226 protein-coding genes, 3 tRNA genes and 2 pseudogenes (2 of these 231 cut by a window edge) are annotated in these 230,686 nt (G+C 48.6%); 106 read left to right on the forward strand and 125 right to left on the reverse strand.

Going from position 1 to position 230,686, the window contains the following annotated elements; genetic code table 11:
• From METTU_RS20235 to METTU_RS22825, 5 genes are all read left to right on the forward strand, one after another.
• Positions 1-624, forward strand: partial view of a prephenate dehydrogenase gene (locus METTU_RS20235; protein WP_040581668.1) — the 3' portion only. 255 nt of this gene lie to the left of the window's left edge; the window shows 624 of its 879 coding nt (coding positions 256-879); its start codon lies off the left edge, out of view; its stop codon occupies positions 622-624.
• 1 nt (position 625) lies between these two features.
• Positions 626-1,945, forward strand: a complete 1,320-nt coding sequence (aroA, locus tag METTU_RS20240) for a 3-phosphoshikimate 1-carboxyvinyltransferase (protein WP_040581669.1) — start codon at positions 626-628, stop codon at positions 1,943-1,945.
• Positions 1,945-2,601 carry a (d)CMP kinase gene (cmk, locus tag METTU_RS20245; RefSeq protein WP_006893891.1) on the forward strand — a complete coding sequence of 219 codons (657 nt, stop codon included), beginning with the start codon at positions 1,945-1,947 and terminating at the stop codon, positions 2,599-2,601. The genes aroA and cmk overlap by 1 nt, the downstream gene beginning before the upstream one ends.
• 100 nt (positions 2,602-2,701) lie before the next feature.
• Entirely contained in the window at positions 2,702-4,363 is a 1,662-nt protein-coding gene (rpsA, locus tag METTU_RS20250) for a 30S ribosomal protein S1 (RefSeq protein WP_006893892.1), read from the forward strand.
• A gap of 64 nt (positions 4,364-4,427) precedes the next feature.
• Positions 4,428-4,733, forward strand: a complete 306-nt coding sequence (locus tag METTU_RS22825) for an integration host factor subunit beta (RefSeq protein ID WP_006893893.1) — start codon at positions 4,428-4,430, stop codon at positions 4,731-4,733.
• Between the two features lie 89 nt (positions 4,734-4,822).
• Here METTU_RS22825 and METTU_RS20255 read toward each other — a convergent pair whose 3' ends face one another.
• Positions 4,823-5,419, reverse strand: coding sequence for an NUDIX domain-containing protein (locus METTU_RS20255; protein ID WP_006893894.1), 597 nt, complete (start codon positions 5,417-5,419; stop codon positions 4,823-4,825).
• A complete protein-coding gene (locus METTU_RS20260; RefSeq protein WP_006893895.1) occupies positions 5,412-6,536 on the reverse strand; it encodes a PQQ-dependent sugar dehydrogenase in 1,125 nt (374 codons plus the stop codon). The genes METTU_RS20255 and METTU_RS20260 overlap by 8 nt, the downstream gene beginning before the upstream one ends.
• Positions 6,537-6,648: 112 nt before the next feature.
• Here METTU_RS20260 and htpX point away from each other — a divergent pair, with 112 nt between their 5' ends.
• From htpX to galU, 6 genes are all read left to right on the forward strand, one after another.
• Complete coding sequence (gene htpX, locus METTU_RS20265; protein WP_006893896.1) at positions 6,649-7,524, forward strand: protease HtpX; 876 nt, start codon at positions 6,649-6,651, stop codon at positions 7,522-7,524.
• Positions 7,525-7,620: 96 nt separating this feature from the next.
• Positions 7,621-7,848: a DUF2835 domain-containing protein gene (locus METTU_RS20270; RefSeq protein WP_006893897.1), complete on the forward strand. Its 228-nt coding sequence runs from the start codon at positions 7,621-7,623 to the stop codon at positions 7,846-7,848.
• 199 nt (positions 7,849-8,047) lie between these two features.
• Positions 8,048-9,457: a dihydrolipoyl dehydrogenase gene (gene lpdA / locus METTU_RS20275; RefSeq protein WP_006893898.1), complete on the forward strand. Its 1,410-nt coding sequence runs from the start codon at positions 8,048-8,050 to the stop codon at positions 9,455-9,457.
• Positions 9,454-10,179: a DUF445 domain-containing protein gene (locus METTU_RS20280; RefSeq protein ID WP_006893899.1), complete on the forward strand. Its 726-nt coding sequence runs from the start codon at positions 9,454-9,456 to the stop codon at positions 10,177-10,179. Before lpdA ends, METTU_RS20280 begins: the two co-directional genes overlap by 4 nt.
• A complete protein-coding gene (locus METTU_RS20285; RefSeq protein WP_006893900.1) occupies positions 10,179-10,943 on the forward strand; it encodes an alpha/beta fold hydrolase in 765 nt (254 codons plus the stop codon). Before METTU_RS20280 ends, METTU_RS20285 begins: the two co-directional genes overlap by 1 nt.
• Before the next feature lie 124 nt (positions 10,944-11,067).
• A complete protein-coding gene (galU, locus tag METTU_RS20290) occupies positions 11,068-11,949 on the forward strand; it encodes a UTP--glucose-1-phosphate uridylyltransferase GalU (protein WP_006893901.1) in 882 nt (293 codons plus the stop codon).
• On the opposite strand, the gene METTU_RS20295 is transcribed toward galU, so the two are convergent.
• Positions 11,946-13,280 (reverse strand): hypothetical protein, encoded by a 1,335-nt coding sequence (locus METTU_RS20295; protein ID WP_006893902.1) that lies wholly within the window; start codon positions 13,278-13,280, stop codon positions 11,946-11,948. The two genes, galU and METTU_RS20295, sit on opposite strands and share 4 nt — an antisense overlap.
• A gap of 303 nt (positions 13,281-13,583) precedes the next feature.
• On the opposite strand from METTU_RS20295, the gene METTU_RS20300 reads away from it, so the two are divergent.
• The 9 genes from METTU_RS20300 to METTU_RS20340 all read left to right on the forward strand — a co-directional run bounded on the left by METTU_RS20300 (position 13,584) and on the right by METTU_RS20340 (position 23,815).
• Positions 13,584-15,269: a SulP family inorganic anion transporter gene (locus METTU_RS20300; protein WP_006893903.1), complete on the forward strand. Its 1,686-nt coding sequence runs from the start codon at positions 13,584-13,586 to the stop codon at positions 15,267-15,269.
• A gap of 259 nt (positions 15,270-15,528) precedes the next feature.
• On the forward strand, positions 15,529-17,652 hold the full coding sequence (gene hyfB / locus METTU_RS20305) for a hydrogenase 4 subunit B (RefSeq protein ID WP_006893904.1): 2,124 nt from the start codon (positions 15,529-15,531) through the stop codon (positions 17,650-17,652).
• Positions 17,652-18,596, forward strand: coding sequence for a respiratory chain complex I subunit 1 family protein (locus tag METTU_RS20310; protein WP_040581706.1), 945 nt, complete (start codon positions 17,652-17,654; stop codon positions 18,594-18,596). The genes hyfB and METTU_RS20310 overlap by 1 nt, the downstream gene beginning before the upstream one ends.
• On the forward strand, positions 18,593-18,793 hold the full coding sequence (locus METTU_RS20315) for a hypothetical protein (protein ID WP_006893906.1): 201 nt from the start codon (positions 18,593-18,595) through the stop codon (positions 18,791-18,793). The genes METTU_RS20310 and METTU_RS20315 overlap by 4 nt, the downstream gene beginning before the upstream one ends.
• Positions 18,793-19,470 carry a hypothetical protein gene (locus METTU_RS20320; protein WP_006893907.1) on the forward strand — a complete coding sequence of 226 codons (678 nt, stop codon included), beginning with the start codon at positions 18,793-18,795 and terminating at the stop codon, positions 19,468-19,470. The genes METTU_RS20315 and METTU_RS20320 overlap by 1 nt, the downstream gene beginning before the upstream one ends.
• Positions 19,467-20,930: a hydrogenase 4 subunit F gene (locus METTU_RS20325; RefSeq protein WP_006893908.1), complete on the forward strand. Its 1,464-nt coding sequence runs from the start codon at positions 19,467-19,469 to the stop codon at positions 20,928-20,930. The genes METTU_RS20320 and METTU_RS20325 overlap by 4 nt, the downstream gene beginning before the upstream one ends.
• On the forward strand, positions 20,927-22,501 hold the full coding sequence (locus METTU_RS20330) for a hydrogenase large subunit (protein ID WP_006893909.1): 1,575 nt from the start codon (positions 20,927-20,929) through the stop codon (positions 22,499-22,501). Before METTU_RS20325 ends, METTU_RS20330 begins: the two co-directional genes overlap by 4 nt.
• Positions 22,502-22,510: 9 nt before the next feature.
• Positions 22,511-23,026 carry an NADH-quinone oxidoreductase subunit B family protein gene (locus METTU_RS20335; protein ID WP_006893910.1) on the forward strand — a complete coding sequence of 172 codons (516 nt, stop codon included), beginning with the start codon at positions 22,511-22,513 and terminating at the stop codon, positions 23,024-23,026.
• Between the two features lie 81 nt (positions 23,027-23,107).
• On the forward strand, positions 23,108-23,815 hold the full coding sequence (locus METTU_RS20340) for a DUF2490 domain-containing protein (protein WP_040581671.1): 708 nt from the start codon (positions 23,108-23,110) through the stop codon (positions 23,813-23,815).
• 130 nt (positions 23,816-23,945) lie between these two features.
• Here METTU_RS20340 and METTU_RS20345 read toward each other — a convergent pair whose 3' ends face one another.
• Positions 23,946-24,488, reverse strand: a complete 543-nt coding sequence (locus METTU_RS20345; RefSeq protein WP_006893912.1) for a hypothetical protein — start codon at positions 24,486-24,488, stop codon at positions 23,946-23,948.
• A gap of 338 nt (positions 24,489-24,826) precedes the next feature.
• On the opposite strand from METTU_RS20345, the gene bfr (METTU_RS20350) reads away from it, so the two are divergent.
• The 8 genes from bfr (METTU_RS20350) (at position 24,827) to METTU_RS20385 (ending at position 31,638) form a co-directional block, all read left to right on the forward strand.
• The gene (gene bfr / locus METTU_RS20350) at positions 24,827-25,306 is read left to right on the forward strand and encodes a bacterioferritin (protein WP_006893913.1); all 480 of its coding nucleotides are present in this window, start codon (positions 24,827-24,829) and stop codon (positions 25,304-25,306) included.
• 18 nt (positions 25,307-25,324) lie between these two features.
• On the forward strand, positions 25,325-25,792 hold the full coding sequence (gene bfr, locus METTU_RS20355; RefSeq protein WP_006893914.1) for a bacterioferritin: 468 nt from the start codon (positions 25,325-25,327) through the stop codon (positions 25,790-25,792).
• Between the two features lie 156 nt (positions 25,793-25,948).
• On the forward strand, positions 25,949-26,149 hold the full coding sequence (locus METTU_RS20360) for a (2Fe-2S)-binding protein (protein ID WP_006893915.1): 201 nt from the start codon (positions 25,949-25,951) through the stop codon (positions 26,147-26,149).
• A 535-nt stretch (positions 26,150-26,684) separates the two neighbouring features.
• The gene (locus tag METTU_RS20365; protein WP_006893916.1) at positions 26,685-28,619 is read left to right on the forward strand and encodes a thiamine pyrophosphate-binding protein; all 1,935 of its coding nucleotides are present in this window, start codon (positions 26,685-26,687) and stop codon (positions 28,617-28,619) included.
• A gap of 331 nt (positions 28,620-28,950) precedes the next feature.
• On the forward strand, positions 28,951-29,523 hold the full coding sequence (locus METTU_RS20370; RefSeq protein ID WP_006893917.1) for a GNAT family N-acetyltransferase: 573 nt from the start codon (positions 28,951-28,953) through the stop codon (positions 29,521-29,523).
• Between the two features lie 267 nt (positions 29,524-29,790).
• On the forward strand, positions 29,791-30,264 hold the full coding sequence (locus METTU_RS24730; RefSeq protein WP_006893918.1) for a helix-turn-helix domain-containing protein: 474 nt from the start codon (positions 29,791-29,793) through the stop codon (positions 30,262-30,264).
• Positions 30,261-30,860 (forward strand): IS630 family transposase, encoded by a 600-nt coding sequence (locus METTU_RS24735; RefSeq protein ID WP_006893919.1) that lies wholly within the window; start codon positions 30,261-30,263, stop codon positions 30,858-30,860. The genes METTU_RS24730 and METTU_RS24735 overlap by 4 nt, the downstream gene beginning before the upstream one ends.
• A 58-nt stretch (positions 30,861-30,918) precedes the next feature.
• Complete coding sequence (locus METTU_RS20385) at positions 30,919-31,638, forward strand: SIMPL domain-containing protein (RefSeq protein ID WP_006893920.1); 720 nt, start codon at positions 30,919-30,921, stop codon at positions 31,636-31,638.
• A 160-nt stretch (positions 31,639-31,798) separates the two neighbouring features.
• Here METTU_RS20385 and METTU_RS20390 read toward each other — a convergent pair whose 3' ends face one another.
• Positions 31,799-32,833 carry an ISAzo13 family transposase gene (locus tag METTU_RS20390; protein WP_367301514.1) on the reverse strand — a complete coding sequence of 345 codons (1,035 nt, stop codon included), beginning with the start codon at positions 32,831-32,833 and terminating at the stop codon, positions 31,799-31,801.
• The gene (locus METTU_RS24740; RefSeq protein ID WP_040579624.1) at positions 32,758-32,970 is read right to left on the reverse strand and encodes a hypothetical protein; all 213 of its coding nucleotides are present in this window, start codon (positions 32,968-32,970) and stop codon (positions 32,758-32,760) included. The genes METTU_RS20390 and METTU_RS24740 overlap by 76 nt, the downstream gene beginning before the upstream one ends.
• A gap of 136 nt (positions 32,971-33,106) precedes the next feature.
• On the opposite strand from METTU_RS24740, the pseudogene METTU_RS20400 reads away from it, so the two are divergent.
• From METTU_RS20400 to METTU_RS20410, 4 genes and pseudogenes are all read left to right on the forward strand, one after another.
• Positions 33,107-33,706: pseudogene (locus METTU_RS20400) on the forward strand (type 1 glutamine amidotransferase domain-containing protein); the annotation flags it as partial.
• 42 nt (positions 33,707-33,748) lie between these two features.
• Complete coding sequence (locus METTU_RS24155) at positions 33,749-34,189, forward strand: SDR family NAD(P)-dependent oxidoreductase (protein ID WP_217182972.1); 441 nt, start codon at positions 33,749-33,751, stop codon at positions 34,187-34,189.
• Positions 34,179-34,451, forward strand: a complete 273-nt coding sequence (locus tag METTU_RS24160) for an SDR family oxidoreductase (RefSeq protein WP_217182959.1) — start codon at positions 34,179-34,181, stop codon at positions 34,449-34,451. Before METTU_RS24155 ends, METTU_RS24160 begins: the two co-directional genes overlap by 11 nt.
• Positions 34,452-34,493: 42 nt before the next feature.
• A complete protein-coding gene (locus METTU_RS20410) occupies positions 34,494-34,781 on the forward strand; it encodes an IS5/IS1182 family transposase (RefSeq protein ID WP_040581672.1) in 288 nt (95 codons plus the stop codon).
• Between the two features lie 36 nt (positions 34,782-34,817).
• On the opposite strand, the gene glgC is transcribed toward METTU_RS20410, so the two are convergent.
• The 6 genes from glgC to METTU_RS20440 all read right to left on the reverse strand — a co-directional run bounded on the left by glgC (position 34,818) and on the right by METTU_RS20440 (position 43,247).
• Positions 34,818-36,059 carry a glucose-1-phosphate adenylyltransferase gene (glgC, locus tag METTU_RS20415; RefSeq protein ID WP_006893922.1) on the reverse strand — a complete coding sequence of 414 codons (1,242 nt, stop codon included), beginning with the start codon at positions 36,057-36,059 and terminating at the stop codon, positions 34,818-34,820.
• 918 nt (positions 36,060-36,977) lie between these two features.
• On the reverse strand, positions 36,978-39,335 hold the full coding sequence (locus METTU_RS20420; protein ID WP_006893923.1) for a xanthine dehydrogenase family protein molybdopterin-binding subunit: 2,358 nt from the start codon (positions 39,333-39,335) through the stop codon (positions 36,978-36,980).
• Positions 39,332-39,799, reverse strand: a complete 468-nt coding sequence (locus METTU_RS20425; RefSeq protein ID WP_006893924.1) for a (2Fe-2S)-binding protein — start codon at positions 39,797-39,799, stop codon at positions 39,332-39,334. Before METTU_RS20425 ends, METTU_RS20420 begins: the two co-directional genes overlap by 4 nt.
• A 139-nt stretch (positions 39,800-39,938) precedes the next feature.
• Complete coding sequence (locus METTU_RS20430; protein ID WP_006893925.1) at positions 39,939-40,751, reverse strand: XdhC family protein; 813 nt, start codon at positions 40,749-40,751, stop codon at positions 39,939-39,941.
• Positions 40,748-41,341 carry a nucleotidyltransferase family protein gene (locus tag METTU_RS20435; protein WP_006893926.1) on the reverse strand — a complete coding sequence of 198 codons (594 nt, stop codon included), beginning with the start codon at positions 41,339-41,341 and terminating at the stop codon, positions 40,748-40,750. The genes METTU_RS20430 and METTU_RS20435 overlap by 4 nt, the downstream gene beginning before the upstream one ends.
• Positions 41,342-41,888: 547 nt before the next feature.
• The gene (locus METTU_RS20440) at positions 41,889-43,247 is read right to left on the reverse strand and encodes an IS1182 family transposase (protein ID WP_006889238.1); all 1,359 of its coding nucleotides are present in this window, start codon (positions 43,245-43,247) and stop codon (positions 41,889-41,891) included.
• Between the two features lie 558 nt (positions 43,248-43,805).
• Between METTU_RS20440 and METTU_RS20445 the strand changes: the two genes are divergently transcribed.
• Positions 43,806-45,701 carry an ATP-binding protein gene (locus tag METTU_RS20445; protein ID WP_006893930.1) on the forward strand — a complete coding sequence of 632 codons (1,896 nt, stop codon included), beginning with the start codon at positions 43,806-43,808 and terminating at the stop codon, positions 45,699-45,701.
• A 206-nt stretch (positions 45,702-45,907) separates the two neighbouring features.
• On the opposite strand, the gene METTU_RS20450 is transcribed toward METTU_RS20445, so the two are convergent.
• The 10 genes and pseudogenes from METTU_RS20450 to METTU_RS20500 form a co-directional block, all read right to left on the reverse strand.
• On the reverse strand, positions 45,908-46,147 hold the full coding sequence (locus METTU_RS20450; protein ID WP_081466953.1) for a transposase: 240 nt from the start codon (positions 46,145-46,147) through the stop codon (positions 45,908-45,910).
• 26 nt (positions 46,148-46,173) lie between these two features.
• Positions 46,174-47,383, reverse strand: a pseudogene (locus METTU_RS20455) (IS3 family transposase).
• Between the two features lie 62 nt (positions 47,384-47,445).
• A complete protein-coding gene (locus METTU_RS24745; protein WP_254258069.1) occupies positions 47,446-47,760 on the reverse strand; it encodes a transposase in 315 nt (104 codons plus the stop codon).
• Positions 47,757-48,074 carry a helix-turn-helix domain-containing protein gene (locus tag METTU_RS24750; protein WP_254258130.1) on the reverse strand — a complete coding sequence of 106 codons (318 nt, stop codon included), beginning with the start codon at positions 48,072-48,074 and terminating at the stop codon, positions 47,757-47,759. Before METTU_RS24750 ends, METTU_RS24745 begins: the two co-directional genes overlap by 4 nt.
• Positions 48,075-48,260: 186 nt before the next feature.
• Positions 48,261-48,533, reverse strand: coding sequence for a nucleotidyltransferase domain-containing protein (locus METTU_RS20475; RefSeq protein ID WP_006893931.1), 273 nt, complete (start codon positions 48,531-48,533; stop codon positions 48,261-48,263).
• Between the two features lies 1 nt (position 48,534).
• Complete coding sequence (locus METTU_RS24165) at positions 48,535-49,203, reverse strand: nucleotidyltransferase substrate binding protein (protein ID WP_006893932.1); 669 nt, start codon at positions 49,201-49,203, stop codon at positions 48,535-48,537.
• A gap of 48 nt (positions 49,204-49,251) precedes the next feature.
• Positions 49,252-49,596: a hypothetical protein gene (locus tag METTU_RS20485; RefSeq protein WP_006893933.1), complete on the reverse strand. Its 345-nt coding sequence runs from the start codon at positions 49,594-49,596 to the stop codon at positions 49,252-49,254.
• Positions 49,596-50,693 carry a quinolinate synthase NadA gene (gene nadA, locus METTU_RS20490; protein WP_006893934.1) on the reverse strand — a complete coding sequence of 366 codons (1,098 nt, stop codon included), beginning with the start codon at positions 50,691-50,693 and terminating at the stop codon, positions 49,596-49,598. Before nadA ends, METTU_RS20485 begins: the two co-directional genes overlap by 1 nt.
• 301 nt (positions 50,694-50,994) lie before the next feature.
• On the reverse strand, positions 50,995-52,785 hold the full coding sequence (aspS, locus tag METTU_RS20495; RefSeq protein WP_006893935.1) for an aspartate--tRNA ligase: 1,791 nt from the start codon (positions 52,783-52,785) through the stop codon (positions 50,995-50,997).
• Between the two features lie 96 nt (positions 52,786-52,881).
• On the reverse strand, positions 52,882-53,148 hold the full coding sequence (locus METTU_RS20500; protein ID WP_006893936.1) for an FmdB family zinc ribbon protein: 267 nt from the start codon (positions 53,146-53,148) through the stop codon (positions 52,882-52,884).
• Between the two features lie 106 nt (positions 53,149-53,254).
• On the opposite strand from METTU_RS20500, the gene pyrC reads away from it, so the two are divergent.
• A complete protein-coding gene (gene pyrC / locus METTU_RS20505; RefSeq protein WP_006893937.1) occupies positions 53,255-54,286 on the forward strand; it encodes a dihydroorotase in 1,032 nt (343 codons plus the stop codon).
• A 139-nt stretch (positions 54,287-54,425) separates the two neighbouring features.
• On the opposite strand, the gene METTU_RS20510 is transcribed toward pyrC, so the two are convergent.
• Positions 54,426-55,187 (reverse strand): MlaA family lipoprotein, encoded by a 762-nt coding sequence (locus tag METTU_RS20510; RefSeq protein WP_006893938.1) that lies wholly within the window; start codon positions 55,185-55,187, stop codon positions 54,426-54,428.
• Between the two features lie 114 nt (positions 55,188-55,301).
• Between METTU_RS20510 and rnt the strand changes: the two genes are divergently transcribed.
• Positions 55,302-55,925, forward strand: coding sequence for a ribonuclease T (gene rnt, locus METTU_RS20515; protein ID WP_006893939.1), 624 nt, complete (start codon positions 55,302-55,304; stop codon positions 55,923-55,925).
• A 49-nt stretch (positions 55,926-55,974) separates the two neighbouring features.
• On the opposite strand, the gene grxD is transcribed toward rnt, so the two are convergent.
• Positions 55,975-56,298 (reverse strand): Grx4 family monothiol glutaredoxin, encoded by a 324-nt coding sequence (gene grxD / locus METTU_RS20520; protein WP_006893940.1) that lies wholly within the window; start codon positions 56,296-56,298, stop codon positions 55,975-55,977.
• Between the two features lie 309 nt (positions 56,299-56,607).
• On the opposite strand from grxD, the gene METTU_RS20525 reads away from it, so the two are divergent.
• The 6 genes from METTU_RS20525 (at position 56,608) to METTU_RS20550 (ending at position 61,833) form a co-directional block, all read left to right on the forward strand.
• Positions 56,608-57,090 carry a hypothetical protein gene (locus METTU_RS20525; protein ID WP_006893941.1) on the forward strand — a complete coding sequence of 161 codons (483 nt, stop codon included), beginning with the start codon at positions 56,608-56,610 and terminating at the stop codon, positions 57,088-57,090.
• Positions 57,091-57,253: 163 nt separating this feature from the next.
• Entirely contained in the window at positions 57,254-58,762 is a 1,509-nt protein-coding gene (locus tag METTU_RS20530) for a COG3014 family protein (RefSeq protein WP_006893942.1), read from the forward strand.
• 3 nt (positions 58,763-58,765) lie between these two features.
• Positions 58,766-59,167 carry a YcfL family putative periplasmic lipoprotein gene (locus tag METTU_RS20535; protein WP_006893943.1) on the forward strand — a complete coding sequence of 134 codons (402 nt, stop codon included), beginning with the start codon at positions 58,766-58,768 and terminating at the stop codon, positions 59,165-59,167.
• 195 nt (positions 59,168-59,362) lie between these two features.
• Entirely contained in the window at positions 59,363-59,965 is a 603-nt protein-coding gene (gene lpoB, locus METTU_RS20540; protein ID WP_040581714.1) for a penicillin-binding protein activator LpoB, read from the forward strand.
• A gap of 11 nt (positions 59,966-59,976) precedes the next feature.
• The gene (locus METTU_RS20545) at positions 59,977-60,780 is read left to right on the forward strand and encodes a hypothetical protein (protein ID WP_006893945.1); all 804 of its coding nucleotides are present in this window, start codon (positions 59,977-59,979) and stop codon (positions 60,778-60,780) included.
• A 63-nt stretch (positions 60,781-60,843) separates the two neighbouring features.
• Positions 60,844-61,833, forward strand: coding sequence for a serine/threonine protein kinase (locus tag METTU_RS20550; protein ID WP_040581715.1), 990 nt, complete (start codon positions 60,844-60,846; stop codon positions 61,831-61,833).
• On the opposite strand, the gene rnhB is transcribed toward METTU_RS20550, so the two are convergent.
• From rnhB to efp, 7 genes are all read right to left on the reverse strand, one after another.
• Entirely contained in the window at positions 61,830-62,441 is a 612-nt protein-coding gene (gene rnhB, locus METTU_RS20555) for a ribonuclease HII (RefSeq protein ID WP_006893947.1), read from the reverse strand. The two genes, METTU_RS20550 and rnhB, sit on opposite strands and share 4 nt — an antisense overlap.
• A gap of 56 nt (positions 62,442-62,497) precedes the next feature.
• Complete coding sequence (lpxA, locus tag METTU_RS20560; RefSeq protein WP_006893948.1) at positions 62,498-63,268, reverse strand: acyl-ACP--UDP-N-acetylglucosamine O-acyltransferase; 771 nt, start codon at positions 63,266-63,268, stop codon at positions 62,498-62,500.
• A 1-nt stretch (position 63,269) separates the two neighbouring features.
• Complete coding sequence (gene fabZ / locus METTU_RS20565; protein ID WP_006893949.1) at positions 63,270-63,713, reverse strand: 3-hydroxyacyl-ACP dehydratase FabZ; 444 nt, start codon at positions 63,711-63,713, stop codon at positions 63,270-63,272.
• Between the two features lie 61 nt (positions 63,714-63,774).
• Complete coding sequence (locus METTU_RS20570; RefSeq protein WP_006893950.1) at positions 63,775-64,275, reverse strand: OmpH/Skp family outer membrane protein; 501 nt, start codon at positions 64,273-64,275, stop codon at positions 63,775-63,777.
• A 117-nt stretch (positions 64,276-64,392) separates the two neighbouring features.
• Positions 64,393-66,774 carry an outer membrane protein assembly factor BamA gene (gene bamA / locus METTU_RS20575; protein WP_006893951.1) on the reverse strand — a complete coding sequence of 794 codons (2,382 nt, stop codon included), beginning with the start codon at positions 66,772-66,774 and terminating at the stop codon, positions 64,393-64,395.
• A 79-nt stretch (positions 66,775-66,853) separates the two neighbouring features.
• Positions 66,854-67,828: an EF-P lysine aminoacylase EpmA gene (gene epmA / locus METTU_RS20580; protein WP_006893952.1), complete on the reverse strand. Its 975-nt coding sequence runs from the start codon at positions 67,826-67,828 to the stop codon at positions 66,854-66,856.
• Between the two features lie 2 nt (positions 67,829-67,830).
• Positions 67,831-68,400 carry an elongation factor P gene (gene efp / locus METTU_RS20585; RefSeq protein ID WP_006893953.1) on the reverse strand — a complete coding sequence of 190 codons (570 nt, stop codon included), beginning with the start codon at positions 68,398-68,400 and terminating at the stop codon, positions 67,831-67,833.
• Positions 68,401-68,483: 83 nt separating this feature from the next.
• On the opposite strand from efp, the gene epmB reads away from it, so the two are divergent.
• Positions 68,484-69,494, forward strand: coding sequence for an EF-P beta-lysylation protein EpmB (epmB, locus tag METTU_RS20590; RefSeq protein WP_006893954.1), 1,011 nt, complete (start codon positions 68,484-68,486; stop codon positions 69,492-69,494).
• Here epmB and METTU_RS20595 read toward each other — a convergent pair.
• Both METTU_RS20595 and METTU_RS20600 read right to left on the reverse strand, forming a co-directional pair.
• Complete coding sequence (locus METTU_RS20595; RefSeq protein ID WP_006893955.1) at positions 69,489-70,400, reverse strand: 5'-nucleotidase; 912 nt, start codon at positions 70,398-70,400, stop codon at positions 69,489-69,491. The genes epmB and METTU_RS20595 overlap by 6 nt on opposite strands.
• Before the next feature lie 5 nt (positions 70,401-70,405).
• On the reverse strand, positions 70,406-73,204 hold the full coding sequence (locus tag METTU_RS20600) for an SPOR domain-containing protein (protein ID WP_006893956.1): 2,799 nt from the start codon (positions 73,202-73,204) through the stop codon (positions 70,406-70,408).
• 168 nt (positions 73,205-73,372) lie between these two features.
• Between METTU_RS20600 and METTU_RS20605 the strand changes: the two genes are divergently transcribed.
• From METTU_RS20605 to METTU_RS20615, 3 genes are read left to right on the forward strand one after another with little or no spacing between them, the layout of a single operon-like run.
• Positions 73,373-73,897, forward strand: coding sequence for a glycine cleavage system transcriptional repressor (locus tag METTU_RS20605; protein WP_027150118.1), 525 nt, complete (start codon positions 73,373-73,375; stop codon positions 73,895-73,897).
• A gap of 8 nt (positions 73,898-73,905) precedes the next feature.
• On the forward strand, positions 73,906-74,376 hold the full coding sequence (locus METTU_RS20610) for a peroxiredoxin (RefSeq protein WP_006893958.1): 471 nt from the start codon (positions 73,906-73,908) through the stop codon (positions 74,374-74,376).
• 2 nt (positions 74,377-74,378) lie between these two features.
• Complete coding sequence (locus METTU_RS20615; RefSeq protein ID WP_006893959.1) at positions 74,379-75,794, forward strand: PhoH family protein; 1,416 nt, start codon at positions 74,379-74,381, stop codon at positions 75,792-75,794.
• Between the two features lie 143 nt (positions 75,795-75,937).
• Here the strand turns inward: METTU_RS20615 and METTU_RS20620 are convergent, their stop codons facing one another.
• The 4 genes from METTU_RS20620 to ygfZ form a co-directional block, all read right to left on the reverse strand.
• Positions 75,938-77,038, reverse strand: coding sequence for an AI-2E family transporter (locus METTU_RS20620; protein WP_006893960.1), 1,101 nt, complete (start codon positions 77,036-77,038; stop codon positions 75,938-75,940).
• A gap of 236 nt (positions 77,039-77,274) precedes the next feature.
• Positions 77,275-78,243 (reverse strand): COX15/CtaA family protein, encoded by a 969-nt coding sequence (locus tag METTU_RS20625; protein WP_006893961.1) that lies wholly within the window; start codon positions 78,241-78,243, stop codon positions 77,275-77,277.
• Between the two features lie 14 nt (positions 78,244-78,257).
• A complete protein-coding gene (locus tag METTU_RS20630) occupies positions 78,258-79,100 on the reverse strand; it encodes an HDOD domain-containing protein (RefSeq protein ID WP_006893966.1) in 843 nt (280 codons plus the stop codon).
• Between the two features lie 37 nt (positions 79,101-79,137).
• Positions 79,138-80,118, reverse strand: a complete 981-nt coding sequence (gene ygfZ / locus METTU_RS20635) for a CAF17-like 4Fe-4S cluster assembly/insertion protein YgfZ (protein WP_006893967.1) — start codon at positions 80,116-80,118, stop codon at positions 79,138-79,140.
• Positions 80,119-80,252: 134 nt separating this feature from the next.
• On the opposite strand from ygfZ, the gene METTU_RS20640 reads away from it, so the two are divergent.
• Positions 80,253-80,672, forward strand: coding sequence for a protein YgfX (locus METTU_RS20640; RefSeq protein ID WP_006893969.1), 420 nt, complete (start codon positions 80,253-80,255; stop codon positions 80,670-80,672).
• Between the two features lie 12 nt (positions 80,673-80,684).
• Here the strand turns inward: METTU_RS20640 and METTU_RS20645 are convergent, their stop codons facing one another.
• The 10 genes from METTU_RS20645 to METTU_RS20690 all read right to left on the reverse strand — a co-directional run bounded on the left by METTU_RS20645 (position 80,685) and on the right by METTU_RS20690 (position 91,184).
• Positions 80,685-81,179, reverse strand: a complete 495-nt coding sequence (locus METTU_RS20645; RefSeq protein WP_006893971.1) for a Crp/Fnr family transcriptional regulator — start codon at positions 81,177-81,179, stop codon at positions 80,685-80,687.
• Between the two features lie 56 nt (positions 81,180-81,235).
• Entirely contained in the window at positions 81,236-83,467 is a 2,232-nt protein-coding gene (gene parC, locus METTU_RS20650; RefSeq protein WP_006893973.1) for a DNA topoisomerase IV subunit A, read from the reverse strand.
• A 3-nt stretch (positions 83,468-83,470) separates the two neighbouring features.
• Positions 83,471-83,968, reverse strand: coding sequence for an acyl-CoA thioesterase (locus tag METTU_RS20655; RefSeq protein ID WP_006893974.1), 498 nt, complete (start codon positions 83,966-83,968; stop codon positions 83,471-83,473).
• A gap of 82 nt (positions 83,969-84,050) precedes the next feature.
• Positions 84,051-85,247, reverse strand: a complete 1,197-nt coding sequence (locus tag METTU_RS20660; protein ID WP_006893976.1) for a GIY-YIG nuclease family protein — start codon at positions 85,245-85,247, stop codon at positions 84,051-84,053.
• Positions 85,244-87,184, reverse strand: a complete 1,941-nt coding sequence (locus tag METTU_RS20665; protein WP_006893977.1) for a DEAD/DEAH box helicase — start codon at positions 87,182-87,184, stop codon at positions 85,244-85,246. The genes METTU_RS20660 and METTU_RS20665 overlap by 4 nt, the downstream gene beginning before the upstream one ends.
• A gap of 6 nt (positions 87,185-87,190) precedes the next feature.
• On the reverse strand, positions 87,191-87,400 hold the full coding sequence (locus tag METTU_RS20670; protein ID WP_006893979.1) for a hypothetical protein: 210 nt from the start codon (positions 87,398-87,400) through the stop codon (positions 87,191-87,193).
• Positions 87,397-87,690, reverse strand: a complete 294-nt coding sequence (locus METTU_RS20675; RefSeq protein ID WP_006893980.1) for a BrnT family toxin — start codon at positions 87,688-87,690, stop codon at positions 87,397-87,399. The genes METTU_RS20670 and METTU_RS20675 overlap by 4 nt, the downstream gene beginning before the upstream one ends.
• Before the next feature lie 3 nt (positions 87,691-87,693).
• A complete protein-coding gene (locus tag METTU_RS24755) occupies positions 87,694-90,360 on the reverse strand; it encodes a class I SAM-dependent DNA methyltransferase (RefSeq protein WP_006893981.1) in 2,667 nt (888 codons plus the stop codon).
• 177 nt (positions 90,361-90,537) lie between these two features.
• Complete coding sequence (locus METTU_RS20685; protein WP_006893986.1) at positions 90,538-90,774, reverse strand: YlcI/YnfO family protein; 237 nt, start codon at positions 90,772-90,774, stop codon at positions 90,538-90,540.
• A complete protein-coding gene (locus METTU_RS20690; RefSeq protein WP_006893987.1) occupies positions 90,774-91,184 on the reverse strand; it encodes a putative toxin-antitoxin system toxin component, PIN family in 411 nt (136 codons plus the stop codon). The genes METTU_RS20685 and METTU_RS20690 overlap by 1 nt, the downstream gene beginning before the upstream one ends.
• Before the next feature lie 635 nt (positions 91,185-91,819).
• On the opposite strand from METTU_RS20690, the gene METTU_RS20695 reads away from it, so the two are divergent.
• Positions 91,820-92,053 carry a hypothetical protein gene (locus METTU_RS20695; protein WP_006893988.1) on the forward strand — a complete coding sequence of 78 codons (234 nt, stop codon included), beginning with the start codon at positions 91,820-91,822 and terminating at the stop codon, positions 92,051-92,053.
• Positions 92,054-92,106: 53 nt separating this feature from the next.
• Here METTU_RS20695 and folP read toward each other — a convergent pair whose 3' ends face one another.
• Positions 92,107-93,018 (reverse strand): dihydropteroate synthase, encoded by a 912-nt coding sequence (gene folP, locus METTU_RS20700; RefSeq protein WP_006893989.1) that lies wholly within the window; start codon positions 93,016-93,018, stop codon positions 92,107-92,109.
• 80 nt (positions 93,019-93,098) lie between these two features.
• On the opposite strand from folP, the gene METTU_RS20705 reads away from it, so the two are divergent.
• The 4 genes from METTU_RS20705 (at position 93,099) to METTU_RS24760 (ending at position 96,905) form a co-directional block, all read left to right on the forward strand.
• Entirely contained in the window at positions 93,099-93,635 is a 537-nt protein-coding gene (locus METTU_RS20705) for a flavoprotein (RefSeq protein WP_006893990.1), read from the forward strand.
• Positions 93,632-95,020 (forward strand): DUF6513 domain-containing protein, encoded by a 1,389-nt coding sequence (locus tag METTU_RS20710; protein WP_006893991.1) that lies wholly within the window; start codon positions 93,632-93,634, stop codon positions 95,018-95,020. Before METTU_RS20705 ends, METTU_RS20710 begins: the two co-directional genes overlap by 4 nt.
• A gap of 173 nt (positions 95,021-95,193) precedes the next feature.
• Positions 95,194-95,865, forward strand: coding sequence for a DUF447 domain-containing protein (locus METTU_RS20715; protein WP_006893992.1), 672 nt, complete (start codon positions 95,194-95,196; stop codon positions 95,863-95,865).
• Positions 95,862-96,905, forward strand: coding sequence for a (5-formylfuran-3-yl)methyl phosphate synthase (locus METTU_RS24760; RefSeq protein WP_006893996.1), 1,044 nt, complete (start codon positions 95,862-95,864; stop codon positions 96,903-96,905). The genes METTU_RS20715 and METTU_RS24760 overlap by 4 nt, the downstream gene beginning before the upstream one ends.
• A gap of 114 nt (positions 96,906-97,019) precedes the next feature.
• Here METTU_RS24760 and METTU_RS25005 read toward each other — a convergent pair whose 3' ends face one another.
• The 10 genes from METTU_RS25005 to METTU_RS20770 all read right to left on the reverse strand — a co-directional run bounded on the left by METTU_RS25005 (position 97,020) and on the right by METTU_RS20770 (position 104,503).
• Complete coding sequence (locus METTU_RS25005) at positions 97,020-97,166, reverse strand: Tn3 family transposase (RefSeq protein ID WP_150107939.1); 147 nt, start codon at positions 97,164-97,166, stop codon at positions 97,020-97,022.
• Positions 97,167-97,311: 145 nt separating this feature from the next.
• Positions 97,312-98,199, reverse strand: a complete 888-nt coding sequence (locus METTU_RS20725; protein WP_254258133.1) for a class I SAM-dependent methyltransferase — start codon at positions 98,197-98,199, stop codon at positions 97,312-97,314.
• Positions 98,200-98,212: 13 nt separating this feature from the next.
• Positions 98,213-99,295, reverse strand: coding sequence for an ACR3 family arsenite efflux transporter (gene arsB / locus METTU_RS20730; protein ID WP_006894005.1), 1,083 nt, complete (start codon positions 99,293-99,295; stop codon positions 98,213-98,215).
• Between the two features lie 68 nt (positions 99,296-99,363).
• Entirely contained in the window at positions 99,364-99,807 is a 444-nt protein-coding gene (locus tag METTU_RS20735; protein ID WP_006894007.1) for an ArsI/CadI family heavy metal resistance metalloenzyme, read from the reverse strand.
• Between the two features lie 48 nt (positions 99,808-99,855).
• Entirely contained in the window at positions 99,856-100,353 is a 498-nt protein-coding gene (locus tag METTU_RS20740; RefSeq protein ID WP_006894008.1) for an arsenate reductase ArsC, read from the reverse strand.
• Positions 100,354-100,378: 25 nt separating this feature from the next.
• Complete coding sequence (gene arsA, locus METTU_RS20745; RefSeq protein ID WP_006894009.1) at positions 100,379-102,136, reverse strand: arsenical pump-driving ATPase; 1,758 nt, start codon at positions 102,134-102,136, stop codon at positions 100,379-100,381.
• Positions 102,137-102,158: 22 nt separating this feature from the next.
• Complete coding sequence (gene arsD / locus METTU_RS20750) at positions 102,159-102,515, reverse strand: arsenite efflux transporter metallochaperone ArsD (RefSeq protein ID WP_006894010.1); 357 nt, start codon at positions 102,513-102,515, stop codon at positions 102,159-102,161.
• 22 nt (positions 102,516-102,537) lie between these two features.
• Positions 102,538-103,017, reverse strand: coding sequence for an arsenate reductase ArsC (locus METTU_RS20755; protein ID WP_006894011.1), 480 nt, complete (start codon positions 103,015-103,017; stop codon positions 102,538-102,540).
• A gap of 29 nt (positions 103,018-103,046) precedes the next feature.
• Positions 103,047-103,385 (reverse strand): ArsR/SmtB family transcription factor, encoded by a 339-nt coding sequence (locus METTU_RS20760; RefSeq protein WP_006894012.1) that lies wholly within the window; start codon positions 103,383-103,385, stop codon positions 103,047-103,049.
• 740 nt (positions 103,386-104,125) lie between these two features.
• Positions 104,126-104,503 carry a hypothetical protein gene (locus METTU_RS20770; protein ID WP_006894013.1) on the reverse strand — a complete coding sequence of 126 codons (378 nt, stop codon included), beginning with the start codon at positions 104,501-104,503 and terminating at the stop codon, positions 104,126-104,128.
• A gap of 515 nt (positions 104,504-105,018) precedes the next feature.
• Between METTU_RS20770 and METTU_RS20775 the strand changes: the two genes are divergently transcribed.
• The 4 genes from METTU_RS20775 to METTU_RS20790 all read left to right on the forward strand — a co-directional run bounded on the left by METTU_RS20775 (position 105,019) and on the right by METTU_RS20790 (position 109,590).
• Positions 105,019-105,495, forward strand: coding sequence for a MarR family winged helix-turn-helix transcriptional regulator (locus METTU_RS20775; protein ID WP_006894020.1), 477 nt, complete (start codon positions 105,019-105,021; stop codon positions 105,493-105,495).
• Between the two features lie 506 nt (positions 105,496-106,001).
• The gene (rlmN, locus tag METTU_RS20780; RefSeq protein ID WP_006894021.1) at positions 106,002-107,039 is read left to right on the forward strand and encodes a dual-specificity RNA methyltransferase RlmN; all 1,038 of its coding nucleotides are present in this window, start codon (positions 106,002-106,004) and stop codon (positions 107,037-107,039) included.
• A gap of 99 nt (positions 107,040-107,138) precedes the next feature.
• On the forward strand, positions 107,139-107,672 hold the full coding sequence (locus METTU_RS20785) for an REP-associated tyrosine transposase (RefSeq protein ID WP_006894023.1): 534 nt from the start codon (positions 107,139-107,141) through the stop codon (positions 107,670-107,672).
• Positions 107,673-107,925: 253 nt separating this feature from the next.
• Positions 107,926-109,590 carry a metallophosphoesterase family protein gene (locus tag METTU_RS20790; protein ID WP_150107940.1) on the forward strand — a complete coding sequence of 555 codons (1,665 nt, stop codon included), beginning with the start codon at positions 107,926-107,928 and terminating at the stop codon, positions 109,588-109,590.
• 158 nt (positions 109,591-109,748) lie between these two features.
• Here METTU_RS20790 and METTU_RS20795 read toward each other — a convergent pair whose 3' ends face one another.
• From METTU_RS20795 to METTU_RS20805, 3 genes are all read right to left on the reverse strand, one after another.
• Positions 109,749-110,351 carry a nitroreductase family protein gene (locus tag METTU_RS20795; RefSeq protein ID WP_006894025.1) on the reverse strand — a complete coding sequence of 201 codons (603 nt, stop codon included), beginning with the start codon at positions 110,349-110,351 and terminating at the stop codon, positions 109,749-109,751.
• Between the two features lie 502 nt (positions 110,352-110,853).
• Positions 110,854-111,714, reverse strand: a complete 861-nt coding sequence (locus METTU_RS20800; RefSeq protein ID WP_006894026.1) for a pirin family protein — start codon at positions 111,712-111,714, stop codon at positions 110,854-110,856.
• Positions 111,707-112,162, reverse strand: a complete 456-nt coding sequence (locus tag METTU_RS20805; RefSeq protein WP_006894027.1) for a DoxX family protein — start codon at positions 112,160-112,162, stop codon at positions 111,707-111,709. The genes METTU_RS20800 and METTU_RS20805 overlap by 8 nt, the downstream gene beginning before the upstream one ends.
• A 127-nt stretch (positions 112,163-112,289) precedes the next feature.
• On the opposite strand from METTU_RS20805, the gene METTU_RS20810 reads away from it, so the two are divergent.
• Positions 112,290-113,183, forward strand: a complete 894-nt coding sequence (locus METTU_RS20810) for a LysR substrate-binding domain-containing protein (RefSeq protein WP_006894028.1) — start codon at positions 112,290-112,292, stop codon at positions 113,181-113,183.
• A 171-nt stretch (positions 113,184-113,354) separates the two neighbouring features.
• Here the strand turns inward: METTU_RS20810 and METTU_RS20815 are convergent, their stop codons facing one another.
• From METTU_RS20815 to METTU_RS20830, 3 genes are all read right to left on the reverse strand, one after another.
• The gene (locus METTU_RS20815) at positions 113,355-114,560 is read right to left on the reverse strand and encodes an HlyD family secretion protein (RefSeq protein ID WP_006894029.1); all 1,206 of its coding nucleotides are present in this window, start codon (positions 114,558-114,560) and stop codon (positions 113,355-113,357) included.
• A 476-nt stretch (positions 114,561-115,036) separates the two neighbouring features.
• Complete coding sequence (locus METTU_RS20825) at positions 115,037-116,506, reverse strand: efflux transporter outer membrane subunit (RefSeq protein ID WP_006894031.1); 1,470 nt, start codon at positions 116,504-116,506, stop codon at positions 115,037-115,039.
• A gap of 2 nt (positions 116,507-116,508) precedes the next feature.
• Complete coding sequence (locus METTU_RS20830) at positions 116,509-118,158, reverse strand: DHA2 family efflux MFS transporter permease subunit (RefSeq protein ID WP_006894032.1); 1,650 nt, start codon at positions 118,156-118,158, stop codon at positions 116,509-116,511.
• Between the two features lie 416 nt (positions 118,159-118,574).
• On the opposite strand from METTU_RS20830, the gene METTU_RS20835 reads away from it, so the two are divergent.
• Both METTU_RS20835 and cydB read left to right on the forward strand, forming a co-directional pair.
• Positions 118,575-120,008 carry a cytochrome ubiquinol oxidase subunit I gene (locus METTU_RS20835; RefSeq protein ID WP_006894033.1) on the forward strand — a complete coding sequence of 478 codons (1,434 nt, stop codon included), beginning with the start codon at positions 118,575-118,577 and terminating at the stop codon, positions 120,006-120,008.
• The gene (cydB, locus tag METTU_RS20840) at positions 120,001-121,011 is read left to right on the forward strand and encodes a cytochrome d ubiquinol oxidase subunit II (RefSeq protein ID WP_006894034.1); all 1,011 of its coding nucleotides are present in this window, start codon (positions 120,001-120,003) and stop codon (positions 121,009-121,011) included. The genes METTU_RS20835 and cydB overlap by 8 nt, the downstream gene beginning before the upstream one ends.
• An 89-nt stretch (positions 121,012-121,100) precedes the next feature.
• Here the strand turns inward: cydB and METTU_RS20845 are convergent, their stop codons facing one another.
• The 3 genes from METTU_RS20845 to METTU_RS20855 form a co-directional block, all read right to left on the reverse strand.
• A complete protein-coding gene (locus METTU_RS20845; protein WP_006894035.1) occupies positions 121,101-121,718 on the reverse strand; it encodes a nuclear transport factor 2 family protein in 618 nt (205 codons plus the stop codon).
• A gap of 130 nt (positions 121,719-121,848) precedes the next feature.
• The gene (locus tag METTU_RS20850; RefSeq protein ID WP_006894037.1) at positions 121,849-122,961 is read right to left on the reverse strand and encodes an inorganic phosphate transporter; all 1,113 of its coding nucleotides are present in this window, start codon (positions 122,959-122,961) and stop codon (positions 121,849-121,851) included.
• A 10-nt stretch (positions 122,962-122,971) separates the two neighbouring features.
• A complete protein-coding gene (locus tag METTU_RS20855) occupies positions 122,972-123,601 on the reverse strand; it encodes a DUF47 domain-containing protein (protein WP_006894038.1) in 630 nt (209 codons plus the stop codon).
• 619 nt (positions 123,602-124,220) lie between these two features.
• Here METTU_RS20855 and METTU_RS20865 point away from each other — a divergent pair.
• Positions 124,221-126,095 (forward strand): hypothetical protein, encoded by a 1,875-nt coding sequence (locus METTU_RS20865; protein WP_217182961.1) that lies wholly within the window; start codon positions 124,221-124,223, stop codon positions 126,093-126,095.
• A gap of 875 nt (positions 126,096-126,970) precedes the next feature.
• Here the strand turns inward: METTU_RS20865 and METTU_RS20875 are convergent.
• Positions 126,971-127,963: an alpha/beta hydrolase gene (locus tag METTU_RS20875; protein ID WP_006894042.1), complete on the reverse strand. Its 993-nt coding sequence runs from the start codon at positions 127,961-127,963 to the stop codon at positions 126,971-126,973.
• Between the two features lie 112 nt (positions 127,964-128,075).
• On the opposite strand from METTU_RS20875, the gene mtgA reads away from it, so the two are divergent.
• The 3 genes from mtgA to mepA all read left to right on the forward strand — a co-directional run bounded on the left by mtgA (position 128,076) and on the right by mepA (position 130,729).
• Positions 128,076-128,849 carry a monofunctional biosynthetic peptidoglycan transglycosylase gene (gene mtgA, locus METTU_RS20880; protein ID WP_006894043.1) on the forward strand — a complete coding sequence of 258 codons (774 nt, stop codon included), beginning with the start codon at positions 128,076-128,078 and terminating at the stop codon, positions 128,847-128,849.
• A 99-nt stretch (positions 128,850-128,948) separates the two neighbouring features.
• On the forward strand, positions 128,949-129,842 hold the full coding sequence (locus METTU_RS20885; protein ID WP_006894044.1) for an MlaA family lipoprotein: 894 nt from the start codon (positions 128,949-128,951) through the stop codon (positions 129,840-129,842).
• Positions 129,843-129,889: 47 nt separating this feature from the next.
• Positions 129,890-130,729: a penicillin-insensitive murein endopeptidase gene (gene mepA, locus METTU_RS20890; protein WP_006894046.1), complete on the forward strand. Its 840-nt coding sequence runs from the start codon at positions 129,890-129,892 to the stop codon at positions 130,727-130,729.
• 16 nt (positions 130,730-130,745) lie between these two features.
• On the opposite strand, the gene METTU_RS20895 is transcribed toward mepA, so the two are convergent.
• The 3 genes from METTU_RS20895 to METTU_RS23805 all read right to left on the reverse strand — a co-directional run bounded on the left by METTU_RS20895 (position 130,746) and on the right by METTU_RS23805 (position 131,941).
• Positions 130,746-130,961, reverse strand: coding sequence for a hypothetical protein (locus tag METTU_RS20895; RefSeq protein ID WP_006894047.1), 216 nt, complete (start codon positions 130,959-130,961; stop codon positions 130,746-130,748).
• Between the two features lie 118 nt (positions 130,962-131,079).
• Complete coding sequence (gene yfbR / locus METTU_RS20900; protein WP_006894048.1) at positions 131,080-131,682, reverse strand: 5'-deoxynucleotidase; 603 nt, start codon at positions 131,680-131,682, stop codon at positions 131,080-131,082.
• Positions 131,683-131,779: 97 nt separating this feature from the next.
• Positions 131,780-131,941, reverse strand: a complete 162-nt coding sequence (locus tag METTU_RS23805; protein WP_006894049.1) for a hypothetical protein — start codon at positions 131,939-131,941, stop codon at positions 131,780-131,782.
• Between the two features lie 79 nt (positions 131,942-132,020).
• Here METTU_RS23805 and ylqF point away from each other — a divergent pair, with 79 nt between their 5' ends.
• Complete coding sequence (ylqF, locus tag METTU_RS20910) at positions 132,021-132,941, forward strand: ribosome biogenesis GTPase YlqF (RefSeq protein ID WP_006894050.1); 921 nt, start codon at positions 132,021-132,023, stop codon at positions 132,939-132,941.
• Positions 132,942-133,044: 103 nt separating this feature from the next.
• On the opposite strand, the gene METTU_RS20915 is transcribed toward ylqF, so the two are convergent.
• The gene (locus METTU_RS20915) at positions 133,045-134,652 is read right to left on the reverse strand and encodes a protein adenylyltransferase SelO (protein ID WP_040581727.1); all 1,608 of its coding nucleotides are present in this window, start codon (positions 134,650-134,652) and stop codon (positions 133,045-133,047) included.
• Positions 134,653-134,826: 174 nt separating this feature from the next.
• On the opposite strand from METTU_RS20915, the gene METTU_RS20920 reads away from it, so the two are divergent.
• The 4 genes from METTU_RS20920 to motB all read left to right on the forward strand — a co-directional run bounded on the left by METTU_RS20920 (position 134,827) and on the right by motB (position 144,108).
• A complete protein-coding gene (locus METTU_RS20920; protein WP_006894052.1) occupies positions 134,827-136,560 on the forward strand; it encodes a multicopper oxidase domain-containing protein in 1,734 nt (577 codons plus the stop codon).
• A 190-nt stretch (positions 136,561-136,750) separates the two neighbouring features.
• The gene (locus METTU_RS23905; RefSeq protein ID WP_006894053.1) at positions 136,751-142,093 is read left to right on the forward strand and encodes an EAL domain-containing protein; all 5,343 of its coding nucleotides are present in this window, start codon (positions 136,751-136,753) and stop codon (positions 142,091-142,093) included.
• Between the two features lie 249 nt (positions 142,094-142,342).
• Positions 142,343-143,191, forward strand: a complete 849-nt coding sequence (gene motA, locus METTU_RS20930; protein WP_006894054.1) for a flagellar motor stator protein MotA — start codon at positions 142,343-142,345, stop codon at positions 143,189-143,191.
• An 8-nt stretch (positions 143,192-143,199) separates the two neighbouring features.
• Complete coding sequence (gene motB / locus METTU_RS20935; RefSeq protein ID WP_006894055.1) at positions 143,200-144,108, forward strand: flagellar motor protein MotB; 909 nt, start codon at positions 143,200-143,202, stop codon at positions 144,106-144,108.
• A 463-nt stretch (positions 144,109-144,571) separates the two neighbouring features.
• Here the strand turns inward: motB and METTU_RS20945 are convergent, their stop codons facing one another.
• The 17 genes from METTU_RS20945 to METTU_RS21025 all read right to left on the reverse strand — a co-directional run bounded on the left by METTU_RS20945 (position 144,572) and on the right by METTU_RS21025 (position 162,892).
• Positions 144,572-145,018: a transglutaminase-like domain-containing protein gene (locus METTU_RS20945; RefSeq protein ID WP_006894056.1), complete on the reverse strand. Its 447-nt coding sequence runs from the start codon at positions 145,016-145,018 to the stop codon at positions 144,572-144,574.
• Between the two features lie 8 nt (positions 145,019-145,026).
• A complete protein-coding gene (locus METTU_RS20950) occupies positions 145,027-145,425 on the reverse strand; it encodes a GFA family protein (RefSeq protein WP_006894057.1) in 399 nt (132 codons plus the stop codon).
• 29 nt (positions 145,426-145,454) lie between these two features.
• The gene (locus tag METTU_RS20955; RefSeq protein ID WP_006894058.1) at positions 145,455-145,781 is read right to left on the reverse strand and encodes a DUF167 domain-containing protein; all 327 of its coding nucleotides are present in this window, start codon (positions 145,779-145,781) and stop codon (positions 145,455-145,457) included.
• A gap of 306 nt (positions 145,782-146,087) precedes the next feature.
• Positions 146,088-146,528: a DUF4260 domain-containing protein gene (locus METTU_RS20960; protein ID WP_006894059.1), complete on the reverse strand. Its 441-nt coding sequence runs from the start codon at positions 146,526-146,528 to the stop codon at positions 146,088-146,090.
• A gap of 232 nt (positions 146,529-146,760) precedes the next feature.
• The gene (locus METTU_RS20965) at positions 146,761-147,450 is read right to left on the reverse strand and encodes a hypothetical protein (RefSeq protein ID WP_150107941.1); all 690 of its coding nucleotides are present in this window, start codon (positions 147,448-147,450) and stop codon (positions 146,761-146,763) included.
• A gap of 323 nt (positions 147,451-147,773) precedes the next feature.
• On the reverse strand, positions 147,774-149,051 hold the full coding sequence (locus METTU_RS20970) for an MFS transporter (RefSeq protein ID WP_006894061.1): 1,278 nt from the start codon (positions 149,049-149,051) through the stop codon (positions 147,774-147,776).
• A 498-nt stretch (positions 149,052-149,549) separates the two neighbouring features.
• The gene (locus tag METTU_RS20975) at positions 149,550-149,837 is read right to left on the reverse strand and encodes a hypothetical protein (RefSeq protein ID WP_006894063.1); all 288 of its coding nucleotides are present in this window, start codon (positions 149,835-149,837) and stop codon (positions 149,550-149,552) included.
• Between the two features lie 31 nt (positions 149,838-149,868).
• Entirely contained in the window at positions 149,869-151,161 is a 1,293-nt protein-coding gene (locus METTU_RS20980) for an adenylosuccinate synthase (protein ID WP_006894064.1), read from the reverse strand.
• Between the two features lie 2 nt (positions 151,162-151,163).
• Positions 151,164-152,363: an ATP phosphoribosyltransferase regulatory subunit gene (locus METTU_RS20985; RefSeq protein WP_027150069.1), complete on the reverse strand. Its 1,200-nt coding sequence runs from the start codon at positions 152,361-152,363 to the stop codon at positions 151,164-151,166.
• Between the two features lie 89 nt (positions 152,364-152,452).
• Positions 152,453-153,307: a protease modulator HflC gene (gene hflC / locus METTU_RS20990; RefSeq protein ID WP_006894066.1), complete on the reverse strand. Its 855-nt coding sequence runs from the start codon at positions 153,305-153,307 to the stop codon at positions 152,453-152,455.
• Positions 153,307-154,506 carry an FtsH protease activity modulator HflK gene (hflK, locus tag METTU_RS20995; protein WP_006894069.1) on the reverse strand — a complete coding sequence of 400 codons (1,200 nt, stop codon included), beginning with the start codon at positions 154,504-154,506 and terminating at the stop codon, positions 153,307-153,309. The genes hflC and hflK overlap by 1 nt, the downstream gene beginning before the upstream one ends.
• Before the next feature lie 141 nt (positions 154,507-154,647).
• The gene (hflX, locus tag METTU_RS21000; RefSeq protein ID WP_006894070.1) at positions 154,648-155,913 is read right to left on the reverse strand and encodes a ribosome rescue GTPase HflX; all 1,266 of its coding nucleotides are present in this window, start codon (positions 155,911-155,913) and stop codon (positions 154,648-154,650) included.
• Positions 155,914-156,018: 105 nt separating this feature from the next.
• Positions 156,019-156,258 carry an RNA chaperone Hfq gene (gene hfq, locus METTU_RS21005; RefSeq protein WP_006894071.1) on the reverse strand — a complete coding sequence of 80 codons (240 nt, stop codon included), beginning with the start codon at positions 156,256-156,258 and terminating at the stop codon, positions 156,019-156,021.
• Between the two features lie 279 nt (positions 156,259-156,537).
• Positions 156,538-158,064, reverse strand: a complete 1,527-nt coding sequence (locus tag METTU_RS21010; protein WP_006894072.1) for a fumarate hydratase — start codon at positions 158,062-158,064, stop codon at positions 156,538-156,540.
• A gap of 126 nt (positions 158,065-158,190) precedes the next feature.
• Positions 158,191-159,027 (reverse strand): DHH family phosphoesterase, encoded by an 837-nt coding sequence (locus METTU_RS21015; protein ID WP_006894073.1) that lies wholly within the window; start codon positions 159,025-159,027, stop codon positions 158,191-158,193.
• Positions 159,028-159,378: 351 nt separating this feature from the next.
• Positions 159,379-159,867 carry a septal ring lytic transglycosylase RlpA family protein gene (locus tag METTU_RS24880; RefSeq protein ID WP_006894074.1) on the reverse strand — a complete coding sequence of 163 codons (489 nt, stop codon included), beginning with the start codon at positions 159,865-159,867 and terminating at the stop codon, positions 159,379-159,381.
• A 346-nt stretch (positions 159,868-160,213) separates the two neighbouring features.
• Positions 160,214-162,892: a cation-translocating P-type ATPase gene (locus tag METTU_RS21025; RefSeq protein WP_006894075.1), complete on the reverse strand. Its 2,679-nt coding sequence runs from the start codon at positions 162,890-162,892 to the stop codon at positions 160,214-160,216.
• A gap of 147 nt (positions 162,893-163,039) precedes the next feature.
• Here METTU_RS21025 and METTU_RS23830 point away from each other — a divergent pair, with 147 nt between their 5' ends.
• The 3 genes from METTU_RS23830 to METTU_RS21035 are packed head-to-tail and all read left to right on the forward strand — an operon-like array spanning position 163,040 to position 164,882.
• On the forward strand, positions 163,040-163,189 hold the full coding sequence (locus METTU_RS23830; RefSeq protein WP_006894076.1) for a hypothetical protein: 150 nt from the start codon (positions 163,040-163,042) through the stop codon (positions 163,187-163,189).
• A gap of 32 nt (positions 163,190-163,221) precedes the next feature.
• The gene (locus tag METTU_RS21030; protein WP_150107942.1) at positions 163,222-163,770 is read left to right on the forward strand and encodes a DUF5615 family PIN-like protein; all 549 of its coding nucleotides are present in this window, start codon (positions 163,222-163,224) and stop codon (positions 163,768-163,770) included.
• Positions 163,771-163,829: 59 nt separating this feature from the next.
• Entirely contained in the window at positions 163,830-164,882 is a 1,053-nt protein-coding gene (locus METTU_RS21035; RefSeq protein ID WP_006894078.1) for a hypothetical protein, read from the forward strand.
• A gap of 299 nt (positions 164,883-165,181) precedes the next feature.
• On the opposite strand, the gene METTU_RS21040 is transcribed toward METTU_RS21035, so the two are convergent.
• The 6 genes from METTU_RS21040 to METTU_RS21065 all read right to left on the reverse strand — a co-directional run bounded on the left by METTU_RS21040 (position 165,182) and on the right by METTU_RS21065 (position 172,167).
• The gene (locus tag METTU_RS21040) at positions 165,182-167,833 is read right to left on the reverse strand and encodes an MMPL family transporter (protein WP_006894079.1); all 2,652 of its coding nucleotides are present in this window, start codon (positions 167,831-167,833) and stop codon (positions 165,182-165,184) included.
• Positions 167,834-167,850: 17 nt separating this feature from the next.
• A complete protein-coding gene (locus METTU_RS21045) occupies positions 167,851-168,906 on the reverse strand; it encodes an FAD:protein FMN transferase (RefSeq protein ID WP_050897828.1) in 1,056 nt (351 codons plus the stop codon).
• 288 nt (positions 168,907-169,194) lie between these two features.
• On the reverse strand, positions 169,195-169,515 hold the full coding sequence (locus tag METTU_RS21050) for a non-heme iron oxygenase ferredoxin subunit (protein ID WP_006894081.1): 321 nt from the start codon (positions 169,513-169,515) through the stop codon (positions 169,195-169,197).
• 82 nt (positions 169,516-169,597) lie between these two features.
• Entirely contained in the window at positions 169,598-170,380 is a 783-nt protein-coding gene (locus METTU_RS21055) for a class I SAM-dependent methyltransferase (protein ID WP_006894082.1), read from the reverse strand.
• Between the two features lie 111 nt (positions 170,381-170,491).
• The gene (gene sufU / locus METTU_RS21060) at positions 170,492-170,944 is read right to left on the reverse strand and encodes a Fe-S cluster assembly sulfur transfer protein SufU (protein WP_006894083.1); all 453 of its coding nucleotides are present in this window, start codon (positions 170,942-170,944) and stop codon (positions 170,492-170,494) included.
• Positions 170,944-172,167: a cysteine desulfurase gene (locus METTU_RS21065; protein WP_006894084.1), complete on the reverse strand. Its 1,224-nt coding sequence runs from the start codon at positions 172,165-172,167 to the stop codon at positions 170,944-170,946. The genes sufU and METTU_RS21065 overlap by 1 nt, the downstream gene beginning before the upstream one ends.
• Positions 172,168-172,256: 89 nt before the next feature.
• Between METTU_RS21065 and METTU_RS21070 the strand changes: the two genes are divergently transcribed.
• Complete coding sequence (locus METTU_RS21070) at positions 172,257-172,823, forward strand: Uma2 family endonuclease (RefSeq protein ID WP_006894085.1); 567 nt, start codon at positions 172,257-172,259, stop codon at positions 172,821-172,823.
• Here METTU_RS21070 and sufD read toward each other — a convergent pair.
• The 6 genes from sufD to METTU_RS21100 all read right to left on the reverse strand — a co-directional run bounded on the left by sufD (position 172,818) and on the right by METTU_RS21100 (position 180,170).
• A complete protein-coding gene (gene sufD / locus METTU_RS21075) occupies positions 172,818-174,140 on the reverse strand; it encodes a Fe-S cluster assembly protein SufD (protein ID WP_006894086.1) in 1,323 nt (440 codons plus the stop codon). The genes METTU_RS21070 and sufD overlap by 6 nt on opposite strands.
• On the reverse strand, positions 174,140-174,895 hold the full coding sequence (gene sufC, locus METTU_RS21080) for a Fe-S cluster assembly ATPase SufC (protein ID WP_006894087.1): 756 nt from the start codon (positions 174,893-174,895) through the stop codon (positions 174,140-174,142). The genes sufD and sufC overlap by 1 nt, the downstream gene beginning before the upstream one ends.
• Entirely contained in the window at positions 174,883-175,842 is a 960-nt protein-coding gene (locus METTU_RS21085) for a bestrophin family protein (RefSeq protein WP_006894088.1), read from the reverse strand. The genes sufC and METTU_RS21085 overlap by 13 nt, the downstream gene beginning before the upstream one ends.
• Before the next feature lie 19 nt (positions 175,843-175,861).
• Complete coding sequence (gene sufB / locus METTU_RS21090; RefSeq protein ID WP_006894089.1) at positions 175,862-177,310, reverse strand: Fe-S cluster assembly protein SufB; 1,449 nt, start codon at positions 177,308-177,310, stop codon at positions 175,862-175,864.
• An 8-nt stretch (positions 177,311-177,318) separates the two neighbouring features.
• Positions 177,319-177,768, reverse strand: a complete 450-nt coding sequence (locus METTU_RS21095) for an SUF system Fe-S cluster assembly regulator (protein WP_006894090.1) — start codon at positions 177,766-177,768, stop codon at positions 177,319-177,321.
• A gap of 68 nt (positions 177,769-177,836) precedes the next feature.
• Positions 177,837-180,170, reverse strand: coding sequence for a DNA internalization-related competence protein ComEC/Rec2 (locus METTU_RS21100; protein ID WP_006894091.1), 2,334 nt, complete (start codon positions 180,168-180,170; stop codon positions 177,837-177,839).
• Positions 180,171-180,248: 78 nt separating this feature from the next.
• Here METTU_RS21100 and METTU_RS21105 point away from each other — a divergent pair, with 78 nt between their 5' ends.
• Complete coding sequence (locus METTU_RS21105) at positions 180,249-180,821, forward strand: DUF2062 domain-containing protein (protein WP_006894092.1); 573 nt, start codon at positions 180,249-180,251, stop codon at positions 180,819-180,821.
• A 59-nt stretch (positions 180,822-180,880) separates the two neighbouring features.
• On the opposite strand, the gene lolD is transcribed toward METTU_RS21105, so the two are convergent.
• The 3 genes from lolD to fur are packed head-to-tail and all read right to left on the reverse strand — an operon-like array spanning position 180,881 to position 183,244.
• Complete coding sequence (lolD, locus tag METTU_RS21110; RefSeq protein ID WP_006894093.1) at positions 180,881-181,561, reverse strand: lipoprotein-releasing ABC transporter ATP-binding protein LolD; 681 nt, start codon at positions 181,559-181,561, stop codon at positions 180,881-180,883.
• Positions 181,554-182,801, reverse strand: coding sequence for a lipoprotein-releasing ABC transporter permease subunit (locus METTU_RS21115; protein WP_006894094.1), 1,248 nt, complete (start codon positions 182,799-182,801; stop codon positions 181,554-181,556). Before METTU_RS21115 ends, lolD begins: the two co-directional genes overlap by 8 nt.
• Positions 182,802-182,827: 26 nt before the next feature.
• Entirely contained in the window at positions 182,828-183,244 is a 417-nt protein-coding gene (gene fur / locus METTU_RS21120; protein WP_040581732.1) for a ferric iron uptake transcriptional regulator, read from the reverse strand.
• 152 nt (positions 183,245-183,396) lie between these two features.
• Here fur and METTU_RS21125 point away from each other — a divergent pair, with 152 nt between their 5' ends.
• Entirely contained in the window at positions 183,397-183,960 is a 564-nt protein-coding gene (locus METTU_RS21125; RefSeq protein ID WP_006894096.1) for an outer membrane protein assembly factor BamE, read from the forward strand.
• A gap of 38 nt (positions 183,961-183,998) precedes the next feature.
• On the opposite strand, the gene METTU_RS21130 is transcribed toward METTU_RS21125, so the two are convergent.
• The 8 genes from METTU_RS21130 to METTU_RS21165 all read right to left on the reverse strand — a co-directional run bounded on the left by METTU_RS21130 (position 183,999) and on the right by METTU_RS21165 (position 189,387).
• On the reverse strand, positions 183,999-185,366 hold the full coding sequence (locus METTU_RS21130; RefSeq protein ID WP_006894097.1) for a flavin monoamine oxidase family protein: 1,368 nt from the start codon (positions 185,364-185,366) through the stop codon (positions 183,999-184,001).
• Between the two features lie 321 nt (positions 185,367-185,687).
• Entirely contained in the window at positions 185,688-185,942 is a 255-nt protein-coding gene (locus METTU_RS21135; RefSeq protein WP_006894098.1) for a helix-turn-helix domain-containing protein, read from the reverse strand.
• Between the two features lie 186 nt (positions 185,943-186,128).
• Positions 186,129-186,758: a hypothetical protein gene (locus tag METTU_RS21140; protein ID WP_006894099.1), complete on the reverse strand. Its 630-nt coding sequence runs from the start codon at positions 186,756-186,758 to the stop codon at positions 186,129-186,131.
• Positions 186,759-186,796: 38 nt separating this feature from the next.
• Positions 186,797-187,060, reverse strand: coding sequence for a type II toxin-antitoxin system RelE family toxin (locus METTU_RS21145; RefSeq protein WP_006894101.1), 264 nt, complete (start codon positions 187,058-187,060; stop codon positions 186,797-186,799).
• Complete coding sequence (locus METTU_RS21150; RefSeq protein ID WP_006894102.1) at positions 187,047-187,280, reverse strand: RH3 domain-containing protein; 234 nt, start codon at positions 187,278-187,280, stop codon at positions 187,047-187,049. Before METTU_RS21150 ends, METTU_RS21145 begins: the two co-directional genes overlap by 14 nt.
• Positions 187,281-187,323: 43 nt before the next feature.
• Positions 187,324-187,599, reverse strand: coding sequence for an RnfH family protein (locus METTU_RS21155; RefSeq protein ID WP_006894103.1), 276 nt, complete (start codon positions 187,597-187,599; stop codon positions 187,324-187,326).
• Positions 187,592-188,023 carry a type II toxin-antitoxin system RatA family toxin gene (locus tag METTU_RS21160; RefSeq protein WP_006894104.1) on the reverse strand — a complete coding sequence of 144 codons (432 nt, stop codon included), beginning with the start codon at positions 188,021-188,023 and terminating at the stop codon, positions 187,592-187,594. The genes METTU_RS21155 and METTU_RS21160 overlap by 8 nt, the downstream gene beginning before the upstream one ends.
• A gap of 2 nt (positions 188,024-188,025) precedes the next feature.
• Entirely contained in the window at positions 188,026-189,387 is a 1,362-nt protein-coding gene (locus METTU_RS21165) for a sodium-dependent transporter (RefSeq protein ID WP_006894105.1), read from the reverse strand.
• 154 nt (positions 189,388-189,541) lie between these two features.
• On the opposite strand from METTU_RS21165, the gene smpB reads away from it, so the two are divergent.
• The 12 genes from smpB (at position 189,542) to METTU_RS21225 (ending at position 202,724) form a co-directional block, all read left to right on the forward strand.
• Positions 189,542-190,027 carry an SsrA-binding protein SmpB gene (gene smpB, locus METTU_RS21170; protein ID WP_006894106.1) on the forward strand — a complete coding sequence of 162 codons (486 nt, stop codon included), beginning with the start codon at positions 189,542-189,544 and terminating at the stop codon, positions 190,025-190,027.
• Positions 190,028-190,125: 98 nt separating this feature from the next.
• Entirely contained in the window at positions 190,126-190,692 is a 567-nt protein-coding gene (locus tag METTU_RS21175; protein ID WP_006894107.1) for a hydrolase, read from the forward strand.
• A 24-nt stretch (positions 190,693-190,716) separates the two neighbouring features.
• The gene (locus METTU_RS21180; protein ID WP_006894108.1) at positions 190,717-191,094 is read left to right on the forward strand and encodes a HopJ type III effector protein; all 378 of its coding nucleotides are present in this window, start codon (positions 190,717-190,719) and stop codon (positions 191,092-191,094) included.
• A gap of 230 nt (positions 191,095-191,324) precedes the next feature.
• Entirely contained in the window at positions 191,325-192,386 is a 1,062-nt protein-coding gene (locus METTU_RS21185) for an NAD(P)/FAD-dependent oxidoreductase (RefSeq protein ID WP_006894109.1), read from the forward strand.
• Entirely contained in the window at positions 192,364-192,939 is a 576-nt protein-coding gene (mnmM, locus tag METTU_RS21190) for a tRNA 5-(aminomethyl)-2-thiouridylate-methyltransferase MnmM (protein WP_006894110.1), read from the forward strand. The genes METTU_RS21185 and mnmM overlap by 23 nt, the downstream gene beginning before the upstream one ends.
• A gap of 291 nt (positions 192,940-193,230) precedes the next feature.
• The gene (locus tag METTU_RS21195; protein ID WP_006894111.1) at positions 193,231-195,291 is read left to right on the forward strand and encodes a hypothetical protein; all 2,061 of its coding nucleotides are present in this window, start codon (positions 193,231-193,233) and stop codon (positions 195,289-195,291) included.
• A 31-nt stretch (positions 195,292-195,322) separates the two neighbouring features.
• Positions 195,323-196,681, forward strand: a complete 1,359-nt coding sequence (locus METTU_RS21200; protein WP_006889238.1) for an IS1182 family transposase — start codon at positions 195,323-195,325, stop codon at positions 196,679-196,681.
• 180 nt (positions 196,682-196,861) lie between these two features.
• The gene (locus METTU_RS21205; protein WP_006894112.1) at positions 196,862-199,390 is read left to right on the forward strand and encodes a hypothetical protein; all 2,529 of its coding nucleotides are present in this window, start codon (positions 196,862-196,864) and stop codon (positions 199,388-199,390) included.
• Positions 199,391-199,556: 166 nt separating this feature from the next.
• Entirely contained in the window at positions 199,557-199,868 is a 312-nt protein-coding gene (gene ppnP / locus METTU_RS21210) for a pyrimidine/purine nucleoside phosphorylase (RefSeq protein WP_006894113.1), read from the forward strand.
• A 4-nt stretch (positions 199,869-199,872) separates the two neighbouring features.
• Complete coding sequence (locus METTU_RS21215) at positions 199,873-200,346, forward strand: LabA-like NYN domain-containing protein (protein WP_006894114.1); 474 nt, start codon at positions 199,873-199,875, stop codon at positions 200,344-200,346.
• 65 nt (positions 200,347-200,411) lie between these two features.
• Positions 200,412-200,948, forward strand: coding sequence for a YaeQ family protein (locus METTU_RS21220; RefSeq protein ID WP_006894115.1), 537 nt, complete (start codon positions 200,412-200,414; stop codon positions 200,946-200,948).
• Between the two features lie 189 nt (positions 200,949-201,137).
• On the forward strand, positions 201,138-202,724 hold the full coding sequence (locus METTU_RS21225) for an ABC-F family ATPase (protein WP_006894116.1): 1,587 nt from the start codon (positions 201,138-201,140) through the stop codon (positions 202,722-202,724).
• Positions 202,725-202,958: 234 nt separating this feature from the next.
• Here the strand turns inward: METTU_RS21225 and METTU_RS21230 are convergent, their stop codons facing one another.
• The 3 genes from METTU_RS21230 to METTU_RS21245 all read right to left on the reverse strand — a co-directional run bounded on the left by METTU_RS21230 (position 202,959) and on the right by METTU_RS21245 (position 206,662).
• Complete coding sequence (locus METTU_RS21230) at positions 202,959-203,642, reverse strand: metallophosphoesterase family protein (protein WP_006894117.1); 684 nt, start codon at positions 203,640-203,642, stop codon at positions 202,959-202,961.
• A gap of 428 nt (positions 203,643-204,070) precedes the next feature.
• Positions 204,071-206,218 carry a dihydrolipoyl dehydrogenase family protein gene (locus METTU_RS21240; protein ID WP_006894118.1) on the reverse strand — a complete coding sequence of 716 codons (2,148 nt, stop codon included), beginning with the start codon at positions 206,216-206,218 and terminating at the stop codon, positions 204,071-204,073.
• A 177-nt stretch (positions 206,219-206,395) separates the two neighbouring features.
• Positions 206,396-206,662: a hypothetical protein gene (locus tag METTU_RS21245; RefSeq protein WP_050897831.1), complete on the reverse strand. Its 267-nt coding sequence runs from the start codon at positions 206,660-206,662 to the stop codon at positions 206,396-206,398.
• Between the two features lie 262 nt (positions 206,663-206,924).
• On the opposite strand from METTU_RS21245, the gene METTU_RS21250 reads away from it, so the two are divergent.
• The 3 genes from METTU_RS21250 to METTU_RS21260 all read left to right on the forward strand — a co-directional run bounded on the left by METTU_RS21250 (position 206,925) and on the right by METTU_RS21260 (position 209,658).
• Positions 206,925-207,434 (forward strand): SixA phosphatase family protein, encoded by a 510-nt coding sequence (locus METTU_RS21250; RefSeq protein ID WP_006894120.1) that lies wholly within the window; start codon positions 206,925-206,927, stop codon positions 207,432-207,434.
• Between the two features lie 20 nt (positions 207,435-207,454).
• The gene (gene corA, locus METTU_RS21255) at positions 207,455-208,408 is read left to right on the forward strand and encodes a magnesium/cobalt transporter CorA (protein ID WP_006894125.1); all 954 of its coding nucleotides are present in this window, start codon (positions 207,455-207,457) and stop codon (positions 208,406-208,408) included.
• A 191-nt stretch (positions 208,409-208,599) separates the two neighbouring features.
• Positions 208,600-209,658 carry a GGDEF domain-containing protein gene (locus METTU_RS21260; protein ID WP_006894127.1) on the forward strand — a complete coding sequence of 353 codons (1,059 nt, stop codon included), beginning with the start codon at positions 208,600-208,602 and terminating at the stop codon, positions 209,656-209,658.
• 23 nt (positions 209,659-209,681) lie between these two features.
• Here the strand turns inward: METTU_RS21260 and METTU_RS21265 are convergent, their stop codons facing one another.
• The 7 genes from METTU_RS21265 to gltX all read right to left on the reverse strand — a co-directional run bounded on the left by METTU_RS21265 (position 209,682) and on the right by gltX (position 212,553).
• Positions 209,682-209,951, reverse strand: coding sequence for a BrnA antitoxin family protein (locus tag METTU_RS21265; RefSeq protein WP_217182965.1), 270 nt, complete (start codon positions 209,949-209,951; stop codon positions 209,682-209,684).
• Positions 209,952-210,146: 195 nt separating this feature from the next.
• Entirely contained in the window at positions 210,147-210,269 is a 123-nt protein-coding gene (locus METTU_RS24885; RefSeq protein WP_006894129.1) for a hypothetical protein, read from the reverse strand.
• A 32-nt stretch (positions 210,270-210,301) separates the two neighbouring features.
• Positions 210,302-210,535, reverse strand: coding sequence for an alkaline phosphatase (locus tag METTU_RS23445; RefSeq protein WP_150107943.1), 234 nt, complete (start codon positions 210,533-210,535; stop codon positions 210,302-210,304).
• A 203-nt stretch (positions 210,536-210,738) separates the two neighbouring features.
• Positions 210,739-210,814: transfer RNA gene (locus METTU_RS21270), tRNA-Glu, on the reverse strand.
• Between the two features lie 115 nt (positions 210,815-210,929).
• A tRNA-Glu gene (locus METTU_RS21275) sits at positions 210,930-211,005 on the reverse strand.
• A gap of 21 nt (positions 211,006-211,026) precedes the next feature.
• Positions 211,027-211,102: transfer RNA gene (locus tag METTU_RS21280), tRNA-Ala, on the reverse strand.
• A 47-nt stretch (positions 211,103-211,149) separates the two neighbouring features.
• Positions 211,150-212,553 carry a glutamate--tRNA ligase gene (gene gltX / locus METTU_RS21285; protein ID WP_006894130.1) on the reverse strand — a complete coding sequence of 468 codons (1,404 nt, stop codon included), beginning with the start codon at positions 212,551-212,553 and terminating at the stop codon, positions 211,150-211,152.
• 480 nt (positions 212,554-213,033) lie between these two features.
• Here gltX and METTU_RS21295 point away from each other — a divergent pair, with 480 nt between their 5' ends.
• Both METTU_RS21295 and METTU_RS21300 read left to right on the forward strand, forming a co-directional pair.
• The gene (locus METTU_RS21295) at positions 213,034-214,224 is read left to right on the forward strand and encodes an OmpA family protein (RefSeq protein ID WP_006894132.1); all 1,191 of its coding nucleotides are present in this window, start codon (positions 213,034-213,036) and stop codon (positions 214,222-214,224) included.
• A gap of 200 nt (positions 214,225-214,424) precedes the next feature.
• Positions 214,425-214,955 carry an SRPBCC family protein gene (locus METTU_RS21300; RefSeq protein WP_006894133.1) on the forward strand — a complete coding sequence of 177 codons (531 nt, stop codon included), beginning with the start codon at positions 214,425-214,427 and terminating at the stop codon, positions 214,953-214,955.
• 78 nt (positions 214,956-215,033) lie between these two features.
• Here the strand turns inward: METTU_RS21300 and METTU_RS21305 are convergent, their stop codons facing one another.
• Entirely contained in the window at positions 215,034-215,690 is a 657-nt protein-coding gene (locus tag METTU_RS21305) for a response regulator (RefSeq protein ID WP_006894134.1), read from the reverse strand.
• Positions 215,691-215,706: 16 nt separating this feature from the next.
• Here METTU_RS21305 and METTU_RS24175 point away from each other — a divergent pair, with 16 nt between their 5' ends.
• The 16 genes from METTU_RS24175 to METTU_RS24890 all read left to right on the forward strand — a co-directional run bounded on the left by METTU_RS24175 (position 215,707) and on the right by METTU_RS24890 (position 229,625).
• Positions 215,707-215,976, forward strand: a complete 270-nt coding sequence (locus tag METTU_RS24175) for a hypothetical protein (protein WP_150107944.1) — start codon at positions 215,707-215,709, stop codon at positions 215,974-215,976.
• Positions 215,977-216,142: 166 nt separating this feature from the next.
• The gene (locus METTU_RS21310; RefSeq protein WP_006894135.1) at positions 216,143-217,957 is read left to right on the forward strand and encodes a methanol/ethanol family PQQ-dependent dehydrogenase; all 1,815 of its coding nucleotides are present in this window, start codon (positions 216,143-216,145) and stop codon (positions 217,955-217,957) included.
• An 87-nt stretch (positions 217,958-218,044) separates the two neighbouring features.
• Positions 218,045-218,878, forward strand: a complete 834-nt coding sequence (gene moxJ, locus METTU_RS21315; RefSeq protein ID WP_367301512.1) for a methanol oxidation system protein MoxJ — start codon at positions 218,045-218,047, stop codon at positions 218,876-218,878.
• A gap of 28 nt (positions 218,879-218,906) precedes the next feature.
• Positions 218,907-219,383 carry a cytochrome c(L), periplasmic gene (gene moxG, locus METTU_RS21320; protein ID WP_006894137.1) on the forward strand — a complete coding sequence of 159 codons (477 nt, stop codon included), beginning with the start codon at positions 218,907-218,909 and terminating at the stop codon, positions 219,381-219,383.
• Between the two features lie 13 nt (positions 219,384-219,396).
• A complete protein-coding gene (locus METTU_RS21325; RefSeq protein ID WP_006894138.1) occupies positions 219,397-219,681 on the forward strand; it encodes a methanol dehydrogenase [cytochrome c] subunit in 285 nt (94 codons plus the stop codon).
• Positions 219,682-219,944: 263 nt separating this feature from the next.
• Positions 219,945-221,303, forward strand: coding sequence for an IS1182 family transposase (locus METTU_RS21330; RefSeq protein ID WP_006889238.1), 1,359 nt, complete (start codon positions 219,945-219,947; stop codon positions 221,301-221,303).
• 185 nt (positions 221,304-221,488) lie between these two features.
• The gene (locus METTU_RS21335) at positions 221,489-222,505 is read left to right on the forward strand and encodes an AAA family ATPase (protein WP_006894139.1); all 1,017 of its coding nucleotides are present in this window, start codon (positions 221,489-221,491) and stop codon (positions 222,503-222,505) included.
• Between the two features lie 355 nt (positions 222,506-222,860).
• The gene (locus METTU_RS21340) at positions 222,861-223,697 is read left to right on the forward strand and encodes a DUF58 domain-containing protein (RefSeq protein WP_006894140.1); all 837 of its coding nucleotides are present in this window, start codon (positions 222,861-222,863) and stop codon (positions 223,695-223,697) included.
• Positions 223,694-224,569, forward strand: coding sequence for a hypothetical protein (locus METTU_RS21345; RefSeq protein WP_006894141.1), 876 nt, complete (start codon positions 223,694-223,696; stop codon positions 224,567-224,569). Before METTU_RS21340 ends, METTU_RS21345 begins: the two co-directional genes overlap by 4 nt.
• Entirely contained in the window at positions 224,566-225,594 is a 1,029-nt protein-coding gene (locus tag METTU_RS21350; protein WP_006894142.1) for a vWA domain-containing protein, read from the forward strand. Before METTU_RS21345 ends, METTU_RS21350 begins: the two co-directional genes overlap by 4 nt.
• A gap of 49 nt (positions 225,595-225,643) precedes the next feature.
• Entirely contained in the window at positions 225,644-226,204 is a 561-nt protein-coding gene (locus METTU_RS21355; protein WP_006894143.1) for a hypothetical protein, read from the forward strand.
• 175 nt (positions 226,205-226,379) lie between these two features.
• A complete protein-coding gene (locus tag METTU_RS23460; RefSeq protein ID WP_150107946.1) occupies positions 226,380-226,613 on the forward strand; it encodes a hypothetical protein in 234 nt (77 codons plus the stop codon).
• 75 nt (positions 226,614-226,688) lie between these two features.
• Positions 226,689-227,672 (forward strand): vWA domain-containing protein, encoded by a 984-nt coding sequence (locus METTU_RS21360; RefSeq protein WP_006894144.1) that lies wholly within the window; start codon positions 226,689-226,691, stop codon positions 227,670-227,672.
• A gap of 160 nt (positions 227,673-227,832) precedes the next feature.
• Positions 227,833-228,342, forward strand: coding sequence for a hypothetical protein (locus METTU_RS21365; RefSeq protein ID WP_006894145.1), 510 nt, complete (start codon positions 227,833-227,835; stop codon positions 228,340-228,342).
• Between the two features lie 199 nt (positions 228,343-228,541).
• A complete protein-coding gene (locus METTU_RS21370) occupies positions 228,542-229,495 on the forward strand; it encodes an ABC transporter substrate-binding protein (RefSeq protein WP_006894147.1) in 954 nt (317 codons plus the stop codon).
• 1 nt (position 229,496) lies between these two features.
• Complete coding sequence (locus METTU_RS24890) at positions 229,497-229,625, forward strand: hypothetical protein (protein WP_302050610.1); 129 nt, start codon at positions 229,497-229,499, stop codon at positions 229,623-229,625.
• 63 nt (positions 229,626-229,688) lie between these two features.
• Here the strand turns inward: METTU_RS24890 and METTU_RS21375 are convergent, their stop codons facing one another.
• Both METTU_RS21375 and ggt read right to left on the reverse strand, forming a co-directional pair.
• Positions 229,689-230,381, reverse strand: a complete 693-nt coding sequence (locus METTU_RS21375; protein WP_006894148.1) for a 4'-phosphopantetheinyl transferase family protein — start codon at positions 230,379-230,381, stop codon at positions 229,689-229,691.
• Positions 230,382-230,488: 107 nt separating this feature from the next.
• Positions 230,489-230,686 carry the end of a gamma-glutamyltransferase gene (gene ggt / locus METTU_RS21380; RefSeq protein WP_006894149.1) on the reverse strand. 1,476 nt of this gene lie beyond the right edge of the window, so 198 of the gene's 1,674 nt are visible here — the last part of the coding sequence; its start codon lies off the right edge, out of view — the gene reads right to left on this strand; it ends in the stop codon at positions 230,489-230,491.

Below are 230,686 nucleotides of genomic sequence, written 5' to 3' on the forward strand. Positions count from 1 at the left end.
CCGTTATGGTCGGATAGTGCGATTTATACCGATGTCGGCAGCACCAAGGGCAGCGTTATCGCCGCAGCAGAGCGGGTTTTTGGTGTTGTACCGGATAATCTGGTTCCCGCCCACCCGATTGCCGGAGCAGAACAAAGCGGCGTGACCGCATCAGTCAATGACTTGTTTTTGAATAAACGCCTGATTATCACGCCGGTCGGCAATACCAAGCCGGAAGCGGTGCAAAAAATTCAAGGTTTTTGGGAACGGCTGGGATCGCTGGTGTCGGTGATGGATGTGCAGCATCATGACGGGGTATTGGCCGCAACCAGTCATTTGCCGCATATCCTGGCCTTTGCTTTGGTCGATATGCTCGGTCATAAAGACGAGCAGAGCGAGATATTTCAATACGCGGCCGGCGGCTTCAAAGACTTTACCCGGATTGCTTCCAGCGATCCGACGATGTGGAAGGACATTTGCGCCGCCAATAAAGACGAAATCATTCCTTTAATTGAGCAGTTAAAGGGAGAATTGGATAAAATACAACGCTTGCTGGAAACGAATGATACCCGGCAGCTTTTTGAAACCTTTACGTATGCCAGAAATGCACGGCAACGCTTTCTTGACCAGTTCGATAATAATTAATATGTCAAAATCAATAACATTTCAGGTTCAACCAGGCGGTAAATTACAAGGCGAGGCACGTGTGCCCGGCGATAAATCCATGTCACATCGTTCAATCATGCTGGGTTCGCTGGCCGAAGGCGTTACTCATGTCAAAGGCTTTCTCGAAGCGGAAGATGCACTGGCGACCTTGCAGGCTTTTCGCGACATGGGCGTTGAAATTGAAGGTCCGGTCAATGGCGAATTGACTATACACGGCGTCGGCAAGCACGGCTTGAAAGCGCCAACAAACGATTTGTATCTGGGAAACTCAGGCACATCCATGCGGTTGCTGAGCGGTTTATTGGCGGGTCAGGCATTCAACTCGGTATTAACCGGCGATAAATCATTGTCCGGCAGGCCGATGAAACGGGTCACCGAGCCGTTGGCAGCTATGGGTGCCGACATAAAAACCACTGAGAAAGGCACGGCTCCATTGCACATTACCGGCAGGGCCGGGCAGTTGACCGGCATTGATTACGCGATGCCAATCGCCAGCGCTCAGGTCAAATCCTGCTTGTTATTGGCAGGCATGTACGCGCAGGGTGTCACCAGCGTTACCGAACCTGCGCCTACCCGTGACCATACCGAGCGCATGCTGAGCGGTTTTAATTATCCGGTGAAGCAAGAAGGCAATAAAGTCAGCATTACCGCCGAAGGCAGTTTAACGGCAACCGATATTGATGTGCCCAGCGATATTTCATCGGCGGCATTTTTTCTGGTCGGGGCATCGATTGCACCGGGTTCCGATCTGCTGTTGAAACATGTGGGCGTTAATCCTACGCGTATCGGCGTCATCGACATCCTGAGATTAATGGGTGCCAACATTGAAGTCCTTAACGAGCGCACGGTTGGCGGCGAGCCGGTAGCCGATCTGCACGTTGTTTACAGCGCTCTTAAAGGCATAGATATTCCCGAGCATCTGGTGCCGCTGGCTATTGACGAGTTCCCGGTGTTGTTTGTCGCCGCAGCCTGTGCGGAAGGCCAAACACGGTTAACCGGCGCGGAAGAGCTGAGGGTTAAAGAATCGGATCGCATTCAAGTGATGGCGGACGGCTTGCAAATCCTGGGCGTAGATGCGCAATCTACCGAGGACGGCATGATCATTCAAGGCGGATCGATTGGCGGTGGCGAAGTCATATCCCATGGCGACCACCGAATTGCGATGTCGTTTTCAATTGCCGGTTTGCGCGCTAATGCGCCGATTACCATCTATGATTGTGAAAACGTGAATACCTCGTTCCCTGAATTTAGAGACTTGGCCAAGCGCTTAGGTCTTGATCTGGTTTGCAGGGAAGCATAGTGAGTATTCCGGTATTGACTATTGATGGCCCTAGCGGTGCCGGAAAAGGCACGGTCAGCCGGGCGGTAGCGAAAAGACTGGGTTGGAACTATTTGGATAGCGGCTCTATCTACCGTTCATTGGCAATTGCAGTGTTAAAACAAGCTGTTGACCTAAAAGATGAAGCTGCCATTGTCAATGTGGCCCAGACAATGGCGCTGGAATTTGATTGTAATGACGAATTGGTTGTCAGGCTGGACGGTGAAGACATTACCGCACAGTTAGGCCTTGAAAGCACGGGTAATACAGCTTCCATCGTTGCGGTGCTCCCTGAAGTCAGACATGTTTTATTACAAAAACAAAAGGATTTTAAACAATCGCCAGGTCTGGTTGCAGACGGACGAGACATGGGCACAGTGGTTTTTCCTGAAGCTGAAAACAAGGTATTTTTAACCGCCAGCGCAGCCGAGAGAGCCAGAAGGCGATATAAACAGTTGATAGAAAAAGGGAATGGTGCTAATCTAGCGCAGATAACAAACGAGATAGAAGAGCGAGATCGTCGGGATATGGAGCGTAAGACTGCTCCATTAGCTATGGCTAATGACGCGCTTTATATCGATTCTTCGGATATGACACTGGAATCTGTTATTGAAGAAGTACTGAATTTAATCCGTTAAGGATTTTTTACGTGGTCACATCAAATTGTTTGCGTGTGATTTTTTTTAACTTTGATAAAGAAAAGGCTTGTTCGTGTTTCGACAGGCTTGGGAATGGAAAATGAGCGAAAGCTTTGCTGAATTATTTGAAGAAAGTTTAATCAAGACGGAAATGCGTCCTGGTGCCATGTTAATGGGTACAGTTGTTGATATCGAAAACGATATGATCATCGTCAGCACCCATTCAAAATCAGAAGGTGTCATTCCAAAATGGCAGTTTCTAAATAACGATGGCGAATTAGAAGTTGCCATAGGCGACGAAGTCGAGGTTGCCCTTGATTTATTTGAAGACGGCCTGGGTGCTACACTTCTTTCTCGTGATAAAGCGAAGAAAAACAAAGCTTGGTCCGAACTTGAAAATGCTTTTGAAAAAGAAGCAACCATTATCGGTCGTATTACCGGTAAAGTTCGCGGTGGTTTCACCGTGGCCGTTGGTGCATTACGTGCTTTCTTGCCTGGCTCATTGGTTGATGTTCGCCCAATCAGAGACACGACTTTCCTGGAAAATCGTGATCTGGAATTCAAAGTCATAAAAATCGATCAAAAACGCAATAACGTTGTTCTGTCTCGCCGTGCTGTTGTAGAAAAAGAATACAGCGCAGAAAGAGAAGAATTGCTGAAAACGCTGGAAGAAGGCGCAGTGGTTACCGGTGTGGTCAAGAACCTGACCGATTACGGCGCGTTTATCGATCTTGGCGGTATTGACGGTCTGTTGCACATTACCGATATGGCATGGAGACGCGTGCGTCATCCGTCCGAGTGTGTAGAAATCGGTCAAGAAATTAAAGTTAAAGTCCTTAAATACGACAAAGATAAAAACCGTGTTTCATTAGGCATGAAGCAAATGGGTGAAGATCCTTGGCAAAACATCGCCCGTCGCTACCCAGCCGGCACACGCGTATTCGGTAAAGTCAACAACCTGACCGATTACGGTTGCTTTGTTGAAATCGAAGAAGGCGTAGAAGGTTTGGTTCACGTTTCTGAAATGGACTGGACTAACAAAAACGTCAACCCTTCCAAACTTGTTCAGTTGGGTGATGAAGTCGAAGTGATGGTTCTGGAAATTGACGAAGAACGTCGTCGTATTTCTTTAGGTATGAAACAGTGCAAAACCAATCCTTGGGATGAATTTGCAGCAACGCATAACAAAGGCGACAAAATCTCAGGAAAAATCAAATCAATTACTGATTTTGGTATTTTCATCGGTCTGGATGGCGGTATCGACGGTCTGGTTCACATGTCCGATATTTCCTGGGCAGATGAAGGCGAAGCTTCGGTTCGTGATTTCAAGAAAGGCGATGAGCTGGAAACTGTTATTTTAGCGGTTGATTCTGAGCGCGAGCGTATCTCTTTAGGTATCAAGCAACTTGAACAAGATCCATTCCAAAACTTCCTGGCTACTCATGAAAAAGGCAGTTTGGTAAAAGGAACTGTTAAAGAAGTTGACGCTAAGGGTGCAGTTATCACTTTAGCTGATAATGTTGAAGGCTACTTACGCGCTTCTGAAATTCAACGCGATCGCGTTGAAGATGCCAGAACCTTGTTAAAAGAAGGCGACGAACTTGAAGCTAAGTTCATCGGCGTCGACAAGAAAAGTAAATCAATTTCTTTATCTATTAAAGCTAAAGATTCTGATGAAGAGTCTCATTCGATTAAAGATCATTCCCAGCAATCAATTGGCGCACCAACTTTCGCCGATATCTTTAAACAGATGGAAAAATAAAACTCATGAGGGGGTATGCATTCGTGCATACCCCCTGTGTTTATTTGTTTTCGCAGGATAGAATGTGACAAAATCAGAATTAATTGAAGCACTTGCCAAACATCAGCCGCATCTGGCACAGAAAGATGTAGAGATAGCGGTAAAATGCATCATTGAACAAATGAATCAGGCGTTATCTTCCGGTGAAAGGATCGAGATTAGGGGTTTTGGTAGTTTTTCGCTACATCTACGTCCTCCTCGTATGGGGCGTAACCCTAAAACAGGTGAATCTGTAGCATTATCAAAAAAACATGTACCGCATTTTAAGCCTGGTAAGGAACTACGTGATCGAGTAGATGCTTCGCGGGAAAAATGCAAGATAGTTGACTAATAGTTAGTGCGTTGAAGCTCTGTAAGAATTATGCAGAGCTTTAATGTTACCGATATTGAGTAAAAAACGTTACGCTTTACCCCTTCTTTTTATCCCCATTCCAATTTAAGTTTTTGCCTGTTCAATGCCAGCCATTGAATCGCAATAATGGGTATTGCCGATTCTATCTCGCCATTTTCCAGCATCAAATACGCCTCATCAAAATCAACGGCACGTACCAATATATCTTCGTCCTCATGGTCTAAGCCATGAATGCCGCCCACTTGAGTACTATCCACTTTACCGCAAAACAGGGTGATCCATTCTGAGAAAGCGCCCGGCGTGGTATAAAACTCATTAATAACCATTAATTGCTGAATTTCACAACCTGCTTCCTCCAGAGATTCCCGATAAGCAACTTCCTCAGCGGTCTCACCTTCTTCAATTGCTCCCGCAACAATCTCTACGAGCCAAGCTCTATCAGGGTTTAGAATTGCGCCCGTCCTGAATTGTTCGATCAACACCACCTTATCGGCATGAGGATCATATAACAAAACCGCGACGCAACTGCCACGCATGAATAACTCACGCGTTATTTCGGAACTCCATCCCCCGCCAAACATCGTATGTTTAAGACGATATTTTTCCACTCGGAAAAAACCTTGATAAACGATTTCTGTGCTTAAAATTTCAAATTGTTTATCCATGATTACCTTTGTACTCAACTCTATAAATGACTCCGAGTTTATCATCGCTAATCAACAAACTGCCATCCGGCATTTCCAGAATATCGACGGGACGTCCAAGCACCTTATCGTCTTTGGTTAACCAGCCGTCGATAAAAACCTGTTCCGAAACGGGTTTGCCTTGCTTGAATTTTACCAAGGCAACGCGATAACCTTGCGGTTCAGACCGATTCCATGAACCGTGTTCCGCAACAAATAACTGATTTTTATATTCGACAGAAAATTGCTTGCCCCGATAAAAACGCAGTCCCAACGGCGCCATATGCGCCTTAAACTTCCACACCGGTGCGGTAAATTGTCGACATTTCTTATCTGCGCTAAATTCCGGATCAGGAATGTCACCGCCGTGGCAATAAGGAAAACCAAAATGTTCTCCGGTAGTTGTCCACTGATTAAGCTCATCGGGCGGCAGATCATCGCCTAAATAATCGCGGCCATTATCGGTAAAAAACAAGCTATTGGTTTCCGGTTGCCAGTCAAAACCAACCGAACTTCTGATGCCTCTGGCAAGTATCTCAAAACCGCTGCCGTCTGCATTTAACCTGACTAGCGACGAATAGATCGGTTTTTCAGGTTCGCAAATATTACACGGCGCTCCGACTGAGGTGTACAGCTTGTTATCGGGGCCAAAGCGCAGATACTTCCAGCCGTGATGCTGCTCTGATGGAAACTGATCGTAAACCACAACGGGTTTAGGCGGATTCGCCAACTGCTGCGTGATGCGGTCGAACCGAATAATGCGATTAACTTCGGCCACGTACAGTGAATCGTCCCTGTAAGCAACGCCGTTGGGCATATATAAATGACTGGCGATAACATATGACTTATCCGCTACGCCATCGCTATTGCTGTCCTGTACGGCATAAACCGACCCTTCAGATCCTGTACCCACAAACACCGTACCGTTATCGCCCAAGGCCAAACTACGGGCATTGGGCAGATTATCGGCAAAAATAGACAGAGTGAAACCTGCGGGTACATGCAGTTGCTTTATAATATTCTGATGACTGTTTTGTAGCGCAACAGCTAAACAAGGATTAATTAAAAATAAAGCCAGCAGTATTGTTTTAATATGCATGAGAATACCCTCCATCAATAAACTTAAGCTATGTTAGCACCCTGAAAACGGATTGAATTTATTTATTCAATCCCCATATAGATTAAACCTTAACTTATCAAAAGGCTCAAACATGATGCGTATTTTTCTTTTTCTGGCGACTAATGCGGCCATATTGGTTGTGGTCAGTATTATTTTTAATGTTTTAGGTTTAAGCGGCACTCTGGATGCTCAAGGCATCGACCTTAACCTGAATGCACTTTTAGTCATGTCTGCCATCATCGGCATGACCGGTTCCGTTATTTCCTTGGCGATGTCTAAATGGTCGGCAAAAAGAGCGATGGGTGTACACGTTATCGAACGCCCCCAAAATCAAACCGAGCAATGGCTGATCGACATCGTGGCAAGACAAGCCAGACAAGCGGGAATCGGTATGCCGGAAGTCGGCATATTCCAGACTCCCGAGTCCAATGCCTTTGCTACCGGCATGAGCAAAAACAGTGCGTTGGTAGCGGTCAGTACCGGTTTGCTGCAAAACATGAACGCCGATGAAGTTGAAGCCGTTGTCGGTCATGAAATCAGCCATGTTGCCAACGGCGATATGGTGACGATGGCCTTAATGCAGGGCGTGGTAAATACCTTTGTTTACTTTTTTGCGACCATCATCGGTCATCTTGTCGACCGGGTTGTGTTTAAAACCGAACGCGGTTACGGCCCGGCCTATTACATCACCCAGATGGCGGCTCAAGTCGTTTTGGGGATTTTAGCTTCTATGCTGGTCATGTGGTTCTCCCGTTACCGGGAATTCAAGGCGGATGCCGGTGGCGCAAACTTGGCAGGACGGGAAAAAATGATCGGCGCTCTGCGTGCATTGCAGCGCGGTCATGAAGCGGAAGACCTGCCGGGACAACTGGCGGCATTCGGCATTAACGGCGATGGCGTGAGCAAGTTGTTTATGAGCCATCCTCCATTGGAAGAGCGTATCGCAGCGTTACAAAACAACCGTTAATTAACTATAAGTATAAAACCACGAAGACACGAAGAAATGAAGCTTCGTGTCTTCGTGGTGAATCATTTTTATGCTTAAGTTGATGCTGATATTATCATGACCCAACACCAATACATCCGCTTTGCGCTAAAACTGTCATACGACCAGTACCTTAAGGTCTATCAAGGCATTGCCAAAAATGTTTCCGTTATCGCCGATGATGGCAGAAGAGTCGCTTTTCCGGCGGGCAGGATTCAATCTTTTTTGACCAAACAAGGTATCAACGGTTATTTTGAAATGGAATTAACGCCTGAAAACAAATTCGTCAGTATCAAAAAACTGTAACAATTTCAGTAACCAAAAATGGAACGCAGATGACGCCGATACTTATGATCAACACAGATAATTCAATAAAATCATAAATTATCAGCGCCATCTGCGTTCAATTGGTTTTGATGGCATTGAATAGTCATACCAATAAAGGGGCATGGTTATCTGCCTTTTAGATACCAATAAATTCTTAACACTCTAATTGATTGAAGGTGTGCAATTGAAAACAGAAGTTCTGGTGCTGGGCGGTGGTCCTGGAGGCTACACAGCGGCATTTCGTGTGGCCGATTTAGGGAAACAAGTTACTTTGGTTGAGCGTTATCCGGTTTTGGGCGGGGTTTGTTTAAATGTCGGCTGCATTCCGTCAAAAACCTTGTTGCATGTGGCGGCGGTGCTCAATGAAGCCAAAGAGATTAATTCGGCCGGGATCGGTTTTGCAGAACCCGACATTGATCTGGATAAACTGAGAGGCTGGAAAAACACCATCAGTTCCCAGTTAACTACGGGCTTGGCGGCGTTGGCAAAGCAGCGCAACGTAACGGTTGTTAAAGGCATCGGGCGTTTTATTTCCGACGCGCAGGTGTTGGTTGAAGACGGTGACGACACCCAGACCCTAGAGTTTGCACAGGCCATTATCGCGGTCGGCTCCCAGCCGGTAAAAATACCGTCGTTTCCCAATGACGATCCCAGGCTGATGGATTCCACCGATGCGCTCAAGCTTGAGAGTATCCCGAAAAAACTGTTGATTATCGGCGGCGGCATCATCGGCCTGGAAATGGCAACCGTTTATAATGCGCTGGGCAGCAAAATCACCGTGGTTGAAATGCAGGATCAGATTATCCCCGGTTGCGACAAGGATCTGGTCAGGCCGTTAATGCAGCGGATCAAAAAGCAATACGACAATATTTTTCTGGAAACCCAAGTAACAAATATTGAAGCGTTGCCGGAAGGCTTGAAAGTCAGCTTCAACGGTAAAGACGCTCCAGAAACCGATGTATTCAATAAAGTGCTGGTCGCAGTGGGCAGACGGCCCAACGGTCATTTAATCGATGCCGACAAAGCCGGGGTTAATGTCGATGAGCGCGGCTTTATCAGCGTCGATAAACAACAGCGCAGTAACGTAAAACATATCTTTGCGATCGGCGATGTGGTGGGCAACCCGATGCTGGCACATAAAGCGTCGCATGAAGGTAAAATAGCGGCCGAAGTGATTGCCGGTATGGCGACCGAGTGGCGGGCCTTGACCATTCCTTCCGTCGCGTATACCGATCCTGAAATAGCCTGGATGGGCTTGACTGAGAATGCCGCTAAAGCGCAGGACATCGCTTATGAAAAAGCGGCCTTCCCCTGGGCGGCCAGCGGTCGGTCATTAAGCATCGGGCGCAAGGAAGGCGTAACTAAATTGCTTAGCGACAAACAAACCGGACGCATTCTTGGCGCCGGTATCGTCGGCACTCATGCCGGTGAATTGATTGCGGAAGCCGTATTGGCGTTGGAGATGGGCGCGGGTGTTGAAGATTTGGCCTTAACGGTTCATGCGCATCCTACCTTGGCCGAAACCCTGGGCTTTTCAGCAGAAATGATGGAAGGCACTATTACTGATTTATTTATTAAGAGACGATGAAAGAACAATTATTGAACAAAAGCTTTATGACCAATTTCCTATCGGTTGCCGTCATCGGTGTCGGCTATGTGAGTCCTGTGCAACCGGAGTTGATCAAATCCATCGGCTTTTTCGCCCTTTCCGGAGCCATTACCAATTGGCTGGCCATTTACATGCTGTTTGAAAAAGTGCCTTATTTATACGGTTCCGGCGTGATACCGGCCCGGTTTGAAGAGTTTAAACTGTCCATTAAGCAGTTGATGATGGTGCAGTTTTTTACCGCAAACAACATCGAACAGTTTATTGAAAACGAGGAACAACAAGGCAAAAACCTGCTGAATCTGGAACCTTTGCTGAATGCAGTCGATTATGACAAGGTTTACGAAGGCTTGGTGTCTTCGATTATGGGCTCTTCTTTTGGCGGTATGTTGATGATGATGGGCGGCGAAGAAGCGCTGGTACCGTTAAAAGAACCGTTTACCGAAAAAATGAAAATCACCTTGACCGAAATGGTCGAGTCCGACCGCTTTAAATCCGCATTGAAGCAAGGTCTGGATGCCCACAAAATCGGCGGCGACATTGTCGGTAAAATCGAATCAGTGATCGACAAGCGCCTGAATGAATTAACCCCGCAGCTGGTCAAGGAAATGGTTCAGGCTATCATCCGTCAGCATCTGGGTTGGCTGGTTGTTTGGGGTGGTATTTTCGGCGGCTTGATGGGCGCATTATTCGATTTTGCCTGATGGAAACCATGGAACTGGCTTTTGAGGAATTCGGCGACCCGGATAATAGCCCGCTGATTATCCTGCATGGCTTTTTTGCCTCGTCGCGTAACTGGCGGCAGATAGCTCAAAGACTGTCTGCCCGGTTTCATGTTTATGTGCCGGACATGCGCAATCATGGGGTATCATCGCATCATCCGTTAATGGATTATCCGTCCATGGCCGCTGATTTGTTGCGGTTTATTGATGACCGCGGCTTGGAAACAGTCAGCTTGCTGGGGCACAGCATGGGCGGCAAGGTAGCCATGTGGTTTGCGCTTACAGCTCCGGACAGGGTCAATAAGCTGATTGTGGCTGATATTGCCCCGGTCAGCTACAAACACAGCTTTGATAACACCGTCCTGGCGTTAAAAACGCTGCCGCTGGCTGAAATCAATAACCGTAAACAGGCCGAAACACTGCTTGCGTCGCGCATACCCGAACTCAGTTATCGCCAATTTTTGTTGCAAAATCTTATTTTAAAAGACGGCAAATATTGTTGGCGGATCGATCTGGATATTTTTCACAGGATGGCGCCCAATATCGCAGCCTTTCCCAATGCCGATCATTTAGCGCCGTTTACCGGCAAGGCCTTGTTTATCGCAGGAGGCGATTCAGACTTCGTTAAGCTGGAGGATATAAAATCATTATTCCCAGAGGCGGCTTTCAGCACCATAGCCGACGCCGGACATTGGCTGCATGTTCAACAACCGGATGTTTTTACAACACTGGTTGAAAGTTTTTAGCTTGAAATGAAAATATAGGGCGATTTCATCGCCCAAAAAATCGCTCTTTTAAGAGGGCAGGGATGATCAAATGCTGCGTCCAGCATTTGATTTTTAATGATATGTATTGTCGAGAATGTCTCAGATGAATCAAAAAATAAGAAAAGCAGTTTTTCCGGTTGCGGGTCTCGGAACCCGTTTTTTACCCGCTACCAAAGCCAGCCCCAAGGAAATGTTGCCGGTTGTGGACAAGCCCTTGATTCAGTATTGCGTTGAAGAAGCGGTAGCTGCGGGTATTGATACGATGATCTTTGTAACGGGCCGGACCAAAAACGTGATCATGGATCACTTTGACAAGGCCTACGAGTTGGAAAATGAACTGACTACCCGTGGCAAGACCGAAATATTGAAAATGGTTCGGGAGATGATGCCGCCGAATGTGTCATTCGTGTTTATTCGTCAGCCTGAGGCATTGGGACTGGGTCATGCGGTGCTTTGCGCCAAGTCTGTCGTTGGCGATGAGCCGTTTGCCGTTATCCTGGCGGACGACTTGATTTCGAATCGTAACGGCGATGGCTGTATGGCTCAAATGGTCGAGCAATACGATAAAAATCAGTGCAGCATATTAGGCGTAGAGAGAGTAAATTCCCAGGAAACCGATAAATACGGCATTGTCAAAACCAAGGAAGTATCCCCCTCGGTAGGCCGGGTTGAGCTGATTATTGAAAAGCCTGCTCCTGAGCATGCTCCGTCAAACCTCGGGGTGGTCGGACGCTATATTTTAACGCCTGCGATTTTTGAGAAAATTGAAGCAACGGAACGCGGCGCCGGCGGCGAAATTCAGCTGACCGATGCTATTGCCGCATTGATGACTGATGAACAGGTATTGGCCTATGAGTTTGAAGGCAAACGTTATGATTGCGGATCAAAACTCGGTTATTTGCAGGCTACCGTTGAACACGGCTTGACGCATGCAGAGTTGAAAGGTGATTTTCTGAATTATTTAAAGAATTTGGTTCTCGATTAAGTTAGCGCAAGGGCGACCGACCGGTCGCCCTTGCCGTCGTCTGAAATCACCACAACCCCGGCAAAACCGCTGCCTGGCGTGCGAAAATTGGTAGTTTGTCCCTGATATAAACGAGCGCTGGTCAACTGCGCCTGCGCCCTGTAAACATACTGCCTCAGATCAAGTTTAAGATCGACCATTTCATTTTCCACTTTCAATTGCCGTTCGGTAGGCCGCACCAAGGCCTGTGCCACATAATTCCCCTGTAGAACAATCTCACCGAATACTCGTTTGGTCACCCCGTCGCCCCGGTATGCGGCTTTGCTGCCGTAGCCTTTGGCCGGTTTGAAAAACAGATGCTTGCGCGCAGCCCATAAGGCTTCTGCGTCCTCCTTATGTACGCAATCGGTGTGGGCAATGCCGCCAAGAAGCAGCGCCCTGGTTTCAACGGCAACCCCCAACTCCCGCAACGCGGTTTCATCAGTCAATATCGCCAGATTTCTTTTATCTGCGTATAGCGCATGGGCTCTTGGATGGGGCGTGACCACGACTGCTTCAGCCAGGTAGGCCTCACGCAATGGTTTTAGCGCTCCAGCTTCCAGTCCGAAGTCGGTCAAGCGGTTGTAAACGAGATCGATAGGCATATCGCCATGCCAAAGAGCTCCGTCGCGGTAATCAAGCTCGGAAGGATCGCAAATAACGGTATTGATATTGTTTTGCTCGAACAGTTTTTTGAACAGTAAAAACTCCGGCAGCATGAATTGGGTCGGCGGATTTTCATCAACGATAGCGATTGAATGTAAGGGCCGTTGACCGCGTTCGGATTGCCATTCTTCAAGAAACATCGCCATAAACGCCTGTTCCGGATTTTGGACCGCGGACGCATTCAGTCCGGCCGAATCGCAACAGGCTGTTTGCGCCCGAATCAGGATGGCATTAAGCAACGCGCCTCCGGCATTACTGTTTATCTCAATTAATTGCGGACCTTTAGGGCTTAAATGAAAGTCATAGCCGAAAAAAACGCCGTGCGCTTTGGGAATAAATTGCGCCGCACCGGGTGCGTAAGCCAGAACGCGTTGCTGATAAGCTGGCATCGCGATAACACTTTCTATGGCGGTAATAATGTCGCGCTGGCTGCGTATGTTGCTTTCAGCGACAACAACTAAAGCTTCGGCGAATTGGTGAGGGCGCTCTTCAATGAGCATCCGGTACAACAAATCATCATCCAGTTGTTGCCGTAATGCTTTACGCATGGCGTCCCTGTCGAGTGAAAGGTAACGGCATTCGGCGTTGCGTTGATCTATCAATTGAGTGGATTCATGCTCGGTGGCGACTTGAGGAAGTGGGGTCATTCAAATTTTATATGTTGTTGGGCTACTGTATACGACGGGATTAGCCGACAGATTATTACAGAAAAGCCCTGTCTTGTAGAGCAGTGCAGTCAATAAGGGGTTAACGCCAAAAATATCAGATCGTTTTTTCTGCACCGGTGCAAAACAACAACGGATCGGTTGTTTTGCACCCTCCTATTTCTTATTTACGACCTGGCAATAAAAATACTGATAATTAAAATCAATTGGTTATAAGTAAAAAATCAGTTGGCACGGTTATCGCTTATGACTCGTTAGAACCTTTTTATAATTACGAGGATTTGTATGAGTGAACCATCCCTGTCAGAGTTACCAAAGTCCGGTTTAGCCGGTTTAAAAGAAAACTGGCGTAGCGATTTATTGTCCGGTTTTCTGGTTTTTCTTATTGCCCTGCCGCTGTGCCTGGGTATATCGATGGCTTCCGGTTTTCCGCCATCGGCCGGTATTATCACGGCTATTATCGGAGGGATGCTGGTTTCGCGTATCAACGGGTCGTTTATAACCATTAACGGCCCGGCCGCCGGCTTGATCGTGGTGGTGTTAAGTGCGGTGCAGGAACTGGGCGAAGGCGATGCGATGGCAGGTTATCGTTATGCCTTGGCGGCCATCGTGGTTGCCAGTGTAATACAAATTTTAATGGGCGTGTTTAAAGCCGGACGGTTAAGTTCGTTTTTCCCGGCATCGGTGGTACATGGCATGCTGGCGGCTATCGGCATCATTATTATGGCTAAACAGATCCATGTCATGCTGGGAACTACGCCGGAGAAAGGCAGTAGTCTGTTTTCGACTATCGCGCAAATCCCGCATAGCCTTCTGAATCTTAATCATGAAATTGCTATTATCGGTTTTACCGGATTGGCGATATTGATTATTTGGTCGATATTGAAAAACCCGACTTTAAAGATGATTCCGGCGCCGCTTATTGTGGTGTTGGCTGGAATGGGCTTGGCGCGGTATTTTGATCTGGAACATGAGCACATGTATTTGTTCCTGCCGGATGCGCATTTTTTACCGCATCATGAAGAAACCGTCGGACCGAAATTTTTGGTCGCGATTTCCGAAAATTTTATGTCCAGCTTTTATTTTCCCGACTTTTCAAAATTCGCCACCGTAGAGTTTTGGGAAGCCGTTATCAGTATCAGCTTGGTTGGTAGTCTGGAGAGTTTGCTTAGCGCCATGGCGGTCGATAAACTTGATCCGTATAAGCGCCATTCCAATCTTGATCGTGACTTAACAGCGGTCGGTGCGGGTAATCTGGTGGCCGGATTGATCGGCGGCTTGCCGATGATTGCCGAGATCGTGCGTAGTTCGGCAAACGTGAACAACGGGGCAAAAACCCAGTGGGCCAACTTCTTTCACGGCAGTTTTATGTTGTTGTTCGTGGTGTTGTTCCCGAGGCTGATTCATAGCATTCCCCTGGCTGCATTGGCGGCATTGTTGGTCTATACCGGTTTTCGCCTGGCCTCGCCCAAAGAGTTCGCTAAAGTCATGGGCGTTGGTAAAGAACAGTTGTTTATGTTCGTTGTTACGATTATCGGTGTGTTGGCGACCGATTTATTAATCGGCGTCGCTATAGGTATCGTCACCAAATTTACTATCCATATGCTGCGCGGTGTCAGGCTAAATAACCTGTTCAAGATTCATTTTGTTATTGAACCCAAAAATGCCGATTCTGTTGTAGTATCGATAGTCGGCGCTGCCATTTTCTCCAACTTTATGTCATTGAAGACTGCTTTAGCCAATCTGGAGAACGGCAAAACAGTTATCTTTCAATTGAACAATGCGTACCTGATCGATCATACCGTGATGGAGTTCATTCATGATTTTCAGCATAACTATGAAGGGCAGGGAGGACAGTGTCAGTTTATAGGAATGGAATATCATGATACCTTCTCAGAACACCCTTTGGCGGTGCGCAGAATGAAACGCAACAACATGAGCCGTCGTAAAAGCGATCATTATGGCGTATAGGGCGGTTCCTGATGCTGGAGTGCAGGCTTTGTCTACATGGATGTAGGTAAGGGGCGTGAGCACGACTGCATGGATGCAGGAGGTAGAGCAACGCAGGGAGCTGTTGCCGAGGAGCGGAAGCTTCGCCTGCAGATTTTCGATACATTGCCAACGGGCAAGCGAAGCTTGCACTCCTGTTATGCGGCGAACGGCAATAGCACGGTTTGCTAACTTACAGGCAAGTGCGTTGAAGTGTGTTTATCAATAGAGTGAGAATTCCATGATTCTTGTATTAGCTTATAGCGCTGTTCTGCTAAGTTTTTTTTCCGGCTTGCTGGGACTGATGATGCATCAGCGTCGGCATATACTGCTGTTTAGTCAGCATTGGTTTAAAAAATTCCCTAGCGACAATAGTAGTCAGTCTGTGCTTACCGGCTGTCTGGAAGCACGGCGGTTTCCGGTTTTGTTACGGCAAGCCGTGTTTGTTTTACTGGGTTTGTCCGGTGTTTTTGCGGTATTGGCCGGATTGAGCGTGTTGATCGGTAAGGAGGTGGTTACCGATCAACTCAGTCTGGGGCTGCCTTGGTTGCCGTGGCATGTTCGTTTTGACTGCTTGTCCGGCTTTTTCTTTTTAATCGTCGGTATTGCGGTGAGTGCGGTCAGTCTTTACGGACCGGGCTATGTGAACAGCTATCAGGAAAACCAGCATCCTTTTGCAATCTTGAGCTTATTCACCGGTCTGTTTGTTGCCGGGATGTTGCTGGTGCTGTTGGCCGATGACGCATTCTTTTTCATGATTGCCTGGGAGTTGATGTCGGTCGCCAGTTATTTTTTGGTGGCGTTCCAGCATGAAAACTCAGCCAATCGCCGCGCCGCTTTTCTTTATTTACTGATGGCAGAAGTCGGTGCATTGGCCATTATTCTGGGCTTTGGCGTACTGGCCAGCTTTTCCGACGGCTTTACCTTCGATGCCTTGCGTGCGTCGCACTTGTCGACAACCTGGGCAAGCATCGCCTTTATGTTGGCACTATTGGGTTTCGGTATGAAAGCCGGGATTGTCCCTGTGCATGTCTGGCTGCCGGAAGCGCATCCGGTTGCGCCTTCGCATATTTCCGCGTTGATGAGCGGCGTGATGCTGAAGGTCGCACTTTATGGGCTGATCCGTTTTTGCTTCGATTTGATCGGCGACGTGCAATGGCAGTGGGGCGTGGTGTTGCTGATACTGGGTACTATCTCCGCGCTGGGCGGTATTTTGTACGCGATGATGCAGCCCAATTTAAAACGCCTTCTGGCCTACAGTTCGGTCGAAAACATCGGCATAATTTTTATGGTGCTGGGTCTGTCGATGATTTTTATGTCCAACGGTCATCCGCAGCTGGCAGCGCTGGGTTTTTTGGCGGCGCTGTTTCATGCCTTCAACCATGCGCTGTTCAAGAACCTGCTGTTTCTTGGGGCCGGTATGATTCATCACCAAACCCATGAGTTAAATATCGACATGATGGGCGGGCTGATTAAAAAGATGCCGAAAACCAGTGTGTTGTTTTTGATCGGTTGCATGAGTATCTCGTCATTACCGTTGTTTAACGGCTTCGTTTCGGAATGGCTGGCATTTCAGACCGCATTGCAGGTCGATGTGCTGGACAATGGCGTATTGCGCAGTTTGATACCCGTCGCCGCCGCTGCATTAGCGCTGACGGCGGCATTGGCGGCCGCCTGTTTTGTCAAAGTATTCGGCTTGATCTTTTTGGGTCAACCCCGGTCCCATCATTGCGATAAAGCGCATGAAGTCCAGGACAAAGGCATGCTGGCAGGCCCTGCGCTACTGGCCGGATTGTGCTTTTTGTTCGGCATTTTCCCCGGTCCGGTCATCAGCCTGATCAACGGCGTTTCCGGGCAATTGTTAGGCGAGACTTTGCCGAATGACGCGGCGTTAGGCTGGTTGTGGCTGGCACCGGTTTCGGCTAATCAAGCGTCTTATGCTCCCCCATTGGTTTTGATCGGTGCGCTGATTGCCGGCTGCATCAGTTTTTGGTATCTGCGGCGTAATCCGGCAACGGCGTTGCGCATCTCTGAAACCTGGGATTGCGGTTTCGGCGGATTAACGCCCCGTATGCAATACAGCAGCAGCGCTTTTACCATGCCATTCCGGCGGATTTTCGCCAAAGTCTGGATTATTGACGAGCAGATCGATAAAGACATGCAAGGCGCAATGAATCAGGACGTGGCGGCCGTTCATTATCACTTGCAGATTCAGGATCATAGCTGGCCGCGTTTGTATCATCCGATTGAACACGCGGTAAACAAATTAGCCCAATTAGTGGGACGTATTCAAACGGGAAATATCCGGGTTTATCTGGGTTATTCGTTTGCAACTTTACTATTACTGTTATGGGTGATCAGCTGATGAACTGGTTAATAGCTATTTTACAAACCATACTGTTTGTCGCGTTGGCGCCGTTGCTGGCGGGCTGGGTTAAATGCTGCAAATGCCGGTTACAGAACCGCAAAGCGCCTTCCGTTCTTCAGCCTTACCGGGATTTGCTTAAATTGACCTATAAACAACCGGTAGTCTCGGAACAGGCTTCATGGTTATTTACCAAAGCGCCGTACATTATTTTTTCGGCAACGGTGCTTGCAGCAACCGTTGTGCCGCTGATTGCCGTTGATTTACCGACTTCGGCCAGCGCCGATGTGATTGTGATGGTCGGTTTTTTCGCTTTTGCCCGGTTTTTTCTGGCGCTGGCCGGATTGGACGTCGGCACCGCATTCGGCGGTATGGGCTCATCGCGGGAAATGACCATTTCATCGTTGGCGGAACCTGCGATGTTGATGGCGATTTTTACGCTGACCATGACCGCCTCAACGACTAATTTATCGTTGGCTATCGCCCATGTGCTCAATGAAGGCTTGGTGTTACGGCCTTCGTTTGTATTTGCTTTAGCGGCCCTGGTACTGGTTGCCGTCGCTGAAACAGGACGTATTCCGGTAGACAATCCGGCGACGCATCTGGAGCTGACCATGATTCATGAAGCGATGATTCTTGAATACAGCGGTCGCCATTTAGCGCTGATCGAATGGGCAAGTCAGTTGAAGCTGATGCTGTACGGCGTCCTGATTGCCAATATCTTTTTCCCTTGGGGCATTGCCGAAACCCTTAGCATTCAAGCGTTAGGCTATGGCTTGCTGGCTATTATGGGCAAGCTTGCGGTATTGGCGGTTGTTCTGGCGATAGCGGAAACGCTGGTTGCAAAAATGCGCCTGTTTCGCGTGCAGGAATACCTCAGTTTCGCCTATTTATTAGGGCTGCTTGGGTTGTTGAGCCACATTATTTTGGAGGCGGCACGATGAACATGAAAAATGTAAAAGCCCGCTCTGTAGGCCGGAATAAGCCGGTTCGAGCGATAGCGAGAACCGGTGTTTCCGGCGAACACCTCCCGGACTTTGCCGGAAACACCATCGCGCGCTACGCTTGGGTGGCCTTATTCCGGCCTACGATGTTCCTGTCTGGAATGTTGAACGATATTATTTTGGAGGCGTCACGCTGATGAACATCGAACAACTGGATTTTTATACCCAGGCCATTTTATCGATGGCCGCATTGGTGGGGCTTACCTCGTTTCTTATGTTAGGGCAGGGAAGATTACTCAGACTGATCTTTGTGTTTGCGATGCAGGGTTTTTTATTAACCTTGACCACAGCATTGGCGGCATACAGCTTGAATAATCATCATCTCTATATTTCAGCCGTGCTGACTTTAGTGCTGAAAGTAACTTTTATTCCGTGGATGTTAAGACGGGAGGTTCTGCGAATGAATATGCATCGCGATGTCGAAGCATTAAAAAACAATACTGCCGTGATGCTGGGCGGCGCCAGTCTGATGGTATTCAGTTATTACGTGTTGCATCCTATTGTGCAATCCTCATCAATCGTCATGCTGAATGCCTTGGCGGTCAGCCTTTCCGTGATGCTGTTGGGTATGCTGTTGATGATTTCGCATCGGCAGGCTATCGCTCATGTGGTTGGCTTTATGTCGATAGAAAACGGCTTGTTCTTCGCGGCTATCGTCGCCACCAACGGCATGCCGATGGTGGTTGAACTGGGCGTGGCGTTCGACGTACTGGTGGCTGCGGTGCTGTTCGGCATCTTTTTCCTGCATATACGCACCAGTATCGATTCTCTGGATGTCGATTTGTTAAACAAGTTACACGAGGTGGATAAATGATTGCCGCCTATTTAGTCTTATTAATACCGTTGATCGGCATACTCTATTTCGCGCTGGCGGGACATAGAGCGGATACCGGAAAAATCAATGTCAGGTTTAACGGAATTTGCTTGCTGGCGACCATCTGGCTGGCGATCAACGTGCTCAATCAAGGTACGATTATTTCATCAGGCAAGGCTTTTTTAATCGATCCGTTTAATGTGTATTTGATTGTGTTGACGGCTTTTGTCGGCTTCACCACGTCGATATTTTCTTCGCCTTATATGGCGCATGAAAAAGAAATCGGCAAGCTCAGTGACGGTCGCTTAAAGCTGTATCACTCGATGTTTCAGGGGTTTATGCTGGCCATGTATCTGGTGTTGACCACCAATAATATGGGCATCATGTGGGTGGCGATGGAAGGCGCGACATTGGCAACGGTGTTACTGGTCAGTTTGTATCGTACCCCGGAGTCTATTGAGGCGGCGTGGAAGTATTTTATTTTGTGCGGCGTGGGTATTGCCCAGGCCCTGTTCGGCACCATTTTGCTGTATTACGCGGCCGTGCAGATCGGCGACGGCGAGAATGCCTTACTGTGGTCGGTGCTTTATGAAAATGCCGACAAATTAAACCCGGAAATTCTTGAAATTGCCTTTGTTTTTTTGCTGATAGGTTATGGCACGAAAATCGGTTTGGTGCCGCTGCATAACTGGTTACCCGATGCCCATTCCGAAGGTCCGACGCCCATGTCTGCGGTGTTATCGGGATTACTGTTAAACGATGCCTTATACGCCGTGGTGCGTAATAAAATGCTGGTGGATGGGGCGACGGATTCCAATATGGCCGGTTTTCTGATGATGGGCTTCGGCATGCTGTCGTTTCTGGTTGCCGCAATACTGCTGCACCGGCAAAAAGATATTAAAAGACTGTTCAGTTACTCATCTATTGAGCACATGGGACTGATGACTTTCTCCTTCGGTATCGGCGGCCCTTTAGCCACTTTTGCCGCGTTGCTGCACATGACCGTGCATTCACTGACCAAATCGGCCATTTTTGTGACGGTAGGCCACGCGGCTCAGCTTGCCGGAACCCAGCGCATAGACCAGATACGCGGCCTGATTAAAACCCAGCCCAGGATCGGTTGGGGTTTATTGATCGGCACCATTGCCATTGCCGGGTTTCCGCCATTCGGTGTGTTTACCAGCGAGTTTCTGGTGCTGCTGGCGACCATGCACAGTTATCCCTGGTTAGCGCCATTGCTGTTGCTGGGTATCGGCATCGCCTTTGCCGGACTGTTCAGGCATATACAGCCGATGGTTTACGGCGACAAGCCTAAAGATCAACAACCGATTACAGCCAACTTGTGGCCGGTCATGATACATCTGGCCCTGGTGCTTTGGCTGGGTCTGGCCATCCCCGGTTTTCTGGCTAACTGGTTTTCACAGGCGACACTATTAATTTCCGGGAGTACGCCGTTATGAGTTCATCAAACTGGACTGCGGATTTTTTAAGCCGACTGAGCACCGATATTACGGTTGCAGAAATCGATACAGCCTCGGCAACACTCTGGCAAATAAAAAGCCACGCATGGCAACAATTTGCAGAACTGGCTATGCAGCAAAACCTGCGCTGGGCAGCAGGATGGGCGGAACAGGTTGATAACCGGTTTTTGATCAACGCCTGTTTTGAAAAACAGGGTGAATACATTCTTCTGCGCACGATTATCGATGATTCAAACCCCGAACTGCCGAGTCAGGCCACGGTTTATCCCGCCGCCAACCGCAGTGAGCGTCACACTCAAGACATGTTCGGGATCAAGTTTGTCGGGCATCCGGATAACAGGCGTTGGACGCGGCATCAAGCCTGGATTGAAAAAAACTATCCGTTACGAAAAGATTTTCCTGTTCAGGGTACACCGGTAGGCATCACACCACCCGATATGCATTATCCGTTTATTAAATCCCACGGTGCAGGTACGTATGAAATTCCGGTAGGCCCAGTGCATGCCGGTATTATTGAGCCCGGACATTTCAGGTTTCAGGCGGTTGGCGAACTTATCCTAAACCTGGAAGAACGTTTGGGCTACGTGCATAAAGGCATAGAAAAAATTGCCGAAGGCAGAGAACCGGAGTCCTTAGCCAGGCTGGCGGGACGTGTCTCCGGCGATACCACCGTCGGGCATTGCTGGGCGGCTTGTAGGGCAATGGAACAGACGGCGGGCGTGATAATTCCGCCTAGAGCCGCCTTAATTCGCGGCATTCTGGCGGAACGGGAACGCATCGCCAACCACATGGGCGATATAGGCGCAATCTGTAATGACGTTGCTTTTGTGTTCGCGCAAATGCAGTTTACCCGTTTGCGCGAACTCTGGTTGCGCACCAATGCAACGGTTTTCGGTCATCGCCTGTTGATGGATAAAATTGTTCCCGGCGGTGTTGCGTGTGATCTGTCGGGTGAATCCTGCGCCCTGATCAAGAAGGAGATAACCGAATTAAGAAAAGAGCTGGCGGAAGTCATACTCGCGCTGGATCTCAATTCTTCACTGGAAGACAGATTGTATACGGCCGGTTTCTTGTCTGAACAAACTGCTGCCGCTTTTGGCACCTTGGGTTATGTCGGACGGGCCAGCGGACAGGATAAGGATGTGCGTCGCGATACGCCCTATGCGCCCTACGATCAAGTTACGGTTAAAGTCGCACTGGAAACACAGGGCGATATTGCCTCCAGATTATGGGTCAGGTACAAGGAAATCAGGGCGGCGTTACGTCTGCTAGAAGAATTTATCGACCGGCTTGTTGCCGGCGAACTATGCAGCGAATGGCGAACGCCGGCGGCGGGTAGCGAAGGTCTGGGTATTGTTGAAGGCTGGCGCGGCGAAATTATCAGCTACATCCGTTTTGATGCCGATAACAAAATCGCCCGTTTTTATCCGCGCGACCCTAGTCAACTAAACTGGCCTGCGTTGGAAAAGCTGGTGCTGAATAATATCGTGCCGGATTTTCCTGTGTGCAACAAATCCCTGAATGGCTCTTATTCAGGCAATGATTTATAGGAAGGGAAAATGCTGAATATTTTTAAAAAAATCCTGACCACGGGTGTCGTTACTGAGCCGTTTAAAGCGCCCAAAGATGCCGAACTGGAGCAACTGGGCATTGAGATTAAAAGCCGTATAGACAAGAAATTTTCCGGCAGCATTGCGATACGCCAGGTCGATGCAGGTTCCTGTAACGGTTGCGAACTGGAAATTCATGCGCTGAATAATCCCTTTTACGATATTGAACGTTTTGGCGTTCATTTTGTCGCGTCGCCAAGACACGCTGACGTGCTGCTGGTCACAGGGCCGGTTTCAAGGCATATGCAGACCGCGTTACTGCGCACTTATGAAGCAACGCCGAACCCGAAATGGGTGATTGCAGCCGGTGATTGCGCCGCTTGCGGCGGAGAGTTCGGCGTGTCTTATGCCAGTTGCGGCGCAGTGTCCAACGTCATTCCGGTCGACGTGGTGATTCCCGGTTGTCCACCCACGCCTTTGGCGTTGATGAAGGGATTGTTGGGTTTGATTAACGCTAAAAAATAAAAAGAGCGGTACTGCGAAACAGTTATAAATGGGGCAGGGCGGTTATTGGGAACCTGCCAAAAACTACAATGGGTAAACAATATGATCAAGAAAGTAAAGATATGGGGAATCGCTGCCGTGATTCTGGGTTCTTTCAGCATGGCCTCTATGGCAGACGACTTGCTTCAGGATGCCGGTAGCTGGATGCAAATCGTAGGTGAGGGCAGTTTGAAAGTCGTAGATCCCAAGTTGGAAAAAGGCCGTATCTGGCTGGAAGGTCAATCCCGTTTCGACGACAACTGGAATCATTGGTATCAGGGTATGGTACGCACGGCGGTGGGCTATTCACTCAGCGATCGAGCCACTATCTGGGCAGGTTACACCTGGTTGCCGACTCAGAACGTCGGCAAGAGCTATGTTTCTCAGCAAGATGTCTGGCCGGCGTTTCGTTATGTCTTGCCCACCGATATAGGAACTTTCAGCTTTAGAACTATGTTCGAAAGCAACTTTATACAAGGCGATGATGTTCGTTTCAGGCCACGCCAGATGCTACGGTTTATGCATCCGCTGGAGTTCGAGCCGCGTTTAAGCCTGATTACCTGGGACGAGTTTTTCATCCGGGTCAATTCAACAAAATTCGGCGGACAGTCCGGTTTCGATCAGAACCGAGTGTTTGCGGGCCTAGGCTGGACCTTCAATAAAAACTTCCGGGCTGAAGGCGGTTATCTCAACCAGTATCTGGATGATGCCACTCACACCAATAACACCATGCATCACTTGATTATGGGATCGTTGTTTATCAATTTTTAAATGCCTGCTGCTTCAGAGAGACGGCCAGGATGATTCTCCTGCAATCTTCGCAGTAACTGCCCCAGTTTTTGGCGTTCTACGTCGAGCACAGCGAAACGTATCTGATCCGCTTCGCTGTGTTCACCACATATTACGCGCTGAGATTCTCATAATCATAAATCAGCCGTTCCATTGCTTTTTTATCGTTTAAACACCGATCTATTTCAGTGAGCAGCATCATATGGTAATGACGGCATAAAATAGAATCAGTGGGACACTCAGGAGCAAGCGCTTCAATCATGGTGCATAAATGAGTGAAGTAATGCCGTCTCAGTATTGAATCTTGAGGAAATCCGCTACTGCTGTTTTCTACAGGTGAAACTGCCGCTTCTTTTACTTGCGGCTTTGCGGAAATCTCAATATTGCTTACGGGCTTATTGACGGACTCAGCAGCTGGTGAAGAAATACTTGTCGTATCGGTTACTTGCGAGTTTACGACGCTAGATTCAGAATCAACTGAGTTCTTGGCGGTCGACTCGATTTCCGTCTGTTGCTTTTCCCGCTCTGGGGTTTTAGGTTTGCTTATGAGCGTTTCTTTTGATGAACATGATGAACATTTTTTTTGTCTTTTTAAAATGAACATTGTTATCAGCAAAACAATAAGTACGGATACAATTCCAAGTACGGTCTTCATAATAGCTCTCCTGATTTTGAGTTGTAATTATTGGATGTTAAAGCATTTGATTTTTTAATAGTCGCCAATAAAAAAACTATCATGAATTGAGGGTAGGGGCAATAAGTATCAATGCTAGTTAACCACCGTGAATCCCTGCCGAAATCAAGGGTTACGTGGATAGCTATGGAGTATTTCATGGTGTTATCTACGCGATTGATATAATCAAAAAATATTTATCTGTCCAAAAGATTACTTTGACGGTAGGATCGGAGCGGATAAAATTATTATTCAAATGCTTATTAACTCGCGCAAGCCGACTTGATAGGCTTTCGTCCGATTCACTTTAGGGGGCTATTATGAAAGGCGACAAGAATATTCTGAAAACGCTCAACAGTCTGCTTGCCGGAGAGCTGAGCGCATCTGATCAGTACCTGATCCATGGTGAGATGTACGCCGATTTTGGCCTTAGCCATCTTTCTGAAAAAAGTCTACACGAGTCTGAGCATGAACGGCAGCATGCCCGCGCTTTGATTCAGCGCATTTTATTTCTGGAAGGCACGCCCAACCTAGTCAAACGCGAAGCTTTAACTATCGGCATCGGAGTACCGGAAATGTTAAAAGCCGATCTGGAAGTCGAATATCATGTCGTCGGCGAGCTAAAAAAAGCCATCGCCGCCTGCGAAAAAGCCGGGGATTATGTAACCCGCGAGATGCTGTCCGTTCAACTGGAGGATACGGAAATGGATCATGCTTACTGGCTGGAACAGCAATTGAGGCTAATTAACCTCGTAGGTCTGGAAAATTATCAGCAAAGTCAAATGAAACCAAGCATTTAAGCGATTGAGGGTAGACAGATGAAAGGCAATAAAAAAATCATTGAAATTCTCAACAAGGTACTCAAAAACGAGCTAACCTCGATCAACCAGTATTTCCTGCATGCTCGTATGTTCCGTAACTGGGGGCTGGAAAAACTTAACGACTACCAGTATAAGCAATCGATCCGCGTCATGAAGGAAGCCGATGAGGTTATTGAGCGTATCCTGTTTTTAGAAGGCTTACCTAATCTGCAAAACCTCGGCAAGCTGCTGATCGGCGAAAATGTCGTCGAATGTTTAAACGGCGATTTGGAATACGAAAAAAATATTCAGCGACCAATGCTGATAGATGCCGTCGCTTTATGTGAGGAATTGCAGGACTACGTCAGTCGCGACCTGCTGGAAGAGCTGCTGGAGCACTGCGAACAAGCCATTGATTGGCTGGAAACCCAGCAAAGCTTAATGGAAAATATCAGTCTGCCTAATTATTTGCAATCGCATATATAGTACGGCAGCGATTAGCAGTGTCGCCACTTCCCAAATATCTGCAATTGATGACGCTGTTTTTGTTTTAGATGCTAATTGAGCTTGACAGATACTCGAAACTAAATAAGAATGCTTCTCAATAATTGTATGTTGTTGCGCTATCGAGGAGCTTGTTTTATGTATGTATGTGTTTGTCAGGCGGTGACGGAGTTCGATATTCATCAAGCCGCCAGAAACGGCGCAAAAACGCTGATGGATTTACGCCGCGATCTGCAGGTAAGCGTTGAGTGTGGGCGTTGCGCGAGTTGCGCCCGGAAGTGCTTAAAGTCAGCCAACGAAGATTTTTCGGAAAACCACAAATTACCCATCTACGCCTAACGCTAGGATTATTGATTACTGGTACTATGATGGACATACAAGGGAGGGAAAGAGTTTAACTGACATTTTAGCCTTGCTAGCTAATTGCCGCTGTAAACGTTCACATCACGCATAAAGTCGACAGTGAAGCTGCCAGCGTTTAGACGGCGCACATTATAAAACGCCCTATTTTACCTGATTGAAAAAACGTCAACAGAACCTGGTCCGACATCAAGACGCAACAGATAGAGGGTGTTTTAGTCGCTATCTAGTTAAAGAAATTAAGCCCTTGAGATAAAATGCATTCTGCTGCACTGATGACTGGAAAATATCGAATGGTGATTAACAACTTGCAAATAGTGAGTTGTGATACGGCGGTGTCAAATGCGTTGAATAAGTCGGATATTTGGAAGTACTTTACAAGGCCATAATGTTAGCCGGTCAAAACGGTAAGGGGTTAGATGGGAACGGTTGCCTTCGATAAGGCAGTTTATATCGGACAAATCAATCTGATCGTAGCCTCAACTCATTAACTTTAATAAGTAAGGATTTGACTATGAATACATTTCCAATCGATCTTGGCGCTTATCAACACATCACTTTAAACGCAAGCAATACGACACTGACTGACGAACAACGTGCCAGTCTCAAGGCTAATATTCAACTGTGCCGCGATGCGATCGTCTTTTTTACTGCGACCGGCGCAGCGAGAGGCGTCGGCGGACATACCGGCGGCCCCTACGATACCGTGCCGGAAGTCGTAATTATGGATGCATTGTTCCGGGGCGATGCCGATAAATACGTACCTATTTTTTTTGACGAAGCCGGACACCGCGCGGCCACTCAATACCTGATGTCTGCTCTTAACGGCGATCTACCCGCTGAACGTCTGATGGAGTACCGCGCCGCTCATTCCCATTTACCGGGTCACCCTGAACTGGGTTTAACGCCTGGCGTAAAATTTAGCTCGGGACGGTTGGGTCACATGTGGCCCTATGTCAATGGCGTGGCTATCGCTAATCCAAGTAAAGTACTGTTTTGTCTGGGTTCCGATGGCTCGCAGCAGGAAGGTAATGATGCAGAAGCAGCACGCTTGTCAGTCGCTCAAAACCTGAATGTTAAATTGATTATCGATGATAATGACGTAACCATCGCCGGTCACCCGTCCAAATATTTGCCCGGTTGCTCTATCGCTAAAACGTTGGCAGGTCATGGTTTAACCGTATTGGAAGGCGACGGCGAAAATATCGATGATCTTTATAAGCGTATTTGTACTGCCATTAACACCGACGGCCCTGTTGCCGTTATTAATCATCGCCCTATGTGTCCGGGAATTATCGGACTGGAGGGTTCAACCAACGGCCATGACGTAGTCTCGGTAAAAGTGGCGGTAGACTATTTAGAGTCCCGCGGTCGACAGGCTGCGGCAGATCACCTCAAAGGCATTAAAGCACCGAAAAATGACGCTGTATTCCTGGGATCCGGCGACAAGTGGGATGCCAACCGCAACGTTTTCGGTGATGCGGTAGTCGCGATTATGGGCCGGATGAGCGAGGCCGAGCGTATCGAAAAAATCCGGGTCATTGACAGCGACTTGGAAGGCTCCTGCGGCCTGATCAAAATCCACAACGCTTATCCCGAAGTGTTTATCTCTTCCGGAATTATGGAGCGCGGTAACTTCTCGGCAGCGGCCGGTTTCGGCATGGAGAAAGGCAAGCAGGGTATTTTTGGCACTTTCAGTGCATTCCTGGAGATGTGTATTTCCGAGATCACGATGGCCCGTCTAAATCATTCCAACGTGCTCAGTCATTTCTCGCACTCAGGGATTGACGACATGGCTGACAACACCTGCCATTTCGGCCTGAACAACCTATTTGCGGATAATGGCTTGGATGACGGCTATGCGACCAACCTTTACTTTCCGGCTGACCCACTGCAAATGAAAGCCTGCTTGGAAGCCATCTTCTTTAATCCGGGCTTGCGTTTTGTATTCTCGACCCGCTCTAAAGTTCCGACTATTTTGAATACTCAAGGCCAGGACTACTTTGGCGGTGACTACAAATTTGTTTCCGGCAAAGATGAAGTTATCCGCGAAGGAACTCAAGGCTATATTGTCAGCTTCGGCGAAGCATTGTATCGGGCGTTGGACGCAGTAGAACGTTTAAAACAGGAAGGCATTGATGTCGGTTTGATCAACAAACCTACGTTGAATGTCATTGATGAGGAGATGATGGTTAAAATCGGCAATTCGCCGATGGTGCTGATTGTCGAGTCGTATAACCGAAAAACGGGATTGGGTAGTCGCTTTGGCTCCTGGTTATTGGAGCGTGGGTTGACCCCAAAATACGCGCATATTGCAACACATAAAGAAGGTTGTGGCGGCCTATGGGAACAATTCCCACATCAAGGTATTGATCCGGCGGGGATTATGACCAACGTTAAGGATCTACTAAAAGCTAATCCGGATGCCTCCGCCTTTCCGGTTCTATGAGGGAGATGAGAAAACGGGGTTTTGGCTCGACTATTGGTCATCGCGAAACAAAAGGGGCGGAAACCGATAGGCTTGACCTAACGCTACCGCGCCAAATCTCTACTCTACCGATTGTTACTATTTGCAACAGACACAGTTATCGGCCAAACTCGGGCATTTTGCGAATGCCGCAGTTTGGCCGGTCATTTCCAAGATAAACAAGGAATTTTATCAAATTGATTTGGAGCGGGTGCTCGTCTTTGTTTGCACGTAGAGCCCTATTGAGGTAGGCTCGGTTCAATCTATAATAAATCAACAGGTAACTGAAAGATTCTTTCTAATCAGGTAAAAAATGGATGGTGACTATTTTGGCAGTATCGAAGAATTTACCCTACCCTTGCGTGATGGCGAGTTAGTCGATTTTAGGCCCGTTAAGCAAAACGACAAGGAAACGTTACAAAAGGGTATGTTGGCTTTGTCTTCGAAATCGCGCTACTTCCGCTTCTTTTCGCCCATTTTGAAACTTTCCGATACACAATTGTGTGATTTTACAGAAATCGATCAACAGAATCATGTGGCGTGGATTGCGCTGGCTCACAATGAGCCTGAAGATCGTGGACTTGGCATAGCACGGTTTATCCGTATTCAGAATCAGCCCGAGATAGCCGAGTTTGGGGTGGCGGTTATTGACAGTTATCAACACAGGGGTTTGGGAACTATTCTGCTTGCAGTGCTGCATCGGATGGCAAGTATAAAAGGCATTGAGATTCTGAGAGGCTACGTTCTTGCTGATAACACGGTTATGAGCAATTGGTTGGGCAGGCTAGGTGCGGTTGGTGTGTATGAAAATGGTGTCTATCGAATGGATTTAACCGTTAGCGACGACTTATTTTCTTCAAAATGCCGAAAAATCCTTACCGGTTGAGGCCTGAAACGATCTGCAAAAATCCGCTTTTTCGACCCGAATTAATTGAAAACAAGAGAATTTGGACTATTCCAATGAAAGCAACCATTGGAATTTAATAAATTTAGTTGACCTGCTGTAGTCGGCCAATAAAAATCGGTCGTGATTGCTTTAAATATTGCCCGGTTTCCGGATAACATATAAGTTTTAAGTGTTACCGAGTCAGGTAGAACAGTTTTATTAGTGCTTGATAAGTAGTAATGCGAAAGTTATTAGGAAGTAAATTTATTGTGTCAAACTGGAAACGATTGCAATAACAGACAAAAATTAGGAGTCCACCTGAAATTCATCGCCAAACTGACCCCGGAAGAGGAAGTAACGTTAACCGAAGCCTATCGTAACCACCCATTATTCCGGGTTAGACAACGGGCACATGCTATCTTATTGAATAATAGAAGGTATGTAATTGCACGGCTGAGCGAATTGTTTGAGTCCCAGCATGAGACTGTCAGCTCATGGTTAGACAAATGGGAAACAGAGGGATTAATAGGGCTTTACGATTGTCCACGAAGCGGTAGGCCTGTGCGCTTCACGGTTGAGGAACAAGCCGTTTTTCTGGGCTATATTGACAAAAACCCACACCAACCCAAGGCCGCCGCAGCACGATTGCTGGAGGAGACGGGCAAGGAAGCCAGCCTTGACACCTTTAAACGAATTTTAAAAAAAGTGCCTATGCCTGGAAACGTTGTCGGCAATCAGTGAAGGGAAAGCGTAATGAAGCAGATTTCCAACGTGATAAGGCATATCTGAAGGCCTTGAAACAGCAAGAAGATGATGGGGAATTGAAGCTTTACTACTTTGACGAATCCGGATTTAGCACGACACCCTGTGTACCCTATGGATGGCAACGGATTGGCGAGACCCGACAAATACCCTGCTATCGTAGCAAGCGCATGAATGTGTTAGGTTTTTTGAGTCGCAGCAATGATCTGTTTTTCCACAGCTCCGAACAATCGGTGACAACGGATACGGTTGTCAATGCCTTTGATGCGTTTGTCGAAACGTATGCAGGCAAGTACGAAGAAACTAAAGTGCCGTGCTGTGTGGTGTTGGATAATGCTTCCATTCATCGTAGCGGCGTATTCAAAGAAAAGCTGGCGGGCTGGCAACAACGTGGTGTGTGCTTACATTTTCTTCCGCCTTACAGCCCGGAGCTGAACCTGATCGAAATACTCTGGCGTAAAGTTAAGTACGAATGGTTGCCGCTTGATGCCTATCAAAGTTACGGACACTTGAAAAAGTGGGTGTTGGAAATCCTGAGTGACGTCGGTAAAAAATTCCAAATAACTTTTGCGTAACTACTTAGTAAACTATGCCGATCTGGATCATAACGTGTTAAACAGAATGAGTTAAAGCATGAACCCGACAAATAGAGCAAACGCCCTGATCTTGGGCATATCGATTTTTCTTGGACTGACTGCGCTGGGGTATCTCCTTGGCCGGGCCGCTATCGACTTCAAAGAATACGAGCGCAGCGTTTCCGTCAAGGGCTTATCCGAGCGAGAATTTCCGGCAGATGTGATGATTTGGCCAATTTCTTTCACCGAGAGCAGCAACGACCTGGGGACGCTATATAATTCGATTGAAGTCAGTAAAAAGAGTATTGAAGCGTTTCTGGTTTCCAAGGGCATCGCGGCACCCGAGATATCATATTCCTTGCCCTCAGTTACCGACAAAGCAGCCCAGGAATTTAACAACGGTCAAAAGGCCGAGTTTAGATATGTGGCTATTCAAACGGTTACAGTCTATTCATCGAATGTCTCTATAGTCCGTAAAGCAATGAATGAACTATCTGAATTAGGCAAGACTGGGATAGCCTTTAAAGGTGAGGACTTTCAAAATCAGACCGAATATCTTTTCACTGACTTAAATAAAATTAAGCCGGAAATGATCCAGGAAACCACCACAAAAGCCAGGGAAGTTGCTTTAAAATTCGCTGAAGACTCAAATAGTAAACTGGGAAAGATAAAACAGGCATCTCAGGGCCAGTTTACTATAGAGCCAAGAGATAAAAACAATCCGCACATCAAGAAAATTCGGGTAGTCTCTACCGTAGAATATTACTTGTCTGATTAGCCTATTTGTTGGGTTACGGCTCTAACGCCGAACCCAACCTGCGTTGAATGACTGTTTTGGGCTGGTTGCTCAACGTTTACGGTACTTGCCGGATTATCCGGCCTTCTATCCGATTGTTAGGCAGCTTGCTAAGGATTTGGCTAAAAATAACTTCCCGAAATCAGTAATCTTTAGGGATGGCTCGGTAGTTCCAACGAGGAAGATAGTCATCAAACGCAATAGTCATGGTTTTGAGGAAATCAGTGGCGCATTTTTTACCCGTCGCATAGACCGCTGTCAAAATATCAACCGTCACGTTCAATCCCGTGTTAGTTTTCGCCTTCTCCATAAATTGCTTGGCGATGGTGAGCGAATGAAAAACAACACCCCGACAAGCACGCGTAATATGCGGAAACAACCGATGTTCGATGGGATTGTGTTTCGAGCAGTACGGTGGATAGTGCGCTATACGTATGTCCAGTCCCAGCCGGTCGGCCAGCTTTTGTAACGCTTCCTTGAAGACATGCCGATTACTGGCGTTGCTACCGCCACCATCACAAAGCAGCAACAAACGGCGGGCATTAGGATAATGCGTGCAGCCATGCTGCTGCCACCCATGTGCAACACTGTCACAGCAAAACTCACTGGTGTCGTGGCTGGTATTGAGGTGGACATAGCCCTCGTTTCGCGCCAAATCATAAAGGCCATGCGGAATCACTTTGCCTTCGCCGGCACTGGGAAAATCATGGTCCAGCGTATCCACCTGAGTCTGCGTATAGGTGTGGCCTTCGCGGGCAAAATTTCCGAGCAACTCTTTCTTCTTGGTGTCCATGCTGATGACCGGATCACCTGCATTCTGATACGCCGCCTTGAGTTTGGCAATATTTTGAAACTGCGCATCTCGGTCAGGGTGATTGCCCAGCGACTTTTTCTTACGCGCTTTATGCTGTCCTAAGCCGTGCTTTTTCAATAGCTTGCGAACCGTGTGCCGACTCGCTGGCGACCCCATCTCAGCCAGTCGTCGGCTGATCTCGCTCCGCGACAAGTTCGTCCATAACACGCCTTCACGCATCGGATCGCCCGCTGTGAATTCGCCAAGCAGTTTGAGAAAGTTGCTTTCCAGTGACTCACTTTGCCCGTTTATGCCTTTCCGTCCGCCCCTTTTTTTCGGATCCGGTTGGGTGCGGGATCCTCCGCTACATCCAATTCGGACAATCCACGTCGCACCGTTTTGGGATCAATGCCAAACAGACCGGACACATATTCAATGCCACCATGCCCTAACTTGACTGACTCAATCGCCGCATAACTTCGCTTATCTTTTTCTGACAGCCTCGCAAACAACCGTTGCATTTTTAGTTCAATGTCCTTTGGGTATGCTGTCACTCTATAACTTTTTTCAGTGTGAATTTTCCAGTAATTATCACTTAACTGGTTTCGGTATGCCAACTCGATTTCGGGAAGTAATAGTTAGCCATATCCTTATTACACGTTCCTCGATGCAGGTGCTCGCATTACGGTTGCCTCCCCCAAAGGCGGCGAACCGCCGCTCGACCCCAAGAGCGACACGCCCGAGGGACAGACCGAGCTTACACGCCGATTTAAGAAAGATCCCAAAGCGCAGGCCGTACTGGCCGGCACGACGAAATTGTCCGACGTGAAGGCTCAGGATTACGACGCGATCTTTTATCCGGGCGGTCACGGTCCGATGTGGGACCTGGCTGAAGATCCGGTCTCGAATACCTTGATCGAAACGTTTTACAACGCAGGCAAACCCGTCGCGGCGGTCTGTCATGGTCCTGCCGTATTGCATCACGCAATGTTTAACGGCGAACCGATCGTGAAGGGGAAACGCGTCACAGGCTTTACAAATACTGAAGAAGAGGCCGTCCACCTCACTGAGATAGTTCCGTTTCTGGTCGAGGACGAACTCAAGCGTCTAGGCGGCCACTTCGAAAAGGTCACCGACTGGCAGCCTTTAGCGATCGTCGACGGCCACCTGATCACCGGACAGAATCCGGCGTCTTCAACAGCGGCGGCCCAGGAACTAATCAAACTGTTGGCGTTGCCTAAAGTAAGCGCAGGTTGACCCGACCTCTTTCCCTATTCAAAGGAGTCGTATAAAACTGTCATCGTTACGGGAGCCTCGCAGGGTATTGGCGCGGGCGTTGTCCAAGCGTTTCTGGCGCGCGGATACAACGTTGTAGGAACCTCTCGGAGCGCGACGAAATCGAAAGAGCTTTCAGCTTCCGACCACCTTGCCTTGATCGACGGCGACATCGGTCAATTTGAGACAGCTCAGAAGGTCGCGGAACTCGCGATCAAGACGTTCTGCTCAATCGATGCTGTGGTCGCGAATGCTGGCATTTACACAGTGAAGTCCTTCATCGACTACACAGCAGAAGACTTTCGCGCGCTGGTCTCGACCAACCTCGAAGGCTTCATTTACATCACACAGCTTGCGGTCAAACAGATGCTGGCACAAAAGTCAGGCGGCAGTATCGTGAGTATCACCTCGTCGATGGTGGAGAATCCGATTGCCGGCGTTCCCATCCCTTCCTATGATTACTAAAGGCGGACTGGAAGCCGCATTGAGAAGTTTGGCTTCCGAGTACGCAAAAGAGCACATCCGGTTCAACGCCGTAGCCCCCGGGATCGTCGACACCCCGCTTCACGCCAACGATCCGAAGGGCTTACTGAAAACGCTTTCGCCCATGGGTTCAATCTCCACGGTTGATGATATTGCTGGCGCTGTCGTTTATCTGACGGAAGCTCGGCAGATCACAGGGGAAGTGCTGCACGTGGATGGCGGTGCGCACAGAGGCAAATGGTAGGAGAAGGCGACTCGCAGTCAATCGTCGCTGAACACAGCACACTTGCTGGAAAACGTTAATGCCTCAGCCGTTTTGACGGACAAAGCCTACGACACAAACACGTTGCGGGAAGGGTTAAAAAGTCGAGAAATAAAAGCCGTAATCCCACCAAAATCGAACCGGAAAGAAGAAATTGAGTGCGATTATTGGCATTATAAGGAGCGGCATGCCGTCGAATGCATGTTTGGCAAGCTCAAGCACTATCGCAGAATTGCTACGCGACACGATAAAAAGGCTATTAATTACATGGGGATGCTGTCTTTTTCCTCGGTACTTTTATGGTTGAGATGAAACGTCAACAGAACCTGGCTGAATTTAAATATCAACTTAGCGCTGGACTGGAGCATTAGTCAGAAAATGATAATTCTTAGGAACCACAGTGATACCGGATTCCGAGATAACAAAGCGGGCTGCATCGGCGGCGTGGTTAAACCCAATTCGCTCGCCGGGCGGTATATGCACGTTTTTATCGACGATACAGCGTGTCAAGTGCGCATCGGCGCCGACATGCACTCCGTCAAACAAGATCGAATCTTCGACGACAGCATTTTCATTCACCTGGACTTGAGTAAATAAGATCGAATGTCTGATAGTACCACCGGAAACAACGGTGCCGGTGCCGAGCAGAGAATTGATAACTTGCCCTTCCTGTCCGAGAGATCCAGGGGCCATGCGAGCTGGCGGGTTTTGTCCGTGGTAGGTGCGGATGGGCCAGCCGGGCTGATACAGGTCCAGCGGCGGAACCTGCGCGAGCAAATCCATGTTTGCTGTGTAATATGAATCAATTGTGCCAACATCGCGCCAGTACTTATCCTGCGTTACGCGCCCGGCTTCTCCACCGAACCGGTAAGCACATACGCAATGCGTATCAATGAGTCGTGGGATGATGTCCTTGCCGAAATCATGGTTTGACGCAGTAAGGCAGTGGTCGGCTTGCAATTCATGAATGAGCAAGTCCATGTTGAAAATATAGATACCCATTGATGCCAGCGCGCGGTGCGGGTCGTCCGGCATAGGCTTGGGATGTTTCGGCTTCTCGTCGAACGCACGAATTCGCTGTGTGTCATCCACTGACATGATACCAAAAGAGCTGGCACTGACAAGTGACACAGGCATGCAAGCAATCGTTAGCCCCGCTCCCTGGTCACGGTGGAACTGGAGCATGGCGGCATAATCCATCCGGTAGATGTGGTCTCCCGATAGAATCAGCACATGGCTGGCATTGCTGCGCTCAAGCAGGTACAGGTTCTGGCGGATAGCATCGGCTGTCCCGGAGTACCAGGATTGGTCGGTTCGCATCTGTGGCGGCACTGGCGTGATGTATTCGGAGATTTCCGGGTTGAAGATAGACCAGCCATCACGCAGATGCTTTTGTAGTGAGTGCGACTTGTATTGAGTCAGTACCAACATACGTCTCAAGCCAGAGTGTAGGCAGTTCGACAGTGTGAAGTCGATGATCCGATAATTGCCGCCGAATGGCACAGCTGGCTTTGCCCGGTCGGCTGTCAGTGGATGCAGCCGCGAACCCACGCCGCCGGCCAGTATGATGGTCAGGGTTTTATCGAGCATTTATCACCTCGCAAAATCGATCGAGAAGCATGAAGTTTTCTGGAGTGAGGCACCCCGTCGATTAGTTTCCTCGCATCGTGCATTTCTGTAAGGCTGACTTCAGATTTCCCTCAACTTTGAACGATAAGGTAACAACTCTTCAAGCCGGAATACCCCCATTATTAGTCTTCCTGAAGTCGGACGAGGCAATCAAGAAACAGCATTATTTGTGCCAATAGTTGATGATATTGCTTGGTTATTGCTAGTCCACAACCGGCGTGCTCTTCCAACCATTACCCCGTAATAGTAACTCTGAGTGTTCCGAAAAAGTGAACCAAAGTAGTGTTTTTAGACTGCTAGAACGCATTAAATCAGTGCATGTTGACGCAATTTGATAGGTTCGAGAGAATCCTGCCGATATTCGACTGACCAGCTAAGTATCACAGCAATGCCTAAGTCAAGAATCTTAGACCCTGGTCAATCTGAGATCGTTACCCGCAGTCATTTCGTGATCGGCGACAACAGTTAATCACTACACTATTAAATTTTTCATTGGTATAAACACAGTTATCCGTTTTGAAAACTGAGATTTAGTCGGGCAATATTAAGACAACGAACTGCTTCAATCGGCCAACACCGGACGATCAATTTTTTCGTTTTAAATCAATACTGACAATGCCTAACTTTACTTTTACCAGAGTCGCCATAATCGAGTCACTTTCTAATAATGATTTCAATTCAGGTCGCAACTGAAACTCTATTTATCAGGAGTGCAAGATTGCGTACCTTATGCGTCACCGGTTGATCTTTTTTTTGTTAAAAGTGCCGAAGAGTTTCGCAGCCGCATCATTGATTTCAAACTTATGCTAAAGGGAGCGACGAACACACAAAAGTGTACTTGCGCCGGACAACGAGTTCCAATGTGACGCTGAAAGGTGTTCAGTCTTTCCGCAACTGATCCCGGATAGGCAGTTGGCGGATACGTTGACCGGTAGCGGCAAAAATCGCGTTGCACAATGCCGGCGCAATGGGAGGGACGCCCGGTTCACCCACCCCGCCGAGCGGCGTGTCGAACTCGGGCGTGGGCATCAGATGAACCCGGATTTCGCGGGGCGCCTCATCCATGCGGGTGAGTTGGTAGGTATGGAAGTTATCCTGCATTACAGCACCCTCCTTGAAGCTGATTTCGCCCAGCGTGGCTAGGCTGATCCCCATAATGCAGGCCCCCTCGATCTGGGAACGGATGCGCTCGGGATTGACCTGCGGACCGCAATCCACGGCCACATCAATGCGGGGTATGTTCAATTTACCGTCTTCGTTGACGGATACTTCCACCACAACCGCAATGTAAGTGACGAAGCTGTAATGGGCCGCCAGACCCAATCCCGCGCCCTTGGGTAGCGTGCGTCCCCAGCCCGTCTCGCGCGCAACGGTTTCGATCACCCTTCGCAGGCGTCCAGTGTCGACCGGGTACACCTCGGGGGATTCACCCTGATTCCAGGTATCGCCAAGGGTACGCGGATCAATACGGCGTGGCGGGCCGATCAGGTCAAGCAGGAAATCCTTGGGATCGCGTCCCGCAGCAGCGGCCAATTCGGCTACGAAGGACTGGATGGCGAAGGCATGTGGGATATTGGAAACCGAACGAAACCAGCCAATGCGGGTATGCGCTTCTGCCTCCGGATTTTCGATGCGTAGATTGGCAATGGCAAAGGGCACATTGATGACACCCATTCCAAGTTCGGCCGGCATCTGGTGCTTGCTGTCGGGGGCGAAAGTGGACGAAATGGTCGGCGCCACCGTTCTGTGCAGCCAAGCTACCGGTTTGCCCTGAGTATCCAGTCCCGCCTCCAGCCGTTCGACGGAAACCGTATGGAAATAAGAGTGGTGCAGATCGTCCTCGCGGGTCCAAGTCAGCTTGACCGGCTTGCCGTTCATGGCTTGCGATAATAGCGCAGCTTCGATGACGTAGTCGGGTATGGATTTGCGTCCGAAACCGCCGCCCAACAGGGTGACATGCACCGTAACATTGTCTTCCGACAGTTTGAGCCATTTGGCCACGCGCTCGCGAGATGCCTGTGGGGACTGCGTGCAGGCCCATATTTCGCATTTTCCCTTGACGATACGGGCTGCCGCCGCGGGCGGTTCCATGGTGGCGTGGGCGAGATGCGGAGCATAATATTCAGCTTCCACCTGTTTGGCCGCGCTTTTTAACGCAGTATCAACGTCACCGTCGTTGCGGACCACCTTGCCTGGCTGGCGCGCGGCGGCTTCGAGCTCGGCCTTGTAGGCCACGGAATCGTAAGTGCCGTGCGGCCCGTTGTTCCATTCGATCTTGAGCGCCTTGCGCCCCTGGATGGCCGCCCAGGTGTTGCGGGCAATCACGGCGACGCCCCCGAGCGGGTTGAAGTCAGCGGGGGGAGGGCTGCTCGGCAGTTCGACCACCTTAACCACGCCCGGCACCTCGAGGGCATCCTTGGCATCGTAACGCAAGACCTTACCGCCGAATACGGGTGGGCGCGCGACCACGGCGTAAAGCATGTCTTCAAGACGGGTGTCGATGCCGTACTGGGCTCGGCCCGTGACTATATCCTGTCCGTCATAAATCCCGAGCTGCCCCTTGCTGATGTAGCGAAAATCCGCAGGCTTCTTCAGACGCAAGGTTTCCCGAGCAGGCACCGGCAATTTGGCCGCAGCCTTGGCCAGCTGACCGTAGCCGAGTGTCCTGCCGGTGGCAGGATGAAGGACTTGATGCTGCTCGGCACGGACTTCTTGGATCGGCACTTGCCATTGCGCTGCCGCCGCCGATTCCAGCATGGTGCGGGCAGCCGCGCCGACCCGGCGCATGGGCATAAAGAAATGACGCATGCTACGGGAGCCATCGGTGTCTTGGTTGCCGTAACGCGGTTCGTCGCCGGGCGCCTGCTCGACCCGTACGCGCTGCCAGTCGGCTTCGAGTTCGTCGGCCACCACCATCGGCAGACTGGTGCGTACGCCTTGTCCCATTTCCGAACGGTGGCAAATGATGGTCACCGTGCCGTCGTCCGCTATTGCGACGAACACCAGCGGGTTATCTACCCAGCCGTGCGGCATAGCATCGGCGCCATACTTACCCTTTTGTGAGGGCAGGGCAGTTTCGTCTGCCCTAATCAGCGAGGGAAAGCCGGCGGCCAGTACAAATCCGGTGAGGGCCAGATCCTTGAGAAAAGCGCGTCGGCTGATGTTGGCGATATGCAGGATGTCATCTGCGATTGAGATGTCAGCACTCAATTCGGGGCGATCCAGTGGCTTTTTCATGGCTTGACCTCCGTTAATCCGGCAACCTGCTTGATTGCGGCGCGTATTCGGCAATAGGTGCCGCACCGGCAGATATTGCCGCTCATGGCCTTGTCGATATCGGCATCGGTGGGTTTGGGTTTTTGTTTGAGCAGCGCAGTGGCAGCCATTATCTGGCCGGGTTGGCAATAACCGCATTGCGGTACGCCTAGCGTTAACCAGGCTTCCTGGACCTTTTGCCCGGTTGCGTCCTGGTCGATGGCTTCGATCGTCACGATTTTCTTGCCGACGGCGGCTGAGATGGGCGTCACGCAAGCGCGAGTGGGTTCTCCGTCGAGATGCACCGTGCAGGCTCCACATAAAGCCATGCCGCAGCCAAATTTTGTTCCGATCAAGCCCAAGTGGTCGCGCAATACCCAGAGGAGGGGAGTATCCGTCGGTAAGTCGATCTGACGGGGCTTGCCGTTGATATTGAACGTAATCATGGGGGGTTCTCCTTCCAATCATCAGAAGTGCGAGGTGCCCGCGTCGCATTGTGTAACTGGGCGCAAGTGCATTGGACGAAATCTTACACGGGTTCCATGGGCCAGTAAAGGCGCCTAAGCAGAGGTTCGTGACGGGGTTTTAATCGGCACTTATATTTACCGTTGCCGACAGCTCCTTACTCAAGGGCTCGCCGTGGCCACCCCGTCTCACTAGCACCATTTCACTGACGATGGACAAGGCGATTTCCTCCGGCAATTTCGCGCCCAGATCCAGGCTGGCGGGAGCGCGCACCTTGGCAAGGCCGGATTCCGGGAAACCTTCCTGTGCCAATCGCGCCAAAACCAGATTCGCTCGCTTACGGCTGGAAACCAGTGCGATATACAGGGCTTCGGATTGCAGTGCATAGGTGAGGGAGTCATAGTCGCCCTTGTGATGAGTGGCTATCACCACGAAATCGCCAGGCTGTGGCTGCAATTGTTGATAACGGCAATCGTCGCTAATGATACGGTGGGCGGCGGGAAAGCGCTCCGCCGTGGCCTGCGGGTCATTGACAACCACCTCGAATCCTAATCGGCAGGCGAATTCGCAAAGACTTTCCACGATGCGCCCATGCCCCATGAGCCAGAGTAGCGGTTTGGGCAAGACCGGTTCCACATACACCCGCATGCTGCCGCCGCACGGCATGCCCGCGCCGAAAATTTCGTCGTTCAGGTCGATTTCAATCACGCGAGGTTCTCCTGTTTCAAGACATTCAAGTGCCGCATTGGACACCATGGATTGCGCACAACCGCCGCCGACCCAGCCGGCTATGACCTTGCCGGAGAGGTCGATCAGCGCCTTAGCCGCCGGTTTGGCCGAGGATGAGCCCAGTATTTCTACTACGGTGGCTAGAGCATAAGGACGGCGCGCTTTGCGCAGTTCAAACTGGAGGTCGAGAATGTCGCGGATCACGATGTTTTTTTAAATTTTGTCAGAAATTGCAAATCTTCCGGTTTATCGATGTCCCGAAGCACGCCTGCATCATCGCAATCAACGAGTCGAAGTTGATCAAGATGCGCCTGGATCACCGTTTTCGCACCGTCATCGCCACTCAACGCAGCTAGTTCCGGGCCTAAGATTTGTGAAAAGCCTACCGGGTGCCCGTGTCGGCCTTGCCAGCAGGGCGCGGCGATGGTCGCGCCCGAGCGAAGCGCATCCGCTACCTTGCGGATGGTGGCGGGTTCAATCCACGGCATATCAGCCAGAGTGATCAGCCAGCCAGCGGCGTCGGGGCACGCACGGATACCGAAAACAAGACTCGCGCTCATGCCTTGCTCGGCATCGGCGCAGACCCGGACTTCCGCTCCTTCGGCCTGCAATAAAGCGGTCAGCTCCTCGCTACCTGGTCTTACCACCGCCAGCACCCCATCGGTGCCGGCTAATAGGTTGCGGCAGGCGCGCACCGCCACCAAGTTGCCATCGGGCAAAATATGAGTCAGTTTGTCTGCGCCGAAGCGTCGGCTGGCTCCAGCGGCCAGCAAGATGCCGACAATCGAGCTCATCAGCCTAAATGCAAGCGACGGAGGACATTTCGGAGGACCAAGGTATGGGCAATCATCATCTTGTCTGGGGGTAGGTGAATCAGTGCTAAGGACATTATCACCGCACTCCCTGATTAGCAAGATTCTTCAGCCAGATGAAATAAAAGCATGGGACGCCGGCGCGGCGGAGAGGAATCGCATGGTAAGCGTCGTCACCAATAGGCTATTGATAAATAACGAAAAAATCATATCGTGCATTAACAAATAAACAGAGCAAATTGCTCAGTTGTGCTTAACAGTACCGCCGGACCAAAAAACTACGATTAGTGGTATTCCTCAGCCTTTTGTTTTCGCATGCCGCTTAAGCCAACCTTTGAGTGTCTACTTCATGAAAAGTCTAATGGCCATTCAGGTTCGGGTTGAGCCTGTAAATCATCCTAGGAGGCTGTCGGATTAATAGAGCGAGCCTCCCCACTTAATCACGATTAAAATTTAAAAAAGTGGTTTATTGGGATTTTTAATGCCCATAGTTCTGTTTTATGGGCAGCTCAATGCTCTTTTTCCTCTCTCACCCTCTTAATACATGCATTCTTTTTAAATTCCAGCCTATACAGACTAAATTCCATTCACTTTGGACGGATTCCAGGCCTCGAAGCTGGAATTGCCTGAATCCCTGGACGTGTTTAATGATGCCAAACACGGTTTCGACAGTAGATTTTCGCTTGCCGTAGAGTGCTTTGCCCGCTTTGGTTGTTAAGCGATGGGTCATGGCCTCAACCGGCGGTAAGGTGCTTTCGCCTATTTCCGGCTGATGCTGAAACCGGGCGTCAAGGGCTTGGTTATGGCTTTGCCGCTTTTGGGCGATGTACGGTTTTATCTTTGCATCAGCACACGCCTTTACATTGGCTTGGCTGAAGTAGCCGGTGTCGGCCAACAGGTTGTCAACACTCCCCAAGCATTCCGGGAGCTGTTCCAGTTTGGCTAAGGCCGGTTCGATTTCTTGTTTGTCGTTGGTGTGTTGGGTGATGTGATGAGCAACGATCAGGTGGGTGGCAATATCAACACTGGCTTGGGCGTTATAGGCTTGTTCAAAACCATTAGGGGTCGGCATGATGCGGGACTCTTCATCGGTCAGGCTGACTTGATCTTTACCTTGAGGCGCATCGGTAGGCGCTTGGGGGGCCTTGCCGCCCATTTTCTTGCCGGTTTCACTCAGGTGTTGTTCACGCTTAGCCTGCTTTTCGTCATACTCGGCCTTTTCTTGCGCGTAACGTGCCTTGGCACGGGCCTGGATTTCCTGTTTGGCTTTGGCAATCACTGCTAAACGGTCTTGGCGGCGTTTGAGTTCCTTGGGTACATCCATGTCTTCTGGAAGCGGGGAATTGTCGGCGGCTTCAGCCAGTTTCATCAAGGTTTCAACTTCCTGTTTGAACTGGGCTTCCAGTTGATTGGCGTAATCCCAGCTCAAGGCTTTATGCTTGCTGGCATTGGCTTTAATCTTGGTGCCGTCCAGGCTCACCGTACCCAGCTTAAGCAGCCCCAAGGTTTGTGCAAGTACCAATATCTCGACAAATAGGCTTTCGATCTCTTTGCCAAAGCGCTTGCGAAAGCTGTTGATGGTGTCGTGATCTGGGTTTTCGTTGGCGCAGATGTATTTAAAGGCCATCGAGTCATGAGTGGCTTTCTCCAGTTTGCGACTGGAAAATACGCCGGTCGCGTAACCGTAGAACAGCAACGCCAACAGCATCGCCGGATGATAGGGGCGCTTTCCTTTGCCCGCATAGACGGCTGATAGCGTCCGTAAATCCAGTTGATCGACAATCTCGACAACAAAACGGGCCATATGATCTTCAGGCAAATAATCCTGAACACACGGGGGCAGAATGTAGGGGGTATCGCGATCAATCAGGATGAATTGGGTAGCCATTTTTGTTTTTTGATTTGGTGTTTCGATAGGGTTATTTTAACACTTTTTGCACTGCTAAATCCGACAGTCTCCTAGGGCAGGGTAGTTTCGAATGTCTGTTTTGTAGGATTTGCGGCGACTGCCTTTTCTAAAGCCACGAATAGCGAGTATCAGCCAAAATAAGTCATTGGGAGGTCGGTAAACTTTACAAGTTGCTTCCATGTTTAAAAATGTGAACCGACTTTAGAATATAGATGCAGCTGAATTTTCGGGTTAATTCATATAAGTTTTCCTACATATTGTGCATTTAGCTCAAAATATGTACTGTCGATCCTTGGTTGGGAAGATAGATCATCTGATAATGTGTGAGCATTTTGCGGCCAAAGACGATAACAAATATTCCCTGCGGGAAGCAATCGAGCGAGGATTGGGAGACAGACCACGATTTTCTATTCGTCCACTTTCAAGAGGCAGAATAACCGTGGTCAAGCTCCATTAATATTAAAGAATGCGAGCATGAACCCTTTAACCGGGTGATGTGATGGGAAGGAAAATAATCGGCTAAAGGAGGTAGATTGTATGGCAATTGCAGCAGTGCCCGTTGACCAACGGGTAATCGATATCGATTCGCGCCGCTTTGCTTCTGTAGAAAAGGCATTGATCGAGCTGATTACCAACTCCGATGACAGCTATGCCCGTCTGGAAAAGACTGGGACGCAAGTGTCTGGCCACATTCGTATCAAGTATGAACGGCATCAGGCCGGCGCGCTGCTGGTGGTCACCGACCAGGCGGAAGGGATGTCCTTCGAACGGGTCTGTTCTATTTTGGCCTATGGCGCTCCCCATAGCCCCTTGGCGCGCGGCGAAGGCGGCGGGCGCGGTTATTTCGGACGTGGCTTGAAGCAGGCTATTTATGGACTCGGTCACGGCTGGATCGAAACAATTCATGCCGGACGATTTTCCCGCATTGAATTATTCCGCAGTGAAGATGACGACTATTTATTTGAAGATTATGACGGTGACCGGCCGGCAAAGGCGATAGATTATAGCCGCTTAGGCCTATTTGACAGCGGCACTCAAGTAACCATCGTCATTGAGAACTCGCATGTGAACATATCCCACTATCGCTCCGTTGTGCAGGCGGTAGCCAATAATATCTATCTGCGCGATTTGCTGACGCGAAGAAATGTGGAACTGCTGCACCTACAGCATGGGAAAGAAATAGAGCGCCGAGGACCGGTGCTCCACGAGGAGCTACCTGCAATTTTACTGCTGGGTCCAGATCAGGCTGGGAGCTTTATCTATCAACAGCAGGAATACCCTTTTACACTGACCCTGAAGCGCGCGCAGAATGTGGAATTAACCCTAAAGGGCGACGAACGGACGAATGGGCTGATTATCCTGTCTGACATGGCAGTGCTGGACTGTCAGCTGTTTGACTATGAAAACCAGGTGGGGACGGAGTATCTTTTTGGCACGGTGCGTTGTGCAGCCTTGCTCGAAAAATTAGGCCAAGGCATGGCAATTATTAGCGACGAAAGGGAGGGCCTGAATCATAAGCATGCCTTTGTCGAGGCTTTTTCCCAAGCCGTCAGTAAAATGATCGCGCCCTATGTGTTGGCGGAGCAAGAAAAACTGAAGCATCTGGAACGCGCTACAACGTCCGGTCGAACCGGTCATATGATCGAGCACCTGCTTCAACGCATGAGCCGGGCGGCGATACAAGACTTGGGCATCGTACTGCCGCCGGCCTCTGACCTGGAAGCGGGTGCTTTCGTTGAGAAAGAACTTCCGGCGGCGCTGCGTTTTACCACGCCTTTCTATTATCGCAAGGTCAATCATACCTTCCACGTTGCCTTGCTGCTTGATCCGAGCCAGTTTTCGGATGACGAGGTATTAACCTTCAACTATGTGCTGCCCGATTCCATGCACATCGAACCCGCTCCGACGGCGATAGCGGTTCGCGAGCTTGGTGAAACCCAGCGGATCGAATGGACAATTGTGGGCGATACAACAGGGGAGCATGGAGAGATCAATGCACGGACGGGAACGTATTGGGCCTGGTGTGAAATTGCTGTGGCGGAGCATGCTTCCGGACACAGCCATGGCTATTCCAGTCATATTGCAAAAAGAGGGCAGCCTCGGGATCATGGTGCCGATATGTTCGTGGGCTATGAGTTCCGTAACCTTAATAACGAGCTGGACCGAGCGGTATATAGCGCTGAGGAACGTAAAATCATCATCAATACCGGTGCGCCGACAGTGCAACTTTATGTGGATGGCCGGGGACATTTTCGTGATGCAGCCAGACTGCTGCTCGCCGAGCTTTTCATGGATGTGATTTCAGATGAGTTGGCTCGGCGTTCTGTAGAAAAGTCAGGCCATAAAGGTAATGTTGAGGCGTATCGTGCTGCTAAACAGGATATCATTCGCCGATACGGCAGTGAGATCCATCTTTCGTTCTTGACCTCATAAATAAAACCATGGGGTTTCTATGGCTCTAGCCTTACTCTGGATTGAACACGGACTCGCCAAAAGCGCCGAACCCCCAGGTAGAGGGTAAAGTAATCGCTGAGGCTATAAGCGTACTGCTCAACCGCCTAACAAACCCGTTGTATTTAAGGCATTGGCATTCATCACTTAATCAACCGCTGTAAACAATCACATCACGACATAAGTAGTTACGCAAAAGTTATTTGGAATTTTTTACCGATGTCACTCAGGATTTCCAACACCCACTTTTTCAAGTGTCCGTAACTTTGATAGGCATCAAGCGGCAACCATTCGTACTTAACTTTACGCCAGAGTATTTCGATCAGGTTCAGCTCCGGGCTGTAAGGCGGAAGAAAATGTAAGCACACACCACGTTGTTGCCAGCCCGCCAGCTTTTCTTTGAATACGCCGCTACGATGAATGGTGATGTGTCAACACTTTTCCGGACACAAAGTTAAGCAGATTTTAGCTGCATTTCGTAGTCCACTGGCGACACATAGTGATTTGCGGAATGAAGTCGCTCACGGTTGTAAAACACCTCGATATATTCAAATATATCCTGCTTAGCCTCAGCTCTGGTTTGATAACGCTGATGATGAACCAGTTCTGTTTTCAAGGTATGAAAGAAGCTTTCTGAGACGGCATTATCCCAGCAGTTGCCTTTGCGACTCATGCTTTGGATAATGCCATGCTCCTGCAATAGCGTTCGATGACTGTCAGAGGCGTACTGACTGCCTCTATCGGTATGCCATATCAAGCCTTTACCGGGTTTACGCTGCCAAACGGCCATCAATAACGCATCGTTCACCAGTTTGGCCCGCATGTGCTCAGCCATTGACCAGCCGACCACTTGCCGCGAGTACAGGTCAATCACGACAGCCAAATACAGCCAACCTTCCAGTGTATGAATATAGGTGATGTCGCCGACATAGGTTTGATTCGGTTGCGCCACCGTGAATTGCCGATCCAAGTGATTGGGGGCAATGGGCAAATTATGCTTGGAATTCGTGGTCGCTTTGAATTTGCGCTTGGTTTTACAGGCTAAACCCGCAGCAGCCATTAACCGGCCGATACGACGTCGACTGACCTGCCGATCCCGGTTGATTAAGGCCTCCTTGAGGCGACGCGTACCGTAGTTTTTCCGACTCTTCTGGAACAGGGTCTTTATGACCTCAACCAGCTCGGCATCGTCTTTTTCAATGGCTGTCTGAGGGCGCTCCTGCCAAGCATAGTAAGCGCTACGAGAAACGCTCATGAACCGGCACATCGATTTAACCGAAAATTCGCTCTCATGTTGTTTGACCCAGGCGTACTTCTCGGCAACTGCTCCTGCGTTGCTCTACCTCCTGCATCCATGCAGTCGACCGTTGCTCCTTGGCAAAGTACGCCGCTGCTTTTTTTAACAGGTCACGTTCCTCTATTAATCGGGCGTTTTCCTTCTTCAGCCGCTTCAATTCTTCGTATAGATGCTCATCGGTTCGCACGGTTTTGCTGTACTCCTTCGGCTGGCTATATTTGTTGATCCAGGTATGGAGCGTATTGGCATTGACTCCTAAATCCCTGGCTGTTTGGGTAATCGGCTTATCAGAACCTATCGCCAGCTTCACCGAGGATTCTCTAAATTCGGCGCTATATATTTTTACTTTTTGTTTTTCTTGATCCATTTTCGACACACTCTCTATTTTCAGATTATTTTAGATTGTGTGTCCGGTTTAGTGTAGCCACTTCATGGAAGCATTTCGACAAACGCATCAAAGGCATTGACAACCGTATCCGTTGTCACCGATTGTTCGGAGCTGTGGAAAAACAGATCATTGCTGCGACTCAAAAAACCTAACACATTCATGCGCTTGCTACGATAGCAGGGTATTTGTCGGGTCTCGCCAATCCGTTGCCATCCATAGGGTACACAGGGTGTCGTGCTAAATCCGGATTCGTCAAAGTAGTAAAGCTTCAATTCCCCATCATCCTCTTGCTGTTTCAAGGCCTTCAGATATGCCTTATCACGTTGGAAATCTGCTTCATTACGCTTTCCCTTCACTGATTGCCGACAACGTTTCCAGGCATAGGCACTTTTTTTAAAATTCGTTTAAAGGTGTCAAAGCTGGCTTCCTTGCCCGCCTCCTCCAGCAATCGTGCTGCGGCGGCCTTGGGCTGGTGTGGGTTTTTGTCAATATAGCCCAGAAAAACGGCTTGTTCCTCAACCGTGAAGCGCACAGGCCTACCGCTTCGTGGACAATCGTAAAGCCCTATTAATCCCTCTGTTTCCCATTTGTCTAACCATGAGCTGACAGTCTCATGCTGGGACTCAAACAATTCGCTCAGCCGTGTAATTACATACCTTCTATTATTCAATAAGATAGCATGTGCCCGTTGTCTAACCCGGAATAATGGGTGGTTACGATAGGCTTCGGTTAACGTTACTTACTCTTCCGGGGTCAGTTTGGCGATGAATTTCAGGTGGACTCCTAATTTTTGTCTGTTATTGCAATCGTTTCCAGTTTGACACAATAAATTTACTTCCTAATAACTTTCGCATTACTACTTATTACTGAGCTGTGCGTATTGCGACAAATCCACGGTATAAGGCAAAAACAAATCATCAATCTGGTCTTCTATTTGCATTAACTCGGCAAATTCAAGTACGTCGCCTTTGATGGTTAAGTCTATATCCAAGCCTGGGCGATAATTACCCTTGGCGCGTGAACCGTAAACCAGCAAAGAGTTAATGCCTTTGTGCCGCAAGAAAACACTGTTAAGTTTATCTAACGTGGTTTGCGACAAGCCCAGTTTGGCCGCAGCAGCTGTTTTCATGTCAGGTATTTTTGCATGTCCGTTTGCAGCAGTTCAAACATCGGGGAGTCGCTATTTTTGCGAAAGCTTTTATGGGCATCCTTGCCCAACAAGCGGCAAAAGCTACGCGACCGCTAATGCCTGCGGCTGCCCCAGCCGTCCTGCTTCTTTCGTTGGATACCCAACAAGGGGTATCCAACATCATTCTCGCAATGACTCGACGCGATTTCGGAAAGCCTGCATTTTCACTACGCAAAAAGCGCTTCGTGAAAACACATGCACTATCGCTTCTGGGGACTACTCGACTCCTGTCTCGCAGCGACGGAAAATAATTATTTATTATCGCTACAACCAGTTGTTCGGCGGTTTGCTCATCGTAGGTATGCGAAGATACATTCCTGCTCTGAATCATCGCCATCCATTGTTCGCCGTCAGCTATCAATGCCACTTTAAAAGCTTCGCGGGTAGCATCTTTTGAGCCTTTGATGGATTGATTGCCCTGGTCTTCCAGATAGTCCTTCAGGACATTCCAGGCCAATTCATGAGTAAACTCAAACGCCTGAATAACGCCTTGTTTCTCCAGTAAAGACAATGGACGCTGCTTGCTGAGTTCTACGGCATTTTTAAGCTGCACCAAGACTTTTTTAAAGTTAGCAAAGCGTTGCTGCCAACGAATATCCGGGGCATTCATAAACAAAATCCTTGCTAAATTCTCAATGGAATAACGTTAATCACGGTTTTACTCAAAAAAACCATATAAATACATAACCTCATCTTCACCTTCCAAGATGAACTTAACATCATCATCGGAAATTTCAACATCCATAGGGTAAGGTTCTGCGGCATCGTCAAAATAATCGGATTTTATGTAAAACTCGTCATCGCCCTCTTTTACCAGAACTACCGAATAAACATCTTTGTCTTCACTTTGATCGATATTTCTTAAGTTAAAACTGATGCTCTTGCCATCAGCGGCAACGACGGGGATTGGCTCTGTTTGCTCATATTCGCAGGCTATGTCTTCTTCATCCATGAACACATAGGTCATGGAAAAATGCTTTAAATGATTAAAATCTACTGTCATTACATCACTCCCAACATGTTATCCAGCGCTTTCTTGGCATACTTCGCTATGTCCTCAGGCACCGAAATCCGGTTAACTACATGTCCTGCCGCCAGGTTTTCCAGCACCCAGGCCAAATGTTGCGGATCGGTTCTGAACATGGTTGAGCACATGCATAACGTAGGCGACATAAAATGGACATTTTTGCCCTGCGCTTTGCATTCGTCATGCAGACGGTTGACCAAATTGAGTTCCGTCGCAACCAGCCAGCGGGTGTTCGGTTCGGCTTCGCGCACTGTTTTTAAGATGTATTCGGTAGAACCGATGTATTCCGATTTTTGGCACACTTCAAACGACGCTTCAGGGTGAGAAATGACTTTGGTTTCCGGGTAACGCTTTAAGAACTCATCAATATGTTCCGGCTTGAATACCTGATGCACGGAACAATAGCCATTCCATAGAATGATTTTGGCGTTGCGGATTTGCTGCTCGGTCAAGCCGCCCATCGGCTTGGTAAAATCCCAAGTAACCATCTCTTCCAATGGAATGCCCATCCGGTAACCGGTATTGCGTCCCAGATGCTGGTCGGGGAAAAACAGCACTTTCGATTTTTTGGCAAAACTCCATTCCAATATTTTTTGGGCGTTGGATGAGGTGCAGACGATGCCGTCATGCTTGCCGCAAAAGGATTTAAGGTCGGCCGCAGAGTTGATGTAGGTAACCGGGGTAACTTCGGCTTCCACGTCAATTATTTGCGCCAATTCATCCCAGCACTTTTGCACCTTGATCAGATTGGCCATATCGGCCATCGAACAGCCCGCCGCCATGTCCGGCAGGATCGCAATCTGCTCGGGACGGGACAGTATATCGGCGACTTCGGCCATAAAATGCACACCGCAAAATACGATGTATTCGGCATCGGACTTGGCCGCATCTCTGGACAGTTTTAACGAATCGCCGGAAAAATCGGCATGTTTGAATACTTCATCGCGCTGATAATGATGTCCGAGCACTACGCATCGGCTGCCAAGCTTGGCTTTGGCGGCGATAATCCGGGCATCGCATTCCTCATCGCTGAGTAAGGCGTAATCTTGAATGGGAAATGGGGTATTGGTCATAAATGATACTCCTCTAGGGAGACGATTTTGGGGTAACTGCTTAATAACAGGTCAATTCATAAAAGAAAAAAGCATATCACCACGAAGACACGAAGAACACGAAGTTTTATTTCTTCGTGTTCTTCGTCGTAGTACTCTCAGCGGAGCGAGGTTTGCAACCCCGCTCCTAATGTTTCTGCGATGCCTAAGTAAAGTGACTGCACTTAACTAGCGCAAAACGTTTCGGACGGGGCAACATGCCCCGTCCGGCTTGGGAGCACGAGTTTTATTTCTTCGTGTCCTTCGTAGTGAATAAAAGCCTTTAATCCTTAGCTTTTTCTTTTCCTGCAGGCTTAATCAACCGAATACCCAACTCTTTCAACTGCTCGTCGGTGACGACCGCCGGTGCGCTGACTAAAGGACAAGCCGCTGACTGAGTTTTAGGGAAAGCTATCACGTCGCGAATAGACGTTGATCCTGTCATCAGCATGACCAAACGGTCAAGACCGAAGGCAAGGCCGCCATGCGGAGGCGCGCCGTATTTCAACGCATCCAGCAGGAAGCCGAATTTTTCCCTGGCTTCGTCTTCGCCGATGCCTAATATTTCAAGCACGGTTTGCTGCATGGACGTACGGTTGATACGAATCGAACCGCCGCCGACTTCGGTGCCGTTCAACACCAAATCATAAGCGCGCGATAATGCCGCGCCCGGATTGGCGACCAGCTCTTCGACTGAGCAACTTGGCGCGGTGAAAGGGTGATGAATGGCATTCCAACGCTGACTTTTCTCATCCCAATCGAACATCGGGAAGTCAATCACCCAAACCGGTTTCCAATCGCCTTGCAGCAGGTTAAGGTCGTGCCCCAACTTGACCCGCAATGCGCCCATCGCTTCATTAACGATGCCGGCTTTATCCGCGCCGAAGAAGATTAAATCGCCGTTTTGTGCGCCGGTTTTGGCCAGAACACTGTCCCAAACTTCAGCAGGGGCGAATTTGACAATAGGCGATTGCAAACCGTCGACACCGGCGGCCAGGTCGTTGACCTTGATATAAGCCAAACCTCTTGCGCCGTAAATGCTGACATACTTGGTTAACGCATCGATGTCTTTGCGGCTTAAATCACCTGCATTCGGTACGCGCATCGCAACGACGCGGCCTTTCGGGTCGTTGGCCGGTGCGGAAAAGACTTTGAAATCGACGTCTTTCATGTCCTCGGCAATATCGACCAATTCCAGCGGAATCCGCAAATCGGGACGATCGACGCCATAGCGCGATACGGCTTCCTGATGGGTCATGCGCGGAAATTTGTCACCCAGGTTCACGCCGATCACTTTGATGAACAACTGGCGGATCATTTCCTCCATGATATGCATGATCTCGTTTTCATCCATGAACGAGGTTTCGATATCCAGCTGGGTAAATTCAGGCTGACGGTCGGCACGCAAGTCTTCATCGCGGAAACAGCGCACGACTTGATAATAGCGATCCATGCCCGCCACCATCAACATCTGCTTGTACAATTGCGGCGATTGCGGCAGCGCGAAAAATGAATTTTCGTGGGTGCGGCTCGGCACGATGTAATCGCGCGCGCCTTCGGGTGTGGCTTTAGTCAGGTAAGGCGTTTCAATCTCGAAGAACTCGTTATCATCGAGGAAATTTCTTAACACCCGCGTCACATCGCGGCGCACTTTCATCTTTTCCTGCATTACGGTACGGCGCAAGTCGATATAGCGATAGCGCAAACGCAATTCTTCGTTGACCTCGATCTCGCTTTCGACCGGGAACGGCGGGGTTTCCGACTCGTTCAGCACGACAATGTCTTTAGCCAGTATTTCAATCGCGCCGGAATGCATATTGGCATTAACCGTGCCTTCGGGACGGTGACGAACCAGTCCGGTAATTTGTAATACATATTCACTGCGGACGCTTTCAGCAGTGGCGAAGGTGTCAGCCATGTCGGGATCAATCACGACCTGGACCAATCCGGCACGGTCCCTCAAATCGATAAAAATAACGCCGCCGTGGTCTCTGCGTCTGTGTACCCAACCGCAGATTGAAACTGTTTCGCCTAGCTGTTGTGTGTTTAATTCTCCGCACTTGTGAGTACGCATAAATTTTCCCTGTTGATTTGGTTAAGATGAAAGGCGAAAGGCTCAAGGCGAAGGCCTGTTTTTTTGCCTTTCGCCTTGAGCCTTTCGCCTGTTTTATTATTTGCAGCCGCCGCCTGAACAGCCGCCGGTGGATGGTGCGGAACTTGAACAACTCGCTTCGCCCGCTACATTTTTCTTGGTGCCGCTTTTAAAATCAGTTTCGTACCAGCCGGTGCCTTTCAATCGGAATCCCGCCGCAGAAATCTTTTTCATTAACTCCGGCTTGCTACAGGCCGGGCAGATAGTTAGGGGCTCGGCACTGAGTTTTTGTAACGCTTCGTGCTCATGACCGCATGATTGACATTGGTACTCGTATATTGGCATTAACCGCTCCGATAACAAAAATAATAACCACAATAAGTGCTGCGCTTAGTTTTTCAAGGCACTTACTATAAAATAACCGCCTATTTTACAGAATTTACCTCCAATAATGAAAACATTAACCATCACAAGGCCGGATGACTGGCATTTACATGTCAGAAACGGCGCAGTTTTAAAAACAGTTATGCCGCATACCGCCAGGCAATTTGCCCGCGCAGTCATCATGCCCAATCTCAAACCGCCTGTTACTACGGTGGCTCAGGCTTTGATTTATCGGGAAGAAATTCTACAAGCGGTTCCGGTTGGTCTTGATTTTACGCCGTTGATGACGCTTTACCTGACCGGTTCGACAACCGCGGATGAAATCCAAAAAGCCGCCGAATCCGAACATATCCATGCCTTTAAACTGTATCCGGCAGGCGCCACCACCAATTCCGATTCCGGTGTTGCCGACATCAAGGCTGTTTATCCGTTATTGGCGGCAATGGAACAATATGATATGCCGTTGCTGATTCATGGCGAAGTCACCGATGACGCGTGCGATATTTTCGACCGGGAACGGGTGTTTATCGACACCTACCTGACCGACATCACGAATAACTTCCCCGGTTTGCGCATCGTGGTCGAACACGTAACCACGACTGAAGCCGTACAATTTGTGCTGGCTTCCGGCGCCAATATTGCCGCAACCATCACCCCCCAGCATTTGCTGTTTAACCGCAATGCGATTCTGGCGGGCGGCATCAGGCCGCACCATTACTGCCTGCCGATCATCAAGCGCGAGTCGCATCGTCTGGCCTTGGTCGCCGCAGCCACCAGCAGTAACCCGAAATTTTTTCTGGGCACGGACAGTGCGCCGCACCTGACTTCATTAAAGGAAACCGCCTGCGGTTGCGCCGGTTGTTACAGCGCCCATGCGGCTTTGGAGCTTTATGCGGAAGCGTTTGAGCGAGCGGACGCATTGGACAAACTGGAAGGTTTCGCCAGTTTTTACGGGGCCGACTTTTACCGATTGCCCAGAAATTCAGGCACGGTCACCTTGGAAAAAACCGGCTGGAAAGTGCCGTCCGCTTACGGAGAAAACGGCCTGTCCATCACGCCGCTCAAGGCGAATGAAGAGTTGGGCTGGAAGTTACAATAATCTGCCGGAAAACCACAAGCGTAGGGCGTGCCGCGCGCCAAAGATGAGCGTCAATTTAATCCAAATCTGAGGAAAAGGCGCGCACGGCGCGCCCTACTTTTTCAAGGTAATAACGTATTTTTCGCCCTTTGCCTGTTTTTTAATACGGCTTAACCGGAGCCAAATTATCCTCATTAAAGTCATCATCAATCTCCAGGTAATCCGATCCCTCCGGCACATTGCCATCGTGAATCAGGTATTCACGATGTTGAAAATAAGCGCTTTTAAAAAACGCATACCGGTCTACCGCAGCTTCCGTTGCTATCTTTTCAGTCGTCAAATTGTCTGCGCGCAAATCGATGGCATTCACCCCGAACAGTCCACTGCTGATAACACCGCTGTCAAGATAGCTGATCGGATTCATCGCAGCATCGCCGATCAGACCGCCCACGCCGCGAGGGGAACTCGGCCCGAAAAACGGCAGCACCAGGTAAGGGCCGGTCGGTACACCCCAAACACCCATGGTTTGGTCAAAATCTTCATTATGCTTTGGCAAATCGATCATCGCCGCGACATCGACAAAACCGGCAACCCCGGCGATGGTATTGACAATAAAGCGCGAACCATCCAGGCCGGTTTGCGAGATTTTAAACTGCATCAGGTCATTGAGTGTTACGCCGATGTCGTTAATGTTACTGAAAAAATTGGTCACGCCTTGATCGACAAACGATGGCGTTACCCACTGATACCCCTTGGCGACAGGCTTCATCGCATAATCGTCAAGCTTATCGTTAAAGGTCTGCACTCCCCTATTCCAGCCTTCCAATGGATCTTGGGGGTCTTTTGCGGTGGTCGCACATCCTGCCAGTACACCCGATAAAACAAGACATCCGAATTGAGTCATCAATTTTTTCTGTTGCATGTCATCCACTCCTCAACGCTATTATTTTTATAATGGGGCAATTTTCGCGTAACATACCATAAATCACCGCCTTCATTCCTCATCATTTCGACACCTCTTGGCATAACTCAAAAAATGGATACACCTGTAATTCCCTTAGACAAACGTTTCCGAGGCTTCCTGCCGGTAGTCGTCGACATTGAAACAGCCGGGTTTAATCCCAAAAAAAATGCATTACTGGAAATTGCCGCCGTGATTGTCGAGCTTAACAGCAACAGCGATCTGGAAATTACCGAACGTTATACAACGCATGTCATTCCCTTTAAAAATGCCGAACTGGACGAAGCAGCCCTCAAATTTAACGGCATAGACCCGCACCACCCGTTCCGCATGGCCATTGAAGAGAAAGACGCGCTGCACATGCTGTTTAAACCGATTAAAGAGGCCGTCAAGCGTAACAACTGCACCCGGGCGATTCTGGTTGGACACAACCCCGCTTTTGACATCGGTTTCTTAAATGCCGCCATTCAAAGAACCCAAATAAAACGCAGTCCTTTTCATCCGTTCAGCACTTTCGATACCGCGACATTGGGGGGATTGGTCTATCAACAGACGGTGCTGGCGAAAATTGCCCAAACAGCGGGATTGGATTGGGATAACGAAAAAGCGCATTCAGCGCTTTATGACGCCGAAAAGACAGCAGAGCTGTTTTGCATGATAGTCAACCGCTGGAAGCAGCTGGAATCAATCGGTAGTTGATAATAAAACCGGCACACGGATGACACGCGCGTCATCCGTGTAGCATCGATTATTCCTCTATTGCACCAACCGCAGCCAACATCTTTGCCAACTCACCTTTCTGGTACAGGTCAATAACGATATCGCAACCGCCGACTAGCTCACCGCCGATATACAGCTGGGGATAGGTCGGCCAGTTCGAATATTCTTTAAGCGCCTCGCGAAGTTCAGGATCCTCAAAAATATTAACGTACATAAATTTGGCATGACAAGCTCCCAATATTTGCACGGTTTGGCCGGAAAAGCCGCATTGAGGAAAATCCGGTGACCCTTTCATGTATAAAACAACCGGATTATTTTCAATCTGGTCTTTAATTCTTTCTATAACGCTCATGCTGATAATCACCTAATAAATAAAAACCCACTAATTTTATCTACTTTGTAGCGATTAAAAAAGGAAATCTTGCAATCCAACCCTCAGGTAATCACTTGGCACAATCTTTGATGTCATTTACTAAGTGCTGTGTATTTGGGTTAGAAGCCGAAAGGGGCCGCGCAAAAGACTTTATATTTGTTCTGTAATATTTTTAATCTGGCTTGATAGCAGAGAGAAAACGTATTATAGGGGTAAGAACTATCCCGGTTAAGGCAGTTGTCGTCTGCGCTCTATTTAGAGAAATGAGGTATTTTATTTTTATGTCCCATGCTTAGCTTAGCCGCTCAATTCATTTTAGGCTTACTGTATGCCAATGCCGGTGAATGGCTGATGCATAAATACATTTTGCATGGACTGGGACAAAACCAGCACAGTTTCTGGGCTTATCATTGGCATGAGCATCACGCCGTTTGCGCTAAAAATGCCATGTTCGATCCGGGCTATCAATCCGTGACATTAACAACATGGAACGCCCAAACCAAAGAACTGGCGGCATTGTCGGGCATTGTGCTGCTGCATGTGCCGCTGTTTTTACTATTTCCCCTATTTACCGGCGCGGTGTATGCATCCTTGATGCTGTATTACTACAAGCATCGCAAGGCTCATCTCGACCCAATCTGGGCTAAACAGCATTTACGCTGGCATTACGATCACCATCTCGGCGGCAACCGCGCCGCGAACTGGTGTGTGACCTGGCCCTGGTTCGATTACTTGATGGGCACTCGGATTAAAAACAACACGCTTGAATAAACCATCCCCCGGCAAATCCGCCTGCTTGTAATCCCTCAAAAATAACAAGCCATTAACAAAAAAAAACATTTATACTTTTCCTCCCACCGGCGGTTTGATTACGGATAATGACCAAGCTATCGGATGCAACCCAATAATAAAAATAATAGAACAAGGAATCACCATGCCCATCTCTACCCGCCCGATCAGCCTTGCGCTGCCCTTTTTATTAACCATAACCCTGTCCGGCTGTTCGGTAATGCGCAGTTACGATGACGAACTCAAACAAACCATTGATCTGGTCGGAAAAGGCCAAATAGATCAAGCTTTAACTCACCATGAAGCCAATAATACCGGCGGCGATTTCGATCTGCTTTATTACCTGGAAAAAGGCGAATTGTTGCGCTTGAAGAGCCAATACAAGGACAGTGCAGGTGCGTGGCTGTTGGCCGATCAAAAGGTCAACGAATGGGAGAATGAAGCTAAAGTCAGGGCCGGTGCCATTTTAGAAAATGTCGGCGCGGTGGTGTTAAACGATAAAACCCGTCGCTACGATGGTCATGATTATGAAAAAGTCATGCTGTCTACCCGGCTTGCGCTGGATCACTTGTCGGCAGGCGACTGGAATGCCGCCAGAACCGAGATCAAGAAAACCCACGAGCGGGAAGCCATTATCGCGGAAATTAATGCGAAAGATACCGAGGCGCTGGAACAGGAAAGCAAGGAAAAAGGTATCACCACGACCTTTAAGGATCTGAACGGTTATCCGGTCGAAACGCTTAACTCGGCCGAAGTCACCACGCTAAAAAACGGCTACCAAAGCGCTTTCAGTCATTATCTGGCCGGTTTTGTCTACGAAGCCTTGAATGAACAGGGTCTCGCCTCACCCGGTTACCGGCAGGCGATTGAGCTACAGCCCAATATTAAAATCCTGGAAGACGGCTTGGCTACATTGGAATCGCGTCCCAGCCTGCGTAAACCTACGGAAACCGATGTGTTATTTGTGGTCGAATCAGGCGCCGCGCCTGCGCTTAGCTCAATCACCATTCCTGTCCCGGTGATCGTCAGCAATTTGGGCGTTATTCCTATATCGTTCCCGGTGCTGCATTCTGACCCTAGCCATACGTTACAACCCAGCACTATCGGCATTGACGGCAAGGATACCCTGCCGTTAGCCGGCGTGACCAGTTTGGACACCATGTCCAAGCGGGCATTAAGGGATGATATGCCGGGGATTATTGTCAGGGGTATTCTTCGCGCCGCTGCAAAAACCATGTCGCAAAAGGCCTTGATGGATCAAGGCGGCGGTGTGGCGATTGCGGGTATTGCCTTGAATATCGCCAATGTCATTACCGAATCTGCGGATGAACGCACTTGGCGCACTTTGCCTGCAACCATCAGCATTGGCCGTGTAACGCTGCCTTCCGGCAAGCATGACATAGCCATTGGCAGCAGCAAACAATCCATTGATATTCAAGGCTCACACGCCATCGTGGTGACACGGTTGCTGGGTAATCAGGTTTATTGGTCGCAACCTGCTTTTGGGCCGCAAATGCCGGTTTATACCGCACCCTCTGCAATTCAAGCCATTGAAAATACCGATAGCCCGGCAATAACGGGTCCCAACAAGAAAGCCCCGTCAAAATCCAAAAAGAAAAAAGCCTCAAAACCTGCCCAACAAGCAAAAGGATAAGTCATGCATTTGTTTAAAATTATACCGTTAGTTATCGCTTTGTCGCTGGTCAGCGCCTGCGCCAGTCACAAGCCGCCGCCACGCCCCGGCAGCATCAATGCCAAGGTCGAGCAGCTGAGTGAAATGTCGTATCTGCAAGTGACCGACCTGCGCGCCGTAAAACGCAATCATCTGTTAACCGTGCAGGCCGAGATCAACAATACGGACTCGGATAACCAACAACTTTACTATCGCTTTAAATGGCTGGATGCCGCCGGTTTTGCGGTCGGCGGTGAAGAAGCCTGGAAGCCCGTACTGGTTTACGCTTATCAGAAACAAACGCTATCGGCTGTCGCGCCGTCGCCTCAGGTTACGGATTTCAGACTGGTTGTGCAAAGCCCTGATAACACGGGTGACCTGCCTTAAGCGATTCCCAAAAAATAAGACTATGCCATCGTTAAGTGTGAAAGCAACTGACTACTGGAGTGCAGGCTTCGCCTGCAAGCACAAGCAAAGCTTGCACTCCGACATAGCCCAAAATAATAATGTTCTGTAGAGGCGACCAGAAGCCGCCCTTCAACATACTTTAAGAGAGATAATCCCATGCATAAATCAAACATCATGAAGTCAAATGCCTTCAAAGCCACTGCGATAGCGCTGCTGTTAAGCGGCTGTGCAACGCAATCACCAACGCTCAGTTCCGGCAACGTCGAGTACGGCGACAGTAAAGCCGTTGAAACCTTAACCAACGAATTCGGCTCTACCGACCTGCAAGCCATAGCGGAATCGATGGCCAGCTCGCTATTACAATCCCCTGCCCTGTTTGCAAAATCGCGTCCTTTGGTGACCGTTGCGGAAGTTAAGAACCGAACCAGCGAATACATAGACACAAAGTCGGTCACCGATTCGATACGCACCAAAATCGTAAAAAGCGGCATGGTGCGCTTTGCGGTAGACACCAGCGCCATGCAAACCCAAGTCGATGAATTGACCCGGCAAAATCAAACCGGCCTGTACAAAAAAAGTAAGTCAAAAAAAATGGGTAACATGGAAGGCGCCGATTTCCGCATCGAAGGCACCATAACCTCTATCGTAAAACGAGCCGGCGATGTCAAAGACGTGTATTACAAATTCAGCTTGCAGCTGGTGGATATTGAATCCGGCACCATGGAATGGGCGGATGAAAAAGAAATACGCAAGACTTCCAATAAATCCATGTTTTAGTGAGATAGCAAATGAAACCGTTACGTTTGTTATTCCTGCTGTCGTCATTGCTTGGGGCGAGCAACGCACTAGCGGCCAAAATCGCCGTTACCGACCTGGCTTATGCCGAGCGGGTCAGCGGTTATTTTCATCTTGTTGATTATCACAACAAGTCATCGGCGCGAGCCAGCCATAGCGAGCGCGAACGGGATAGTTTCGAAAGCTCCTCAGCTTCGAGTCGTTCATCGTATAGCGGAAAATCGGAGACTGATTATACCGAGGTCGAAAGCAGTTACAGCTATATCGAATATGGCGAACTGCGTAAATTTGTCGGCGATATTAAGGGGGAAATCCTTAAAACCGGCGGTTTCCAGGTATCTCAGGCCAAACCTTACACAGCCAAGGGCAGCGAACAAATCTACGACATTATCAGCCGCATCAAAAAAGGCGCTTATCCCGGGGCCGATTATGTATTGTTCGGAACGGTCAGCGAGCTTGATTTTCGCGACGAAGCTAATCCCATTATCGGTACCGACACGCTGTCCAACACTTTCAGCCTGATGCTGGTGGCAGAGTTTAGCCTGATCAATACCCGCACTTACGAGGTGAAAGCCGCATTTAGCGCTACCGGCGAAGGGCAGGATGTGCGCGTTGTGACCGGAGGAAGCCATGTCGTGCCCAGTCGCGGCCGGGTAGTCTCGGAAGTGTCTAAAAGCTTAGGCGTGGATGTAGCGCGGCAGATTAATGAACAACTGGGCGGCAGCGCATATCAAAACGCCAACCCTGTAACCGGCAATACCATGCAGGAAGGTGAAGTCATGCATTTTAGCCAGTGAAATAACTGATATGCATGCTTAATTAAATCCGGCCCGGCTGAATTCGGCGTTACAATGGTAACCATGAATACTAATCTGACTCCTTTTTCAGCCCTGACTCCCGATATAATTTTGAATGCGCTCGACAGTATCGGCCTGCATAGCGACGGCCGACTGTTGGCGCTGAATAGTTATGAAAACCGCGTCTACCAGGTCGGCATGGCAGACGCATCTTTTATTGTCACCAAGTTCTACAGACCCGAGCGCTGGACGACTGCCGCCATTCTTGAAGAACACGCGTTCGTTCAGGAATTGTTCGAGTCTGAAATCCCTGTGGTACCGGCAATGCCATTCGGCGATAATCAGACCTTAATCCACGCCGACGGTTTCCGCTTTTCCGTATTTCCAAGGCAAGGCGGCCGTGTACCTGAGCTTGAAGGCCGCGAAAAGCTGGAATGGATGGGACGGTTTATCGCTCGCATTCATGCCATCGGCGCTTTAAAGCCTTTCAAGGAGCGCCCGACTCTCGATATCGCCAATTTCGGTGATGAACCCAGAGCTTATCTGCTGGCAAATAATTTCATCCCTGCCGATCTTATCGAAGCTTATCGTAGTGTCACTGAGCATGCGCTGGATGGCGTGAGGCGTTGCTTTGAACGTGCCGGTAAGGTAAAAACCTTGCGCCTGCACGGCGACTGTTATCCCGGCAATATTTTATGGACCGATGACGGCCCGCATTTTGTTGATTTCGACGACAGCCGAATGGGACCTGCGATACAGGACTTATGGATGTTGCTGTCCGGGGATCGAGCCGAAATGACCGTGCAATTGAACCACCTGCTAACCGGTTACCGAACTTTTTACGATTTCGATACCCGGGAACTGCATCTTATAGAAGCCCTGCGTACTTTGCGCCTGATTCATTATTCGGCGTGGATTGCACGGCGCTGGGATGATCCTGCGTTTCCGATGGCGTTCCCGTGGTTTGATACGCCGCGTTATTGGCAGGACAGGATCATTGAACTGCGCGAGCAAATCGCGTTAATGAACGAAGGTCCGCTTGAGTTGGCTTAACCTATGCCTTGCTGTATCAGCATGGTTTTTACCGGATTGAATGTTCTTCTGTGTACGGCTAAAAAGCCGAACTGTTCGATTTCGGCCAGATGCTGTTTGGTGCCGTAGCCCTTATGCACATGAAACGCAAAGTCGGGGTATTGTTGATGATAGTCAACCATCAGTTTATCTCGTTCGACTTTCGCTAATATTGACGCCGCGCTGATCGCCTGGACCTTACTGTCCCCTTTAACGATAGCCTGAGCAGGCATGGACAATTTAGGGAGCCTGTTGCCATCCACTAAAACTTCATCAGGCTGGATGTTCAAGCCCTCTACTGCCCTTTGCATTGCCAATAGCGTTGCCTGAAGAATATTGAGTCCATCAATCTCGTCAACGCCGGCTTGGGCAATCGACCAACTTAAAGCGGCTTCCTTGATGATGATATAAAGACTGTTCCGTTTGCTTTCGCTAAGAATTTTGGAATCGGCCAATCCGGCTATCGGCCGCATCGGATCCAGGATAACCGCTGCCGCGAAGACCGGGCCTGCAAGCGGTCCACGGCCTGCTTCGTCAACTCCGGCAACGATACAACCTTGAGGGATTTTTATTGAAAATTCATCATCCATAACTTTTTCGGTCCTGAGGCAATTTAAGCGCGATTTTACTCACGCCAAGGCGGCGCCTAGCGCAATATGCCGCGATTTACATTGCGTAAAAAGCTGACCATATCGGACAATTCCTTACTTTCACCGGCCAGGTCTTCCATTTGATCAATGGCATCTTCCAGACGCAGGTTGGTCTTGTAAATTATCTTGTAGGCTTTTCTGATTAACCTGATGTCTTCAGGAGAAATGCCGTTACGTTCCATGCCGACTGAATTTATGCCGTGCGGCCTGGTAGGCTTGCCGCCGACCATAACAAAGGGGGGAATATCCTGGGTAATCGCACTGCCCATCGCAGCAAAGCTGTACTGGCCTATTTGGGTAAACTGATGCACCAGGGTAAATCCACCCAAAATGGCATGGCTATGTAAATGCACATGCCCGGCCAATGAGGCCCCGTTGGCCATAATGACATGATTGCCAATAATGCAATCATGCGCCACATGGGTATACGCCATAAACAGGTTGTCATTGCCTATCTTGGTAAGGCTACGATCCTGCTTCGTCCCTCTGTGCATAGAGGTGTACTCACGTATCGTATTTCTATCGCCGATTTCCAGGCGGGTTATTTCAGCCGCATACTTTTTGTCTTGGGGATCTTCGCCGATGGAGGTGAATTGATAGATGCGATTATCTTTACCTATCGTAGTAGGTCCTTTGATAACAACGTGGGAACCTATCACCGTACCGGCGCCGATTTGTACACCGGCCCCTATGACGGAAAACGGGCCAACCGACACGTCGTCAGCCAGCTCCGCTTTGCTATCAACTATCGCTGTTGGATCGATCAAATCAATTTACCACTGCTGCACATCTGATTTCGGCACTTGCGACGAACTCGCCATCGACTTCTGCACGGCATTCAAATGCCCAGATGTTACGCTTACTTTTAAGGAATCGTGCTTCCAGCATTAATTGATCGCCGGGTACAACGGGTCTTTTAAACTTGGCCTTATCAATGCCGACCAGATAATAAATCATCCCGGCCAATTCATCCCCAGCCGTTTCCGATGCCAGCAATCCCGTGGATTGGGCCAGCGCTTCCAAAATCAGCACGCCCGGCATAATGGGTTTTTGTGGAAAATGTCCTTGAAAAAACGGTTCGTTATAAGTAACGTTTTTCACTCCCAGCAATCTAACGCCAGGTTCGCACTCAACAACCTTATCAACCAATAAAAAAGGGTAACGATGTGGCAAGAATTCTTGTATTTGTAAAATATCTAGCTTAATGGACATATTTGAGGATGCTTCTCTTAAAAGTTGATGACTATGCGATTAAATAAAAACCCGTATGTAATTATTCCGGCATGGTTGACAACTTTTGTTGAACTTGACTGGTTACGTCGATTTTGTCACTGGCATAAATAACGCCATCGGTAAGTAACAAATCAAAATTTTGATCCTTGGCTATTTCACGAATAGCTTCAACGATACGGCGTTGTAATTTACCCAATTCTTCATTACGACGCGCATTAAAATCCTCGCTAAACTCCTGCTGGGCTCTTTTTGCATCTCTTTTCTTATTTAGAATATCTTTTTCCAGATTGACTCGCGCCGACTCGCCCATCACTGCCGCGTCTTTGGCCATTCTTTCGTCCATGCTTTGGATTTCTTTTTGCTGGGCGACTAATTGCTTATCTCGCGGTGAAAATTCTTGTTCCAGGCGTTTTTTGGCTTTTTCTGCCTGAGGTGCTTTTTCAAGAACGGCTGGTATATTGACAAAGCCAATTTTTAAATCAGCATAGCTTGCATTAGCAGCAAGCAACAATCCTAAGAATAAAGCAATTTTCATTTTCATTGTTAAACGGGTCTCTGGTGAAATTAAAATAAATAATGATTAAAAATACGGCTATTGCGTTAAATTATAACCGTAGGGGCTACCGGCCGGTAGCCCCTATAACAAAAACATCTTCTTCTAGAAATTCTGACCGAAATTGAATTGAAACATCTGTTTTTGATCCCCTGTAATAGTGCCATCAGCTGCCGTTGCGGAAGAAGCGGCATTTAATGGTAACGCGGCACTGACGGATAAAGCGCCGAAAGGCGACAACCACTCCCCTGAAACCCCGACAGAATACTTCAAGTTGTTAGCTTTAAAGCCATTATTAATGGATCCTGCATCCAAAAAGGTGCCCAACCTGACTGATTTTGTCTCCGGCATAAAAGGCACCGGAAAAAACATTTCGGCATTACCGATAATTTTACTGGAGCCGCCAAATGCAAAACCATTGGAGTCTCTGGGCCCCACCGTATTATTCTTGAAGCCGCGTATAGATCCCGTGCCGCCGCCGAAATAATTTTCAAAGAAAGGCAAGCTCGCTGTGTTTCCATAACCGTCGCCGTACCCCACCTCACCCTGCAGCCTGAACGTAAAGTCTTTAGCCAATGGAAAATAAAGTTGATGCTTATAACCGACTTTATAATATTCCAGATCGCTGCCTGGGACTGTCGCCAACGCAGAAAAACGCTGCTGTTGACCCCTGTTCGGGAAAATTGCCCGATTAAGCGTATCGTGGGTCCAGCCCACTGCTGGCGCCAGCGTCAGAAACGTATCGCCGGTAGCCTTAACTATTGGCCGGGTATTGGCAGCTCCTATAGTGCCCGAATTATTTGTACACTGATTTGTACCATTATTGCCATAAATGAAATCGCAAATTTCATTGGATGAATAATCAGTGGTACTCAGCTCGGTATGTTTTGCATCAACATCAAAACGCAAACTGTCGAATTCATTCAACGGTATACCAAAGTTCACCCCTGCATTCATCACATTGGTTGAATAATTGGCAATATTAATTTGTCCGGCATTTCGTTTGGTATAGCCCAAGTTATAGCCCTGACTCACCCCGTCCACGGTGAAATAAGGATTGAAAAAACCAAACTGATAACTTGTAGCATAAGAACTATTATTAAAGGCGACATTCACCCGCTTGCCCGAGCCGAAAACGTTATCCTGGGCAATATTGGCATTCAACACTATCCCTTGGGTTTGGGAAAACCCGACACCGGCCGACAAATTGCCGGAGGGCTTTTCAACTACCGAATAATTAACATCAATCTGGTCGGCAGTGCCTGTAACCGGCGGCGTTTCAACATTCACCTCTTCGAAATAGCCCAAGCGTTCGAGGCGCGTTTTCGACCGTTCAATCTTTGAACTTGAAGCCCAACTGGACTCCATTTGTCGCATTTCGCGGCGCAGTACTTCATCACGGGTTTTGCTATTGCCTTTCATGTTGATGCGCCTGACATAAACGCGTTTGCCCGGATCGACAAAAAAAGTCATATCCACTGTTTTTTTGGCTTCGTTGATTTCCGGCACCATGTTGACGTTAGCAAAAGCGTAGCCGTCATCCCCCAAGCGATCGGAAATTGCTTTAGAGGTTTCAGTAGCGTTTTTTCTGGAAAAAGTTTCTCCCGGACCGACCTTTACCAGCTTAATAAGCTCTGGAGGAGCCACCACCAGATTACCGGCTAATTTAACTTTTTCCAGCTTATAAATATCACCTTCTTTAACATTGATGGTGACATAAATGTCTTTTTTATCCGGGGTAATCGCCACCTGCGTGGACTCGATGTTAAAGTTGATATAGCCGCGATCCAGGTAATAGGAGCGTAAAGTCTCCAAGTCTGCCTGCAACTTTTGTTTGGAGTATTGATCGTCCTTGGTATAGAACGATAATAAATTAGAAGTATTCAATTCAAGGTTGCGCAACAGCGTTTTATCATCAAAAACATTATTGCCGACAACATTGATCTGCTTGATCTTTGCTACCCTGCCCTCGGAAATCTTGATATGAATACCAACCCGGTTGCGGGTAAGGTTGGACACATCCGTAGTGATTTTCAAGCCGTATTTACCGTGACTGAAATATTGGCGGCTCAATTCCTGCTCGACTTTATCCAACACCTGCTGGTCGAATACCTTGCCTTCCGCCAAACCAATTTTCTTCAAGGCTTTGGTCAAGTCGTCTTTACTCAGGTCTTTATTGCCTTCAAAAATGATTTTTGCGATGGAGGGTCTCTCTACCACATTAACGATCAGCGTTGAGCCTTCTCTTTCCAGAGAAATATCCTTAAAAAAACCGGTTTTGAATAATGCTTTGATTGCCGGAGCCACATTATCCAATGAAAACTTTTCGCCCACATTAACGGGGAGATAGTTATAGACGGTACCAACAGAGATGCGCTGCAGGCCCTTGACTTTAATATCCTCTACAACAAACTCTTCATCACCTTTAACCGCCTGGGAAACAAGTAGAAATAACAATAGCAAGCGAGAAAGAGTATTTAATTTCATGTAGAAGTCTAAAAATAAAACGGCATTGCCCAATGTTAAAGATCTGGCGGATTATATCACAGTAAATATTTAAACGAGCTTAAGCCCTGTGAATAGGAAAACTAAGCACATCCTCAATAGATTCACTGCCTGACAACAGCATCAATAACCGATCCAGGCCTATAGCCACGCCCGAGCATTCCGGCAATCCCGATTCCAGAGCCGAAACAAGGCGCTTATCTTTAACGGAAACAGCTAATTTTTGTTGTTGCCTGATAACCAGCTCCTTGTTAAAGCGCTTGCTCTGTTCATCGGCATCAACCAGCTCATAGTAACCATTACCCAGTTCAATGCCATTGATAAATAATTCAACTCGATCAGTAATCAGCGAACACTGTTCATTGATTCTTGCTAATGACGACTGACAAGCGGGATAACCGTAAACCATACATAACGCATTGTCGCCCAAATGCGGCTGGACTTTATGACTGAAGATAAAATCAAGCCATACCGCATGGTCGTGTCCGCAAATAGCCACTGCCTCAGATAGTTGGAATTCTCTGGCAAAAGCACAGTAATCCTGATACGAAAATACCAACGGATCCAAGCCGGTAAACGAACCAAATATCTCCTGATAACTGACTCTTTGTGTTTCTTGTAAAGGCTGACCACTAAACAGCCCAGCGATCAGCTCGGCGATTTCATCCATTAATTGAGGCAATGTAAATCCGACCCGATACCATTCAAGCATCGTAAATTCAGGATTATGGAACCGCCCCGACTCGCCGTTCCTGAATGCTTTACCTATCTGGTAAATAGAACCGCTGCCGGCTGCAAGTAGCCGTTTCATTGCAAACTCAGGCGATGTTTGCAAAAACAGTGTTTGCCGCAATGGCGACAAACAATACTCAGTTGTAAAAAACGCCAACTGCGGATCCGTTCCGATGCTGTGGCTGAGCAGCGGCGTCTCCACCTCCAGCACCGATCTTTCAGCGAAAAACTGCCGTATCTCGGACAGCATCTGCGCTCTTAAACGCATCAGCTCTATGGCGCATGTCGGCCGCCAGTCAAGCAACACTATTCTTTTACGCGGGAAACGTATTCGCCGGTACGGGTATCGACCTTAATCACTTCACCGATTTGCACAAACAAAGGCACCCTGACTACCGCGCCAGTTTCCAAGGTCGCAGGTTTACCGCCGCCGCCCGAAGTATCGCCACGCACACCGGGATCAGTTTCAGTAATTGCCAAATCGACAAAATTGGGCGGCGAGATCGCAAGAGGCGCATCATTCCACAAGGTTACCGTACAGGTATCCTGATCTTTAAGCCATTTACCGGCCTCACCCACAATCTTTTCATCAGTCTGATACTGCTCAAAAGTGTCCGGCACCATAAAATGCCTGAATTGACCGTCGTTATAGAGATATTGCATCTCGACATCGACAACATCGGCGCCTTCAAGCGACTCGCCCGACTTAAAGGTTCTTTCAATCACCCGGCCAGTTTTCAAGTTCCTGATTTTTACCCGGTTAAAGGCTTGACCTTTTCCCGGTTTTACGAATTCATTTTCAATAATTGCACAGGGATCGTTATCCAACATAACTTTTAACCCGGCTTTAAACTCATTAGTACTATAACTGGCCATTTTATCCTCAAAGATGACAAACAATGTAAAACTTAACCATTATAATAGAGGCAACAACCGATAGAAACTTTAAATAACCTCCCATGCCCGAGCCACAGTCCGAAATCCAGCACTTTACTAAAAACTGGCAACAACAACTTGCCGAAGCTTTTAATAATATTGAAGACCTTTGCCGTTACCTGCACTTATCGCCGGATGACTTACCGGTTTCAGATATTGCTGCAGAAAATTTCCCTTTACGCGTTCCGTTAAGTTTTGCTGCCTGCATGGAAAAAGGCAATCCGCATGACCCTTTATTACGCCAGGTATTGCCTATTAAGGAGGAACTGTTCGCCTATCCGGGTTTTAGCAATGACCCTGTCGGCGATCTCGCGGCAGCCACCCAGGTCGGTGTTTTACACAAATATCATGGCCGGGTTTTGTTTATCAACACCGGCAGTTGCGCTATCAATTGCCGGTATTGTTTCCGTCGTAATTTTCCGTACGCTGATTTACAACTTAGCAAACAAAAAGAAGATGCCGCCATTCAAGCCATACAGGACGATCCGAGTATCTCGGAAGTTATTTTAAGCGGCGGCGACCCTTTACTGCTAAGCGATTCGAGACTCACTCGGCTTATTCGGCAACTGGACGGCATCAAGCACCTGAAACGCATCCGAATACACAGCCGGCTGCCTATCGTTCTGCCCGCCCGGATAACCGATGAATTCATTAACACACTGACCCAAAGCCCCAAACAAATAATCATCATCGTGCATTGCAACCATGCCAATGAGATCAGTGACCGGGTTATTGCCGCCTGCGCCTCACTGAAAAACTCAGGCATCACCTTATTTAATCAATCCGTGCTGTTAAGAGGCGTCAATGACAATGCGGAAGTTCTAGGTGAGCTGAGCGAACAATTGTTCAGCCACGGCATTACCCCCTATTATTTGCATTTATTGGACAAAGCGACTGGAACGGGGCATTTTGAAGTTTCTGAAGCCGAAGCTCTGGCGCTTATGCACCAAGTTCAAGCCGCCCTGCCCGGCTATCTGGTTCCGAAACTGGTCAAAGAACAAGCGGGAGCCACTTCAAAACAGACGATTTTATAGCCTAGTCTTCCGGTTAGTGATGCCATGCGGTACATGCGCAGCGGCGACGTGCCGGGCGGCAGACTCGCAATGACCTTTTTGATCATCAAAGAAAATATCCGCACCGAATGCCTTCAAAAAAGCGCCCTTGTCTATGCCTCCCAAAAACAGCGCTTCATCGATACGAATGCCCCAATCTCTTAGCGTCCTGACGACCCGTTCATGAGCCGGAGCCGCTCGAGCGGTCACTAATGCGGTTCTTATCGGGGACGATTGAGGATCAAACTGCGTTTGAATATGATGCAAGGCGCTTAAAAAGTCTTTAAAGGGTCCTCCCGGCAAAGGTTTTTTGGCTTCGTTACGCTCATTTTCGGTAAACACATCCAGGCCTCGCTGCTGATAAATCCGCTCAGACTCATCGGAAAACAATACCGAATCACCATCAAAAGCGATGCGCAGCTGATCGGAATGATGCGTCGTGGAAGGTCCGCAAAGAATGGTCGCTGCCGCAAAACCCGCACCCAGCGCCTTGGCGACATCATCGGCATTGGTCGATAAAAACAGATGCGCACCGAATGCAGGAATGTATCCATACGGAGATGCGCCGCTGGTAAATGCCGCGCGGATAATATTCAGCTGATAATGAGCAATGGAATTGAAAATCCTTAACCCCGTATCCGCACTATTTTGTGATAACAGAATAATTTCAACCAGAGGATCATCGGGGCAGCTGTCATTTAAGCTCAAAAACTTTTTAACCAGGGCAAAGCCGTAACCCGGTTCCAAAGTTTCATCTTCATGTTCTATTTGATAACGGCAAAAGGCTTCCCGACCTTGCGTTTCAAATATCGCATGCGATTCATCCAGATTGAATAACGCTCTGGATGACACCGCTACAACAAGTTTTTTCTCTCTCACAGCCGGCATTAGCTCTAGTTATCACTTACCCAAACCGAATCCAAATTCAGTGTCTTTTTTATCCTATCCGTATTGGAAAACGCGTCCGCTTTGCTTTTAAAGCCCCCGACTCGCAACCGGTACATCGTTGTATTCTTTTCATGGACCGGGATTACTTCGGCAAAAACACCCAGTCGTGCAAATTCAGCCGCTTTGCTTTTGGCAAACCATTCCTGTTTAAATGCCACCAGATTTACCCCCCACTTTGCAGCAGCAGTTGTTTGCTTGCTTGGCTTTACAGGTTCCTCTTTAACAACAGCTTTCGGCGGTGTTATTGGTGTGGCCGGTACCGCTTCGGGCTGAGCTTTGACTTTGGTAAGCGCGGTTTCAGGCACAGCCTCTACTTTAGCAGGCGCAACTTCATGCTTGGCTCTTTCTTTGGTCGGTGCAATCTCATGCGCAGCTTCCTCCTTGGTTGATACGTGTTCGTGCGCCGCTTCCTCTTTGGTCGGCTTAGTAGGCGTCTGTTCCGGCGCTGTTCCGGTTTTGACCGGTGCAATCTTTCCTTCTTTAGCCGGTGCGGGCTCATGCACCGCTTCAGCCTTGTGAGGTTCGGCAACCAATGACTCCAAAGGCATCTTTCCTTCCGCCCCCATTTTGACCTGTAGCATGTCAAGCGCCTTGCTTACCATGCCCTGTTTAGCCACAATATCGGACACATTGTTGTTTAATAAATCAACAGGAATCTGGGGATTTCCTTTGAGTTCCGTTATAAAACCATAGACCTGATGATTCAACTGCACAACAGAACTCATTACTGCGTTAATTTCTTCATTAGGATTATTTTCAGCAGTCTTTGCCAGGTTTGCCTCAAGCGTTGAAACCTGTTCAGTTAATTTTGAAACTTCAGCTTTTGCGCCGTAAGTCATTACACCCAATCCAGCTGCCGCACTTAACGCAACAGCGCCAAATCCCAGCGCCGCATAACTGAAAAGCTTTGCTTTTTTTACTTTATTTTCAGCGTCTTCCAGCTTCTTTTTAACATCTTCCTGTTCAAACTCAAATGGACTCAATTTTACATTTTCAGGATCTTCTATAGCGGCATCGGCAGCTTGTTTCGGTTGAGATTCGGCTATTATTGCTTCGTCAGCTCCCGCGTTAAGAGCCTGCACAGCTTCATCTTCGTTCAAGAAATCGGTGTCACCAAAGGCATCGGCTAAATCATCTTCTTTGATTCCTGAGCTCCCCCCCATGTCGGATATTTCCATGTCGGCGGTAATATCAAAATCAGGTAAAAGAAAATCATCTTCATCTTGAATTGATTGTTCAGTTTCCGCTAACTGATCTGCCTCTGTCTCATTGGAAAAATCATCACTCACCTCATCCAATTGAAAAAAGTCATCAATTTCGCTCAAATCCGCATCATCGCCAAATGCATCTTTCTTCCCGGCCGTTTGCTCTAACACATCCTCTGCATCAAAACCGGAATCCATGAGTAAACTGTCAAGGCCACTTTCATCATTCAGCAAGTCATTAAATGATTCTTCAACGGCTACCTGCTGCTCTTGATTGGATGAGATTAAATCCGCTTCAATCGGAACCGATGCTGCAGCCCCATCATCCTGAATCATATCCGATATATCAAAATCATCGCCAAAGCCGGAGAATTCATCGACTTCATCCAACGCCTCATCGGAGGGTTGCTCAACTACTATTTGCGACTCTTGATTGGACCCGATTAAATCCGTTTCAGCCTGAACCGGTACGTCAGCCTCATCATCCTGAATCATATCCAATTCGTCAAAATCAGCACTAAAACCGGAGAAATCATCAATTTCATCCGACAGCCCAACGGCATCTTCATCATCGGAGGATTGTTCATCTACTGTCTGCGGCTGTTGATTGGCCCCGATTAAATCCGTTTCAGTCTGAACCGGCACATCGGCCTCATCATCCTGAATCATATCCGATTCATCAAAATCATCGCTAAGACTAAAAAAATCATCAATTTCATCCGACAGGCCGACATCATCGACATGCGCAGATAAACTTTCTATAACTTGTTCAGGCTCATCAATTTCTACTACAGGAAGGATATCCGGTTCAGTGAAATCACTAAAGTCTGAAAAAACATCGAGTTCCTTATCCGTACCGACATCATCTTCCACATCTGATTCTTCAATTTCCCCCAAAGCCGGAGCCGACGCTTCAACCTCATGAATCACATCCGATTCGTCAATATCATCAGCAAGCGCGGATAAACTCCCCGCAGCCAATTCAGCCTCAGCAACGTCTTCCGTTGCGGCCATTCGCGGCGAGTCCTGTCGAACCATGTCCGGTTCATTAAAATCACTAAAATCGGAAAAATCGGAAAAGTCGTCCAACTCTTCAACTGCACTAATATCATCATGCCCGGTTGCTTGCATTGGCGCATCATCCGCATCCAATCCCGCATTCATCAGCAACCTATCAAGCGCATCTTCGTCATCTTGACGCTCACTTGACGGAACAAGAGATGAATCATCTACCGTTTGCTCTAACTCCACAACCGCCTGCGTTTTTTTCGGCTCGTTGAAATCATCGCCAAAGTCGTCAAAACCCAGCAAGTCATCCAACTCATCATGCAGACTTACATCCTCTTTCGCCTCTGATTGCATTAACGCATCATCTGAATCAAAACCGGCATTCATTAACAATCTATCAAGAGTATCGTCATCATCCTGAAACTCATTTATCGGGAGAAGAGAAGATTCCGCTTCATCGAGCATGGCATCCAAATCATCATCGAGATTATCGTGTTTTTCTTTTAATTTTTTATCTATTGAATCAGACATATTCAGGCTCAGTAATGAGTTGTAAGATAACCACAAAGTTTAAATGTAGCATTCAGTATTTATAGGCAGAAAAACAATTTTAATCATTTTAATCCCAAATAAACTTAATGTTCATCAAGTTTCACCCATTTGATGCTAAACTTCCAAAAAAAACTTTTAAGAAACAAAATGCAACTAGCCATCACTGCCTTAGGCAACCATCAGATTAAATTTATTGCCGAAATATTACCCGCCGTGCGCGACTGTAAATGTAATATTTTGGAAATACGCTCATCCCGTCTTGCTCAATCCACTGCGGCATACCTGCTTATTCAGGGAAATTGGAATCAAATTGCTAAATTTGAAAGCACTCTGGATATTATCCAGAGACGACTGGACATCAAAATTCATACCTTGCGGCCCGATCAAAAAGACAAGATCAAAGAGTGCGTTCCCTACTCATTGGAAACAATATCCCTGGACCGCGATAACGTCACAGAATCGATAACTTCATTTCTGTTTGACCGGGAAATAGATATTGAGGAAATAACCGGCAGCTGCTATCAGGCACCCTATATCCAAACCTCAGTGTTTTCAACCAAGTTTGTGATTTTGATCCCACCGCAACTTCACCTGTTATCGCTACGCGAAGAGTTTCTGGATTTCTGCGACCAGCTAAATATAGATGCCATTCTTGAACCCATAAAACGATAGACTTAATAATGATAACTCTCGGCAACGCTGTCCCCGATTTTGAGGCTTCATCTACCGGCGATAAAACGGTAAACCTAAGCGACTACCAAGGTAAATACCTTATTATTTATTTTTACCCTAAAGACAATACGCCCGGTTGTACTCAGGAAGGCCAAAGTTTTCGCGGTAACATTGAAAAATTCACCGCACTCAACGCCGTCATAGTAGGCGTATCCCGTGATACCGTCCGCGTTCACGAAGGCTTTAAATGCAAACAGGAATTCCCTTTTGACCTGCTTTCAGACGCGGATGAAAAACTGTGTCAGCTGTTTGACGTGATCAAAATGAAAAACATGTACGGCAAGCAGGTTCGAGGCATCGAACGCAGCACCTTTCTGATCAATCCCCAGGGCGTACTTGTCCATGAATGGCGCAAAGTAAAAGTCAAAAGCCATTGTGAAGAAGTGCTGCAAGCCTTACACGAACTCACCGGCAACTAACCATGAACATTCAATCATCGCCGGGTAAAAAACTGTTTGTCCTGGACACCAACGTGCTGATGCACGATCCGGCATCCATCTTCCGTTTTAAGGAACATGACCTTTTTATCCCCATGATTGTTCTGGAAGAACTCGATCATGCGAAAAAAGGCCTAACCGAACTGGCGCGCAATGTAAGACAGGTCAGTCGGTTTCTGGATGAATTAATCTGCGACGCCAACCAGCAAACCATCAACGACGGCCTACCGTTGTCGAGCATAAAACATGGACCGAAAGCCGAAACAACTGACGGCGGACGCTTATATTTCCAGACCAGCGCCATGACCGCACTGTTGCCGGAAAGCATGCCCGGCACCCTTGCCGACAACTCCATACTCAGAATCGTCCTGGCGCTCACTAAGGAACTACCTGACACCACCGTTATTCTGGTATCAAAAGACATCAACATGCGCATCAAGGCAGCGACATTGGAGTTGCTTGCGGAAGACTACCATAACGACCAGACCCTGGATGACATTGATTTGTTATACAGCGGTGCAATGGTGCTGGAAAAGGATTTCTGGACGGTACACGGCACCAAAATGGAATCCTGGCAGGAAAAAAACCGCACTTTTTACAAACTGGAAGACCCCATAGTAACCGAATGGTATCCCAACCAATATTTGTACATAGAAGACGAAACCAATTTTGAAGCCATCGTCAGATCTTGCGACGGACAAATTGCAGTATTGGAACTGGCCAAGGATTATCGCGCAAAACACAACAATGTCTGGGGCATAACGGCGAAAAACCGGGAGCAAAACTTTGCCCTCAATGTTTTGTTGGATCCCAACATTGATTTTGTCACCTTACTGGGTACGGCGGGCACCGGAAAAACCCTGTTGGCGCTGGCTGCAGGACTTACCTTGACCCTGGAGAACAAAGCTTACCAGGAAATCATCATGACCCGCGAAACCGTCCCGGTCGGTGAAGACATCGGCTTTTTGCCCGGTACGGAAGAAGAAAAAATGGCGCCGTGGATGGGCGCATTAATCGATAACCTTGAACTGCTGGGCAGTAATGCGGAGCACGGCGAATGGGAGCAAAGCGCAACCAGCAACATCATTATGAACCGGGTGAAAATCAGGTCGCTTAACTTCATGCGCGGACGGACATTCCTCAATCGCTACCTGATCATTGATGAGGCTCAAAACCTGACCTCGAAACAAATGAAAACATTGATAACACGGGCAGGTCCCGGAACAAAAATCATCTGTATCGGCAACCTGTCGCAGATAGACACGCCTTATTTAACGGCGACAACCTCGGGATTGACTTATGTTGTAGACCGTTTTAAAACCTGGCCGCATGGAGCTCATATTACCTTGCGGCGCGGGGAACGCTCACGCTTAGCCGATTACGCTTCAGATATTTTGTAGATATTCGCTTAAGCGACATTAACCGAATTAATCATTAATGTGTTAAGTAAGCCGTATAAAAACATCACGAAGAACACGAAGAATGAAACATAAAACTTCGTGTCCTTCGTGGTAAAAACGCCTTAGCTATTACATAACATCAGCTAATAATTTGCATCCAGACTGTTATCGCCAATCCGTGGCCAAGCGGTCAGCACCGCCTTAACAACGGTCGCTAGTGGAATCGCCAAAAACACCCCCCAAAAGCCCCACAAACCGCCAAAAAGCAAAATGGCGACAATAATTGCGACGGCATGCAGATTAACCGCTTCGGAAAACAGTACCGGCACCAACACAACGCCGTCGAGCGCCTGGATAATTGAGTAGGCAATAACAACGTACATAAACTCATCACCGCCTAATCCCCACTGAAAATAAGCGACACCTAAAACCGGGAAGGTAACCAGGGTTGCACCGACATAGGGAATAATGACCTGCAAGCCCATCAAAACAGCCAGCAACATAGCGTAATTCAGCCCCATCGTCGCGTAAGTCACATAACTGACCGCCCAGAGAATAAAAACCTCGCCGAACTTGCCGCGCACATAATTACCGATCTGAGTATCGACTTCTTCCCAAACACGTACAGTTAAATTCCTGTCTCTGGGCATAAACTGCAAAAACCAGGCTATTAACATCTGTTTGTCTTTTAAAAAGAAAAAGACCATCATCGGCACTAGAAACAAGTAAATCATTACGCTGACCAATCCCACAACAGATGCCGCCGAGAGCGACAGCACATTTTGCCCGTAAGTTAACAATTCCCTCTGCACGGCAAACATTATCTGTTGGATTTTGCTTTCCGAAACCAATTTCGGGTACATTTCAGGCAAGCGCAAGATCCCGGTTTGCGCCCTGTTCAGTATCTCAGGAATCTGTTGAACCAGTTCCACCGCCTGTTGTGAAACCATCGGTATCAAATAAAACAATAAAAAACCCAAACAAGCCATAAACACTGAAAACACCAGATAGACGGCAGGCAGGCGATGCATGTTCATGCTTTCAGCTTTGCTCACCAGACCTTCCAGTAGGTACGCAAGCACGATTGATACGAAAACCGGCATTAACAGGTCGGACAATGAATAAATCAGCACAAAACTGGCAATCAGAATGATTGCCAGTGCAACAGCTTGGGGATTGGGTAAAAAACGCTTAAAAGAGCCTCTAAGCAGACTTAGACTTGTGGATGAATCTTGAATCGTCATTGATAACCAGATGATTTATTTTTATTTGTGCCATTTTACATCCAATAAAGCTCTCGACAGAGAACTATAAAATCAACGGCAGGTTGTTGTATCAAGTTAGCCGATGTTCGACTCTGTATATCCGAATCTTTTATTCACCACGGAAAACATAAACTTCGTGCCCTTCGTGTCTTCGTGTCTTCGTGTCTTCGTGGTGCATTAATTAATCTAGCAATTCGAAAGACATCCGGTTAAAGCTATTTTTTTGCCGCGTAATTCAGGCAACTGAACAGGAAAAACTGCGCACCGAAAATGAGATTAGCCATCAACAGATGAATCGGCTGGGCAACTGGCGGCATACCCAATCTATCAAGGCTAATGCCTGCAAGAATGGCCGTGACCACCAGCGCGGCCAGGGATAAACCGATACGCCGCAACAGGCTTTTTTTATCGACAGACCGGACAATTTTCCAGGCCAACCAAAGATTGGTAAATAAAATAATCGAGGAAAAGGATCTGTGTATGTAAAAAATGACCGGAAAGTCGTCACGCCAGTATTGGCGCTCAATATAAGTATGATTATGAGCAATGAAATCGACGGCTTCCCTGACCTGAGTCCCCATAGCCACTTGCAACAGCGTCATAATCATTGCCGCGATTAACACGGTTTTGAATTTGTCCGGCAGCGCCCGAATATCAATCCGGGCGATGACATCTCGTTGCGAACGAGCAATCGTATAAATAAGCAATGCGACTATGAACAAAGCCAACAACATGTGCAAAGTGATCATCAAGGGCTTGAGATTACTTGCCACAACGGTAGAACCCAGCCACCCTTGAAAACCGACCAGGAAAAACACGCTGACCGCCAAATAAAAAATGGTTTTGTCAGATTTAAGATAAATACGTGATGACCAAGCCGTCAGTAAAATCAAAAAGCCAATCGTCACACCAACCAGTCGATTGGTGTACTCGGTCCAGGTTTTTACCGGGTTAAACTGGGTATTTTCATAACCGCGTTGTGCATAAATCTCATGATAATTAGCGGGTAACTGGGATTCATCCGTTGGCGGCACCCACTGTCCAAAGCAAGTCGGCCAGTCGGGACAGCCCATGCCTGAACCGGAAGCCCTTACGATTCCCCCGACAAGGATGACAAAATAAACGGCGAAAATTGTAATTGTGCCTAATCGGCGAAAATGTGCGGCGGCTTCAGTATTAATCATAGTATTAAACGTTTTTAGGAGAGCATGCTTCGGGCAATTTCAATTTCATCTGAAATACCCTCAATTTCCAGTATTTCAGTGTTAGCGGGAAATCCGAGCTTGGTAAATGAAGGGACGGCAGAACAATCAACCCGGCATGCAGGATGATCGGTTCCCGCTATGCTTTGCAAAAATGCAACTTGTACCACATCGACATAATCTGCCTTAGGTCCTGAGTCATATCGGAAATTAACATATTCGGACGCTACGGGCTTTAAATTTGCCGGAAAGTCCCAAGCATCCATAATCAATTTCCCTACGGCGGGATGCGCTTTTTCCAGCAGCTTTTCCATTCTTGTCGGGCTATCCCTAAACTCCGGAATATTCTCAACCAGCATTAATATAGGCAGTTTACCTATTTGATGAATAAGGCCTGCCAGCATGGCCTCGTCGGAATTAAGATGGGGAACAAACGCACAAAGAGCCCGACTGATGGCTGAAACATTAACGCTTTGTTCCCAGGTTCTCCTGAACAAACTTTCCAACAGTTTTGATGAGGGGCGAAACATCTGTTTCATTACCAGACTGGTAACCAAACTACGAATCGTATTGTTACCCAACCTTGAAACGGCCATTTGTATGTTATTGATTTCAGATGCGCCACGGTACACAGGGCTATTCGCTACACGAATAATTTGCGTCGATAGCGCGGCATCGGTCACTATCATATCAGCCAACTCCTTCGCCGATATGTCGCCATCAGTAACGGCATTCTTAACCTTTAAGGCAATATCGGGTAGTGTAGGCAAAACAAGACGATTCGCATCAAGTTCTAATTGAACATGATCAAGAAAGTCCTGAACGGAAGTAAATTGCATTATTGCTGCATCCCTCGATAAATAATACGCACTAAAATCACATGGTTAATAATGTAAGTTTATCTTGGTTATGATTTTTGAGCCTAAGATTATAAGCGTTTGTGTCGGAAATTTGCAGGATGACAAGCATTTTGCAAGTATTTTGTCCATTTTGCGCATACAGCACCTTACCCACACTTTGTTCCGTGCCGGCGCTGTCATCAATGATTGTTGAATTAGGCTCGGGAGTTGCCAAGGCGTCGCATTCAGCGAGAAACATTTCCCTTTTTGCCTTGCCAAGATAATGAGTCCTGGCAACAATTTCCTGACCGGTATAACAGCCCTTGTTGAAACTAATGCCACCCAACTTATCCAGATTAAGCATTTGCGGAATAAACTCTTCCGATGTTTCTGCAGTAAGCCAGGGAATCCCCGAAATTATATCGAGATAGCGCCATTGTGCTGAATCTTCCGGCTGGAAGCCTAGCTTAACCTGTTTTTCCCAGAGCCCCTGAGCATTATCAGCCCCCGCAATAATCAAATTGCGGTTCTGAAGATTAACAACGATATTTTCCTGGCTGCTTGTTGCAAAGCGCTGTTCCGGTACTTCGCCGGGTTGCGATGCCTCATCGTACAAGCCGATTAGACATAACGCATCCGAGCTGTCGGTTAAGGTTACCTTTGATCGCAACACGTACATCTGTAGTCTTTTCTTGACTGATGCCAGTAACTCTTGGGGCAGAATCATCAAAAAATCATCGGCATTTTTAACCAGTAAGAAAGTGGTAATCGCCCGACCCTTAGGATTGCATAATGCCCCCAGACTGCTTTTAGCATCGGTTATATCGTTAATATTGCAGGTGATTTGTCCCTGTAAAAATTTTGCCGCATCGCTTCCTGCAATCGTCAAAACACCCAGATGTGCAATGGGGTAAATGCGCTTATTGCCTTCACGCTCAGGCGATGGAAAAACGATGTCGGTATCGTTGTCAAATAGTGCGTTTTCAGAAAGCAGGAAGTTTTTCCAATTAGGGTTCATCAATAAACAAATAATGGATTTTTAAAGTATCCCGATTATATCGCTGTTTGAACAAAGACAAAAAACCTATGTGATGATTTGTATTGCATTGAAATACACGTATTATCAACGGGGAAAAATAAGGAGCGCCCAACTTGCCCAAAAAACACGAACCCTCGTTGTCGGTGGAGCTTAAACCATCCAAACGATTAAAGCAGTTGCTGGTTATTATGCATGTGCTGGCATTGGCGGCAAGCATCGCCAATGCGTTACCGATTGCCATTAAATTAGCATTGTTGACCGGGATTTTCATACATCTTCTGTTTATGATTAAGCGCTTAAAAAGCGAACGACATGAAATCAAACAGTCCGAAGCATTAGGCTGGGAAATATCCAGCGGCAATGACTTTAAATCGGTGCAAATCCTGAATTCAACGGTCATCACTATATTCGCGATATTTCTGCATTTTACCGACAATGCACGTAAGCAATCCGTGCTTATAGTAAACGATGCCTTAAGTGAGGACGATTATCGGCGTCTTATCGTTAGACTGAAAACGACTAATAAAAAATAAGCGCAAACCCTGCTAAATTTTTCGGAAGATTGGAATTGATTTTTCAGAAGAACGCCGCGTCCTAAGCCCCCAAGCCAAGAGATATTCAATCCTGCGATTTCCATTACTCAACCGTTTAAAAAGTATTTCAAATAACTTTTTGTAAAACGAATAGCCTTTATTGGGATGGGCGTCCAGATACTCGCCAAGTCTTTCCCCATTGATTTCCAGTAAACAGCCATCGGTAACGGCTATAACGGAAGCGGTTCGTACCGACGACTCATGCAGACAAGTATCGCCAAAAAGGTCTCCCTTTCCCAAGTCGCCGACACCCGTTTTTATGTTTCGGCGTTCTTCCAGCTCCACATGCACAGATACCCGTAATTGACCGTTTTCAATGAAGAACAGCGACTTGGCCACATCGCCTTCCTTAACGATGGTTTCATCAGCATGAAAATGCCAACGTTTCCAAGCGACCCCTTGAATAAACTTTGGATCATTGACTATTTCTTTAATTAAATTTTCCAAGGTCGTATGTCTCTACTACAAGCAATTATTTAACAAACCGGTCAATTTCGCATCCATCACTCACACTCCAAACCATCAACCCGCTGAAAGCCTCTGGGCAATGCCAAGCCTCGTTTGGCGCGACCGGCGGAATAATGTTCAACATCCGCGCCTTTCAGTGTCAACTGCCGTTTACCGGCAATGATTTTCAACTGGCCGTTTTCAGGCAGCGCCACCGCCGCAATCACATAATCTTTTCCAGCGGTCAGATCGGCGGTCGGGATTTGAATCAGCTTGTTGCCTTTGCCTTTCGCCAAAGCGGGCAGCTCCGCTACAGGAAAAATCAGCAAGCGGCCTTGCAAAGTCACCACCGCAAGCGAATCAGCTTCACTACGTATCGGCGTGGGCTTTAATACTTTGGCGCCATCCGGCAGTGTGATCAGCAGCTTACCGGCCTTGTTTTTACTCAATAATTCTTTAAGCTGAACCCGGAATCCATAACCGAAATGGCTGGCAAGCACATACCAGTCGTCCGGTTGCCCCGCCAGAAGATGCAAGAACAACGAACCCGGCGGCGGATTAAGTCGCCCGGTCAACGGCTCTCCCTGAGTCCTGGCCGACGGCAGATCGTGTGTAGCGGTGCTGTAAGCGCGGCCGGTGGAATCGAGGATATAAACCGGCTGCGTGGTCCGGCATTTGACCGCATCCAGGAAGCCGTCGCCGGAACGATAATTTAGACTGGCAACATCAATATCATGGCCCTTTGCCGCCCTGATCCAGCCTTTTTCCGACAAAATAACGGTTAATGGTTCGTTGGTTATTAACGCCGTTGTTTCCAGCGCCTGCGCCGCATCCCTGGCAACAATCGGCGAGCGGCGGTCATCGCCGTATTTCTCCGCATCGCGTTCGAGCTCTTTTCGGATCAAGCGGTTTAGCAAGCGCGGCGAACCCAGCGTTTTTTCCAGCGCGGCGCGTTCCAGTTCCAATTCGTCCTGCTCGCCGCGAATCTTCATCTCTTCGAGCTTGGCCAGATGCCGTAACTTTAATTCCAGTATCGCTTCGGTCTGAATATCGGTGATACCGAAACGCTCCATCAGCACCGGTTTGGGATGGTCTTCACTGCGAATAATCGCGATGACTTCATCGATATTCAGATAAGCAATCAGCAAGCCATCCAAAATATGCAAACGCGCCAACACTTTGTCCAGCCGGTATTGCAAACGTTTTCGCACGGTTTCGGTACGAAACGCCAGCCATTCGACCAGGATGTCTCTCAGCCCTTTAACCTTGGGCCTTCCGTCCAAGCCGATCATATTCATGTTGACGCGATAGCTTTTTTCCAGATCGGTCGTCGCAAACAGATGCGACATCACCTCATCCGCATCGATCCGTTTTGAGCGTGGAATCACCAGCAAACGGGTCGGATTTTCATGATCCGATTCATCGCGCAAGTCTTCAATCATCGGCAGCTTTTTCGCCAGCATTTGCGCGGCTATCTGCTCCAGCAATTTAGCGCCGGAAACCTGATGCGGCAGCGCGGTGATGACGATATTGCCGTCTTCCTGCTCGTATTTGGCGCGCATTTTTATCGAGCCGCCGCCGCTGACATACATTTTTTGTATATCCTCAGCCGAGGTGATGATTTCCGCATCGGTCGGGTAATCGGGTCCCTTGATATGGGTAAACAGCATGTCCAGCGTACTGTTCGGATCATCCAATAGCTGGATGCAGGCATTGGCGACTTCCCGCAGATTATGCGGCGGTATATCGGTCGCCATGCCGACCGCAATGCCCATGGTGCCGTTCAGCAAGATATTCGGCAGTCGCGCAGGCAGTAACACCGGCTCTTTCAGCGTCGCGTCGAAATTATCCGCCCAGTCGACCGTACCCTGCCCCAACTCGCTTAACAAGGTTTGCGCATAAGCGGTCAGGCGCGATTCGGTGTAACGCATTGCGGCAAAGGATTTGGGATCGTCCGGCGACCCCCAGTTGCCCTGCCCGTCAACCAACGGATAGCGGTAGGAAAAATCCTGCGCCATCAACACCATCGCTTCATAGCAGGCGGAATCGCCGTGCGGATGATATTTACCCAACACGTCGCCGACGGTTCTGGCCGATTTTTTAAACTTGGCCGTCGCCGTCAAACCCAGCTCGGACATCGCGTAAACAATACGCCGTTGCACCGGTTTTAAGCCATCGGCGATATTCGGCAAAGCCCGGTCCAAAATCACATACATGGAATAATCCAAATAGGCTTTTTCGGCAAAATCCTTTAACGGCAGTTGTTCAAAATTTCCCTGCATAATCATAAATTACAGCTCATCCTTTAATAACTCCACATGCATGGCACGATTTTTCTCCAGGCTTTCCTGGCGTATTTTTTTGCGCATTTCTGCCGCTTGGTAAAGTCTTATTTCCACATCGTTATCCAGTTGTAATCTCGGTACTTCCACAGTTTGTCCGTGTTCATCCATCGCCACCATCGTAAAATAGCAGGACGTCGTATGCCTTTTTTGGTCGGTTCTTAAATCCTCGGCAAAAACCTTGACCCCGATTTCCATCGATGAATGGCCGACATAATTGACATGCGCATAAAAGGTAACCAGCTCGCCGACGTTGACCTGTTGCTTAAAGAACACCTGATCGAGCGCCGCTGTCACCACGTATTTTTTACAATATTTTGCCGCGCAGGCATAAGCCACCTGATCCAGCAATTTCAATAAAGAACCGCCGTGAACGTTGCCGGAAAAATTGGCCATATCCGGCGTCATCAATACCGTCATCGTTAGCGATTTTTCTTGTTTGGTCATTAAACTCTCAGTTCGTAGGATGGGTACGGCTACAAGGATGCAGGAGGTAGCGCAACGCATACAGTCGTACCCATTCGCTTACTCATTTTTCAATTATTTCCTGATTATTATTGTCATAACGATAATTAATAATTTCTCCATTAATTAAAAGCTTAACGGCTGTTTCAATGGCATGCAATGGCGCTATAAACCATTCTCGCGGGGTATGTCGCTTGCTTTCACTATCAAAAACATCAATATTTAAACAAGACTCAGCAAAGAATGTATGCAGCAGTAATTCCAGTTTTTGCGGGTTTAGGTTATACGTCTGAAATTCACTGAGCAATTTCACATCCGCCATCAAATAGGTAGGTTCTTGCGCCGCATTCTTGATTCGCTGTTTAACAGGTTGGCTTGAAAAGCCAACCTTATATAGACTTTCAATCTCTTTGATTTTAGTATCTTCACTTAAAGATCGTAATATATAAATGCATCCTGTTGCCTTGTCTTCAGCTGTAACCTGTTCGGATTCAGAAAAAAAATCTTCACAAGCTTTAATAACACGGCGACCATTTTCATCTTTATAAAGCTCTGTTGCCAATGAACGAAGCAGCATATTAGATTCCGTTCCATTCTCAAAAATGCACCGTAGCCTAGCGTTTACTTTTCCTCGCTTCTTTTCCCTATCACCGACCTCAGCGACATAAACCATAACGCCATTCAAAATAAAGAAATGACCAACAGCTATTTGTTGCTCTCCTGTGAACGGCCTGAGTTTATTCTCCCCTGAGACTAAATCAATATGACATTGCTTAAAAAGATGTTCATAAGCATCAAAATCTTTACAAGGTTCTCTGCGGGCAATCTGCTCCGGCATATCTAATTTTTTAGGTACATTCCTAAGCTTAAAAATATCATTGGGATCAGATTCATCCAATATACTATCACCCAGCAGCCCAAGCACATCATCTAGCAGTACATCATCAATCGTATTGATTTCCTTCGCTACCGGCATTTTCACGCCAGCAAATAAATTAAACGTATCAAATTCCATTAATGCCGCCGCTTTTACTGTGTCTTCCCGCAAACCTTTTAATCGGCTATACAGTTTTCGTTCATTCATATCCCGGCTTGCTTCCGGCTCCTTCCCATGCTCTTTTACAAAAACATTAATTTCCTCGAATGACGCAAGTAATCGATCATCAGCACTCATGACCGACGATACTTTAGGTTTTGAATCTAATAAGCCTAATGGATCACTCGCTAAAATAGACTCTAATTCATTAACAAAATCAATCACTCAGGACTTTCACTTGCTTGCTGCCGTTTTTTATTTCTGAGATAGATCAAAGCCTCCGCCATTCTTCTTTCTAATGGGTCTGCTGCGTTAATATTTGGCTCTCTACCGTGGGTTTTAACAAAACCGCCAATCTTATCCCGATAAAGAATAACCGCTTCTTCATCGGTCATTTTGATGCGCCCGGCATCGATTGTCTCTTGGATTACTTTTAATAATTTTGCGGTAACTGATTTGGACAATACTTCAAAGGCTTTTTGAAATGGATTAACTTTATCGATCAAATCAATATGCAAGTCCTCTATATTGACAAATTTCCCTGCCATCCTCACAAAGCGTTGATTACCGACTTCCTTAATCTCGCCATTTTTAATAACCGAATCAACCACCACATGCTGACGGATTTCTTCTATCTCATCAGCACTCAAATCAGGGTACTTGGTTTGGATGATTTTGGGGATCATTACTTTGTTAATTACCTCAGGATCAATAAATTCACCCGGTAATGCTTGAAGAATCTTAGGGTCTTGCAAGATAGCGGCTTTTAAGTCATTCAGGTCAGACTCAACAATATCCTTTACCCGTTTTGAACTGGGTTCTTTAAAGCCACGAATTTTGATAGTGCCTATTTCATCCTCTTCATCATCAAATCGCTTGGTTTTAAATTTGAAATTGGGTGCCAACACCTGTTCCATAAGCAATGAAACAGTGATTGCCTTGAGCATGTTATTAACCGATAGCTTTACTTGATCGTCCGCTGCATCAGGCTGTGCGATTAGATTAGTAAATTGTGCATGTGTTTTATTGTTGCTGTCACGCGTTGCACGTCCAATAATCTGAATAATCTCAGTGAGGGAACCTCGATAGCCGACAGTGAGGGCATGTTCGCAAAAAGGCCAATCAAAGCCCTCCTTTGCCATACCCAAGGCAATGATTAAATCCATACCATCGACATCGTTCATTTGGCGCAAATAGGCAACAATCTTATCCCTATCTTTTGGGTTATCGTTTACCAAATCAGCAATTTTAATGATTCTTCCATCATCATGACGTTTTACAAAAATAACGCCTGAATCCGGGTCTTGATGCGTTACAGTGCCAATACCGTCAAGAATAGTATCAACTTCATTATGTTTATCTTTGGTCGATTCCCCTGCATTGACATTAGGGATATGCAGAATGGTTTTCTTATCCGTATCAAGCACCTCCTTAATGGCACTCAAATATCGACCTTGATAAAAGTGATAACCAATCCCCAGTGTTTTTAAATGCGTATAACCATTGAGCTGCTGATAATAGTTATAGGTGACCTTGGTAAATCTCGCCTCATCTTCAGGTAATAGCACCGGGATGCTATCGCCACGAAAATAAGAACCCGTCATAGCAATAATATGTGCGGTGGTATTATTGATGATAGACCGCAGCACTTCACCCAAGCGATTATCAACATCAGCCGAGACATGATGAAACTCATCTATTGCTAACAGCGTGTTATTAAATACCGATTCATCAACTGCATCGAACGCAAAACGTAATGTTGCGTGGGTACAGATTAAAATGGTCTCATTATCGTCATTGAGGAAATTTTTAAACGCACCCACCTTGCTGGTCTCGCCGCCAGGAGTGCAAAGATTATAATCAGTATTGAAATCCCAATCGGCAAAAAATCCGTAATCAGTCAGGTTAGTACAATCAAAAGACGCGCCAATGGATCGTTCTGGAACAGCAACAATGACTTTTTTCAAACCTTGATTAAACAGTTTATCTAAACCCAGAAACATCAAGGCACGAGACTTTCCCGAAGCAGGCGGCGCTTTTAGCAATAGATATTGCGCATTCCGTTCAGCATAAGCGCAAGCTTGCATTTCGCGCATCCCCATATTATTGGTAGATGTGCTTTCACCTGTTTGCGCATAGGTAACATCGACAAGATTGGGCATTAAAGTTTATCCTTTGCCGGTGACTTCTTGTATTAGCGATATATCCTTACGCAATAATTCATTAATTAAAGATTGCATATTAACGCCTTTCATTTTTGCCTTCTCGGCAAACCAGCTTTCAACATCTTGATCTAAATAAACCGGGATATTTAATTGCGTGTCAGGGCGATAAAAACGCCCGCGTTCGGCATTGGAAAAATCATATTCGTCTTTCATAATGAACCCTCATAGTGTTTTTGTTCATGTCGTGTCGCAGGTCTTGCAGAAATAATGCGTATGGTGACTTGGTCTTGGTGATAAGTCATAAAAGTATGCACCACTAAACGTAATTGCTGTGCTTGGGTATTTCCCAAAGTAATCCATCGTTCTTCCAATTCACTATGTTCATCCGGCATAGATAATTGTAAAGGATCAAGAAATATTTCAGCCGCTTCCTCAAAACTGACGCCATGCTTTTGTAAATTGGTTTTAGCTTTAACCGGATCCCATTCAAAATGATACTGCATGGCTTATTTGCCCTCGGCTTCAATCATTTTTTCATAGAGTGCAAATAAATACTCTAAGCGTTCTTCATCGGTTTTAAACGATTGTGGGCGATAACACTGCTCTATAGCTAAATCCATCTCATGATGTGCTTGGCGTAAGCCTTCTGGCATTTTATCTGGATCATAGAGCTGCGCCATGGTCTTTTCAGGATGCAATTCACGTTCGTCAAGAACTTTGAAAACATGGCTTTCTAAAGTGTTTTTTTGTGCTTCTGTTATTTCTGGAAAGGGGAAGGTGTTGTAGCAGAGAGCAGATGAATATCTAATGTCACTTTTTAATCTACCAGATGTCGCTTTCACCCAAACACAATGAATATATGAATTTATTATTCCTAAAATATAAGGCTCTGCACCATATACAGCCTGTGCTGAGTCCAGAATAATAGTCCCTTCTTCTAAAAAGCCACAGGTAATATATTGCCTTTTTTCAGAAGCAACTCTTGGCACCAATATACATGGTTTATTTTTATGTTGTGATTGTTTGAATCTGTTTGGAAACTCTGAAAATGCAACCGTACATTTAGCTTTACTTTTATTTCTAAAGGCTGAAATTTTATCTAACCTAATTTTAATTTCTGGAATCATCAAAGCAGCATCAAGTTGTTCATCCTCAATCCACAAACACCAGCGTTCTATACCATTAATAAATTCATTTGATCCAACAAGTTTCTTTATAAATACTGAGCTTTCTGGATGCTGCATTAACAGAGCATTCTTTTCATCCTTAGAAAGAATAAGATTTCCATCATCTGTAGGGGTGCTTCCCCTTATCATTATTGGTATTTTACTGATTGGCTTACTTATTCTTGATAGGAAAATATTTTCTCCCTCTGTGAGATATGGACTAATGTTTTTTGTAGAACCACGCAAACCACCTCTCCAAATATATTTCGGAGCAATATCTCTATTCCTCAATCCAATAATCACAACGGTAACGCCAGCTTTTCCCTTGGCATTATTTGTCCATTTGAAAGATTGATGGGTGAAAAATATTTCCAATTCATGCTTAAAAACATACGGCCACAAGAGTGCAACCTGCTCTCCTTGACAAATAGAATTCGTTGATACAAATCCTAATTTGAGATTTGAATTTCTTATATAGTTAGCTCCCTTAAAAAACCAGCACGCAATATAATCCAAGTTTTTATAGCTCTTAAAGTCGCTAAAAAGATTATCCATTTCTGCTTTCTGCTTTTCATCTTGCAGACTTGAACCCAAATAAGGTGGGTTTCCCAAAATATACACTTCATACTTATTGCCTTTCAGATCAGTTTTTGGGCATACCTCTTCCCAATCTAACCGTGTGGCATTACCGCAAGTAATATTACCACTATCTTGCAATGGCAAAGTCGGGCGAGTTTCTCCAAACACTTCTTTAAAAGCAAGGTTCATTTGGTGCGCCGTTAACCACAAGGAAAGTTTTGCCGTTTCATGGGCAAAGTCATCTAACTCAATGCCGTAAAATTGATTAAGTTGCAATCCTGAAACAGCATGCCCCCAGTTTAAGGCATTAATCTGTTGTAATTGCCTAAAGATATTGATTTCCAACTTACACAACTCCTTGTAAGCGATAATCAAAAAATTACCCGATCCACAAGCGGGGTCAAAGATGCGTAGGTTATAGAGTCGCCCTAAGAGTTTGATGAGTTTTTTCTCATCATCTTCCGCTTTTTCCAATGCCTCACGCAGGTCATTAAGAAAAAGTGGCTCAATGACTTTCATGATATTAGTCACTGAGGTGTAGTGCATACCTAAACTACTGCGCTGGTCGTTATGCACCACCGCTTGAATCATCGAACCAAAAATATCCGGATTTATTTCTTTCCAGTCAAGTGTGCCGCATTCAATAATAATCTTTCTTGATTTCGCACTGAATGTTGGAATGGGGTAATCGTCTGCAAACAGTCCGCCATTAACATAAGGGAAGTCTTGCAAAAACTGCGGATAGTTCGGCCTCTCGCTCAAGTTGAGTACGGCAAACAGCTTGTGTAAATAGGTCTGCAAATCACTGCCATCATCGGCAGTATGAGAAGCTAAGGCGTTGGTGAACTGGTTGTCTTGAAAAATCCCCGTATCTTCAGCAAAGAAGCAAAACAATAATCGGGAAAGAAAGATATTGAGCGCATGTAGCTGGTCTTTTTCTTCTGTAGGGTTGTCTTCTAAAATAATGTCATACAGCCGCCCCATACGCTCTGCCGCTTTAACATCAGCAGGGTTCTCACTTTGGAATTGCGCCTTCTCTAATCCCGCCCACGGTAAAAAGAAGTCATAATGCTTTGCTAACTCCGAGATTGAAATATCCAGCGTGTCACCCGTCTTGGTATCCACTGATAACAGGGTTTGAAAATCAGTGACGACAATAAACCGAGGGTGTTGCTTAGTAATGGCGGGGGCTATGCGTAATCTATCGATGAGGTGATGTAAATCGGCATCCGTTTCCTTTTTGAAAAAAAGCTTCTTTTTCCATAGAATTTCACCCGGAATTTTAGAAATATTGTAATCGCCTTTTTGCAAGCGCGTAACAGCAGCCTTAGGTAATTCATAAGCCATTAGCAAATCATAGATAAACGTTTCTTGGTTAAGATTGGTTACCAGTGCTTTGAGATTGCTTTCTAATTTTTCAGTGTTCATAAATTGATTAATTTTTAAGGCTTATTGGTTTTTTTGGCAAAACCTTTGGGCAATACGCGATTTTTGTGTGGAACAAAAACTCGGTAAGACGCAGTCTGTAGGGCGTAATAGCGCGACGCAAGGTTATCATTCGGCGCAATACGCGATAAAGCTGCTATTGCGCCCTACGGAACTTGGTCACAACTCATCACCAGAAAGCACTTCACGCTCTGGAACCCTAGCCAACAAGCGTTGAAAAGCCGGTTTATCAGCTCGTTGCGCACGTTGCTGCAAATAATCTTCCGTTGCTATAGCCGAGACCTTTTCGGCAACCGCACTGGAGATAAACTGATTAATGGACACCCCTTCTTGCCGAGCGAGTTCTTTAATATGCCGATGAACAGAATCCGGTAAACGCAGGCTTAATGCACTCATTACAAACGCTCCAATAAAGTTTTAGGAACAATGGCTTCAACACCAAACTTATCAATACCCACAAAATCTTTTAAATTGTGGGTGACGACGGTTTTAACCTTTGCAGCCACCGCCAATTCCAGCACCAAATCATCCTTGGCATCAGGCAAGTAAGGCCTCCATAAAAAATATACTTTCTGAAATCGACTAAAAGCACAGAGATTATCCAAAACAACATCTATATCTTCATCCAGCAAATTCAACTTCGTTTGATTGCGCTTGAGGACATCTTCATATTCAAACAATAAAGGCGTCGATAATGCCAGCCGAATACGTCCCGCAGCAAGATGCTCCAATATTTTAAAGGATGCCCCGCTCGCCGAATATAGCCCGGAACACAAGATATTGGTATCCATAATAATTTCACTCATACCACATACAGTATCATATAAAATATTATTGTAGCAATCGGCTGTTTTTTGAGGTGTAAAAGGGAGTTTATCTCATGGCTGTTTAATTGAATGGTACTGTTGCTACAGGACGATTCCGTCTACGATGGCATGAATGCCGGATTCATTCATCTTGGACCGACGTAACCCAACGTCGGCACTTAGGATATGGTCAGTAATAACTTCCCGATATGGATTGAGTGAAATTTTTCCGTTCGCCCTGAGCTTGTCGAAGGGTGAGCGGGAAAATTTCGGCCTACCGCGTCAAGCCGATCATCCTTCGACAAGCTCAGCACGAACGGCTCGACGATCGAAAATAGTGGTTTCGGGAAGTTATTTTCAACCAAATCCTTAGGCTAAATCGCCCCCCTCATAGATGCCGTTATTCGTGATTTTATGCCTTAAGTTAATGCGTAAGGGTAGAACGGATTACTGATGATTGTTTCTCGTTGACATGATTCTGAAGCCTCACAACGCTTTTAAGTTGTTGTTTTAAAGCCTCAATGCCGTGTTAATAAAGTTGCAGGAAATTCACGAGGGGACTAGCATAACAATAGCCAGCTTCAAATATGTGGTGGTATTTCATTTTTCTTTCAATCAGTTATCGGGAGATTATCATGTCAAACCAAGACGACCAAAACAACCAACCCCAGTCTTCAACGGATTCAGATGATCCTGTAGAAAATATTGCAGGGAACGTTAAGACGCTTTTAATATCCATCGGCGGCGTAGTGCTGATTTTATCCATTCTTGTATTACTACCGATGTTACTTACCTATTTATCTGAGGGAGATTATCGCCCTGTAGGAGAGCCTCATCCAGGCCTAAGCAGTCAAAGTGACTATAAGTGAAACCTGATAAATAGGGAATAGTTGTAAACGGTGGGCAGAAAAACCTGCCCACCCTATCTGCTCTGTTTAATCGCCCAAGCCACATCGGCCGCCTGCCGGTTTTCCTTAACATCATGCACCCGAAACATCTGCACGCCCGCCATCACGCCTAAAGCCGTGGTCACTGCGGTGGCGGTAACCAGTTCCGAGGGTTCGGTGACATCGCAAATCGTCCCCATAAAGCGCTTGCGACTGGTACCCAACAGCACCGGAAAACCCGTGGACACCAACTTATCAAGGTGCGCCAGCAAAGCGATATTATCCTGTTTGCGCTTGGCAAAGCCTATGCCCGGATCGATCGCAATCGCTTCTTTTTTAACCCCTGCCTTTAATGCTGCCTCAATACTTTCATTCAGGACATCAAGCACTTCCTGCACCACATTTTCATAATGCGGATTGTCCTGCATGGTTTTTGGCATCCCCTGGCTGTGCATCAAAATTATCGGCACACCGGTTTGGGCAGCCAGCGTCAGGATAGCCGCATCATCCCTGCCCCCGGAAACATCGTTGATAATATCGGCTCCGGCATCCAGCGCCGCTTTGGCGACCTCGCTTAAGGTCGTATCGATACTGATTAAAACATCGCTGTTCAATTGCTGCCTGATGGCCTCAATCACCGGAACGACACGCCGAATCTGTTCGCCGGCCGCAACCGAATCAGATCCGGGACGGGTTGATTCGCCGCCTATGTCGATAATATCCACGCCTTCGGACAGCATCAGTTCAACCTGCTGTATGGCCTCATCAAGGCCTGAGAATTTACCGCCATCGGAAAAACTATCCGGCGTAACATTTAAAATTCCCATAATCAGCGGTTTATCGTCAAGGATGGTGTGTATGCCACAAGCCAGTCTGGAACTGGCGTGGCGATCGCCAAGGAGGGTGTGACTACCGGAACCGGTTCGGCGATTGAATTGACTGATCATTCCCTAAAAGCTCCTGTGCGCAAGATCGATGTTTTGATTCATGTATAATAACGAAATGTTTTCGACTCTGATTGAATTTAATGGATAAACCACGATTAGCCTGGGCCATTACCGGCTCCGGTCATTATATAGAAGAATGCCTGGACTTCCTGCTGACACAGGATAATGTCGATTTATATTTAAGTCTGGCCGGAGAAGAAGTGTTGCTTATGTACGGCATCAGCCTCGACGACATCCGCAAAAAAATGCCGGTGTACCGCGACAAAACCGCATCAGCGCCGCCGGTTGGGCATTTTTACAAGGGCTATTACCATACCTTTGTCATGGCGCCGACCACCTCGAATACGGTTGCCAAATGCGTGCTGGGCATAGCCGATTCGCTGGTGACCAATCTTTATTCCCAAGCCGGAAAATGCAAGGTTCCCAGCATCGTTTATCCTTGCGACATAGCACCGGAAATGGAAACCACTGCGCCGGGCGGAAAAGTCATGGTTTATCCGCGTAAAATCGATCTGGAAGGCACCGCCAAATTACGCGATTTCGAATACACCACCGTCGTTGAAAGTGTCGACGAACTGATTATTACAGTTAAAGAACGGCTTAAATCGTTAACATGAGCGAACACATCCTCTTTCTTACCGGCAAACTGGCGGAAAAACAGCTGCATAATATCCTGGAAAAAATGCAGCCGAAATTCACCTATACCGTGCATCAGCTGGGGCTTAAAGTCGCGGCGCTGATGACCGCAGACATGATCGGCCGCCGCTTGACCGACACCTTCGGCGCTGACCGCATACTGGTGCCCGGACGCTGCCGCGGCGATTTGGAAGCCTTGTCCAAAGACTTGGGCCTACCGATTGAACGCGGCCCGGACGAACTCAAAGACTTGCCGATGTTTTTCGGCCAAGCCGCGCACAAGATTGATTTAAGCCGCTACAGCGTCAAAATCTTTGCAGAAATCGTTGATGCGCCCAATGTCAGCGTTGAAGAAGTGGTCAAGCGCGCCTATTACTACAAACAAAACGGCGCGGATGTGATCGACATAGGCTGTCTGCCGAGCACCGATTTTCCGCACATGGAAGACATCATCCGCACCCTGAAACAAGAAGGCTTTACCGTCAGCATCGATTCGCTGGAAGCGGACGATTTGCTCAGGGGCGGCAAAGCGGGTGCCGATTACATGCTCAGCCTGCACGAAAGCACCTTGTGGGTTGCCGATGAAGTCGCGGCGACGCCGATTTTAATCCCGGAAAAACATGAAGATTTGGTCTCACTGGATAGAGCCATCAACATCATGCAGGCAAAAAACCGCAGCTTTATCGTCGATCCGATTTTGGATCCGCTGCACTTCGGTTTCACGCAATCCATCGTGCGTTACCATGAAGTCAGGAAGAACCATCCCGATATTGAAATGATGCTGGGGGTCGGCAACATCACCGAACTGACCCATGCCGACACGATGGGCATGAACGCCTTGCTGCTGGGCATCTGCTCGGAACTTAACATCAACAGCATTTTGGCAACCGAAGTCAGTAAACATGCCTGCCGGGCGGTCAAGGAAGCCGATCTGGCCCGCCGCATCATGTTTGCGGCGAAAGAACACGACATGCTGCCCAAGCATATCGACCCCGGTTTAATGGCTTTACATGAAACCTCGCCCTTCCCTTATAGTTTGGAAGAAATCAAGGAGCTGGCCGGGCAAATCAAGGACCCCAGTTACCGCGTTCAAATCAGCGCCGAAGGGGTGCATATTTTCAACCGCGACGGCCTGCACAGCGCCACCGATCCGTTCGACCTGTTTCCGAAGCTGCATGTTGAAAATGACGGCGGTCATGCTTTTTATCTGGGCGTTGAATTGGCGCGCGCTGAAATAGCCTGGCAATTGGGCAAACGCTACACCCAGGATCAAACTTTACAATGGGGCTGCGCAACCGACACCGCAGAACCCACCGTTGACCTGCACACCTTTAAACCGGCCGGAACAACCTTAAAAAAGCACTAATGATTGCATCCTTTCATTACCCACAGGCGGAACCAACTGCTGCTAAACAGGTGATTAAAAGCTTTTTATTCACCACGAAGACACGAAGAAATAAAACTTCGTGTTCTTCGTGCCTTCGTGGTGATACTTTTTTAATCATTTTTTGATTTACCTGTTTTAATAAGAAATTACTAATGATTCAAGAAACCATAGTCATCACACAAAACAGCTCGGGCGTGGCGCATATTGCTCCGATGGGCATACACATTATCGCCAAGGATGGTGTGTATGCCGCAAGCCAGCCGGGAGCTGGCGCGGCAGCCGAAGCGCAAGATGAATTTATCATCCTGCCGTTCCGTCCTTCCACAACACTCAATAACCTGCTGGAAAGCAAAACCGCAGTCATCAATTATTGCGACGATGTTAGGGTGTTTGCCGGATGCCTGACCGGGCGGCGCGACTGGCCGTTAAAATCGGCTGAGAAAATCAACGGCCAAGTGCTTGCCTGCGCCTTGGCACATACCGAAGTAGAACTGGTTCGCGTTGAAGACGACGAGACCCGGCCCAAATTATTCTGCAAAGCCGTACATACCGCCAACCATGCGCCCTTTAGAGGCTTTAACCGCGCCCAATATTCGGTGCTGGAAGCGGCGATTTTAATCAGCCGGTTGAACATGATCCCGCTGGAAAAAATACAAGCCGAAATCGACTATCTGCGTATCGGCCTGGAGAAAACAGCCGGAGACCGGGAGCTGGAAGCCTGGGGTTGGCTGATGACCGTCATTGAAAACCATATCGCCAAGGAGGGTGTGTATGCCGGAAACCTGCTGGGAACTGGCGCGGCAAAAGCCGGGATCAGCTCATGACCGGAATGCTTGCCAGCGTTAACAGCGTAGAAGAAGCCTTGCAGGCATTAAGTGCGAATGTCGATATTGTCGACCTAAAACAACCGGCTTTAGGCGCTTTGGGCGCGTTGGAAACCGACCTTGTCAAAAACATTGTTAATGCAATTGGCGGTCGCTGTCCCGTCAGCGCAACCGTTGGCGACCTGCCGATGCAGCCGGAGATTGTTTATCAGGCCGTCAAAGCCATGGCCGAAACCGGCGTCGATTATATAAAAATCGGCTTTTTTCCCGGTGGCGACTGGCAGGGAACCCTAGAAAAACTAGCCGCATTAACACAACAAAATCTTGCCTTGATCGCGGTATTGTTCGCCGATACCCAACCTGACTTCGCCGTCATAGACTCATTAAAAAATGTCGGTTTTAAGGGCGTAATGCTCGATACCATGAACAAAAAAAACGGGTCATTGACTCAAGTCATGACAAAGGTCGACATAGCGCAATTTGTCAGACTGGCAAAAGACCGGTCTATGCTCTGCGGACTGGCCGGCTCGCTCAGGCTGGACGACATCGCCGAATTGATGCCTTACCAGCCGAATTACCTGGGTTTTAGAGGCGCATTATGTCTGGATCACAACAGAACAGCACAATTAAACAGGTCGTCAATTATGCAGATAAAACAAGCTATAGAGCATCATCAGGCGGAAAATACCGAAAACCGTATTTTGATTGCCGATGATAGTGAAATAAACCGGTTAATATTGGCCAACATGCTTGAACTGAACGGCTACACCGTCGACGCCGCCGCTGACGGTGCGGAAGCCCTGCAATTCATCAGCGAAAATCACTATAAATTCGCGCTTATCGATCTCAGCATGCCGATCATGTCAGGATTGGAGATGGTGAGAATCCTGAGAAAACAGCATAACCCCTTAAAAACTGCCGCTATCAGCACTTTTGCTGTCGACAATCAAAAAACCGGAGCGCTGGATGCCGGATTTGATTACTGCTTAACCCGACCGATTGATGAAGAACAATTGATGGCGCTGCTAAATCTGCAATAGACGATATTTAACCTCGTTTTCACTCGAAATAGAGGGGCGGCCGGGATTCATATAAAATCATCAAAAATAATACTTAAGCCTATGATTATAAATTAAGAATCCTGAAATCATCATTTAATAATTCAACCTTCCGTTTGAAGTCGAGCACGTATAGTCACCGAAGCGGTTGATATGCTCCAGGCGGTATGGTCCAAGGCTCGACAGAATTTCTTGATTGATCAACACCCCGTCGTTCTGTAATTTTTTCAACACTCGACTCATTGTTATTCAGTCACCTATGTCCCGTGTTGTGGATGTTACACGTGTTGCTAACGCCTTCACTCACCGCCGACTATATAATTAGGTGTTAAAGCTAAAAATGGATCGCCTTAAATGTTTATAAGGCGCATTTTCACTCCATCAGGCTTCAACCCTCAACAATTGCCTGATTAACTTCTTTCGTTGCTACCGCGTAAATGACGTTCGTCTCAATTATATTCACCTGTTCTTTAACAAGACGTGCCAGATTTCCTTGGCGCACACGATCCAAGGTATCCGTATCCAGTTGCTCAAGCGTTCCTCGGTAGCCGCTACCCATGGCGATTTTCCACCAGTCATCCGGCGAATTCAGAGGATGCGTTCCAGCTTCGGCCAAAATGTCGACGGTACACACATTGGCTTCCGCAAGCATTTTTCTGAGACCGTCCGGTTCCGAAATGCGATCCCAGGGATTGAACCCACGATGCAGATCGGGGCGCTCGATGTGGATGGCATCCCAGAACGCGCCGTTGGCCGGCTCGAATAAATTCGGTCCCCAAGTGGTAATGGCCAGCCGACCGCCGGGTTTCACCATGCGCCATAACTCCCTGACCGCCTCGGTCATGTCTGGAACGAAGAAAATACCGAAGACGCACACCACGGCATCGAAGCTGTCATCGGGATAGCCCAGAGCCAGCATGTCGCCGACGCGGAATTCGATGTTTTCCAAGCTTCTGGCTTCGGCCTTGGCTCTGGCCAGATCAATCAGACGTTCGGCAAGATCGGCAGCAATGACATGCCCGTCCGGCCCGACGATTCCCGCTGCGGGTAATGCAGATCCTCCACTGCCGGAACAAACATCCAGTACTCGTTCGCCCGATCGCAGACCGATCCTTTCGACAGTCCGCAGGCCGAAGCGATGCCAAAAGGAGCTGACTGGGTGATCGAAGTGATCGGCTGCGGCGTTGTAGGCCATAGCGGCCTTGGCATTGGCTTCCAGTTGTGGGCTCATTTGGCAGGCGGTTCCTAAAATTTCGATTTCCGATGACTCGGTCATGGTTGATCTTCCTTTATGGGTCAAGGTTGATTGGTTTTTGCCGCACTGCATAAATTCTTCTCCTGAAGAAAAGCGCCACATTCACCAGCGCAATCATCACCGGCACTTCGATCAATGGCCCGATTACGGTCGCAAACGCCGCACCGCTGTTGATGCCGAATACAGCTACCGCCACCGCTATCGCCAACTCGAAATTATTGCTGGCGGCGGTAAAGGCCAGCGTGGTGGTCTTGCCATAATCTGCGCCGATGGATTTGCCCATCAGAAAGCTGATCAAAAACATCACCACGAAATAAATCAACAGCGGAATAGCAATGCGTACCACGTCCATCGGTAATTGCACGATCAAATCGCCTTTTAGCGAGAACATCACCACGATAGTGAACAACAGTGCGATCAGCGTCAATGGGCTTATTTTCGGTACGAAGCGCTGGTGATACCAGTCCTTGCCTTTGGCTTTGACCAACACAAAACGGGTGGTGAAGCCGGCAATGAAGGGAATGCCCAGATAAATGAATACGCTTTGGGCAATTTCGCCGATGGTGATAGCCACCAAGCTGCCCTGCATGCCGAATAACGGAGGCAACACGGTGATGAATAACCAGGCATAAACACTGTAAAACAGCACTTGGAACACGCTGTTAAAGGCCACCAACCCGGCGGCATACTCGTTATCACCACGCGCTAGCTCATTCCAGACTATCACCATGGCAATGCAGCGAGCCAGTCCAATCAAGATCAAACCGGTCATGTATTCAGGGTAATCGCGCAAGAAAACGATAGCCAGTACGAACATCAATACCGGACCGATAATCCAGTTTTGTAACAACGATATCGACAATATCCGCCAATCATGAAACACATCGCCCAGTTCCTCATAATGCACTTTGGCTAGAGGCGGGTACATCATCAGAATCAAGCCGATGGCAATCGGAATATTGGTAGTGCCGACCGAAACCGCATTATTAAAACCGTTAACTTCGGCCGGAAAAGCAAAGCCGATACCGACACCGACCGCCATCGCTGTAAAAATCCATAGTGTCAGGTAGCGATCAAGAAAGGATAAGCGGGGATTGGGGCAGTTAGGTGAGTTCATCGTGGTTTCCTGGAAATATTATCGGAGATCAACTTAATGTGTGAAGGCATCATCATTCTAAAAGCCGTTTAACAGGTTGTATTGTCCTTTGATGGCTTACAGCAGGTCGAGACAGGCTCAAGCTGTATGACTTCATCTTCCCCAAACATCGGAATAGCTTGTAACGAATGGAAGGCTTCCCAGGCGATACCTTGTGGATCGACTGTCCAGTATTTATCGGACTGCGCATAACAGCAGCCGGCCTGCTTTTGTTCGACAATCGGTAACGCCGCAGAAGTCAATCCTTGTTGTACGGCTTCCAGCTCCATATCGGATTCGACTTGAATGCCTAAATGATCCAGCCCTGGCTTGCGCCCGCGATTGGAGATGGCAAAGTTGATGCGCGGATCGTCCAGCATCCATTTGGCGTAATCGGTTTCGCGAACGTTCGGTTCCGCTTGAAATAAGGCGCTGTAGAAACGAATGTTCTGCTCAAAATTGTCGACAGCGATATGAATATGGAATCGTTTCATCGTGAATGCCCCGGTAAGTTGATCAATAAAATTTGCAGGCTGACCGCTTTAAATGACACGTTCAATGTCGTTCAAATATTGCTGAATAGCCATCGCATCCAATTGGATTATGGGTACGCTGCAAAATAGCGATATGCGGCGTTTGAGCTGTAAGTAAGTATCAAAGAAAGATTTTTGTTGCCTATCTTCGTTGATAAAGAACCTCGCCGGATCAACGACATCCCAATGTGAACGTATCGGTTTTCCTGGCCAAAGTGGGCAAGGCTCCCCGGCCGCTTTGTCGCAAACCGTGAAAATGAAGTCCAGCCGAGGTGCGTCGGCAACCATAAATTCATCCCAATGTTTACTGCGTAATGTCTTTGTATCGTGATTGAGGCTTTGCAGCAGGGTGAGTGTCATTGGATTGACTTCACCGATGGGGTGGCTGCCGGCACTAAACGCTCGAAATCGTCCGTTACCCATCTGGTTGAGAATGGCTTCAGCCATAATGCTGCGAGCCGAATTCCAGGTACAAACGAACAGAACGTTGTAGACTTTTTCTGACATTTCATCGCTCGGAATGGAGCCGGTGCTAATCGGTTAATTCAAGTAAGCGGCTAACGCCAACGGGCTCTTGCTGAAGCAGCGGAACCACGGCATAACGCTGGGCATACCGGTTGGCAACAGCGTCGATTTCGCGTAATTCATTGGCAGCTCGTTGACGCAGCAGCGGCGAATGCACGGCCACCGCGGCGACACTGTTGTTGATTACCCAAGCCCACGGTTCAATTCCGGCACGGCGCAGATCGGCTTGCAGATTGGCCGCTTCCAATACCGGCGTGGTTTCTGCCAGGGTCACCAGCAATATTTTGGTCTGCTTGGGATCTTGTAGCCGCATCATCGGCGTCAGGTAATGCATGCTACTGCTCATCTGCCGGCTGACTTCGCGGTGGTAGGCGCCGGTGGCATCCAACAGCAACAAAGTGTGGCCGGTGGGAGCGGTATCCATCACCACGAACTTTTTTCCGGCCTCACGGATAATGCCTGAAAATGCCTGAAACACAGCAATTTCCTCGGTACACGGCGAGCGCAGATCTTCTTCCAGCAACGCCCGGCCCTGAGCATCAAGCTGTGCCCCTTTGGTTTTCAGCACCTGTTGACGATAGCGTTCGGTTTCGGCATGCGGATCGATTCGGCTGACCGTCAAGTTATCTAAGGAACCGTTGAGCGTTTCACTCAAATGCGCTGCCGGGTCGGACGTCGTGAGATGCACAGGTAGGCCACGCTGCGCTAGCTGCACCGCTAAGGCTGCCGCCAAGGTCGTTTTACCGACACCGCCTTTGCCCATCAGCATGACCAAGCCATGACCATCGGCTGCAATGTCATCGACCAGTTTTGATAGATTCGGTACCTGAATTGCCTGGGTAGTAGCATCAAACTGAGTGATTACCGGCGTGGCTACGGTCAGTAATTGTCGCAAGGCATCCAGCCCGACCAGATTAAACGGTTTGAGCTCGATTTGATCACGAGGCAGCGCCTGAAGCGCTTCCGGTATCTCGGATAGCGCCCGTTGTTCTCGTTGACAAATCGCGGTTGCCAGCGAATCTTGCATCGCTTCGGCTTCCGGCAGAATGCCGTTGACGACCAAATATTGCTGCGACAAGCCGATTGCGTTCAACTCCTCATGGGTACGGGCCACTTCCTGCAAGGTAGCTTGCTGGGCTCGGGCAACCAGGATCAAGCGGCTGCGGTTCGGATCGGCCAGCGCTTCGACCGCCGACTTATATTGGCTGCGTTGCTTTTCCAAACCAGCCAACGGACCGAGGCAAGAAGCATCGCCTTTTCCTTCTTCCAAAAAGCCGCTCCAGGCGCCGGGCAATTGCAATAAGCGAATGGTGTGGCCTGTGGGGGCGGTGTCGAAAATAATATGATCGTAACCAGCGGTTAGCGTTGAATCGGTCAATAGCGCGGTGAATTCGTCAAACGCAGCGATTTCGGTGGTGCAGGCACCGGACAGTTGTTCTTCGATGCCTTTCACAACCGTTTCGGGCAGTACGCCGCGCACCGGGCCGACAATGCGGTCTCGATAAGCTTGCGCCGCCGCTTGCGGATCGATTTCCAGCGCTGCCAAACCCGGCACGGTCTTAATAGGCGTTATATGGTTGCCGATGGTTATGCCAAACACCTGACCAACGTTCGACGCAGGATCGGTACTCACCAGCAGTACCTGATACCCTGAATCCGCCAGTTGTATGGCCGTGGCACAAGCAATCGAGGTTTTCCCAACGCCGCCCTTACCGGTAAAAAACAGGAATCGTGGCGGATGGTCGAGAAATTTGCAGTCATTCATAATGGCATATCAAAAAAATGATTTAACAGCAACTGGTGCCGCTGCAACAGCCGGACTGAGCTTTGTCTTCCACCAAGGTGATTGCCGCCCAACGAGCTAATTCAGTACGATTGGGATAACGACCGGCCAAAGCCACTTCGCCATCCACAAAAATCAACGGTAACGCGTCAGCACCGGAACGTTCCAAATAGGTTTTAACGAGTGGGTTTTCGGCAAAGGCCATCGGTTGCTGAGCCAAATTAAAACGCTCTATTTTTGCGCCATTTTGTTTAGCCCAGTCAACGTCAGCGGAAAAGCCGACCAGTTCTTGATCGACATCGACGCCGCAGACACCGGTACTGCAACACAGAGCGGGATCATATATTTGTATGGTGGTCATGAAAGTTCTCCTAAAAGTAAATTTACGGTAACAAATTGCCGATGCGATCCAGCTCTGCTTTTAAGCGATCACGGTCATGCTGCAATTCATCGAGCGGTAACGCCAGGAATTGTTCAATACGGTAACGAAGGATGCGATAGGCGACTATAAACGCTGCTTTGATTTCCTCTTCGGTACCCTCAGCATGGGCTGGATCTTCTACACCCCAATGACTGCGTAAAACGGGACCCAAATAAGCTGGACAGGTTTCGTTGGCGGCATTGCCGCAAACACTAATAACAATATCCGGTGTCAAGGGCAGATCATTCCAGGATTTGCTGTAATAGCCCTCAGTAGAAATGCCTTCCTGCTCAAGCAAAGCCAATGCTCGACTGTTTAATTTACCTAAAGGTTTGCTGCCTGCACTGAGTGCATGCCAACCTTCTGGAGCAAGATGATTGAAAGTGGCTTCGCCAATCAGGGATCGGCAAGAATTGCCAGTACAGAGAAATAGGACATTCATATTCAATGGTCTCCGAGTCAAAGAAAAAATTAGTTGGTATCGCGACAGGATGTTGCCTTATCGGCATCAAAACAGTGTTCTGGGCTACCTGTACAGCATTCAGCCGTCAGATAATCAATCAGTGCCTGCATGACGGTGAGATTGGCTCGATAACGCTGGTAGCGCCCTTCTTGGGTGACGCTCACCAAACCGGCGTGGGTCATGGCTTTGAGATGAAACGATAGATTGGTTGGCGGCAAAACCAATAACGTAGCGATTTCACCGGCGACGAGCCCCGTGGGAGCGTGTTTCACCAGCAGCCGAAATACATCCAGCCGGATGCCGGAGGCCAGTGATTCAAATATCGTTGTTGCTAATTGCTTATCCATAAATCAATAATACAACAATTATTGAAATATGAAAATAAAAAATATCTCCGCTTCAGCAAAGACCCCCCATCCATCAGCCCGACCTCTTATAGCGAACACTTTAGCCAATCCCAAGTACCCATATTTTCTGATCGCGTATCTTTTTGGCTCCGATACCTGGTAAGTTTTGCACGCTTTTTACCAAACAACATGAACAAGATCATCGGCAGTTCGAACAGCAGATCCAGTTCCTGTAAAACGAATTGCGTGCAGCGCAGAATACGGTAAATGCCAAGCAGCAAGAACTGATCATTAGCAATAAACACAACGCCGGATTAGCCGGCGAACTGAAGCATTCTCGGAGTGAATTTCATCGTGTAGAGCAAGAAATTCGGTCATTGAGCACTGCAAAAGAACAGCTAGGCGTTGCCGAACTGAAGAGCAGAAGTTCAGCGGCTTGAGGCTGATCTAATAGCAACAAAGGCCGTTATCGCTACTCACGAACAAATTTTGCAATTGCTTTCACCGCCTCAGGTCCCGGCAAAAGAAACTATCAATAATCTGAATTAACCTTCTAATTCATAATAATAGATCTCTTTTTTTGATGGTTTTACATGAATCCCGGCCAACCCTCAAATACCGCCAACTCCCCCTATCGCTCGAAACTATAAACAAAAAACCCTTACTCGAAATCTCCGAATAAGGGTTTAGTTTGCAGCTTCTTTTAAAGTGGACGGCCTGACGGCGCATCCACCTTTTGCTTAGTGATTAGAAGCGTAAAGCTGTTTTATTTCTTTATACCGGTTTAAAGCATCCGTTAAAGACTCTTTAGCCGATTGCGGCTCATTGCTCTGAAGAGCCGAACGCGCTTGCTTCAACACGTTGCTGGCTTGATTGCGTTTCAGGTCAAGCACGTTATTGGCAATATCTTTTTGCAGCTGGCGGGCATCGGTAACCAGGTCTATGACCGCTTCGTTGTTCGCGCCATTGTCCAGCGCCGCCTTGGCCTCTTCCACTTTCGCAAGCGTGTTGTCGATAGCCGATTTAACGTCTTCATACGACGGATTCGCTACTGCAAAAGCGCTTGATGTCATTACAGTCATCGCAATAGTAGCCAGGATTTTTTTGAATGTGTTCATGGGATAAACCTCATAGTTGATAAATAAAGTATTTCTACGTAACGATTAATGAGCCTTGGGGTAAGAAAGATTCAAGTTCATCGCTAGGTATGGGTATAGTCTAGCAGGACCTTGTCCTGATTAGTACTATTATTTGTTCTAATAAGAACTATTTTTTAGGCGCCCTGCTTTTCCCGCTACGGCCCTACCCATACTTGTAAAAACAAGTGTTATTTATCAATATATTACTTCTACATTACTGTAAGATTGCTTGGCTATTGCTTCCGCTCAACTAAGCCCCATGGTCGGCAAGTCTTACCGAAAACACCCAAAATCACCCCCTGTATGAACAAATAGCTTTGTTATTTGCGGCTGATGTGTGGCCGTTCATTCGTTGACGGCCATTTCCGACGATTGATCGGAGCACCGGCAACATCCCAATAGCGCAGGAAGCGTTTTTAATCATTAAAAATCTTGAGGTTAAATCTAGTTAGGGTTAGTATTTGGTACTAATTAAAACAATTACCATCAAAAATATGAATTCCACTTCAACCTTTCCAACGGTACTGCGCGAGCTATTAAGGACACATCAAGCTTTTTTGGCCTATGCGGCGAGTCATGTTCACACGCTGGATCTGACGCTGCCGCAATACGATATTATTATCACCTTAGGCGATACGCCCGGCATGACCTTCAAGAAGCTGGGCGAGAAGACATTAATTACAAAAGGAACCTTAACCGGCGTAATTAGCCGTCTGGAGGATAAAGGACTGGTGCAACGGGTGGCTTCGGAAACGGACGGCCGCAGTCAGATTGTGCGGCTGACAGCGGCGGGTGAGGATGTGTACAAACGTACTTTTCCCGAGCATCTGGTATTCATTAACCGGATATTTGATGATTATTCCCCGGAGGATATAGTCAACCTTGGCGACACCCTGCGGCGGTTACACGATGCTGTAACCGCATTGCGTAGCAGCGGAAGCGGAACGCTTACTGATGAAACCAATGAATAGACCGTAGAGAGAAATTATTTGTAAGGCGCTGAACTTGATCTGACAGTTTCAAAACATTTGTTTAGATTGAACCTGACACTGACGGTCTCAGTTCGGCCATGAACTGCCTGTAGTGACTGGCAGCTTTATAACGATGAATAATGGCAGAATGAAGTACGGTAAAGCTTGGGCGAAAACCTTTACTTTCGGAGGATAGGCGAAAGTCCGGATGCCTATATAGGCTACCAACTTAAGGTGGGACACGTGTCAAGGTTTAACCGTTCGCCCTGAGCTTGTCGAAGGGTGGACGGTTAAGCCGATCATGGTTCGACAAGCTCACCACGAACGGCTTAACCTTAGACTGTCTCGGCTTAAGTTGGTAGCCCCTATATATGATAAAAAACATTATCCTCTGTACATGACAAAAATAAAACCTTATAAACAGGTTCAGTATAATTGCGACATCAAATCGAATATTTCAAACTATTTGGTATTGGTAATATATTGATACTACCAGGAGACATTTTCTGAAACAATCCTTTTACGACCTAAATTATTCCGAATTAGAAACAGTTATAAATCAGAATAATTTAAACCACTCAGCAGCGACAGTTCTTTTTAATTGGCATTATAAGAAAAAAGAAAATACTCAATGCCTTGATAAAATTTCCAAATGTTCATTGGCCTTTTTTAAAAATAATTTCGACTTTTCTCTACCCGAAATCGATACGGTTTATGAGTCAAAAAAAGATCGAACAGTAAAATTTCTTTTTAAGCTTAAAGACAATCATAAAATTGAAACCGTCCTTATTCCGTTTCATAATAAATATTCTATTTGCCTTTCATCGCAGGTTGGCTGTGCAATGAATTGTTCTTTTTGTTTTACCGGAAAACAAGGACTTAAAAGGAATTTGACTACAAGTGAAATTGTTGGTCAGTTTCTACAAGCCTGGCGTTGGTTAGCGAAAAATAGGCCTGGAGAAGAGAGAATTTTAAATATTGTTTTTATGGGACAAGGCGAACCTTTACATAATTTTGATGCCGTCAAAAAAGCGTGCGAAATATTTTTATCAAAACACGGAACTTCAATTGGTGTTCAAAGAATTACTATTTCAACGGCTGGTTATATTCCTGGACTTAAAAGATGGAGCCAGGAAATTCCTGGAGTGAACCTTGCGTTATCTCTTCATTCACCCTTTGAAGAAAAGAGGAATGAACTTATTCCCATTAATATAAAATATCCGCTAGATGAAGTGTTGGCAACTATTGACAAGATACCATTAAACAAAAAGCAATTTATTACTTATGAATATATTCTGATAAAAGATTTTAATGATACTCCAGATGATGCTGAAAAATTGGGAACGATACTGGCTGGTAAAAGTGCTTATATAAACTTAATTCCTTTTAACTCATTCCCAGGATCACATTACAATCGTCCGGATTTGGATAAAATTGAAAAGTTTAAAGAAGTTTTGGATACTTTTAAAATCCCGACTTTAATAAGAAGCGCTAAAGGCGATGATGTATTAGCAGCATGTGGACAACTCAATTCTAAAAATTAAATAGCCCGTAGGTTTCCACTGGTTCCCAAGCTCCAGCTTGGGAACCCAGTCGTGGAAGCTCCAGCTTCCCGTCTGCTCTCACCACAAAGGAGAACAACCATGCCAAGAAGCCGCTACCGCGTCCAATCCAACCCATGCCCCCACTTCCTGACCGCAACGATAAACCGCTGGCTACCTTTGTTTACCCGCCCGGAAACAGTGGACATCATTCTCGATTCTTGGCGTTTTTTACAGAACGATACAAATTTCCAAATCTACGGTTACGTCATCCTTGAAAATCATCTGCATCTTATCGCCGCGTCTGATAATTTAAGCCATGACATGCAGCGCTTTAAATCCTACACGGCAAAACAAATCGTCGCGCATCTGGAACAACGCCGCTCGGTCAAGCTGCTGGAGTTGCTGGCGTTTTTTAAACGCGCCCATAAGCAGGAGACCACTTATCAGGTTTGGGAAGAAGGCAATCATCCGCAAATTATCGAATCTGAGGTGGTTATGCGTCAAAAGCTGGATTACATTCATCACAATCCCGTAAAGCGGGGCTACGTGGACCAGCCGGAACATTGGCGTTATTCCAGTGCGCGTAGTTATGCCGGTCAGGAGGGGGTGATTGAGGTGATTCGGTCGTGGTGAGTTGCTCGGGAAGCTGGCGCTTGGGAACCAGCGCAACTCCTCTCAATTTTTGATCAATCTTGACGGTCGCTTGTCGGCCATAAGTTGTCAGTCATGTTTATTGCAATTTTGCTGATTGTCTGACTTGTTTTCGCTCATCAGCAGTCATTTATCAAAATACCTCTTCATAGTAGCAAGAGAGGCTCGAGAAATTGCAGCGAATTAAGATGGATGCTAAAGTTCATTAGCTTAGAAAACACCTTCTTCTGATGTTTTGAACAATCTTCTAATAAATAAAGGTGATGCGATGTCTTCTGATAGTAATGTTATAGCAACTGTGGTTCATCTCAGTGATATTCATTTCGGATTTACTGGTCCAGAGCCTGTATGGGACGAATTGGTTAGATTTGTTTTAGATATTAAGCCTGCCGCCATACTAATCACGGGTGATATTGTAAATACTCCTGGAAATAAACTGTTCAATTTGGCTCAATCTGAACTTAAAAAATTCGGAGATGTGCCTGTACTTATATGCCCAGGCAATCATGACCGGCACTGGCTTGGCAATGCTTTAGGGAGCTTGCAGCTACCCTTCACTCGCGACTTTTATTATTTCCTAAAAGATTGGTTTCGCGGAGCGCCACATTATGAGGTGCTGGATTTGGGAGCACGGATTGTAGCAAGGGTGACGGCTATAGATTCCAGCGACAAATGTAGTTACTTTGCCAGAAGTTTTGTCGATGCAGATACCCTTAAGAATCTAGCACAAGCGGTGGACAACAAGAAGCAAGACGATAAAGAAAAGGGGAAATTGAACATACGCATTGTCATGACTCACCATCATCTTCTACCAGTAGTCTCTCTTGAGGCCAAATACGATCAACTCATTGGACCTTTTCAAACTGCAACGACATTGACTGTCAACGCAGGAACTGTCCTGAAGACACTTTCGGAAGGCCATGTTGACCTAGTTTTACATGGGCACGAGCATGAGAAAAATATTGCTAAATATACAACAATTGAAAATAGGTTGGGAAATGTCACGATCATAGGAGCAGGATCGTCGACTGGTACAATTACGGGTAAGGGATGGTATTTCAGTAAGGCTAGCTTTAATGTGATTGAGGTCTGCGAAGATGATTCTATTTGGCTACGAACATATTTTGGTTCGGGTAAAACATTCTCAAGCTCAACAGAGAATCGCCATTTACTTTTCGAGGCAGTCGATTTAAGACGCGCACGCTATTATCTAACTCACAATATCGACGAAACTGAAGCATTGGGACTAAAGCTTCACTTTCGCTTTTTGGTTAACAGAGACATTATTGTTCATCGATCTTACTTCAATATTAGCCTAATCGATAATACTCACGAGTTCTCAGTTTATTCAGAAACGGGAAAGTTGCCGAAAGATCTGAAGGTATGGGTGGTTGATAAGGATGGTAATAAAATTTACGGTGATGTTGGTGAAGGGTTCTATGTTGATAAAAAAAGGACAAATGCTTGGCGTTGCAAAGCGAAATTCCCAGTGCAAATATTTCAGTTTCCCTACCATGTAGTTACAAGTTATCGTTGGGAAGAAGTGGGTATGTTGACCAGAGAACATATTGATAAATTACCTGCTCAGTCGCGCGGCCCACTATATTCTGATTACCTAAAACATGTATATTACCTCATACCCCCCTTAGATAAAATGCCTGCGACATTGGATATTTCAGTGGATTTACCTACCGAATTGGCTCCTGATGACGCGCCTGGAAATGTTTTTGTTTATACACAAGCTGAAGGAGAAAATTGTCCAGTTCATTCAATTGCACTTACTAAGACTATTTATTCAAGCGGCGAAGGCCATTATGCGTTGCGAGTTGACTACCCAGACCCAGAAACCAAATACTTTCTAGCATGGCTAGTTCGTAACGAACCCAAGGTAATGCATTAATTTTTTGGTGGGACTGTTTAGTCTCTGCTACATGTTCAATAATAGGCTATCAGCAAATTATTTTGTGATGGACAGCATTGGGTCGAACTGAGACAGTCAATGTCTGATGCAGTTGAGGCTAATTTTGGCAATTAGATCAAGTCCAGAGTTTTACAAATTCATTCAACTCCCCTGCCCCATTGCCCCGCATAAAAGCGTTCATTCAGTGCGGCCCTGGAACGAGCGGCTAATTCGGTTTCCTTAAAATCGTCATCAAGCACATCAGCATCGGCTTGATAGCCGACGGCCATCATTGCCATCGGCCTGCAATCGCCCGGAAGATTAAAAACCTCTCGGGCTTTTTCAGCATCAAAACCGCCCATTTGATGTACACACATTCCCATCGCAGTAGCCTGCAAGCACAAGCTGACGCCGGCCGCTCCGGTGTCATACATCGCCCAGCGGTTAGGCTGGCCGTTATGATTGAAATTTTCCATTGCCACAGCAAGTATCAACACCGGAGCGTTCTTGACCCATCGCTGGTTCTTTTCAGCCAGGATTGAAAACGCATGTTGCCAGTCGGTTTCATCGGTGGCTTTATCGCAGACCACAAACCGCCAAGGCTGGTCATTAAAGCAAGACGGCGCCCAATGTGCGGCTTCCAGTAGCGCCAGCAAATCATCATGACTCACCGGTTTGTCAGGGTCAAAAGCCCGTGGACTCCAGCGTGCCTGAATAATATCGTGAATTTTTACACGGGTTGTTGCCGGTTTTTGCTGCATGTTTGTCTCCTTAGTCTGGTTAGATAAAAATCGATTTAGCTATGATCGGCAATAACTTCTCCTAAACCTGGACTCATCGATCCCACGCTCCTCATCACGGCCGGATGGATAATCCCTTCTCCCTCAGGGAGAAGGCTAGGATGAGGGGATCAAATAAAGATTTTGCCTTATTTTTAATCTCCTCACCCCAACCCTCTCCAACAGGAGAGGGAGCTATAACCGGGGAGTCGCTATTTTTGCGAAAGCTTTTATGGGCATCCCTGCCCAACAAGCGGCAAAAGCTACGCGACCGCTAATGCCTGCGGCTGCCCCAGCCGTCCTGCTTCATTCGCTGGATACCCAACAAGGGGTATCCAACATCATTCTCGCAATGACTCGACGCGATGTCGGAAAGCCTGCATTTTCACTACGCAAAAAACGCTTCGTGAAAACACATGCCCTATCGCTTCTGGGGACTACTCGACTCCTGTCTCGCAGCGGCGGAAGTTATTTTGGCGAAATCCTACTGCGTCAACACGCCGTCACGATAATCGCGAAACGCCTGTTCAATTTCTTCGCTGGTGTTCATCACAAACGGGCCTGATTGCACCACCGGCTCCTTTAACGGCAGCGCGGCTAACACCAGAAATTGCGCCGACTGATCTTGTGTTGCCAGCTGTAGGTTATCGCCGTTTTGTAACTGCCCGAGTTGCCCCGCCTTTAAAACCTTGTCCGACGCGCCGATAGCCAGCTCGCCTTTGTACACATAGACCAAGACCGTGTGTTCTTCGTCTATCGGTATATCAAGCTGTTGCTTGGGGCTTAACCGCACATCGAAATACAACGGCTGTGTCGATACGCCTGTTACCGGGCCGGATATTTTTTGTGTTTCGGCGACATAGTCACCGGCGATGACCTTGATGTAACCGCCGTCCGCCAATGCAACGCTAGGGATTTTTGCGGCGGCAAACTCCTGGTAATGCGGCGGTTTCATTTTTTCTTTGGCAGGCAGATTAATCCATAGCTGAAAGCCGTGTAACAAGCCGTTTTCCTGTTCCGGCATTTCCGAATGAATAATGCCGTGCGCGGCCGTCATCCATTGCACATCGCCAGCTCGCAGATGCCCTTCATGACCCAGATGATCGCGGTGCAGCATGGCACCTGCCAGCATATACGTCACGGTTTCAAAGCCGCGATGCGGATGATCGGGGAAGCCGCCGACATAGTCCGTCGGTTCATCGGAGCCAAACTCATCCAGCAAAATAAAAGGATCGAAAGCGTTTTTTTGTTGCTGACTGACAATACGTTTCAGTTTGACGCCAGCCCCATCCGAGGTATTTTGTCCGCTTATTACAGCCGCAAGTTGTCGTGTTTGCTTATTCATCGTTAGCCTCCAGTTTTGTTTCTATCAGAGCATCCAGCGAGTACGGTCCACCGCCGATAACTATCAGTGCCGTAGTTGCCGATAATAAAGCCAACGCATATTCAATACCATGCGTATCCAGAAAAAAGCCGTGCCCCCAATGCACCCAAAACAGTGCGACCAGCATCGTCAGCGCATTAATTATCGCCGCCGGACGCGTCAACAAGCCCAGAATTAACGCAACACCGCCAAAAAATTCGGCACTGCCCGCCAATAACGCCATAACAAAGCCCGGAGTCAAACCCACCGACGCCATCCATTGCCCTGTTCCGTCCAAACCGTAACCGCCAAACCAAGCGAACAGTTTTTGGCTGCCATGCGCCGCCAGAATCAAGCCGATAGGAACGCGCAGTATGACCGCTTCCAGACCTGCATTAGCAAGCCGTGTTTTATTGATTAAATTTTTCATGATAACCTCTTAAATGTTAAACAATTTGAAATGTCGAGATCATTATAGAATTGGCCTGAATAATAAAAAGCGATCAATTTTGCTTAATAGCTTCAAAATATTTGAACAATAAACACGAGCAGACAGCATGAAATATCCTATCACCCTCGACGCACTGGAAGTACTGGATGCAATAGCCCGAAAAGGCAGCTTTGCCGTAGCGGCAAATGAGCTGTTTCGGGTGCCTTCGGCAATCTCTTATACCGTGCAGAAACTGGAACAGGACCTGGATGTGGTCTTGTTTCGCAAAGAAGGCAGAAAAGCCGTATTGACCGAGGCCGGAAAAGTATTGCTTGAACAAGGCCGCGAAATCCTGGACGCAACCGAACGCCTGGTCATAGCCGCCAAGAAAACCCACAGCGGCTGGGAACCTGTTTTCAATATCGCAATAGATTCCATTTTAAATTTTGATTTCATCTATCCGTTAATAGCCCGGTTTTACGAGGTTCTGCCGGATATTGAGATCAATATTTATGAGGAAGTGCTGGGCGGCGCGCAAGAAGCCATCACCAGTAACCGGGCCGATCTGGTCATAGGCGCGGGCGCTGAAGCTGCGCCGAGCCAAGGCATTAAATACCAGAAGATCCGGCAGATTGAATGGGTTTTCGCCGTTGCGCCGGGCCATGAACTGACCCAGGCATCATTGCCGCTCTCCCGGCAACTGATTGAACAACACCGCTTTATCGTGGTCAGGGACTCATCAAGGAATCAGGCGCCGCAAAGCCATCGGGTATTCAGCAAGCGTCCGGTATTGAGCGTGCCGTCGGTGGAAGAAAAAATACATGCCTTATGCTCGGGTTTAGGCGTCGGCTTTTTACCGGCGCACCGGATTCAGGAGTCGCTTGAACGAGGCCGTCTTATCGCGCTGCCGGTAGAAGATACGATACCGATTGATACCCTCCACATGGCCTGGAAAACAACCAATAAAGGCAAAGTCTTGCGCTGGTTTATCGAGCAGTTATCCCGGCATGATTTCATTTAAGTAGTCCCTCAAAATACTTACTCACCTAGTTCCCACGCGCTGCGTGGGAATGCAGTCAAGGTGCGCTGCGCCACGAATTACGTGCAATGTCTGAAAATAACACAGGACGCAGCGCGTCCTCCATAGCATTCCCACGCAGCGCGTGGGAACGAGAAAAAGACTTTAAGTTTTCTACTTAGCTACATCCCCCGACTTTTTTGACTGCCTGTTCCCTTCAATAATTTTCTGAATCAACGCATCGGCACCGTCCAGCTGATGATCGTAAACTTCGGTCTTATAGGCTGTAGCGGGCGTCGTGGTTAAAGGCTCCAGCACCGAGCGGCCGGGGTGGACGGTATCGATCCGCACCACCGCAGACAACCCCGGACGCAGCGGGTTGGCCTTTAGTTCCTCGGCGCGCAACCCAACTCTGACCGGCACCCGCTCGACGATATGGATGTAGTTGCCCGTGGCGTTATCCGGCGGCAACAGGCCAAACACGCTACCGGTACCGGCGCCCAAGCCCTGCACTTCGCCATGGTAAACCACATCGGAACCGTACAGATCGACCGTGATTTCCACCGGCTGACCGGGCTGTACATCGGCCAACTCGTTTTCCAAAAAATTGGCCTCCACCCATAAATAATCCAGCGGCACGATAGCCAGCAGCGGCGTTTCCGGGCGAACCTGCTCACCCGGCTGGATGGTGCGTTTGGCGACAAAACCCGACACCGGCGCGACAATCTGCTGCCGGGCATTATCCAGATAAGCCTGTTTCAGCGCGGCGACCGCCTGCAACACCTTCGGGTTATCAGCCGGACTGGTGTTCTGGATCAAAGCCTCGGCTCCGCCCAATTCGGCGCGAATCTGCCGAACATCTGCTTCCAGCTCGCGGACCTGAAACTCGCTGTTCTCAATCTGCTGCGCCGATACCGCCCCGTCACCCGCCACGCTACGATAGCGGGCCAGGTCTTTCCGGCTGCGATTCAAGATTGCTTCTTTCGAGGCCAGTTTCTGGCGCAGCATGTCGGCCTGACTGAACGCCGTTTCGATCTGCCGAACACTATCCGCCAGATTGGCTTCGGCCCGTTCCAGCGCCACTTGCGCCTGCAAGCCGTCGAGACGCACCAGCACATCGCCCTGCTGCACATGCTGCGTGTTATCAACCCGCACATCCACCACCGTGCCGCTGGTTTGCGCCTTGAGCGGAGCCAAGTTGCCGGTGATATAGGCATCGTTGGTGACCACGAACCGGCCGGCAAAATTCCACCAGTAAAGCAGATAAATCAGCCCGATCAGCAATGCCACCACGGTCACCAGCAACAGCCGATAACCACGGTACTGCCGACGTTGATGAAAGCCGAAGTGGCGTTGCGATTTGGTTTGGGTATTAGTCATGGTTTTCTGCCTTATCGAGCATCTTAGATAGCTCTCGTTCCCACGCGCTGCGTGGGAATGCGATATGGGACGCGCTGCGTCCTACGTTGAGATGCCCCACATTTCGGCGCATTAACCACATCTCGAAGTAGGCCGGAATAAGTCGGTCCGAGCGACAGCGGGAACTAGCTTTTCCGGCAAACACCTCCCGAACTCGCCGGAAACGCCACCTCGCGCTACGCGCTTGGATGGCCTTATTCCGGCCTACATCTGCCTTATCAAGCATCTTAGATAGCTCTCGTTCCCACGCGCTGCGTGGGAATGCGATATGGGACGCGCTGCGTCCTACGTTGAGATACCCCACATTTCGGCGCATTGACCACGACTCGTGGCGCAGCGCGCCTTGACTGCATTCCCACGCAGCGCGTGGGAACGAGCCTCTCCGCTGCTGTTGACGCTGATGAAAGCCGAAGTAGCGCCGGAGTTTGGTTGGAATATTAGTCATGGTTGCTCACCTTGCTGACATGAATCATGTTGGTGTTTTCGTAGCCGCCGCCCAGCGCTTCGATCAGTCCAATTGCAGCCAGCAGATGAGCGTTGTGCATCTCGCTGGCGGTCAACCGCTGCCGAATCAGCGCCGCGTCGGCCTCGATAATGCCGTCTCGGGTACTGAGACCGGCCTGATAACGTTTTCCGGCCAGCGTTGCCTCAGCTTCGGCGGCTTCCAGCGCACGTTCCTGGGCGGCATCGTGTTCCAGCGTTTGCCGCCATTCGGCCAAACTGTCGGCAACCTGCTGCACTGCGGCCAGCAGCGTCTCGTTGTAGCTTTCGGCTGCGGCATCGTAAGCGGCCTGCTGATTCTTCAATTCCGCTTCCAGCCGTCCGCCTTCAAAAATCGGCAGGGTAATCGTCGGCCCCATTCCATAAGCCACGCTGGCGCCGTTGGACAGGAACAAATCCTTCAGATTAAGGCTGCGCAAACCGGCAAAACCGACCAGATTGACGTCGGGGTAAAAATTGGTTTTCGCCACTTTAGTCAACTGGGCGGCCGCCTCCACGCGCCACATCGCCGCCGCCACATCGGGACGATGCGCGAGCAGTCCCAGCGCTATCGCTTCCGGCTGCGGCAAGTGTCCGGCGACCTTGTTTTCCGCCACATGAATGATCTTACCCCAATCCGGCCCCTGTCCGACCAGCGCCGCCAACCGGTTGCGCAATACCTGCGCCTGGTTGCGCACACTGGTTTCGCGCTGCCGCGCCGCTTCCAACTGCTGTTTGCCCGCATAAACCAAATCCTGGCTGGTCAATCCGCGCTGCCAGCGCAGCTCGGCCAGTTGCATTTTTCCCTCGGCTTGCTCCGTCAGCCCATGAGCCAATTCGATGTCTTCTTCGGACGAGCACAGCCGGATATAGCTGCGCGCAATGGCGGTGCTCAACATCAGCCGAGCCATCGCCAGTTCCGAAGCCTGTGCCTTCTCTTTGCCCAACGCCGATTCCAGAGCCGCTTTATCCTTGCCCCACAGATCGAGGTGATAGCGAAATACCGCAGGATCGATGTACGCGCCGGTGAACGTCTTGCCGCCGTTAGGACCGTAAAAATCGGTCTCCGAAAAGCGGCGCTGATGGAATTCGACGCCGGCGCTGATGCTGGGCAGCATCTCGGCCGCCTGAAAATCGGCTACCGCTTCCGCCTGGGTCAAGCGTGCCGCCGCGGCGTGCAGGCTTGGGCTGTCTTTGAGCGCTGTTTCGATCAGCCGGTTCAGTTCGGCGTTGTGAAAATCCCGCCACCACTGTGCTCTCGGCCATTCCCTGACGATTTTTTCGGCTTGGGTATCGCTTTTCAATGTTTGATTCAGGCTGGGCATGTCCAGCAGTTTGGCTCTGGTTCCATCTTCAGGAAGCAATGCGCAGCCATTCAACAGCAACAAACCAGCCGCCAACAGGGTTATTTTGTTAAACCGGATCATGACTACGGTTCCTCCATCAAATCTTCCAAAGCCGCCTGTCGCCTGTCGTCTTTAGGCAGCGCCGCTGGTTTCGGCCCGACCGGATGAGCAAGCCAGACCACCGCAGCCAAGCCCATAAACAGCCAAGCCGCCAGCCGGAAGGTATCGTCCAGACCCAGAATCGCAGCATGCTGACCTGCCACTGCCGCCAGCTTGGCGGTGGCCAACTGATCGTGCAGACCGGCGGCATACAAGCGGGAGATAGTTTCTATGGACCCGCCGTCGTGCAATGAAAAACTTTCGATCAACCGGCTTTGGTGGAAGGCGGCGCGCCGCTCCCAAAATATGCCTAATAACGGCGAGGCGACACTGCCACCCAGTACCCGCAGCATCCCGCCCAGTTCCACCGCCTGGGTTTGCCGTCTCGGCGTCAAGCCAAAAAGAAACAGCGTCGTCAGCGGCACAAACAAGCCGCCCAGACAAAAGCCTTCCAACACCTGCGCCCACAACGGCTGGCTAAACCAACCGCCGCGCCCGAAAAAATCGTAGCGACTGATCCAGCCGCAGTACACCGAAAACAGCAACATGTTTGCACTAACCAGCAGGCGGGCATCGAAGCGATGCACAATCCGATGCATCACACTGGCCATCGGCTTAGCCAAAAACACCAACGGCAATAACACGCTACCGGCCAGAAACGAGGTATAACCGACCACCACCTGCAAGCGCACCAGCAGCACCGACAACAAGCCGTACATCAACATAAAGCTCAGGCTGAGCATGATGCTGCCGATTGCGAAATTACGCCGGGCGAACAGTCGCAAGTCGAGCAACGGCGAGCGTTCCGCCAACTCCCAAACAACGAAGTAAGCCAGTATCAGCAATCCGGCCAGCGTCACGCCGATCAACCAGCCTGAGTTGTACCAATCCGCATCCTGGCCCTGATTCAGTGCGGTCTGCAAACAAACCAGTGCGGCGCCCAACAACAGGAAACCCACGCCATCGAACGGCATTTTCCGTTGCGGAGATTGCCTATCGAACAGCAAAGCCCAAACCAGTGCCGCCGCCAGCAACGGCAGCGGCACATTCAGATAGAACAGCCATCGCCAGCCCAAATGATCGGCAATCCAGCCGCCGGCAGCCGGACCCAGCGTGAACGGACTCAACGCGGCAATGCTCCACAACGATACCGCGAAGGATTTGGACGATTCGGGGTATTCGCGCATCAGCAGGGTTTGCGACAACGGGATAGTCAAGCCGCCGAAAAAGCCTTGTAACGCCCGGCCCGACAAAAACCAGAACAGATCGCAGGTAACGGCGCACAGCAGCGAAGCCAGCGTCATGGCAATCATGGCGGCCAAATACAGCCGGACTTCGCCGACCGCAGCCGCCAACCAGGAACTGATCGGTAGCGCCAAGGCCAGACAGATGAAATAGTAGGTCTGCATCCAACCGGCGTGACTGGGGCTGACCCCCAGATCGCCGGTAGCGTGCAGGCTGACCGAAGCAAACGCGCCGGTATTGAACAACACCAGGATGTTGCCCATCAGCAAGCCGAAGTTAAGGAAGAAAAACTGTACGCCGGACAGCGTGCGCTTGCCGACCTGGGTACTAAGACTGTCGTGGGTTAATGTCGCCCAGGCGGCTCGGGCATTTTTATCGGTTGAGGTCATGGCTTTGGAGTCTCCTTGGACTCGCAATAACAGGATGTTACCCGTTTAATTGCAAGTGCTGTGCCGGAGTTGATCAAAGCCGATTAAATACAGTTAAATCATTAACTTAATAAATTAAATAATAGAGAACCTAATGCTACGCAAGCACAAAATCACTAAATATCGTTAATTTCACGTAATATCGTAACTTAACGCCTCTTCACTGCGTTGCTCGACCTCGAATCAATACGCACTGCCAAGTAAGTCCGTACTGGCGACGCAGGCCATCCACCCAATTTGATGTCATTAAGTAGTGTAAATATGCAATTTTACGTATTTATATTTCTTGCAAAAGGATTAGCCTAGCCATTTTGATCAACGACGTTGAGATTCCTCTTTCTGAGTCGTTTGATCCGACCCGTCAAAAAAGGATGCCTATGGAAATTCTTCAGGATCCGATATTTTTATCGCGTTTACAGTTTTCTGTAACGGCGATGTTCCACATCTTGTGGCCGCTCACGTCAGTTGGCATGTCTCTGATTCTGGTTGTGTTTGAAGTGCTATGGCTAAAAACCAGGGACGCTGATTACTATCGGCATGCGCATTTTTGGTCAAAACTGTTTCTGCTTAATTTCTCGGTCGGCGTGGTCACCGGCATTCCTCTGGAATTTGAGTTTGGCACTAACTGGTCGCGCTTTTCCATGATGACGGGCGAATTTTTTGGAAATATTCTGGGCTTCGAGGGCGCCATGGCCTTCATGCTGGAAGCCGGTTTTCTGGGGATCATGCTTTTTGGATGGATGCGCGTTCCCCCTGTCATGCATTTGTTCGCTACCTGTATGGTGGCCTTGGGAGCATCACTTTCTGTATTCTGGATTTTGGTTGCCAATGCATGGATGCAAACACCGGCAGGCAGTCACCTTGAAAAAAGCAGGATTGTGGTAGACAGCTATTCCCAGGCAATGTTTAATCCGGATGCATTTTGGGCGGTGTCTCATATGTGGGTTGCCTGCCTTGAAACAAGCCTTTTTGTGATGGGCGGTTTGTCTGCATGGTACATGCTAAAAGCAAGGCATACGGATTTCTTTTTAAAGGCTTTTAAAATGGTTGTCATCATGGCAGCTGTTGCGGCACCTGTGCAAATATTTCTCGGCCACGGCAGTGGCCATGAGGTGTTTGAAAATCAACCGGCGAAAGGGGCTGCCATTGAAGCGCACTGGGAAACCAATCAAGCTGGATCGGGAGCAGACTGGAATATTCTGGCATGGCCCAATAAGGCGGCCCAAAAAAATGACTGGTCTATTTCTGTTCCAAAAGTATTGAGCGTTCTGGCTACCGGGAGCTTGGATGGACAAGTCATTGGCTTAAAATCATTTCCTCCGGCAGATCAGTCTCCTGCGATTCCACTAATTTTTTATTCTTTCCGTATCATGGTCGCGATTGGATTTGGTTTGTTTGCGCTAATAATATGGACGTTAGTGTGCTGGTTTAAAGGTCAATTAACATCCCAGCATATTGTTAAACACCGGATGCTGCTCTATGCATGGTTGGCTTCTTTGCCTCTTGGCTATCTGGCAACAGAATGCGGCTGGATAGTCAGGGAGGTTGGCCGTCAGCCTTGGGTGGTCTATGGCATTTTGCGTACCCGTGATGTTGCATCCGCCTTACCCGCTTCTGCTGTGTTCGTCAGTCTTATTAGTTTCGTTATTGTTTATGTAATGCTCTTTATGATGTTTGTGGTTTTTGCAAGCAGAATTATCCGAAAGGGACCTGATATGGCCGACGCGCCCGCGCCATTAACTAAAATTATTGGCGGAGAAGAGCAAGTTATCAGGCTAGACGAGCATAAAGGAGGTGAACCTGATGTTTAATGAGCTTCATGTTTTTCTGGCCAACATCTGGTTTTTTATAATTTGGCTAATCTTCTTTTTATATATCGTTGTGGATGGCTTTGATTTGGGGGTGGGAATCCTGTTCCTGCTAAACCGTGATGAAAAGCAGCGCACGATTATGATGGCCAGTTTGGGTTCGATATGGGATGCCAACGAGACCTGGCTGGTGCTGCTGATCGGCGCGCTCTTTGGCGCATTTCCGCTGGTTTATGCCCTCGTGCTGCATGCGCTTTATATTCCGGTTATGCTGATGATATTTGCGCTTATCTTCCGTGGCGTTGCCTTTGAATTTCGCAGTCATGCGCACAATAAAGCGCTTTGGAATATCGCGTTTGGAGGAGGTAGTCTGTTGGCTGCCATCGCTCAGGGACTTGCGTTTGGCGGTTTGATCAGCGGACTGAATGTGACCGGTGCCGGATTGAATGGAGACTGGGTTTGGCTCACGCCCTTTTCCCTGTTAGTCGCTGCCGGCGTAGTCGTGGGCTATGGGTTACTGGGGGCGACTTATTTAATAGTCAAAACGGAAGGTGAGTTGCAGAAAATCAGTATCCGCCACGCTTATGTTAACGCCATTTTGGGAATATCGATTGGTATAGCGGTTATTACCTGGACGTTACAGCTCAACCCCTATGTTGCTGCACGCTGGGATGCTTATCCATCACGATTCTCCTTGAATTTTTTTCTCGGCATGATCGGCTTTGCTTTTTTAATGTTACTGCGGGCATTGCTGCGAGGGTTTGAAAAAAGCCCGTTTTTCTGGAGCGTCTTTATTTTCTTTGCCTCGCTGATGGGGATGACCATAGGCTATTATCCTTATATGATCCCATCCTCGATAACACTCATTGAAGCGGCATCTTCCAGTAAGACCTTGATATTCATGCTCACCGGCATCGGTTTTTTAGTGCCGATAATGCTTGTTTATAACGGCTATCAGTATTTTGTTTTTTCGGGGAAAATACGAATGGATGAAGATGCCGGCTAGCGAAATCAATGGGGCAATCCCCATTGATTATACTTTCGCAGGCCGCGCTCGCGATATAACACTCACCTTAAGAACCCGCGGATAAACGGTTATATAGTATTAGAGTGCGGCTTCTGTTTTTCAGGCGGAGCCGCTTTTTCCAGCTGACGGCGAAATTCGTCCAATTGCCGTATTAATTCTTCACTGAAGGATTTAATTTGTTTTTCAAACAAAGGAATTTGCTGTTCCAGTTCCTTGTTAATGGTTTCGCCTATCGCTTGCAAGCTTTTAAAAATATCCCCGAAAGGCAGGTTTGAAAGATTATTCAGCGTTCGCTGATAATCGACTTTCCATAGCTCGTTTTCTTTTAATAAAACGGTATCAAAAGACAAATCCTTGTTGTTCTCAGGTTTTTTTAAGGTCATGACCGTTGTTACCGTTGCATTGGAACCGTCGATAAAAATCGTCCCGGTCTTTACTGTCGCATCTTGCAGATTTTGCTGTTTAGTCACCAGATGTTGAGTCTCTTGGGTAGCGTATTTTCTGGCAGAATCAAGATTGCCTTCTGCCATTGCTTCCCAAAATGCCGTCGTAACCTGTTCCGGGGTCAATACGGCCTGACAGCCGCCCAGCAAGAGCAATAGACTTAAAAGCCCGGCCAATCCAGTCAGGCTTTTCTTGGTGTGATGATAAGGGAAGCACGTTGATAAAATTTTAGTTGTCGCCATCGAAAACTCCCAGAATTTGCAGCAAATTCAAAAACAAGTTATTTGAAATACACGGTAGCCGGAACACAGACTTACGGACGAAAACAATTTTATACACGAAAAACGGAGGAAAACCCCATTATTTCTTCATTTAATGCAACAAAAACAACAAATTAACCAAGCCCCAGGCTACCCCTCCGGCCGCCGGAATCGTCAAAACCCATGCCCAGACAATCCGTTCGATGACGGAAAGTTTAAGCGCGTGAGGATTCTTGGCAAAACCTACGCCCATAATCGCTGTTGAAATGCTATGCGTGGTGGAAACCGGCATGCCGAAGTGGGCGGCGGTCAACAGAATGGTCGCTGAGCTGGTTTCCGCCGCGAAACCGTGTATCGGATGCAGCTTGACCATTTTGTGGCCGAGAGTCCTGATAATGCGCCACCCGCCCACCGCAGTGCCGAGCGCCATGATCAACGCACAAGTGCAGGCGATCCAGGTGTCGATGTCTTGTTCTCCGCCATCCGGTCGTAAGAATTCAGCCCAATACGGCAACTGGTCGAGCGTACCGGCGCTGTTAGCGGTAAAAATGGCTAAAGCGATGATGCCCATGGTTTTTTGCGCATCGTTGCTGCCATGCGCAAAACCCATATAACCGGCCGACAACAACTGGGCCTTGCCGAACACCGCATTAACCCATTTTGGGCGCGCCATCCGCGCCATGACACCTCCGGCCGAATTCATGCCGCTAATGATAGCCATCAAGCTGCCCATGATAACGATACCCAAGGTAAAACCGACAACCGGCGAACTGACCATGGGAATCACTACCTTCCACAGCAAGCCTTTATTTTCCGTCCAGACTACCGCGGTTTTCGACCATATCAACACATCGGGATTATTGTTTCCGGCGGCCAGCGCTGCGCCGCATAAGCCGCCGATCAAGGCATGACTGGAAGAGGACGGCAGCCCCAATGCCCAGGTAATCAGATTCCAGATAATCGCGCCGATCAGCGCACAAATCAGGATTTCGGAGGTGATATTCACCATACCGGTATCCACTAACCCCGACGAAATGGTTTTAGCCACGGCGGTACCGGATAACGCACCGACCAGATTGGTGACTGCGGCGAGTATTACCGCTTGAGTTGGCGTTAGTACTTTGGTGGCGACAACCGTGGCAATGGAGTTCGCGGTGTCGTGGAATCCGTTGATAAACTCGAATACCAGCGCTACCAGAATGACAAGCAAGAGCAAAGTCAGCATGATAACCCTTTTATGAATTTTTTAAGACGATATGGTAGATGACATTACCGGCATCGCGGCAGCGGTCAATCGCTTTTTCGAGGATTTCAAACAAATCCATTTTTACCAGGTAACGGATCGGATCGGTTTCATTGGCATAGGCATCCCGATACAACTCAAGTATTTGACGATCGGCTTCGGCTTCAATGGTTTGCAACTGATCGTTTAATTTTTTGACCTCGTCCAAATCCATTCCTTTACGCAACTGTCCGACCATTTGCTCCAAGACTTCGCAGGCTTGCTCCAGCATCGCAGCGCGGCTGGTGAAATCCACATCGCCAATACGACCCACGGCTAGCGTATAGCGCTCCGCAAACTTTTCCACGACCTTAGGAATTTTGTAAAGGGCGTTGTTAAGGGCTTCAATATCTTCGCGATCGAGCACGGTAACAAAAGTATTGACCAATTCCTCGCTGATTTGCGCGAATAAATTCTTTTCCCGGCGACGCGCCTGTTTAAATTTTTCCAGAGATTGTTGCGTAGCGGGCGTGCTTAGAAGATCGATTAATGCTTTAGCGGACGAACGCGCGGACTCGGCACTGGCTTCAAGCAAGCCGTAGAATTTATCGCCTTTACCGAAAATGGTTTGCAATGAGAACATGGTGTTTCCTTATTTATTAGCCATAAGGCATTTATTAGTTTTATTGCCCCATTATCGCATAACAACACTTAATCCTTAAAAGTTCTGAGTTAAAAACAACTCAACGTGAGGTTAATAAACGGCATAAATTAAAAACTTACTTGGAAGCGCTGATTAAATCCTTCGACAGGCTCAGGACGAACGGTAAGCTGTTGATTCCGTTCGTGGAGAGCTTGTCGAACCATGAGCGGAATCGATTTGTTCAGCGTTTCCTTAGGTGCGGAATATGAGGTTATGATCTCACTGACTATGCGACAAAGCATAATTCAGTATCGTCATTTAGGAGCGGCGCTATTGGGACCATCACATCCGGGACGAATGCGATTTTGAAAGACATGTTGATCATATTCACTATAATTCCGTGAAGCATGGCTATGTCAAACGGCCTTTTTCAACATTACATCGGTATCCGCAAACAGGCGTGTTGCCGGAGCATTGGACAAACGATCTTGCTTTGAAGATTTTACCTGTGGCGAGCGGCGAATTGTTGGGCTTCATTGCATTCAGTCCAACCTGCTGCCGGGAACAAGCCCTCATAAAGAGCACATGAATGACAACACTAAGCTTTTCAAAATCAATTATGGAAAAAATATTAATCGCCCTGAAGTTTAGCAATATTCGTTCATACCGATTAGCAAGCAGCCTCTATGCAGCAAAGTGGAATCGAGGTTACTTACCGGGTTTGCCAACCCAACCTACAAGTTATTTTCTCGTTTGCCTGCTGGCATGGGCCAGTATTCCGGCGGCACTGGCCGAGAATCATTCCTGCGAAGAAACCGGCGGGACGCATATCTGGATCTCACCCCTCACCCCCAAAGCCGATGGACAGGTCAAGATCATGTCGGTATCCACGGACGGCCCCGTGTCGGAGCTGGTCCTGATCGACAGCCAAGGCCGGCGCATGCCTATGCAATCCCGCCGCCGAGGCGGCCCGCCGTGGAGCCTGGTTGCCGCTTTGGACGGACTCAACGAGGGGGATTATCGAGTGGTGGCGAGCCGGGATGGTGAGCTGACCGCCTGCCACCCGCTCACCATCGGCGGATCAGACACACAGGAAAGGCCCAAAGTCTGGGGACTTGCCACCGAAGCCTTTTATTCCGCCTGGATCGAAGAGCTGTTTGGGGCGTCGCCCAATGAAAACCTCAGCTTCCCTTCCCTTGAACCGGTATTGCGCAACACCGAGCACAACTTCCTGCACAACTATCTCGGCCTCAACGAAGACAAAAGCCTGCCGCTAACCCCCGATTGCGCCGACCTGCCCTATACCCTGCGGGCTTATTTCGCCTGGAAGGTCGGCCTGCCAATCGCCTCCCGCGCTTGCGGGCGTGGCTCGGCCAACGCGCCGCCGCATTGTGAAGCGGCCACCGTCAACACCGAATTCACCCACGGCATCAGCTCGCAGTCCGACTTCAAAGAGGTCAACAGGCAGTTGGCGGATGCCGTCCATTCGGGGTCTGCACGAACCGGGCTTGAGGACGAATCCACGGATCTCTATCCCATCCCTCTCAGCCGGGAGACGCTCTGGCCGGGGACGGTCTATGCCGATCCCTACGGCCATGTACTGGTGCTGGTTGAATGGGTGCCGCAGACGGCGGAGCGTCCCGGCATCCTGCTGGCCGTCGATGCCCAGCCGGACAATTCGGTCACCCGCAAGCAGTTCTGGGAAGGCACCTTCCTGTTCGCCAACGTCGCCGGCGCCGGACCCGGATTCAAGGCTTTCCGCCCCTTGGCCCGCACCACCTCGGGCGATTTCCAAGCGCTCGCCAATGATGAATTGGTCGATAGTCCCAGCTTCGCATCCTTTTCGCTGGAGCAGGATCAGCTCTCTCCCGACGATTTCTACGCCAGGCTGGCCAAGCTCGTCAACCCCAGCGGCCTTGATCCCAAGCAAGCTTACGAAGCCACGCTGGACGCCTTGGTGGAGCAAATCGAGACCCGCGTGACCTCGGTAGATAACGGCGAGGCGTATTTCCGCAACAGCCCCGACAACGTCATCCCCATGCCTGACGGCGCGGCAATTTTCCAGACCGTCGGCCCTTGGGAGGATTACTCCACGCCCTCCCGCGACATGCGCCTCATCATCGCCATCAATGTGCTGAACGGTTTGCCCGACAAGATCGTGCGCCACTCCGAATTGTTCGTGATGAACGACATAAACCCCGAACAGGCCAAGACGGAGATCGAGCAATATCACGCAAGACGCGTCCAGGAACGCAGCATCCGCTATACGCGCACCGATGGCAGCCCGTGGGAGCTTTCGGTGGCCGAGGTACTGGCACGGAAACCGGACTATGAAATGACTTATAATCCCAACGACTGCATCGAAATGCGTTGGGGCGCGAAGCCGGGCACGGAGGAATATTCCACCTGCCGCCGCCGTGCGTCAGCGGAACAGCGCGCGAAAATGGAGCAATACCGGATCTGGTTCCGCGAGGTACGGAGGCCGACACGATGAAGGAAAGCCCTCTCTAACCCTTGGGGAGAGGGCTATTTTTTCTTACACTATCCAAGCTTCGATAGTGATAGAGAAACCTCTGCTTATCGTTTTATTGGGTTGTGGTTCGGCACCAAAGAAACCTGCTCAACCCAACCTGCGCCCCTTGTTGCATAGCCCCATCGGTTGAGTTACGCTACGGGGAACCCGGCCATCCTTCCTTGCCGTTGTTAACAATTTAACAAGTAATACGAGGGTAAATAAAAATGGATAATGACACCCTAATAAATCAAGCGCAGCATCTTTATGCTGTATTAGAGGTCGAACAACATACGCGATCCTTACAAAACAAAACCCAGTTTGATCGCCTTGACTACTTGGTAACGTGGGCTTATTGCCGTTATCAGCGTCGGTTAAATCGCTGTGTTTTATGTTATCAGCATCGGTTAAATGACTGTACTAGGGAGTTTTTTGGGAAGTAAACGACAGTTCTGCCCGCGCACTAATCATTCATGCGATCCTTCCACGAACGATACGCTTCACTGCGTGTAACATATCCTCCCTCCAATCCGCCGGGTAAACGCCGATTAATAGAGGCCTGGTCAAGGCTTGATTCGACAGACCGACAGAGGCAGTCATCGCGCACTGTTGCGGGAACATGGCACCATCCAGAGACAAGCCGCAACGGCAACTGGATAATGCCGCCTCAGAAGGCCTATTTTCATACCTTTAAAGCAGAACAGGTTCATCATCAGCGCTATCAAACCAGCGCTGAGGCTAAGCAATGTATCGAGGTGATTTACAACCGTGAACGACTTCTTCGGACAATAACTATAGAATCGGACAATAACTATAGAAAAGGTGCAACAAATTATGCGCTTAATGTTAAAAGGCCTTTAACGACGGCTTAACAATTGCCGCGCCCGATTATCCGCACCTGACGGAAGTTTCTCGGGACTGGCGTTTATCCAGGCGGTTATGTCTTTCCATGCAGTGGGCGCTTGCAAATCGCGTAACAACATGTGGTAGCCATTCTGGTAAATCGCTACGGTTTTTTTCGTCGCATCCACTTGGAGAAATTGCTGTAAGAACGCATAAGTCGGCTCCTTGGGAATAATTTCGTCTTTCTCGCCGTATAGCATCAGGGTATTGCCGCGTAGCGTTGCGGCACTGTTAAATGCTGCGTCCATCAAATCAGTCAACCCGTATACCGTTTCCACGCGGGTCGCCTTGATAACCCACGGATCACGCCCCAAGGCACGAAGCATGTCGATGTTATCCGATGCCACGACGTGGACGCCCTCCCCGGTCAAGGTCAGCCAGGGAAGACTGTGCGCCAGCGTCCAAAGCAAACCGGTTTGATACCAGGGCATGGTTGATCTGGCCCATAACGCCGGAGCAGCGAGAATAACGCCTGCGACGTCCGGCATATCGGCTTGGCTCATGGCGGTGATGACTATCGCACCGCCCATGCTTTCGCCGAGCAAATAAACCGGGCGTTTCGGGTAGCGTTGTTTGACCAATCGCACCAAAACCTGTAAATCCTTGATATAGGTCTCGCCCCCTGCCCATAATCCGCGTTTTGGAGCCATGCCGAAACCGCGTTGATCGTAAGCGAAGCAGGCAATACCCTGTTTACTGAAATATTCTCCCGGCGTAACAAAAAAACGGCTGTAGTCGTTGAAGCCGTGCAGCGCGATAATAATTGCATGCGGTTCGGTTTTCGGCAGCCAATGCCGCACCGGCAAACTTGCGCCGTCTTCGGTAAGGAAAGTATTCTCGCCAAGTTGCGCCGTATTATTTTTTGCGCCGGGCGGGTAAGTCATCGGCATACAGCCGCTTAGCGTTATAAGCAGCAAAAGAGCAATGAGTGCGTATCGGAGTTTCATGCGTTTGATCAATAAATGTACAGAGGACTTTTATTATATACTCATGCCTATCAAAGTTTTCGGCGGAATTGCCTGAGACTATTCAAGCCTATCCAAAGGCTTTATCATATACATGAATGCAGTTTCCAATCCCAAGCTAACATCTCTCATTAACAATCTTTGTATTTTGGCAAGACAATCCCGTTACCCTAACAACAGCAGCTTTCGCTCATTATCCATCAAGAAAATGCTGCGCAAAACCGTGCTTTATGTGTTGTTCGCCTTCCTGGTTTCATCGGTCGGTTTGTGTGTATTGCTGCGTTGGATGCCTGTGCCTACCTCGGCATTTATGGTGTACCGACATTTTGAAGACTTGGTGGACGACGGTTCTTACAAGTCTATTAAATACTCATGGACCGGTGCAAAAAAAATATCGGCCTATGCCTCTTCGGCGGTTATTGCCGCCGAAGACCAGCGGTTTTTCTTACATTCCGGGTTTGATCTGCACTCTATACAATCATCCATCGATGTCTACATGGACGGCGGACGGCTGAGGGGCGCGAGCACTATTTCCCAGCAAGTGGCCAAAAATTTATTTTTAACGCCGTCGAAAAGCTTTGTCCGCAAGGGACTGGAGGTATGGTTCACACTGCTGATCGAGTCGCTATGGAGTAAGGAGCGGATATTGACGGTTTACCTGAATATTGCGGAATTCGGCGACCATCTATTTGGCATAGAGGCTGCCAGTCAGCACTATTTTGGCGTCCATGCCGGCCAAATCAGTCGGTCGCAAGCGGCATTATTGGCGGCAACCCTGCCTAATCCGATACTGCTGCGGGCTGCGCAGCCATCAAGTTATTTACTTAAGCGGCAACAGTGGATACTCCGGCAGATGCAAAATCAGTGATTTTTTTAAGGCCTGTGTCTGATATAATTTAAAGTTAATATAATAACTGTCCGAGACAGACTTCCAATCACCTCAACACCAAGCAGATAGAGATAATCCATGAGTATGCAAAAATCCATCATCAACACTCGTTTATTAATGAGTAGCCTGGTTATATCAAGTGTGCTTGGGGGCTGTGCGACCACCTCTGAGGTCAATGAAAAAGATCCTTGGGAAGGCTGGAATCGCGGCACTCAAGAATTTAATGACGATCTGGACAAGGCCGTTTTAAAACCCATGGCGAAAGGTTATATGTGGATAACCCCGAAATTCGTTGATGACGGCATAACCAATTTCTTCAGTAACATGAACGACATCGGTGTAACCCTCAATGATTTTATGCAGCTCAAATTGGCACAAGGCGGTATGGATGCCAGTCGTTTCCTGATCAACACGACAGCAGGCGTAGCCGGTTTTGTCGATGTGGCAAAAATGATTGACCTGCCCAAGCATAATGAAGACTTCGGGCAGACGCTAGGCTTCTGGGGTGTTCCGACGGGTAACTATCTGGTAGTACCGTTTATGGGCGCCAGCTCACCCAGGGAAGTCGCCGGGGCTGTTGGCGATGCATTAATGAATCCACTCACCTATACCTTTGCATTTGCCGGTGGCGGCGCGGCCGTTAGCGCGGTCAATGCGGGAGCCAAAACGGTTGATGTCACCGATACCCGCGCCGATCTAATACCGACTGAAAAGATCGTTGATGAAGCCTCTGTCGATCGCTATTCCTTTATCAAAAATGCTTACCAGCAGCGCCGTGAATATCTGCTCCATGACGGCAATGTTCCTGAAGAAGATGAACTTCAGTTGGAAGATGAAGCTACGACCGAGACAACGAGTACGGCAAAAACCAACAACCCGGCACCGGCAACGACCAGTAACCGCCCAGGCTCAGCTCCGGTTACTGATAATTCCAAACACTTTCTGGACTTATCGGCACCTGTTAAGAAATAAGCGGGGCAACGGGCGGTCGGTTCAGCCGGTCGCCCATCAATTTTAAAATGAAATTTTCAATCTTCATCCTATTGTTGAGTATTTTCTCCGAATGCTCTTCATCCCCTGCCGACAATAACTGGGCGATGATCAAACAAGCCGCGCAAATCGACGATAGCGCCCAAAGCATCGGTTCTTATACCGCCGGTTGCTTAAGTGGTGCGGTCACGCTACCTCAGAATGGCACAGGCTATCAATTGATGCGCCCTACCCGCGGCCGATCTTACGGTCATCCGGACTTGATACGATTTATTGAAAGTATAGCCAAGACCGCCCATTTACAGCACTGGGGCGTCTTGCTCATCGGCGATCTGGGACAACCGCGCGGCGGTCCGACCCCAAGCGGACATCGCAGCCATCAAACCGGTCTCGATGTCGATATTTGGTATTTGCTTTCACAACAGGCGGCAACCCGAAGCCTGGCATTTAATGAGCGCGAAACCTGGAGCGCTCCCTCGGTTCTTGCCGCCAAATCGGACGCCATTGATAATAACCAATGGTCGATAGCTCATGAGAAAATTCTTGAGACCGCGGCGCAAAGGCCCGAAGTAGACCGCATCTTCGTCAATCCCAGCGTCAAACGCCTATTATGCGCACGTAAATCAGCCCATAACTGGCTAAGAAAAATTCGTCCGTGGTGGGGGCATGACGATCACTTTCATGTCCGACTCAAGTGTCCGCTGAATAACAAAAACTGCACAGGGCAGGAACCGCTTCCTGAAAGCGATGGCTGCGATGCGTCGCTGGCCTGGTGGTTTTCAGAAGAAGCCAAGACGCCGGTTCCCGCAGCCAAAAAACCGGAACCGCTCGCATTGCCTGCACTATGCGATGTTGTGTTAAAAAAATAGCGCCTGGATAGCCGAACTAAATCAAACCCTTCTCATCCCGGATCGGGACGATAAAGCCAAGTCCGTCATCCGTTGCAATAAATTCGGACAACTCCAGCCGCAATTTATCCAGCGCCTCATCAAGTGTTTCCTGCTTTACCTGATGAAACGAAGGCAGCATGGTTGACGCGTTATGGTACTTCAAAATATCCAATAATATTCTGGCTTGTTCAATAGTGTATCGATGTTTCACAACTTCTCCGTAAGTACTAATCTGTTCTATTTTTCACACAGGATCAGGTAGCCTGTTTTAATAAAAAAAGCATTATAACTTGAGACAACCGTCCTAAAAAATCCGCCTTCAAATCAGCTCAATAAGTTTTCATCAACCCGTCCAACGTCAACCCGCAACTGGGCGCAAACGCTTTCATAAAGAAACTTACTTCAGGTTGTTCTGATGCGCCGATAGTTAAAGCCAATTGAGCGGCGGCGGTTTCAAACTCTAAATTCCCGGCTTTTAGCTCAGCCTGACATTTGAGATAGGCCGATATTTTATCTGCCGCCTTAATGATCTGCACATGCTCCGGCGGCATCCTGTCGTGATGAATCAGCACCTGAAAATCAGCCTGCAACTCAACCGGCAAAAGCGCCAGCAGCTCTATTTCGGCCTGATGCTCAATCCGTTTGTAGGCGGCGCTGATTTCCTGGGAATGATATTTAATAGGAGTGGGCAAATCGCCGGTAATGACTTCCGTAATATCGTGATACAAAGCCGCCGTAGCAATGGCGTTGGCATCAACGGTCCCGCCGTAATAACGATTTTTAATCAAGGCCAACGTGTGGGCAATAACCGACACCTCCCAGCTATGCTCCATGACATTTTCAGCATGCGCATTGCGCTTTAGACCCCAGCGCTTAATCCATCTTAGCCGCGACAAATAAGCATAGAAACTACTTGTTATTTCTTTATTCATATTTCTTTAATGAGCGAATTTTCTATCAGAACCTGAACATAATATTTCTTATTATCCCAGAAGTAATGAGCCCTTATCAGTGGCAGTGACCTTGGCATTAGTTAATTGTCCAAGTTTTCATTGTTGGACCATTGGCATAAGTGACCGGATAATTTCCGTCCAGAAATTCAACTGCCTTCCTTGACAGCTGATTTTGTTGATCCTGCGTATAACCGGCCGGCAAAACCAGAACGCCTAATAGTTTAATATTTTCATTCATTAAGACTTGTATGCATTTATAGCTGTTGATTATAGGGTTATGATGCTTAAATAGTCCACTTTGGTTACAGCTAAACATCATGCTTATTCAGTGGTATCCCGGCCATATGCACAAGGCCGGCAAAGAGGTCAAAGAAATCCTGCCCCAGGTTGACCTGATCATCGAAATTCTGGACGCGCGCATTCCGTTCAGCAGTCAAAATCCGATGCTCGCCGCGCTGCGCGGCGACAAGCCCTGCATCAAAGTACTCAGTAAAAGCGACCTTGCCGACCCGGTTGTTACGCAACAATGGCAAACCTATCTGGAGCAGGAGCAAGGCGTAAAAACCCTGGCACTGACCACCGAGCAGCCCGAAAAAATGCGCCAGCTGACCGAACTGTGCCACAAGATGCTGCCGAATAAAGCCAGCAGCGACAAACCGATCCACACCCTGATCATGGGCATCCCCAATGTCGGCAAGTCCACGCTGATCAACATACTGGCCGGAAGAATGATCGCCAAAACCGGCAACGAACCGGCCATCACCAAGACCCAGCAACGCATTGACATAGGCCACGGCATTATCCTATTGGACACGCCCGGCATGCTGTGGCCCAACGTCGAAAATAAAAACAGCGGTTACCGGCTGGCGACCACCGGCGCTATCAAAGATACCGCAATCAGTCATGAGAATGTCGCCTTCTTCGCGGCCGAATACCTGTTGCAGTATTACCCGGATTTATTGCAGACCCGTTTCCAGCTGGAGCAGCTACCGGAAGCCGAGCAACAGCTGATGGAAGCCATCGGTAAAAAACGCGGCTGTCTGCGCTCGGGCGGGCACATCGAAATGGATAAAGTGGCTAAAATCCTGCTGTCTGAATTGCGCGCCGGCACCATCGGCAGAATCAGCCTGGAAACGCCTTCCATGATGGAGAAAGAATTGGCCGAGCTGGTGATTATTCGCGAGCAGAAAGAGGCCAAGAAAAAAGCGCGGAAGCAGAAATGGAAAGGGTCAAATTAACTTGGTTTGTGTAGAGCCGTAAGATGTACTGAACAAAGTAAAGCGCATCTTTCGCGATTGATGCGCTTCGTGCCTTGGCAACTGCTCCCTGCCCTACCGACGCTCAAGAACTACACGACAACATAGAACACCCGGCCCGCTGCCTTGCCCAGTCGGGGCGTTTTAAGGCGAATTCTTCTTTGCCGGGCTGTTCGTCGTAGGGATGGCGCAATAGTTCCAACAGCTCATTAACCATCGAAAAATCGCCCTGCTCCGCTTTGTCTATCGCCAGTTGCGCCAGGTAATTCCTCAACACGTATTTGGGATTGGTGGCGTTCATAGTCTTGATGCGCTCGGCATCGGCTATGCCGGAATTCTGAATTCGTTTTATATAAAGTCTAAGCCAGTTGCCAAGACGCGCCTTGTATTCATCGGTTAATTGCTCCGGCACATAATAAGCTTCCATCAACGGCGCCATCAAAGCCTCATCGCCAAGTTCAACATCCATGACCAATATGGCAAGCTTACGGTAAAAAATAGTCATATCCGTTTCAACCGATTGCAACAGAATCAACAACTCGGTGTTTAGTTCGTTATCGATGGACGGATCATAGGCATTCAACCCCAGCTTACCGGCGACCATGGTTTGCCAGCCTCGCTCAAAGGTGTCCTTATAAGCATTGATCGCCTGTTGCAGGGGTTCAACCTGTTCTATCAGCGGATAGATCGCATTAGCCAATTGCCCCAGATTCCAGAACGCGATTTGCGGCTGATTGCCGAAACGATACCGGCGGTCGGCCGCATCGGTGGTATTGGGCGTCCAGTTGGGATCGTAATTTTCCAGCCAGCCGTAAGGACCGTAATCTATGGTGAGGCCGAGTATCGACATATTATCGGTATTCATCACGCCATGAACAAAGCCGACCCGCTGCCAATGCACGATCATTTCCGCCGTCCTGCGGCAGACTTCTTCAAACCATTGAAGGTAAACGTCCAGCGACGGCTCACCCAAATGCGGAAAGTCGGTAACAATGGTGTAGTCCACCAGTTTTCTCAGCAGATCGATCTCGCCCCTGGCTGTAAAAATCTGAAAACTGCCGAAACGGGTAAACGATGGTGCAACGCGGCACACTACGGCACCCGGTTCGGGTTTGGGATCGCCGCTGTAGAACATATCCCGGATAACCTCCTCGCCGGTCAGTATCAGACTCAATGCCCGCGTGGTCGGCACACCCAAATGATACATGGCTTCACTGCACAAAAACTCGCGTACCGAGGAGCGCAGCACCGCCAAGCCGTCGGCATTCCTTGAGTAAGGCGTGGAACCTGCGCCTTTCAGCTGCAAGGTAAAACGCTCGCCTTTCCTGTTAATTATTTCACCCAGGTTGATAGCGCGACCGTCACCGAGCTGCCCCGCCCAGTTGCCGAACTGGTGGCCGCCGTAACAGATTGCGTAAGAATCCATGCCGGTTAACAGGCTATTGCCGACAAACACTTGGGTAAAATCGGCGGATTTACAGACTTCCTCAGTTAAATCCAGTAACTCTGCAACCTCTCTGGAATAAGCAACCAACCGCGGATTAGCAACTTTGGTCGGCAATACCCGGGAATAGCAAGCGCTGAATACCTGACGACGATTATTGACAGTTTCGGGGTCGGCGGGTAACTCGCGTATAAAACGATTATCGAAGATCAAATCATCGAGTCCGGAAGTTTTTGTTTGGGAATTCATCATAATCATAAAATCTCACACTGGTTCGGTGGGCTGTTCAATTGACAATTTAGGCTATTCTAGCGTTAAAAATGAATTCTCCTTGATATTCAGTTAAAATAACCGCGTTAATAAACCTCCATTTTTAATGGAGGGTGTGTCATTTTATTTGATGTATTTTCCTGAGGTCGTCGTATGCGTAAAAATCTTCTTACCTTCATTGGGGGCGCCACCTTGCTCCTTATGCATCCTTGGAGTCAAGCGGCCAGTGATTTACCTCCTACGGCCAAGGTAGAAATGGGTCCCGTAGAAGAAGTATGTTCCGACTTTACTTCTCCCGAATGGCGAAAAGAACAAGTCATTGACGGTGTGCAAATACAGGCTTCACGGCTATGTAATCCCGACAATCCATCTGACATCGCCGCCTTTGTCAAAGGCACCAACGGCATTTCCATGAAAACCCTGATGGAAACTCAACTCGCCGCCGACGCCGTAACCATGTCCGACGATGTCGACGGCGACGGCGACCCTGATAAAATCATTATCAAACTTGAAGTTGCCGAGCTCAACGGTCATTCGCCCGACATGAAAGACCCCACCACTACCTTCGATATAGCGCCGGGCATCCAGCCGACTTTTTGGGTTTTTGCCCCCAAAACCCGCGATATGTCCACGCTCAGCATTTATGAGCCGATAGCCAATCCGTTGCTGCGCGTACCGTCTCCGGTAATCCGTGTCGAGCAGGATGACGTGGTCTGGCTGGTTCTGGAAAACACCCATTATTTGCCGCATTCCATACACTTGCATGGTATCGATCATCCGTTCATGGATATGAGCGGCGCTGGTAATGATGGCGTTGCTCAAACCAGCAACATGGATACCATGCCGGGAAAAAGCAAAACTTACGTAATCAAGCCGCGCCAACCCGGCACCATGTATTACCATTGCCACGTTCAGCCGCACACCCATATTCCGATGGGCTTGCAGGGTATTTTTGTGGTTGAGGAAAACCGCCCCAACAACTGGCCGCAAACCCTTAATGTCGGTGCAGGCCAAGTGCGTCATCCATCGGTCGCCGTGCTGGAAAAATATGCACGCGAATATGACCTGCATTATCAATCGGCGGATAAGGAACTGCATGAGCTTGTTGCCCGGTCAGCCAACGATCCGCGCCTGATCGCCAAGCACATGAATATGGAATATGACACCACCGATGCCACCGACGATTATTTCATGCTCAACGGCCGCTCTTTCCCTTATACCTTAAGGGAATCGCTGATTGAAATGAAACAGGATGAAAAAGTTAAACTGCGGGTCCTGAATGGCCACACCGAATCCTTGGCCCTGCATATCCACGGTCACAAGCCGACCGTAACTCATTACGACGGCGTCGACAACGGCCCCAGTTCCTATATCCAGCGTGACGTACATGCCATGGTACCCGCACAGCGACTTGATCTCGAATTAAGCGGCGTCGATGATGGCCTGCACAGTTTTGGACAAGGTATCTGGATGTTCCATGACCATGTCGAAAAAGCGTTTACCACTAACGGCGTTGGTGAAGGCGGCGACATCAGCTTGGTCGTCTATGACGGTTTCCTTGATGAAAAAGGCATTCCCAAATCGCACGGCATGAGCCTTGCCCCCTATTTCACCAAAGGACTCTGGAAACGTAATTATCCGATCTGGCAAGATTATGATGAGTGGCGCAGCTTAGGCCTGCCGGACCTGAAAGCGGAATACCAACCTTCTAAGGTAGCGGTACAAACCGTACAACAACAATGGGCGCCGGAAAAGCCGGTAGCTGAACAGGAAAGTTCCGCTTTTGGAAAACTGTTGTTCGGTTTAATACTGGGATTATTAAGCTATGTGCTGATAATTAATCGACAAACGATTTATGAGCGCGTTCGTAAACTGCTTAATAAATAACGCCGGTCGTCAGTTAGAGATATTGCCTACATGGATGCAGGTAACGTCTCTAACCTATTATTTCTAATCTCAACTGCACAAATCCGGACATGGCGGACACTTTACGCTTCTCGGCAGAGGCCGTTGGGCCAAGCGTGTATGCTACGCAATGACAAATGACTATCAAGCATAAAAACCGGATAACCCCAATATGATGCGAACCTATGCCATACTTGTTATGGCATTGATATGCCCCTGCTTTTCAGCATCGGCTGAACCCATCCATCTCCAGTTACGCTGGCATCACCAGTTTCAATTTGCCGGTTATTATGCGGCGTTAGAAAAAGGCTATTACAAGGATGCGGGGCTCGACGTAATCATCCACGAAGGCACGCCGGAAAAAAAACCGGTGCAGGAAGTCCTTCAAGGCCATGCCCAATACGGCGAGGCTAACAGCGAATTACTGCTGGAACGGTTGCGTGGCGCGCCGCTGGTCGCCTTGGCTGCGATATACCAGCATTCCCCTTCCGTGTTAATCGCCCGCAAAGATGCCGAGATTTCTTCACCTGACGGTTTAGTCGGAAAAAAAATCATGTTGTTAAATCAGACTGTCGATGCTGATTTTGTCGCCATGTTCAATAATGAAGGCATAGACATCAACCGTCTTCATATCATCCCCAGCAGTTATGAAATTCGTGATTTGATTGACGGCAAAGCGGACGCATTTAATTCATATCTGAGCAACGAGCCTTATTTTCTCAAGCAGCAAGGCATTGAGTTCAACGTACTTAACCCGCGCAACTACGGTGTCGACTTCTACAGCGATATTCTGTTTACAACGGAGGATGAACTTAAACAGCATCCCGAACGCGTCAAAGCATTCCGTCAAGCCAGTCTTGAAGGCTGGTATTACGCAATGGATCACCCGCAAGAAATCATTGACTTATTGCTTAACAAATACAAAGTCAACAAATCCAGAGACCATCTTAACTTTGAAGCCGACGCAATACGCCCATTAATAGTACCGGATGTGATTGATCTGGGACACATGAATCCCTGGCGCTGGCGGCACATGGCGGAAACCTTCATCAAGGCGGGCATGGTTGAAAACGATAAGTTTTTGCAAAATTTCAGCTACGATCCCGACCCCAAAGCCGACAAGGAAAAGCTGCTCAAATACATCAAGATTGCCGCAATCATCATCCTGTTAACCAGCGTTATTGCCTTAACGCTGTTGGCTTCTTATCGATCGCTAAAACGAAAAAACAAAATAGCCGCCCGTAACGAAAAGCTTTTACGCTTGGCGCATGAGACGGCCGGAATAGGCTACTACGTGACCGATCTGGCGACCGAGCGCTGGGAAAGCTCGCCCCTGCTTGATCAGATTCTCGGTATCGACGCTCATTTTGAACGAACTATTCCCAATTGGGGTGCATTGATTCATCCCGAACACTATCAACGCGTGCTTGATCACTATCAGGAAATACTCCACAGCCGCGAGCGGTTTTCGATGGAGTATGAAATCATCCGGGCTAGCGATAACGAGACACGCTGGGTAATCGCTCATGGCGACATCGAATTCGACAAAACCGGCAATCCCGCGCAACTGGTGGGTACCGTGCAAGATATTACCGAACGCAAGCATGCGGAAGCTGCACTACGCGAAAGCGAGGACGCATTTCGGCATCTATTTGAAGACTCCAAAGACCCCATTTTGCTTATCAAAGAAGGTCGCTTCATCGACTGCAACGCCGCCGCCTTAACGCAGCTGGGGTATCATTCAAGATCGGAATTGATCAATTACAAACCCGATGAAATATCTCCCGACTATCAACCCGATGGACAATCCTCTGAGGAGAAAGCGGCTGAAATGATAGCCGCCGCTCTGCAGGTGGGTTATCACCGGTTCGAATGGCTGCACGTCCGAGCCGACGACTCTCCCCTTCCTGTCGAGGTTTCTCTAACTCCGATGACAGTGCATGGCGAGCTTATTACCCATGTTTGCTGGCGCGACATTACCGAGCGCAAGCAAACGGAACAGCAACTCACTCGTCAACTCCGTTATCTGAATATAATGGAGCGCATATCCCGAATAAACGCTACGGCAGAAAGTCTCGAAGCCATGCTTGATGGCGTGCTCAAAGAAATCCAGTTAATCTTTAATGCCGACCGTGCCTGGTTTTTGTATCCTTGCGACCCCAAAGCAAATTTTTTCTCTGTGCCGATGGAGCGTACCCGTCCCGAATGGCCCGGCGCTTTTGTGCGTAATACGCAAATACCGGTCACCCAGGAAATCACGGAGCTACTGCAATCGGTGCTTGGAACTGACGAACCCTTACAATACGGCCCCCAATTAAGCCTCGCCGTTCCAAAAATATCCGCCGAAGACTTCTCGGTAAAATCCCAGCTGCAAGTTGCACTTCGGCCGCAGATCGGCAGCCCCTGGTTGCTTGGCATTCATCATTGCTCGGAAGCGCATATCCACGACGCTGATGATTTATGGATTTTCACCGAGATAGCGCAAAGAATTACAGAGGCCTTAAGCAGCCTGATTTCAATCAAAAGCTTACGGGAAAGCGAGGAACATTTCCGCCTGCTCATTCAAAAATCACCCGTTGCCATAGGTATCATTAATAAACAAAACGGAATCGATTTACTGAATGACCGGTTTATCCGGACTTTCGGCTACACACTAAACGACGCTCCAAACCTGGAGGCGTGGTGGCCGCTGGCGTATCCTGACGAACATTATCGGGATCAGGTCAAAGAAACGTGGACCGGCTTTATGGAAAAAGCCATTATTGAAGAAAAGGATCTTGAACCGATGGAGTTTAGGGTAACTTGCAAGAATGGGACGGTGCGCGACATCATTTTTTACAACGCAATCGTCGGCGAACGGATTCTGGTATTTTTTGACGACATCACCGAACGTAAGGCTGTCGAAAATAAATTACGTAGCCGCACCGATGAACTGGCTCTGCAAAATCAAATTCTTCAACAAATTAATCAAGGGGTTGACCTACCCCAGATATTGAATGAATTAGTGCGTCAAATTGAAGTACTGCATCCCAATATGTTGTGTTCTATCTTGCTGCTGGACGAAGACAACAAACATCTACGCCATGGCGCGGCGCCCAGTTTACCCGACGCTTATAATCAAGCCGTTGACGGCTTGGCGATTGGCGATGGCGTAGGGTCTTGCGGCACGGCGGCGTATCGCGGCGAGAGTGTCATCGTTGAAGATGTGCAACATCATCCTTACTGGGAACCGTTTCGCGATCTTGCCAAGCTAGCCGGTCTGCAAGCTTGCTGGTCGCATCCGATTAAAAATAATCAGGGACGCGTACTCGGAACTTTCGCCGTCTATCATCGCCTGCCGACACACCCAACGCATGACGAAATCAACTTGGTTGACCACTATGCGGAACTGGCACAATTGGCGATTGAGCGAAATCAGTCAATGATACAAATAGCGGAATCCCTATCGATATTAAAGGCCACCCTGGAAGCCACCGGCGAAGCTATTCTGGCTGTAGACCTGAACAATAATTGGCTGCTGCATAACCAAAAATTCATTGATTTGTGGCAAATTCCTGATGAAGTGATCGCCGCTAAAATAGGCGCTGAAGACGGTAATGCAGAACTGCTATACGGCCCCAATCAAATAAAAGACCCCGAAGCTTTCTCCAATAAAGTAACCGGACTGTATGCAACCCCGGAAGCCAATTCTTTCGATATTATTGAATTCAAGGATGGAAAAGTCGTCGAGCGATATTCCATCCCCAAGATAATCAACAACAAAGTAGTCGGCAGGGTGTGGAGTTTTCGCGACGTTACCGAGCAAAAACAAGCCGAGGCAGAGCTTCGCATCGCCGCAACCGCCTTTGAATCGCAAGAAGGCATGTCCATTACCGATGCCAATCAGACTATTCTGAAGATCAACAAAGCATTTACCCGCATCACCGGCTATAGCCCGGAAGAAGTCATTGGCAAAACCCATGCAATGCTTAACTCGGGTCGACAGGATGTCCACTTTTATAGCGTACTGCAACATACCCTGAAACAGGACGGCTACTGGGAAGGCGAAATATGGAATCGGCGCAAAAACGGGGAAATCTATCCGCAATGGCTCAGCATTACTACGGTTAGCGATGCGAACAACCAGATCACCAACTACGTTGCCGCCTTTACCGACATCACCAAAGACAAAGAGGCCGAAGAAACCATTCACAACCTGGCTTATTACGATCCGCTCACGGCCCTGCCTAATCGTCGCCTGCTGTGGGAGCGACTAAAACATGGCATCGAAGTGGAACGGCGTGACGGCAAACAGCTGGCGTTGCTGATGCTTGACCTGGATCGCTTCAAAGCGGTCAATGACAGCATGGGACACTTGGCGGGTGATGAATTACTGCAACAAGTCGCTGCCCGCATCAAAGCAAGATTGCGCGATGTCGATATGGTCGCTCGTTTGGGCGGTGATGAATTTATCGTACTGTTGGAAGATATTACTCATCCGGAAGATGCAGCTCGAGTCGCTGAAAACATCGTCGCCGACTTAAGCAAGCCTTTTCAATTACTTAAAAACAACAGCGCCTGCCCCGACCCTGAGCTAAGCCGAAAGGTTAGAATTGGCGCCAGCATCGGTATTAGCTTGTTTCCACAGCACGGTGACAGCCCTGAAACGCTTCTGGATAATGCTGACATTGCACTCTACAGAGCCAAAGATGAAGGTCGCGGCTGTTTTGCCTATTTTTCCGAAGAGTTCACCATTATCGCCCGTGAGCGTATCGCGCTGGAAACTCGCCTGCGTCGCGCCACTGAACAGCGAGAATTGTGCGTCTACTATCAGGCCCAAATCGACATCGACAGCGGCCTGATCATCGGCGCAGAAGCCTTGGTACGCTGGCATGACCCCGCTGCGGGACTGATTTCGCCGGCCAACTTCATCCCCATTGCCGAAGAAACCGGTTTGATTGTAGAAATTGGCGCCTGGGTGCTGCGCGAAACCTGCCTACAAGGCCGACGCTGGATAGACGCGGGTTTGCCGTCGTTAACTTTAGCGGTCAATGTCTCCCCTCACCAGTTCCGCCGTAGCGACATCAGCGCCCTGGTGGCAGAAGTATTGAGCGAGACCGGCTTCCCGGCCGAGCTATTAGAGCTGGAATTAACGGAAAGCGGGTTAATGGAAAACGAAGAAAAAGCTGTCGAAGTGCTCAATAATTTGCGCGCTCAGGGCGTTCGTCTTGCCATTGACGACTTCGGTACCGGTTATTCATCGCTGGCCTATCTCAAACGCTTTCCTCTGGACGTACTGAAAATCGACAAGAGTTTTATCGATGACATTCCTTCGGTGCAAGACGATATGGAAATTACCGCAACGATTGTTGCCATGGGCCATATTTTAGGATTCAAAGTACTGGCTGAAGGCGTAGAAACGCTTGAGCAACTGGCATTCCTGCGCGAAAAAGGCTGCGACACCTATCAAGGCTATATCAAAAGCAAACCTCTCCCGGCGGAAGATTTTGCCCAGTTATTGCGTGATCAAATCTAAATGGCTAGTTAATGATTTAAACAAGCACATAATCAAGAAAAACAAAGCCGCGAAAGATTAGCTCCTGAGTTTCAAAATCAAGTTAAAATAGCCCCAAGATTATTAAATCGGGGACCAAGGAAATTCAAGTTTAAAATCAGTTTCTTGTGTTGAACCATATATAATCATGCAGTGATCATTGCTTAAATATCAATGTGTACTACATTCCATTTAGTTATTTCAATATAAACCAACCACAAAAGAGAATACATGCTAGTTATCGCTGGATATTTGATCCTCTCTATATCAATCATGGGCGGATTTATCGGGGGCGGTGGACACCCCGGCGTTCTTTTTCAACCCTTTGAATTTGTTATTATCATTGGTGCCGCCGTGGGCGCTTTCGTCTGCGGAAACTCCATGTCCGTTATAAAAGCCGCTATCAGTCAGGCCACGGCCACGTTAAAAGGCACCAAGTACAATAAAGAATATTATCTTGAGCTGCTGCTGTGTTTTTATGCAATTACCACTAAAACGCGCAAGGAGGGCTTATTGTCGCTGGAAAGCATTATCGACGACCCGAAAAGCAGCCCGGTCTTTACCCCCAGAATTCTCGGCGATCACCATTTATTGGAATTTATTTGCGACAACCTGCGTTTGATCGTTACCGGGGTTGAGGTCTATGCGCTGGAAGAACTGATGGACCAGGAACTCGAAACCCATCATGAAGAAGCTCATGCACCCGTCAAAGCCATCCAGAATCTCGCTGACGGTTTACCGGCCTTTGGGATTGTCGCGGCGGTAATGGGCGTCGTACATACCATGGAGTCAGTCGGTATTCCTCCCTCAGAGCTGGGCAAATTGATTGCGGCGGCCCTGGTAGGAACATTTCTGGGTATTTTACTGGCCTATGGTTTTATCGGCCCCGTCGGAGCCGTAATGTCAGAACGCTTTGAAGCGTCAGGCAACGTCTATAAATGCGCCCAAAAAGGCTTGTTGTGTTGCGCCAAAGGCGTATCACCGGCCATGACTGCTGAATATATGCGCACCATGATTGCGTCTTCCATGCGTCCAGGCTTTCTGGAACTGGAAGAACAGCTGAGAGCTAATAAAGGTTAATTTAAACAATGGCTGACCAACAACCCATCATCGTAAAAAAAGTAAAAAAAGGCGGCCATGCTCATCATGGAGGCGCCTGGAAACTGGCTTACGCCGATTTCGTTACCGCCATGATGGCTTTTTTCTTACTGATGTGGCTATTAGGAACAACCAGCGAACCGGAACGCAAAGGCATTGCCGAATACTTTCAAGATCCTTTTAAGGCATCCACGGAAGAACGAGGATTGGATGTCGGCGATCGAACCAGCATTATTCAAGCGGGCGGTTCGGATATTACTTCACAAGACCAGGGCCAGGTCGACAAAGGCAAGACGGCTGAAGAAGTAGAGATTACGCCCGAGGAAATTGAACACAAGGCCGAAGAACTTGAGAAAGAAAAACTCGAAAATTTAAAGCAAAAAATCCAGTATAAAATAGATTCAACCCCCGAATTAAACGAGTTCAAAGAACAAATCAAACTGGAAATAACATCCGAAGGCTTGAGAATTTTAATTGTCGATGCCCAGAACAGGCCTATGTATAAACTGGCCAGCGCGGAAACCGAGCCGCAAATCAAATTGATTTTGAGGGCACTGGCGCCGGTTATTAACGAATTGCCCAATAAAGTCAGCCTCAATGGCCATACCGATGCGCGACCTTTTCCGCCCAATCAAAAAAAATATACCAATTGGGAACTCTCCAGTGACCGAGCCAATGCCGCTCGATACGAACTGAATCAAGCCGGCCTTGCCGAAGAAAAAATCCTACGCGTTATCGGATTATCGTCCAGCGTTCCCTACAGTGCCACCGCCGAACCACTGGATCCGATTAACAGGCGAATTTCGATTATCGTGATGAACAAAAAAACCGAGCAAGAAATTCTGCAAAACGTGGGAGAAGAACCTGTTACGGAGGCTGCACCGCCACCCAAGGAATAAAATCCTGTGCTTTATGAATTTTAGTCCGCTGACTTCCCCGATGGGTTGGATGGCATAACCTCAACGTCCGGCAAATTGTCAAAGACCTGCTCTACCGTCTTGTTCCAAGTCAATGCATTCACCACCAAAGGTAGCGGTTCAGCCCATATTTCCGGAAAGTCTCTTTCCAAAGCATCAACAATCGCTGAAAATCTTGGAAGCGGAGCACCGCGTAGCGAAGATTTTTAGTCCGCAGAAGCGATAGCGCATGTGTTTTCACGAAGCGCTTTTTGCGTAGTGAAAATGCAGGCTTTCCGACATCGCGTCGAGTCATTGCGAGAATGATGTTGGATACCCCTTGCTGGGTATCCAACGAATGAAGCAGGACGGCTGGGGCCGCCGGAGGCATTGGCTGCCGCGTAATTTTTGCCGCTTGCTTGGGCTGGGATGCCCAAAACAAGCTTTCGCAAAAATAGCGGCACTTTCATTGAAAAGCCAGCTTTTCTATAGGTGGGCTAAACTCGGCAACCACACCCGGCTTATTGCCTCGGGCGTCAATGCGATACCAGCCATGTTGCTTAAGATAAACCGCATTCAATCCATGAAGGCAGTATGGAGGGCCATCGGTTTCAACCGTCAATCGTTGGTAGCAAAGCCCGGCCGGAAGGGCATTGGCTCTTAATAGCGCGGCCAACAAATGGCTCTTGGCATAACAGTAACCTGTGCCGTGAATTAATACCTCGGAGGCTTTACAGGTGACAGGATTCATCCGGTAGTCCCAGCTGTGTTTAATCGAATCGCGGACGAATTCAAAACAACGCTTCGCTATAGCGTCATCGGAAAGACCGCTCTCAGCAAGCTCCGCAGCTTTTGCAAGCACCAAAGGATGGTTCCAATCGATATACTCGCTACTGTCGAGATAGTGTTTCATGCCCGCTTTCATTTCCGCCCAGGCTGCCATTCAGGATATGCGGGAACACCTTCATATTCGAGCCACGGAACATCGTGCGACGTCCAGATGTGCATTTGAGGAGTAATCATCGGGTCTTCATCCAGCGTTGCCACCCGGACAATAACATGGGGCTGGCTCACCCGCTCAGCCACCAGATGGGAACCGCACACCGAACAGAAATAGCGGCGTTTTCCTGGCGAAGACTCGAAAGATGAAAGTGTTTCTTCACCTTTCAACCAGCGAAAATGCTCACGCATTACACCGGCGGTTGTAGCGAACGGAGCCGCATGCGCTTTTTGGCAAGTCCGGCAATGGCAGTGAGCGACAGGCATGTCGATACTGTCGATTTCATACTCAATTTCCCCGCATAAACAACTGCCTTTCATTTTGTTTCCTTGCTACAGAATGATTTATCCTATCGTCCTTCTTGAGATAAATGTTTGTTGATTACGGAAGGCAGGTTCTTAGGCGATTTAATGCGCAGCTGTTTATTGACATTGAACCTGCCAAACACAACTTCAATATCCTTGGGTGTCACGCCAAATTCTTTTGCCAGGAACCGGACCATATGATCGGTTGCCCTGCCCGCCACGGGCGCGGCAGTGACGCTAACTTTGAGTTGATTGCCCTTAACCTTGCCGATAGCATCCTGTTTTGCGCTGGGTTGGCCGAGAATATTAAGCACTAACGTTTCGCCATCCCAAGCACAGCAAGAATTAATCGCCAATCCTTTGCTTTTCATAAATTCATTTAGTTGATTGTTTTAATTAATCCAAGGGCTATTATCGCGCAGAATCCTGGTTAGCATCAGGGTTGGATATAATCGTGAAAGTGCCGCTATTTTTGCGAAAGCTTGTTTTGGGCATCCCAGCCCAAGCAAGCGGCAAAAATTACGCGGCAGCCAATGCCTCCGGCGGCCCCAGCCGTCCTGCTTCATTCGTTGGATACCCAGCAAGGGGTATCCAACATCATTCTCGCAATGACTCGACGCGATGTCGGAAAGCCTGCATTTTCACTACGCAAAAAGCGCTTCGTGAAAACACATGCGCTATCGCTTCTGCGGACTAAAAATCTTCGCTACGCGGTGCTCCGCTTCCAAGATTTTCAGCGCAGGAAATAGTCCGATGCGGCCAAGATGAGTAAAACCAAAACCGTCTGAATACTTGAGCCCATAACCGAGCGCACGGTCAAAACCAATATGAGCGCACCAGATAAGGCCGATATCAAGGATAGTTGGAGCCGGAAAAATAACTCCAGCCGCAAGGCAAGCAACCGCCCCACTATATGAATGCGCTAAATTGTAGCTAATGGCGCCGATCTTGGGTCCGGCAAGGTAACCGAAAAGAGAAATATCCGGCGTAAGAAAGAACAGTGCGAACGTACCCCAGCCAAGGCCGAATTTGGCGTAGGCGACGGAAGCCGCAATAAGTACACATAAGCCCTCAAGCCGAAGCACGACACGCACAGCACCAGTAGTTTCACCAGACATACGATCTCCTTAATTCATTGTGTAATTGAGTATAGATAGGCTCGGGCATTTCAAACCCCGTCCCGCTTAGAGGAATTAATTGCCAATCCTTTGTTTTTCATAAATTCTTGTAGTTGATCCTAGAGCCGGACGGGGCATATTGCCCCGTTCGAAATGTTTTGCTTTGGCTAAGATTCGGGCTTCGCAAAACGTTAGGAGCGGGGTTGCAAACTCCGTCACGCTTGGGTGTCGTTCATTTAAATGGCTGCAGATCAATCCAACTATTCCAATTTATGTGACCGTCGTCGAACTCGACCGCCTTCAATATGACTAACGCAACAAGTTGCGAAATATTAGATAAGTAGTCAAACAGCCTGAGCTCAACCTCTGCCCCGTTAACATTAATGGTGGCTGTAAACTCACCGTTGTGAAAAAGTGCATTCCGAAGATGGGTGTATGTGGACACCGCCCTCTGGAGATCACGCGGTCTTTCAATCTGAACATCAAACCCATAGCCTGTGAGGAGCTTACAAATTGGTTCTGAAGAATTCCGATTGGAACGGTCATTGACAATACAGCGGGCATAGGACTCCAAACCTGAATAAAGGAGAAAGTACTCGACTTCGACAAACGACTTTCTCTGACGAAACGTTTCAACGTACTTGAAGAACAAAATCTTAAACTGTGCATCTTCATATAACTGTTGATTCTGGAGCCGATCAAAGGCCTTCGAAATAAACAAACTACGGGAAGTGTGAAAAAAGGTATCCTCCCCGATGATGGCACATCCACCACCACTACTTCTTCGGTGAGTCATGATGCTTGGTGAAAACTGGGTAAAAGGATCATCGTTTGTCTGTTCTACTGGTGAAGTGATCAGCACATCTAAGCGCTCAACAAATGACAGTATTGCTTCGAGGTTGAAAAGAAGATCATCAGACATCGATACTCCTTTTATTATGGCCGTAAGTTGATAGCTGTCAAGATCCATCGTCCATCGCTTTGCCTGTTGGTAGGAGCTAGTCCTCGGTTCGATCCTTAGACCAGATAAATCGATTGGGCGAGTAATCTGGTAACCGTAAATGCCACAAACGATGCTCATAGGTAAACTCCTATATTAAATACATACAACATAGCCCGGTAGGCCGGAATAAGCCGGTTCGAGCGACAGCGAGAATTGGCGTTTCCGGCAAACACCTCCCGAATCCGCCGGAAACGCCACCTCGCGCTACGCGCTTGGATGGCCTTATTCCGGCCTACGCCTATTTACACCCAACGGTTATCACGGGTTTCCCGCATCAGGTATATAGCAAACAAACTAATCGCCGCAGCCAATGAGACATAGCCGCCGACCCAGGCCAAGCCTCCCTCGGTGACCAAACGTTGCGCAATATAAGGCGCGAACGAAGCGCCTAGTATGCCGCCTAAGTTGTAAGCGGTTCCCGCACCGGTATAGCGTACCTTGGAGGGGAACAGCTCCGGCAGCAAGGCGCCCATCGGAGCAAAGGTGGCTCCCATCAGAAATAGCTCCAATGACAAGAAAGCGGTAATCATCAACGGCGAGCCGCTTTCCAGCATCGGCTTTAACAGAAAACCCGACAAGAATGCGGCACTTCCGGCGATCAGCAAAACGGGCCGCCGTCCGAAACGGTCACCTGCCCAGGCCGATAGCGGCGTGGCGGCAGCCATAAAGAGTACGGCCACACACAGCATGCCGAGAAATTGCTGACGCGGAATTTGCAGCGTGGTGGTGCCGTAGCTCAGCGAAAACACCGTTGAAATATAAAACAACGCATAGCACACCACCATCGCCATCGCTCCCAGCGCCAGCGGGGCAGCATGGAATTTAAGTATTTCTTTGAGCGGCAAACCGACTTGCTGGTGCTGTTGTAACACTTTGGCGAATACCGGGGTTTCGGCCAAGGCCAGCCGTACATATAAACCGATCATGACCAGCACCGAACTGGCAAGAAAAGGGAGCCGCCAGCCCCAGTCTTTAAACTCTTGTTCGCTCAAAAAATGAGCCAACAGCAAAAAACTGCCTGTCGCCAACAGAAATCCCACCGGCGGTCCCAACTGGGGGAACATACCGTACCAGCCACGCTTTCCGGCAGGCGCGTTCTCGGTCGCCAGCAGCGCCGCGCCGCCCCATTCTCCGCCCAAGCCTATGCCCTGGCCGAAACGCAACAGGCACAACAACGCCGGAGCCCATGCGCCGATAGCGTCATAGCCCGGCAACAAGCCGATCAATGTGGTGGAAACGCCCATCACCAGCAGCGACGCGACTAAGGTTGTTTTGCGCCCGATGCGGTCGCCGAAATGCCCGAACAGCGTCGCGCCCAAAGGCCGGGTAAGGAACGCAACGGCAAAAGTAAGAAAAGCGCTAAGGGCTTGCGTTGTCGGGTTGCCGCCGGGGAAAAATACCGGGCCGATAACCAAGGCCGCCGCCATGCCGTAGATATAAAAATCGTAGAACTCGATAGCGGTGCCAATGAAGCTGGCTAAGGCGATGCGGGTAACAGAGGGGGCGGTGGTTTTGGTCATAGGTCTGGTGCTTCGTTAAGTCAGGCGATGTGCATTGATTGGACTTTAGTCGTTATGCCGCACGGTTATGAATTGCGCTTTTTTAGAAAACCCTAACCCGCAGCTATCCTTAATCAACGCACAGGCATCTAAACAGATCATCATCCCGGAATGCTGGCATCTACGACATGGATGCTGGAGGTAGAGCACCAAAAGTAGGCGCTTTAGGCGACGCAGGAGCAGTTGCCGAGAAGCCATGGAGGCAACGCTCTAGGTCTTGCTAACCGTTTATAGACCGCATAAAACTACTTATTGATCTGATTTTTTACATCCCTGTGATCTGGATCCCGGCACAAATCTGTCTGGAACAGATTTGCATTTACCCGAAGGGCGTCATGCAGGATAGCCTGACGTGAGTCCCTGCCGGGATGACGGCTTAACTCAATAACCACGCACTACAACAGGATAGCAAGATTGCTCGGGCATCCGAAAAGGCGCGCACGGCGCGCCCTACTGCCATTAGTCCAACTTAATCCAATCTTCCAACGCTTCGATAATAGCTTTCGCCTGATCTTTACTGGAAATATTGAACTTTGACTTTTGCTTGTATTCGCCGTTTTGCTTCTGGTAACGGCGAATGGTGTATTTATCGGGACCGTATTCTTCTTTAGCCCGATTCCAGTCCTGATAACGGTACATCACCGTAGCCCATGCACCTTTGGTCAGTACTTTTTTATCCAGTTCCTTGACTGTTTCGATACCGCCATCTTCGTATGTTACGGTCAATTCATCTACAGTTTCAGCCATGTTATCTCCAGGTAATTTATGCAACAGCCGTTCAAGCGAACGGATGTTCCAGGATAATTGTTTCGTCTCTATCGGGACCGGTTGACAGAATAGCAATCTTAACGCCGACCAGCTCTTCAATTCTCTTGATGTAGGCTTTGGCGTTGTCCGGCAGTGCGTTGTAATCAGTTACACCGGCAGTCGTTCCCGTCCAGCCCGGCATGTCTTCAATGATCGCGTGACATTCTTCATACTGATCGGCACCTAAAGGCGCTGTTTCGGTAATGACGCCGTTAAGTCTATAAGCGGTACAAATACCGACCTTTTCCAGACCGTCAAGCACATCCAGTTTGGTTAAACAAATGCCGCTCAGGCTGTTCATTTTTGCGGATTTGCGCATGGAGACCGCGTCAAACCAGCCGGTGCGACGTTTGCGCCCAGTGGTAGCGCCAAACTCATGCCCTACCGTACCCAAGTGATCACCATTTGCATCATGCAATTCGGTTGGGAAAGGACCGTTACCTACGCGTGTCGAATAGGCTTTGGTGATACCCAGCACGTAGTCAAGATCAAGCGGCCCGATGCCGGTGCCGGTAGCCGCGCCGCCAGCGGTAGTGCTCGACGAAGTCACATAAGGAAAAGTGCCGTGATCTATATCCAGCAATGCGCCTTGAGCGCCTTCAAACAACAGGTTTTTGCCTTGATCCTGGTATTTGTATAAAACCTCGCTGACATCCGTCAACATCGGCTTGATTTGCTCGCCCAGTTTTAGCGCTTCTTCAAGACCCGTTTGATAATCAATGGGATCAGTGTGGTAGTAATTGGTTAGCATAAAGTTGTGGTATTCGACCAGTTCCCTAAACCTTTCGGCGAAAACCACAAGATTTAGAAAATCTCCGGCCCGCAGGCCTCGTCTAGCCGCCTTGTCTTCATACGCAGGCCCTATGCCGCGACCTGTTGTACCAATCGCTTTGCTGCCGCGAGCTATTTCACGCGCCTTGTCAATGGCGACATGAACCGGCAATATCAGTGTGCAAGCTTCGCTGATCAGCAATCTATTTCTAACCGGAATACCGGCTTTTTCGAGCAATTCAATTTCTTCCAGCAGGGCATCGGGCGATAAAACCACGCCATTGCCGATCATGCATTGCACATTTTCCCGAAGGATGCCGGAGGGAATAAGATGCAAAACCGTCTTTTCTCCCTGTATAACCAGCGTGTGCCCTGCGTTATGACCGCCCTGAAAGCGGATCACAGCTTCCGCCTGCTCCGTTAACAGATCAACCAGTTTACCTTTTCCTTCGTCACCCCATTGGGTACCGATGACTACGACATTTTTTCCCATAATTATTCCAAGCTTGCTAAGGGTCTAACGACCCAGTTTTGATGATCTTGTTCCAGGACGGCGGTACACTTAAGTTCCTGTGCAGTCCCGGTTTGCCCCGGCAGTTGTTGAACGACCGCCAGTCCTTCGGCGCGTAAATCCCTGATTTTTTCATGTAGCGCTGTATCGTCACCATACGGCGCGAAAATCAAGGCTTGCTGTTGTTTTTTGTAGGATGCTTTGCCTAATGCCGACAATACTTTCAAGTCGGCACTAAAGCCGGTCGCAGCACGCGCACGGCCGAAAATTGCGCCGATATTGTCATAGCGACCGCCTCTGGCAATCTCCCGGCCTACCGACGGCACGAAAGCGGCAAAAACCACGCCGGTGTGATAATGGTAACCGCGCAATTCAGCCAGATCGAAACTGATCGGTAACGATGGAAAACTGATCGCCAATTTATCCGCAATAGCTTCCAAATCCGCTAAAGCCTCTTTGACTTCACCATTAGCCGTCGCTAAAACGGCACGGGCTTTAGCTATTGTTTCCTTGCCGCCATTCAATTGCGGCAGTTTCAGGAACATAGTCTTTAATTCATCGTTGATGCTGTAACCGGCCATCAATTCCTGAAGCTCGGGTCTGGCCTTACGCTGCAACACGTCAAACAACTCGGCTTCCTGCGCGTCATCCAAGCCTGCCTGTTTTGACAGCGCCCGATAGATGCCGACATGGCCCAAATCAAGATGGACATTTTGCAAGCCGCTCATCGCCAGCATTTCCAGCATCAAGCGGATGACTTCTACATCGCTTTCCTTACCGGCGTGCCCATAAAGCTCAGCGCCTATTTGCATCGGGCTTCTGGTTTTTTCGAGCGGATCGCCTTTAGTATGCAAAATAGTTCCCGTATAGCAAAGACGGGTCGGCCACTCAGCATTAAGATTATGCGCATCAATTCTGGCGACCTGCGGAGTCATATCCGCCCTCACCCCAAGCATTTCGCCGCTGATCTGATCGGTCAGTTTGAAGGTTTGTAATTCCAGGTCGTGTCCTGAACCGGTCAACAAGGAATCCAGGTAATCTATAAAGGGGGGAATAACTAATTCATAGCCCCAGCAAGCAAATGTGTCCAGTATCTTACGGCGCAAGCTTTCAAGATGCTTAGCCTCTTCCGGCAAAATCTCTTCTATGCCGTCGGGCAAAAGCCAAGAGTCTTTTTGTTGCATGTTTTGTATGTCCCACTCAAACAAAACGCCCCGCATGCGGAGCGTTGGTTACTGGTTCCCAAGCTAAAACCCGGGAATCGTGTTTTTAACTACTTCTGCTGTTTAAAGTATCTAAAGAAGTCAGAATCAGGATCAAGCACCATCATGCTTGAACTGGTAAAGGTCTTCTTATAGGCATTCAAACTACGATAGAAGGTGAAAAATTCAGTATCGGCGCCATAGGCTTTGGCGTAGATTTCAGCGGACTTGGCATCACCCTCGCCACGAAGCATTTCTGAATCCCGGAACGCGTTCGCCATAGTAACAACCCGTTGCCTATCGGCATCGGCACGAATTCTTTCTGCTGCTTCCGAGCCTTGTGAACGGAATTCACGGGCAACCCGCTCACGCTCCGCTTCCATTCTGCGAAACACGGAACTACTAACTTCATCCGGCAAATCAATGCGCATCACCTGAACATCAATAATTTCCATGCCCAAGTCAGCTGCAAGCGGTTTAGCGTTTTTAATCAGTATTTCACGAATAGCCTGCCGATCCGTCGAGACCAATTGCTGGATATTACGCTTACCGAATTCGCCCCGGAAAGCGTCTTTAATGATTTGATCCAGACGTAAATTAGCCTGATCTACATCACCGGCAACAACGGTATAAAACGTGGTTACATCGCCGATACGCCATTTAACGAAAGAATCAACAATAACGTTTTTCTTTTCAGCGGTTAAAAAGCGTTCCGGTTTGGCTTCCATCGTTTGAATTCGTTTATCAAACTTTTTTACGTTGTTGATAAACGGCAATTTAAAATGCAGCCCAGGTTCGTAATCATTCTTTACGATCTCACCTAAACGAAACTTAATAGCTTTTTCTGTTTCACTGACGGTAAATATGCACATCATGCTGATAAACAACAATGCAGCCAGACTTACCAATATTTTATTCTGTGTCATTAGCGTCCCCTTGCGTCACGGCCGCGCGTTGAAGTTCGCACAGCGGGTTGTGCCGCTTCAACCGCTGTTTGAGCAGGTTGTTCCGCTGTGCTTTGAGGAACATTGGGTTGTTGAATTGAAGGCTGATGCTGGATCATTTTATCTAATGGCAGGTAAAGCATATTATTGCTGCCTTTAACATCAACCATCACGGTATTGGTTTCAGCCAATACCGATTCCATGGATTCGATATAAAGACGCTTTCTGGTCACATCCGGCGCTTTGGTATATTCCGTAAGCAATTTGGAAAACCGGTTTGATTCACCTTCTGCCTGAGCAATAACCTGTTCTTTATAGCCCTCGGCTTCTTGTATTTTTCTTGCCGCAGCGCCTCGTGCTTTCGGCACAACGTCATTGGAATAGGCTTCAGCCTCGTTAATCAAGCGTTGCTGATCTTCACGCGCCTTGATGGCGTCTTCAAATGCGTTTTGTACCTGCTCGGGCGGCTGTGCATCCTGAAGGTTGACGCTGGTAACCTGGATGCCGGACTTATAGTTATCCATAACATCCTGAATCTCTTTCTTGATCTGGGCCACGATTTCGCTACGACCCTCGGTTAAAACAAAGTCCATTTTGCTGCTGCCTACCACTCCACGTTGCGCACTTTCGGTGACCTGCTTCAAGGTGGCCGCAGGATTCACTACATTGAAGACAAAATCCTTTGCGTCTTTAACTTGATACTGAACCGCCAAACGCACGTCGACAATATTTTCATCTTTGGTCAGCATTAACGCTTCTTTCGGTACCGAGCCAAGGGCCTGATCACTGCCGCCGCTACGATAGCCCACTTCGATATATCGTTGTTGTTTTACGTCAACAATATTGACTCGCTCGATAGGCGCCGGAAAATGCCAGTTCAAACCCGATTGGGTCGTCGCAACATACTTGCCGAATCGGGTTTCAACGCCATGAGTACCTTCATCGACAATATAAAAGCCGCTTAATCCCCATAACGCTAATGCGCCGACTACGACAAAACCAAGGCTTTTCAGTGGAGGAATACCGGAAGAGCTGCCATCGCCTTCTTTGCCGCCGCCAAAAAAACCACTTAACTTTTCTTGCAATGACCGTATTGCTTCATCCAGGTCAGGTGGACCTTTTTGGTCGCCACGACCACTCCAAGGGTCTTTCTTATCGCCGCCAGGCTCATTCCAGGACATAACTTTGCTCCATATAGGTTACTTAAACTTACCGATTCATGTTCGACATTCTATCGTAAATATCGGCGAAAGGCGAAAGGTACAAGGCGAAAGGCTAAAAACCGACTACTTTCGCATTGTGTCTTTTACCTTTTACCTTTTTTAAAGCATTTCTTCAATTTCGACCGATTTCAGTAAACCCAAATACTTTGTATCGATTTCAATGGCTAATTCACAGCCGCCAAAATCATCGGTTTTCTCACTAATTATTCTGGCGCATGCAAATAATTTCGCTCTTATATCGCCTTGATCAGGCTGCAAATAACACGTTCTTTTAACCTTTGTATTTGAAAATATTTCGGCCAACGCCTGATAAAGTAAATCGACACCGGCCCCGGTTTCGGCGGACAACCACACCCGAACCGGATTACCGACATCATCCCGTTCAATTCTCGGCTGGATGTCGGTCAATAAATCTATTTTATTGAAAACTTCAAGTTGCCTGACTTCATTGGCCTTAATATCTTCAAGCACCTGATTGACCTGGTAAATCGTCTCAGCCCTGTCATCACTGCTAGCATCAATCACATGCAACAATAAATCCGCTTCACTGGCTTCCTGCAACGTGGATTTAAACGCCGCCACCAACTCATGCGGTAAATGTCGTATAAAGCCCACCGTGTCGGCCAAAACAATCTCGCTGCTATTGGGTAGCTTGCAGTTGCGCAAGGTCGGATCCAGGGTGGCAAACAATTGATCCGCCACGTAAATATCGGCACCCGTCAGCTTATTAAACAAGGTTGATTTACCCGCATTGGTGTACCCCACCAAAGAAACCGATGGGACTTCGGCTTTTTTTCTTTTGCTGCGTCCCTGATGTCTTTGTTTGTCGACTTTATCCAAACGCTGTTGAATCTGTTTAATGCGTAAACCCAATAATCGCCGGTCGGTTTCCAATTGAGTTTCACCCGGACCGCGAAGCCCGATGCCGCCTTTTTGGCGCTCCAAATGCGTCCAACCGCGAACAAGCCGGGTCGACAAATGCTGCAATTGCGCCAACTCAACCTGTAGTTTGCCTTCAAAGGTTTGCGCACGCTGGGCAAAAATATCAAGAATCAGCCCATTTCTATCGACCACCCGGACGCCCAAAAATCCCTCAAGATTTCTTTCCTGACTGGGTGAAAGCGGGTGATTAAATAGAACAATGTCAGCTTCATAGGTTTCGATAATAGCTTTAAGCTCTTCAAGCTTACCTTTGCCGACAAAATATTTTGGATCAGGTTTTTTGCGACTGCCTGTTACCACATAGACAGGATCGGTTCCTGCTGACTTAGCCAACTCTTTTAATTCTAGAAGATCTTCATGCATGGAACGGAGTGTCAGATGAACAAGGACTGCTCGCTCACCTGATTCGGGACGATCAAACAACTAAATACCCCACAGACGTGATTATAAAAAAACTTTTACTTTCCGTGCGCATGCAACTGCCCGGCAGATTTATCGACGGCAAAGGTCGCTCATACAAAGGGTTAATCATTCGTCACTGGAATCAGTGTCATGCGACAGTTTTACAGCTTTACTCGGCACGATGGTCGATATGGCGTGTTTGTAAACCATCTGGCTTGACGTGTTTTTTAGCATAACCACGTACTGATCAAATGAGTCTACCTTACCCTGTAACTTTATCCCGTTAACAAGGAAAATAGAAACAGGTGTATGCTCTTTTCTAAGGGCATTTAAAAAATTATCCTGTAAATTTTGACCTTTTGACATCCGATTTCTCCTTATTATTTTAAAACTAATGATTAAGATAACTGCAATTACAAATCAATACAAATCAATACGCCGGTTTCAGAATATTTTTTAGCTAAAACTGTGCATATTCTGAGTTTTCCTGATTTTACCTTGTAATCACAAAATATAATGGGGGACATTTTTATAAATTCAAGCAGCTTACCCTGTCCATCGACGTGATCTTTGCAACCCTTATTTATCCAGCGTTGCCGGCACTATCGGCTTTTAAATCCGCTGGACTGCTAAAAATAACCCGATTCAACTTTCCTCAACAACGGGAATCTTGCCAATTCTGGCTTGCCAAATCTTTGGCGCAATTTGATGCACCGAGGAGCCCGCAGTATCGACAGCGACCGTAACCGGCATATCCTCAACAACAAACTCGTGAATGGCCTCCATGCCGAGATCTTCAAAAGCAACAATGCGTGATTTACGAATGGCTTTTGAAACCAGATAAGCCGCGCCGCCGACCGCCATCAAATAAACGGCTTTATGCTTTTTAATAGCGGCAATTCCCTCCGGCCCGCGCTCGGATTTACCGATCATGCCGAGCAAGCCGGTTTTGTCCAGCATCAGTTCGGTGAATTTATCCATGCGTGTTGCCGTAGTCGGACCGGCAGGCCCTACCACCTCGTCGCGAACCGGATCGACCGGCCCCACGTAATAAATGAATTTATTGGTAAAATCGACACTTTCAGGCAAGGCTTCGCCCCGTTCAAAAAGCTCGGCCATGCGCTTGTGCGCCGCATCCCTACCGGTCAGCAGGGTGCCGCTAAGCAATAAGGTTTCTCCCGGCTTCCAGCTTTCCAGATCCTGTTGAGTCACGGTATCCAAATTAACCCTGCGGGCAGTAGCGCCTGCGTCCCAGGTAATTTCAGGCCAATCTTCCAGACGCGGCGGCTTGAATTCGGCCGCACCGCTGCCATCCAGAACAAAATGCACATGCCGGGTCGCCGCGCAGTTAGGGATGATAGCAACCGGTTTGTTGGCCGCATGGGTCGGATAATCGTTGATTTTAATATCCAGCACCGTGGTAAGACCGCCCAAACCTTGAGCGCCGATACCCAACGCATTGACTTTGTCGTACAACTCCAAACGCAATTCTTCAAGCGCATTGCAAGGGCCGCGCGCGATTAACTCATGAATGTCTATCGATCCCATGCATGCCTGCTTTGCCAGCAGCATGGCTTTTTCAGCCGTACCGCCGATGCCGATACCCAAAATGCCGGGCGGACACCAGCCCGCGCCCATGGTAGGAACGACTTTCAACACCCAGTCAACAATACTGTCGGAAGGATTGAGCATCGCAAATTTTGCTTTGGCCTCGGAACCCCCGCCTTTGGCGGCTATTTCGATGTCGAGCGTATCGCCGGGCACGACTTCCATGTGAATCACCGCAGGAGTGTTATCTTTGGTGTTGATGCGTTTACCTGCCGGATCGACCAATATCGAAGCGCGCAAGACATTATCAGGATGCCGATAAGCGCGTCGAACGCCCTCATTAATCATATCGACGACACTCATGTCTGCGTCCCATCGAACATCCATGCCGATTTTTAAAAATACCGTAACAATGCCGGTATCCTGACAAATCGGGCGATGGCCTTCTGCACACATCCGTGAGTTGATCAGGATTTGCGCCATCGCATCCTTGGCCGCCGGATTCGCTTCTTTTTGGTAGGCCTCATGCATGGCCTTGATAAAGTCCAGCGGATGATAATACGAAATATACTGCAGAGAATCGGCAATGCTTTGAATAAGATCGTCTTGACGAATGATGCTCATCGGAGGTTCCCTGCTATATAGCGGCTAATAATTCAGTTGGCGTATTATATATGATGGATGTAGCGTTTCCGGACATTATTCGATACTAACTGACACAATCAATTCAACGTTTACCCGCACCGGGTACTAGAAAAACGGATTGTTATCCAAGGCAAAGCCCGCGGCGTTCCTGTGCCCTCCTCCGCCAAAACTTAAAGCCAGATGACCTACATCGTAATCGCCGATTGAACGGAGCGAGAAAGTCCATTGTTGTTTTCTGCCGTCATACTGATACGTCATCCCAAACGTGCCTGATTTTTCGGCCAACACATGACCCAGATCGCTTGAGAATAATGACGGCGCATTAACGGCAAGCCCGACCCGACCCGCCACCGAAACGCTATGCGCTGATTTGGCGAGCCTTTGCACCATCCTTGCAACACATTCAACCTGTATGCGGCCTACCGTCATCAGTTCCGCCAGATCAAGCGCGCCTATTTCGGAAAAAGCGATGGGCATGCTTTCATACAGCGCCGTTGTTATTTCCCGGGTACCGTCCAGCTTGAAGCGCCAAAGGTCACGATCTTCGATATGCAGCAGGATCTTAGGCGGTTTCAGGTCGTGGAAAAAATACTGCCAAGCCAAGACGCATCCACTCCGTGACATATCGAAATTGATCGACAGATTTTCAGGAGGTGGTTGTAGCTTAAAAAAGCTATCGCATTGTTCCATCGCGGTCATATGGTGATCAATCAGAATAATCCGGCCTGCTTTCGCTGAAGCATCGACCAATAACTCGGGCGAGTAGGAATAATCCAAAATATAAAGTGTTGCTCCCGGTTCAAAATCGGGAATATCGTCGCCATAGCGAGCCGGAATGTAACGGACTTGATTACCCAACTTGCAAAATGCGCTCCATGCTGCGCCTAAACCATCCAGGCAATCGGCATGATAAATAACTAAGGTTTCATTGGTTTCTGACATGCTCTTTTAAAAATTCCCTGTGTCGCTAAATGGGTCTAAGGCTATTGCCCCTCATTTTACACGACCCAAGTCCTAATCATAAGCACACACTCTGATTTTCAGGCATCAATCCCGAAAAAACCGACTTTACAGCATCGCCCTACTCATAATGGCGAAACGAATTTACAATCAGGAAACTGCGTTGATATTACGCATCAAGAAATTTGGTTTGACCAGCCCGACGAGCTGAATATTGGATTTTGCTTGTAATGTAACCGATGGCCCGTTGGATACCGCCACCCCGGTTATGATGCTCAAACTTGTTCGATGCGAAACACAGAGGATATTCAGGTGACTTTTAATGCACCGACATTAACCGCGTTTACTTGTTTTACCGCTGTTACTTAATGGTAATACTGCTTCGTTACGACTTAGCGGCGTGATTTCTACAGACCCTAATCCCCGGATACCGAGTTCTTTTGCGGCAGCATAGGATAAATCCATATCCCGTTTTCCGTGAAAAGAACCTCTATCATTGATACGGACAACAACACTACGATGATTTTTCAGGTTGGTAACTTTGGCGTAAGACAAAAGAGGTAGCGTTTTGTGTGCGGCAGTCAGCGCATACATGTCGTATTTTTGACCGCTGGCAGTTTTTTTGCCGTGAAACTCAGGGCCGTACCAGGAAACCGTACTTCGATGATTATCCGACTGGGGCTTGGCTTTATGGGTTGTTACCAACGCGTGTTTGGATGCTTTATGAACCGGGCGATGTTCGGACGCTTCGGCTGTTTGTATGGGGTTAACAAAATAACTGCATATAAAAAAAACAGGAACTGCTAGCATGATTTTATTCATAGGGTAGAGCCTTTTTTATTTAAATCTGGCTCAATTTTAACTTAACAAGTCTTAAGCTTAGCTTAAACGCGCAAAATCAATGCCTTATAAAAAACCCTTGAAGCTACAATACGGAGAAGTCAGTTAAGCATCTTAGTTGGGGCGACTACCGGGCTATCATAAGCATCAACTTCAGCAAAAAAATCCGTATATTCAATCAATAAAATGCAAGCGGATTAATTAATAAACCACAATACACACAAAATCTTTACCTTGGTTTTTTCTCGGCACCTGCTCCATGCGTCGCCTAAAGCGCCTACTGTGGGCGCTGGTTTTATACCTTAAATCATCCCCCTGCCCTAAATTTTTACCGCCTCAGCCTGACAACCATAAACTTGCGCAATTCCTCCAACAGCAGCATCGCCAAGCCGAAGGGCAGTATAAACAGCCATACTTCCGGCGCAATCGGCAGGGTGCCGAAAACCAGATTGCCCCAGGCGGTATAGTCGATAATCAGGATCAGCGCGGCTTCCAGCGCGATACCCCAGAGTATGATGCGGTTGTCGAACAAGTGCGCACCGAACACACTGCGCTCCGGCGTTTTACAGAGGAAGACATTGACTATTTGCGTGACGATAATGGCGCTCAGACAGGCGGTGGTGGCCTGAAGATATAAAGGGTCTTGGCTTTCCAAGCTCTCGCCCCATCGCCAACCGCCGCTGTGCAGCACAAAGAAATAAGCCGCCATAGAGACAACAGCTTCCAGCATACCTAAAAAAAGATAAGCGCGCAGCAGCAAACGCCAGTCGAGCAACCGCTCATTTCGCGGGCGCGGCGGCCGACTCATACTACCCGGTTCGGGCCTGGCCGCGCCGAGCCCCAGAGCCGGCAGCATGTCCGTCCCCAAATCGACCGCCAGAATCTGGATGATGGTCAATGGCAGAGGTATCTTGAACAGGGCAAAGGCCAGATAAGGGATAACTTCCGGGATGTTGGAGGTGAGGATATAAGCGAGAAACTTGCGAATGTTCTCATAAACGGCACGCCCTTCCTCAACGGCGGCGATGATGCTGGCGAAATTATCATCCAACAGAATCATATCGGCAGCCTCCTTGGCGACATCCGTTCCACTGATGCCCATCGCAATGCCTATGTCCGCCAGCTTCAATGCCGGAGCGTCATTCACGCCGTCACCGGTGACCGCAACAATATGTTTTTTCTTTTTCAAGGCGGCGACGATACGCATTTTCTGATCGGCCCCGACTCGGGCAAAGATGATGTCCGGCGCATCCAGAGCCAGACGCAGCTGGGTTTCCGACAACTTGCGCAACTGTTCGCCGGTAATCACCACCGGATTATCCGTTTGAATCTGGCCGATCTGCCGACCAATCGCCAAGGCGGTATGCGGATGATCGCCGGTCACCATGATGACTTTGATGCCTGCCTCTCGGCATTTGCGCATCGCTTCCGGCACCTCAGCCCTGGGCGGGTCTTCCAGCCCGACCAATGCGCATAGAATAAGGTCTTGCTCCTGCGCTTCGCCGTTATGCTCCGCTTCCAGCTCGCGCCAGGCAAAGGCCAGTACCCGCAAACCCTTGTTTGCCATCTGTTCCTGGGCGCGAATAAAATCCTGCCGGATTTCCGCCGTCAGCGGCGTTATGCCATCGTCGGTTTGCACCTGCTTACAGAGCGGCAAGACCATTTCCAGAGCGCCCTTGCAATAAAGCACCACGCCTTTGGGTGTCTGATGAATGGTAGAAAGCCGCTTGCGGTCGGTATCGAAAGGCACTTCGTTGATCTTGGGATAGGCACAAGTCTCACCCAGACAGGTCTTTGCCATACGCACCAGAGCAATTTCCATAGGATCGCCCAATGACTGCCACTTTCCGGCAACCATGGTTTCTTTCAGGTTGTGGCAGAGCAGCGCATCCTCAAAAAAACGCCGATATCTAAGCGCCAGTTGCGGCTGCCGCCGTACCTCTGTAGTCGCAAATATTTTTCCGCCTAGATAAAGCGAACTCACCGCCATACGGTTTTCGGTCAGGGTGCCGGTCTTGTCGGTACAGATCACCGTCGCCGATCCCAGCGCTTCCACCGAAGGCATGTGCCGAATCAGCGCGTTACGCTTAGCCATACGCTGGGTCGCCATCGCCAGCGATAAGGTGACCGTCGGTAATAATCCTTCCGGCACGTTGGCGACAATAATGCCGATGGCGAAAATGAAGTTTTCCCAGAACGACAGCCCCATGCTGCGTCCGATAAGAAAAAATGCCACGCCCAGACTAACCGAGATCAAGGCAATAAGGCGGCTCAGTCGCACGATTTCCAGTTGCAACGGTGAAACCGTTTTAACGGCGGTTTGCGTTAAATGGGCGATCTTGCCAAATTCCGTATGCATTCCGGTCGCGAATACCACCGCCCTGCCTTCGCCCGACACTACCGATGTTCCGGCCAGCAAAGTGTTGCGGCTATGCTCCAGGTTTTCTTCCGCTGAAGGTTCCGCATCCCGTGCCTGCGGCAGGGATTCGCCGGTGACGGTGGCGTTATTGACGCGTAGGGAAAAGGCTTCAAGCAGGCGGCAATCCGCCGGCACATTGTCGCCTTCCTGCAATAAAATGGCATCGCCGGGCACCAGGTCGGCGGCCAAAATCAGACCGGCCTTGCCCTCTCTCAACACCTTGACGTAATAAGGCAAAAGTTTTTGCAGGGCGGAAAGGGCGCGTTCGGCGCGATACTGTTGCCAGAACGAAAACAGGCCGTTGATCAGAATGACACCGAGTATGGCGTAGCCCAGAGTAGCCATGCCGCCGCCCGGCTGTTGGGATTCGGCGAAAAACGCCAGGCCTGCCGCCAGCCAGAGTATCAATGCGAAAAAGTGAATGAATTCCTTGATGAAACGGAATATCAGCGATTCGCCCCTCACCTCCTCGACCCGGTTCGGCCCGTACTCGTCCAGACGGTATTCGACCTCAGCCTGCGACAGTCCGTCATGGCTGGTTTTGAGGCTTGCGAGCGCCTCGTCGGCAGTGAATTGGTGTATTTTCATGGCAGTCCGATTAAAACAGCTACTTACCCAGCTTTAGCGAGACATCCTCTCGCTGGTCTAAAATACCACGGACTTCATGATTCTTTCATCAGCCGAATTGCCAAATATTGTATTATTCCAATTTTTTTAAGATTTCAGGAGTCGATTATGAACAACTATGAGCAGAGTAAAAAAGCTAGACGTATCGCTTCGGTGGTTTACATTTTAATAATGGCGGTGGTTATGGGGGGAACCTACCTGTCGCAACAACAAAAAGACGCGGCTGGTAAGACGGAGCAAAATCCTCCAAATCAATAGCCCAGTCTTCGGGCATTCGTAAATGGTGCACAGTGCGCACCCTACCTGACTCTTTAGGCACAAATATGTGGCATCCCTTTCCCAATTTATCAAATGATGAGATTCGTGATTTAGAGCGAGAATTCAAGAAAAAAGCTCGATTTCTCGTTGATGAAAACATGGGAAATGATGTTGCAATCTTACTCCGTGATTTCGGTTATAACGCAATATTCGTTTCGGAAGCGGGATTAACCGGATTCTCAGACGAATCCGTTTTTGCATATGCCTGGAAAGACAGTCGCATAATACTTACACATGACAGCGACTTTCTGAACGATAAGCAATTTCCTTTCAGTAGAAATCCAGGAGTTATTGTTCTTCCTGGCGCGGAAGGTGATGGCAGTTTGGAACATGCATTTTCAGATTTATTAAGAATCGTTGCTCCATACGGAAATGCACACATCGGTTCGAAGATTGTTGTTACCCAAGATAGAGTTTGGACTATTCGAGGTTTTATAAAAGCAGAGGGTAGGCATATTGAGAAGCGGGTTAAGTTGAAACGAAATGGTGAGGCTTCAGTATGGAAGCCCCTAGCACCATAGAGCAGTTTGCACCTTACCGCGCTTATACTCTTTAAGTTAAATGCCTTCACTGAGATATTATGATAAAAATCGATCAAATTATTCTTCTTATCAAAGAGATTGTTCTCCTAATTTTAGGGAAATTTCATAATAGGATAACTGGTGTAATTGTAACGTATGGTGGGCTCTTAATTTTTGGCTCACAAATAAATTTAATGATGCAGATAGTAATAGTTAAAATTTCTCCATGGGTAGACATTCCGCCGGAAAATTTAATAAGTTTTTTCACTATCGACCCTAAACCGGAAATGGGTCTGACACTTGTTTTCGTTGCATTGGTTTATAATTTTGGAGTGACAGTCTGTTTAGCACAAATTCAAAGTTACAAAGCTAAACATCCAAAGTTAGAATTAGCAATGCTAAATGGTGACAAGGAAAAAATCGGAGGAAATCACACCTTAAGAGGAGCGATATGCACTCACTCGATTGATGAAATTCCTGATAACACCTCATATAGTGAGCGTGCTCTGGAGGAAAAGAAAAGAAATGGCAGATTGTTCACCTCACAGATTAATAAAAACTTTTACAGGGAAAGGGCCAAGTATTTAAGCTCTCAAGGTGGTATGGAGATTATAGGACTCACCTTAGAAAATCTCGGCGCGACTTTGGCAAGCAACGCCAGAGTTGAGCTACGCTTTAAAAAAAGTGCTGGGGTGAGCGCTTCTAACGAGAACAGCCCTCTTCTCATGCCGCCCTCTCAAGAAACGAAAGAAGACGACAGATGGCGCTCAAATGATAACGCCGCCATTTATGACATCAAAGCTAGGCATACATCTTCAGATTCAGATTATTTCTTTGAGTGGATTGCGGGGAATCTTCAGCCAAAACAGTTATGTGAGTCAAAGACGAGAATTTTCTTTCGCACAGAATCAGATATAGATATAAATGTAAAAATATATTGTGATGAATTACCTGATCCGATAGAGAAATCCTATAAAATAAAGCCTACTGCTGAGAGATTTGAATTCGATCTTGATCTGCTTAAATATAATGATAAGGATTTTTCCGATGCGACTAGTAAGAAAATCATGGACGGTCAGCAAATCCGGTATATTAACAAATCGCTATCATGACCGAAGGAGGCTCTTACCATGGCTCATATTGAAAAATTAAGCTCTGTAGCTCTGTAGCTCTGTAGGGTGGATTCGCCGCTAGGCAATCCACCGCAACTGCGACAGGCTGTCATCGGCGTTGCGCGTCGCCTAAAGCGCCTACTTTTGGTGATTGCCCGTTTGCTGAGCGAAACCGCCCTACCCGTTACGGACTTGGATTGATGCGGTTCACTTTGTTCACCGCATCCCACCAACTGCTCGAAATAATTTCCTGTTACGTTGAAAAGACTACCTTTTCCCCTGTCAAAAGCGGAGGGTAGTTAACTATTATCTTTCACCCTTAACACCAGTTTACTCAGTGCCGGAAGAACAATAAACGTACAGACCATGATCCAGAATATGCCTATGGTGATGATCAAACCCATGCTGGCGATGCCCTGATGCGGCGAGAACGCCAATCCGGCAAAGCTGGAGGCGGTGGTCAGTGCGCCGTAGAACATGGCTCTGGCGGTGCTGGATTGATAAATATTCTGCTCTTCGGAAAGCGAATGGTGCAGCTTTTCAACCATGTGGATGCCGTTGTCAACGCCCAGCCCCAATAACAGCGGCAGGGCGATGATGTTGGCAAAATTAATGGGCGTGTTGGTGAGAACCGCACTCGCCATGGTAAACAGCCCCGCCAGTATCAGCGGCGTCATGACCAGCGCCGTATCGACAATATTGCGCCTAATGGCAAACAACAACAGCGCGATGGTGATCAGCGCGATCACAATAGCTTCCTGAAAGGCTGAGATGACTTCTTTCATCGATTCCCAATACATGATCGGTAAGTCGGTGGTTTCAGGCGCGACGGATTGCACTTCGGTAATAAATTCTTCCAGGCTGCCTAAATCGTTCAGGTCTTTTTTGGGAAATATCTGGATACGATAAGAACCGTTCTTGCTCAGCCATTTGTCCTTGATCTCGGGAGGCAGGTCGGCCAAGGTGACTTTCCTGGCATTAAAGCCTGCCGATAGCTCGTTCATTAGACTCGGTAATGTACCGAGCAACGTGGTCTGGACTTTTTCAATGAACATACGCCGACTGGTTTCTTGCCGCGCATCAAGCTCGATCAAAATATCCTGCAATTCTTTCTTAAAATTGGTTAACGCGGTGCGCTCATGGGCATCGGTTTTTTGAGGCAGGATGGTGTCGATGGCTTTTATCAGGCGATTAATGCCCGGAACCGGATCGGTGTCGGTTTTTAGCGCTGGGAAATTCTGCGTCTGCGCACCCAGCAACAGGCCCATTTCCTCAATCAAGGCCAGTTTGTCGTCCTGGTCGGTGGGTTGAAAATCGAAAAGACTGACGGTTTTATCAACCGAGGCTAATGTCGAAAGCTTTTGCTCCAAAGTTTTGGCGCTGTTTTCATCCTTGGCCAGAACGGTCAAGGTCATCGGCGTGGTTTCCTTGTCTTTCATCAAATTTTTGAAAGCAATAACCGATTCGGTATTAGGATCGCGAAGGTTAATCGGATTGAAATCAGTCTTCACGTTAAAGGTCAGCGCGACGGAGATAATGGCTATAGCCAAGGTCGCAATGGAAATCGGTTTGGCGTAATGAAGCGGCAAGATCGCCAGTTTTTCCGACAGTTTTGCCAGTCCATTTTGTACTTCATCCTTCTCGAACTTTGCCGGAGCAGGGATAACTCTTAACAACGCCGGTAAGGCGATCAAGGTAATTAACAAGCAGATAAACAGACTGGTGCCTGCCAGCAGGCCGAGTTCGGATACGCCTTTGTAATCGGTCGGTATAAACGCATAGAGCCCGATGGAGGTGGTGCCCGCACACAATAACAGCGAGGGCGCCGTGCTTGTCAACGTGCTGCGTAGCGCCAGATCCTTATGAATATGATGAGTCAGGTTGTCCCGGTAGCGCAAACAAAAATGAATCGCATATTCCACGCCCAAGCCGATGTTGGATACCGCAAAAGCCACTGAAATCAGGTTTAATTCTCTTACGGAAAAGGCTGCGAACGCCCCGCAAAAAAGCATGCCCAAGGCAAGCGTAATCAACGTGGCTACGGTGAGCAAAATAGAGCGGTAGGCAACCAATAAAATAAACAACACCAGCACAATGGAGAAAATACTGGCAGTAAAAGTGCCGGTACTCATGCCTGACAATTCATCATCTTCAAGGCCGACTTCGCCGGTCACCCAAACTTTAACGGCAGGCAGATTGGGGTCCTGAACCTCAGCAACGGCTTTGCGGATAGAATCAATCGCATTTTCCGCAGGACGGATTTGCGTAAAATCGAACTTGGGCGAGACGACAATAAAGCCGTTGTTGGAATTAGTTTTCTTTTCCGCAATCATCGACTCCCAAGAGAGCAAAGCGTTTTCGCCATTGATCGTTTTATGCAAGGCCGACGTAACCTTGTCAATCAGCGAGGTCAGATCAATAGGCACAACCTGGGTCTTGTCGGTGGAGGTCAGGGCATCTTCAAAAATTGAAAAAAAGCCGGTCAGATTGGGTTCCTGGGCAATTCTGCCGATAAACGGCTGGGCCAGCGACAAGTTGTTGGATAAGGTCTGCAACTCGTCGGTACTGAGGTATAGCAAGCCGTTCTGACGAAAAAATTCGTTGTCGTTAGGGATGTAGGCCGAATTAAAGTGATCTTTATTGGCACTGAGCAGGCGCATCAATCTTTTAGTGGCCGATTTGGTCAGTTCAGGGGTATCCGATTCAACCACCAGTAACAGCGTATGCATGTCCTGCGAAAAGGCTTTTTCATAATTGCGGCGGTTTTTCTGGAATGGCGCATCGGGGGCTACCAGTTCGGCGGTGTCGGTATTAATGCTCAAATGATCTGCGGTGTATTGCAAGGCCAAAATACTGAGCAGAACCACTATTGACAACACCACAAACGGTCTGCCTAGAGTGAAGTTTCCCCAACGTGAAAAAATAGTCTGACTACGGGTTTTTAACGACATAACTTAGGATTCAGGCATTAATGAATGGTGAGAGTGTTCAAAGTGCTTAAAGCATCACTTCGGGATTCGGTAAGCTCGCTGCCTTGCAGCTCGATGAACAAAGCGGGAATTTTTGCCTCATTCGCCGCTTTCATGCCGTCTTTTTGGCCCAGACACAGCAACGCGGTAGACCAGGCGTCGGCAACTGAAGGATCGCTGATCAAAACAGTGACGGAAACCAGGTTATGGGTAACCGGTCTGCCGTTACGGGCGTCGAGGATATGGCTATATCGCTGCCCGTGGTCATCGAAATAATGCCGGTAAGTGCCGGAAGTCATCACCGCAATCGGCGAGTCCTTGGGCATGGTAACGACTTTGTGCATCGTCCGCTCTTCCGGCAACGGTCTTTCCACGGCGATGCGCCAGGGTTGAAGACCCGGTTTATAGCCGTTGGTTTTCAGTTCGCCGCCAATCTCGACCAGATAATTACTTACGCCTTTTTGCGCCAGAACCTTGCTGATCTGTTCCACGCTATAGCCTTGGGCAATGGACGATAAATCGACTTTCAGGTCAGCCTGTTTTTTACGCAGATGCGTGTCATCCACGACTTCCAGTTTTTCCATGCCGATTTGTTTCAGCGTGGTAACAATGGTCGAATCTGTAGGAATCGTCAGCGCGTCGCCTCGAAAGCCCCATAAATCGAACAACGGTTTGATGGTCAAATCATAGCAACCCTGGCTGGCCTGATTGACGACTTGCGCGATTTTAACCAAGGATACGATTTCGCCGCCGACTTCCTGGCTTTCAGTATTCTCGACGCTGTTAAAGGTTTCTATGGTCGAGTCGGGCCGGTAATTGGACAACAGTTTATCGATGACCGCGAATTCGTTTTCGACACCGGCTTTGATGTCTTTAGCGTCCACCGGTGATTCTGACCAGTAACTGATGTGGTAGGTCGTGCCCTGAGCCGGGCCTTCAAGCTTTTGAATGGTCGGTTCCGAGCAGCCTGCCAGCATGATTAAAAACAGGCCGGAGATAAAGCCATTGCCGAGAGTTAAACGGGGGGGTGTTTTTATAGTGTTTGGGTTAGTCATCCATGTCTGCCGTTTCTTTATCATCACAAGCTATCAATAATAAACTTCATAAAAACGCGGTGCATCTTAACAGTCGAGGCTGGGAAAGATGAACACTGCGCCATAACTGCACTCTTAAATGTCGTATTTAAAAGCGCCGCTTATTATAATCCCAAAGACGTGAAGGTTTTTTAAAAAATGAAATTTGACTCAATAACGGTGCGTAAAGCAATAGCTTTCCTGATTTACCGCCAAACCGGCAACATGACAATCATCCACAGCCCTTGTTGTTGAACGCCTCAATCAACGTTAATCCCAGCGACTGTCCCTAACCTGCACTTTGCCGTTTTCGATTCTGACCGGAAAACAATCGATATTTTCATAAGCGGGCGGGGATTTTACTTCGCCGGTTTTCACGCAAAAACGCGCACCATGGCGGGGACAGATAATCTCGTCGCCTTCCAGCCTGCCGCTGGCGATTTCCGCGCCGTCATGGGTACAGACATCTTCAATCGCATAAAACTGGCCGTCGATTTTAAAGATGGCGACATCCGTACCATCGACATCCATGACGATGTTCTCGCCGTTAGCCAAGGCATTTTCATCTACTGCATCTATCCAGTCCGACATTTTTTATCCGTTATCGTAGTGTTTAAAAACTGACGACTTGCTTCCAGCTCTACATGAGCCTTGTGCCTTCCGCCTTGTATCTTTAGCCTTTCAAATAAACATCATAGCGCAACAACTTGCCCTGAAAACTTTGACTAGGCTTGCCGCCCAAAGGTTCGGCGTAATCCGGACTTTTTACCACCACCCGCTTTCCGGCAGCGCTTAAAGCCGCCTCGAAAAGCTGCTCCTTATCCTGATCATCGCCCAGCAGGTCGCGCAGCACCATCATTGATTTCTTGGCGAGTGCGGATTTTTTGCGCTTGGGAGGAAACATGGGATCAAGATAAATACAATCAGGCGGGCTTTCCAAATGGGCTAACAGTTCGATTGCATTACCCTGTAGCAACCGGGGAGACTCAAGATTAAGTCGCAGCATCCAGTCTTGTTGCGCCAATCGGGCAAAGCCGTCTGTCAGCAATTCCGCCATCACGGGCGAACGCTCGATACAGAGCAACTCGTAGCCCATGCGAAAAATATGCAGACTGTCCTGGCCCCAGCCGGTAGTGGCATCGACAACGGTTCTGGTTTTGCGACCCAGCGCCTGGGCCAAAGCGCCGTCTTTGGGCGCAGGCCATGAGCGCTGCTCGCCGTTGCGCGGCTCTATATCGACAACCAAGCCGCCTTTTTTAAGCAGCTCTTTGTCGAGCAGTTTTAAACAGCCGTCGCGCCAGCTTAAAAAAAAGTCTTCTTGAGTATCGCTGATGGATCGGTGCAAAGGAACGCCCAACCTTTCCGCAAGCTGCTGAAACGGCAGGCTATCGCCCTGCCCTTGGTAAAGTACGGCCAGTTTTCCGGCGTATTTTTGCGATGAAGCTTCTGTGGTCATGGCTTAATTACCGACAAAGAGCATGAAGAGATCTTCGTGCTCTCGGCAATTGCTCCTGCATTGCTCTACCTCCTGCATCCATGCAGTCGTTCGTGCCTTCGTGGTGAAACATTACTCGGTAGAAATGGATTTTTGTTCGTTTTTCAACGCCGCATCCAGCGTATGCCAAGCCAATGTCGCACATTTAACCCGAGCCGGATATTCGCGTACACCGGCCAATACCGCCAGCTTGCCGACCGCCTCAAGATTGATTTGTTCATCTTTGCCGGTGGTCATTTCGTGAAACTTTTTAAATAAATCTTCGGCTTCCTGTTCGGTTTTGCCTTTGACTATCTCGGTCATTAATGAAACGGATGCGGTCGAAATGGCGCAACCTGAACCCTGGAAACTGGCATCGATAATCAGCTCGCCATCCATTTTCAAATATAAGGTTAGGCGGTCGCCGCATAGCGGATTAAAACCTTCCACTTTCCGGTCGGCATTGTCCATGACGCGGAAATTGCGCGGGTTGCGGTTGTGGTCGAATATAACCTCTTGATAGAGGTCGCGTAAATCATCAAACATTAGCCAAATACCTCAATCAAGGACTCTATGCCTTTCATTAAAACGTCAATTTCTTCTTTGGTGTTATACATTGCGAAGGATGCTCTTGCGGTCGCGGGAACCTGATAAAAATCCATGACCGGCATTGCGCAATGGTGCCCTGCCCTGATGGCAATGCCTAAGCTGTCCAGCATGGTGCCGATATCGTGCGGATGGATTTTATCCAGTACAAAAGACAAAATGGCGCCTTTATGCTCGGCCTCGCCGATAATCCGAAGCCCCTTAATCTGCCCGGCTTTTTCGGTCGCATAGTCAAGCAACTCGGCTTCATAGGCGGCAATTTTATCCATGCCGATGGCATTCAGGTAATCGATTGCCGCGCCCAAACCAACCACATCGGCAATGTTGGGTGTGCCTGCTTCAAACTTGTAGGGCAGCGTATTATATTCGGTTTCTTCAAAGGTGACTTTGCGGATCATATCGCCGCCGCCCTGATACGGGGGCATGGCTTCCAGTAAAGCCTGCTTGCCGTAAAGTACGCCTATGCCCGAAGGCGCATAAAGCTTATGGCCTGAAAAAACATAAAAATCGCAATCCAAGTCCTGCACGTCCACCGCCATGTGCGGAATCGCCTGCGCGCCATCCAGCATAACGGGTATATTTTTGGCATGCGCCGCTGCAATAATCTTTTCAACCGGATTGATCGTACCCAACGCATTGGACATATGCACCACTGAAACCAGCTTGGTTTTATCGCTGATCAGTTTTTCAAACTCATCATAGATCAATTCGCCTTGCAGGTTAATCGGCGCAACTTTTAAGATTGCCCCGGTCTGCTGGCACAGCATTTGCCAGGGAACGATATTGGAGTGATGCTCCATCGCGGTAATCAAAATCTCGTCACCGGCTTTAATATTGGCTTTGCCGTAGGTCTGCGCAACCAGGTTGATGGCTTCCGTAGCGCCCCTTACGAAAATAATCTCTTTTTCGCTGGACGCATTAATGAAGTCTTTAACCTTGGTGCGCGCGCCTTCAAACTTATCGGTAGAACGTACGCTTAAGGTATGTACACCGCGATGCACGTTAGCGTAATCATGGCTGTACAAATGCACGATGCTGTCGATAACCGCCTGCGGCTTTTGGCAAGAGGCCGCGTTATCCAGATAAACCAGCGGCTTGTTGCGTATAAGTTCAGCCAATATGGGGAAATCGGCGCGGATTTTTTCTACGGGAAAGTTTGTCATATTTATTAAAGTATTACTTCCGATAACATTGATTCTTAAATTACAACGTATTATATTCCAATCATTCTTACCTGACTCTGATTAAGAACATGGCTATAGCAACTACGAATGTACGTAAACACCTGACCGACATCAAAGAATGGCAAAAATTAGGTGAAGCTAATATTTTTCCGCCTGACAGCCGTCTTGAACTCATCGAAGGAGAAATCTTGGAAATGGCACCTATTGGCTTTAATCATTCCGGTCATTTAAATCGCATCAATAAACTATTCTCAAGATTAATGCCTGATGACGTTATTCCCAGCGTACAAAATCCGCTCCAACTCGGCGATCTTTCAGAACCCGAACCCGACTTTATGTTGTTAAAGCCGAATGATGATTTCTACTGCTCCCGTCATCCTAATGCCGCTGACGTATTGCTGCTGATCGAAGTCGCCGACAGTTCTCCCAGTTTCGACCAAAACCAGAAACTGCGTTTATACGCCAGCCATAACATCCTTGAATACTGGCTAATGAACCTGAACGACGCCTGCCTTGAAGTTTACCGACAACCGCATGGTGATTGTTATGGTGAAAAAACCACGCTGCGGGTCGGCAACACCGTCACCTTGTCTCAACTAGAGCAAATCGCCATCGATATTGCCGATATTCTATAGCCATTCCTTGTTCACGCCTTCCTGCGGGAAGCGCGCCAATACCTGCTCTAAAACTATATCGTGCAAGCTTCTAATCTTGATCTTATCGACCATTTCGTTAGCAAACGCAAAGGTCAGCATGTTACGCGCCGTTTCTTCATCGACACAACGTGATTGCAGGTAGAAAATGGATTTCTCATCCAGCTGACCCACCGTTACGCCATGTCCGCATTTGACGTCATCGGCATAAATTTCCAGCTGCGGCTTGGTATCCACTTCGGCATCGTCCGATAACAGCAGATTACGATTGTTCATTTGCGAATCGGTTTTCTGTGCATCAATAGCCACAATCACCCGCCCCTGAAACACGCCTCTGGCTCTATCGTCCAGCACGCCTTTATACAGCTCGCGGCTAATGGCATAAGGCTTTAAATGATTGATGCGGGTATGGTTGTCGATATGCTGACGCTTGACGCCCAAGTACAAACCATTCAGTTCGCATTCTGAGGCATGATCCAGATCAGCATGAATATCGCTACGCGCCAACAAGCCGCCAAAGGCGAAATTGTGATGAGTAAACCGCGCATCTCTCGCTTGCTTAATGTAGCTGCCGCCAAAATGATAGGCTTTGTCAGACTCGCTCTGCATTTTATACAGCGTCACATCGGCGTTAGAGCCAACAAAAACCTCGGTGACAGCGGCCGTTAGATAGGCATTATCTATACCGACAAAAGTCTCTATCACCTTGGCTTCGGCCATTTCGTCGGCAATAATGATATTGCGGGTCGTAGCCATTGCATCGCTGCCAGTCACAATATGCAGCAACTGTATCGGTTTGTTTAAAACCTGCTTGACCGGCACATGAACAAACAAGCCGTCGGTAAACCATGCGGTATTGAAAGCGATGAAGCTGTGCTCTGATTGGTCGGCAGCTGTTCCTAAATACTTTTCTACTTTGTCCGGTTGTTTTACCAACGCATCAGCCATGCTCATTACTGAAACAGTTGACGGCAAATCAGTTAAATTTGAAAGCTCTGCCGAGAAATGCCCGTTCACTAAAACCACAGACCAGGTATCTTCCAGCTGATACGATTTCAACCACTCGGAATCGAGATCACCGGCGGTTAAACTTAGCGATGGTGAAAATAGTTTCTTCTCAATGCCGGACACATTGGTATAGCGCCATTCTTCTTCACGCGGCGATGGAAAACCGTGCGCTGAAAATGCCATCAATGCCTCAGCCCTTAACGCCTTCAACCAAGGCAAGGCTTGCCCCGGCAATACTGGAGCTATCGTTTGATATTCAGCCGCATAACGGCTTGCTGTTGCCGTATTCATTACGCTGCCGCCTGATTATCTTCGACCCAACTGTAACCTTTTTCTTCCAGCTCCAATGCCAAATCGGCACCGCCGGATTTGACGATCTGGCCGTGCGCCAAAACGTGGACAAAATCCGGTTTGATATAGTCAAGTAGGCGTTGATAATGCGTCACCATCACAAACGCGCGCTCCGGCGAACGCAAGGAATTAACGCCTTCCGAGACGATTTTTAATGCGTCGATGTCCAGGCCGGAATCGGTTTCATCCATGATGCATAGCTTGGGTTCCAGAATGGCCATTTGCAGGATTTCATTACGTTTCTTTTCGCCGCCGGAAAAGCCTTCGTTAACCGCACGGTAGAGAAATTTCTCATCCATTTCGAGCAAACGCACTTTGTCTTTAACCAGCGTTAAAAAATCCATCGCATCGACTTCAGGCTGTCCGTTATGTTTGCGTATGGAGTTCAGCGCCGCTTTCAGTAAATAGATATTACTGACACCGGGAATTTCCACCGGATACTGGAATGCCAAAAACACGCCTTCACGCGCCCTGATTTCAGGTGCCATTTCCAGTAAATCTTTGCCCTGATAAGTCGCCGAGCCTTCGGTGACAGTGTAGCCGCCCTTGCCTGACAACACATGCGACAAGGTACTTTTACCGGAACCGTTCGGTCCCATAATCGCATGGATTTCACCGGCTTTAATCTCAAGGTTAATGCCTTTAAGAATAGGCTTATCGCCAACGCTGACGTGAAGATTTTTTATGCTGAGCATGCTTGGTTACCTGACTGGTCAAAATTGAAAACGTGTTCGACTTGCGACTGCTCTAACAATGCCAAACATTGACGTTTTATAGTGTCGCAAATACTGTGTAAGGGTAAATGGCTTAAGTTTTTTATATTAAATGGATTCTGTAACTCAATCCCGATTCTGTCTAATGACAGCAAGGGATAAGCGACTAGAAAAAAAATAAGTACCGTAATAAATCCCGCCTGTTCTATTAAAGAAAAGGGCAGCAATAATAAAAAAAGTAAAATAAAGCGCCGGGTCTTAATAGCATAAACCAATGGCATTGGCGTTTTTAAGATTCTTTCACAGCCGCCAATGTGATCAATCAGCAAAATCCGCTGTCCTTCTAACGCCCAAAACCCAAAACCATCTATATGCTGATATCCGGACCGTGCTTTTTGTAACAAAAAAGCCATTTTGCTGGCGGCAAACAGCGGCATATGTTCAGCAGACTTTAGCTCGTTAAGTTCCTGTTCGCTCAGCACGCCGGCCAAATCATCAAAATTCTTGCTATTCCGCAGAGACTCTTTCGCTGCAGCAGAAAAGGCTATCGTCCACTTCACCATTGCTTCCCGCCAGGCAGGATCATGAGGCCCATAGTGCAATGCCTCAATGACTATATTTCTACTCTGGTTAACAATGCCTCCCCATAATTTGCGTGCCTCCCACCAGCGCTCGTGGCCTGCATTGGTTCGAAACACAAGCACCAAACCCAGCACAACCCCGGTATATTCAAACGGGGTCACATCAAGATGAGGTAATGGTCGCCAATATTGATCAAGCAGCACTAATAACAAAGGATAACAAGACATTATCAGCAAAGTGGGCAACACAAGCGGGGTAACAGAACCTCGCCACATTAGGGCGCCACGAAAAAAACCTGGCGATTCACCCTTATTACTGTGCAACTCTAACTCTACTGGATTTGCCATATTGCTAGCCTTTTATACGTTAACCGACCGAACCTTCCAGACTCAAACCCAACAACGCCTGAGCCTCCACCGCAAACTCCATCGGCAGCTCCCTGAATACTTCCTTACAAAAACCGTTAACGATCATCGACACCGCATCTTCCGCCGACAGTCCGCGTTGCTGGCAAAAGAACAGCTGGTCTTCGCTGATTTTGGAGGTCGTCGCTTCATGTTCGACCTGGGCCGAAGGCTGCTTGACTTCCACATAAGGGAAGGTATGCGCGCCGCATTTATCGCCGATTAACAGCGAATCGCACTGGGTATAGTTACGGGCATTTTCAGCACTTTTTAACACCTTGACCAAACCACGGTAAGTGTTCTGCGCACGACCCGCTGAAATCCCTTTGGAAATAATGGTGCTGCTGGTGTTTTTGCCGATATGGATCATCTTGGTGCCGGTATCGGCCTGCTGATAATTATTGGTCAACGCCACCGAATAAAACTCGCCGGTGGAATTGTCGCCGGTCAGGATGCAGCTTGGATATTTCCAGGTAATTGCCGAACCGGTTTCCACCTGTGTCCAGGACACTTTGGAATTTTCGCCGCGACAATCGGCACGTTTGGTCACAAAGTTATAGATGCCGCCCAAGCCGTTTTTATCGCCCGGATACCAGTTTTGCACGGTCGAGTATTTGATCACCGCATCTTTCATCGCGATTAACTCAACTACAGCCGCATGCAGCTGGTTTTCGTCACGCATCGGCGCGGTGCAGCCTTCCAAATAACTGACGTGACTGCCTTCATCGGCGATAATTAAAGTCCGTTCAAACTGCCCGGTATTGGCGGCGTTGATACGAAAATAGGTGGACAATTCCATAGGGCAGCGCACGCCTTTGGGAATATAGACGAATGACCCGTCGGTAAATACGGCGGCATTTAAAGCGGCAAAGTAATTGTCGGTATGCGGCACGACCGAGCCCAGATATTGTTTGATCAGTTCTGGATGCTCACGCAAGGCTTCCGAAATCGGGCAGAAAATAACGCCCGCTTCGTGCAGCTTGCCTTTAAACGTAGTCGCTACCGACACGCTGTCGAAAACCGCATCGACCGCAACACCGGCCAAACGCTCCTGCTCATCCAGCGGAATACCCAGTTTTTTGTAAGCTTCCAAGACTTGCGGATCAATTTCATCCAGGCTTTTCGGCCCGTCTTCTTTACGTTTAGGCGCAGAATAGTAACTGATCGCCTGATAATCGATAGGATCGAACTTGACGAACGCCCATTTCGGCGTCTTCATGGTTTGCCAATGGCGAAACGCTTTCAGCCGGTATTCGAGCATAAACTCAGGTTCATTCTTGACTTTCGATAACCTGTGAATAACCTCCTCATCCAATCCGGGCGGAAAAGTGTCGGTTTCCAATTCAGTCACAAACCCCTGTTTGTATTCCTTGCCGATCAGATTCTTGATTTCTTGTTCACTTGCTGACATAAAATTTTCTACCTATATAAACTGGAGACCGGAATCAACACTTCTTCCGGTACAACAACGGGTCTGATTAAATCGGCCAAGGTCACCGACTCTAATGCGTTATGAATGGTCTGGTTAATCAAACTCCAGTTCCCCAAAATATCACAGCCCGAAGCCTGTTCGCAGCCTTGATGGGAAATACTGCATTCGGTGAGGGCAATCGGTCCTTCCAGCGCGCTGATAACAGCCGCAACGCTTATTTCTTCCGGCATTCTGGCTAAAACATAGCCACCCTTGGCGCCGCGCGTGGAAATCAACACGTCTGCGTTAACCAGCAGCTTAAGGATTTTACTGACTGTAGGCAGAGCGATGCCGGTCACCGTCGATATTTCCATAGCCGCACGCACCTGCGCTTTTTCTCTGGCCATAAAACTTAAAATGACCGTTGCATAATCAGTTAACTTACTCAGCCGTAACATACCTTGCCCCTAATAATTGAGGACTATTCTAGTCCTATTTAATTACAGAGTAAAGTCATTGGTAATTATCATTTAATATTCCAATATTTACTTTCCGTCTGACGCATCCCACGTACTGCAAGTACATTATTTTTAACATTAACGACAATAGCCCCGCTGTCGGCACTATTCAGCCAAAGAGCATCGGCTTGCCGATAGCGCGCCAAAACATCTTTATGCGGATGGCCGAATTGATTCCGGTAACCCGCAGGAATCAGCACGTAGCCAGGTTGGACGGCTTGCAAAAAACCGGCGGTTGATGAGGTCTTGCTGCCGTGATGCGGAGCAACCAACACATCGGCTTTTAATGCTTCGCCGTAGGTCTCAACCAACCAGGACTCCGCCGCTGCCTCTATGTCGCCGGTCAGCAATACCGCGCCGTGTTTCGACTGGATTTTCAGCACGCAGGAATTGTCGTTTTCCGACACAAACGATTGCCGAGGAGCCAGCACAGTGAACTTGACCTCATCCCATAACCACGATTGCCCGGCGACACACTCGATTGGCGCATACTCGCTTAACTGTTGCGGAACGCTAGTCAGCACTTGTTCAGTATCCATGCCGCGCATTAGCGATACAGCGCCGCCGATATGGTCGTTATCGCCATGGCTGATGATTAAGCTGTTGATTTTAGCTACACCTTGCGAGCGCAAAAAAGGCAGCAGCACACTCTGCCCCATGTCGCTTTGTTCAGAGAATTTAGCACCGGTATCGTAAACCAGCAGATGATGAGTGGTTTGCACAACGGCCGACAAGCCTTGCCCGACATCCAGCAAGGTCATGTTGATGTCACCTGCTTCGGGTTGTTTTACATCGGTAAACACCAGCGGCAAAAACAGCACCAGACTCAACCACCGCGCCGGAATGCCGACCGGTGCAAGCAGCAGTAAAATACCCGGCACAGCGAAAAGCAATGCCCAATACGAGGGCAGTGCATGGTTTATCGACGCCATGGGAATTTCCGCCAAATGGGCTAATAGCCACCATAAGCCTTGCAAGACAGTGTCCACCAAAAAGAACAATTTACTTGCCAACGTTGGCAAGATAAACATGATGATGACAGCCAGCAGCGATAACGGCACAACCAGCAGACTGATAACCGGTACGGCGATCAAATTAGCCAATGGCGCAATCAATGAAACCTGTTGGAAAAACAGCAATAGCAGAGGCGATAAACCCACCGACGTGACCCCGTTTATTTTTATTGCGCCCCAAACGGGCCCAAGCTTGCCTAAGCGCCCGGAAACGGTATAAACAATAACACTCACGGCGAGAAATGATAGCCAAAACCCCGCCGATAAAACGGCTAGCGGATCGACAATCAGCACTGCAAACAGGGCGATGGACAAGGTATTAAAAGGACGACTATTGCGTTGCAAAATAATGGCTGCCATGGCAATAGACAACATGACCACCGAACGCTGGGTAGGCACGGAAAAACCGGCCAACCCGGAGTAAAAAATCGCCACCAGCACAGCCGAAACTGCCGCAACTTTTTGCGGCGACCGGGCGAGCCATCCCGTCCGCGCCCACAACTTAAGTATCAGGAAATAAACCAGCCCGGCAATAAGCCCGATATGCGAACCGGAAATCACCACCAGATGCGTGGTGCCGGTTTTACGAAAAACCTCCCATTGTTCTTGAGTGACGCTGTTGCCGTCGCCGATAGTCAACGCCTTTATCAGCGCCAGACTTGCGCTATTGCCCAATGCGCTTGAAAGCTGATCGGTGATGCTCTGACGCCAGACAGAAATACTGCCCCAGGCCGAATCGCGCCCCAGCAAAACCGGCTTTGGACTCGGACGCACATAGCCGGTTGCGCCTACACCTTCGGTAAACAGCCAGCGTTCATAATCAAAACCGCCGGGGTTCATTGTGCCGTGGACGCGTTTCAATTTAACGGTAAAAACCCACTGCTGACCGGCCTTGATGGGCTGATCCGGGTAGTACCAGCTTAATCTCAATTTGGCAGGTAATTGCTGTCCAGACTGGCTTGCGGCATACACACCATCCCTGGCGATCGCCGCACCTGCTCCCGGCAGGTTTGCGTCATACACACCATCCCTGGTGATAAAGTCGAAGCGGACGCGCTTTTCATCCTGTTCCGGCAAGTCGGCTATGGTGCCGGTCACCTGAACCTCTACACCCTCCAGCTGTTCAGGCAACCGGTCGGACAATCGATGCATCGCAAACACTATCGCCCACAGCACGCCGACCACAAAAAACAGGCACCGCCAATAACGCAACCATGCAATAATGCCAACCAATACGCCGCCGACTATCAGCCATTTAACATCCGGCAATATCGGAAACTGTTGAACCAGCATCAATCCGGCTAAAAATGACAGGGCGGAAACGACCATTTAGCACCTTGGTGTTTTTTAGGCTAACAAAAACCTGATAAACTTAATTTGAGTGTAACTTAAATAATAACAATAACGATGCCAAAGAAACTTATACAAAAACTGATCGACAAGTTCATCCCCGATCCTGAAGTGATCAAACAACACAAGAGCCTACAATTTCTCGGCGATAAACTGCACGAGCCTAACCTCTGGCATTTGAACCGACGCTCTATTGCTCTGGCTTTTGCGGTGGGTCTTTTTTGCGCCTGGATTCCTGCCCCGGCGCAAATGGTCTTTGCCGCTATGGGTGCCATTTATTACCGGGCTAACATACCGATTTCGGTAGCGCTGGTCTGGATAACCAACCCGATCACCATGCCGCCGCTGTACTATTTCGCTTATGAAGTCGGACTGTCGTTCCTGAATCAGCCGACCAGTGCCGATGAATCCGAATTTTCACTAAGTAACATATTCTCCAGTCTTGGCGATGTCTGGCAACCTTTTCTGGTCGGCTGTTTGATTATGGGGATAGTTTCGTCCACCGCCGGTTATTTCGGCATCCATTATTACTGGCAATACCATGTAAACAAAAAATGGGCGGAAAGAAAGGAAAAAAGACTTACTGCACAAGAGTCGCAGATTGAAGACATAAAAAACGAATTAGACTGATTAAAACCAAGCCGCGAGCGACTGCATAAATACAGTTGCTCGCGGCTTTATGCTTTTTCCTAGCCTACAATCAGCCCATCTTCCATATGCAAAACCTTGCCCATTCTGGCAGCCAGCTCATGGTCATGAGTCACCACCAAAAAGCTGACATTCAGCTCATGGTTTAATTCCAGCATTAACTGGTAAACCTGATCCGCCGTTTTACTGTCCAGATTTCCGGTGGGTTCATCGGCCAGAACCACACCCGGCTTATTGATTAACGCCCTAGCGACTGCGGCACGCTGCCTTTCCCCGCCGGACAACTCGCCGGGCTTGTGTTCAATGCGGTGCCCCAGCCCTACCCGTTTCAATAACGCTGTCGCACGAGTACTCGCCTCTTTTACCGAATGTCCGCCGATCAGCAAAGGCATCGCCACATTTTCCAGCACAGTAAACTCGCCCAACAGATGATGAGACTGGTAGATAAAGCCCAAGGATTTATTCCTTAACTTAGCCAGTTGGCCTGAGCCGACTTCATTAAGATTAACGCCGCCCAAAACCACTTTGCCGCCGCTGGGCTTTTCAAGTCCGCCCAGCAAATGCAGCAAGGTGCTTTTGCCTGAACCCGATGCGCCCATGATGGCGACACGCTCACCGACACCGATGCTTAAATCGACCCCTTTTAAAACCTCAACATCCAGCCCGCCCTGGTCATAGCGCATGGTCAACTGCTGACATTGCAGTATGTTGGTATTATTCATATCTTAAAACTTCCGCTGGATTTACTTTGGCTGCCTGCCAGGCAGGATAAATAGTCGCCAATAATGACAGTAAAAAGGCCATACCCGCTATCACATAAACATCAGTCCAGACCAATTTGGAAGGCAGTTCGCTGATGTAATAAACATCGGCGGCCATAAACTGGACATGGAATAATTTCTCAATGGCCGGAACGATGGTTTCCACATTCAACGCCAGCAATACCCCGCCTACGGTTCCGAGCGCGGTGCCGACTACGCCGATGACCGCTCCCAACACCATAAAAATACCCATCACCGACCTTGATGTCAGTCCCTGGGTTTTTAAAATAGCAATGTCGCCGCGCTTATCGGTGACCACCATCACCAGCGTGGAAACAATATTAAAAGCCGCCACCGCCACGATCAGCAACAGGATAATAAACATCACCCGTTTTTCTGTCTGTATCGCCCGGAAAAAGTTATTGTGCGCCAGCGTCCAATCGCTGACCTGATAATCGTCATATAAAGCGTTGGAAAGCGCCCGGGTGATTTTCGGCGCATTAAACAGATCATCCAATTTGATTCTAAGGCCTGAAACGGCATCATCTAAACGAAACAATTTGGCCGCATCATCCAGATGAATCATCGCCATATTGCGATCATATTCATACATGCCCACCTTAAAAATACCGACCACGGTAAACCGCCGCATGCGCGGCACAATACCGGCCGGAGTGGAATTAATCTGCGGACTGATAACAGTGATTTTATCGCCCATGAAAACGCCCAGATAATTGGCCAGCTCTACCCCTAAAATAATGCCGTATTCGCCGGGAACCAGGTCAGACAACTTGCCTTCTTTCATCTTATCGGCGACTTCCGATACTCTGGACTCGTATTCCGGCAGAATCCCGGTCAGCATGGTGCCGCTGACGCGCCGGTCGGCGTTAATCATCACCTGTCCATTAATAAAAGGCGCGGTGCCCTCTACATGCGGATAGTTCTTTAATTTCCGCTCCAGGTCCTGCCAATTATCCAACTGACCGTATTTTCCGGTAGCGGTTGCATGTGAAGTCATGCCGAGAATCCGCTCACGTAATTCGGCTTCAAAGCCGTTCATCACCGACAACACGGCAATCAACGCAGTAACGCCCAAGGCTATGCCCAGCACGGAAGTTAAGGTAATAAAAGAAATGAACTGAGTTCGGCGTTTGGCCCGCGTATAACGCAAGCCGATATAAAAAATGAGAGGTTTAAACATGAAGCCTACAATTTAAAATAAAAAAATCAGGATTTCCTGCACTGAGCGCAAAAACCGTATAAATAAAGGCCGTGATCGGTCAACTCATAGCCCAGTTTTACAGCGATTTCTTTTTGCCGAGCCTCAATAACCTCATCGGTAAACTCATCCACTTTGCCGCACTTCATGCACAGTATGTGATCATGATGAGTGCCTTTATCAAGCTCAAAGACAGAGTTGCCGCCTTCAAAGTGATGTCGACTCACCAGTCCGGCCGCTTCAAATTGAGTTAAAACACGATAAACCGTAGCCAAACCGATTTCTTCATCCTCACTCAGCAGAATTTTATAAACTTGTTCGGCGGTTAAATGACGCTCGTTAACCTGATTTTCTAAAATTTGCAGAATCTTGACCCGAGGCAAAGTCACCTTCAGGCCTGCATTCCTTAAATCATGCGTATCCAACATTAATCTCCGTTTATACCTTTGTGCAGGCAGTTTTATATAGAATTACGCGCATTGTAGCCTTTTTTTGACAGTATGGGCATGACAGTTTTATAGGATAATCCCTTAACATCCTGTATGATTTTGCATTTTCAACTCATCCGCAGCCTCAAATGAGAAAGCCGCTTTCCGCTTTAAACCTATCCGGTAATTGCTTTATCCCCTGCATCCTTGCAGTCGTAGCAAGCCTGACACTCAGCTCTTGCACCACCATTCTGACCAACCTGCCCGGCGTCTACACAGTCGATGTCCAGCAAGGCAATATCGTCGATCAATCCATGATCGATCAACTCAGACCCAGCATGAACAAGCGCCAGGTGCTTTATATAATGGGCTCACCGATGCTGGTTGATTTTTTTCATCAAAAACGTTGGGACTACCTCTATTCGGCCCAAGTTGAAGGCGGCGACAGACAGCAAAAAAGAATTTCATTATTCTTTGATAACGATCAACTGATCGGCGTACAAGGCGATTTCAAACCCAGCGCCGTTCCCGTTATTAAAACATCCGAAGAAACTACCGTAGAAGTGCCCAAACGGGATCTTGAAAAAACCCTGTGGGAAATGATCACCGGCCTGTTTGGCTATGACAGCACTGATGATTCGCCTAAGAGTGACAAAGCGGATGCAAAACCGGCGTCGGGATCGGGATCACCAACAGATCAATTACCGCTTTAGCCGTGCGTTTGCAGCGTTGAGACGATGCGATGGGTGGATTATGTGGCTGCCATTCTCCCCATCACATCATGAGCCGTACGCAACGCACCCTCGATAAAGCCTTGGTAATCCGAAAAAGCTTCGCCGCAAATATGCAGGTTCGCTGGACCGTTGCGCTCCAGCGAAAATGCAGCTACCTTTTCCTGCACCGTCCAGGGCTTGATTCCCGGCTTCCATAGATGACAGGCTGCGCCGTAAGGTTCGGTTCCCCAATGACGAACTCCGTAGCTGATAATGCGCTTAGGATCGATGCCCACGAAACGGGCAAAGGCCAGCGGCAATCCTTGATCGCCATTAATCTCCGCCCGCGTCTCATAACCCTTGCGCAGATATTGACTCCAAAAATTCAAATACGGCCGATCGGCGTAGACCATAACCAGGCCTTTGCCATCCCGTTTTTGATAATGCACCTCACGGGCCGGCAGATTCGGCATGTCCAAATGAGGAATATCCTCGTCCCACCAGGGATCTTCGACCACGAAAAAACATTTAAGCAAAGGGATGTCCAGCACCGATCCGAACATCGACCGAATTCCCAGCGGAAATCCGTTAATGCGGACCAGACAATGTTCGGGCAGCGCCAGAATAACGTGTTTCGCAATACAGGACTGCCCTTCAGAAAAATGCAGCAGCACCCGTTCCCGATCATAGCGTTCCAACGAAGTCAGCACCTGGGCACGGTGAATTTCCGCACCCCGCTGTTGCAGACGCTCCTGCATGGCGTCGGCTAGCGACTGCATACCGTGCCGGATCGTCCTGAGATTTGGGCTCATTTGCAGCATCTTGATCCAGGTAATCATCCAGGTTGCGGCATTCGGATTCTCGTGAATGAAATGAAAAAAACTGCCTTCCATAACGATGTAGCGCAAGGCATTGTGACTGATAACCCGCCCGAGCGTGTTCCACAAACCTTGCTCCCATAAAGGCTGGCCGAAAAATACGCTTTCCCGCCGGATCGATTCGAGCTGCTGTTCGCTCAGGGCCAGCATTTCCGCCTCCGACATGCCCAGCACCCGCTGTATCGCGAGCTTGAAGAGTTCCAACGTCGTCAGGCCCTGCTCGTCCGCATCCAGTCGATAGTTCAAATTGTGCTGCTGGTCAGGGGGACTTGAATATTCCGGAAAAGGCAAGGTTTCGATGCCCAGTTCGTTGATGAGTTCGCCCATGCGGGACTGTAAGATCGGGTCGAAACGCATTGCTCCGTATTCCGCATCGAAGCCGAGCATGGAAACGGTTTCCAGTTTGCCGCCGAGGCGATGACTGCCTTCGAACAGGGCGACACGCCAGTCGGGTGCGGCGTGCATACCGCAATACAATCCCGCAACTCCGCCACCCACCACGGCCAAATCGTATTCTGGTGTAATCATTTTCTCTCCTTGTCTGCCTGGACAGGAAACTTGTAGAAGCTTGTTCTGATTACGTGCGTCGAATGAATTAACGCATCGTACGAATGCGAAGAGCGCATTCGACACTGGCTGAGCGTTCCGGAAGTAATTTGTTTCATCGGCTGGGATGAAGCCTAGGCTCAGCTAGTGTCGCAATAGTTTCGCCATTTCGCTTACGGATTATGTGCTTCGCGGTTAATTCCTGCAAGGGAATGACTTCGCAGAGGAATATAGGGCAATAGATAGACTGAACAGGGCGGCTTACTGCGTTAGATGTGCAATTTGAGTCGTGTAGATACCCTGTTAGACTGCAATCTCAGCATCCCATCCGGGAAAAACTAATACCGCAGGATGGCATTTAAGCGCTTTGGCTAAAATCTTTGCGCGCTCTATGCCTAAATTTATCTTGTCATGCTCAATTGCCGAGATAGTGGACTGGGGAATACCGGTAAGTTCAGCCAATTGATTTTGACTTAATTCTTGAAGTTCACGGATGATTCTTACTGACTCTCCGACAGTAACATTAATTGATTTTTTTGCTATTTGGTATTCATTCATATCATTGCCCTACCTTCTTCTACTTCGAGGCGTCGACCCCACAGCCTGTAGGGAGTGTATCACGCCCCTTTTCGGGGTCTAACCGTACTGGAAATTTTGATACCTGAAATGGGCCCGTTAGAATGTTTTAAAATAGCCCGGTCATTTTGGCATTCGTAAATGGTGCGCGGTGCGCCCCTACATGGCTTAGCCGCCGAAGATCGTTCGCAGGACGCTGATGATGTTGGAGAAATTTGCGCCAATGGTTGTTTCCTTTTCAAGTTTTTCGAGTCGGCTCACTGCTTGAGAGTCTGCGGCGTACTGAATATTCACGGTGTCAATATGCATGCTAGGCGACGAAATCCCTGAGCCGGACTGGCTGGCACCACCATTTCCTTCCTCTGGCACAGCGATTGACTTGTAGCGAGCCTTGGACACGAGAAATGCTTCTGCGGGGATAACCTCGTATACGGCTTCACCGTCGAGCTCGAAAACTCGGCGCATTCGCTTGAGTTCAGAATCAATTCGGATTGCGATAGAAGCGTAAGTCGTGTGATCGATACTTTCTTTCTTGACACGAATTCGCCAATTATAGAGGTCAACGGGGTTATCGAATGGGTAAAGCACATCCAGTCCTAAATAGAACAGACGTTCTAATGCTTTCGGGCCAAGCGCAATGGCGCATGCATGAACCTCAATGGCCAGATCACAAAGTTCAGGAGGGCCAAAGTCTACGAAGAGACCATCTTTGGAAATTAACGGATAATGCTCCAACAGTAAGCGGAAGTATTTGTTATGAGCAGCTTGGAGTGTGTCAAGGATCGCGGGGTTGTCCATAATGGCAATACTCGAAAGATAGACGGCTAACGTGATTGTTAATTATTTTTATAGACTTCACTGCGATGTGCAACCTTGACGACCAAAACAATTAACTCTAAATCCTGAATTTCATAGATAATTCGATATACGCCTTGTCTTACTCGATACCGTTCTTGGCCTGACAGCTTAATACAGCCATCAGACCTTGGGTTTTCACAAAGTGAATTAATGCAATTAAGTATGCGTTTTACATCTGCGTTTGGAATATTTCGAAGATCTTTTGCAACTGAACTTTTGAAGGCAATTTTATAATTTGCCATGCGCTTTTAAATCTTCCAGCAGCTCCTCATAACTCAACGTAGATTCGCCTGCCCTTTCTTCAAAAGCAGATAAATCCTCTCTATCTTCTTGTAAAGCAATGCGTATCGCTTCGTTGACTACTTGAGAGAGCGATTGATGAGTAATGGCGGACTTAATTTTCAATGCTTGATGAATTTCCGGCTCAAAGTAAACCGTTGATCTTTTAGATAGTTCACTCATATTGTTGCCCCCTCGTAGCAGATAGTGTTATTGGATTATACCGTCAAAACCCCTTCAAAGCCCGCTGTCGCCTAGCCTCTTTCGGATCATGAACCAAAGGCCGATAAATTTCTATCCTGTCGCCCTCTCTAACAGGTTGATCCAGTTTGCAGGCCACGCCAAAAATGCCCGCCTTAAGCTCGGACAAGACAATCTCAGGAAAAAGCTCCAGCAAGCCGGATGTTTTTATCGCGGCTTCAACAGTCGCGCCTTCCTCCATTGCCACTGTGACTATCACCTGCTGTTCGGGTTTGGCATAGGCCACTTCGACATTAACCATAAACTGCTTTAGCCCTTGCGGTAAACGAACTCACCATGGTGTTACAGATCTGGTTGAAGACTGCGCCGAAAGCCAGGCTTGCCAGCTTGCCTGACATTTCAAACTCCAGGTCCAGGGAAATCTTGCTGGCATCCTCGCGTAACGGTATAAACTCCCACTTTCCTTCCAGAGAGGAAAACGGGCCGTTCAACAGGGAGAGCGTCATACTGCGTCCGTTATCGATCCTGTTCCGGGTCGAAAAGGATTTTTTAAAGCCGCCTTTGGAAATCACTACCTCCGCTTCAACAATATCATCTTCGCGCTTGATGATGCGACTGCCGCTGCACCAGGGCAAAAACTCAGGATAGGCTTCAATGTCGTTGACCAAATCAAACATCTGCTGCGCTGAAAATTTGACCAGGGCGCTTTTTTGAACAACGGTCATGCTTAAAGAACTCCGACCACATGCAGGAATACCAGAAACACGGCGGCGGGAGCCACATAGCGAATTAATATCTGCCACGCTTGATAGCTGAGCGCGTTAGGCATGTCCAGCTCATGCTCGGTGTACTGCTGTTTCATGATCCATCCGGCGAACACTGCGATGCAAAAACCGCCGATAGGCAACATCAGATTGGCGGTTAAATAATCCAGCAATTGAAAAATAGTTCTGTCGAAAATCTTGAACTCGGACCAAACGTTGAATGAAAAAATGGTGCCGAACCCCAGCAGCCAGGTTATCGATCCCGACCAGATACAGGCTTGTTCCCTGCTCATGTCTTTATTTTCAACCAACCACGCCACAGCTGGTTCGATCAATGAAATGGAGGAAGACAACGCCGCGAAAACCAGCATCACAAAAAACAAAATCCCGAAAAACCAGCCGCCGGTCATGTTGCCGAACGCTATCGGCAAGGTTTGAAAGATAAGTCCCGGACCGGCTGCAGGTTCCAGCCCACTGGCAAAAACAATCGGGAAGATGGCAATGCCGGCCAATAAGGCAACCACGGTATCGGTACCTGCAATCAAAAATACGGTTTTTGAAATCGACACATCTTTCGGCAAATAAGAACCGTAAACCATGATGGCGCCCATGCCTAAGCTCAGGGTAAAAAACGCGTGCCCCATGGCGGTCAATACGCCATTACCGGTCAGCTTGCTGAAATCAGGGGTGAACAAGAATTTGACGCCCTGGTCATAGGTGTCGGTGGTCATTGCATAAGCCACCATTAGAATCAGCAGCACAAACAGGCTGGGCATTAAAAAACGAACTGCTTTCTCCAGGCCGGTATTAACGCCGCGAACCACGATCAGCATGGTCGCCAACATGAACAGGCTATGCCAGAAAAGCAGCTTCGCCGGACTGGCAACAAAATCGTCAAAAATCACTTTTATCGCTGCTGCATCGGCGCCGAAAAAGCTGCCGGTAAAGGCCTTTAACACGTAAGCCGAAGCCCAGCCTGCAATAACGCTGTAATAAGAGAGTATTAAGAAACCGGCAGCGACGCCCATCCAGCCTAAATAATGCCAGTTTTTATCGGCTCCGGCTTCATCGACCAAGGTTATCATGGTGTTAATGGGGTTTTGCCTGCTGCGACGCCCCAACATGGTTTCCGCCATCATAATGGGGATGCCGATCAGTAACACGCACAACAGATAGACTATGACAAATGCCCCGCCGCCATTTTCTCCGGTAATATAGGGAAACTTCCAGATATTACCCAGACCGACTGCGGAACCTGTCGCAGCCAGAATAAATGCGAAACGCGATGACCATTCACCATGTTGTGATTTTTTTGTATCCGTCATTTGTGTGCCTGTAAAAACTCAATAATTATAAAATCACCACGGATGTTTGTTTCGTGGTGAACTTTTCCGCTTATTGCATAACATCAGTTAGTAATATCGAGTAAAATAGCAAAATTATTCCTTTACGTCAGTTTAAAAATCCTAACCCGCACTTATGGCCGATAAAAAGTCCAAGAAAAACACCAAGCAGCAAAATGCCACCATTGCCGTTAATCGTCAGGCTACTTTTGAGTATTCGATTGAGGAGCGGTTTGAAGCGGGGGTTGTTTTGGAAGGCTGGGAAGTTAAAAGCCTGAGGGATGGACGCATCCAACTCAAAGAGAGTTATGTGGTGATCAGACGGGGCGAAGCCTGGTTGTCGGGCGCGCATATTTCACCGCTGTTATCCGCATCGACCCATGTTAATCCCGATTCTATTCGCGCCAAGAAACTGTTGCTGCATCGGCACGAACTCAACAAACTGATCGGTTCGGTCGAACGCAAAGGCTACACGTTGATTCCATTGAAGATGTACTGGAAAAACGGCAGAGCCAAACTGGAAATCGGTCTGGCAAAAGGCAAGCAATTGCACGACAAGCGCGCCACTTCAAAAGACCGCGATTGGCAGCGTGAAAAAGGACGGATCTTGAAAAAGGGCTAAAGGCGCAAGGCAAAAGGCGAAGGATGTGTTTTTTTAGCCTTTTGCCTTGCGCCTTTTGCCTTTCGCCTTCTTCCCCTAACCCTTTCCTTCAAATTAAAATGACCACACACCCTAACCTCCTGTCTGTAAAAAACAGCCTGCTGATCGTCGTCGATTTGCAGGGAAAATTATCAGCGGCCATGCCCGAGCGCGACGCCGAACTTATGACGGCCAACGCCCGCAGTCTGGTTGAAGCCGCCGGACTGTTAAGCATCCCGGTGTTGTTAACCGAGCAATATCCCAAAGGCTTGGGCTCTACCGATACGACTATCACCGATATATTGTCGGAAGACACCCTGATTTTCGACAAGACCGGTTTTTCCTGTTGCGCGGCTGAAGGCTTTACCGACACCGTAGCCAGCACCGACCGCAAGCAAATCATACTGGTCGGCCAGGAAGCGCATGTTTGCGTATTGCAGACCGCGTTGGAATTGATGCATTTCGGCTATCAGGTGCATGTCGTCGAAGACGCCATCTGTTCGCGCAAGGCGGAACATAAATTCTATGCCTTGCAACGCATGCAACAACAAGGCGCGACCATTACCAATTATGAATCGGTCTTGTTCGAATGGGTCAAAGATTCCACCCATCCTGAATTTAAAAGTATTTCCGGATTACTTCGTTAACCCCTGCTTACCTTGAACTTACACATGTCGCTCGCATCGTTTATTGAAAAAGCAACAAATAACAGCCCGGTCAGTTTTGATGAAACCATCGCGGTTATTACTGAAAACTACCATTACCAAGCCACCGAATTCAGCAACGGCCTGAATGAGCAGATGTTAGTCAATCAGGCCGGTACTAACGAAGGCTCCTGCAAGATTTTCGCTTTTGCCCAACTCAATCGGCTCGACCAGCAGCAGACGTTAAACCTGTTTGGCGATTATTACCGGCTGGATGTTTTAAATGACCCGCACGGCACAGGCCACCAGAACATCAGGAATTTCATGCAATACGGCTGGGAGGGGATTTGTTTTAACGGTGTGGCGTTGACGGCCAAAAAAACATTAATCTCCATCAAAATATAAAAACTCACCACGAAGGCACGAAGTTTTTCTTTATCGTTTCCACGCTCCGGCGTTACCGCATAAAGATAAGAAATACGCTGGTTCCCAAGCTCCAGCTTGGGAACCCAGATGACGAAGCTCTAGCTTCGTGAGACGGGAAGCTGGAGCTTCCCGCACCGAATTCCCAAGCTGGAGCTTGGGAACTAGCGCGCCTTGTTTTTCTTCGTGTCCTTCGTGGTGAATTATAAATTATGATCGACTTTCTAATCATCGGCCAGGGACTGGCGGGCAGCTTGCTGGCATGGGAACTCATACAACGCGGCTGCAAAGTCGTCATTGTCGATAACGGTCGGGAAAATGCCTCACAGGTTGCAGCAGGACTGATCAATCCGGTCACCGGCATGCGCTTTGTAAAATCCGCCGATGTCGATACGCTGTTGCCGACGGCAAAACACTGCTATTCACAGTTAGCCGATTTTTTCCAGCAAGACTTTTATAGTGAAAAACCGATGCTACGGATTTTCCGTAGCGACAGCGAATTTACAAACGCCCATAAACGCCTCAGCACCCCTGACTATCAAGCCTACCTTGGCGACATACAGCAGCCGGGCAAAGCCATCGACAATCTCGCAACACCCTTCGGTTTTCTGAAACAAAAAAAAACGGGTTATTTATTAACCCGGCCGCTATTAAGTTGCCTGAAAGCGTTTTTCATAGCCAACGACAGCTACCGGCAGGCTGATTTCGATTACCGGGACATACAGCTGCAACCGTCGTTGCGCTGGCAGGACATTGCCCCCAAGCAGATTATTTTCTGCGAAGGCTATCAGGCAACGCAAAACCCCTGGTTTTGCTGGCTGCCTTTTCAACCGGTCAAGGGCGAAATCCTGACGCTGCAACACCAGACCGAATTGCCCGATAAAATCCTCAATTACGGCAACTGGCTGATCCCGTTAAATGCCCATCAAATTAGAATCGGCGCAACCTTCGACCGGGAAAACCTGGATACTCAGCCTACCGAACAGGGCAAAAATGACTTGCTAAATGCGCTCAACCAAGTCTCACCCGGTTTGACTCAGGCAAACCTGATCAACCACCAAGCCAATATCCGGCCTTGTACTCAGGACAGACAGCCGTTTATCGGCCTGCATCCACAACACAAGCAACTCGCCATTTTTAACGGCTTTGGCGCAAAAGGCAGTTTACAGATACCTTGGTACAGCCGACATTTCGCCGATGCTTTATTAAACGGCGCTCCCCTACCCCATTCCAGCAATATCCAACGCCATTATGAAACGCATTTCACTGGTTAACGCAGCTCATGACTTAATCCGGGACATTCTCCGCCCCGGCGATATTGCCATTGATGCTACGGTAGGCAACGGTCACGATACCGTATTCCTCGCCGAACAAGTCGGTCCATCCGGCCATGTTTACGGCTTTGATATACAACAGGCGGCCATCGACTCGACTCTTGAGAAATTCCGGCAAGCACCCTCACCGGAATACCTGACTTTGATCCACGCCAGCCATGCCGACATGGACGAAAAAATCCCCGCGTATCACCACGGCAAAGTCCGCGTGATCATGTTTAATCTGGGCTATTTGCCGGGCGGCGATAAAACTGTCATTACGCTAACCGATTCTACATTGACCGCCTTGACTGTCGCCGCCCGGATTTTAGCTGTCGAAGGCATCATCACCCTGCTCGCCTATCCCGGTCACCAAGGCGGCGATCTGGAAACCGGTCAGGTTAAAAACTGGTGCGAGCAGCTGGACACAGAACAATTTGAAGTCAGCACTATTTACAGCACCGAACACAAAGACTCGGCACCTCGTCTTTTTGTGATCCGCAAACTGCGCTAAAAACAACTACTGATACCCTGTATTCCGTTGCACTTTATGTGGGCTACTTACTATTTATCCTAAAAACCGAAAGCACAAGCGGCGATGCAGCGTTAGACAAAAAGATATGCCCGATATCTTACGATCTTAAGCGGCCATTAATATGTGAAGGATGCTGCCGACATCAAGAGGCGTATCATTCGCGATTGATGTGCTTTTTAGTTCATATATACAGACTGAACCTTTATGTCACGTAATTGCTCTCGCGACAACGTGACTTGTCCGACCTTGAATCCCCACTATAACTAACGTATGAATCAATCATTATCCGATCAGATAAAAAGTCTCAAGCTCACACTTCTGAAATTGAATGCAACGGGAGAGCAAGGCTTTGAGGGCTTAATTGCCGCAGCATTACATGAAATAACTGGAGTACCGTTTCGGTTGGCTGGCAGCGGACTACAGTTCGGAATCGACGGAAAATATGCCTATGACGCGGATAGTATCTGCTTCGAAGGCAAACGCTATGACGGCCCCATCCCACGAACCGAAGTAATCACAAAAATTGCCGACCTTGCCCGCAACAACTCGTATCCCGACCTTGTATGGGTTCTCGGGGCGACATCGCCCGTCAAGACTCAACTTGCTGATGACGTGCGTGCCGACGGACATAAAGCGGGCATTAGCGTTCTGATTCTTGATTGGTCAACAGCTGACTTGCCTCCTTTAGCTGCGGCTCTTGCTATGGGTGGTCGGCGCGTCGAAGCGTTTCTGAAAGCGAACATCGGTAACAATAACGACCGGCGGAATGCTTTATTGGCGCTCGAAGCCGTCAAGGCTGACGGTGATTTCAATGAGCATGCCAAGCGAATCAAAGCAGAGCTTGATGCACCAGCAATAGGAACGGCTATCGCTCAGGAAGCAAACGCCAGATGGTTAACAGACGGCTTCTCCAACCGAAGATGTGCGCGAAACCAATTCGGTCAGCCACTATCTCCTGGCGATAGCGCTTCAACTAAAACACTGACCCGTAAGACTCTTACCGACAAACTGCAACCATTTCTCGCCGGACCTCCCGACGGGAAGGTCGCTTTTGTGCTGGGCGGCGAAGGCTACGGCAAATCCTGGATCATTGCGCAAAGTTGGCTCGCCCTTGACCCAAAGCCGTTGATGATTATTTTCAGCCCCGATGAATTTCAAGAGACGGCTGCGCAAAATGATATAGAAGAACTATTGACCACCAAGCTCATCAAGCAAACCGGCGACGAACTGACTGAAGTAAACCGGCAGCGTTGGTGCAGAAGATTGTTACATTGGCAGAAAAATCCTAGTACCGGTTACCCACGACTTATCGTTACCATTGACGGTATCAATCAGAAACCAAACGCTGACTGGGGAAAAATTATCGATAAAACCTGTGCTCTGCTGGAACAGATGGGAGGCCGCCTATTTGTCACAGCACGTACGCCTTATTTTCGAGATCGCATAAAAAGACGGTTAACCGTGCAAGCAATTGAAATCGATGTGCCGGAATGGATATCGACAGAGCGCGATGAAATTCTACGAAATTACGGTATCAACTCGGCAGCACTTCACACTGCCGTAGCGCAGTCGCTGCTCAATCCGCGACTATTGGGGATAGCTGTTGAACTCATTAATAAGGATAATGTCGTGGCCTTAGAAGAGCTCAGCGTTAGTCGACTGCTCTTCGAACATATCCGTGCAAGCGAACTGGATGCACCGATCCCGCAACCGGTTGATACCTTTGTCCGTCAGCTCCGAGAGCATGCTCAAAAGATTCTCTTGCGTGTTCAAGAAAAACAGGAAGACGACCTCAATATCTTTGAAGCCGATACCTCAGCAGTTGCCGATGGTCGCTTCTTCCATCCCGTAGAAGGAGAGCCAGGAAAGTATCAGTTAAAGGATGACGGACTGACGCTGGCATTAGGTTTTTCTGTAGTTGACCTGCTAAGGACCGCAAAACGAAATGGACGTGATCTTGACGGAAGATTAACTATCCTTCTCGATCCAATCGCTGCACTAGACTCAACCGCCGATGTTGTGCTGGCAGCACTGACTGTGGCTGTAGTCGATGATGATCAATACATGCCGGACATCGCCGCTGCCTTGGTGAAAGGGTTCGCTAACTTACAGAACCCGGATCAAACCAAATTCCCGGTATTTGTGGGACTGTCGAAGAGCAAGCCGTTAGCCTTCATGGAAGCGGCGCACGATCTATGCCTCGACGGTGCTCACCAACAAAACTTTGACTGGATAAAGTTTGCCGTTATCGAAGCCAGTAAGAACACTCGCACATGGACGGAAATTGCTAGGAGACTGTCGGATTTAGCAGTGCAAAAAGTGTTAAAATAACCCTATCGAAACACCAAATCAAAAAACAAAAATGGCTACCCAATTCATCCTGATTGATCGCGATACCCCCTACATTCTGCCCCCGTGTGTTCAGGATTATTTGCCTGAAGATCATATGGCCCGTTTTGTTGTCGAGATTGTCGATCAACTGGATTTACGGACGCTATCAGCCGTCTATGCGGGCAAAGGAAAGCGCCCCTATCATCCGGCGATGCTGTTGGCGTTGCTGTTCTACGGTTACGCGACCGGCGTATTTTCCAGTCGCAAACTGGAGAAAGCCACTCATGACTCGATGGCCTTTAAATACATCTGCGCCAACGAAAACCCAGATCACGACACCATCAACAGCTTTCGCAAGCGCTTTGGCAAAGAGATCGAAAGCCTATTTGTCGAGATATTGGTACTTGCACAAACCTTGGGGCTGCTTAAGCTGGGTACGGTGAGCCTGGACGGCACCAAGATTAAAGCCAATGCCAGCAAGCATAAAGCCTTGAGCTGGGATTACGCCAATCAACTGGAAGCCCAGTTCAAACAGGAAGTTGAAACCTTGATGAAACTGGCTGAAGCCGCCGACAATTCCCCGCTTCCAGAAGACATGGATGTACCCAAGGAACTCAAACGCCGCCAAGACCGTTTAGCAGTGATTGCCAAAGCCAAACAGGAAATCCAGGCCCGTGCCAAGGCGCGTTACGCGCAAGAAAAGGCCGAGTATGACGAAAAGCAGGCTAAGCGTGAACAACACCTGAGTGAAACCGGCAAGAAAATGGGCGGCAAAGCCCCCCAAGCGCCTACCGATGCGCCTCAAGGTAAAGATCAAGTCAGCCTGACCGATGAAGAGTCCCGCATCATGCCGACCCCTAATGGTTTTGAACAAGCCTATAACGCCCAAGCCAGTGTTGATATTGCCACCCACCTGATCGTTGCTCATCACATCACCCAACACACCAACGACAAACAAGAAATCGAACCGGCCTTAGCCAAACTGGAACAGCTCCCGGAATGCTTGGGGAGTGTTGACAACCTGTTGGCCGACACCGGCTACTTCAGCCAAGCCAATGTAAAGGCGTGTGCTGATGCAAAGATAAAACCGTACATCGCCCAAAAGCGGCAAAGCCATAACCAAGCCCTTGACGCCCGGTTTCAGCATCAGCCGGAAATAGGCGAAAGCACCTTACCGCCGGTTGAGGCCATGACCCATCGCTTAACAACCAAAGCGGGCAAAGCACTCTACGGCAAGCGAAAATCTACTGTCGAAACCGTGTTTGGCATCATTAAACACGTCCAGGGATTCAGGCAATTCCAGCTTCGAGGCCTGGAATCCGTCCAAAGTGAATGGAATTTAGTCTGTATAGGCTGGAATTTAAAAAGAATGCATGTATTAAGAGGGTGAGAGAGGAAAAAGAGCATTGAGCTGCCCATAAAACAGAACTATGGGCATTAAAAATCCCAATAAACCACTTTTTTAAATTTTAATCGTGATTAAGTGGGGAGGCTCGCTCTATTAATCCGACAGCCTCCTAGTAAAGTTCGATGGTGGCTATCTGCGTATTCTCTGTCACCAGAACTGAGTATGCAGTCACATCCTGCGCGTGATCCAATCGAAAAAGTACAGGCGGAGCATGAAAAAAACCAACAAGCCATTGATGAGAAGCTAGATGCGTTTTCTTCAGACGAACGCAATATCCTAAACCGTCTACATAAAGAAGAAGGCGATTTTAATGCTCTTACGCGTTTGGGACTATACGTATTGGCCGGCAAGCCGCTGGCATCTTTCGCAGAAAGCTTCGTAAACTGGAGTTTTTCTACGGCGCTCAATTCCGACTACGCGGCACCTCATAAAGAGCTGATGCACCTTGTAAGTCTGAATCGGGTGGACTGGCGAGAAACTCGGACGGCTTTACTACAGGCCTGCGTAGCGCTTCGTGACAATGGCATATCCCGTAGCGGGAAATGGGCTTTGGTGACAATTCTGCGCGCCACTGGTGATTCAGGTGACAATGAAGAAGCGAGAGCGCTCGTTGCTGAGCTCACGAAAGACCGGACGCACTTTCCTGGCTGGAGGCGTATTGAGGATTACTGTTCTACCGACCCTTGCGACCCCACGTCAACCGAGCCGGAAAATATCGATCAAACAGCTGAGCAATATGAGACTATCGGTGTAAGCAAGCTGCGGCTAGTAATGAGCCAAACATCAGAAGACCTTTTCTTCAACGACACCCGGCCGTGCATGGCACGTTTCAGGCTGGTCGAAGCAGTCGCAAAACACCGGGAATTGGCGGAAAACGTTCTTACCCGCATCGGTTTTCCGCTACGTCAGGGGCTATTTGAGCTGCATAAACATAATGTGTTGCTGACAAGCACCCAGGCGCATGCTCTGGTCACGCGCTGGCGGCAGGCAAAATCGGATGAAACACTGAACAGCCTGACGAAGCAGGATAGCTGGATTGTTTCACAGTATTTTTTGCTTATGGCGTTTCCTTTGCTGAGTACCACTGAACAAGTTGAAATCCTGATAACGATCGAGGAGGATGAGCCAATTCTTCTCGATCTGATGGATAGGATGAGTCCTCTCGGTGAAACATCCTTCGAACGGCTGTTTGCCGAGGCCAGCAAGAACCAAGACGAATACAGACAATACTTGCTCTTGACCATGGCAAAGTCAACGAACACACCACTATCAGTAGAAACCCGCCAGTACATCGCATCACTCGTAAGTGTGGATTCAGGACGCCTGCGCGCAGAAGTTCTCGGCATTATCGCGCAACGTGGCGACAACGATATGCTGACCATTGCTGCACATAGTGACTGGAATGCTGCCAATGTGAAGACAGGGAATGGACTCGAGGAATGGTACGGATCGGCTATGCTTCTGGAAGCTGCCGCAAGAGGTCTGATCGACCATCGGGAAGCGCTAGACCGGATTTCGCCGCGCTTGTATGGGCAGGCGGCAACAATGCTGAACTCCGATGCCAAACTCGAAATAGCGTGGCGTATTAATGTGTCTATTAAGCAGACGATAGGGATGGATAGTGATTTAGTAGCGCCTGACATTGAACTAGAGGTACGGTCTGACTCCCTCTATGAGCCAAACCTCTTCAGCCTGAGCGAGAAAGTGCCGCCGAGCCAGGATATAACGGAAACAATGCAGAGGTTCAATCAAAACAGCCGAGATTTTGAGAAACGCCATAAACGAAACCTTGATGCTTTTATCGAATTCAAGAAGACTCTGACAAAAGCAAATGCCTCCATCATCCTTGATGGCCTGAAGTTAGGTGAATTTGCTGCCATAGTCTCAGCAAACGAAGATATTACTAATGAGTGGTACACGCTTTTTATTGAGCTTCCCGCCCCAAGTTTGCCTGCGGTTCATAACCTGATCCTACTACTTGCGCACGCGCTGAGCGGGAAGAAGCCCGATAAGGCGAGAGCGTTATTCGAAAGAGTCAGGGGCAACAAGCCAATTGTTCGGTTCACGTTCGGTTCGGCTGGCGTTGAACTCGACGCGATAGCAATATGGGCTGGCGGAAGGAGTACTGTTCTGGACGAACAACGTGCCATCCGTTTAGACCAGGCCGAAACCGATCACGATATATTTTTGGAAGTACTTGCCAGCTTAATGAACGGACAGCACGAATTTCTGGTGCAGTATGTCCAGACAAAGCTAATGCGCGAGGAGCCCGCAGAAATTGCCCGTGGCATCATGGTAGCAGGCTTCTCAGACGCCAGCGAGTTCAACTCAGAGGTTCTGTCACGCTACGAAAACAACTCAGGTTTGATTGGATTGGCGTACAAGGCGGCAAAATATGCCTATGAGCGCAATTGTTGGGCGAGGCATTGGTTTGAAAAGATGTGCGAGACAGCAGAACCAAACGATTTCTGGCGTAGCGCGGTACTCTTCAACAAGATTGTCGATGGTCGGTTTGCCGTTTGGAGCAACGAGTATCCACAGTTGCTCCCACTAATAACCACTTACGGACAGAATACATCGGGAAGCCTCAAAAATCGGTACGAACGCTGGGAAGGACACAGGAAGAAGAACCTTTTTGGCAATGATGCGCCTAACAGAATATTCCTTCATGGAACTGAATGGAGCAACTAACAAAGCATTAGCTAGCAAAACTGCTTGAATGAAGTGAAGATACATCCCACAGAATTCCGATGTTGAAGCATTGTCGGTTGATAGCTGTTTTCCATGTTGTCTGACTAAATCAAGCCAATCTGGTATCATTGCGCGCCTTATTACCCATTCTCCATAAAGGAAACCCATGTCAGAATTCAATAACGTAACCATCGTCAAAAAAGCCAACGTTTACTTCGGCGGCAATGTCAGCAGCCGGACTATCAAGTTCGCAGACGGTTCATCAAAAACCCTGGGCTTCATGTTGCCCGGCGAATACACCTTCAACACCGCCGACCCTGAACTCATGGAAATCATCGACGGCGAACTGGATGTTTTATTGCCCGGCGCTGAATGGCAAAGCATCAAAGGCGGCGAATCTTTCAATGTGCCCGCCAATGCGGCATTCACCATGAAAGTTAAAACCCCTAGCGATTATTGCTGTTCATTCATCAAATAACGACATGGAAAAAGTCGCCATCTTTGTCGATGTGCAGAATATCTATTACACCACCAAGCAAAGTTACCGGCGGCATTTTAACTACACTGCATTCTGGTCGCAGGCGACCGCGGACAGAGAAGTGATCGCAGCGTTTGCTTATGCCATCGATAAGGGCGACTGCAAGCAGCAGGGATTTCAACAGGTACTCAGGAATATCGGCTTTGAAGTCAAGCTAAAGCCTTACATCCAGCGTAGCGACGGTTCCGCAAAAGGCGATTGGGACGTGGGCATTACGCTGGATGCGATCGACTATGCGGCCAAGGTCGATGTGATTATTTTGTTATCCGGCGACGGCGACTTCGACCTGTTATTGGACAAGGCTCGAAACATTTACGGCGTAACGACGGAAGTGTACGGCGTACCGGCATTGACCGCGCCCTCGCTGATTAATTCGGCCGGCCGTTTTATAGCCATAGACGATAAGCTGTTACTGTAGAACACTCGAAGGCTAAAATCTGTTAGAATACGGCTTTATTTTTCAAAGCCGTAAAAAATCGCTCAATGGCGCTTAAGTCAACCATCTATAAAGCCGACTGTCAGATTTCAGACATGGACAGAGGCTATTATCAATCGCATCACCTGACCATTGCCCTGCACCCTTCGGAAACCGAAGAGCGCATGATGACGCGTCTGCTGGCTTTTGTAATCAATGCCCATGAACACCTGCAATTCACTAAAGGTCTGAGTACCGATGATGAACCCGAGCTCTGGCAAAAAAGCCTGACCGACGATATTGAGCTGTGGATTGATGTCGGCATGCCCGATGACAAACGCATCCGCAAAGCGTCTAATCGCGCCGATAAAGTCATCATCTACACCTATGGCGGGCGCAATAGCGTCTGGTGGAACCAGCTTCACCATAAGCTGGAACGCTTTAAAAACCTGACGGTTATTAACCTGCCCAAGGAAGCGACCGACCAACTCGCACCGATGGTAAAGCGCACCATGCAATTGCAAATCAGCATCCAGGACGGACAGATTTGGGTCAGCGACGATCAACACACGGCCAATATAGTGCCTGAGGCCTGGCTTAATTAACTCAAGCGTCATCAAAAACAATGGAACGCGGATGACGCTGATGGTTATGATTAAAATAAGATTTTTCTTTAATTATCTGCGTTTATCATATTTATCAGCGTCACCTAGAGGCGCCTACTTTTGGTATCCGCGTTCTATTTTTCCTTTTACCTTTAATATCTTTTTACCCTTAATCTTCGGAACAAAAACTTGATCTCTACAGCTAACATCACCATGCAGTTCGGGGCTAAACCCCTGTTTGAAAACGTCTCGGTCAAATTCGGCGACGGCAACCGTTACGGCCTGATCGGCGCGAACGGCTGCGGCAAGTCGACCTTCATGAAAATATTGAGCGGCGATTTGGAACCCTCGGCGGGCAACGTCAGCATCAGCCCCAATGAGCGTCTGGGTAACTTGCGCCAGGATCAATTCGCCTATGAAGACCAACGCGTCCTTGACGTAGTGCTGATGGGCCACGCCGAGATGTGGGCAGCCATGTCCGAACGCGACGCCATCTACGCCAACATGGAAGCGACCGAAGACGACTACATGCGCGCCGCCGAGCTTGAGTCGGTGTTCGCCGAATTCAACGGCTATACCGCCGAAGCCAGGGCCGGCGAGCTGTTGTTGGGCCTGGACATTCCGCTGGAGCAGCATAACGGCCCGATGAGCGCCGTTGCGCCGGGCTGGAAGCTGCGCGTATTGCTCGCACAGGCCTTGTTTTCCAATCCCGACATCATGTTGCTTGATGAGCCGACCAACAACCTGGACATCAACACCATACGCTGGCTTGAAGACATCCTGAACCAACGTAATTGCACGATGATTATCATCTCGCATGACCGTCACTTTTTAAACAGCATCTGCACCCACATGGCCGACATGGACTATGGCGAGTTGCGCGTTTATCCCGGCAACTATGACGACTACATGATCGCGGTTACCGAAGTTCGCGAACGCCTGCTGGCCGGAAACGCCAAGAAAAAAGCCCAGATTGCCGAACTGCAAACCTTCGTCAGCCGCTTCTCGGCGAATGCGTCCAAGGCCAAACAGGCCACCTCGCGGGCTAAACAGCTGGATAAAATCAAACTGGATGAAGTCAAGCCTTCAAGCCGGGTTAACCCGTTTATCCGCTTCGACCAGACTAAAAAGCTGCACCGCTTGGCGCTGGAAATTGAGGGATTGACCAAGGGTTATGGCGAGCAGCCCTTATTCAAAGACCTGAACCTGATGATTCCCGTCGGTGAGCGTGTTGCTGTTTTGGGCCCTAACGGTATCGGTAAATCAACTTTGCTACGCACACTGGTCGGCGATTTAACGCCGGACGCCGGTGCGGTTAAGTGGTCGGAAAACTCGGAAGTAGGTTATTTTGCCCAGGATCATGCCGAAGACTTTGCCGAAGATACCACGCTTATCGAGTGGATGAGTCAATGGCGCAAGGAATCGGACGACGACCAAGCCATACGCGGCACTTTGGGACGACTATTGTTCAGTGCGGACGACATCAACAAATCCGTTAAAGTCATCTCCGGCGGAGAACAAGGCCGCATGCTGTTCGGCAAGCTGATCCTGCAAAAAAACAACATCATGGTGTTGGACGAGCCGACCAACCATTTGGACATGGAATCGATTGAATCGCTGAATACCGCGCTGGAAAATTATCCCGGCACCTTGATATTCGTCAGTCATGACCGGGAGTTTGTGTCATCGCTGGCGACCAGGATTATCGAACTAACCCCGACCGGTGTTGTTGATTTCAGCGGTAATTATGAAGATTACTTAAGCAGTCAGGCGTAGATCAGAAATTAAGAGCGCTCAGAAAGCCAAAAATAGAACGCTGATGACGCCGATTAATTAAGATTTAATAAGATTTTTTAAATTACACAGCAAAATTCGACACCGTGGCTCCCTCTCCTGCTGGAGAGGGTTGGGGTGAGGAAATTCAAAAAAGCGAATTTTGAACTGCAAACAATATATCTGCGTTCATCATACTCATCTGCGTTCCATTCCGTTTGGCGCTGAGTTATCCGATTAATTTCCATTCCTTAACGTATTACCCACCAAATCGGCGATGGCCCTGTTCGCCACGCCGACTACCTTGATATTGTTTTTAACAAAGCCGGTATAATTTTCGTGCAAATGGCCGTGAAAGATATTTTTTACGCCCATCGCGGCAGCCAGCTCACCAATCACATCAAACCCGTGCCGATGAGATCCCGGCGCTTCGTGGGTCACCAAAATATCCGCTTTCAGCGCCTTTAATGCCTCAAACTCATCATGCCAAATCGCCCCCTTGTATTTTAACGACATGGCCGTATGCCTTAGATTGATAGGCTGGTTATACAGATAATGCTGTTTATCCCGCCATTTAGGCTGCTGCGGCGGATACCAGACCCGGCCAAGAAAAATCCCGCCTAAACCGGCAATTCTCAGTCCCGCTATTTCCGTGACTTTCAAGTGCAAACCGTTATCGGCCAGGGCCGAATGAAACAGATTTTTATATTTGCCGGGCGTTTCAAAATCATGATTCCCCGCAATCCACCAAATTTTGGTTAAACCGACAATTTCCTGCAAACAACTTTCCAAGGGCATTTCCAGGTCGTAATCGCCCAGCAAAACAACGGCTTCGGGTTTATATTCATGCACCGCCGCTATCAGCGGTTTGAAATCTCCATGCGGATCGCCTGCAAATAAAATCTTGTTCTTTGGGTTCAAATTGTTACTCCTGTTAACTGGAACCTGACACTAATGCTGAAAATAACAACGTTCTATTTTCGTTGCTCCGCGCGGGCTTAAAATTTCTCTCGATTATAGACAAAAGTCGCCTTGATTAATATCAAGCTATTAAATGCGGGGTGAGTTGATAAACATAAAACCACGAAGACACGAACGACTTGGACAGATATTTGCCCCTCCAATATCTACATTCCCACTTCGAAGCGCTCATTGTTGTGCATAAGTATTTTTAAAGCACGTCATCCCGGCAGGAATGACGGTGTAGCTTAGACACTTGTGTATAACAATGAGCGCCGGAGCGTGGAAATGATGCGTCTTGCTTTTCTTCGTGTCCTTCGTGTCCTTCGTGTCCTTCGTGTCTTCGTGGTGAATGCATTTTATTGATTGAATATACGGACTTTCGAACGTCACCCTCTGCACCAGTCGTGATAACGCACGACGCACCACAACAAGCCTTTCGGCGCATGGTTGCGCTTCCAGACTCCGGCTACATATTTATTGGCCTCGGCCAGAGTTGGATAAATATGGATGGTGCCCAGCAACTTATTCAGACCGATATTGTGCTTCATCGCCAGCACGAACTCGGCGATCAAATCACCGGCCTGTTCGCCAACGATAGTCACACCGAGAATCCGGTCCTTGCCCGGCGAAGTTAATACTTTAACGAAGCCGTGCGCTACGCCGTCTGCAATAGCGCGATCAAGATCGTCAATATGATAGGTGCTGACTTCACAGGCAATGCCTTTTGCTTTCGCCTCCTGTTCATTAAGACCGACCCGCGCAACTTCAGGATCGGTAAAGGTAGCCCAGGGAATCACCGAGTAATCGGTGCGAAATTTTATGAAGCTGCCGAACAATGCATTCACCGCCGCATACCAGGCCTGATGAGCGGCGACATGCGTAAATTGAAACGGGCCGGATACATCGCCGCAGGCAAAAATGTTCGGGTAATTGGTCTGCTGGAATTCATTAATTTCAATGGTGCGGCCGGGCGAGGTTTCAACACCCAGCTGTTCCAGGCCATATCCCTGGATATTGGCAACCCGGCCGATAGCCAGCAATACCTGGTCGAAGGGAATACGCAGCTCTTTACCGTCATGCTCGGCAAGCAGGATTTTTTCACCGTTTTCGATAACAAATCCTTTGGCAGTATGATCGACGAGTACATTAATGCCTTCCAGACGGAACTTCGCCACGACAGCCTCGGAGACTTCGGCGTCTTCCCGAATTAATAAGCGCGGCAACATTTCGATTTGGGTCACCTGACTGCCTAAACGGGCAAAGCTTTGTGCCAATTCACAGCCGATAGGTCCGCCGCCCAACACGATCAACCGTCCGGGCAGTTCTCGCAACGCCCAAATAGTATCGGAGGTTAGATAATCGCTGCCCTCAATGCCTGCAATCGGCGGCACAAACGGACGCGAACCGGCGGCAATAACGATGGAGCGCGTGGTGATAATGCGGGTTGCTCCCGCCGTCGTCACCTGCACTTCCCAGGGTGAAATAATCTTCGCTTCACCTTCGATAACGTCCACGCCAAGCTCTGTGTAACGTTGCACGGAATCATGCGGCTCGACGGTTGTAATAACCGCTTGCACCCGGTTCATAACAGCGGCGAAATCCACTTCGACATCGGTTTTTTTGATGCCGAAATCGGCAGACCTGCGCATTTGGGCCAACAGCCTGGCCGAGCGGATCAAGGCTTTAGACGGTACGCAACCGGTGTTCAGGCAATCGCCGCCCATTTTATGTTTTTCAATCAAGGTGACTTTGGCTTTGACGGCTGCGGCGATGTAGGCGGTCACCAAGCCGCCTGAACCTGCGCCTATCACCACGATGTTATTGTCAAAGCGCGATGGCTTTATCCATTGCGCATAAATTTTGTTTGCCTTGATGGCTTCGACGATTTTATTAGTCAGTAACGGAAAAATGCCCAATAACGCAAAAGAGCCGATCAATCCGGGTGACAAAATACCCGACAATGACTCCAGCCTGCCCAGCTGAGTCCCTGCATTCACATAAACTACCGTACCGGCCAACATGCCAATCTGGCTGACCCAATAGAACGTTTGTGTTTTCAGGGTTGTTAAGCCCATAACCAGGTTAATAACAAAGAAAGGGAATATCGGCACCAATCTCAAGGTAAACAGATACAGCGCGCCATCCCTGTCCATGCCTTTATTAATAATATTCAGGCGATCGCCGAAACGGGCTTTAACCGCATCGCGAAACAAGAAACGCGCCGCCAGAAAAGCCAGTGTTGCACCGATGGTGGAGGCAAACGAGACAATCAACGTTCCCCACAGCAAACCGAAAACGGCGCCGCCGGCCAGCGTAAGAATTGCGGCGCCCGGTAAAGATAATCCGGTCACCGCGATATAAATCAACGCATATACAGCAACCGCAAGACCGGGATGATTACTGCGATAAGTTTCGATAGCCGCTTGCTGGGCCTTAAGTGTTTCGAGCGTTAAATAGTATTGCAGGTCAAAAATAAAAAACGCCGCGATCAGGGTGACAATGACAGCTAACAACGCCCAACGTGAAAAATTCATAATATTCTCCTTGCCAATTAGCAAGCATGTTAGCAGGAATTTCCCGTAGCCCTGTTTTATCTGTAGCAGCCAAAAAATAAACTACCAATTTGATGCTCCGCAAAAAACCCAAACAAACACTCCCTAAACCAAGAGAATGCAAGAGAGTGCTCGAGCTTATATGCGCAGAGATAAAATTTAATCCGCCAAGCGCTTGGCAATTCGGTAGTAAGTCTTTTTAAGCTCTTCACCGACTATTTTGGCCTTGGCTATAAACTCTTCGGAAGTTTCCACCGACTCATCCGCTATTTCAGCGGCCTTGATTTTTAAATGGCCCCATTCTTTTTCGGCATCTTCAAATTCTTGCCTGGCTTCCATCGAAGCCAGATGCAGTTTTAAATTGATTTCATCGCGTTCGACTTGCAACTTATCTAATAATTTTTCAAAATCTTCTTTTATTGACATGACACACCCCAATTTATCGCTCATTCATTAACTTAAAAAACCAGTTGATATTGCATAACCATTTGTAGCATAGAGAAACCAGCCCTTTCAATCAATAAGTAGTACCACCGATCAGCCCCGACCACTAACACGCCGAATGCCTTGCGTTACCTGCGTTTCAGGTGTTTTTTTACTTTCGTTTTTAATAGAATTGTCAAAATTAACTGTTATAGTATTACAGTATACACGCGCCCGAAAATCGCCCCATTGACAGAAATATTTTATGACTCACGAACTTTTATTATTACGACATGCCAAGTCGGATTGGGCAGTTGATATGGATGATTTTTCCCGTCCCTTAAAAAAACGCGGTCGGCGCGCTGCCAAGCAGGTAGGCCGTTGGTTGCATGAGCAGCATTTGATACCCGACACCATACTCAGCTCTCCGGCGACACGCGCCTTGGCGACAGCGCAACGGGTTTGTCGACAGTTAGACATAGATGAATCGGCTATCGTCTGCGATCCGCGCATTTATGAAGCGAATGCTTTAACCTTACTGACTGTATTAAAAACCAGTTGTCATGGACGGCGGGTACTGTTGGTCGGGCATAATCCCGGCCTGGAAGACTTGTTGTTAAAACTAATTCCCCATTCGGTTCCGTTATCGGCTAACGGAAAATGCCTGTCTACCGCCGCTTTAGCCCAACTCACCTTTAAAGGCGACTGGACAGAACTGACCGAAGGCTGCGCCAAATTAGTCACGCTGATTCGCCCGGACAGCTTGCCTGAATAACAAAAAAATGGGAATACATAATGTTAAGACTATTTACTATTGACCGGGGGCGGCTCAAAGAACAGACGCCGCCTGAAGACCAGCTCAAACAGGCGATCGCTAAAGCGTCCTGGATCGATGCCCACGATGCCAGCGACAGTGAGCGCGCGCAGCTGCAAACATTTTTGCGCACGGCGCTGCCCGAATCGGATGATGTGGAAGAAATCGAGTCTTCGGCACGCTACTTTACCGATAACACCGGCGTTCATGTGCGATCTTTATTTCTGTCGCAAAGCGAGGGGCGGCACAGTACAGCGACCGTCGCCTTCATTTTGCAAAACGACCGGTTAATTACCTTGCGCGAAGGCGCATTGGCGGATTTTCGCCTGCTACGTATGCGCGCCCGGCACGGGCAGATAGAAGCGCATTCACCGCAGGAATTGCTGGTCATTATGTTCGAGCAAAAAGTGGAAAATCTCGCCGATGCGCTGGAGGATATTCATCGCAAACTGGAAGATGTCAGTTATCTGGTGCTGGAAGAAATAGACTCTGATCTTGAAAATGCCATTGACCAACTGGCCAAACTGGAAGACAGCAACGGTAAGATTCGGCTCTGCCTGATGGATACGCAACGCTCCATATCCTTTCTGCAACGGCATTTGCGTAATCATCCCGAGCTGCAGGAAACGGCGCGGGAGATCATGCGCGACGTGGATACCTTGATGTCGCATACCACTTTCCTGTTCGATAAAATCAATTTCTTGATGGACTCGACTCAAGGCTTTATCAACATTACCCAAAACAAGATTATTAAAATCTTTTCCATTGCTGCCGTGGTATTTCTGCCGCCAACCCTGGTGGCCAGCATTTACGGCATGAATTTCCAAAACATGCCGGAGCTCAATTTACAACTGGGTTATCCCGGCGCACTGTGTTTAATGCTGCTGTCGGGAATTGCGCCTTATTGGTTTTTCAAACGAAAAGGCTGGCTGTAGGCTACACCGGTTAAGACAGCATGCCACTCGAAAATGCTGTCTTAACCCAATCGAAGTAAATTTCTTAATCAATAGCAAGCCCCCTTGCTTATCAAGCAGCGCCCCCTATACACGGCTGTCCATCAACAATTGTGTTAGAATTAAAAAACTGACCAGCTCTCTTTGTATGCTCTAAACCGGAAAATTTCGCCATGACCAAGGAACCTTTTTTTCGTCTCAATCAAGAACCCGACGCCTTGAGCGGTTTTTCGCGTACCGTCGCGGAAATCCAGTGGTTACTGCTGGTCTTGATGATGTTCTACCTGGTGGTAGGGCAAATCGAAGAAAACGTTAAAATCTTTTTGTTAGGCGGCCTCTGCGCTTTCGCCGCCTTCGTCATGATATTCCATTACCTCAACTTTTTTTCCAAAGCCAACGTCTGGAAACTGGCTTTAGAAACGTGGGTCATGATCTTGTTGGTCACCTGGTTCGTCTGGCACACCGGACGCCAAAACAGCCTGTTACTTAACTTGTATTTCCTACCCATCATCACCAGCGCCCTGGCCTTGGGCAGGCTGACTACATTATTGGAAGTGCTGTTAATCGGCGCTTGTTATCTGTATTTGGGCAAAAGCGGCGTACCTGGCGACGAGGTCTTTTCCCTAACCCAAAGCAGTATCCTGTTGGCGTGGCTGTTTCCCATGTTACTGGTGGGTTACGTCACCACCATGTTGTCCAGCGACATTTACCATGCTTTCAGCCGCATCAAAACCACCGCGCAAACCGATGAATTAACCAACCTCTACAACCGTCGGGCGTTCATGGATCTATTCGAAAAACAATTGCAACAAGCCCGGCGCAGGGAAAGCACTTTCAGCCTGTTACTAGGGGATTGCGATAACTTAAAAATCGTTAATGATAAATACGGTCATGAAGCAGGCAACTTATTGTTGCAGGCCATCGCCGACAACTTTCGTCACTGTTTAAGAGGTTGCGACTCCGCCGCCCGCTATGGCGGCGATGAATTCACGATATTACTGCCGAACACCAACGTAGAAGCGGCTGAACTGGTGACAAAGCGTATCAAAGACACATTGGTCGCAAGCAGTTTTAACTACCGCGGCAATGCAATCACCACCAATATCAGTGTCGGCATTGCCACCTATCCGGAACACGGCGATACGGCCGAAGCATTGTTACGACATGCCGACCAAGCGATGTATGCCAACAAACGTGAAAGTAAAAATCAAGTTACGGCAACTAGCGGATAAACCTTCTTTAAAGCCACAAGCATTTAGCTGAAATTTGGAAAGGCGCTATTTCTGAGTTTTGAAATGTCGGCCATAAAAAGCATGCCCGACCTGCTCGCGCTTATCATCCAGACATGCTCTTTCAGCGCGTCATCCATTCGGGTTTGACAGCCACGGCCTGTAGCGCGGAAATACTCCACCATTTCCGGACTATCAATACCTTGCGGCTTTCGGCTTTGCCGACCCGCCCGAATCAGTTTTTCACCCTCATATAAATCGGCATGCTCGATAAACGCTTCGTCCGATTCCGGCAATTCATCGCACTCTCCCGGCTGGATGACATGGGCATCACCTTACTCCAGTCGCTCCCGGTATTTGCGGATTTCGCGTTCATTGGCTTTCCTCATTGTAAACATCGCGGTAATCCACTAAGTCCAGCGGGGGCATCGCACACCTTTTCGACGCCCAACCGTTGGTATTCTCCAAAGTGGTGCGCGATGTGCGAACGCTTACCCCAAGCGAAACAATTCCTTAACCAATAGTTCAACGCCCCAGGTTACAACCAAACCCAAAACAGACATAGCCAATGATGCCGTCAGTATGTTGAGATTATTCAGTGTGAATTTGTTCATGGCGGTTAATCCTTTGTAAATGATTCAAAGGGTTATTCTGAATTAGCCACGTTAAAATTTGATGACACGGCAACAAATCCCTGCTCGTTACAGTCGAGAATCTCCAACGCTTGTACGGACATTTCTTTTAAAGTCGGTTGAACATGCAAAGCATCGCCACGGTTTTGAGTTTCAACGATACCTTTTGCCATGCCGGAATCTGCAAACAAGCCCAATGTTTTACCTGTCGCTTGTTGCAGTTGCGCCTTGTTAAACGCCAGAGCAATAAGCCCGGCTTTTCTTAATGCGTGTTTTCATCCTGTTTTTTAAACAGGGTTACGTATTGCGGCGGATGGAGGGCTGTTTCTTATAACAGGCGGCAAAGGCAATGCTATAAAAAATCACCGTTTTTGATAAGGGCTGCTTGTTGCCAAACCAAACCGGCAGGCAAAAAAAAGGGCTATCATTTCTGATAGCCCTTTTTTATTAATGGCGTCCCCAGGGGGGTTCGAACCCCCGTTACCGCCGTGAAAGGGCGGTGTCCTAGGCCACTAGACGATGGGGACTAAAACTGGTTTAGTCAGCCTGAACTTAACTGTAAATCATATTGCTGTTTTTATGCCTTAAAAATCATAAAACCGCAAAGTCATAAAAAAGTCCTAACACATAGGCCTTAATATATGGCGTCCCCAGGGGGGTTCGAACCCCCGTTACCGCCGTGAAAGGGCGGTGTCCTAGGCCACTAGACGATGGGGACTAGAACTGATTTACCAACTATTGGTGGAGCCAAGCGGGATCGAACCGCTGACCTCAACACTGCCAGTGTTGCGCTCTCCCAATTGAGCTATGGCCCCCAAGTTGAGAACCGGTATTATACGGTAATTACCGGTTGTGTCCAATACTAATTTAAGTTTTTTATATGGTTTATGGCTCGCTGTATTCTAGCCAAGGTTTTTTCCTTGCCCAACAATGACAAGGTTATATCAATCGCCGGTGAAACCGCTGAACCGCAAACTGCGACGCGCAAAGGCTGAGCCACCTTACCCAGACCCAGCGCCATGGTTTCGGCAAGATTCAGCACAATCTGGTGCAAGGCCTCGCCATTCCACTCGGTCACCGCTGCAAATTCATCATGCAACCTCGCCAAAACCTCATCCGAACCGGGAGTGAAATTCTTTTTAGCGGCTTTTTCATCATACGCATCGAAATCCTTATAGAAATAAACGCTGGCGGCGGCTATTTCAACCAAGGTTTTGCAGCGCTCCCGTTGCGCCTTGACCATATCGATAAGACTAGGGCCTTCGGTAGGATCGATGCCCAGTTCGCCCATATGCCAGCTTAAATGGCGCGCCACATGAGCCGGATCGCTGTTCATGATGTACTGATGATTCAGCCATAACAGCTTTTCGGTGTTGAACGCGGATGCCGACACATTGACATTCTCCAAGTCAAAATGCTCGACCATTTCATCAATCGTAAAAATCTCCTGATCGCCATGCGACCAACCCAGACGCACCAAATAATTCAGCAAGGCATCGGGCAAATAGCCGTCGTCGCGAAATTGCATCACACTGACCGCACCGTGACGCTTTGACAACCTCGCGCCATCAGGCCCCAGTATCATCGGCAGATGCGCGTATTTTGGCAGTTCCGCACCCAAGGCCTTAAGGATATTCATCTGTCTGGGCGTGTTGTTGATATGATCGTCGCCGCGTATGACATGCGTGACCTTCATATCCATGTCGTCAACCACCACCGTTAAATTGTAGGTCGGTGTGCCATCGCCCCTAGCGATAATCAAATCATCCAGTTCTTTATTGGCGACAACAATGTCGCCCTTAATCAGGTCGGGTATGGTGACTGCGCCGTCAACCGGATTTTTAAAGCGGATCACCGCCTCCCGGTCGCCTTTCGGCCCAACAATATCCCGGCATTTGCCGTTATAACGCGGCTTTTCCTTATTAGCCATTTGCTCGGTACGCAACTGCTCCAACTCTTCTTTACTGCAATAGCAATAATAGGCGTCGCCCTGATCCAACAGTTGCTGAATAATCTCCTTATACCGATCGAAATGATGGGTTTGGTAAAAAGGCCCTTCATCATATTCCAGTCCCAACCAGGTCATGCCTTCCAAAATGGCATCGACCGATTCCTGCGTGGATCGCTCCAGATCGGTATCTTCGATCCTTAAAATAAACTTTCCGCCATGCTTGCGTGCATAAAGCCAGGAAAACAAGGCAGTGCGAGCGCCGCCTACATGCAGATAACCCGTTGGACTCGGGGCAAAACGTGTTTTTATACTCATTTGATATTATTTCGTTAGTACAATTCTGTTAGCGTATTTTATCGGGATTTGTTTGGCGGCGGATTTTTCATACCACACTGTTGCTATATTAACATCGTTTTTCATACCGACCCCCTGCCTACAGCGCCAATAAAACCCTGATTGGCAGATTTTAACATTTACTCCGCTGTTTTTTTGCTCATCTTGGAACATCAATACCACTTCCTTTTAGTTTATTTCATGCCGAGATATACCCTCACATGTTAAAAATCAATCTCGACATGCAAGCGTTAACCGGCATTCGGACTATTATTCCAATAAGTGTTTCCACTGATTTTATAGACCGCTTGTTTATTATATCCTGTAGCCGTCATTACCATCCCAGCCGGTTATTTTAGGATTATCTATCCAACTTAAATTAAGACGATACTAGGATCAACACCGATGGCTACTTTATAACATTGCGTTATCTTAATCGATTTGGTAACAAGGAGATATTCCATGAAAAAAATACTTATTAGTGCGGCAGCTATTTTAAGCGCGCTTATTTCAGGTTGCGCCTCGCAACCTTTAAGCACCTTCGACATCTTTCACCCTCAAGATTTAAACGCTTTAGTCTCCTCAGGACAATATGTACAAAAAGCCGATAACTTCTTTGTACTTAATGATTCCTCATTATCAATGGCAGATAATTATCTTGGCGTAGGCTACCCGGCCCAGCCCTCTCCTACCAAACTTTCAGTTGAAAAAGAAATCCTGAACCGGATCAACCTGACCATCCCTGACCTAAAACTGACTTCAAGCATTCGCAGCTTTGGTTTCGGCCCGTGCCTGGACTGGGGCTTCACCCGGCTTAACCAGGCGCCGACCCCCTACTCAAAATCAGCTTTCGGCAGCGGCATAGATACGCTGGCCTGCGCAAGTGGCGGCACACCGATGGATAGCGGAATTGAAGCGACAACCAACGACTTATCAACCACGACGGGCAACATCGCCGTTTTGATTCTCAGCGATGGAGAGGTCGACTCTGCCCCTGTTGCAGAAGTTAAAGCCCTAAAACAAAAGTATGGTGACAGATTATGCGTTTATACGGTCTGGGTAGGCAACGAACAGGAAAAATACGGACAAACCCTATTAAATCAGCTCTCTGACATGACTATTTGCGGCTTTGGCACCACGGCTGAACGAATTTCCAGCCCCGACGGTATGACCAAATTTGTACAAAGCGTTTTCTTAAAAGGCACCACGCCACCGGTTGCCGACTGCTCGGCACTGGATGATGATGCCGACGGTATCAACAACTGCAAGGATAAGTGCCTGAACACCCCAAAAGGCGCTCACGTTAACCAATTCGGCTGCTGGATTGTTGATGTTAAATTCGACAACGACAAAAGCAACATCAAACCCCAATATTACCGTGAACTCGATAATGCCGTTACCGTCATCAATCAAAATCCCGGCGTAAATATTGAAGTGCAAGGCCACACCAGCAGCACCGGCACAGTGGAATACAACCAGAGATTATCAGAGCGTCGCGCACTGGCCGTTAAAAACTATTTAAGCAGCAAGTCCGCCCACGCAGGCAGAACATTAACTGCCCGCGGATACGGTTTAACCCAACCTATCGACACCAATGAGACCGAAGAAGGTCGCGCCAACAACCGCAGAGTACAGCTGGAAGTGCTTCAATAGCTTTATCTGATACCGGTATAAACCGGAAACGCTTAAGTCATTAAGCGTTTCCAAATACACAAAAGGGCGGGTACCATTACCCCGCCCTTTTTATTGCCAACTTAAAAAGAAAATTTCCCTGCAATTGTCAGGAAAATCGCCCAATACCTTTTACCCGGATTTATGAATAATAGGCCATTTTAATTAATGGCATTAATGACATGATCCGCTTACCCTACCTATTACTGAGTTTTCTACTATTCCCCGTTGCCTCTCTTGCTCACGGACCCACCCCGCAAAAAGCCAAGGAAAGTATCACTATTAATGCTTCCGTTGATACCGTCTGGAATGCAATCAAGCAATTCGATGCCATTGCCGGCTGGCATCCCGATGTTAAAGCAAGCTCAGGCGATGGCAAAAACGCCTCCGACGGCATTAGAACCATTACCCTGCAAAATGACGGACAACTGGTAGAGAGCCTGGATTTTTACAGCGATAAAGATCATGAATACAATTACCGCCTTAAAGTCGAAAATGTAACGGCATTTCCGGTCGGTTCGTACACCACCAACCTCCAGGTAACGGCTGGGAGCGACGCCAACACCAGCGTGGTTACGCTAAAAAGCCGTTTCTACCGTGGCGATAGCGGCAATACCCCGCCTGAAAGCCTGAATGATGCGGCGGCAGTTAAAGCGATGAATGCGTTCTTTAAGAACGGTTTGATGGGGCTAAAACAAAAGCTGGAAAAATAAAAAATACTATGGGCAAAAGGCGAAAGGCAAAAGATGTTTTTTCGCCCTTCGCCCTTCGCCTTTTGCCTTTTATCATGATTAATTTTCATGCATTTCAATAAGACCTTGCCGACTTGCCAGCAAGGTCAACTCGGCCAGTGTTTCCGCGCCCATTTTTTCCTTGATTACGGTGCCGTGGTTACATACCGTCTTGTAACTTAAACACAGCTTTTCCGCCGCCTTTCGGACCGTATAGCCATTCGCCAACAAACAGAATACATCGAACTCTCTCGGAGAAAGCGTTTTGATTTTTTCCGATTCGTCCTGCTCACCGGCCATAGAAACAGCCAGTTGTTGGGCAATATCAGGATCAACATAAGTACCGCCCTGAGCTATTTTATACACCGCAGTGATTAGCGTTTCAGGCATGCTGTTTTTAGTAATATACCCCTTGGCCCCGGCCGCAAGCGCACGCGTCACATAAACCAGTTCATTATGGATGCTGAAAACCAGGATTTTACAGTGCGGATCACGATTGAGCAGTCTCCTGATACTCTCAAAACCGCCTATACCCGGCATCGATAAATCCGTCACCACAATATCCGGTTGATGCTGGTTGTACATTTGACAAGCTGCCTCCCCCCGATCCGCCTCATAAATCTGTCCGATTTTATCGGATAGGGACAGATAAGCCTTGTAACCCGTACGAACCACGGCATGATCATCCACCAATAACACACTAATCTTATTCGCCACTGCTTTGCTCCATAACGTGTCAAAACAGTCATCATGCCTGTTTATAAACGCTAAATCGATAGGAGCTTTTCCTGTTTTATATCGGCAAACCAGCGCCACTATTGTCGATATACCGGCTGTCCACGAAAGGCACGAAAATAACCATCGTGTTGCAGGGCTTTCGTGGACGATTCTTTTGGCGGATTCATTATTGGAAATCACCTTAATCGTCACAGACAAACTGCACAGGAAGTTTTCTCGGTTTATTCCGGGATTTTTCCCGCCGATTTCCGGGCTTATTCCGTAACGCTGCAAGCAACCGCTCCCGTACTATGACCGCCTGCTCAGCCCTGCATCTCAATGAGGCATTGCAAACGTTTTGATCAAGAAAGCTGGTTGTCTTACTTACCCTTTATTGATACGCATGGGCTTAGCTTTATATAAGTACAACAATCATAACCCCTGGAGGAACTATGCGGATTTCCAAATTCACCCGCGCCGCTGTCGCATCAGCTGTCTGTAGCGGCGCCTTATTGACGGTCTCCATGCCGACACAGGCTAACAAAGCCTTGGCGAGACTGTCGAAAGAAGACACTAACTGGGTCATGCAGACCAAAGACTACAGTGCCAGTCACTTTAGTGACATGACCCAGATCAACGCGCACAACGTCCAGCATCTACAGCCGGTCTGGTCGTTTTCTACAGGCGTACTGAACGGGCATGAAGGCGGACCGCTGGTCATTGACGGCATCATGTATGTGCATACGCCCTTCCCTAATAACATTTTTGCCATCGACCTGGATGAACCGGACAAAATTCTATGGGAACACAAACCCAAACAAAACCCCGCCGCCCGCGCAGTAGCCTGTTGCGACGTGGTGAACAGAGGCTTGGCTTACGCGCCCGCCGGTGACGATTATCCGGCGACTATTTTCCAGAATCAACTGGACGGCCATATCGTTGCCTTAAACGCCAAGACCGGCGAATTGTTGTGGAAAATGGAGAATTCCGATATTGCGATGGGTTCCACGCTGACCGTCGCGCCTTTTGTCGCCAAGGACAAAGTCATCGTCGGCAGCTCAGGCGCGGAATTGGGCGTAAGAGGCTATGCCACCGCCTATAACATTAAAGACGGCAAACAGGCATGGCGCGTTTACGCGACGGGACCCGATGCCGATATAAAACTGGCCAAGGATTTTAACAGCGCCAACCCGCATTACGGTCAATTCGGCCTGGGCCTTAAAACCTGGGAAGGCGACGCCTGGAAAATCGGCGGAGGCACCAACTGGGGCTGGTATGCGTTCGATCCCGATCTGGACATGCTCTATTACGGCTCAGGCAACCCCGCGCCGTGGAATGAAACCATGCGCCCCGGCGACAATAAATGGACGATGACCATCTGGGGCCGCGACATCAATACCGGCGAAGCGAAATTCGGCTATCAAAAAACGCCGCATGACGAATGGGATTACGCCGGCGTCAACTACATGGGCTTATCCGAGCAGCTCGTTGACGGCAAAATGACCAAACTGCTGACCCACCCCGACCGCAACGGCCTGGTTTATACCCTGAACCGTGAAAACGGCGATTTGGTCAACGCCTTTAAAATCGACGATACCGTCAACTGGGTTAAAAAAGTCGATTTAAAAACCGGCCTGCCGGTTCGCGACCCTGAGTTTTCCACGCACATGGATCATGAAGCCAAAGGCATTTGTCCATCCGCCATGGGTTACCACAACCAGGGCATCGAATCGTACGATCCGAACAAAAAACTGTTCTTCATGGGCACCAACCATATCTGCATGGACTGGGAACCGTTCATGCTGCCTTACCGCGCAGGCCAGTTCTTTGTCGGCGCGACGCTGAACATGTATCCGGGACCTAAAGGCACCTTGGGACAAGTTAAAGCAATGAACTCCGTTACCGGCAAATTCGAATGGGAAATCAAGGAAAAGTTTGCAGTCTGGGGCGGCACCACCGCAACAGCGGGCGACCTGGTTTTCTACGGCACCCTGGACGGTTACATCAAAGCGCTGGATTCCCGGAACGGCAAAGAATTGTGGAAATTCAAAGTGCCTTCCGGCGTTATCGGCCACCCGATTACCTTTGGACACAAAGGCAAGCAATACGTGGCGATTTACTACGGTGTCGGCGGCTGGCCCGGCGTTGGTTTAGTGTTCGACTTGCAAGACCCTACCGCAGGTTTGGGCGCAGTCGGTGCGTTTAAAGAACTGGCGCACTACACGCAACAAGGCGGCGGCGTTATGGTCTTTGCATTGGGCTATTAAGTTGTGCTGGTTCCCAAGCTCCAGCTTGGGAACTAGCGAAGCATTAGTAAAACATTTAAACCGGCATTAACAAGAGTAAATATGCACATGAATAAGTTTTTTATAACGGCTTTGTGTTTGGGGACAAGTTTAACAATCCCCCAAGCCCAGGCTGAACAAAACAAACCGCTAAAGGTCTGCGCTGCGGAAAACGAAATGCCTTATTCCAATAAGGCAGGCGAAGGCTTCGAGAATAAATTGGCGGAATTGGTCGGCAAAGCCCTGGGCAGAAAGATCGAATACCTTACCTGGAGCGACCCGCGTTACTACATACGCGACACCCTGGATAAAGGACTGTGCGATGTAGCGATGGGCGTCGATAAAGGCGATCCCAGAGTCTTAACCACCCAGCTTTACTACCGTTCCGGCTATGTCTTCATCTCGCGAGAAGCCGACAAGCTGAATTTGGAAAATTGGGATAGCGAAGCATTACGCAAGGCGCAACGCATCGCTTTTGTGCCCGGCACGCCGCCCGAAGTGATGATGAAGGCTATCGGGCGTTACAACGACATGTTCAATTATTCCCAGGAGCTGGTCGGTTTTAAATCTGCACGCAACCAGTACATCAAATACGAAACCTCGAAACTGGTCTCTGAAATTTCATCAGGCCATGCCGAAATTGCCGCCCTTTGGGGGCCGTCTGCCGCGCGTTACGTCAAAGCATCGACCACACCGTTGGTCATGACGATGATTCCTGACAACAACGTTCGTGCAGACGGACAAAAAGTCGATTTTCACTTCAGTACCTCAATGGGCGTTCGAAAAAACGATCCGACCTTACTGGCTCAGTTGAACAAGGTTATTGAAGACAACCGGAATGAAATAACCGAGTTGCTGGAAGAAGAAGGCGTCCCTTTGGTTGCAGAACCCGATGCGCCTTAAAAAATTACAAAGAACTTAGGTCTTAAAAATGAACAGAAAAAAATTATTCGTCGCATCGGCTGTCAGCCTTGCGTTGATCAGCTCGGCGGCTTTAGCGGAAATAACCTTTCGCAATACCATTACCGGCGCACCGCTGGATATGAGCGTCGCCAAATCGGGCGGCAACGAGGCCGTTTTCAATCAATTTAAGGAGACCGGCAAGAACCCCTACAACGGCGATAAAGAAGCCGTTCAAAAAGGTCACGACCTGTTTATGCCCGCCTGCTCCGGCTGCCATGGTCACGAGGCCGAAGGTAAATTAGGGCCGGGGCTGGCGGATGATTACTGGACGTATCCGTCTGCTGCTACCGATCAGGGTTTGTTCGAAGTGCTGTTCGGCGGCGCCAACGGCATGATGGGGCCGCAATACGTCAATCTATCGACCGATGAAATGCTGTTGATTATGTCCTGGATACGCGACATCTATAAAGGCGATCCGAAAAAAGCCAAATGGTTAAAAAAATAGAGAGGAAAAACCCATGAAAAAAATGCTTTTAATTAATGCAGGCGTCGTGTTGGCGGCGCTGTCCTATTCGGCTATCGCTTACGACGGTCAAAATTGCAGCGAACCGGGAGTTTGCTGGGAACCCAAGCCGGGTTACCCGGAAAAAGTGGCGGGCAGCAAGTACGACCCGAAACACGATGTCAATGAACTCAATAAGCAAGCCCAATCGGTTATAGAAATGGAAGAACGCAATAAAAAACGCCAGGAAAATTTGGCCAAGACCGGCAAGTTTGTTTATGACGTAGACGATATCGAGTAGGGATTGATTTGGGGCATAGATACATTCCAATCATTCGTCCCCTTGTGAGTCTGTTTGCATCTTATGCCCTTTTTTATGCTGGTTCCCAAGCTCCAGCTTGGGAACCCAGAGGACGAAGCTCTCGGCAACTGCTCCTGCGTTGCTCTACCTCCTGCATCCATGCAGTCGTAGCTTCGCGAGACGGGACGCTAGGAGACTGTCGGATTTAGCAGTGCAAAAAGTGTTAAAATAACCCTATCGAAACACCAAATCAAAAAACAAAAATGGCTACCCAATTCATCCTGATTGATCGCGATACCCCCTACATTCTGCCCCCGTGTGTTCAGGATTATTTGCCTGAAGATCATATGGCCCGTTTTGTTGTCGAGATTGTCGATCAACTGGATTTACGGACGCTATCAGCCGTCTATGCGGGCAAAGGAAAGCGCCCCTATCATCCGGCGATGCTGTTGGCGTTGCTGTTCTACGGTTACGCGACCGGCGTATTTTCCAGTCGCAAACTGGAGAAAGCCACTCATGACTCGATGGCCTTTAAATACATCTGCGCCAACGAAAACCCAGATCACGACACCATCAACAGCTTTCGCAAGCGCTTTGGCAAAGAGATCGAAAGCCTATTTGTCGAGATATTGGTACTTGCACAAACCTTGGGGCTGCTTAAGCTGGGTACGGTGAGCCTGGACGGCACCAAGATTAAAGCCAATGCCAGCAAGCATAAAGCCTTGAGCTGGGATTACGCCAATCAACTGGAAGCCCAGTTCAAACAGGAAGTTGAAACCTTGATGAAACTGGCTGAAGCCGCCGACAATTCCCCGCTTCCAGAAGACATGGATGTACCCAAGGAACTCAAACGCCGCCAAGACCGTTTAGCAGTGATTGCCAAAGCCAAACAGGAAATCCAGGCCCGTGCCAAGGCGCGTTACGCGCAAGAAAAGGCCGAGTATGACGAAAAGCAGGCTAAGCGTGAACAACACCTGAGTGAAACCGGCAAGAAAATGGGCGGCAAAGCCCCCCAAGCGCCTACCGATGCGCCTCAAGGTAAAGATCAAGTCAGCCTGACCGATGAAGAGTCCCGCATCATGCCGACCCCTAATGGTTTTGAACAAGCCTATAACGCCCAAGCCAGTGTTGATATTGCCACCCACCTGATCGTTGCTCATCACATCACCCAACACACCAACGACAAACAAGAAATCGAACCGGCCTTAGCCAAACTGGAACAGCTCCCGGAATGCTTGGGGAGTGTTGACAACCTGTTGGCCGACACCGGCTACTTCAGCCAAGCCAATGTAAAGGCGTGTGCTGATGCAAAGATAAAACCGTACATCGCCCAAAAGCGGCAAAGCCATAACCAAGCCCTTGACGCCCGGTTTCAGCATCAGCCGGAAATAGGCGAAAGCACCTTACCGCCGGTTGAGGCCATGACCCATCGCTTAACAACCAAAGCGGGCAAAGCACTCTACGGCAAGCGAAAATCTACTGTCGAAACCGTGTTTGGCATCATTAAACACGTCCAGGGATTCAGGCAATTCCAGCTTCGAGGCCTGGAATCCGTCCAAAGTGAATGGAATTTAGTCTGTATAGGCTGGAATTTAAAAAGAATGCATGTATTAAGAGGGTGAGAGAGGAAAAAGAGCATTGAGCTGCCCATAAAACAGAACTATGGGCATTAAAAATCCCAATAAACCACTTTTTTAAATTTTAATCGTGATTAAGTGGGGAGGCTCGCTCTATTAATCCGACAGCCTCCTAGAGCTTCCACTACCGAATTCCCAAGCTGGAGCTTGGGAACTGGCACAAAACTAAAATGAACACAGACACCCAACTTACCGACTGGCGCGAACAAGCGTTACAGTTTGAACGACAAATCAATCAAACCGTTATCGGCCTACAGCCTGCGGTCAGGCATATCATTCTGGCCGTTTTTGCCAGAGGCCATGTCTTGCTGGAAGGCAATGTCGGCGTCGGCAAAACCACGCTGTTAAGAGCGGTTGCCCAAGGGTTGGGCGGCGATTACCAACGGATTGAAGGCACCATTGACCTGATGCCCGCCGACTTGATTTATTACACCTATTTAAACAGCGAAGGCCGTCCGTGCGTCGATCCGGGACCTTTGCTGAAACACGGCGACACACTCGCCACCTTCTTCTTCAACGAAATCAACCGCGCCCGCCCGCAAGTCCATGCCTTGCTGTTAAGGGCGATGGCCGAACGCAGCATCAACGCCTTTAACCGCGACTATCATTTCCCGCACATCCAGGTTTTTGCCGACCGTAACCGCATCGAGAAGGAAGAAACCTTCGAGCTGCCCGCCGCCGCCAAAGACCGCTTTATGATGGAAATCAACATCGATATGCCCCGAGGAGATACTGAGCTGGATGAGCTGATGTTTAATCCCCGTTTTCACGATACCGACCGGCTTGTTGCAGGAGTCGCTAACACCGGCATTTACTACCGCCTCAATGAGCTGGCGCAAACGGTGCAGCAACGCATACAGACCAGCCCTAAACTCCATACCTACGCGCTGAGTTTATGGAAAGCCACGCATCAGCCGCAACAATACGGCGTTCAATTAACCGATGTCGAAATGCCGCAATTGTTAATGGCCGGAGCCAGTCCGCGCGGCATGAGTTACTTGATCCGCGCCGCCAAAACCCGCGCTTGGCTGGAACACCGGGATCATGTCTTGCCGGAAGATCTGCAAGCGGTTTTTCCGGTCTGCATGACCCATCGGCTGTTTTTAAACCCGATGTATGGCTATAGAAAAGAACAGCTGCTGCCCGAATTGATCAAGGGGATTTTGAACCAGGTGGCTGCGCCTTGATATGCGCTCCTTCTCCCTCAGGGAGAAGGCTGGGATGAGGGGATTCAAATAAGCTTTTTTTCTTATTTTGATTTCCCCTCACCCAACCCTCTCCCTCTGGAGAGGGCTTTTGCTAGTTCCCAAGCTCCAGCTTACTCTCGTTCCCACGCGCTGCGTGGGAACGCAGTACTGGACGCGCTGCGTCCCGTATACGCAAAACACTGGTCGTGACTCGCGGCGCAGCGCGCCTTGACGGCATTCCCACGCAGCGCGTGGGAACGAGGACAGCTTGGGAACCAGCAAGACCATTGCTTTATTTCGTGCCTTTCGTGCTTTTCGTGGACAACATAAAACATCAAATCATAAAAACCAACCCATGACCGAAACGCTATTCTATCGCTTACCCTGGCAATCAAGTTCCGTATATCCGGGAGCGCATCCCGGACAAATGATCGGCGCCGGACAGCTGTTCAAGCGCCACGAACCGCTGATTGCCAGCCCCGACCCCAGACGCATAGACTTGCGCGCCAGCATACTCGACCCGTTTTCGTCGTATCGGGTACGCGTCTACCAACAGCAAAGCAGCGTCAACGTCTATCTGCTCGCCGATATGTCGGCATCGATGGGCTATGCCGACAAACAACAAACCCTGCTCCGGTTTTTGCTGACCGCCGCCAATTCGGCTTCCGATTACGGCGACAAGTTCGGCTTTATCGGCTGCACCGAGCGTATCGAGCATCGCTGGCTGCTTCCCGCCGGTCAACACTTGGGACGGGTATCGGCACTGGCAAAACAACTGGAACGCCTTAGCTTTAGCGGCAGCGCAAACGGGCTGCAAAATGCGGCAGCCTTTCTGCCCGCCGAGCGCTCGCTGGTATTTTTGCTATCCGACTGCCATTTTCCGCTGCCTCAGTTGCGCGCCGTATTAGGCTCGCTACAGGCTCACGACGTGATCCCGCTGGTGTTATGGAATCAGCACGAATACGCCGCCTTGCCCAATTGGGGCCTTATTTCTTTTCAGGACATGGAAAACAATGCGACCCGCACGCTGTTCATGCGTCCGGCCTTACGGCAAAAAATAATTGCCGCCTATCAGCAACGCCAACACGACCTGAAAAACACCTTTAGAGCCTTTGGCAGTGAACCGTTATTTATTACGGAAGGCTACAGCACCCAAACCATTAATCGTCATTTACAGCAGAGGGTCGCATGAGAATTCTGTTAATCATGGTGTTGTCGCTGCTGGGCTGTTCCGGCTCGATCGACGAGCCGGTCAGTTACTTTAACGTCGAAACGCCCCGCCCGTTCGGTTACGTTAACGGCGATGAAATTCCCCAACGCATTGTGATCGAAACCCGTTCTGACATCAGTTTGCAACCCGGCAGTTTACCCGCCAAAGGACGAATCAACCGCTGGCTGAACCTGAATCAGGTCACGGTTAAGCAAACCGGACAGCGTTATCAAATCGACTTGCTCTACCAGGTTTTTTACGCGCCGCTGGAGGTTAAATCGTTAACCCTGCCCGGCTTTACCGTGCAGCTCAGCCAAGGCGAAAAAAACATCAACCAAAGCGTCCCCGCCTGGACGTTTACCCTGTCCCCGCTCAGAGAGCTGGTGGCGCGCCAAAGCGAACAGGGTGAATACATGCGCCCCGATGTCCCGCCGCCGTTATTAGCAAATACCCAGGCGTTGTACGGCTTGTCGGCCAGTCTGACCGTTGCAGCGCTGATAGCGACATACCTGGGTTATTTATACGGCTGTTTTCCCAATAGGCTGCGACGCACCTTGTTCAAGCGGGCGTTGCGCAAACTGGCGGGGTTGTCTAAAGCCGACATGGAGCAAGCCTTGACCGTTGTCCACCACGCCTTGAACAGCCTCAACGGCCAGCCGCTGTTCCTTAACCGGCTGGGTGAGTTTTACCGGCGCAACCCGGAATATCTGCAAATAAACGCCCAATTGGGTTGGTTTTTCACCTACTCCAACCGTTATTTTTTTTCCGACGGCATGATTGCCATAGCACAGGATTTTCAGCAGCTAAAAGACCTCTGCGAGCAATGCCGAAAAATCGAGCGGGGCAGCCGATGAATTTGGCGGTTAATACCCCTTGGGCTTTGTCAGGCCTAGTGCTCGCCCTGTTGCCGCTGTTCAATAACGGAATGCGTTCAAGCCCCGCCCCGTGGACGGCGTTGATACCCGGCGACACGTTGTCGGCTTTTGTCGTCTGCTGTTTGCGGCTGTGCGCCGTCGCGGCCATCGCCGGATTAGTTCTGGGCATCGCGGGCCTGCATCGCACCGAACAAAGCCGGGAGCGGATCGGCCACGGCGCGCATATCGTGTTACTGCTGGATCGCAGCAGCAGCATGGATAACACCTTTGCCGGACGCGCGCCGAACGGTGTAGACGACGGCAAGGATGCCGGAGGTAGAGCAATGCATGGAGCAATTGCCGAGGAATCCAAAGCCACGGCGGCGCGGCGCTTATTGACCGATTTTGTCAAACAGAGGCAAAACGATTTGATCGGGGTCGCGGAATACAGCACTTCGTCGCTATTCGTAATGCCGTTGACCGAAAACAAAAACGCGGTGCAGGCGGCGATTGCAGCGACCGCGACACCGGCGCTGGGTTTTACCCATGTCAGCAAAGGCTTAGGGATGGCCATCTCGTTTTTCGAGCAACAACCCGTTACCGGCTCACGCATTGTGCTGCTGGTTTCGGACGGCGCGGCGGCGATCGATCACGACAGCGAACAGAAATTGCGGCTTTGGTTTAAACAGCAGCAAGTCCGCCTGTACTGGATTTTCCTGCGCACCGCAGGCAGCCCCGGCATTTTCGATCAGCCTGAAGACAGCCGGGCCGACAACGCTGGGGCCATGCCCGAACTGTACCTGCACAAGTTTTTTCTGGGGTTGGGCAGTCCCTATCAGGCTTATGAAGCGGAAAGCCCGGACGCGTTAAAACAGGCGATTGCCGACATCAACCAACTGGAAAACCTGCCGATGCACTATGTCGAACGCATCCCCAAACAGGACTTGTCGGCAGTCTGCTACAGCATAGCGGCCTTCTTGCTGCTGGTTCTATTCGGCGTTAAATTTTGTGAGGTCAAACGATGATAACAAGTATCTGTGGGCGCGAATTTATTCACGCGTTAATGGTCAAACCATGATTAGAACAATCAGGCATATCACGCTGTGGACCGCATTGGCGGCCAGTTTTGCGGCTTTCGTTTACAGTGCCGGCGCGTTGTACGGCATCCACCGCGACAATGACTTAATCCGGCAATTGATTTCGGGAAAGGATGTGGCCGTTAATAAAGTCATCAGCGGCGAGCCGGAACTGAGACTGGCGCGGGCTTTTTATTTCAAGCGAAAACACCGCTACGACGAGGCCTTGTCGACCCTGAGCCTGATTATGGATAAAGGCGACCGAAACTTCCAGGCCAAAGCGCGTTATAACCTCGGCAACCTGTATCTGGAACAAGCCGTACAGCAGGCAAAAGCCATGAATATCAATGAAGCCATGCCTTTGGCAGGACTGGCGAAACAGGCCTACCGACAGTCTTTGGCCTTAAACAGCAGAGATTGGGATGCGAAATACAACCTCGAAGTCGCCATGCGCTTATTGCCGGAAATGGACAGGGTCGACATGCCGGACGACGAACCCAAGAACCAGAAATCGCAGTTGTGGACGACAGTGCCGGGGTTTCCGCGTGGCTTGCCTTGATTTTGTGTATGACGGGGGATTTTTTATCGCATTCCCACGCGCCGCGTGGGAATGCAGTCAAGGCGCGCTGCGCCCCGAATCACGGTCAGTATATAGAAATACGCATTGCACAAATACGGGACGCAGCGCGTCCGGCACGGCATTCCCACGCGGCGCGTGGGAACGAGGAAAAACAATGAACAATACATTAAAAGATTATCGAATCGGGTGCTTGCTGCTGGCGCTTATAGCCATGCTGGTGCTGTTCATGCATCCCAGTAAGCAACAAAAAAGCCAACCTACAACTACACCTTGCGCTAGTTCCCAAGCTCCTGCTTGGGAATTCAGTGGAGGAAGCTCCAGCTTCCCGTCTCGCGAAGCTGGAGCTTCGCATCTGGGTTCCCAAGCAGGAGCTTGGGAACCAGCGTAAATACACATTGCGCAAATATGGGACGCAGCGCGTCCTGCACTGCATTCCCACGTGGCGCGTGGGAACGAGGAAACAATGAACCACACATTAAAAGATTATCGAATCGGGTGCTTGCTGCTGGCGCTTATAGCCATGCTGGTGCTGTTCATGTACCCCAATAAGCAACAAAAAATGCCAACCTACAACTACACCTTTATTGTCGACATTACCCGCAGCATGAATGCAACCGACTACCAGCAAGACAACCAAGCCGTCAGCCGCCTGAATTTTGTCAAACAAACCTTGCGCGAATTATTGCAAAAACTGCCTTGCGAATCCAAAGTCGGCCTGGGCCTGTTCACCGAAAGGCGATCAACCCTGTTATTCGAACCGCTGGAAGTTTGCTCGGCTTATACGGAAATCGATACCACGATCAGCAAGATCGACTGGCGCATGGCCTGGGCGGCGGACAGCAATATCGCCAAAGGCTTGCTGAGCACGCTTGAAATGCTGCCAAAAAGCGAAAGTTCGGTGATTTTTATTACCGACGGACAGGAAGCCCCGCCGGTTAATCCCAATTATCAAGCTGATTTTTCATCCGTAAAGGGACAGGCGAAAGGCATGATTATCGGTGTGGGCGGCTTGCAGTCTGTACCAATCCCCAAGTTTGACAGTCAAGGCAAGCAAACCGGATTTTATAACCCAGACGATGTGCCGCACCGTTCTTCGTTCGGGCAATCGAATCTGGATCCGTCGCAAATCAAAGGCTACAACGCGCGCAATGCCCCATTCGGCAGCGAAGCCGCCACCGGCAACGAGCATTTAACCTCTTTGCACGAAACCTATTTGGAAAAACTGGGCGCAGAATCCGGCTTAAGTTACGCCCGCTTAACCGACTTGCAAAACCTTAGCCAAGCTTTACAAAACCCGAAACTGGCAACTGAAAAAGTTGTACAGACCGATATTCGCCGGCAACCGGCCTTATTGGCATTGCTGCTGTTAAGCCTTGTCTATCTGCCTAAGGTATATAAATTTCGCCGCTTTTTCGCCAGGGAGCGTTCGCTAGTTCCCAAGCTCTAGCTTGGGAACTCAGTAAGGGAAGCTCCAGCTTCCCTAGTACCCGAAGCTGCGACTGCATGAATGCAGGAGCGGTTGCCGAGAGCGTCGGCTCAAAGGCTCCCGATCTGGAGATTGGGAGCCGACAACTACCATTAGTTATCTATCATCTTGAGTACTGTAAATGAACAAACAAAACCTGCTCTCAACCCATAATCTTTTTACGCTACGCTTACTTTTGTCGCTGCTCGGCGCCTACATCGGCTATACCTATCGGCATACGAGCCACGATTATTGGTTTGGGATGATATTTTTGTTTACCGCTATCGCTATCGCTCCCGACTATTATCAATTCAAGCAGCGTGGCGATAACCACAAAGCCCTTATCGACCGGCTGCTGCATTGGTCAGGCGGCTTGTGCGCGGGCATTGTGATTTACGCCTACCATAATTCAGGAAGAATATTCCACGAAGAAGCCGGTTTAATCGTACTGTTAATACTGGCGTTAACGACTTATCTGGACGGCATAAAAAGAGGCTGGCGTTGTATTTTCGCAGGGTTATTCTTGGGCCTGGTAACTGTTTGCGTCGCTTATTTCGATAGTTACATCTGGCAGTTAAGTGCGCTTGCCGCCGTTGCTGTTGTTTATAGTCATTACCGGCAATCTGACGGTACGCAAACCGGTACGATTTGAATCAACGGGAGTGCAAGCTTCGCTTGCTTGCAGGCGAAGCTTCCGCTCCTGCTCACGCCCCTTACCTACATCCATGTAGGCAAAGCCTGCACTCCAATCCCGGTTTCTAAAAGAAAGCCTTGGAAGCCAAGCAGGCCGGGCATAAAGATGAGCACCGGAACAAGTCACCTATTATTTTTGTTTGAGCAGGATTGTAATCATGAAATTCAAAGTCTTACTGTTGAGTCTGTTGTTGTCCGCTAACAGCTTTGCGGCGGAAAAAACCGTTATTCGCATCGGCGTTCAGTCGGGCGGCACGGTAGAGTGGGAGCTGCCCGCATTGCAAGATGAGTTAAAAGCCAAGCAGGCTGATGTTCAACTGGACATTCAACATGTCGCCAATGCGGAAGCCGGTAAGATCGCATTACAATCCGGGGCGGTCGACATCATCGTTTCCGACTGGATTTGGGTGTCCGGCTTGCGCGAAAAAGGGGCTGATTTCACCTTTTATCCTTATTCGGACATTTCGGGCGTGCTGATGGTGCCAAAAGATAGCGGCATTCATTCCTTGCAGGATCTTAAAGGTAAACGCCTGGGCATCGCCGGTGGCGAGCTGGATAAAAACTGGCTGCTGCTGCAAACCCTGGCGAAACAGCAGCAGGATATGGATCTTGATGCGTCGGTGGAAAAAGTATTCGCTGCGCCGCCGCTGCTAAATGAACAGATTAAGCAAGGCCGGATCGATGCGGTGCTTAATTATTGGCATTTCGCTACACGGCTTGAGGCTGAAGGGTATCGGACGCTGATTGACGGTCGCAGTATTTTGCAAGGTTTGGGGATTTCCGAACCGGTCGCCAATATCGGTTATGTATTTAAACAAAGTTGGGCCGATCAGCATAAACAGGCGCTCAGGCAATTTTTAGACGCCGGCAAACAAGCCAAGCAAACGCTGTGCAGTTCCGATACTGCGTGGCAAAAAATCATCCCATTGACCCAGATAGATGATGAAAAAACCCAAAAGCGCCTGCGCCAAAACTATTGCGCCGGTAACATTGAACATTGGGGAGAAGCCGAACAACAAGCGGCCGAAAAAGTGTATTTACTGTTGCATAAGCAGAGCAAGCAGGCCCTGACCGGTAAGTCCGAACAGCTGCAACCGGGTACTTTCTGGTAATGTGTGCGAGGCGGAGACAAAAAACCTTGGCGTAGAAACCAAAGTCGAAGTCAATGCGGCCAACGGCAAGATTATTGAAGTATCAACAGAAGCATGGGAAATTGGCAAAGAGGCCGACGAAAAAAGATAAACGATCTATCTCCGTTCCAGCAATTGCCCGGATCGGAGATCCCCGCATAACCCTCGCAAGTTTTTAAGTCGTTGATGCCAATTCCATAAGCCTGACCTCAACAATATCCTTATCCGCCACTAAGGCGCTGCAAACACCCTGCCCTAACGCTATATCCTGCACATGCCACGTTGAAGCCTGTCCATACTCAGACGGAACCCTTAAAAACTCGGCCTGGTTTTCAGGATTAATGACACATTGGTTCAAGCCCAAGGAGATGCCATGTCCCGTGGCTTTGACGAAGGCCTCCTTGCGCGTCCAGAAGCGGTAAAACGCCAGTGTTTTTTGAGCTTCCGGCAACTTGTTCCAATATGTACTTTCTTCTTCGGCAAAACATTTATCGACCAGCCCGGCCAAACTGGTTCTCGGCTTGCAAGCTTCTATATCGACGCCTAACCGGCAGTCCCATCCTACTGCAATCACCAGTGCGCTTGCAGAATGAGACAGATTGAACGCCAGCTCAGGCGTATCGGGAAGATAAGGTTTGCCGTGTTCGGCTTTTTTTATATTGATCTTTTCCGGCAGCTCGTTAAGCGCTTGGGCCAATACCTTTCTTAAGCGACCCTGCACTTCGACATAGCGTTTGCGCAGCAAGTCGTTTTTCATTTTTTCGGCATGGGCTTGCTCGGCTGCACCGAGAACGCGCCAATAGGTTTGATAGTGAGCTTCCTCGGCGGCAATATTGCCATGCCATATTTGGATGGTGTCAGTATTCATAATCTTTTACGCCGATTCCCAAGCGCCAGCTTCCCGCACCGAATTCCCAAGCTGGAGCTTGGGAACCGGCACAACGATGAGCATAGCGCGTACCAACGAGAGCATCCCTAACGCCCAACTACAGCTCGCCCTTCGCCGCGCCGATCACTGGCCGCAGTCAGTTGGTGCGTGGTTTTATTCCACTGCACCGCCTGCATATCGCCATAGTTATACCGCGCTTCTTTCAGCTGATACCCCATTGCGGCAAGGCCGGTAAGCTCATTAGCCGTTATTGCGCCTTTTTCATATTCAACCACATCAGGCAT

Source organism: Methylobacter tundripaludum SV96 (assembly GCF_000190755.2).
GTDB classification, from domain to species: domain Bacteria; phylum Pseudomonadota; class Gammaproteobacteria; order Methylococcales; family Methylomonadaceae; genus Methylobacter_A; species Methylobacter_A tundripaludum.

Bases quoted from the DNA above. Each gene is read 5' to 3' on its own strand.
- METTU_RS21350 (WP_006894142.1), top strand. From the start codon at position 224,566: ATGAATTTGGCGGTTAATACCCCTTGGGCTTTGTCAGGCCTAGTGCTC.
- METTU_RS20445 (WP_006893930.1), top strand. From the start codon at position 43,806: ATGGCAATTGCAGCAGTGCCCGTTGACCAACGGGTAATCGATATCGAT.
- sufU (WP_006894083.1), bottom strand. From the start codon at position 170,944: ATGTTTGATGATTTACGCGACCTCTATCAAGAGGTTATATTCGACCAC.
- METTU_RS21115 (WP_006894094.1), bottom strand. From the start codon at position 182,801: ATGTTTAAACCTCTCATTTTTTATATCGGCTTGCGTTATACGCGGGCC.
- METTU_RS20270 (WP_006893897.1), top strand. From the start codon at position 7,621: ATGACCCAACACCAATACATCCGCTTTGCGCTAAAACTGTCATACGAC.
- METTU_RS21175 (WP_006894107.1), top strand. From the start codon at position 190,126: ATGACCACACACCCTAACCTCCTGTCTGTAAAAAACAGCCTGCTGATC.
- METTU_RS21205 (WP_006894112.1), top strand. From the start codon at position 196,862: ATGCAGTCACATCCTGCGCGTGATCCAATCGAAAAAGTACAGGCGGAG.
- pyrC (WP_006893937.1), top strand. From the start codon at position 53,255: ATGAAAACATTAACCATCACAAGGCCGGATGACTGGCATTTACATGTC.
- METTU_RS20975 (WP_006894063.1), bottom strand. From the start codon at position 149,837: ATGGCTGAAACTGTAGATGAATTGACCGTAACATACGAAGATGGCGGT.
- arsB (WP_006894005.1), bottom strand. From the start codon at position 99,295: ATGAACTCACCTAACTGCCCCAATCCCCGCTTATCCTTTCTTGATCGC.
- folP (WP_006893989.1), bottom strand. From the start codon at position 93,018: ATGATCAGTCAATTCAATCGCCGAACCGGTTCCGGTAGTCACACCCTC.
- moxG (WP_006894137.1), top strand. From the start codon at position 218,907: ATGAACAGAAAAAAATTATTCGTCGCATCGGCTGTCAGCCTTGCGTTG.
- METTU_RS20950 (WP_006894057.1), bottom strand. From the start codon at position 145,425: ATGAAAGGCAGTTGTTTATGCGGGGAAATTGAGTATGAAATCGACAGT.
- METTU_RS24755 (WP_006893981.1), bottom strand. From the start codon at position 90,360: ATGAACACTGAAAAATTAGAAAGCAATCTCAAAGCACTGGTAACCAAT.
- METTU_RS20705 (WP_006893990.1), top strand. From the start codon at position 93,099: ATGGATAAACCACGATTAGCCTGGGCCATTACCGGCTCCGGTCATTAT.
- METTU_RS20570 (WP_006893950.1), bottom strand. From the start codon at position 64,275: ATGAAAATGAAAATTGCTTTATTCTTAGGATTGTTGCTTGCTGCTAAT.
- METTU_RS21200 (WP_006889238.1), top strand. From the start codon at position 195,323: ATGGCTACCCAATTCATCCTGATTGATCGCGATACCCCCTACATTCTG.
- motA (WP_006894054.1), top strand. From the start codon at position 142,343: ATGCTAGTTATCGCTGGATATTTGATCCTCTCTATATCAATCATGGGC.
- METTU_RS20670 (WP_006893979.1), bottom strand. From the start codon at position 87,400: ATGAAAGACGAATATGATTTTTCCAATGCCGAACGCGGGCGTTTTTAT.
- METTU_RS21295 (WP_006894132.1), top strand. From the start codon at position 213,034: ATGAAAAAAATACTTATTAGTGCGGCAGCTATTTTAAGCGCGCTTATT.
- mnmM (WP_006894110.1), top strand. From the start codon at position 192,364: ATGAAACGCATTTCACTGGTTAACGCAGCTCATGACTTAATCCGGGAC.
- moxJ (WP_367301512.1), top strand. From the start codon at position 218,045: ATGAATAAGTTTTTTATAACGGCTTTGTGTTTGGGGACAAGTTTAACA.
- nadA (WP_006893934.1), bottom strand. From the start codon at position 50,693: ATGACCAATACCCCATTTCCCATTCAAGATTACGCCTTACTCAGCGAT.
- METTU_RS21340 (WP_006894140.1), top strand. From the start codon at position 222,861: ATGACCGAAACGCTATTCTATCGCTTACCCTGGCAATCAAGTTCCGTA.
- METTU_RS20370 (WP_006893917.1), top strand. From the start codon at position 28,951: ATGGATGGTGACTATTTTGGCAGTATCGAAGAATTTACCCTACCCTTG.
- METTU_RS20920 (WP_006894052.1), top strand. From the start codon at position 134,827: ATGCGTAAAAATCTTCTTACCTTCATTGGGGGCGCCACCTTGCTCCTT.
- METTU_RS20310 (WP_040581706.1), top strand. From the start codon at position 17,652: ATGAACTGGTTAATAGCTATTTTACAAACCATACTGTTTGTCGCGTTG.
- arsD (WP_006894010.1), bottom strand. From the start codon at position 102,515: ATGACCACCATACAAATATATGATCCCGCTCTGTGTTGCAGTACCGGT.
- METTU_RS20420 (WP_006893923.1), bottom strand. From the start codon at position 39,335: ATGAAAAAGCCACTGGATCGCCCCGAATTGAGTGCTGACATCTCAATC.
- arsA (WP_006894009.1), bottom strand. From the start codon at position 102,136: ATGAATGACTGCAAATTTCTCGACCATCCGCCACGATTCCTGTTTTTT.
- htpX (WP_006893896.1), top strand. From the start codon at position 6,649: ATGATGCGTATTTTTCTTTTTCTGGCGACTAATGCGGCCATATTGGTT.
- METTU_RS21345 (WP_006894141.1), top strand. From the start codon at position 223,694: ATGAGAATTCTGTTAATCATGGTGTTGTCGCTGCTGGGCTGTTCCGGC.
- METTU_RS20755 (WP_006894011.1), bottom strand. From the start codon at position 103,017: ATGAATGTCCTATTTCTCTGTACTGGCAATTCTTGCCGATCCCTGATT.
- METTU_RS20685 (WP_006893986.1), bottom strand. From the start codon at position 90,774: ATGAGTGCATTAAGCCTGCGTTTACCGGATTCTGTTCATCGGCATATT.
- METTU_RS20810 (WP_006894028.1), top strand. From the start codon at position 112,290: ATGAAATATCCTATCACCCTCGACGCACTGGAAGTACTGGATGCAATA.
- METTU_RS20815 (WP_006894029.1), bottom strand. From the start codon at position 114,560: ATGACTAATACCCAAACCAAATCGCAACGCCACTTCGGCTTTCATCAA.
- METTU_RS20260 (WP_006893895.1), bottom strand. From the start codon at position 6,536: ATGCATATTAAAACAATACTGCTGGCTTTATTTTTAATTAATCCTTGT.
- hyfB (WP_006893904.1), top strand. From the start codon at position 15,529: ATGATTCTTGTATTAGCTTATAGCGCTGTTCTGCTAAGTTTTTTTTCC.
- METTU_RS21325 (WP_006894138.1), top strand. From the start codon at position 219,397: ATGAAAAAAATGCTTTTAATTAATGCAGGCGTCGTGTTGGCGGCGCTG.
- METTU_RS20550 (WP_040581715.1), top strand. From the start codon at position 60,844: ATGAATACTAATCTGACTCCTTTTTCAGCCCTGACTCCCGATATAATT.
- METTU_RS20295 (WP_006893902.1), bottom strand. From the start codon at position 13,280: ATGACCCCACTTCCTCAAGTCGCCACCGAGCATGAATCCACTCAATTG.
- METTU_RS21150 (WP_006894102.1), bottom strand. From the start codon at position 187,280: ATGAGTGAACTATCTAAAAGATCAACGGTTTACTTTGAGCCGGAAATT.
- motB (WP_006894055.1), top strand. From the start codon at position 143,200: ATGGCTGACCAACAACCCATCATCGTAAAAAAAGTAAAAAAAGGCGGC.
- METTU_RS20690 (WP_006893987.1), bottom strand. From the start codon at position 91,184: ATGAGTGAAATTATTATGGATACCAATATCTTGTGTTCCGGGCTATAT.
- METTU_RS20675 (WP_006893980.1), bottom strand. From the start codon at position 87,690: ATGCAGTATCATTTTGAATGGGATCCGGTTAAAGCTAAAACCAATTTA.
- METTU_RS20475 (WP_006893931.1), bottom strand. From the start codon at position 48,533: ATGAAAACAGCTGCTGCGGCCAAACTGGGCTTGTCGCAAACCACGTTA.
- METTU_RS21145 (WP_006894101.1), bottom strand. From the start codon at position 187,060: ATGGCAAATTATAAAATTGCCTTCAAAAGTTCAGTTGCAAAAGATCTT.
- corA (WP_006894125.1), top strand. From the start codon at position 207,455: ATGTTAAGACTATTTACTATTGACCGGGGGCGGCTCAAAGAACAGACG.
- METTU_RS21085 (WP_006894088.1), bottom strand. From the start codon at position 175,842: ATGGCAAATCCAGTAGAGTTAGAGTTGCACAGTAATAAGGGTGAATCG.
- aroA (WP_040581669.1), top strand. From the start codon at position 626: ATGTCAAAATCAATAACATTTCAGGTTCAACCAGGCGGTAAATTACAA.
- METTU_RS20980 (WP_006894064.1), bottom strand. From the start codon at position 151,161: ATGGGAAAAAATGTCGTAGTCATCGGTACCCAATGGGGTGACGAAGGA.
- METTU_RS20440 (WP_006889238.1), bottom strand. From the start codon at position 43,247: ATGGCTACCCAATTCATCCTGATTGATCGCGATACCCCCTACATTCTG.
- METTU_RS20740 (WP_006894008.1), bottom strand. From the start codon at position 100,353: ATGTCAGAAAAAGTCTACAACGTTCTGTTCGTTTGTACCTGGAATTCG.
- METTU_RS21220 (WP_006894115.1), top strand. From the start codon at position 200,412: ATGGCGCTTAAGTCAACCATCTATAAAGCCGACTGTCAGATTTCAGAC.
- efp (WP_006893953.1), bottom strand. From the start codon at position 68,400: ATGGCCAGTTATAGTACTAATGAGTTTAAAGCCGGGTTAAAAGTTATG.
- METTU_RS24760 (WP_006893996.1), top strand. From the start codon at position 95,862: ATGACCGGAATGCTTGCCAGCGTTAACAGCGTAGAAGAAGCCTTGCAG.
- METTU_RS20985 (WP_027150069.1), bottom strand. From the start codon at position 152,363: ATGCAACAAAAAGACTCTTGGCTTTTGCCCGACGGCATAGAAGAGATT.
- METTU_RS20655 (WP_006893974.1), bottom strand. From the start codon at position 83,968: ATGACCAAACAAGAAAAATCGCTAACGATGACGGTATTGATGACGCCG.
- METTU_RS20340 (WP_040581671.1), top strand. From the start codon at position 23,108: ATGATCAAGAAAGTAAAGATATGGGGAATCGCTGCCGTGATTCTGGGT.
- METTU_RS21045 (WP_050897828.1), bottom strand. From the start codon at position 168,906: ATGACTAACCCAAACACTATAAAAACACCCCCCCGTTTAACTCTCGGC.
- METTU_RS23830 (WP_006894076.1), top strand. From the start codon at position 163,040: ATGAACAACTATGAGCAGAGTAAAAAAGCTAGACGTATCGCTTCGGTG.
- METTU_RS20955 (WP_006894058.1), bottom strand. From the start codon at position 145,781: ATGAAAAGCAAAGGATTGGCGATTAATTCTTGCTGTGCTTGGGATGGC.
- METTU_RS20850 (WP_006894037.1), bottom strand. From the start codon at position 122,961: ATGCTGACTTTGCTCTTGCTTGTCATTCTGGTAGCGCTGGTATTCGAG.
- METTU_RS23905 (WP_006894053.1), top strand. From the start codon at position 136,751: ATGATGCGAACCTATGCCATACTTGTTATGGCATTGATATGCCCCTGC.
- METTU_RS20325 (WP_006893908.1), top strand. From the start codon at position 19,467: ATGATTGCCGCCTATTTAGTCTTATTAATACCGTTGATCGGCATACTC.
- METTU_RS20625 (WP_006893961.1), bottom strand. From the start codon at position 78,243: ATGATTAATACTGAAGCCGCCGCACATTTTCGCCGATTAGGCACAATT.
- METTU_RS24160 (WP_217182959.1), top strand. From the start codon at position 34,179: ATGATTACTAAAGGCGGACTGGAAGCCGCATTGAGAAGTTTGGCTTCC.
- sufC (WP_006894087.1), bottom strand. From the start codon at position 174,895: ATGCTCAGCATAAAAAATCTTCACGTCAGCGTTGGCGATAAGCCTATT.
- METTU_RS20770 (WP_006894013.1), bottom strand. From the start codon at position 104,503: ATGAACACATTCAAAAAAATCCTGGCTACTATTGCGATGACTGTAATG.
- gltX (WP_006894130.1), bottom strand. From the start codon at position 212,553: ATGAGTATAAAAACACGTTTTGCCCCGAGTCCAACGGGTTATCTGCAT.
- bfr (WP_006893913.1), top strand. From the start codon at position 24,827: ATGAAAGGCGACAAGAATATTCTGAAAACGCTCAACAGTCTGCTTGCC.
- METTU_RS23805 (WP_006894049.1), bottom strand. From the start codon at position 131,941: ATGAATGAAAATATTAAACTATTAGGCGTTCTGGTTTTGCCGGCCGGT.
- METTU_RS20615 (WP_006893959.1), top strand. From the start codon at position 74,379: ATGAACATTCAATCATCGCCGGGTAAAAAACTGTTTGTCCTGGACACC.
- hflK (WP_006894069.1), bottom strand. From the start codon at position 154,506: ATGTCCTGGAATGAGCCTGGCGGCGATAAGAAAGACCCTTGGAGTGGT.
- METTU_RS21135 (WP_006894098.1), bottom strand. From the start codon at position 185,942: ATGAATGAATACCAAATAGCAAAAAAATCAATTAATGTTACTGTCGGA.
- METTU_RS20620 (WP_006893960.1), bottom strand. From the start codon at position 77,038: ATGACGATTCAAGATTCATCCACAAGTCTAAGTCTGCTTAGAGGCTCT.
- METTU_RS20510 (WP_006893938.1), bottom strand. From the start codon at position 55,187: ATGCAACAGAAAAAATTGATGACTCAATTCGGATGTCTTGTTTTATCG.
- METTU_RS20320 (WP_006893907.1), top strand. From the start codon at position 18,793: ATGAACATCGAACAACTGGATTTTTATACCCAGGCCATTTTATCGATG.
- lpoB (WP_040581714.1), top strand. From the start codon at position 59,363: ATGAAGTCAAATGCCTTCAAAGCCACTGCGATAGCGCTGCTGTTAAGC.
- hfq (WP_006894071.1), bottom strand. From the start codon at position 156,258: ATGTCAAAAGGTCAAAATTTACAGGATAATTTTTTAAATGCCCTTAGA.
- METTU_RS20965 (WP_150107941.1), bottom strand. From the start codon at position 147,450: ATGTCTGATGATCTTCTTTTCAACCTCGAAGCAATACTGTCATTTGTT.
- grxD (WP_006893940.1), bottom strand. From the start codon at position 56,298: ATGAGCGTTATAGAAAGAATTAAAGACCAGATTGAAAATAATCCGGTT.
- METTU_RS21240 (WP_006894118.1), bottom strand. From the start codon at position 206,218: ATGAATTTTTCACGTTGGGCGTTGTTAGCTGTCATTGTCACCCTGATC.
- METTU_RS20335 (WP_006893910.1), top strand. From the start codon at position 22,511: ATGCTGAATATTTTTAAAAAAATCCTGACCACGGGTGTCGTTACTGAG.
- fabZ (WP_006893949.1), bottom strand. From the start codon at position 63,713: ATGTCCATTAAGCTAGATATTTTACAAATACAAGAATTCTTGCCACAT.
- mepA (WP_006894046.1), top strand. From the start codon at position 129,890: ATGAAATTTTCAATCTTCATCCTATTGTTGAGTATTTTCTCCGAATGC.
- METTU_RS20835 (WP_006894033.1), top strand. From the start codon at position 118,575: ATGGAAATTCTTCAGGATCCGATATTTTTATCGCGTTTACAGTTTTCT.
- METTU_RS20285 (WP_006893900.1), top strand. From the start codon at position 10,179: ATGGAAACCATGGAACTGGCTTTTGAGGAATTCGGCGACCCGGATAAT.
- METTU_RS20535 (WP_006893943.1), top strand. From the start codon at position 58,766: ATGCATTTGTTTAAAATTATACCGTTAGTTATCGCTTTGTCGCTGGTC.
- METTU_RS21180 (WP_006894108.1), top strand. From the start codon at position 190,717: ATGTCGCTCGCATCGTTTATTGAAAAAGCAACAAATAACAGCCCGGTC.
- METTU_RS20425 (WP_006893924.1), bottom strand. From the start codon at position 39,799: ATGATTACGTTCAATATCAACGGCAAGCCCCGTCAGATCGACTTACCG.
- METTU_RS21365 (WP_006894145.1), top strand. From the start codon at position 227,833: ATGAACAAACAAAACCTGCTCTCAACCCATAATCTTTTTACGCTACGC.
- METTU_RS21310 (WP_006894135.1), top strand. From the start codon at position 216,143: ATGCGGATTTCCAAATTCACCCGCGCCGCTGTCGCATCAGCTGTCTGT.
- ppnP (WP_006894113.1), top strand. From the start codon at position 199,557: ATGTCAGAATTCAATAACGTAACCATCGTCAAAAAAGCCAACGTTTAC.
- METTU_RS21260 (WP_006894127.1), top strand. From the start codon at position 208,600: ATGACCAAGGAACCTTTTTTTCGTCTCAATCAAGAACCCGACGCCTTG.
- METTU_RS21105 (WP_006894092.1), top strand. From the start codon at position 180,249: ATGCCAAAGAAACTTATACAAAAACTGATCGACAAGTTCATCCCCGAT.
- METTU_RS21015 (WP_006894073.1), bottom strand. From the start codon at position 159,027: ATGTCAGAAACCAATGAAACCTTAGTTATTTATCATGCCGATTGCCTG.
- METTU_RS20595 (WP_006893955.1), bottom strand. From the start codon at position 70,400: ATGCCGGCTGTGAGAGAGAAAAAACTTGTTGTAGCGGTGTCATCCAGA.
- METTU_RS20830 (WP_006894032.1), bottom strand. From the start codon at position 118,158: ATGACCTCAACCGATAAAAATGCCCGAGCCGCCTGGGCGACATTAACC.
- galU (WP_006893901.1), top strand. From the start codon at position 11,068: ATGAATCAAAAAATAAGAAAAGCAGTTTTTCCGGTTGCGGGTCTCGGA.
- parC (WP_006893973.1), bottom strand. From the start codon at position 83,467: ATGATTATGCAGGGAAATTTTGAACAACTGCCGTTAAAGGATTTTGCC.
- METTU_RS21025 (WP_006894075.1), bottom strand. From the start codon at position 162,892: ATGAAAATACACCAATTCACTGCCGACGAGGCGCTCGCAAGCCTCAAA.
- METTU_RS21370 (WP_006894147.1), top strand. From the start codon at position 228,542: ATGAAATTCAAAGTCTTACTGTTGAGTCTGTTGTTGTCCGCTAACAGC.
- METTU_RS20960 (WP_006894059.1), bottom strand. From the start codon at position 146,528: ATGTCTGGTGAAACTACTGGTGCTGTGCGTGTCGTGCTTCGGCTTGAG.
- cydB (WP_006894034.1), top strand. From the start codon at position 120,001: ATGTTTAATGAGCTTCATGTTTTTCTGGCCAACATCTGGTTTTTTATA.
- ygfZ (WP_006893967.1), bottom strand. From the start codon at position 80,118: ATGAACCCTAATTGGAAAAACTTCCTGCTTTCTGAAAACGCACTATTT.
- bamA (WP_006893951.1), bottom strand. From the start codon at position 66,774: ATGAAATTAAATACTCTTTCTCGCTTGCTATTGTTATTTCTACTTGTT.
- METTU_RS20610 (WP_006893958.1), top strand. From the start codon at position 73,906: ATGATAACTCTCGGCAACGCTGTCCCCGATTTTGAGGCTTCATCTACC.
- glgC (WP_006893922.1), bottom strand. From the start codon at position 36,059: ATGCTCGATAAAACCCTGACCATCATACTGGCCGGCGGCGTGGGTTCG.
- METTU_RS20385 (WP_006893920.1), top strand. From the start codon at position 30,919: ATGAACCCGACAAATAGAGCAAACGCCCTGATCTTGGGCATATCGATT.
- METTU_RS21355 (WP_006894143.1), top strand. From the start codon at position 225,644: ATGATTAGAACAATCAGGCATATCACGCTGTGGACCGCATTGGCGGCC.
- METTU_RS20360 (WP_006893915.1), top strand. From the start codon at position 25,949: ATGTATGTATGTGTTTGTCAGGCGGTGACGGAGTTCGATATTCATCAA.
- sufB (WP_006894089.1), bottom strand. From the start codon at position 177,310: ATGTCAGCAAGTGAACAAGAAATCAAGAATCTGATCGGCAAGGAATAC.
- rnhB (WP_006893947.1), bottom strand. From the start codon at position 62,441: ATGGATGATGAATTTTCAATAAAAATCCCTCAAGGTTGTATCGTTGCC.
- METTU_RS20600 (WP_006893956.1), bottom strand. From the start codon at position 73,204: ATGTCTGATTCAATAGATAAAAAATTAAAAGAAAAACACGATAATCTC.
- hflC (WP_006894066.1), bottom strand. From the start codon at position 153,307: ATGACACAGAATAAAATATTGGTAAGTCTGGCTGCATTGTTGTTTATC.
- METTU_RS20280 (WP_006893899.1), top strand. From the start codon at position 9,454: ATGAAAGAACAATTATTGAACAAAAGCTTTATGACCAATTTCCTATCG.
- METTU_RS25005 (WP_150107939.1), bottom strand. From the start codon at position 97,166: ATGAGTCGAGTGTTGAAAAAATTACAGAACGACGGGGTGTTGATCAAT.
- METTU_RS20725 (WP_254258133.1), bottom strand. From the start codon at position 98,199: ATGACCGAGTCATCGGAAATCGAAATTTTAGGAACCGCCTGCCAAATG.
- aspS (WP_006893935.1), bottom strand. From the start codon at position 52,785: ATGCGTACTCACAAGTGCGGAGAATTAAACACACAACAGCTAGGCGAA.
- METTU_RS20795 (WP_006894025.1), bottom strand. From the start codon at position 110,351: ATGCAGCAAAAACCGGCAACAACCCGTGTAAAAATTCACGATATTATT.
- METTU_RS20435 (WP_006893926.1), bottom strand. From the start codon at position 41,341: ATGAGCTCGATTGTCGGCATCTTGCTGGCCGCTGGAGCCAGCCGACGC.
- METTU_RS21065 (WP_006894084.1), bottom strand. From the start codon at position 172,167: ATGACAAACTTTCCCGTAGAAAAAATCCGCGCCGATTTCCCCATATTG.
- METTU_RS20525 (WP_006893941.1), top strand. From the start codon at position 56,608: ATGCTTAGCTTAGCCGCTCAATTCATTTTAGGCTTACTGTATGCCAAT.
- METTU_RS21360 (WP_006894144.1), top strand. From the start codon at position 226,689: ATGAACCACACATTAAAAGATTATCGAATCGGGTGCTTGCTGCTGGCG.
- METTU_RS20500 (WP_006893936.1), bottom strand. From the start codon at position 53,148: ATGCCAATATACGAGTACCAATGTCAATCATGCGGTCATGAGCACGAA.
- METTU_RS20865 (WP_217182961.1), top strand. From the start codon at position 124,221: ATGGAAAAAATATTAATCGCCCTGAAGTTTAGCAATATTCGTTCATAC.
- METTU_RS20330 (WP_006893909.1), top strand. From the start codon at position 20,927: ATGAGTTCATCAAACTGGACTGCGGATTTTTTAAGCCGACTGAGCACC.
- METTU_RS20825 (WP_006894031.1), bottom strand. From the start codon at position 116,506: ATGATCCGGTTTAACAAAATAACCCTGTTGGCGGCTGGTTTGTTGCTG.
- METTU_RS20530 (WP_006893942.1), top strand. From the start codon at position 57,254: ATGCCCATCTCTACCCGCCCGATCAGCCTTGCGCTGCCCTTTTTATTA.
- METTU_RS21215 (WP_006894114.1), top strand. From the start codon at position 199,873: ATGGAAAAAGTCGCCATCTTTGTCGATGTGCAGAATATCTATTACACC.
- METTU_RS21375 (WP_006894148.1), bottom strand. From the start codon at position 230,381: ATGAATACTGACACCATCCAAATATGGCATGGCAATATTGCCGCCGAG.
- METTU_RS20630 (WP_006893966.1), bottom strand. From the start codon at position 79,100: ATGCAATTTACTTCCGTTCAGGACTTTCTTGATCATGTTCAATTAGAA.
- METTU_RS21130 (WP_006894097.1), bottom strand. From the start codon at position 185,366: ATGATTACACCAGAATACGATTTGGCCGTGGTGGGTGGCGGAGTTGCG.
- METTU_RS21035 (WP_006894078.1), top strand. From the start codon at position 163,830: ATGATAAAAATCGATCAAATTATTCTTCTTATCAAAGAGATTGTTCTC.
- sufD (WP_006894086.1), bottom strand. From the start codon at position 174,140: ATGAATACGGCAACAGCAAGCCGTTATGCGGCTGAATATCAAACGATA.
- METTU_RS20300 (WP_006893903.1), top strand. From the start codon at position 13,584: ATGAGTGAACCATCCCTGTCAGAGTTACCAAAGTCCGGTTTAGCCGGT.
- lolD (WP_006894093.1), bottom strand. From the start codon at position 181,561: ATGAATAATACCAACATACTGCAATGTCAGCAGTTGACCATGCGCTAT.
- METTU_RS21050 (WP_006894081.1), bottom strand. From the start codon at position 169,515: ATGTCGGACTGGATAGATGCAGTAGATGAAAATGCCTTGGCTAACGGC.
- METTU_RS20915 (WP_040581727.1), bottom strand. From the start codon at position 134,652: ATGAATTCCCAAACAAAAACTTCCGGACTCGATGATTTGATCTTCGAT.
- METTU_RS21195 (WP_006894111.1), top strand. From the start codon at position 193,231: ATGAATCAATCATTATCCGATCAGATAAAAAGTCTCAAGCTCACACTT.
- METTU_RS20970 (WP_006894061.1), bottom strand. From the start codon at position 149,051: ATGACCAAAACCACCGCCCCCTCTGTTACCCGCATCGCCTTAGCCAGC.
- METTU_RS20735 (WP_006894007.1), bottom strand. From the start codon at position 99,807: ATGAAACGATTCCATATTCATATCGCTGTCGACAATTTTGAGCAGAAC.
- epmB (WP_006893954.1), top strand. From the start codon at position 68,484: ATGCCCGAGCCACAGTCCGAAATCCAGCACTTTACTAAAAACTGGCAA.
- METTU_RS20715 (WP_006893992.1), top strand. From the start codon at position 95,194: ATGATTCAAGAAACCATAGTCATCACACAAAACAGCTCGGGCGTGGCG.
- METTU_RS21040 (WP_006894079.1), bottom strand. From the start codon at position 167,833: ATGTCGTTAAAAACCCGTAGTCAGACTATTTTTTCACGTTGGGGAAAC.
- METTU_RS20345 (WP_006893912.1), bottom strand. From the start codon at position 24,488: ATGAAGACCGTACTTGGAATTGTATCCGTACTTATTGTTTTGCTGATA.
- METTU_RS21185 (WP_006894109.1), top strand. From the start codon at position 191,325: ATGATCGACTTTCTAATCATCGGCCAGGGACTGGCGGGCAGCTTGCTG.
- METTU_RS21140 (WP_006894099.1), bottom strand. From the start codon at position 186,758: ATGGACAACCCCGCGATCCTTGACACACTCCAAGCTGCTCATAACAAA.
- METTU_RS21165 (WP_006894105.1), bottom strand. From the start codon at position 189,387: ATGACGGATACAAAAAAATCACAACATGGTGAATGGTCATCGCGTTTC.
- METTU_RS20710 (WP_006893991.1), top strand. From the start codon at position 93,632: ATGAGCGAACACATCCTCTTTCTTACCGGCAAACTGGCGGAAAAACAG.
- METTU_RS20315 (WP_006893906.1), top strand. From the start codon at position 18,593: ATGAACATGAAAAATGTAAAAGCCCGCTCTGTAGGCCGGAATAAGCCG.
- yfbR (WP_006894048.1), bottom strand. From the start codon at position 131,682: ATGAATAAAGAAATAACAAGTAGTTTCTATGCTTATTTGTCGCGGCTA.
- METTU_RS21095 (WP_006894090.1), bottom strand. From the start codon at position 177,768: ATGTTACGGCTGAGTAAGTTAACTGATTATGCAACGGTCATTTTAAGT.
- METTU_RS20845 (WP_006894035.1), bottom strand. From the start codon at position 121,718: ATGGCGACAACTAAAATTTTATCAACGTGCTTCCCTTATCATCACACC.
- METTU_RS20875 (WP_006894042.1), bottom strand. From the start codon at position 127,963: ATGAAACTCCGATACGCACTCATTGCTCTTTTGCTGCTTATAACGCTA.
- METTU_RS24740 (WP_040579624.1), bottom strand. From the start codon at position 32,970: ATGCAACGGTTGTTTGCGAGGCTGTCAGAAAAAGATAAGCGAAGTTAT.
- METTU_RS20805 (WP_006894027.1), bottom strand. From the start codon at position 112,162: ATGAAAAATTTAATCAATAAAACACGGCTTGCTAATGCAGGTCTGGAA.
- METTU_RS21250 (WP_006894120.1), top strand. From the start codon at position 206,925: ATGACTCACGAACTTTTATTATTACGACATGCCAAGTCGGATTGGGCA.
- METTU_RS21245 (WP_050897831.1), bottom strand. From the start codon at position 206,662: ATGTCAATAAAAGAAGATTTTGAAAAATTATTAGATAAGTTGCAAGTC.
- METTU_RS21125 (WP_006894096.1), top strand. From the start codon at position 183,397: ATGAGAAAGCCGCTTTCCGCTTTAAACCTATCCGGTAATTGCTTTATC.
- rpsA (WP_006893892.1), top strand. From the start codon at position 2,702: ATGAGCGAAAGCTTTGCTGAATTATTTGAAGAAAGTTTAATCAAGACG.
- ylqF (WP_006894050.1), top strand. From the start codon at position 132,021: ATGCTTATTCAGTGGTATCCCGGCCATATGCACAAGGCCGGCAAAGAG.
- METTU_RS21330 (WP_006889238.1), top strand. From the start codon at position 219,945: ATGGCTACCCAATTCATCCTGATTGATCGCGATACCCCCTACATTCTG.
- rnt (WP_006893939.1), top strand. From the start codon at position 55,302: ATGGATACACCTGTAATTCCCTTAGACAAACGTTTCCGAGGCTTCCTG.
- bfr (WP_006893914.1), top strand. From the start codon at position 25,325: ATGAAAGGCAATAAAAAAATCATTGAAATTCTCAACAAGGTACTCAAA.
- METTU_RS24165 (WP_006893932.1), bottom strand. From the start codon at position 49,203: ATGAATGCCCCGGATATTCGTTGGCAGCAACGCTTTGCTAACTTTAAA.
- METTU_RS24885 (WP_006894129.1), bottom strand. From the start codon at position 210,269: ATGAACAAATTCACACTGAATAATCTCAACATACTGACGGCATCATTG.
- METTU_RS20605 (WP_027150118.1), top strand. From the start codon at position 73,373: ATGCAACTAGCCATCACTGCCTTAGGCAACCATCAGATTAAATTTATT.
- METTU_RS21155 (WP_006894103.1), bottom strand. From the start codon at position 187,599: ATGGTTAATGTCGAAGTGGCCTATGCCAAACCCGAACAGCAGGTGATA.
- METTU_RS20785 (WP_006894023.1), top strand. From the start codon at position 107,139: ATGCCAAGAAGCCGCTACCGCGTCCAATCCAACCCATGCCCCCACTTC.
- smpB (WP_006894106.1), top strand. From the start codon at position 189,542: ATGGCCGATAAAAAGTCCAAGAAAAACACCAAGCAGCAAAATGCCACC.
- METTU_RS20885 (WP_006894044.1), top strand. From the start codon at position 128,949: ATGAGTATGCAAAAATCCATCATCAACACTCGTTTATTAATGAGTAGC.
- METTU_RS20760 (WP_006894012.1), bottom strand. From the start codon at position 103,385: ATGGATAAGCAATTAGCAACAACGATATTTGAATCACTGGCCTCCGGC.
- METTU_RS20800 (WP_006894026.1), bottom strand. From the start codon at position 111,714: ATGAATAAGCAAACACGACAACTTGCGGCTGTAATAAGCGGACAAAAT.
- METTU_RS20365 (WP_006893916.1), top strand. From the start codon at position 26,685: ATGAATACATTTCCAATCGATCTTGGCGCTTATCAACACATCACTTTA.
- METTU_RS21300 (WP_006894133.1), top strand. From the start codon at position 214,425: ATGATCCGCTTACCCTACCTATTACTGAGTTTTCTACTATTCCCCGTT.
- METTU_RS24880 (WP_006894074.1), bottom strand. From the start codon at position 159,867: ATGAATAAAATCATGCTAGCAGTTCCTGTTTTTTTTATATGCAGTTAT.
- METTU_RS20255 (WP_006893894.1), bottom strand. From the start codon at position 5,419: ATGGATAAACAATTTGAAATTTTAAGCACAGAAATCGTTTATCAAGGT.
- METTU_RS21010 (WP_006894072.1), bottom strand. From the start codon at position 158,064: ATGAGCATCATTCGTCAAGACGATCTTATTCAAAGCATTGCCGATTCT.
- METTU_RS20665 (WP_006893977.1), bottom strand. From the start codon at position 87,184: ATGCCCAATCTTGTCGATGTTACCTATGCGCAAACAGGTGAAAGCACA.
- METTU_RS21160 (WP_006894104.1), bottom strand. From the start codon at position 188,023: ATGACCGTTGTTCAAAAAAGCGCCCTGGTCAAATTTTCAGCGCAGCAG.
- METTU_RS20695 (WP_006893988.1), top strand. From the start codon at position 91,820: ATGTCAAACCAAGACGACCAAAACAACCAACCCCAGTCTTCAACGGAT.
- METTU_RS20945 (WP_006894056.1), bottom strand. From the start codon at position 145,018: ATGAAACACTATCTCGACAGTAGCGAGTATATCGATTGGAACCATCCT.
- METTU_RS20545 (WP_006893945.1), top strand. From the start codon at position 59,977: ATGAAACCGTTACGTTTGTTATTCCTGCTGTCGTCATTGCTTGGGGCG.
- METTU_RS21335 (WP_006894139.1), top strand. From the start codon at position 221,489: ATGAACACAGACACCCAACTTACCGACTGGCGCGAACAAGCGTTACAG.
- mtgA (WP_006894043.1), top strand. From the start codon at position 128,076: ATGAATGCAGTTTCCAATCCCAAGCTAACATCTCTCATTAACAATCTT.
- METTU_RS20485 (WP_006893933.1), bottom strand. From the start codon at position 49,596: ATGACAGTAGATTTTAATCATTTAAAGCATTTTTCCATGACCTATGTG.
- METTU_RS21070 (WP_006894085.1), top strand. From the start codon at position 172,257: ATGGCTATAGCAACTACGAATGTACGTAAACACCTGACCGACATCAAA.
- METTU_RS23460 (WP_150107946.1), top strand. From the start codon at position 226,380: ATGAACAATACATTAAAAGATTATCGAATCGGGTGCTTGCTGCTGGCG.
- METTU_RS21100 (WP_006894091.1), bottom strand. From the start codon at position 180,170: ATGGTCGTTTCCGCCCTGTCATTTTTAGCCGGATTGATGCTGGTTCAA.
- METTU_RS20775 (WP_006894020.1), top strand. From the start codon at position 105,019: ATGAATTCCACTTCAACCTTTCCAACGGTACTGCGCGAGCTATTAAGG.
- METTU_RS21055 (WP_006894082.1), bottom strand. From the start codon at position 170,380: ATGACCACAGAAGCTTCATCGCAAAAATACGCCGGAAAACTGGCCGTA.
- METTU_RS20855 (WP_006894038.1), bottom strand. From the start codon at position 123,601: ATGTTCTCATTGCAAACCATTTTCGGTAAAGGCGATAAATTCTACGGC.